Source organism: Pseudomonas orientalis, assembly GCF_022807995.1.
Taxonomy (GTDB): domain Bacteria; phylum Pseudomonadota; class Gammaproteobacteria; order Pseudomonadales; family Pseudomonadaceae; genus Aquipseudomonas; species Aquipseudomonas orientalis_B.
The window spans coordinates 1,231,537-1,462,222 of record NZ_CP094351.1 but is presented as its reverse complement, the minus strand read 5'-3'; the positions used below and the strand labels follow the sequence as shown (position 1 = coordinate 1,462,222).

Genomic DNA, 230,686 nt, shown 5'->3' with positions numbered 1-230,686 from the left:
AGATTTGACCGATGGTGGCTGGAATCAACAGGGTGCCGTAGTCCGCCACGTCCAGGCGCTCAAGCTGCAACACGCTGGTGCTGCTGGGCAGGCGCATCAATGAATGGGTTTCGACACTGACACTCTGGGCCAGGGCAATGGGGCTGACCAACAGGGCCAGCAGAAAAACCTTACGCATCATGGGGCTCCCGAGTGTTTTCAAATTTTTCTTTGGATGCACAGTAACGACTTCTGCAGGCGATTTGCCAGTGAAGCATCAAAAAACTTCAGAAGGCCCGGTTCAAGCGCCTGCGCTATTGACCCTGAGGCGCTAGGCCCGCGCGTCCAGCCGCGCTAGTCTCTACGGTCTTGATGTGAGGATCTTCAATGACCGCTGGTATTTCTTCCCGTACACCCCAGCAAGCGCTGGCTGCGCTACTGGATCTGCACGCCCCCAAACGTCTGTTGCTATTGGGCGCCAGCCAGTTTCCCGCCCTGGATGCGTTTAAAACGGCGCATCCCGATGTGCGCGTCAGCGTTGCCCATCCCGGACCGCTGCCGGCCGACCTGGCGGCGCAGCGTTTTGACCTGGCGCTGGTGGTCGATTGCCTTGAACACCTGCCCAAATCCCAGGGTCTGACGTTACTGGGCGGTATTCGCAACCTCAATGCCAGCCGCATCGCGGTGCTGGTGGACCTGGGCGCCTGCGACTGGCAGGACACCGACTTCTTCTCCCTGGCCCTGCAGGCCGGTGAGCGTTTCCAGCGCGATGAGCAGGTGCTGACGCTGTTCACCTATGATCTGCTTGACTATAAACAAGTACCCGACTGGCTCAACGCCCGCTTCTGGGCCAACCCGGAAAATTTTGGAAAGTATTGGTGGTAACACGATGAGTACATCCATTTGCCCCTGCGGCAGTGGCAATCTGCTGGACGCCTGCTGCGGCCATTACCACGCCGGCCACCCCGCGCCGTGTGCCAGCGCATTGATGCGCTCGCGCTACAGCGCCTATGTGCTGGGCCTGGTCGACTACCTGGTGGCCACCACCTTGCCGGCGCAACAGGCCGGCCTGGACCGCGATGCCATCAGCGCCTGGAGTGCCCAGAGCACCTGGCTTGGGCTTGAAGTGGAAAATTCCGAGGTGTTCGGCGGCCAACCGGAACACGCCTTCGTGACCTTCACGGCGCGCTGGCATGACAGCACTGGTGAACATAGCCACCGCGAGCGCTCTTCTTTCGTACAGAATGAGGGCCGTTGGTACTTCATCGATCCGACAGTGGAGGTGAAGGCCGGACGTAATGACCCATGCCTGTGCGGCAGCGGGCAGAAGTTCAAGAAGTGCTGTTCCAGCTATTTTTAATGACCTGACAGGGATAACGCCTATGCTTCGCACATTCAGCCTGATGCTGGCGTTAACCCTGGGCCTGAGCGGCTGCGCCTCTTGGTTCGAGGATGATTCACCGCCGCCCCACGTATCACTGGTGAACGTCGAAGTGGTGCGCGCCAAGTTGCTGGAGCAGAAGTTCAAGCTCTACTTTCGTGTGGATAACCGCGACGACGCCGACCTGACCGTGCGCGGCCTGATTTACAAGGTCACCCTGGGCGATCTGGTGCTGACCGAAGGTGAGTCCAACGAATGGCTCACCGTACCGCCGCGCAGCCATAAATACTTCAGGGTGTCGGTACGGACCAACCTGTGGCCGCGAATACGCGATGTGGTGCAAATGCTGAAAAACCCCGGGCACCCCGTGCCCTATCGCCTTGAAGGCGAGTTGAAAACCGGATTATTCATCGGTAATGACGTGCAGGTGGCCCACAATGGCGAGATAATCCCCGGCGATTTTATTCCGGAGCGACATCGATGACTCAGCAACCCCATGTCCATGGTCCCGACTGCAACCACGATCACGATCACCATGATCACGACCACGGCCATGTCCACGGCCCGAACTGCGGCCACGCTCACCAGGAACCGGTGCGCAACGCGTTGAAAGACGTGGGTCGCAACGATCCTTGCCCCTGCGGCAGCGCGAAGAAATTCAAGAAGTGCCACGGCGCTTAAGCCACACTGAAGATCAAAATGCGGGAGGGGGCTTGCCCCCGATTCAGTGTGTCAGTCAGCCTATTTGTTACTGACCCACTGCTATCGGGGGCAAGCCCCCTCCCACATTGGTACTCACGCAATTACACAACTCCCGCTTGCGTCGTTTCGCCGCGCTCACTAACGTAGCGCCTTTAATGACGCTACCCCCCGCAGGAGCTTTGCCATGGCCTCGCCAGCCCTTACACATTTTCTTCCCCGGTTCGGCGTTGCCGCGGCAGTGGTCAGTGCGTTGAGCCTGTCCGGTTGCCAGCTCCAGAACACCCAGGACACCCTGCCCCCCGCAGCCGGCGTACAGCCGATCAAGGGCCTGGCGCAAAACGTATCGATACGCCGCAATGCCCAGGGCATGCCGCTGATCGAGAGCAATACCTTCCACGACGCGCTGTTCAGCCTCGGCTATGTGCATGCCAGCGACCGGATCACCCAGATGGTCACCTTGCGGCTGCTGGCCCAGGGCCGCCTGGCGGAAATGTCAGGTCCCGGGGTTCTCGACGTCGACCGTTTCATGCGCGCAGTCAACCTTAAAAAAAGCGCCGGCGAGCTGTACAACGCTTCGTCGCCACGCCTCAAGCGCTTCTTTGAAGTCTACGCACGGGGCGTCAACGCTTACCTGTTCCGCTACCGCGACAAGCTGCCGACCGACCTGGCCCAGACCGGCTATAAGCCCGAGTACTGGAAACCGGAAGATTCGGCGCTGCTGTTCTGCCTGCTGAACTTCAGCGAGTCGAGCAACCTGCAGGAAGAAATCTCGTCGCTGGTGCTGGCACAGAAAGTCGGCGTCGACAAGCTCGCCTGGCTTATCCCCAGCGCGCCGGACGAAGCGATCCCGCTGGCCGAGGCCGACAAGCTCAAGGGCGTGAACCTGAGCCAGATCACGGGCCTTGCCGGGCTGGACACCGTCAGCCAGCAACTCAACAGCCTCAATGCCCTGGGCGTGACCACGTCGAGTAACTGGGCCATCGGGCCGCAACGCAGCCGCAGCGGCAAAAGCCTGCTCGCCAACGATATCGCCGCCCAGCCGCAGGCACCAACGCCTTGGAGCTACGTGCAGATCCGTGCACCGAAATATCAGGCGGTCGGCGCGTCGATTGCCGGCCTGCCGACCCTGCTGTCGGGTTTCAACGGCAAGGTGGCGTGGAGCATGAGCGCGGTCAAGGGCGACACCCAGGACCTGTTCCTGGAAAAGGTCAAACGCCAGGGCAGCGCGCTGTACTACGAGAACAACGGCAAATGGCTACCGGCCGGCGTGCGTAACGAGACCTTCTTCATCAAAGGCCAGCGCTCGATTCGCGACGTGGTGTACGAAACCCGCCACGGCGCGTTGCTCAACAGCAGCCAGGCGCTTACCAGCGGTTTTGGCCTGGCCCTGCAGACCGCCGATTTGAAGGACGACAAGAGCCTGGATGCGTTCTTCGACCTGTCCCGCGCGCAAAACGCCGGCAAGGCCTCGGACGCCACCCGCGAAATTCGCGCCATTGCGCTGAACATGATCTTTGCCGACGCCAGCAACATCGGCTGGCAAGTCACCGGCCGCTTTCCCAACCGCCGCGAAGGCGAAGGCCTGCTGCCCTCGCCGGGCTGGGACACGCGTTTTGACTGGGACGGTTACGCCGACGCCATGCTGCACCCCTATGACCAGGACCCGGCTCAAGGCTGGATCGGCACCGCCAACCAGCGCACCGCACCGCGCGGCTATGGCATGCAGTTGTCCAATTCCTGGGACGCGCCGGAGCGCAGCGAGCGCCTGGCGCAACTGGCCAGCGCCGGCAAGCATGACAGTCGCAGCGTGATCGCCATGCAATACGACCAAACCACCCCGTTTGCCGCCAAACTCAAGGGTATGTTCCAGGCGCCGGGCATGGCCCAGCCGATGAAACAGGCAATCGATGCGCTGCCCGCCGCCGAACAGGCCAAGGCACGCGAAGCACTGGGCCGCTTGATGGCATTCGATGGTCGCCTTGCACCAACGTCCGCCGACGCGGCGATCTACGAGCTGTTCCTGCAGGAAAGCGCCAAACAGATCTTCCTCGACAAACTCGGCCCCGAAAACAGCGCCAGCTGGAAAGCCTTTGTCAGCAACGCCAGCCTGTCCTACTCAGCCACCGCAGACCATTTGCTGGGCCGTGAAGACAGTCCGCTGTGGGATGACACACGCACACCGCAAAAAGAAGACAAGCCGGCGATTCTGGCGCGCACCCTGGCCGCCGCGATCAGCAGCGGCGACAGCCTGCTGGGCGCCGATCACAAGGCCTGGCAATGGGGCAAGCTGCACACCACCACCTGGAAAAACGCCAGCGGCCAGGTTATCCGTGGGCCTTTCGCCAGCGGTGGCGACCACAACACCCTGAACCCGGCACCCTACAACTGGGGGCAGGATTTCAACGTGGCCCAGGCGGCGGCGCTGCGCATGATTGTCGACTTCGGCCAGCCCGAACCGATGATGGGCCAGGGCGGCACCGGCCAGTCCGGCAACCCGGCCAGCCCGAACTACGCCAACGGCATCGATCCGTCGCTCAAGGCGCAATACCTGAGCTTCCCGATGCAGCCGCAGAACTTTGACAAGGTATATGGCAAGACCAGGCTGACCCTGACACCCGGCAAGTAACCCGGTTTCCAAATGTGGGAGGGGGCTTGCCCCCGATAGCAGTAGTTCAGTCAATGAATATGTTGACTGTCACACCGCTATCGGGGCAAGCCCCCTCCCACATTGGGTCCCGTGCATTCTGATAGAACTTCTGCGCAGCGCCCCGCCTCATAAGTAACAAGCCCATCTCCCCGGTCACCCCATGGACCTCGTCATCGCCCGACCCGAAGGCCTCTATTGTCCCGCCGGGGATTTCTACATTGATCCCTGGCGGCCGGTGGAACGCTCCGTCATCACCCACGCCCACGGCGACCACGCCCGCACCGGCAACGAGCATTACCTGGCCGCCGCCCCCGGCGAAGGCATTCTGCGCTCGCGCCTGGGCCAGGACATCAACTTGCAGACGCTGGCCTACGGCGAAAAACTCGTACACCACGGCGTTACATTGAGTTTTCACCCGGCCGGGCATGTGCTCGGTTCGGCCCAGGTGCGCCTGGAATACCAGGGCGAGGTGTGGGTCGCGTCCGGCGACTACAAGGTCGAGCCCGATGGCACCTGCGCGCCGTTCGAGCCAGTGCGCTGCCACACCTTTATCACCGAATCCACCTTCGGCCTGCCGATCTACCGTTGGCAGCCGCAGGCGCAGATTTTCGCCGGCATCAACGACTGGTGGCAGGCCAATATCGCCGCCGGCAAGGCCAGCGTGCTGTTCTGCTATTCCTTCGGCAAGGCCCAGCGCATTCTGCACGGTATCGATGCCAGCATCGGCCCGATTCTCAGCCATGGCGCCGTCGAGCCGTTGAACCGGGTCTACCGCGAGGCCGGTGTCTACATTCCCGAAACGCTGTACGCAGGCGACGTTAAAAAAAACGATCCGCTCTTGCGTCAGGCCCTGATCATCGCCCCGCCCTCCACTGGTGGCAGCACCTGGATACGCCGCTTCGGCGACTACAGCGACGCCTTCGCCAGCGGCTGGATGCGCCTGCGCGGCACGCGGCGGCGGCGCGGGGTCGACCGGGGCTTTGTGCTGTCGGACCATGCCGATTGGCCGGGACTGTTATGGGCCATCGAGCAGACCGGTGCCGAGCGGGTGATGGTCACCCACGGCTCGGTCGGCGTACTGGTGCGCCACCTGCGCGAGAAAGGCCTGGACGCTCAAGGGTTCAGCACCGAATACGGCGACGACGAAGAAGAGGCCAGCGCATGAAAGCTTTCGCCGAGTTGTACGCCAACCTCGACGCCACTACTTCCAGCAACGCCAAGCTGGCCGCATTGCAAGACTATTTCCAGCAGGCACCGCCACAGGATGCGGCCTGGGCGGTGTACTTCCTCTCCGGCGGGCGGCCGCGACAACTGGTCCCCACCCGTCTGCTGAGAGATATGGCAACAGAGGCGGCGAGCATCGAGCCGTGGCTGTTTGAAGAAAGCTACCAGTCCGTCGGCGACCTGGCCGAGACCATTTCCCTGCTGCTACCCGAATCGACCTACACCAGCGAAGATGGCCTGGCGGTATGGCTGGAAAAAAAACTGCTACCGCTACGCGGCCTTGCGCCGCTTGAATTGGCCGAGCGCCTGCCAGCGCTGTGGGCGCAACTGGATCAGCCGAGCCTGATGGTGTGCATCAAATTGATCACCGGCAGTTTTCGCGTGGGCGTATCCAAACTGCTGGTCACCCGCGCACTTGCGGCCATGGCCGGGCTCGACAGCAAGCGCGTGGCCCAGCGGCTGGTGGGCTACACCGACCTGTCCAATCGCCCGACGGCCGCAGGCTATCTCAAGCTGATTGCCGCCGAATCATCCGACGAGCATGCGCAACGCGGCGGGCAGCCGTATCCGTTTTTTCTCGCCCATGGCCTGGCGCAACCGCTGGAGCAGTTTGACGCCCTGCTCGGCTCCCCGGACGACTGGCAGGTGGAATGGAAGTTTGATGGCATTCGTGCGCAGCTGGTCAAGCGTGAGGGTCGCCTGTGGGTGTGGTCCCGTGGTGAAGAACTGGTCACCGAGCGTTTCCCCGAGCTGCACAGCCTGGTCAGTGGTTTGCCCGATGGTACGGTGATCGACGGTGAAATCGTGGTCTGGAAGAACGCGGTGCAACCCTTCGCCCTGCTGCAACAGCGGATCGGCCGCAAGACATTGAGTAAAAAAGTGCTGGAGGACGCGCCGGTGGCGGTACTCGCCTACGACCTGCTCGAATACCAGGGCGACGACTGGCGCAACCACTCCCTGGCGCAACGCCGTACGCAGCTGGAACGGGTGATCGCGCAATGCAACCAACCCGTGCTCTTGCCCTCGCCATTGCTCGAGGGGCAAACCTGGGAAGCGTTGGCCGTGCAACGCGAAGCCTCCCGCAGCCTCGGTGTCGAAGGCATGATGATCAAGGATCGCAAAGGCCTCTACGGCGTGGGCCGCACCAAGGACATGGGCCTGTGGTGGAAGTGGAAGGTCGACCCGTTCAGCGTCGATGCCGTGTTGATCTACGCCCAGCGCGGCCATGGCCGACGCGCCAGCCTGTACAGCGACTACACCTTTGCGGTCTGGGATGGCCCGCCGGGTAGCGAGCGCACACTGGTGCCGTTCGCCAAGGCGTATTCGGGGCTGACTGACGAAGAAATGCGCAAAGTCGACGCAATCGTGCGCAAGACCACCGTGGAAAAATTCGGCCCGGTCAGCAGCGTGACGCCGAGCATGGTGTTTGAGCTGGGATTTGAAGGCATTGCCCTGTCCAAGCGGCACAAGAGCGGCATTGCAGTGCGCTTCCCGCGAATGTTGCGCTGGCGCCAGGATAAACCGGTGGAAGAAGCCGATAATCTGGCCACGCTGCAGGACTTGTTGGCCTGACACAAATCAACTGTGGGAGGGGGCTTGCCCCCGATAGAGATGGGTCAGACGCAGATGCTCTGACTAACACACCGCCATCGGGGGCTTGCCCCCTCCCACCTTGGAATCTCCATATGACCTGAAATGGTGCGCTACTCTTTCAATGCACACTTGTGGGCATTTCCTGCGCTTAGAAATCCCTCATCCCACCTTTTAAAACGATCATTCGGAACTATGGTGCAGAAATTGCTACCAGGGTTGCGTCTGACACCGTTCAGTAACAGTCCTAAACGCGCCACAAGCGCTTATCTTGGTTTCCAGGGAACACATAATGAAAAAAGCATTGCTGACCCTTTCTGCACTGGCTCTGTGCATGGCTGCAGGTGTTGCAACCGCCAAGGAATACAAGGAATTGCGTTTCGGTGTCGATCCCTCCTACGCACCGTTCGAATCCAAAGCCGCCGACGGCAGTCTGGTGGGCTTCGACATTGACCTGGGCAACGCCATTTGTGCGGAGCTGAAGGTCAAGTGCAAATGGGTTGAAAGCGACTTTGACGGCATGATTCCTGGCCTGAAAGCCAACAAGTTCGACGGTGTGATTTCGTCCATGACCGTAACCCCGGTGCGTGAGAAGGCGATCGACTTCTCCAACGAGCTGTTCTCGGGCCCAACCTCATTGGTGTTCAAGAAAGGCGCCGGATATTCGACCCCTGAGTCGCTCAAGGGCAAATCCGTGGGCTATGAGCAAGGCACCATCCAGGAAGCCTATGCCAAGGCTGTGCTGGACAAGGCCGGCGTGACAACCAAGGCCTACGCCAACCAGGACCAGGTGTATGCCGACCTGACATCCGGCCGTCTCGATGCTTCCGTGCAGGACATGCTGCAAGCCGAACTGGGCTTCCTCAAGTCGCCAGCCGGTGCCGGCTACGAAGTCAGCGCCGCCATTGACGACCCGCTGCTGCCGTCGAAAACCGCGATCGGTATCAAAAAAGGTAACACTGAGCTCAAGGCGCTTTTGGATAAAGGTATCAAAGCGTTACACGATGATGGCACCTACGCCACCATCCAGAAGAAACACTTTGGCGATCTGAACCTGTACAGCGGCAAATAACGCTCGGGGCGCCCTTTTAATAAGGGGCGCTTTTTTATCGCCATAGGTCCTGATTTATGTTCGAAGATCTGTTGCAAACCCTCGGGCTGAGCGCGTTCAGCTTGAAGGGTTTCGGCCCGCTGTTGCTGCAAGGCACCTGGATGACCATCAAATTGTCGGTGCTGTCCCTGGCGGTCAGCGTATTGCTGGGCCTGCTCGGTGCCAGCGCGAAACTGTCCAGCCTGCCCTTCCTGCGTATCCCCGCCCAGCTCTACACCACCTTGATTCGCGGCGTCCCCGACCTGGTGCTGATGCTGCTGATTTTCTACAGCCTGCAAACCTGGCTGACCGGCCTCACCGACTTCATGGAATGGGAATACATCGAGATCGACCCATTCAGCGCCGGGGTCATCACCCTGGGTTTTATCTACGGGGCTTATTTCACCGAGACGTTTCGCGGCGCGATCCTCGCCGTGCCCCGTGGCCAACTGGAAGCCGCCACCGCCTACGGGCTCAAGCGCGGCCAACGGTTCCGCTACGTGACCTTCCCGCAGATGATGCGCTTTGCCCTGCCGGGTATCGGCAATAACTGGATGGTGATGCTCAAGGCCACCGCGCTGGTGTCGATCATCGGCCTGGCCGATCTGGTGAAAGCGGCTCAGGATGCCGGCAAGAGCACCTACCAGCTGTTCTACTTTCTGGTACTCGCCGCGCTGATCTACCTGTTGATCACCAGTGCCTCCAATTTCGTCTTGCGCCGTCTTGAACGGCGCTACGCCGCAGGTTCACGGGAGGCCGTGCGATGATCGAGCTTTTGCAGGAATACTGGCGCCCGTTCCTTTATAGCGACGGCCAGCACATCACCGGCCTGGCCATGACCCTGTGGCTGCTCAGCGCGGCACTGGTGATCGGCTTTGTGGTGTCGATTCCACTGTCTATCGCCCGTGTATCGCGCAGGCGCCTGGTGCGTTGGCCGGTGCAGTTCTACACCTACCTGTTTCGCGGCACACCGCTGTATATCCAGTTGCTGATCTGCTACACCGGCATCTACAGCATCGCCGCCGTGCGCGCCCAGCCGGTACTCGACGCGTTCTTTCGCGATGCGATGAACTGCACCGTCCTGGCCTTCGCCCTCAACACCTGCGCCTACACCACGGAAATTTTCGCCGGGTCGATTCGCAGCATGGCCCACGGTGAAGTCGAAGCGGCCAAGGCCTACGGCCTCAGCGGCTGGAAGCTGTATGCCTATGTGATCATGCCGTCGGCATTGCGCCGTTCGTTGCCCTATTACAGCAACGAAGTGATCCTGATGCTGCATTCGACCACCGTGGCGTTTACCGCAACCATCCCGGACATCCTCAAAGTCGCCAGGGACGCCAACTCGGCCACCTTCATGACCTTTCAATCATTCGGCATCGCGGCATTGATCTACCTGGCCGTGACCTTTGCCCTGGTCGGCCTGTTTCGACTGGCGGAACGCCGCTGGCTGGCCTTTCTCGGGCCGAGCCATTAAGGAGCGCTCATGCGTCATCAGCGACAGGACCTGATTGCGCCGGTGCCCGGCACGGCGCGGCAGATTCACAGTTTCCACTTCGGCCCGGAACAGGCCAACAGCAAAATCTACATCCAGTCGTCACTGCATGCCGATGAGTTGCCCGGCATGCTGGTGGCCTGGCACTTGAAGGCACGCCTGGCACAGCTGGAAGCAGCCGGGCGCTTGCGCAGCGAAATCGTACTGGTGCCCGTCGCCAATCCGGCTGGGCTGGAACAGGTGCTGATGGACGTTCCCCTGGGCCGCTACGAGCTGGAAAGCGGGCAGAATTTCAATCGCCTGTTCGTCGACCTCAGCGACGCCGTCGGCGATCAGGTTGAAGACTTGCTGGACAGTGATCCCCAACACAACGCCCGGTTGATCCGCACCGCGTTATCCGCCGCCCTGGCCGCGCAAACTGCGTCGACTCAACTGCAATCCCAGCGCCTGGTGCTGCAGCGCCTGGCGTGCGATGCCGACGTGGTGCTGGACCTGCACTGCGATTTCGAAGCCGTGGCGCATCTGTACACCACGCCCGAGGCCTGGCCGCAGGTGGAACCGCTGGCGCGTTACCTGGGTTCGGAGGCCAACCTGCTGGCCACCGATTCCGGCGGGCAGTCCTTCGATGAATGTTTCACCCTGGTGTGGTGGCAGTTGCAGCAACGCTTCGCCAAGCGCTTTCCGATCCCGCTGGGCAGCTTTTCCGTGACCGTCGAATTGCGCGGCCAGGGCGACGTCAACCATGGCCTGGCGGCCCTGGACTGCCAGGCGATCATCGATTACCTGACCCATTCAGGCGCAATTGAAGGCGACGCGCCACCACTGCCCGCGCTGCCCTACCCGGCCACGCCACTGGCGGGCGTGGAGCCTGTGACCACATCGGTCGGCGGCTTGCTGGTGTTCCACGTCTTGCCGGGGGAATACCTGGAGGCCGGACAGCTTGTCGCCGAAATCATCGACCCCATCACCGACCGCGTAACGCCCGTGCATTGCCGCAATGCCGGCCTGCTCTACGCCCGCTCGCTGCGACGCATGGCCACCGCCGGGATGGTGATCAGCCATGTCGCCGGCGCAGAGGCTTACCGCAGCGGCTACCTACTTTCGCCTTGAGGATGCACGCTCCATGTACAAATTGACCGTTGAAGGCCTGCATAAAAGCTATGGCGACAATGAAGTGCTCAAAGGTGTTTCGCTCAAGGCCAGGACCGGCGACGTGATCAGCCTGATCGGCGCCAGCGGCTCGGGCAAGAGCACCTTCCTGCGCTGCATCAACTTCCTGGAAACCCCCAATGACGGCGCCATGACCCTGGATGGTCAAGTGATCCGCATGGTCAGCGACCGCCACGGCATGCGCGTGGCCGACGATGCCGAGTTGCAACGCTTGCGCACGCGGCTGGCCATGGTATTCCAGCACTTCAACCTGTGGAGCCACATGAGCGTGCTGGAAAACATCACCATGGCCCCGCGCCGCGTGCTGGGGTGCAGCAGGAAAGACGCTGAAGACCGTGCCCGGCGTTACCTGGATAAAGTCGGTCTGCCCGCGCGGGTGGCCGATCAATACCCGGCGTTCCTCTCCGGCGGCCAACAGCAACGGGTAGCAATCGCCCGCGCGTTGGCGATGGAGCCCGAAGTGATGCTGTTCGATGAACCCACCTCGGCATTGGACCCGGAGTTGGTGGGTGAAGTGTTGAAAGTGATTCAGGGCCTGGCCGAAGAGGGCCGCACCATGATCATGGTGACCCACGAAATGAGCTTTGCGCGCAAAGTCTCAAGCCAGGTGCTGTTCCTGCACCAGGGCCGTGTGGAAGAGCAAGGTGCGCCGACGGACGTGCTGGGCAATCCGAAGAGCGAGCGCCTGCAGCAATTCTTGAGCGGCAACTTGAAGTAAACCTTTGGGGCGCCCGGGGGGTCTGTGCATTAGAGCCTCCAGAGCGTCCGCTGCCGCATGGCAAAACCCGTCGACTTCGCCAAACAATGGTTTGCCACCCGCGGCTGGCGCCCGTTCGCCTTTCAGAAAGACGTGTGGAAGGCCATCAAGGAGGGCCAGTCAGGCTTATTGCATGCGAGTACCGGCGCGGGTAAAACCTATGCGCTGTGGTTCGCCGCCCTCAATCGTTTCGCCGTAGCGCGCCCTCCCACTACGGGCAAGCGCAAGGCCCCGGCCGAACCCCTGACCGTGCTGTGGATCACTCCGATGCGTGCCTTGGCCGCCGACACCGCGCGCGCCCTTGAGGCGCCGTTGGCGGCGTTGCAAATCCCCTGGAGCGTCGGCCTGCGCACCGGCGACACCAGCAGCAGCGAACGTGCGCGCCAGACCCGCCGTCAGCCCACCACGCTGATCACTACGCCGGAAAGCCTGACGCTGATGCTCGCGCGCGCTGACAGCGAGGTCAGCCTGGGGCATCTGCGCATGGTGGTGGTGGATGAGTGGCACGAACTGATCGGCAATAAACGCGGTGTGCAACTGCAACTGGCGTTGGCGCGGCTGCGGCGCTGGCATCCGGATTTGCTGGTGTGGGGTATTTCCGCAACCTTGGGTAATCAGGCGCACGCGCTGGATGTATTAGTCCCACAGGGTGGCGGGGTCAATGTGCAGGGGCAGACAGCCAAGCAGCTACACGTGGACACCCTGCTGCCGCCCACTGCCGAACGCTTTCCCTGGGCCGGGCATATCGGTTTGAAGATGCTGCCGCAAGTCGTGGCTGAAGTGGACTCCAGCAGCAGTTGCCTGGTATTTACCAACACCCGCGCGCAGTCGGAAATCTGGTACCAGGCGTTGCTGGAGGCCAGGCCGGACTGGGCCGGCCTGATTGCGCTGCATCATGGTTCGCTGTCGCGGGAAACACGCGACTGGGTGGAGCGCGCGCTCAAGGATGGCCAGCTCAAGGCGGTGGTGTGTACCTCCAGCCTGGACCTCGGCGTGGACTTTCTGCCGGTGGAGCGCGTACTGCAGATCGGATCGGCCAAGGGCGTAGCGCGTCTGATGCAGCGCGCCGGCCGCTCGGGGCATGCACCGGGGCGGCCGTCACGCGTGACCTTGGTGCCAACCCACAGCCTGGAACTGGTAGAAGCCGCCGCTGCACAGGACGCGATTGCGCAGCGTCGCATCGAAGCCCGCGAATCGCCTCGCAAGCCCTTGGATGTGCTGGTGCAGCATTTGGTCAGCATGGCCCTGGGCGGCGGGTTTACGCCCGATGCGCTGCTGGCGGAGGTACGCGCAGCCTGGGCCTACCGCGACCTGACCGACGCCGATTGGGCCTGGGCCCTGGCCTTCGTGCGCCATGGCGGGCTGTCGCTCACGGCCTATCCGGATTACCGCCGCGTCGAGCCCGACGAACAGGGCATCTGGCGCGTCCCCGATGCGCGCCTGGCCCGCCGCCATCGCATGAGCGTGGGCACCATCGTCAGCGATGCGAGTATTCATCTGAAGTACTGGAGCAAGGGCGGCGGCGGCAAGAACCTCGGCAGTGTCGAGGAAGGCTTTATTGCGCGGCTCAAGCCGGGGGACGGCTTTCTGTTCGCCGGGCGCCTGCTGGAGCTGGTGCGCGTGGAAAACATGACCGCCTATGTACGCCGCAGCACCGCAAAAAAAGCCGCCGTGCCGCGCTGGAATGGCGGGCGCATGCCGCTTTCCAATGAGCTGGCGCAGGCGGTGATCGAGCGCTTTGACGCGGCGGCGCAGGGCCGCTTCGAAGGGCCGGAGATGCAGGCGGTGCAACCGTTGCTGCAGACACAATTGCGCTGGTCCGGCCTGCCGACCCGTGATCACTTGCTGGCGGAGTTTCTCAAGTCGCGCGAAGGCTGGCACTTGTTTCTCTACCCCTTCGCCGGACGTCAGGTGCATCTGGGGCTGGCGAGTCTGCTGGCATGGCGCGTCAGTCGCCAGCAACCCGTGACCTTTTCCATTGCGGTCAATGATTATGGGCTGGAGCTGCTGAGCGCCACCGAGGTGCACTGGCCCGATATCGTGAACGAGGCGCTGCTCAGCCCGCAGGATTTGCTGACGGATGTAGCAGCCAGCCTGAATGCCGGTGAACTGGCGTTGCGCCGCTTTCGCGAAATCGCGCGCATTGCCGGGCTGGTGTTCGCCGGTTATCCGGGGGCGCCGAAAAGCACTCGCCAGGTGCAGGCTTCCAGCGGGTTGTTCTTCGAAGTGTTCAAGCAATATGACCCGCAGAACCTGCTGCTGGCCCAGGCCGGGGAAGAAGTGCTGCGCAATGAACTGGACATTCAGCGCCTGGAAGAGACATTGCTGCGCCTGTCGGCATTGCAACTGGACCTGCATGTGATCCAACGGCCTACCCCGCTGGCCTTCCCGCTACTGGTGGAGCGGATGCGCGAAAGCCTGAGTTCGGAAAAACTCTCGGAGCGCATCGCGCGGATGGTCAAGGACCTGGAAAAAATCGCGGATAAAGGAAAAGCTTGATGGTGTGTTCGGTAACGATTGAGGGCGAGCAGTTGTGGTTGCTGGCGGACAAAGCGGTGTACTGGCCGGCGCGTCAAAGCCTGTTGATTGCCGACGCTCACTTCGGCAAGGCCTCGGCCTACCGTAGCCTCGGGCAACCTGTGCCACAGGGCACCACAAGCGAGAATCTGCAACGCCTGGATCGGCTGGTGTCGACGTATGTCTGCGCTCAAGTGATCTTTCTCGGCGACTTTCTTCACGGCCCCGGCTCCCATGCCAGCGGCACCTTGGGCGCGCTCAGGGCCTGGCGAGCGCGGCATGCCGAATTGCCGATCACGTTGATTCGCGGCAATCACGATCAACGTGCCGGCGATCCGCCTGCCGATTTGCGCATCGAGGTTGTACCGGAACCCCTGCTGATGGGGCCGTTCGCGCTGCAGCACGAACCGGACGCCCATCCCAGTCATCATGTGCTGGCCGGGCATGTCCATCCGGTGTATCGCTTGCGCGGCAAAGGTCGGCAGAGTCTGCGCCTGCCGTGTTTCCAAATTGGCGATCGCATCAGCCTGCTGCCGGCGTTTGGCGCGTTTACCGGCGGGTATGCAGTGCAACAGGACAGTGAGCGCCGAATCTTTGTGATCGGCGATCACCAGGTATGGCCCGTTCAGTGAACGCCGGCTGGGCGCGCGTAGATCAGGCCACGGGTGCGGGTGGCGGCTCGTCCGGCAGCGTCGGTTCACCGGGTTCGGTAGGCTGCGGATAGTCCGGCTCAGGTTGACCGGGAATGCCGCCCGCATAAGCAGGATCGGCCATCAAGGACCAGGCCAGAACACCAATCTGGTTGGGTTCAAGCCGGGCAAGTTCTGCGCTGATTCGCGGGTTGATCTTCATAGGGCACTCCTCAAGCGTGGCTCGACGCGTTTCACACGCGCCGAGGCAGTACACCTAGATAGAGTCACTTTCTGCTGACTAATTCCCTTGGAGCGTAGGAGCTTTCGATCAAGCGCGTGGGAGAGTAACGCCACGCTGGCCCTGATACTTGCCCGCACGGTCCTTATAGGACACTTCACACGCCTCGTCGGACTGCAGGAACAGCATCTGCGCCACGCCTTCGTTGGCGTAGATTTTCGCCGGCAAGGTGGTGGTGTTGGAGAACTCCAGGGTCACGTGGCCTTCCCACTCGGGTTCCAGCGGGGTGACGTTGACGATGATGCCGCAACGGGCGTAGGTGCTTTTACCCAGGCAGATGGTCAATACGTCTCGAGGTATGCGGAAGAATTCCACGGTGCGGGCCAGGGCGAACGAATTTGGCGGGATGATGCACACGTCGCTCTTGACGTCGACGAAGCTTTTTTCGTCGAAGTTCTTTGGATCGACGATCGCCGAGTTGATATTGGTGAACACCTTGAATTCATCGGCGCAACGTACGTCGTAGCCATAGCTGGAAACCCCGTACGAAATCACGCGCGCGTCGCCTTCACCACGGATCTGGCGCTCGACGAACGGTTCGATCATGCCGTGTTCCTGCGCCATGCGGCGAATCCACTTGTCCGATTTGATGCTCATGGCGATGTCCTGAATAGCGAGGTGAAAAAATTCTGTGGGGCATCTTACCGGGGCCGGCGGTGGCGTTCAAAGGGCGCAGGGCTTTTAATGACGAATACACTGGCCTCTGTAACCCGCAGCCAGCGGGGCCGGGGCTCTTGTGGCGGTTTCGCGGGACAATAAATACCACCGCCAGTCACGAAATTAGAGAAACCTTCGGAAATACCATTGGCACGTTCCGGAAAAAGGGTTAAGGTGGCGTCACTGTGTTGCTTGTGTCACTGAGAATCTCTACACGATATGTTGAATTTCGATCCAACCATCTCCAAGAATTTTTCCTGCTCTTTGCACTCAGTCTCGGCCAGGGCTTTTCCTGAGTCGCAGTTAACTTTGTTCAAGGAGTTACACCATGTCTAATCGCCAAACTGGTACCGTTAAGTGGTTCAACGATGAAAAAGGCTTCGGCTTCATCACTCCACAATCCGGTGACGACCTGTTCGTTCACTTCAAAGCTATCCAATCCGACGGCTTCAAAAGCCTGAAAGAAGGCCAACAGGTTTCTTTCATCGCTACCCGCGGTCAGAAAGGCATGCAAGCTGAAGAAGTTCAAGTTATCTAACTTGTACTGACTTAGTCAAAAAGACCCCGCCCTTAAAAGCGGGGTTTTTTTATGCCTGGGATTTGGCACTGCCGCCAATCAAATGCACGACGCAAAAAATGTGGGAGGGGGCTTGCCCCCGATGGCGGCGCGTCAGTCGATATAGGCTTCGACTGACACAGCGATATCGGGGGCAAGCCCCCTCCCACATTCAAGCATTCAAGCGGCGTCGTTATTGAAACAACGACTCACTCGACAAGCCGTTCTTCTCCAGGATCTCGCGCAAGCGCTTGAGACCTTCCACCTGAATCTGCCGAACCCGCTCGCGGGTCAGACCGATCTCCAGGCCTACATCCTCCAGGGTGCTGCTCTCATGGCCGCGCAGGCCGAAGCGGCGAATCACCACCTCACGCTGCTTGTCAGTGAGCTCCGACAGCCACTGGTCAATACTTTGAGAAAGATCATCGTCCTGCAACAGCTCGCATGGATCTGTCGGACGATCATCCGTCAGGGTGTCCAGCAAGGTTTTATCCGAATCCGGACCCAGCGAGACGTCAACCGAAGACACGCGCTCGTTCAGGCCGAGCATGCGCTTGACCTCCCCTACCGGCTTTTCCAGCAGGTTGGCGATCTCTTCGGGCGAAGGTTCATGATCGAGTTTCTGGGTCAGCTCGCGCGCCGCCCGCAGGTACACGTTGAGCTCCTTGACCACATGGATCGGCAACCGGATCGTGCGGGTCTGATTCATGATCGCCCGTTCGATGGTCTGGCGAATCCACCAGGTGGCATAGGTCGAGAAGCGAAAGCCGCGCTCAGGGTCGAACTTCTCTACCGCCCGGATCAGGCCCAGGTTGCCTTCCTCGATCAAGTCCAGCAGCGACAATCCGCGATTTACGTAGCGTCGGGCAATTTTAACCACCAGGCGCAGGTTACTTTCAATCATGCGTTTGCGCCCAGCCGGATCGCCCTTCTGCGACAGACGCGCAAAATGGACTTCTTCTTCGGGGGTAAGCAGAGGGGAAAAGCCGATTTCATTGAGGTACAACTGGGTCGCATCGAGCGCCCGCGTGTAGTCGATGTACTTGTGTTGCTTTAACGCGGAGGAGTTCTTGGATTTGGTGCGAACTGAGGGTCGTGAAGCCCCCTCATTATCTGACATCGTTTCCGTAGCGATACCGGTCTCCATAAGGAGAACCTCATCGTCGATGTCAAACTCCGGCGCTTCTTTACTGAGAGCCATTGTTATAGTCCTTTGGTGAGTTCGACCTCAAGCTCAAGCGACGCCTTTATCCTTGGCAACGCTGGAGCCTGTTCCTTCTACGTGAGGGAACAGGCTGGCAACACATCAACGACGGGGTAGGAATTGCAGTGGGTCTACAGGCTTCCCTTGTCGGCGAATCTCAAAGTGCAGTTTCACCCGGTCTGTACCCGTTGAACCCATTTCGGCAATTGTCTGTCCGACCTTGACCTGCTGCCCCTCCCGAACCAACAACCTGCGGTTATGACCGTAGGCACTGACGTAGGTATCGCTGTGCTTGATGATGACCAGCTCGCCGTAGCCCCGTAGACCACTCCCGGCGTACACCACTGTCCCATCAGACGCAGCTAAAACAGGCTGTCCCAAATCCCCGGCGATATCAATGCCTTTATTCAAACTGCCGTTTGAAGAGAATTTTCCAATTAACACTCCGTTTGAGGGCCAGCCCCAACCGGTCGGCGCAGGCCCTGCAGGTGGCAATGGCGCGGGCGCCGGCTTGCTCGCGACCGAAGGCGCGGCGGTGCCGGCCGGCCGTGTGAAGACGGTGGTTTTGCTCGAAGAGGAAGACGAAGAACCGGACTTTGTCACAACTGCGGTAGGCGCCGAACCGGAGCGCCCATCGAAACGAATCGTCTGCCCCGGATGGATCGTATAAGGCAGAGGGATATTGTTACGAGCTGCAAGCGCCTTGTAATCCCAACCGTAACGGAAGGCAATCGAGAACAGCGTGTCGCCCTTGCGTACAACATACTGGCCAGTAGTAACCATCGGCTTTTGCGGCGCCGCATTAGTGCGGTCGACCACCCGCGCACCACCGGAAGGCGTACTCGAGCAGGCGGCCAGTAAGGAACTCAAGACAAGGCCAAGCACCAGTCGCTGAAAGCTTGTTTTACTCATTCGCTGCGCAGGACCTGTGAGACTCACCCGCCGCTCCCTTTGTGGTGGCTGAACATTAACGCCTGTATCAGGCTTGAAAGATGACGCAAGTATAACTGGGCGTTGGCTTTTTATCGGCACACGGCTGAAACGAAACATTCATCATGTTTAATCCCGGCTCCGCCACTGTTGAATCCATAGACCCCGCTGTAAGACACATCCGCGACCATGGAATTCACTGCCGGCAAATAAATGTCAGGCCAGCGGGCCGTTGAGCAACGGCACGAACCGCACGGCGCCAAGCACATGCCGGGAAAAGCCCTCGTCCTCTCGGATGATGAGCATCAATTGTTGCACTTCGCCGGCGCCCACCGGGATCACCAACCGGCCGCCCGGGGCCAACTGATCCAGCAACGCTTGCGGCACATCGGTAGCCACCGCAGTCACAATGATGCCGTTGTAAGGCGCCAACGCCGGCCAGCCTTCCCAGCCATCCCCCCAACGAAACACCACGTTGCGCAGGTTCAGCTCCACCAGGCGCTCCTTCGCACGGTCCTGCAGCACCTTGATGCGCTCGACCGAGAACACCCGTTCGACCAACTGCGACAGCACTGCGGTCTGGTAGCCGGAGCCGGTGCCGATCTCGAGCACCTTGTCCAACGGTCCCGCAGCGAGCAGCAGTTCGCTCATGCGCGCGACCATATAAGGCTGGGAGATGGTCTGGTTGTGGCCGATGGGCAGCGCCGTGTCTTCGTAGGCGCGGTGCGCAAGCGCTTCGTCGACAAACAGGTGCCGAGGCGTGCGCCGTATCACTTCCAGCACCTGTGGATTGGACAAGCCTTCTTCGTACAGACGCTGGATCAAACGCTCGCGTGTGCGCTGGGAAGTCATCCCGATGCCACGGCGCAACAGATCGTCTTGTTCACGAGCCATCAGCGCAGCCCCTCCAGCCAGCCATCCAGACCACTGAAGGCATCACTGAAGGTGCGATCGAATTGCAACGGGGTAATCGATACATAACCTTGCATCACCGCATGAAAGTCCGTGCCCTCGCCACCGTCCTCAGCGTCACCGGCCGCTGCGATCCAATAGCCTTCCTTGCCACGCGGGTCGACCACCTTCAAGGGCGCCGCCGCACGGGCTCGGTGCCCCAACCGCGTCAGTTGGATGCCGCGAATATGGCCCAGAGGCAGGTTGGGAATATTGACGTTGAGCACGGTGCGCGGCGGCAGGTCCAGGGAACCGTGCGCCTCCACCAATTTGCGCGCGTAATACGCAGCTGTCGCCAAATTATCCAACTGCCGGGAAGCGAACGAGAAAGCGAACCCGACGCCACCGAGAAAACGCCCTTCAAGGGCGGCCGCCACGGTACCGGAATACAGCACATCATCGCCCAGGTTCGCGCCCAGGTTGATGCCTGATACGACCAGGTCCGGTGCGTGTTCCAGCAAGCTGTTGATCGCCAGGTGCACACAGTCGGTGGGCGTGCCATTCACGCTGATAAAGCCATTGGCCAGAAGCTTGGGGTGCAACGGACGGTCGAGCGTCAGCGAACTGCTGGCGCCGCTCTTGTCCTGGTCGGGGGCAACCACCACGCACTCGGCGTAATCCGCCAGCGCAGCATGAAGCGCGGCGAGACCGGGTGCGGTGGCACCGTCATCGTTTGATATCAGAATACGCATGGGTTGTCCGTCGGCCCCACCGGCACCAGATCAACAAGTTCGCGCACCAGTACAGTGGCGAAGCATCCGGCCGGCAGGACGAATTCCAATTGCAGAATGTCAGGCCCGGGATAATGCCACGTCAACCCGCCAATGGGCAGTCGCAGAATGCGACGTTCTTGGCTCATGCCCGCATTCACTAGCCAATCACGCAGGTCAGCTTCTGCGGCGGCTACAGATTGTTCCAATTCATATGTAGGACCTTTCGCTGGCGAGTCGCCCTCACCCCACTGCGGGCCGGTGGGATGCAGGTCCAGGATTGCCAGGCGCGGGTCGCTGCATTCAGCCTCCCCGGCCGGGAAAAAGCTGCGGCTGTCGGTGAAGGCCAGCAGGTCACCGACTTGGGCGCGCTGCCACGAGCCGTCGGCGACACGCGCCGCCAGCACCTTGTTGAACAGAAAGCTGCGGGCGGTGGACAGTAACCGCGAACGCACATTGCGCTGCTCCGGCAAGGCCTTGCGCGCCGCCCAGTCACGGGCGTCGACGACATTGCCGCCGTTATGGCCAAAGCGCTGGGCACCGAAATAGTTGGGAATACCGTGCCGGGCGATCTCCTGCAGACGCGCATCGATGGCGCCGGTATCGGCGGCCAACTGGGTCAGGCGCAGGGTAAAGCCGTTGGCTGCATGGGCACCGCGCTGCAGCTTGCGCTTGTGCCGGGCGGTTTTCAGGATCCTGAGGGTGTCGTTCTCGGCGGCACGCATGTCCGGATCGCCCTTGCCGGGCAATTGCACGCTGAACCACTGACGGGTCAATGCCTGACGATCCTTGAGCCCGGCATAGCTGACGGTGCGCAACGGCACGCCAGCGGCCTTGGCGATACGCCGCGCCGCTTCCTCGGTATTCAGGTTGCGCTTCTCCACCCACAACCACAGGTGCTCGCCCTCGCCGGTCAACGGGATGTCGAGCACCTCATCGACCTGGAAATCTTCGGCAGTCGCCTTCAATACCGCGCTGCCCAAGGCTTCGCCATAGGCACGCGGGCCGAGCAATTCAAATTCGTTCATGCGCGCAGCAACAAGGCGACGGAGTGCACGGCGATGCCCTCTTCACGACCGGCAAACCCGAGCTTTTCGGTGGTGGTGGCTTTCACGTTCACTTGGTCCAACTCTATTTGCAGGTCTGCGGCAATCAGGGCACGCATGGATTCGATATGCGGAGCCATTTTCGGCGCCTGGGCCACGATGGTGTTATCGACGTTACCGACTTTCCAGCCCCGGGCATGGATCAAGGCGACGACATGACGCAGCAGGACACGACTGTCCGCGCCTTTGAAGGTGGGATCGGTGTCCGGAAAGTGCTTGCCGATATCGCCCAATGCGGCCGCGCCGAGCAAGGCATCGCTCAGGGCATGCAGCACAACGTCGCCGTCGGAATGAGCCAGCAGCCCATGATGGTGCGCGATACGCACGCCGCCCAAAGTGATGAAATCGCCTTCAGCGAAACGGTGCACATCGTAGCCGTGGCCAATACGCATAAAAAAACGCCCCGATTTAATTCAGGGCGTGATTCTACCTACTTTTGCCTCACATTAACCGAGCAAAGCACGCGCATGATGGCGTAAATGGTCGTCGATGAAGCTGGCGATAAAGAAGTAGCTGTGGTCGTAGCCAGGTTGCAGCCGCAGTTCCAGCGGATAACCGGCGGCCTTGGCCGCCTGCTGCAGGGCCTCGGGCTTGAGCTGCACGGCGAGGAAATCATCGCGATCGCCCTGGTCCACCAGCAGCGGCAGCTGTTCGGCGGCCTCGCTGATCAGCACGCAGGCGTCCCATTCACGCCACTTCGAGCGCTCCTCGCCCAGGTAATGGGAGAAGGCTTTCTGGCCCCAGGGGCAATCCATCGGATTATTGATCGGCGAAAACGCCGATACCGACTGGTAGCGCCCTGGGTTACGCAGCGCGCAGACCAATGCACCATGGCCGCCCATAGAATGGCCGCTGATACCACGCTTGTGCGAAGCAGGGAAATGCGCTTCCACCAACGCCGGCAATTCCTGCACCACGTAGTCATGCATCCGATAATGCCTGGCCCAGGGCTGCTGGGTGGCGTTCAAATAGAAGCCGGCGCCCAGGCCAAAGTCCCAAGCGTTATCCGGGTCATCGGGAACACCGGGGCCGCGCGGGCTGGTATCCGGCGCCACGATGATCAAGCCCAACTCGGCGGCCAGGCGCTGGGCGCCGGCCTTCTGCATGAAATTCTCATCGGTGCAGGTCAGGCCGGACAGCCAATACAGCACCGGCAGCTTGCCGCCCTGCTCCGCTTGCGGCGGCAGGTAGACCGCGAAGGTCATGTCGCAATCGAGCACATCGGAGTGATGCTTATAGCGTTTATGCCAGCCGCCGAAGCTTTTCTGGCAGGAAATATTTTCCAGGGGCATGGGAATTCTCCCAGCTGCAAGTTGCAAGCTTCAAGCGGCAAGAAGGCGTACAGCCACTTGCAGCTTGTAGCTTGTCACTTACCGCTGCTTCAAAAATGAATGACGGTACGAATGCTCTTGCCTTCATGCATCAGATCAAACGCTTTGTTGATGTCTTCCAGACCCATGGTGTGGGTGATGAAGGTGTCCAGCGGGATCTCGCCGGTCTGCGCCATGTCCACGTAGCTTGGCAATTCGCTGCGCCCGCGCACGCCGCCGAATGCGGACCCGCGCCAGACGCGACCGGTTACCAGTTGGAAAGGACGGGTGGAAATTTCCTGGCCGGCACCGGCCACGCCGATGATCACCGACTCGCCCCAGCCTTTATGGCAGCATTCCAGGGCCGCACGCATCAGTTGAACATTGCCGATGCACTCGAAGGAAAAGTCCACGCCGCCATCGGTCAAATCGACAATCACGTCCTGGATCGGGCGGTCATAGTCTTTCGGGTTAATGCAGTCGGTGGCGCCCAGTTGCTTGGCGATTTCGAATTTGGCCGGATTGATGTCGATAGCAATGATGCGACCCGCCTTGGCTTTCACTGCGCCAATCACCGCCGACAGACCGATACCGCCCAAGCCGAAGATCGCCACGGTGTCGCCCGGCTTGACCTTGGCGGTATTGAGCACCGCGCCGATACCGGTGGTGACGCCGCAACCGAGCAGGCAGACTTTCTCCAGAGGCGCTTGCTTGGGAATCTTGGCCACGGAGATTTCCGGCAGCACGGTGTACTCCGAGAAGGTCGAGGTACCCATGTAGTGGAAAATCGGCTGCCCTTTGTAGGAAAAACGCGTAGTGCCGTCAGGCATCAAGCCTTTGCCCTGGGTGGAACGAATGGCCTGGCACAGGTTGGTCTTGCCCGACAGACAGAATTTGCACTTGCCGCATTCCGGGGTGTACAGCGGGATCACATGGTCGCCAACGGCAACCGAGGTCACGCCTTCACCAATGGCCTCGACCACTGCACCGCCTTCATGACCAAGAATCGACGGGAAGATACCTTCCGGGTCTGCACCCGACAGCGTGTAGGCGTCGGTGTGACAGACGCCGGATGCGACCACGCGCAACAGCACTTCGCCAGCTTTGGGCATGGCGACATCGACTTCCACAATCTCAAGAGGCTTATTGGCTTCAAAGGCTACGGCGGCGCGGGACTTGATCATCCGGGTTTCTCCAGGGAGTTGAAATTGATGTGAGGAGTGTAAACCATGGCCTATTGATTAATAATCCAGGCAAAAGCAAAACATTATTGCCGTATGGGGACAATTAATATGCTGGAGAATCGCTGGGAAGGCATCGATGAGTTCGTCGCCGTGGCCGAATGCAGCCAATTCACCGCGGCGGCCGAACGCCTGGGGGTATCGTCGTCCCATATCAGCCGCCAGGTGGCGCGCCTGGAAGAACGCCTGCAAACGCGCCTGCTTTATCGCAGTACACGCAAGGTGACGCTGACCGAAGCGGGCCAGACCTTCCTGCAACACTGCCAACGCTTGCAGGACGGTCGCGAGGAAGCCTTGCGTGCGGTGGGTGATCTGGCCAGCGAACCCAAGGGCATGTTGCGCATGACCTGCGCCGTGGCCTATGGCGAACGTTTTATCGTGCCGCTGGTAACAAGGTTCATGGCGCTTTACCCGCAGTTGCGGGTCGATATCGAGCTGAGCAACCGCCAGTTGGACCTGGTGCACGAAGGGCTCGACCTGGCGATTCGCCTCGGTCGCCTGCAAGACTCGCGCATGGTTGCCAGCCGCCTCGCCCCTCGGCGCATGTATCTGTGCGCATCGCCTTCCTATCTCGAACGGTATGGTCGGCCTCACAGCTTGTCGGAATTGAGTCGGCATAATTGCCTGATCGGCAGTTCGGATATCTGGCAATTGGCCCAGGACGGGCGGGAATTTTCCCAGCGGGTGCAGGGCAACTGGCGCTGCAACAGTGGGCAGGCGGTGCTGGACGCAGCGCTGCAAGGTGTGGGGTTATGCCAGTTGCCTGATTATTACGTACTGGAGCATTTGCAACACGGGACACTGATGTCGTTGCTTGAGGCCCACCAGCCGCCAAATACCGCTGTGTGGGCGCTGTACCCGCAGCAACGGCATTTGTCGCCGAAAGTCAGGAAGCTGGTGGATTTTCTCAAGGAGGGCTTGGGTGACCATCCGGTATATCGAGCATAAACAACTACCGCCTGTGAATTGCCTGGTTAACGGTGAATAGCCGCTTTAACCGCACACATCCAGGCAAGCCCATGACGTCCAACGCCCGACAGCTCCAACGTATCAATCATTTTGTCCGTAAGGTCCTGGCAGACTTTCCAGTACCCGGCGCTATTGCCGCCCAATTGCTGTGTGAGCATCTGCAACCGTTCAGCCAGGAAATATTGGATCCGGACACCACATTCCTGACCACACTTGAATACAACATCGACAACCCCAACGCGGCCTACAGCGCACAGATCGTCCAATCCATGAGCCTGACCGAGGCCATGATCTGCAATGCGCCCCATGCACCTGGCGGCATGATCAACACCACAGGCTTTTCCACCACCGCGCCGTACTTCAACATCGTCACTGAACTGCCGCGCCTGATGGATAACCGCATCCCGCAAATGTTCAACGAAGAGTTCATTACTTCCGGCTGGATCCCGCCCAGGCGGTATGAGGCGCTCTACCGGCAAAGCGAACCTCAGGTCTACGATCGGACTACCCAATTGGAGCTTTCGCCTGCCGTTCTCAGGAAGGTCATTGACTCAAGCAACTTCGAGCAAACCTACGACAAGGCCGTCACACTGTTCTGGAGCGAGCATAGGGACAATTACACCACCCTGATGCGCATCGCGTTCACCAAGGCTTACCTCAATCAGTACGAAGAATTCACGCTGACCGACGCAGAGCGGCGACTGGCCGCCCGGGCGGCCGGTATCGGCGTCGACAAAAGCTTCGGCAACCTGACCCTCGAAGACTTTCAGGCGCCCTATTCTCTGGATAAGAACCTGTCCGTGCGCGTGCTGCGCATTCATCAGTTCGAAGCCACCGATCTGCTCACGATTACCGATAGCCAGAGCCAGATCACTCTCCTGTACATCCCGGGAAATTCCTCCCCTCTCCATGGTTTCAAAACCCCAACGGACATGCGCAATGCGCTGGTGAAAGTGGCCAGAGACCCGACCCAGCGCAAGGCGCTGACCAATCATTTTGAACCTGACTCGATTGACTCCGGCCTGCTCTACAGTGGTGCCGAGGAAGCCTTGATCGGCATGGCGATGTACCCGGAATCGTCCAGCCCTCCCGGTTTCTTCAACAGTTTGTTGCACATCGGCTACTGGGATCCGGAGCAATACATCAATAACCCGATGTATCCGGCACTCCGGAGTGATCCCTTTGCATTTATCGCGCGGCAGATCCGCACACGCATTGCAAAAATGGCGGCAAACACCATTGTCTCGCCCCTGGACACGTTCAAGGCCGATACCCTCGACGCCTTGGATAAAGCCTGCCTGCTGGCGATCCCCGTGGCGCTGACCATGGGCACGGCGTTGCTGGCGGAGTTTTGTTTCGTGACATCGGGCTTGGCTGGAATGGCTATCGGCGCCGATGACGTGATTAAAGACAAACCCCACGCCGTCGAGCGCATTGTGTTCGGCGCCTTGAACGCGCTCCCGGTGGTCATCCACGGCATCGGCAAAGGCGTGAGCACTCTTGAGGCGTTGCGCCCTGTGCTTGACCAGGCCACGCGGGCAGAGGAAGGTCAGATCAGTGTCAGGGTCATCACTCCACCCCCCGCGTCAATCCAGACCGAGACTCGCCCACTGGTCGCTGCAACAACCCCCAGCGGCATGCAGACCATCAAGATCCAGGGCGAGATTTTTCTGACCTACACAAAACCTAACGACTGGGGTTTTTTTGAGCTCTTCGTGAACAATCCAAAAGCGCCAGAGACGATCCAATCCAGTGGCCTCTACGCTATTCAGAGCACCGACCGGCAATGGCGGCGCGCTGGCCTGGCCGGAGGTGGAGCATTTCGCAATGCCTGGCAACGGATTTACAAAATGTTCGGCGGCGCCGAGAACACGAGCTTCTTCAGCACCTACGAGATGCCTTCGCACGTTCGCGAGACCCTCGCGGACATGCTCACTGACACCAGCTCGTTTTCGGAAGACTTCGAACCCTACGGCACGGCTGCACAATCATTCAAAAACGCCCGGAAACTGTTCTTTGAGAAAAGAAGCCAATTAAACCAGGATTCAGCGATCTTCTTTAACCGCTTGCCCTATTCGCCCCTGCAGCCAGTACTCCCCCGCATGAGTTTGAATGAATCACAGCAAAACATTATCGAGAAATTGCTGCGTGCCAGCGACGGTCTTGTGATCGGCGAAAGCCACAGCGCCGAATCGAGCAAAGCCTTTCTGGTCGACAACATGCAGCTACTCGCCAGCCAAGGCGTCAAACGCATCTATTTCGAACATCTGTTGACCGATGTGCATATGCCAATGTTGAAGGCGTTTTACCGGTCAAGGAACGCGCCAATGGCCGAGGAACTGGCAAACTTTCTGAACGGGATCTACCCACTGCCCCGAAACCACTATTACTCATTCAGAAATGTGGTCACCAAAGCCCGAGACGCCGGGATCAAGATCCAGCCGATCGACTGCACCGCGAGCTACGTACTTCGCGATATGCAGGACAGCGCGGGCACCCTGCGCCAGCGGATGATGAACTATTACGCCACCGAGGTGATTCAATGGGTCCAGACCACCAAGCGCCAACCAGGTAAATGGGTCGCACTGGTGGGCGATACCCATACCAATACCTTCAGGGACATCCCTGGGATTGCCGAACTCACCAGCAGCATCGGTCTGCGCGTTGAAGACCGGGTGGGCGCCCAACCCCTGGGCATCGAAGTCGATCCGGGGCGCACTGCCAGCCTGGGCCTCAACAAAGGGGAAGGCACGGTCAAAGCCAATCTGGTCTTGCGCGTTGATCCTGCCGTCTTGCAGCACTCAACGGAACCACAGCCTGGCTCTTCGCACAGTCGAGTGACGAAGTCGGCCCGGACACTGCTGACGCAGCCTGGTCAATTCATGCTCTGCGAGGCTGGCCACATTGACTATCGCTCCCGACGTGGGGAACTGCGCAATGTCAGGATCAATAGCCAGGCGGGTCGGTACTTCATCAATGCGCCCGGCTGGTCTATCGATCAGCAGCCATTCGACAGCATTGAGGCATTGGTAAGCGAGCTGAAAAACCAGCCCGGGATGCAGCAAGTCGGCGGATGAGGGTCAGGATGCCTGATAACCCCGGCGCTGACGCAGCCATTCGAGGTCTTCGGGGCGGGTGACCTTGATATTGTCCGAACGCCCTTCGACCAGGCGCGGCGCCTGGCCGGACCATTCCATGGCCGAGGCTTCATCGGTGATTACCGCATCGGCTACCAGGCTGTCGGCCAGGGCACGATGCAAGGCGCCCAGACGGAACATCTGCGGCGTATACGCCTGCCAGATCAGGCGGCGGTCGACGGTTTCCACCACGCGGCCCTGCTTGTCGGCACGCTTGAGGGTGTCGCGAGCCGGCACCGCCAGCAGACCGCCCACCGGGTCATCCGCCAGCTCAGCCAAAAGTTTGTCGAGGTCGTCACGGTTCAAATTGGGCCGCGCAGCATCGTGTACCAACACCCAGTCCTCATCACTGGCGCCCAGGGCGTTGAGATGCAGCAGCGCGTTGAGCACCGAGCCCGAGCGTTCCGAACCACCGTCCGCACGCTGGATACGCGGGTCAGTGGCACACGCCAGGGCGGGCCAATAAGGGTCATCAACAGCAAGACTGACCACCAGGCCCTTGAGCGAGGGATGGTCGAGAAAACAGCCGAGGCTGTGTTCGAGAATAGTGCGCCCGCCCAGTTGCAGGTATTGCTTGGGACGGTCCGCGGCCATACGGGCACCGACGCCCGCGGCAGGAATCACGGCCCAGAAGGCCGGTAAATCAGCGTTCATTGGGCCAACTGGTAGAGGGTCTCGCCCTCCTTGACCATGCCCAGCTCATGGCGAGCCCGCTCTTCGACGGTCTCGGTACCTTTTTTCAGCTCAAGCACCTCGGCATCAAGGACGCGGTTGCGCTCCAGCAGACGTTCGTTTTCGGCGTGCTGGTCGGCAATTTGCTGGGTCAGCTCTTCCACCTGCGCAAAGCTGCCGTTACCGACCCATAGGCGGTACTGCAGGCCAGCCAGCAACAAGAGCAAGACGAGGAACAACCAATTGGGACTGCGCATCGAAATCCGGGTATCCAGTGAAAAAAGACAGTCATGCAAACCTTTCGCAGCAACTGATAGCACGAAGCCTGGAAAAACCAGGCTTGTGCTTGTCAGTCAGCAGAGTAGCGCCGAAATTCACACTGTCGTGAGATTTCCGACGCAATCGGCCGACTTTTTACCATTTACTGCTTAGCCGCGAAACTCGCTGCGGCCGTTGTACTTGGCTTTGCCTGCCAATTGCTCTTCGATGCGCAGCAATTGGTTGTACTTGGACACGCGGTCGGAACGGCACAGGGAGCCGGTCTTGATCTGGCCCGCCGAAGTGCCCACGGCCAGGTCGGCGATGGTGGAATCTTCGGTTTCGCCGGAGCGGTGGGAGATCACGGCCGTGTAGCCAGCAGCCTTGGCCATCTGGATGGCTTCCAGGGTTTCGGTCAGGGTGCCGATCTGGTTGAACTTGATCAGGATTGAGTTGGCGATCTTCTTGTCGATGCCCTCTTTCAGGATCTTGGTGTTGGTCACGAACAGGTCGTCGCCCACCAGCTGGATTTTCTCGCCGATCTTGTCGGTAAGGATTTTCCAGCCGTCCCAGTCGGACTCGTCCAGGCCGTCTTCGATCGAGATGATCGGGTAACGCTCGGTCAGGCCTTTCAGGTAGTCGGCAAAACCTTCGGAGTTGAACACCTGGCCTTCGCCGGACAGGTTGTATTTGCCATCTTCATAGAATTCGCTGGCGGCGCAATCCAGGGCCAGGGTCACGTCGGTGCCCAGCGTGTAGCCGGCGTTGGCCACGGCTTCGGAGATCACTTTCAGTGCATCTTCGTTGGAGGCCAGGTTCGGCGCGAAACCACCCTCGTCACCCACGGCAGTGCTGAGGCCACGGGCCTTCAGTACAGCCTTGAGGTGATGGAAAATCTCGGTGCCCATGCGCAGGCCTTCGGAGAAGGTCTTGGCGCCCACTGGCTGCACCATGAATTCCTGGATGTCGACGTTGTTATCAGCGTGCTCGCCACCGTTGATGATGTTCATCATCGGCACCGGCATCGAGTACACGCCCGGAGTGCCGTTCAGGTTGGCGATGTGCGCGTACAACGGCAGGTCCTGATCCTGTGCGGCGGCCTTGGCGGCGGCCAGGGACACGGCGAGGATCGCGTTGGCGCCCAGGCTGCCTTTGTTGTCGGTGCCGTCGAGCTTGATCATCGCGTGGTCCAGGGCTTTCTGGTCCAGCGGGTCCTTGCCCAGCAACAGGTCACGGATCGGGCCGTTGATATTGGCTACCGCCTTGAGTACACCCTTGCCCAGGTAACGGCTCTTGTCGCCATCACGCAGTTCCAGCGCTTCACGGGAACCTGTGGAAGCACCGGACGGCGCGCAGGCGCTGCCGATGATGCCGTTATCGAGAAGCACGTCGGCTTCGACGGTTGGGTTGCCACGGGAGTCGAGAACTTCACGACCTTTGATGTCGACGATTTTTGCCATTGTTGTAAACACTCCAAAGTTGACGAAAACGACGCAGCTGAAGGAAATCTTTTGACCGACCGCAAGGGTGGAACAACAGGGCAGGCTTGCAGACGACAAGGCTCAGGCCCGGGGCCTGAGCATAAAGCGTGGAAATTCTACCGGAGAAACACCGCTTACGCGGTTTCTACCGTCGGAAAACTCTTGACCAACTCGTCCAACTGCTTGAGCTGGGCCAGGAACGGCTCCAGCTTGTCCAGGCGCAAGGCACAGGGGCCGTCGCACTTGGCGTTGTCCGGGTCCGGGTGAGCTTCCAGGAACAGGCCGGCCAGGGACTGGCTCATGCCCGCCTTGGCCAGGTCGGTGACCTGGGCGCGACGCCCACCGGCGGAGTCCGAGCGACCGCCGGGCATTTGCAGCGCGTGGGTCACGTCGAAAAACACCGGGTATTCGAACTGTTTCATGATGCCGAAACCGAGCATGTCCACCACGAGGTTGTTGTAGCCGAAGCTCGAACCGCGCTCGCAGAGGATCAACTGGTCATTACCCGCTTCCACGCATTTGCTCAGGATATGTTTCATTTCCTGGGGCGCGAGGAACTGGGCTTTCTTGATATTGATCACTGCGCCGGTCCTGGCCATGGCGACCACGAGGTCGGTCTGGCGCGACAGGAAGGCCGGCAACTGGATGATGTCGCACACCTCGGCGACCACGGCAGCCTGCTCAGGCTCGTGGACGTCGGTGATGATCGGCACGCCGAAGGCTTGCTTGATGTCCTGGAAGATCCGCATACCTTCTTCAAGACCCGGGCCCCGATAGGAGGTCACGGACGAACGGTTGGCCTTGTCGAAGCTGGCTTTGAACACATACGGGATACCCAGTTTCTGGGTAACCCGTACGTACTCTTCACAGACCTGCATCGCCATGTCGCGGCTTTCCAGTACGTTCATGCCGCCGAACAGCACCATGGGCTTGTCGTTGGCAATTTCGATGTCGCCTACGCGAATGATCTTCTGGGCCATCAGGGTTATGCCTTCTTCTGATGTTGCGTCAGTGCAGCTTTGACGAAACCGCTGAACAACGGGTGACCGTCGCGCGGCGTCGAGGTGAACTCAGGGTGGAACTGGCAGGCCACGAACCACGGATGATCCGGCGCCTCGACCACTTCAACCAGCTTGCCGTCACCGGAGCGACCGGAGATTTTCAGGCCGGCTTCTTTGATCTGCGGCAGCAGGTTGTTGTTCACTTCGTAGCGGTGACGGTGACGCTCGACAATCACGTCCTTGCCGTAGCAATCGTGCACCAGGGAACCGGCTTCCAGCAGGCAGTCCTGTGCGCCAAGGCGCATGGTGCCGCCCAGGTCGGAGCTTTCGGTACGGGTTTCGACGGCGCCGGTGGCATCTTCCCACTCGGTGATCAGGCCTACGACCGGATGACCGCTGGCATGATCGAACTCGGTGGAGTTGGCGTCTTTCCAGCCCAGTACGTTACGGGCGAATTCGATAACGGCCACTTGCATGCCCAGGCAGATACCCAGGTACGGCACCTTGTTCTCGCGGGCGTATTGCACGGCAGTGATCTTGCCTTCCACGCCGCGCAGGCCGAAACCGCCGGGAACCAGGATCGCGTCCACGCCTTCGAGCAGCGCAGTGCCCTGGTTCTCGATGTCTTCGGAATCGATGTAGCGCAGATTGACCTTGGTACGGTTGCTGATGCCGGCGTGGCTCATCGCCTCGATCAGCGACTTGTACGCGTCGAGCAGTTCCATGTACTTGCCGACCATGGCGATGGTGACTTCATGCTCAGGGTTGAGCTTGGCGTCGACCACAGCTTCCCACTCCGACAGATCCGCGCCATTGCACTGCAGGCCGAAACGTTCGACCACAAAATCGTCCAGGCCCTGTGAATGCAGGATGCCCGGGATCTTGTAAATAGTGTCGGCGTCTTCCAGGGCAATCACTGCACGCTCTTCAACGTTGGTGAACTGGGCAATCTTGCGACGCGAGGAAATATCGATCGGGTGATCGGAGCGGCATACCAGCACGTCCGGCTGCAGGCCGATGGAACGCAGTTCCTTGACCGAATGCTGGGTGGGCTTGGTTTTGGTTTCGCCGGCGGTCGCGATGTAGGGCACCAGTGTCAGGTGCATCAGCATTGCGCGCTTGGCGCCGACTTCGAAACGCAACTGGCGGATGGCTTCGAGGAACGGTTGGGATTCGATGTCACCCACGGTGCCACCGATCTCGACCATCGCCACGTCGGCATCGCCCGCGCCCTTGATGATGCGGCGCTTGATTTCATCGGTGATGTGCGGGATCACCTGGATGGTCGCACCCAGGTAGTCACCACGGCGCTCCTTGCGCAGCACGTGCTCGTAGACACGGCCCGTGGTGAAGTTGTTGTTCTGGGTCATGGTCGTGCGGATGAACCGCTCGTAGTGGCCCAGGTCCAGGTCGGTCTCGGCGCCGTCATGCGTGACGAACACTTCACCGTGCTGGAACGGGCTCATGGTGCCCGGGTCGACGTTGATGTACGGGTCCAGCTTGAGCATGGTGACTTTAAGCCCCCGCGCCTCCAGGATGGCCGCCAATGAAGCGGAGGCAATGCCTTTCCCCAATGAAGAAACAACACCGCCCGTGACGAATATGTAGCGCGTCATGAAAAACCCTAGAAGTCTGCGTTAAAGCGGTCCGAGCCGCCGGGGAAAGCGAAGAGAGGCCGAAGCCCCCGATCACCTGCATTAATCACAGTGCACCTTTCAAAAAAACCGCCGCGTTGTGACAGACCAGCAATGGAACACCGGTACGTTGATCGCTACACATTTTTTGGAATCGCCCAGCAAAGACTGCTTGGTAATCGGCAACTGCTGCGATTCAGGCGAATCCACAGAAGTTGTATCAAGAAGGGAGCGTAGTCTACCGGAAAGGCGCTATCAGCTCAAACCTTGATCGCAGGTCTGTGGCAACCAATCCAATTGCCAGTGCTCACTCGATGTCGCCCACAGCCCGGCAAGGCTGGGCACACCCAGCAATTGCTCGCCCCGATACAGCAGCGGCAATCTGCCACGGACGAATCCGGGCACACCGCACTCATTGAACAGACGCTTCAGGTCGCGCCGACCGCGACCCGGCACTTCGATGATTTCCCCGCCCTGCCGGTAGCGAACCTCCAGAGGACCTCCAGGCACGTCGCCCATCAGTTTCAACTGCCCGTTACCCGGCAGCTCCAGGTTTTTTTGCGCATCGGGCCAGCTCACCGGTGCGCCGGAAAATTCCGACCACTCAGAGGGCAGCCACCAGATGCGCTCGCCGCAACGATGCAACTCGCCGTCGGCCAGACGCCATACGGGTTGTGCATCGCCCTTGGCATCGCGCAGGGAAATCCAGCCGGCCCAGTGGTCGCTGTCGGGCAGGCGGGTCAGCGGCGCCAGCCAGTGGCGCAGTGCGTTGCGCTGACGGGCATCGGAAAGCTCGCGCAACGGCGTCAGAAGCAGAGAGTGCAACGGCAGCCAGGGAAACGCCGAAGGTTGATCGGCGCGCTGCCGATCCATAACGGCCAGCTCATCGAGCAAACCCTGGGCTTCTCCCACATGCTCAGCCGTGCGGGTCAGGCTTGAAACCACTTGCGGCCAGCGCTGCGCCAGCACCGGGAGGACACGGTGCCTCAGATAATTACGGGAAAACCGTGGATCAGCGTTCGAAGGGTCTTCGATCCACTTCAAGTGATGGTCGTGGGCGTAGGCTTGCAGCTCGCTACGCTCGACATCCAGCAGCGGCCGTACCAGATGCCCCGCCGCCAGCGTACGCTGCGCAGGCATTGCGGCAAGCCCACGCACGCCCGCACCGCGCAGCAGGCGGAACAACACGGTTTCGGCTTGATCGTCGCGATGTTGACCGGTGAGCAACACTTCCCCTGCCCCGGTCACCCTGGCAAAGGCCAGATAACGCGCGTCACGGGCCGCACGCTCAAGGCTGGCGCCGGGTTGTACCTGCACGCGCAGGATGCGCAGGGGCACGCCGAGGCTGTCGCAGACCAACTGGCAATGAGCGGGCCACGCATCAGCGGCCGTTTGCAGGCCATGATGGACATGCATGGCGCAGAGGGGCGGTAACGTTTCGGACTTTGCCAGGGTGGCCAGAAGATGCAGCAGCACGGTGGAATCGAGCCCACCAGAGAAAGCGATGTGCCAGGCCGGGGCATTGCGCCAGGGGGCCAGGGCTTGCAGCAGCTTGGCGGGCAGAGCCGGTTTCATCAGAAATTACCGCCGCGAATCTGGAATACGTTGGCCGAGCATACACAAAGCAAATGTGGGAGGGGGCTTGCTCCCGATAGCGGTGTGTCAGTCACCAGATACAGTGACTGATACTCGGCAATCGGGGGCAAGCCCCCTCCCACATTAAGTTACGGCGTCGACTTAGAGGCCGTAGCTCATCAGGCGCTCATAACGACGGGCCAGCAGCGCTTCGTTATCCAGCTTCTTGAGCATCGCCAGTTGCGCGCCCAGCTCGGCGCGGATAGTGGCGGCAGCGGCAGCCGGGTCACGGTGCGCACCGCCCAGTGGCTCGGCGATCACCTTGTCGACGATCCCCAGGCCTTTGAGGCGATCAGCAGTGATGCCCATGGCTTCAGCAGCGTCCGGCGCCTTTTCGGCGGTTTTCCACAGGATCGAGGCGCAACCTTCCGGCGAGATCACCGCGTAGGTCGAATATTGCAGCATGTTCAGCTGGTCGCAGACGCCAATGGCCAATGCACCGCCGGAACCGCCTTCGCCAATCACGGTGGCGATGATCGGGGTTTTCAGGCGCGCCATGACACGCAGGTTCCAGGCAATCGCTTCGCTCTGGTTGCGCTCTTCGGCGTCGATTCCAGGGTAGGCACCCGGGGTGTCGATGAAGGTAAGGATCGGCATCTTGAAGCGTTCGGCCATTTCCATCAGGCGGCACGCCTTGCGGTAGCCTTCCGGACGCGGCATGCCGAAGTTGCGACGCACTTTTTCGCGCACTTCACGGCCTTTCTGGTGACCGATCACCATCACCGGCTGGTCGTCCAGGCGAGCGATACCGCCCACGATAGCCGCATCGTCCGAGAAATGGCGATCGCCATGCAGCTCATCGAATTCGGTGAAGATGTGCTGAATGTAGTCGAGGGTGTAAGGACGACGCGGGTGGCGGGCCAGGCGCGCGATCTGCCAGCTGGTCAGCTTGCCGAAGATGTCTTCGGTGAGCGTGCTGCTCTTGTCTTGCAGGCGGGCGATCTCATCGCCGATATTCAGCGAATTGTCATTGCCGACCAGGCGCAGCTCTTCGATCTTGGCTTGCAGGTCAGCGATCGGCTGTTCGAAATCAAGAAAATTCGGGTTCATAAGCGTCCGTCTTGGGTCGACGGCCAGGGGGTGCCTGGCCAGCCGGTTGTCTGTTCGCGCCCTACCTTAAGGGAGAGGCGCGTTCAGGTCGAGATTAAATGTTCAGCCGAGGTCAGGGGCACTGACCGTCAACGGTATTGGAGGAAGACGTTGTCTCGCCCGAACTGGTCACGCAAAGCTTGAATCAAGCCATCGGCCGGATCAATTCGCCAGGTCTCGCCAAACTGCAGCATGGCCTTGGCGTCGTTGCCGGTGTACTCCATGGTCACCGGACAGGCGCCACGGTGACGTTTGAGCAGGTCGCCCAACCAGCGTAGCTGATCACCCTTGAGTGCGTCGGTCTTGACCTTCAGTCGCAGGCTTTCGGCCAGATTGGTGCGTGCATCTTCCATGCTCATCACGCGCTTGATGCGCAGGCGCAGGCCGCCGGAGAAGTCGTCGTTGCTGACCTCCCCTTCCACCACCACCATGGCGTCGGTCTGCAGCAGCGACTGGGCGGAGTGGAACGCGTCGGCAAACAGCGAGGCTTCGATCCGGCCCGAGCGGTCATCCAGGGTGATGAAGCCCATCTTGTCGCCCTTCTTATTCTTCATCACGCGCAGGGCGATGATCATGCCCGCGACGGTCTGGGTATCGCGCGCCGGTTTCAGGTCGATGATGCGCTGGCGGGCAAAACGGCGGATCTCGCCCTCGTACTCGTCAATCGGGTGACCGGTGAGATAAAGGCCCAGGGTGTCTTTCTCGCCCTTGAGACGCTCCTTGAGGGTCAGCTCCTTGGCTTTGCGGTGGTTGGCATACACATCCGCGTCTTCTTCGACGAACAATCCGCCAAACAGGTCGGCGTGGCCGCTGTCATGGGTACGGGCGGTCTGTTCAGCGGCCTTGATCGCTTCTTCCATGGCGGTGAGCAATACCGCGCGATTGCGGTCGATATTGGCCTGGTAAGCCTTCGGCTCGTCATGGAAATACGGGCCAAGTCGATCCAGCGCGCCGCTGCGGATCAAGCCGTCGAGGGTACGTTTGTTGATACGCTTGAGGTCGACCCGCGCGCAGAAGTCGAACAGATCCTTGAAGGGCCCGTCCTGACGCGCTTCGGTGATGGCTTCCACCGGGCCTTCACCCACACCCTTGATCGCGCCGAGACCATAAATGATGCGGCCTTCGTCGTTCACCGTGAACTTGAACTCCGAGGCGTTCACGTCCGGCGCGTCGAGGCGCAGCTTCATGGTGCGCACTTCCTCGATCAAGGTCACGACCTTGTCGGTGTTGTGCATATCCGCCGAAAGTACCGCCGCCATGAACGGCGCCGGATAGTGGGCTTTCAGCCAGGCGGTCTGGTACGACACCAGGCCGTAGGCGGCGGAGTGGGATTTGTTGAAGCCGTAACCGGCGAATTTTTCCACCAGGTCGAAGATGTTACCGGCCAGGTCCGCGTCGATATTGTTGGTGGCGCACCCCTCGATGAAACCGCCGCGCTGCTTGGCCATTTCCTCGGGTTTCTTTTTACCCATGGCGCGACGCAGCATGTCGGCGCCGCCAAGGGTGTAGCCGGCCATCACCTGGGCGATCTGCATCACCTGTTCCTGATACAGGATGATGCCGTAGGTCGGCGCCAGTACCGGCTTGAGGCCTTCGTACTGATAGTCGGAGTGCGGGTACGCCAGTTCGGCGCGGCCGTGCTTGCGGTTGATGAAGTCATCCACCATGCCCGACTGCAGCGGCCCCGGACGGAACAGGGCCACCAGTGCAATCAAGTCTTCCAGGCAGTCGGGCTTGAGCTTTTTGATCAGCTCCTTCATGCCCCGGGATTCAAGCTGGAACACCGCCGTGGTTTCGGCTTTTTGCAGCAGGCTGTAGGTCGGTTTGTCGTCCAGCGGAATGAACGCGATATCCAGCGGTTCCTCGCCCACCTTGGCGCGGTCGCGGTTGATGGTCTTGAGCGCCCAGTCGATGATCGTCAGGGTACGCAGGCCGAGGAAGTCGAACTTCACCAGGCCGGCCGCCTCCACGTCATCCTTGTCGAACTGGGTAACCAGGCCGTCACCTTCTTCATCGCAGTAGATCGGCGAGAAGTCAGTCAGCTTGGTCGGCGCGATCACCACGCCGCCGGCGTGTTTACCGACGTTGCGCACCACCCCTTCGAGCTTGCGCGCCATGTCCCAGATTTCGGCAGCTTCTTCATCGACCTTGATGAAGTCGCGCAGGATTTCTTCCTGCTCGTAGGCCTTTTCCAGGGTCATGCCGACTTCGAACGGAATCATCTTCGACAGGCGGTCGGCCAGCCCGTAGGACTTGCCCTGCACCCGGGCCACGTCGCGGATTACCGCCTTGGCGGCCATGGAACCGAAGGTGATGATCTGGCTCACCGCGTTGCGGCCGTACTTTTCGGCCACGTATTCGATCACGCGGTCACGACCGTCCATGCAGAAGTCGACGTCGAAGTCGGGCATGGAAACCCGTTCCGGGTTCAGGAAGCGTTCGAACAGCAGGTCATATTCCAACGGGTCAAGGTCGGTGATCTTCTGCACGTAGGCCACCAACGAGCCCGCACCTGACCCCCGGCCCGGACCTACCGGTACGCCGTTGTTCTTGGCCCACTGGATAAAGTCCATCACGATCAGGAAGTAACCGGGGAACCCCATCTGGATAATGATATCCAGCTCGAAATTCAGCCGATCGACGTAGACCTGGCGCTTGGCCTCGTAGTCTTCGGTAGTGTCCTTGGGCAACAGGACGCGCAGGCGATCCTCCAGGCCATCGAACGACACCTTGCGAAAGTACTCGTCGATGGTCATGCCATCGGGAATCGGGAAGTTGGGCAGGAAGTGCTTGCCCAGCTTCACCTCGATATTGCAGCGCTTGGCGATTTCGACCGAGTTTTCGAGGGCCTCGGGCAGGTCGCTGAACAGTTCGGCCATTTCTTCGGCGCTTTTGAGGTACTGCTCTTCGCTGTAGTTCTTTGAACGGCGCGGGTCGTCCAGGGCGCGGCCTTCACCGATGCACACGCGGGTTTCGTGGGCTTCGAAATCTTCCTTCTTGATAAAGCGCACATCGTTGGTCGCCACCAGCGGCGCGCCCAGCTTGTCGGCCAGGGCCACGGCGGCGTGCAGATGCTCTTCATCGTTGGGACGATTGGTGCGCTGCACTTCGAGGTAAAAGCGGTCGGGAAAGACCTGCATCCACTCACGGGCGAGCACTTCGGCTTCATGCGGGTTACCGCCAAGCAGCGCGATACCAATCTCGCCCTCCTTGGCAGCCGAGAGCATGATCACGCCCTCACTGGCTTCGGCCACCCACTCGCGCTCGATGATGATCGAGCCATTGCGCTGACCATCAATAAAGCCACGGGAAATCAGTTCGGTCAGGTTGCGGTAACCCACGCCATTCATCGCCAGCAGGCTGATGCGGCTCAGGGGGTTATCAGGGTCCTTGTTGGACAGCCACAGGTCGGCGCCACAGATCGGCTTGATGCCTGCGCCCATGGCGTTTTTGTAGAACTTGACCAGGGAGCACATGTTGTTCTGGTCGGTAACCGCCACCGCCGGCATGTTCATGCCCACCAGGGTCTTGACCAGCGGCTTGATTCGCACAAGGCCGTCGACCAGGGAGTATTCAGTGTGCAGGCGCAGATGAACGAATGAAGCCGGCATAGTGATCCTGTGCAGTAACGTGGAAACAACAAGGCCCGGGATTGTACCGGGCCTTGAGCAAAACATCAGCCTGGCGGACTAGACCTCGATGAGGCTCTCGCGCAGCTCATAAGCCTGGCGCACCGGGGCGAACGAGCGGCGATGGATCGGCGTAGGGCCGAGTCGTGCCAGCGCTTCCAGATGAACGGGCGTCGGGTAGCCTTTGTGGCCGCCCATGCCGTAGCCCGGGTAAACCAGATCAAAAGCGGCCATCTCGCGGTCGCGGCTGACCTTGGCCAGAATCGACGCTGCGGCAATGGCTGGCACCTTGCTGTCGCCCTGGACCACGGCCTCGGCGCGCATCGTCAGTTTGGGGCACCGGTTACCGTCGATCATCGCCAGCCTGGGCGTGATGTGCAGCCCTTCAACCGCCCGCTGCATGGCAAGCATGGTGGCGTGCAGGATGTTCAGCTCGTCGATCTCTTCCACTTCCGCCCGAGCGATGTGCCAACTCAGGGCCTTCTCACATATTTCGTCATAGAGCTTTTCACGACGGGCCTCAGTGAGTTTTTTCGAATCATTAAGGCCCAGGATCGGACGGCTCGGGTCGAGGATCACCGCCGCCGTCACGACTGCGCCGCACAACGGGCCGCGCCCGACTTCGTCGACACCCGCCACCAGCTCGTGGGCCTGTGCAACCAGGCTGAAATCCAGGCCCATCTGCGTGCTCATAAGGCTTCCTGTTTATGGCCGATCAGGTTCAGCACCGCATCCGCCGCCTGGTTCGAGGCATCACGGCGCAAGGTGCGGTGAATATCGTCGAAACCACGGGTCTGCTCTTCGCCGCCATCAATCAAGGGTAGTAGAGTTTGCGCAAGGGCTTCAGGGGTCGCATCGTCCTGCAACAACTCCGGTACCAACAACCGCTGGGCCAGCAGATTGGGCAAGGAAATATACGGGCTCTTGACCATCTTTTTGAGAATCCAGAAGGTCAGCGGCGCCAGACGATAGGCCACGACCATTGGACGCTTGTACAACAGGGCTTCCAGAGTTGCAGTGCCCGACGCGATCAATACGGCATCGCAAGCAGCCAGGGCCAGGTGCGACTGACCGTCGAGCAGGGTCAACGGCAGGTTGCGCCCCTCGAGCAGTGTTTCAATTTGCGCGCGCCGCTGCGGGCTGGCGCACGGCAGCACAAAGCGAATGCCTGGCTTGAGTGCTTGCAGACGTTCGGCGGCATCAAAAAACAGGCCGCCCAGTCGCCCGACCTCACCCCCTCGGCTACCCGGCATCAACGCGACCAGCGGGCCAGTAGCCAACCCCAGCTCGGTACGCGCCGCATCACGGTCAGCCTGCAAAGGAATGGCATCGGCCAGGGTATGGCCGACGAACCGCACCGGCACGCCCCTCTCTTCGTAGAACCTGGCCTCGAAGGGCAGCAGGGTCAGCATCAAGTCGCAGCCTTCGCGAATCTTCAGTACACGCTTTTGCCGCCACGCCCATACGGACGGGCTGACATAGTGCACGGTCCTGATCCCGGCCTGACGCAGCTTGAGTTCAATGTTGAGGGTGAAATCCGGGGCATCGATACCGATAAAAACATCGGGCCTTTCGTCAATCAGCGTCTTGATCAGTAGCTTGCGTCGAGCGAGTAATTCACGCAGGCGCCCCAGCACTTCAACCAACCCCATGACCGACAGGCGCTCCATTGGAAAGTAGGAGGTGAGACCCTCGGCCTGCATCAACGGGCCGCCGACGCCGATAAATTCGATTGCCGGGTGCTGGACTTTCAGCGCCCGCATCAAACCGGCGCCGAGAATATCGCCGGAAGCTTCCCCGGCAACTAATGCGATACGCAACTTGGCCATGATCAGCGGGTAATACCGCGAGTCGACGCCTGGATCGAGTCACGAAACACCGCGACTTCCGGGAACGTCACTGCCGGCTCGGCCAGTTCGATCAGGGCCTGCTCAACCGTCAGCCCTTGACGGTAAACCGTCTTGTAAGCGCGGCGCAGGGCCTGGATTGCGTCGTCGCTGAAACCGCGACGGCGCATGCCTTCGAAATTCATGCTGCGGGCTTCGGCAGGGTTGCCGAACACCGTGACGAACGCAGGGACATCCTTGCCGATGGCGGTGCCCATGCCGGAAAAGCTGTGGGCGCCGATATGGCAATATTGATGCACCAGGGTAAAACCGGACAGGATTGCCCAGTCATCCACATGCACATGCCCGGCCAACGCGGTGTTGTTGACCAGAATGCAATGGTTGCCAATCACGCTGTCGTGGCCGATATGCGCATAGGCCATCACCAGGTTGTGATCACCCAGCGTGGTCTCGGCGCGGTCCTGCACAGTGCCACGGTGAATGGTCACGCCTTCACGGATGATGTTGTGGTCACCAATGACCAGGCGTGTCTCTTCACCCTTGTACTTCATGTCCGGGGTGTCTTCGCCTACCGAGGAAAACTGGTAGATGCGATTGTATTTGCCAATGCGGGTCGGCCCCTTAAGGATCACGTGCGGCCCGATGACAGTCCCCTCGCCGATTTCCACACCTGCGCCGACGATCGACCAGGGGCCGACCTCAACGTCGGCGGCCAGTACGGCCGACGGATCGATGATTGCGCGAGGGTCAATCAAACTCATAGTTTGCGTTCCGCACAGATGATCTCGGCAGAGCACACCGGCTTGCCATCCACCGAAGCCTGGCATTCGAACTTCCAGATCTGGCGCTTGCAGCTGATGAACTTGGCTTCCAGGATCAACTGGTCACCCGGGGTAACCGGATTGCGGAAACGCAACTTGTCCGAGCCCACGAAATAGTAGAGCGTGCCGTCGGCAGGCTTGAGGTCAAGCATTTTGAAACCAAGAATACCGGCAGCCTGGGCCATTGCTTCGATGATCAACACGCCCGGCATGATGGGGTGCGCAGGAAAGTGGCCATTGAAAAACGGTTCGTTGATGCTGACATTCTTGTAGGCACGAATGCGCTTTTCCTCAACATTGAGGTCCACTACACGATCCACCAGCAGGAACGGATAACGGTGAGGCAGGTATTCGCGAATCTCGTTGATGTCCATCATTTCGGGGGGAAGCCTGTAATAAAGATTGGGGGCGGGCGGACTAAAAGCACGCCCCGCTAGCAAATCAAGGAGGCAGTCTATCGGCTGTGCACACTTGATATGGAAATGGTATCAGCCTTCTGATGAAGCATTACCGCCAGGGGTCACGTCCCCAACACGCTTTTCCAGCTGTTTGAGACGTCGAGCCATGTCGTCGAGCTGTCTCAGACGCGCCGCACTCTTGCGCCATTCAGCCGCAGGCTGCATGGCGGTACCGGATGAATAAGCCCCAGGCTCGGTGATCGAGTGAGTGACCATGGTCATGCCGGTGATGAAGACGTTGTCGCAAATATCGATATGCCCCACCAGCCCAACGCCCCCGGCGAGCATGCAATGCTTGCCGATTTTAGTGCTGCCGGAAATTCCCACGCAGGCAGCCATGGCGGTGTGGTCGCCAATCTGCACGTTGTGGGCGATCTGGATCTGGTTGTCGAGCTTCACGCCATTGCCAATCACGGTGTCGGCCAGGGCCCCGCGGTCGACCGCAGTGTTGACACCGATTTCCACGTCGTCGCCGATCAATACGCCGCCGACCTGGGCAATCTTGTGCCAGACACCTTTGGCATTGGCAAAGCCGAAGCCTTCACCGCCGATCACTGCACCCGACTGAATGACCACCCGCTGCCCGATACGCACATCGTGGTAAAGGGTAACGCGCGGCGCCAGCCAGCCATCGGCGCCGATTTCGCAGCGCGCACCAATAAAGCAGTGCGCGCCTACGGTGACGCCGGCGCCAATGCGCGCCCCACTCTCGATGACCGCGAAGGCGCCAATGCTGGCCGCAGGGTCAACCTGGGCATCATCGGCAATCACGGCAGACGGGTGAATACCGCCGGCAGCCTTCGGCTTGGGATCGAACAGATGTGACGCCTTGGCGTACGACAGGTACGGGTCGGCCACCACCAGCGCATCCCCAACAAACCCTTCGGCGTCAGCGGCCTTCAGCAACACGGCTGCGGCTTGGCAATCGACCAGGTATTTACGGTATTGAGGGTTTGCGAGGAAGCTCAACTGAGCTGGGCCAGCCTCCTGCAAGGTGGCTAGCCCAGTGATTTCCTTCTCCTTGGAGCCACGCAAGGTGGCCCCCAGGAACTCGGCCAACTCGCCGAGCTTGATAGTCGCGGTCATGGCTTACTTCAGCTGGTTCATGCGCTCGATCACCTGGCGGGTGATGTCGTATTGAGGTTTGACGTCAATGACGGCGCCACGCTCGAACACCAGGTCAAAGGCACCCTTCTTGATGACTTCTTCCACGGCGCTGTCGAGCTTGGGCTTGAGCTGCTTGAGCATTTCGCGGTCGGCAACAGCCTTGGCTTCGTTCAGCTCCTTGGACTGGAACTGGTAGTCACGGGCCTTTTGCTTGAACTCAAGCTCCAGACGCTCGCGCTCGCCTTGCTGCATCTTGTCGCCACCGGCAACCAGACGGTCCTGAATGCCCTTGGCGCTGCTTTCCAGAGTCTTGAGCTTGGTCAGTTGAGGACCGAATTTCTTCTCGGCATCCACGGCGTAGCGCTTGGCCGCATCAGATTCCAGCAGGGCCATCTGATAGTTCAGCACGGCGATTTTCATTTCGGCGAAGGCCGGGGTGGTTACCAGCACAGTGGCCAGCAGGACCAATTGAGTCAACTTACGCACGATGTACTCCTACAGAATCCGTTGTCGTTATCTTAGGTCAGACGCTTAGAACGTCTGGCCAAGGGAGAATTGGAAAATCTGGGTTTCAGCGTTATCCGGTTTCTTGATCGGCATGGCCAGAGCAAAGCTCAACGGGCCCAGCGCGGTCACCCAGGTCACACCCACACCCACGGAGCTCGCCAGATTGCTGAGGCTCACGTCGTTGCATTGGGTGTTGGAGCGCGAACCGTTGGGGTTGGTGACCTGTTCACACTTGGAGTCGAACACGTTACCCACGTCCCAGAAGACCGAAGTACGCAGGGAACGCTGATCTTTCACGAATGGCAGCGGGAACAGGATTTCCGCCCCCCCCTGGATCAATACGTTACCGCCAAACGGCAGCGGGTCGTTATCAGAGTCAACCACGGTGCCTTGGTTACCGGTCGCAGCAAAACCACGGCTCGGCGTACCACGAGGACCCAAGGTGCTGTCCTTGAAGCCACGTACCGAGTTGAAGCCACCCGCGTAGTAGTTTTCATAGAACGGCAAGCCATTGGTCGAACCATAACCGTCGCCATAGCCCAGCTCGGTGTGCAGGCGCATGGTGTAGTTGTCGCTCAACGGCTGGAACAACTGGCCGCGATAATCGAGCTTGAAGAACGACAGGTCGCTGCCCGGCGTGGTGACTTCCGCAGTCAGGCTCTGGGAATGGCCACGGGTTGCCAGTACGCCTTTGTTCAGGGTCGACTCGGACCAGCCGGCAGACGCCTTGAAGTTCAGGAACTTGTCGCCTTCACGGCGGGTGAAGTCGAAAATCTCATCCACGGTGTAGACACCGGTCTTGATCTCATCCTGCTGCGCGGTCAGGCCGAAGGTGAGACGCGAGGTCTCGCTGATCGGGTAACCCACGTTCACACCGGCACCGAGGCTGTCGATCGCATAGCTTGCAACGTCAACGTCGAGGTCTTTGTAGTCGGTGGTGCGATAGAAGGCGTTGTAGCCCAGGCTCACACCGTCTGCAGTCCAGTAGGGGTCGGTGTAGCCGAAGTTGTATCGGCTCTGGTATTCGCTTCGGGTCAGGCCGATGGAGACACGGTTACCGGTACCGAGGAAGTTGTTCTGGGTAATGGAACCACCCAGGATCAAACCGGCGCTCTGGGCGAAACCGACGCTGGCGGTGATCGAGCCCGAGGCTTGTTCTTCAACGGCGTAGTTCACGTCGACCTGGTCATCCACACCCGGCACGGCCGGGGTTTCAACGTTGACTTCCTTGAAGAAGCCCAGGCGCTCAAGACGGGTCTTGGATTGATCGATCAGGTAAGTCGACGCCCAGCCGCCTTCCATCTGGCGCATTTCACGACGCAGCACTTCGTCCGAGGACTTGGTGTTGCCACGGAAGTTGATGCGGTTGACGTAGGCACGCTTGCCCGGATCGACGACGAACGTGATGTCCACGGTGTGGTCTTCATCGTTCGGGGTCGGCACGCCGTTGACGTTGGCGAAGGTATAGCCTTCGTTACCCAGGCGACGGGTGATCAGCTCGGAAGTGGTGGTCATCAGCTTGCGCGAGAACACCTGGTCCTTCTGGACCAGCAGCAGGGACTTGACCTGGTCTTCAGGCACTTTCAAGTCACCGCTGAGCTTGACGTCACGAACCTTGTACTTCTCGCCTTCGTTGACGTTGACAGTGATGTAGACGTGCTTCTTGTCCGGGGTAATGGACACCTGGGTCGAAGCGATGTCCATATTGATGTAGCCACGGTCCAGGTAGTAGGAGCGCAGGCGCTCCAGGTCACCGGACAGTTTCTCACGGGCGTACTTGTCATCGTTCTTGAAGAACGACAACCAGTTGGTGGTCTTGAGCTCGAACAGGCCGATCAGGTCTTCATCAGCGAACTTGGTGTTGCCCACCACGTTGATATGCTGAATGGCCGCCACGGTGCCTTCATTGATGTTGACCTTCAGGCCTACCCGGTTACGCGGCTGCGGAATCACTTCCGTTTCCACGCTCGCCGAGTAACGGCCCTGGGCAACGTACTGGCGTTGCAGCTCGTTACGCACACCTTCAAGGGTGGCGCGCTGGAAGATCTCGCCCTCGGCCAGGCCCGACTGCTTCAACCCTTTCATCAGGTCTTCAGTGGAGATGGCCTTGTTGCCTTCGATCGTGATGCTCGCGACGGAAGGACGCTCGACGACCGTGATGACCAGGACATTGCCTTCGCGACCCAGTTGGATATCTTGGAAGAACCCGGTTTTGAACAGCGCACGAGTGGATTCCACCAGGCGACGATCATCAGCCTGTTCCCCGACGTTCAACGGCAAGGCACCAAAGACGCTACCCGCGGAAACCCGCTGGAGGCCGTTGACGCGAATATCGGAGATGGTGAAGGACTCGGCGTGAACTTCGGCGATCATCAATACGGTGAGAACCGCAGTTAGCAGCAGACGTTTCATGAAGTCCTTTCTTATTCCAACTGGCAATAAACAAACTGCCGCAAAATGCGGCAGATTCGCAATTCAGCGAAGCGTTACAGTCGTCCCAGATCGTTGACCAGAGCTAACAACATCACTCCGACCACCAAACTGATACCGATCTGTATCCCCCAACCCTGCACCCGATCCGACAAGGGGCGACCACGCACCCACTCGACCAGATAAAACAGCAGATGCCCCCCATCCAATACAGGAATGGGCAGCAAATTCAGAACTCCAAGGCTGATACTCAAATAAGCCAGGAAATTCAGGAAATCCGCGACACCCGACTGGGCAGAAGCGCCCGCCACTTTAGCAATGGTTATCGGTCCACTCAAGTTTTTTACCGAGAGCTCGCCGAACAACATTTTCTTGAGGGATTCGAGGGTCAGCACGCTCATGGTCCAAGTGCGTTTGGCACCCTCGCCAATCGCGGCCAACGGCCCGAAGCTGACCTCTCGCACCATCGATGGCGGCCACTCGACACCTTTGACTCCGGCACCCAGGTAACCCCCCGCCGCCTTGGCCTCCCCACGAACCGACAAGGTCACAGGGACGTCGATTTGAGCACCTTCACGCTCAACTTTCAGCACAATTTTGGTATCAGGACGTACACGCACCAGGTCGACCACTTGCTGCCAGTCACCCAGTGACTGACCATCAAGGGCCAACAGACGGTCGCCGGTTTTAAGGCCAGCGGCCTGGGCCGGACCTTTGGGGTCCAGTTCGGCCAGTACTGGCGGCAACGCCGGACGCCATGGACGGATGCCCAGGGATTTGATCGGGTCCGGCTCGTCAGCACCTTGAAGCCAATGGTCCAAAGCCAGCTCACGCGGGCTTTCGGCACTGGCGTCCTGCTCGCGCACCACCACATTGACGGTACCGCTCTCGCCCAGTCGACGCACCAACTGCAAATTGACCGCGCCCCAACCGGTGGTGGGTTCGCCATCAATGGAAACAATTTCCTGCCCTGCTACCAGCCCGGCCTTGGCCGCAATACTGCCGGACTCGACCGCGCCGATGACCGGGCGCACTTGCTCGCTGCCCATCATGGCAAGGACCCAGAAAAACACCATCGCCAACAAAAAGTTGGCAATCGGGCCGGCAGCTACAATGGCGATACGCTGACGAACAGTCTTGCGGTTGAAGGATTGGTCCAACTGATCCGCAGGCACTTCCCCTTCTCGTTCATCGAGCATCTTTACATAGCCACCCAACGGGATGGCTGCGATCACGAACTCGGTGCCACGACGATCATGCCAGCGAACCAGCGGCATGCCGAAACCGACGGAAAAGCGCAATACCTTGACGCCGCAACGACGCGCCACCCAGAAGTGGCCGAATTCGTGGAAGGTAACCAGCACACCCAGAGCAACCAGGGTGCCGACAATCATGTAGAGCGCACTCATCTAATTTCTCCGCATTTCAATCCGATGCCTGAAGGCGCTCACCCGCCCACAGCCTGACGCGCGTTGCGGTCCAGCCATTGCTCGGCCAGGGTCCGGGCCTTGGAGTCCGCCTCGAACACGGCCCCCAGATCATTCACCCTCACTACCGGCTCAAGGTTCAGAACGTCCTCGATGATACTCGCGATCTGCGGAAAGCGGATGCGCCGTTCGAGAAACGCCGCCACGGCCACTTCATTGGCTGCATTAAGCATGGCTGGCGCACTGTTACCCGCCTCGGCCGCTTGACGGGCCAGACGCAGACAGGGGAAGCGCTGCTCGTCCGGCGCCTGGAAATCCAGGCGCGCAATTGCAAACAAATCCAACGGCGCCACACCAGAGTCAATACGTTCCGGCCAGGCCAAGGCATTGGCGATCGGCGTGCGCATATCGGGGTTGCCCAATTGCGCCAGTACCGAGCCGTCCACGTAATCAACCAGGGAATGAATCACGCTTTGCGGGTGAATCACCACTTCCACCTGATCAGGCCGCGCATCGAACAACCAGCACGCCTCGATCAGCTCCAGCCCTTTGTTCATCATGCTTGCCGAGTCCACGGAGATTTTTCGCCCCATGGACCAGTTCGGATGCGCACACGCCTGGTCCGGCGATACATGCTCCAGCTCATTCAGCGGAGTTTGCCGGAAGGGGCCACCGGAAGCCGTCAGCAAAATCCGGCGCACACCCACCTGGCTCAAGCCACGGGCGAAATCGGCGGGCATGCACTGGAAGATTGCGTTGTGCTCGCTGTCGAGGGGCAACAGAACCGCACCGCTCTTGCGCACGGCCTGCATAAAGAGGGCACCGGACATGACCAGCGCTTCTTTGTTGGCCAGCAGAATTTTTTTGCCCGCGTCGACGGCGGCCAGCGTGGGACGCAAACCTGCCGCCCCGACTATGGCCGCCACCACTGTATCCACTTCGGCATCCGCCGACACCTGGCACAGCCCTTCCTCACCCACCAACACTTGAGTGGCAAGCCCGGCAGCGCGCAGATCATCCTGCAGGCCACGCGCGGCAGCTGCCTGCGGCACCACGGCAAAACGCGGCGAGTGGCGCACGCACAGCGCCAGCAGTTCGCTCATACGCGTGAAGCCGGTCAGGGCAAACACTTGATAACGATCAGGATGACGAGCGATGACATCCAGACTGCTCAACCCCACCGAGCCCGTCGCGCCCAGCACGGTGACCTGTTGCAGGCGGCTCACGAAGCGATCGTCCACAACAACACGGCAAAGATCGGCAACGCAGCGGTGAGGCTATCGATACGGTCCAGCACACCACCGTGACCTGGCAGCAGGTTACTGCTGTCCTTGATCCCGGCCTGACGCTTGAACATGCTTTCGGTGAGGTCTCCCACCACCGAAATGAATACGACAACGGCAGTCCCCAACAAGGCCAGGAAAATCTGCTTCACCGACCAGTCGCGCAGCACACCGACCACCAACGCAATCAACAGCGTCAAGGCCAGTCCGCCGTATACCCCTTCCCAGCTCTTGCCCGGGCTGACGGCCGGCGCCAGCTTACGCTTGCCAAAGGCACGACCCGAAAAGTAGGCGCCGATGTCAGCACCCCAAACCAGCACCATGACGGCCAGGATCAATTCGTTGCCATTCGGGAAACGCTTGATTTCCACCAGCCCTTGCCAGGCCGGCAGCAGGATCAGCAAGCCGATTACCAACTTGCACGCCACACTGGACCACTGGCCGCTGGTACGCGGATAGGTCAGCACCAGGAACGTCGCCGTGGCCCACCACAGTACCGCCGCGCCCAGCACCCAGGGCGCAATATCGGGGAGGATGTACATCAGGAACAGCAACAGCGCGACGACCGCGGCATACGCCATACGTGGCAATTGATCGCCGAACCCCGCCAGACGTGCCCACTCCCATGCGCCGAGGGTGACGACCAGGCCGATGAACAGCGCAAAACCGGAACCCTCGAGCAGGAAAAAACCGCACAAGGCAATCGGCAGCAGGATCAGTGCCGTGATGATTCGTTGTTTAAGCATTTAAACCCGGGCTCCAGCTTCGATCTGCTCGCTCGTTTTACCGAAGCGACGCTGACGGGAAGCGAAATCGGCCAGCGCATTGCGCATGGCATCGTGTTTGAAGTCCGGCCAGAACAGGTCGGAGAAGTACAACTCGGTATAGGCCAACTGCCACAGCAGGAAATTGCTGATGCGATGCTCGCCACCGGTACGGATGCACAAGTCCGGCAACGGCAGGTCGCCGGTCACGAGGCAGGTTTGCAACAGCTCGGGCGTGATGTCGTCGGGCCGCAGATGACCGGCCTGCACTTCGCGGGCCAATCGCTGCGCGGCCTGGGCGATGTCCCACTGGCCACCGTAGTTGGCAGCGATCTGCAGCACAAAACGGTTGCTGCCGGCAGTGATAGCCTCGGCTTCACGCATGGCCGCCTGCAGTTCCGGATGGAACCGCGAGCGATCACCAATGATGCGCAGGCTGATGCCGTTGTCATTGAGGCGCTTGGCCTCACGACGCAGCGCCTTGAAGAACAGGTCCATCAAGGCGCTGACCTCTTCGGCAGGCCGTTGCCAGTTCTCACTGGAAAAGGCAAACAGCGTCAGCACTTCGACCTTGGCCTCGGCACACACTTCGATGACAGCGCGCACCGCATCGACACCCGCTTTATGCCCGGCGACACCCGGCATAAAGCGCTTCTTCGCCCAGCGATTATTCCCGTCCATGATGATCGCGACATGGCGCGGCACCACAGAGGGCACAGTCTGCTTGGTCTTTTCCATGAAGGCGTCCTGACCCCTTATACGGCCATCAGGTCCTTTTCTTTTTCTTCGGTGGCCTTGGTGATCTGGGCCTCCGCATCCTTGGTCAGCTTATCGATGTCGGCAACGGCGCGACGTTCTTCGTCTTCGCTGATTTCCTTGTCCTTGACCAGCTTCTTCAGATCGCCCAAGGCATCGCGACGGATATTGCGCACGGCAACGCGTGCATCTTCAGCCGCGCTGCGCGCCTGCTTGGTGAAGCCCTTGCGGGTTTCTTCGGTCAGGGCAGGCATGGAAATCAACAGCAACTCGCCCAGGTTGGTCGGGTTGAGGTTCAAGCCGGCGCTCTGGATGGCCTTGTCGACAGCGCCGAGCATGTTGCGCTCGAAAGCCACGACTTGCAGGGTGCGCGAATCTTTTACGGTGATGTTGGCCACCTGGGTGATGGAGGTGTCCGTGCCGTAGTACGGCACCATCACGCTGCCCAGGATGCTCGGGTGCGCCTTGCCGGTACGGATCTGGCCGAACGCGTGGCTCAGAGACTCCAGGGATTTTTGCATACGCTCTTGAGCGTCTTTCTTGATTTCATTGATCATTGTTGGCCTTCCTCGATCAGAGTCCCTTCCGCGCCGCCGTGTACGATATTCAGCAGGGCGCCGGGCTTGTTCATGTTAAATACGCGCAGCGGCATCTTGTGGTCGCGGCACAGGCAGATAGCCGTCAGGTCCATCACACCCAGCTTGCGATCCAGTACTTCATCGTAGGTCAGATGATCGAACTTCTCGGCATGCGGGTCCTTGAATGGATCTGCAGTGTATACGCCATCCACCTTGGTCGCCTTGAGCACCACGTCGGCGTCGATTTCGATAGCGCGCAGGCACGCCGCCGAATCGGTGGTGAAAAACGGGTTACCGGTGCCTGCGGCGAAGATCACCACTTCCTTGGCGTTCAGGTGGCGCATGGCTTTGCGGCGATCGTAGTGATCGGTCACGCCAACCATGGAAATCGCCGACATCACGATGGCCGAGATATTGGCACGCTCCAGGGCGTCACGCATGGCCAGGGCGTTCATCACAGTAGCCAGCATGCCCATGTGGTCGCCAGTGACCCGATCCATGCCGGCAGCACTCAGCGCCGCACCGCGGAACAGGTTGCCACCGCCGATCACCAGGCCTACCTGAACACCGATACCGACCAATTGGCCGACTTCGAGCGCCATGCGGTCAAGCACCTTGGGGTCGATCCCGAACTCTTCCGAGCCCATCAGGGCCTCGCCGCTGAGCTTGAGTAGAATGCGTTTATAGCGAGCCTGATAACCACTGCCCTGCTGAGCCATTGCGAATCTCTCCTGCGGCGTATGTTCTAAAAAATTCTTGGCGAGCCGTTTACGGCTTGCGTTCACTCTAGCTGGACGCTATCACAGCGCCATCGGAACACGGCTTTGTAAGCCAGTTCCGGCGGGAAGCCAAATAAAATTAGCCTTCCCATTTGAAAAGAGGCTGCGCGCGTGAGCGGGCAGCCTCTTTCGGGCGACAGTTGAAAACTGTCTTATTGCTTGGCGGCAGCCAGCTGGGCAGCAACTTCTTCAGCGAAGTTGTCGACCGGCTTCTCGATGCCTTCGCCTACCTTGAAGTAGGTGAAGGAAACGATTTCAGCACCGGCTTTCTTGGCCAGTTCGCCGACCTTGATTTCAGGGTTCTTCACGAACGCCTGCTCAACCAGGCTCGCTTCAGCCAGGAACTTGCTGATGCGGCCCTTGATCATGTTTTCAACGATGTTCTCTGGCTTGCCGGCGATCTTGTCGGCGTTCAGGCTCAGGAACACGGCTTTTTCACGTTCGATTGCGTCGGCGGACACTTCCGAAGGCAGCAGGAACTCAGGGTTGCTGGCCGCTACGTGCATAGCGATGTCTTTGGCCAGCTCAACATTGCCGCCCTTCAGAACAACGGCTACGCCGATCTTGTTGCCGTGCAGGTAGCCACCAACAACGTCACCTTCGACCCGAACCAGGCGACGGATGTTGACGTTTTCGCCAACCTTGCCGACCAGTACCAGGCGATCGGCTTCTTGAGCTTCGATCAGCGGAGCGGCGTCAGTCATTTTCTCGGCGAACGCTTTTTCAACGCTGGCAGCAACGAATGCCTTGAAGTCGTCCTGCAGAGCCAGGAAGTCGGTCTGGGAGTTCACTTCCAGCAGAACGGCGGACTTGCCGTCTTCTTTCAGAGCGATCGCGCCTTCAGCAGCGACGTTGCCAGCTTTCTTGGCAGCCTTGATGGCGCCGGAAGCACGCATGTCGTCGATGGCTTTTTCGATGTCGCCGCCGGCCTTGGTCAAGGCCTTTTTGCAATCCATCATGCCTTCGCCGGTACGCTCACGCAGTTCTTTAACCAACGCTGCAGTAATCTCTGCCATTTCAAAATCCTCTTGGATAGGTTTTCAACCATTCCACCCGATCAAACGGGCGATCAATTCTTCCCGAATCACCCTTGTAGGCCGCTGCACGTTACAGTCGCTAGGTTGCGCTGCCACAAGCGGGCGCCGACAAACGGTTTTCGAGGTGGCAAAAAGGGGGCCAAGCCCCCTTTTTGCTTACTGAGTCAACGCCAGGGCGTCAGTTACTCAGCGGCAGCTACCGGAGCTTCTTCAACGAACTGCTCGGTACCACCAGCAACGTGGTTGCGACCACGGATTACCGCGTCAGCCATCGAACCCATGTACAGCTGGATAGCGCGGATTGCGTCATCGTTGCCTGGGATGATGTAGTCAACGCCTTCCGGGCTGCTGTTGGTATCGACTACGCCGATAACCGGGATGCCCAGCTTGTTGGCTTCGGTGATCGCGATGCGCTCGTGATCAACGTCGATAACGAACAGTGCGTCAGGCAGACCGCCCATGTCCTTGATACCACCCAGGGAACGATCGAGCTTTTCCAGGTCGCGAGTGCGCATCAGCGCCTCTTTCTTGGTCAGCTTGGCGAAAGTACCGTCTTCGGCCTGTACTTCAAGGTCACGCAGACGCTTGATGGAAGCACGGATGGTTTTGAAGTTGGTCAGCATGCCGCCCAACCAGCGGTGATCGACGTACGGCGAACCGCAACGTGCAGCTTCTTCAGCAACGATCTTGCCAGCGGAACGCTTGGTGCCGACGAACAGAATCTTGTTTTTGCCCTGGGCCAGGCGCTCTACGAAGGTCAGCGCTTCGTTGAACATCGGCAGGGTTTTTTCAAGGTTGATAATGTGGATCTTGTTACGTGCGCCGAAAATGTACTTGCCCATTTTCGGGTTCCAGTAACGGGTCTGGTGACCGAAGTGCACACCGGCCTTCAGCATATCGCGCATGTTGACTTGGGACATGATAGTTCCTTAATAAGTCGGGTTTGGCCTCCACGTATCCCAATGACCAACCAGCGGCATCAAGGCCTCCGGCACCCAGGTCATCGTGTCGACACGTGTGTGGATTTAAGCTCTGCGGGGTATCCCCGGAAAGCGGCGCATTTTATACCACAGCATCGGAAAAAACGGAACACGCATTCACGTTTGCCGCGCGAAGCGTTCACGTAACCCCTTGAATAGCGTTGACCTACCCCTACCTTATAGAGAGAAGCGATCATCACAGGCTCATGATTTGACGCGATCGTCTGTTAGAATCGCGTTTTTTGTGGCTTGTGCGAATTCTGCAACCTTTTGTCGCACGCCCGTAAACCGAATTGATTTCAGCGTATTGCGCTAGAGAGAGCCTGTATGACCGTAAGTTTGAAAACCGCCGAAGACATCGCCGGCATGCGCATTGCCGGCAAACTGGCTGCCGACGTGCTGGAAATGATCGCCGAGCACGTCAAGCCCGGCGTCACCACCGAAGAACTGAACCAGATCTGCCACGACTATATAGTCAACGTACAAGGCGCCATCCCTGCACCGCTGAACTACAAGGGTTTCCCCAAGTCGATCTGCACCTCGGTCAACCACGTGGTGTGCCATGGGATTCCGGGTGACAAACCGCTGAAGGATGGCGACACCCTGAACATCGACGTCACGGTGATCAAGGACCGTTACTTCGGTGACACCAGCCGCATGTTCCATGTCGGCACCGTGGCGCCGTGGGCCGAGCGCCTGTCCCAGGTGACCCAGGAATGCATGTACAAGGCCATCGAGATCGTCAAGCCCGGCTGCCGCCTGGGTGACATCGGCGAGGTGATCCAGAAGCACGCCGAAAAGAACGGCTTCTCGGTGGTGCGCGAGTTCTGCGGCCACGGCATCGGCACCGTGTTCCACGAAGAACCGCAGATCCTGCACTACGGCCGCGCCGGCACCGGCATGGAACTCAAGGCTGGCATGACCTTCACCATCGAGCCGATGATCAACCAGGGCAAGGCCGATACCAAGGTGCTGGGCGACGGCTGGACCGCCATCACCAAGGACCGCAAGCTTTCGGCCCAGTGGGAGCACACCCTGCTGGTCACGGAGACGGGCTACGAGATCTTCACCCTGCGCGCCGACGACACGATTCCACGCGTATCGGCGTAAAGGCCGTGCAGGTTTTCCCAACGGTGTAATGACTGACAGATAGAAAGGAAAGCCGATCAATGCCCCAGGTGGATCCCGAACTCTTCGACCGTGGCCAGTTCCAGGCCGAACTGGCGTTGAAGGCAAGCCCCATCGCCGCGTTCAAGAAGGCGATCCGCCAGGCGCGCGAGGTGCTCGACGCACGCTTTCGCAGCGGTCGCGACATACGCCGACTGATCGAGGATCGCGCCTGGTTTGTCGACAATATCCTGCAAAAAGCCTGGGAACAGTTCAGCTGGAGCACCGAGGCGGATATTGCCCTGGTGGCGGTCGGCGGCTACGGGCGTGGCGAGTTGCACCCCTACTCCGACATCGACCTGCTGATCCTGCTGGACAGCGCCGATCATGAGATTTTTCGCGATTCCATCGAGCGCTTTCTGACGCTGTTGTGGGACATCGGCCTGGAAGTCGGGCAGAGCGTACGCTCGGTCAAGGAGTGCGCCGAAGAGGCACGTGCCGACCTGACGGTCGTCACCAACCTGATGGAAAGCCGCACCATCTGCGGCCCCGAGCGCCTGCGCCAGCGCATGCTCGAGGTCACCAGCACCGCGCACATGTGGCCAAGCAAGGAGTTCTTCCTGGCCAAGCGCGCCGAGCAAAAGGCGCGGCACCACAAGTACAACGACACCGAATACAACCTGGAACCCAACGTCAAAGGCTCGCCGGGCGGGCTGCGCGATATCCAGACGATTTTGTGGGTCGCCCGCCGTCAATACGGCACCCTGAACCTGCGTGCCCTGGCCGGCGAGGGTTTTCTGGTGGAGAGCGAAAACGCGCTGCTGGCCTCGTCCCAGGAATTCCTGTGGAAAGTGCGCTACGCCCTGCACATGCTCGCCGGGCGCTCCGAGGACCGCCTGCTGTTCGACCACCAGCGCTCCATCGCGACCCTGCTGGGGTTTGAAGGCGAAGACGCGAAGACCAGCATCGAAAGCTTCATGCAGCAGTACTACCGGGTGGTGATGAGCATTGCCCAGCTCAGCGACCTGATCATCCAGCACTTCGAAGAAGTGATCCTGGCGCCCGAAGACGAAGCGCCTCCGCAGCCGATCAACGCGCGCTTCCAACTGCATGATGGCTACATCGAGGCGCGCAACGACAACGTGTTCCACCGTACACCGTTCGCCATGCTGGAGATCTTCGTGCTGATGGCCCAGCAGCCGGAAATCAAGGGCGTGCGCGCCGACACCATCCGCCTGCTGCGGGAAAACCGTCATCTGATCGACGATGCGTTTCGTCACGACATCCGCAACACCAGCCTGTTTATCGAACTGTTCAAGTGCAAGATCGGCATTCACCGCAACCTGCGACGGATGAACCGTTACGGCATCCTCGGGCGCTACCTGCCGGAGTTCGGCTTTATCGTCGGGCAGATGCAGCATGACCTGTTCCACATTTATACCGTGGACGCCCACACCCTGAACCTGATCAAGCACTTGCGTAAGTTGCAGTACACCCAGGTGTCAGAGAAATTCCCACTGGCCAGCAAGCTCATGGCCAAGCTGCCCAAGCCGGAACTGATTTACCTGGCCGGCCTGTACCACGACATCGGCAAAGGCCGGCATGGCGATCACTCGGAAATCGGCGCGGTCGATGCCGAAGCGTTCTGCCAGCGCCATCAGTTGCCGTTGTGGGACAGCCGCCTGATCGTGTGGCTGGTGCAGAACCACCTGGTGATGTCCACCACAGCCCAGCGCAAGGACTTGTCCGACCCGCAAGTCATCCACGACTTCGCGCAGACCGTCGGCGATGAAACTCGTCTGGACTACCTGTACGTGCTGACCGTCTCCGACATCAACGCCACCAACCCCACGCTCTGGAATTCCTGGCGCGCCAGCCTGTTGCGCCAGTTGTACACCGAGACCAAGCGCGCCCTGCGCCGTGGCCTGGAAAACCCGGTGGACCGCGAAGAGCAGATCCGCCGCACTCAAAGCGCGGCTCTGGATATTCTGGTGCGCGGTGGCAACGATCCGGATGACGTCGAACAACTGTGGTCGCAACTGGGGGACGATTACTTCCTGCGCCACACCGCCGGCGATGTCGCCTGGCACAGTGACGCCATTCTTCAACAGCCGCCCGATGGCGGCCCGCTGGTGCTGATCAAGGAAACCACCCAGCGCGAATTCGAAGGCGGCACGCAGATCTTCATCTACGCGCCGGACCAGCACGACTTCTTCGCCGTAACCGTGGCGGCCATGGACCAGCTCAACCTGAACATTCATGACGCCCGGGTGATCACCTCCAGCAGCCAGTTCACCCTCGACACCTACATTGTGCTCGACACCGATGGCGACTCGATTGGCGATAATCCGGTGCGCGTGAAGAAGATCCGCGAAGGCCTGACCGAAGCCCTGCGCAACCCGGATGATTACCCGACCATCATCCAGCGCCGGGTACCGCGCCAGCTCAAGCACTTTGCCTTTGCGCCCCAGGTGACAATTTCCAACGACGCCCAGCGTCCGGTCACCGTGCTGGAGCTCAGCGCGCCGGACCGGCCGGGTTTGCTGGCGCGCATCGGCGGGATTTTCCTGGAGTTCGACCTGTCGCTGCAAAACGCCAAGATCGCGACCCTCGGCGAGCGCGTGGAAGATGTGTTCTTCATCACCGACGCCGACAATCAGCCGCTGTCCGACCCTGAGCTGTGCCGCCGTTTGCAGGCGGCGATCGTGGAGCAATTGAGCGTCACCCAGGAGCCGGGCGTCGAGCTGACACGCTTGACCTTATGAACACCGGGCTTATATGGGAGGGGGCTTGCTCCCGCTAGCGGCCAGTCAGTTGATCTCTTTTTTTGCTGATCCACCGCTATCGGGGGCAAGCCCCCTCCCACCTTTAGCTCTGCCTTGCCTGCAGACCGCATACTTTCCACCGAATTGAACGAGACTTGCGATGAACAACGCCCTGAACCAGCTGCAGCCTTACCCGTTCGAGAAACTGCGCGCCCTGCTCGGCAGCGTTACACCGAACCCGGACAAACGCCCGATTGCGCTGTCCATCGGCGAACCCAAGCACAAATCTCCGGCGTTCGTCGCCGAGGCGCTGAGCAACAACCTCGACCAGATGGCGGTGTACCCGACCACACTGGGTATCCCCGCACTGCGCGAGGCGATTGGCGCCTGGTGCGAGCGCCGCTTCAACGTCCCTGCAGGGTGGCTGGACCCGGCGCGCAACATCCTGCCGGTCAACGGTACGCGAGAGGCCTTGTTCGCCTTTACCCAGACCGTGGTCAACCGTGGCGACGACGCGCTGGTGGTCAGCCCGAACCCGTTCTACCAGATCTACGAAGGCGCCGCGTTCCTGGCCGGGGCCAAGCCGCATTACCTGGCGTGCCTGGACTCCAATGGCTTCAACCCGGACTTCGATGCCGTATCGCCGGACATCTGGAAACGCTGCCAGATTCTGTTCCTGTGCTCCCCGGGCAACCCGACCGGTGCGCTGATTCCGGTGGGAACCCTGAAAAAGCTGATCGCCCTGGCCGACGAGTACGATTTCGTGATCGCCGCCGACGAATGCTACAGCGAGCTGTACCTTGACGAACACACCCCGCCGCCGGGCCTGTTGAGCGCCTGCGTCGAACTGGGTCGCCAGGACTTCAAGCGTTGCGTGGTGTTTCACAGCCTGTCCAAGCGCTCCAACCTGCCCGGCCTGCGCTCGGGCTTTGTCGCCGGCGACGCCGAGATTCTCAAGGCTTTCCTGCTGTACCGCACCTACCACGGCTGCGCGATGCCGGTGCAAACCCAGTTGGCCAGCATCGCAGCCTGGCAGGACGAGGCCCACGTACTGGCCAACCGTGACCTGTATCGCGAAAAGTTCGACGCAGTGCTGGCGATCCTCAAGCCGGTGCTGGATGTGCGCAGCCCGGACGGCGGCTTTTATCTGTGGCCGGATGTAAACGGTGACGACGCTGCGTTCTGTCGTGATTTGTTCGTGGAAGAACATGTGACGGTGGTGCCGGGCTCTTACCTGTCCCGCGAAGTCGATGGTTTCAACCCAGGCGCAGGGCGTGTGCGCCTGGCATTGGTTGCACCCTTGGCCGAATGCGTCGAAGCGGCTGAGCGGATTCGCGCTTTCATTCAGCGTCGCGTTTGAATTTCAGGCCGCTCCCCCACCGTGGGAGCGGCCATTACCGATGTATCTTGCAACCCATAAAACGGGAACAAAGCCTGTTAAATGCTCCACCCACGTTCATCCGGTACACATGTTCAGGTGAACGACATGCCCCTCACGATCCCAACCAGCCCCGTCTCTCCTCACGCCGTGAGCGCACCTGCAAGTAGACGTAAACGCGGCGTCGCCATGCCCGACAAACTCTGGCCTCAACATTCAGTGCTGACCATCTCGCGACTGAACATGACCCAGGAACAAAAGGATCTGGTAAAGCACAACATCAATAAATGGGCGCCGCACACCAATCTCTACTTCAAGTTCATTGACAGCCCCGACGGCGATATACGCATCACGGCAGACAATACCACTGGCCCTGGATGGTCAAAAGTGGGCACCGATGCCAAAAAGGTTGCGTTATCCGAGCCCACCATGGGCATCAGCTTCACACGCTCCGCCGACAGCGTCGCCGCCACGATCCAGCATGAATTCGGCCATGCCTTGGGCTTGAAACACGAGCACCAGCACCCTGACCGGACATTGGATTTGAACAGGCAGACTATCTACGACGAGTACGAATCGCGGGGACAATTCAGTTATGAGGCCGATAACGATATCGTCAGTACATTTTCGCGCAGCCAGGTAAAGACCTCTGCAGACTATGATGACAAATCCATCATGCACTATGGCTTTTCCGCCTCAAGACTCAACAGCGGCCCCCCTATACCGCGCAACTTCAAACTGTCTGAAGGCGATAAAAAGTTCATGCAGTCGCTTTATCCAGAAGATCAGACACTGCTGGGCAAAGTGCTCAGCTCAAGCATCCGTGCAATGATCAGCAGCACCACTACTTGATACTTCCCAAGTTCGCTTCACTCATATCCAGGTCGGCCAATACTTCGCGCAGTACATCGTCGCCAATCTGGTGTTGACGACTCAAACGGTAGAGCTCCAGGCGCTGTGCGCGTAGCGCCTTGAGCCTCAGCCTGCGCTCCAGCAAATCCATCTGCAGCGCCAGTGCCTGGGCCTCGGCCGAATCATTGAATACGTCCAACTGGTGGCGATACTCCGCCATCAGCCGCGCCTTGAGTTCGGTGGCCAATGCCGCTTGAGCGGCGTCCGGCGTTTGGGCTTCGACGGGTTCTTCGACCTCCAGCGCATGGATCGCCGCCACCGCGGTCTTCTTCCAGGCCTCGCGCACTTCGTTATGGCGCTTCTCATCCGGGCCTTTCTCGACACCCCGCAGCAGCAACGGCAGGGCAATGCAGGCGGCGACCAGCGACAGCAGGATGACCCCGGCGGCGATAAAGATCAGCAGGTCACGCTCAGGGAAGTCCTGCCCCGGCGCCAGCAGCAAGGGCACCGACATGACACCCGCCAACGTCACCGCACCGCGTACACCGCCGACGGTCAACAACCAGCAGGAACGGGCGGTCGGCACCAGGGTCAGCGCACTTTTGCCGCGCAGCCTGCGCAGCAGACCGGACAGCCGCCAGATGCTCTGCACCCAGATAAAGCGCAATACCACCAACACCAGGAAAATCGCGATGACATCCAGGCAACGATAAAAAAGCGTTGGCCACAGCGTCGGTTCATGGCTCACAACCGCCTTGATGATGTCCGGCAGTTGCAAACCGAGCAGCAAAAAGATCAAACCGTTGAAGGCGAATTCCAGCAGCGACCAGACACTGCGATTGAGCAAACGCGTGCTGGTCTGGCGTGGCAGCAAGTCCAGCCAACTCTGCATCATGCCCGCCGCCACCGCCGACAAAATGCCAGAAGCGCCCAAACGCTCTGCCAGCACGTACGCCGCGAACGGCAACAACAACATGAACACCACATGGGTCGCCGGGTCATCCCACCCCCGCGCAATCATCCAGGCGCGCAGGCGGCCGACCAGCCAGCTCAACGCTACCCCGATGGCGAGCCCGCCCACGGCCACCAGTACAAACGTCAGGCTGGCATCGGCCAGCGAAAACACACCGGTCAACGCCGCCGCCAGGGCAAATTTGAAGGTCACCAGGCCCGAAGCGTCATTCATCAAGGCTTCGCCCTGAAGCATGTGCATCAACGGCTTGGGTAAACGATTCTGGGAAATGGCCGACACCGCCACGGCGTCCGTGGGCGAGAGCACTGCTGCCAGGGCAAAGGCCACCGGCAAGGGAATCGAGGGCAGCAACCAATGAATGAAGTAGCCGGCACCGACCACGGTGAACAGCACCAGCCCCACGGCCAATGTCAGGATCGGCCCGCGCAAGCGCCACAATTCTCGCTTGGGCATGCGCCAGCCATCGGAAAACAGCAACGGCGGCAAGAACAGAAACAGAAACAGCTCCGGGTCCAGCGCCACGTGCAGGCCCAGTGTTGGCCAGGCCAGCAAGGCCCCGGCGGCAATCTGCAGCAACGGCAGCGGCAGCGGGATGATGCGCCCGACCAGGCGCGAAACGCTGACCAGCATCAGCAGGATCAGAACGGTGTAAGCGGTTTGCATAACGCGGGTTTCCCGGACAATCGACTTGCAATGACACACATCAGGCAACAACCGGCCGTTGAAGTGCCCTATAACCCGGCTATGTTAACTGGCTATGCCACGCGCCGGCGCTTGCACAAAAGTCGCACCGTGCTGACGAGCGGCGCTGAAATGCGCTGGGCGTGGCATAATCCGCGATCATTCGTTTTTTCATTGGTCCAGAGGGGGCAATTCCTTGACTGTTTCAAGCAAAACCTTGCACCTTTTCGGCATCAAAGCCTGCGACACCATGAAAAAGGCGCGCACCTGGCTCGATGAGCACGGGGTGAGCTATGAGTTCCATGACTACAAAACGGCCGGTATCGACCGCGAACACTTGACCCAATGGTGCAACGAGCACGGTTGGCAGGTGGTGTTGAACCGTGCGGGCACGACTTTTCGCAAACTCGAAGACGAACGCAAAGCCGATCTCGATCAGTCGAAAGCCATTGAATTGATGCTCGCACAACCCTCGATGATCAAGCGCCCGGTGCTCGATCTCGGTGACAGAACCCTGATTGGCTTCAAGCCAGATAGTTATTCGGCGGCCCTCACGTAGGTCAGCCCTTCCATTTTTGTAGAGGTAACAGCATGTCCCATTCCCTGTTCAGCCTGGGCTTCGGCGTCGGCACTCAGAACCGCCAAGGTGCTTGGCTGGAAGTGTTTTACGCACAGCCCCTGCTCAACCCGTCGGCAGAAATCGTCGCGGCCATCGCACCGATCCTGGGTTACACCGAAGGTAATCAAGCGATAACGTTCACCATCAGCCAGGCGCTGCAACTGGCCGACGCGCTCAAAAACGTCGATGCCACCCAAGCTGCGCTGCTCAATCGACTCGCCGAGAGCCACACCCCGCTGGTCGCGACACTGTTGGCCGAAGACGCCGCACTGACCTCCACGCCAGAGGCTTACCTCAAGCTGCACCTGCTGTCCCATCGCCTGGTCAAGCCCCATGGCCTGAGCCTGGCCGGTGTATTCCCGCAGCTGCCGAACGTGGCGTGGACCAGCCAGGGCGCCATCGATATCAATGAGCTGGCCGAACGCCAGCTGGAAGCGCGCCTGCGGGGCGAGCTGCTGGAAGTGTTCTCGGTGGACAAATTCCCGAAAATGACCGACTACGTGGTGCCGAGCGGTGTGCGTATCGCTGACGCAGCCCGCCTGCGCCTGGGCGCCTATGTCGGCGAAGGCACCACCGTCATGCACGAAGGCTTCGTCAACTTCAACGCCGGCACCGAAGGCCCGGGCATGATCGAAGGCCGTGTATCGGCGGGCGTGTTCGTCGGCAAGGGTTCGGACCTGGGCGGCGGCTGCTCCACCATGGGCACCCTGTCGGGTGGCGGCAACATTGTGATCAAGGTCGGCGAAGGCTGCCTGATCGGCGCCAATGCCGGTATCGGTATCCCGCTGGGCGACCGCAACACCGTGGAGTCCGGCCTGTATGTGACCGCCGGGACCAAGGTTGCGCTGCTGGACGAGAAGAACCAACTGGTCAAAGTGGTCAAGGCGCGTGAACTGGCCGGCCAGCCGGACCTGCTGTTCCGCCGCAACTCCGAGACCGGTGCCGTGGAGTGCAAAACCCACAAATCGGCCATCGAACTGAACGAAGCGCTGCACGCTCACAACTAAGCAGCCACTCGATGCCCCCTGGCGAGTCGCACCTTCGGTTGCGGCTCGCTTATACGAGTTTTTAACATCATGCTTGTGCCCTCCCCCTGGCGCGCTGACTTTCCAGCCATCGCCACCCTGCAACGGCAGGACCAGACCTACCTGGACAGCGCCGCCACCACGCAGAAACCTCAAGCCCTGTTGGACGCGATCAGCCATTACTACGCCAACGGCGCAGCCAATGTGCACCGTGCCCAGCATTTGCCTGGGGCCCATGCGACCCAGGCATTTGAAGACAGTCGCAGCAAGGCGGCGCAGTGGTTGAATGCGAGCGACAGCGGGCAGGTGGTGTTTACCCACGGCGCAACCTCTGCGCTGAACCTCCTGGCTTACGGCCTGGAGCATTTATTCAATGCGGGCGATGAAATTGCCATCAGCGCCCTGGAGCACCACGCCAACCTGCTGCCCTGGCAGCAACTGGCCAAGCGTCGCGCCCTGACATTGGTGGTATTGCCGCTGACCAATGACGGCGTGCTTGACCTTGATGCCGCCACCCGGCTGATCGGCCCGCGCACGCGACTGTTGGCGGTAAGCCAGTTATCTAACGTACTCGGGGCCTGGCAGCCCCTCGACACCTTGCTGGGGCTGGCCCGCCTGCACGGCGCGCTGACGGTGGTCGACGGCGCCCAGGGCATCGTGCATGGGCGCCACGACGTACAAGCCCTGGGCTGCGATTTCTACGTATTTTCCAGCCACAAGCTGTACGGCCCGGACGGGGTCGGCGTGCTCTACGGCCGTAACGAAGCGTTGCATCACCTGCGCCACTGGCAGTTTGGCGGTGAAATGGTGCAACAGGCCGATTACAACAGCGCCAGCTTCCGCCCTGCCCCGCTGGGTTTTGAAGCCGGCACGCCGCCGATTGCCGGTGTGATCGGCCTGGGGGCGACGCTGGATTACCTGGCCTCGCTGGATCAACAGGCGGTGGTCAGGCATGAAGCGGCGCTGCACGACTATTTATTGCGCGGCTTGAAGGCGCGCAAGGGTGTATGTGTATTGGGTACGCCGCAGGTGGCGCTGGTCAGCTTCGTGGTCGAGGGCGTGCACAATGCCGACCTCGCGCATCTGCTGACCGAACAAGGGATTGCCGTGCGTGCCGGCCATCACTGCGCGATGCCGTTGCTGAAGATGATGAATCTGTCAGGAGCAATCCGGGTTTCCCTGGCGCTCTACAACGATTCCGACGACTTGGAGCGCTTTTTTGAAGCGCTGGATCGGGCGCTGGATATGCTGCGATGAGCTTGCCGCTGGATGCGCAAGCCGCGCTGGAAGCCTTTCAGGCCGTTGGCAGTTGGGAGCAGCGCGCGCGGATGCTGATGCAATGGGGTGAACGTTTGCCCGTCCTGGCTGATGACGAAAAGGTCGACGCCAACCTGGTGAACGGTTGCGAAAGCCTGGTGTGGCTGACCGGCCGCTTGCAGCACGGCCATTGGCAGTTTGCCGCGAGCAGCGACGCGCGGATGATTCGTGGATTGGTGGCGCTGTTGTTGGCGCGGGTAAACGGGCTGTCGGCCGCTGAGTTGCGGGCGGTTGATCTGCCTGAGTGGTTCAATCAACTGGGCTTGTCGCGCCAGTTGTCACCGTCGCGCAGCAACGGTTTGAATGCGGTCTTGCAGCGCATGCGCGAATTAAGCCGTACACAACACTAAATGTGGGAGGGGGCTTGCCCCCGATGCGGTGTGTCAGCCACAGATTTATTGGCTGATCCATCGCTATCGGGGGCAAGCCCCCTCCCACATTTTGAACGGCGTAAAGTCCTGAGATTCAGGTGGGCTTGACCCGCTCAGACGGCCTGCGCACCCCGGCCACAATCTTGTCCACCGCCTTGGTCGCCGCCACCATGCCGAACGTTGCCGTGACCATCATCACAGCGCCAAACCCGCCCGCGCAGTCCAACTTCACTCCGTCGCCAACAAAACTCTTCTGCAAACAGATACTGCCGTCCGGCTTGGGATAGCGCAGCTGTTCGGTGGAAAACACACAGGGCACGCTGTAATGGCGGGTCACCGTGCGTGAGAAACCATAGTCACGGCGCAGGGTGGAGCGCACTTTCGAGGCCAGCGGGTCATTGAACGTGCGGTTCAGGTCGCACACCTGGATCAGCGTGGGGTCGATCTGCCCGCCGGCGCCGCCGGTGGTAATGATCTGGATCTTGCGCCGCTTGCACCAGGCGATCAGCGCCGCCTTGGCGTTGACCGCGTCGATGCAGTCGATCACGCAGTCGATATTGGGCGTGATGTACTCGGCCATGGTGTCGCGGGTCACAAAGTCCGCCACCGCATGCACCGTGCACGCCGGGTTGATGCCGCGCAGGCGATCAGCCATCACCTCGACCTTGGGTTTGCCCACGGTGCTGTCCAGTGCATGCAACTGGCGGTTGCTGTTGCTGACGCAGACATCATCCAGGTCAAACAGCGAAATCTCGCCCACCCCGCAACGGGCCATGGCTTCCGCCGCCCACGAGCCCACGCCACCGACGCCGACGATCGCCACATGGGCCGCTTTCAAGCGCTCCAGGCCTTCAATGCCATATAAGCGGGCGACGCCTGCAAACCTCGGATCTTCTGTGCTCATGACCATTACCCTAAAAACCGGCGCGCATTATGGACTACACAGCGACAAGTTCGAAGCGACAAGCTACAAGTAAAGAACTTAGACGGCCTTTCGCTGACTAACGTCCGGCTTTTCTCTGTCCGCTGTACGCTCAGGGAAAGGCCGGTGTAGGATGCGCGCCGGTTGGCGTAGGCCGACACCTCTTTTCGTTCCACACCCTTTGGAACCCGACATAGCCATGGCATCGCGTAAATTTGGACTCAACCTGGTGATTGTGCTGGCAATTGCCGCGCTGTTCACCGGTTTCTGGGCGTTGATCAACCGCCCGGTCACCGCCCCCAACTGGCCTGAACAGATCTCCGGGTTTTCCTACTCGCCGTTCCAGCAAGGCCAATACCCACAGAAAGACCAGTATCCGACCGATGAGCAGATGCGTCGCGACCTCGAGATCATGAGCAAGCTGACGGACAACATCCGCACCTACTCGGTCGACGGTACCCTGGGCGATATCCCCAAGCTGGCCGAAGAGTTCGGCCTGCGGGTAACCCTGGGGATCTGGATCAGCCCGGACCTTGAGCGCAACGAACGGGAAATCCAGCGTGCCATCGAGATCGCCAACAGCTCACGCAGTGTGGTACGGGTGGTGGTCGGTAACGAGGCGCTGTTCCGCGAGGAAATCACCCCCGAAGCGCTGATCGTGCTGCTGGACCGCGTGCGTGCCGCTGTGAAAGTGCCGGTGACCACCTCCGAGCAATGGCATATCTGGGAAAAGAACCCGCAACTGGCCAAGCACGTCGACCTGATTGCCGCGCACATCCTGCCGTTCTGGGAATTTATTCCGATGGACAAGGCCGGCCAGTACGTACTCGACCGCGCCAGGGATCTGAAGAAACTGTTCCCGAAAAAGCCGTTGCTGCTGTCGGAGGTTGGCTGGCCGAGCAACGGGCGCATGCGCGGTGGCAATGAAACGTCGCCAGCGGACCAAGCGGTTTACCTGCGTACACTGGTTAATAAACTGAACCGCCAGGGCTTCAACTACTTCGTGATCGAAGCGTTCGACCAGCCCTGGAAAGTCAGCGACGAAGGTTCGGCCGGCGCCTACTGGGGCGTGTTCAACGCTGCGCGCCAGCAGAAATTCAACTTTGAAGGCCCGGTGGTCGCGATCCCGCAATGGCGCGTACTGGCCATCGGCTCGGTGGTGCTGGCCCTGCTCTCCCTGACATTGCTGATGATCGACGGCTCGGCTTTGCGCCAGCGTGGCCGCACCTTCCTCACGTTTATTGCGTTCCTGTGCGGTTCGGTGCTGGTGTGGATCGGCTACGACTACAGCCAGCAATACAGCACCTGGTTCAGCGTCACCGTCGGTATCCTCCTGGCCCTTGGCGCCCTGGGCGTGTTTATCGTGCTGCTGACCGAAGCCCACGAACTGGCGGAAGCGGTGTGGACCCACAAGCGTCGGCGTGAATTCCTGCCGGTCGAGGGAGAATCGGACTACCGCCCCAAAGTGTCGATCCATGTGCCGTGCTACAACGAGCCGCCGGAGATGGTCAAACAGACCCTCGATGCCCTGGCGGCGCTCGATTACCCGGACTACGAAGTCCTGATCATCGACAACAACACCAAGGACCCGGCGGTGTGGGAACCGGTGCGCGACTACTGCGCAACCCTCGGTCCGCGCTTCAAGTTCTTCCACGTCGCGCCCCTGGCCGGCTTCAAGGGCGGCGCGCTGAACTACCTGATTCCGCATACTGCCAAGGATGCTGAGGTGATCGCGGTGATCGACTCCGATTACTGCGTGTCGCCCAATTGGCTCAAGCACATGGTGCCGCACTTCGCCGACCCGAAAATCGCCGTGGTGCAGTCGCCGCAGGATTATCGCGACCAGAACGAAAGCACTTTCAAGAAGCTCTGCTACGCGGAATACAAGGGCTTCTTCCATATCGGCATGGTCACCCGTAATGACCGCGACGCGATCATCCAGCACGGCACCATGACCATGACCCGTCGCTCGGTGCTCGAAGAACTGGGCTGGGCCGACTGGTGCATCTGTGAAGACGCCGAACTGGGCCTGCGCGTGTTCGAGAAAGGTCTGTCGGCGGCGTATTACCACGACAGCTACGGCAAGGGCCTGATGCCGGATACCTTTATCGACTTCAAGAAACAGCGTTTCCGCTGGGCCTACGGCGCGATCCAGATCATCAAGCGCCACACCGCCAGCCTGCTGCGCGGCAAGGGCACCGAGCTGACCCGTGGCCAGCGCTATCACTTCCTCGCGGGCTGGCTGCCGTGGGTGGCCGATGGCATGAACATCTTCTTCACCGTCGGCGCGCTGCTGTGGTCGGCGGCGATGATCATCGTGCCGACCCGGGTCGATCCGCCGTTGTTGATTTTCGCAATTCCGCCGCTGGCGTTGTTCGTGTTCAAGGTGGGCAAGATCATCTTCCTGTACCGCCGTGCGGTCGGGGTGAACCTCAAGGATGCCTTCTGCGCGGCCCTCGCCGGCCTGGCGTTGTCGCACACCATCGCCAAGGCGGTGCTGTACGGCTTCTTCACCACCAGCATTCCGTTCTTTCGTACACCGAAAAACGCCGATAACCATGGCTTCTGGGTGGCGATTTCCGAAGCCCGCGAAGAAATGTTCATCATGCTGCTGTTGTGGGGTGCGGCACTGGGGATCTACCTGGTGCAGGGCCTGCCGAGCAATGACATGCGCTTCTGGGTGGTGATGCTGCTGGTGCAGTCGCTGCCGTATGTGGCTGCGTTGATCATGGCGTTCCTGTCGTCGCTGCCGAAACCGGCACCGAAGGCCGAGCCTGTCACGGCGGTGTAAAAACTTGCGCAATGCACTAAACGGCGGCCCTTGGCCGCCGTTTTGCTATAAGATAACGGCCGTTTTACACGCCTTGCACACATCACTGTAGGAGCGAGCTTGCTCGCGAAAATCGTTAACGATGACCCGGGCACCCTGAACGCACGCGGTGCCCTTGCGTTTTTCGCGAGCAAGCTCGCTCCTACAATTAGAACGTCGCTGCCTCGATTTCCGGAGTTTCCCCATGACGGCCCATGCCGACCTTTCGCCGACCCTTCAACTCGCCATTGACCTGATCCGTCGCCCATCGGTCACGCCGATCGATGCCGATTGTCAGAAGCTGATGATGCAGCGCCTGGGCGATGCCGGTTTTGCGCTTGAGCCGATGCGCATCGAAGATGTGGATAACTTTTGGGCTAGCCATGGCAAACATGACGGCCCGGTGCTGTGCTTCGCCGGCCACACCGATGTGGTACCCACCGGCCCGGTGCAGGCCTGGCAGAACGATCCGTTCGACGCGCGGATCGACGAGCACGGCATGCTGTGCGGGCGTGGCGCGGCGGATATGAAAGGCAGCCTGGCGGCGATGCTGGTGGCGGCGGAGCGTTTTGTCGCCGACTACCCGGACCACAAGGGCTCGGTCGCCTTCCTGATCACCAGCGATGAAGAAGGCCCGGCGCACCATGGCACCAAGGCTGTGATCGAACGGCTGGCCGCGCGCAAGGAGCGCCTGGACTGGTGCATCGTCGGCGAGCCGTCGAGCACCACCCTGGTCGGTGATGTGGTCAAGAACGGCCGTCGTGGCTCCCTCGGCGCCACCTTGACCGTACGCGGCGTCCAGGGCCACGTGGCCTACCCGCACCTGGCGAAGAACCCGATCCACCTGGCTGCGCCTGCCCTGGCTGAATTGGCCGCCGAGCATTGGGACGACGGCAACACCTTCTTCCCGCCGACCAGTTTCCAGATTTCCAACCTCAATTCCGGCACCGGCGCCACCAACGTGATTCCCGGTGACCTGACGGCGGTGTTCAACTTCCGGTTCTCCACCGAATCCACCGTGGAAGGCTTGCAGCAGCGGGTGGCCGCGATTCTGGATAAACACGGCCTGGACTGGCACGTGGACTGGGTGCTGTCGGGCCTGCCCTTTCTCACCGAGCCGGGCGCACTGCTGGACGCGGTATCGGCCAGCATCAAGGCGATCACCGGTCGCGAAACCAGGGCGTCCACCAGTGGCGGCACCTCGGACGGACGTTTCATCGCGACCCTTGGCACCCAGGTGGTCGAACTGGGCCCGGTGAATGCGACGATCCATCAGGTCAACGAGCGCATCCTTGCCAGCGACCTTGATGTACTGACCGACATCTACTACCAGACCCTGATCAAGTTGCTCGCCTGATGCTCGCCTGCCCCCTTTGCAGCGCACCGCTCAACGCGGTGGACAACGGCGTGGGCTGCCCTGCCGGGCACCGTTTCGACCGCGCCCGCCAGGGTTACCTGAACCTGTTGCCGGTACAGCACAAGAACAGCCGCGACCCGGGTGATAACCTGGCCATGGTCGAGGCGCGTCGTGACTTCCTCAATGCCGGGCACTACGCCCCGGTGGCCAGACGCCTGGCCGAGCTGGCCGCTGAACGCGCACCGCAACGCTGGGTGGACATCGGCTGTGGCGAGGGTTACTACACCGCGCAGATCGCCGACGCCCTGCCCCACGCGGACGGCTACGCCCTGGATATTTCCAGGGAAGCGGTCAAGCGCGCGTGCAGGCGCAACCCGGCGCTGACCTGGTTGATCGCCAGCATGGCCCGCGTACCGTTGGCCGACGGCAGTTGCCAGTTTCTCGCCAGCGTGTTCAGCCCGTTGGACTGGCAGGAAGCCAAGCGCCTGCTCAGCCCTGGCGGCGGCCTGATGAAGGTGGGACCTACACGCGGCCATCTGATGGAGCTGCGCGAGCGCCTGTACGACGAAGTGCGCGAGTACACCGACGACAAACACCTGGCCCTGGTGCCGGATGGCATGCGCCTGGCCCACAGCGAAACCCTTGAATTCACGCTGAGCCTGACCGAAGCCGCAGACCGCGCCAACCTGCTGGCCATGACCCCACACGGCTGGCGCGCCAGTGCCGAGCGGCGCCGCGAGGTGATCGAAGCCGCCGAGCCGCTGCAGGTCACCGTGTCAATGCGCTACGATTATTTCGTACTTCAATAACCGACTTTTCAGTACCCGCGAATGGATTTTCGAATCCCGCAACGAGGAACATCCATGCGCCAACCCGATATCGAGATTTACCTGAAGGACGCCGACGTCGACCACAAGGCCATCGCCGCCTGGCTGGGCGCCGCCCTGGGCCCGTGCACAGACTGGGTCCAAAGAGGCCAGACCTACAAATGCAAGGCCGGCAATGTGCCGGTGACCTGGCTGCCAAAAGCCGTCGGCAAGTGGAATAGCCTGTACCTGGAAAGCGACCAGACCCCATGGGACGACGACATCGCCTGCGCCCGCGCCGCGTTTGCCGCGCTGAACGTTGAAGTGCGCTGCGCACCGGGGACCTGGGTCGAGGAAGAGGGTGAGGAAAGCGCTGACACCTGGATTCGTATCAGTACAGACGGTGAAGAGCAGATCACCTGGAAAACCGCCTGATCCTGAGCTGCGAATCCAATCAAATGTGGGAGGGGGCTTGCCCCCGATAGCGGTGGATCAGTCAATATATCTGGTGACTGACACCCTGCAATCGGGGGCAAGCCCCCTCCCACATTGGTTCAGTGGTGAACTTACAGGCCCACCACATCCTCCGCCTGCAAGCCCTTCTCGCCCGTCACCACGGCGTACTCCACCTGCTGGCCCTCGGCCAACGAGCGGTGCCCGTCACCGCGAATGGCGCGGTAGTGCACGAACACATCCTTGCCATCTTCACGCTGGATAAAGCCGTAGCCCTTGGCATCGTTGAACCACTTCACATTGCCGGTTTCGCGCGTTGTCATCTGTTCACTCCCACTGGTTTTTATTATTGAGTCACTGGTGTTGAACTGCCGAGTATAAGACAGGTTCAAAAACCATCAACTCAACTTTACATCGCTGCTTTTTTGCCGATTTTCGGCGAATACGGCACACTACCGCCCCGAGCATCTGCTCGATTTATTCCCACTTGAAGCAGCTCGCCTATGACCCGCTCCCCGTTCCGCCGTCTGGTGTTTGGCACCTTGCGCCGACTGCTGTACCTCTGGGTTCGCTCGGAGACGATCAACCAGTCGTCCCTAACCCTCAACCTGGACCGCAGCCGGCCGGTGTTCTACGTCCTGCAATCGCCCTCCCTGACCGAATTGGCCGTGGTCGATGCCGAGTGCACCAAGGCCGGCCTGCCGCGCCCGGTGCTGCCGGTATCGGTGGGCCCGTTGATGGAGCCCGCAGCGTTCTTTTACCTGACACCGGACCCGGACTGGCTCGGCCGCCAGGACAAGCGCGGCGCACCGCCCACCCTGACGCGCCTGGTCAACACACTGAGCGAGCATGCCGAAGAGAATGCACAAATCATTCCGGTCAGCGTGTTCTGGGGCCAATCCCCCGAAAGCGAGTCGAGTCCCTGGAAGCTGTTGTTCGCCGACAGCTGGGCGGTCACCGGGCGTCTGCGCCGCTTGTTGAGCATCCTGATCCTCGGTCGCAAGACCCGCGTGCAATTCTCTGCGCCCATCAACTTGCGTGAATTGATCGAGCACAATAAAGGGCACGAACGCACCGTAAGAATGGCCCAACGCGTCCTGCGTGTGCACTTTCGTAACCTGAAGACCGCCGTGATCGGCCCCGACCTGTCCCACCGCCGCAACCTGGTCAAGGGTCTGGTCAATATGCCGCTGGTGCGCCAGGCCATCGCCGATGAAGCCGAGCGCGAGAACATTTCGCCGGAAAAAGCCAAGGCCCTGGCCCTGCGCTATGGCAACGAAATCGCCTCCGACTACACCTACACGGCGATCCGTTTCCTGGAAGTGGTGCTGAGCTGGTTCTGGAACAAGATCTACGACGGCATCAAGGTCAATAACATCGAGGGCGTGCAACAGGTTGCCCAAGGCTACGAAGTAATCTACGTGCCGTGCCACCGCAGCCATATCGACTACCTGCTGCTGTCGTACCTGCTGTTCAAGAACGGCCTGACTCCGCCGCACATCGCCGCCGGCATCAACCTGAACATGCCCGTGATCGGCAGCCTGTTGCGCCGTGGCGGTGCGTTTTTCATGCGCCGCACCTTCAAGGGCAATCCGCTGTACACCTCGGTGTTCAACGAATACCTGCACACCCTGTTTACCAAGGGTTTCCCGGTGGAGTACTTCGTCGAAGGTGGACGCTCGCGCACCGGGCGCATGCTGCAGCCGAAAACCGGGATGCTGGCGATCACCCTGCGCAGTTTCCTGCGCTCTTCGCGCATGCCCATCGTGTTCGTCCCGGTGTACATCGGTTACGAACGTGTGCTGGAAGGCCGCACCTATCTCGGCGAGCTGCGCGGTGCGAGCAAGAAGAAAGAGTCGATCTTCGATATTTTCAAAGTGGTGGGCGCGCTCAAGCAGCGCTTCGGCCAGGTCGCGGTCAACTTCGGCGAACCGATCAAGCTGGCGGAGTTTCTCGACAACGAGCAACCGGACTGGCGCACCCAGGAACTGGCCCCGAACTACAAGCCGGCGTGGCTCAATGAAACCACCCACCGCCTCAGCGAAAAGGTGGCCCGCCACCTGAACGAAGCCGCAGCGGTGAACCCGGTGAACCTGGTAGCGTTGGCGCTGCTGTCGACCACACGCCTGGCGCTGGATGAACAGGCGATGGCCCGTCAGTTGGACCTGTACCTGGCGCTGCTGCGCCGAGTGCCCTATTCACCCCACACCACCCTGCCGGACGGCGATGGCCTGGCACTGATCAAGCACGTCAAGGACATGGACCTGCTGTCGGAACAAAGCGATGCCCTGGGCAAAATTGTCTATCTGGATGAGCAAAATGCCGTCCTGATGACCTATTACCGCAACAACGTGCTGCACATCTTCGCCCTGCCGGCTCTGCTGGCGAGCTTCTTCCAGAGCAGTTCACGGATGAGCCGCGAGCAGATCCTGCGCTACACCCAGGCGCTCTATCCGTACCTGCAATCGGAGCTGTTTATCCGCTGGTCACTGCAGGAGCTGGATGCAGTGGTCGACCAGTGGCTGGAGGCCTTTGTCGAACAGGGCCTGCTGCGCTTCGAAAACAATGTGTACCTGCGCCCGGCGCCGAGCTCGCGGCATTTTGTACTGCTGACGCTGCTGTCCAAGAGCATCGCCCAGACCCTGCAACGCTTCTACATGGCGATTTCGCTGCTGCTCAACAGTGGCCAGAACAGCATCAGCGCCGAAGAGCTGGAAGACCTGTGCACGATCATGGCCCAACGCCTGTCGATCCTGCATGGCCTCAATGCCCCGGAATTTTTCGACAAGAGCCTTTTCCGACATTTCATCCAGACCTTGCTGGAGCAAGATGTGCTGCGCCGCGATGAAACCGGCAAGCTGAGTTATCACGATCTGCTCGGCGAACTGGCGGAAGGCGCGGCGAAGCGCGTACTGCCGGCGGACATTCGTCTGTCGATTCGCCAGGTAGCATTGCATCGCGTCGATGGCGCGGCCGAGCAGCCAGTGGAACCCGCGCAGACCCGCTAGATTGAACAAGGCGCCGGGCGGTTGCCGGCGCCGCTGAAAAGGAGCTTTACCATGAAAAAGATCATCCTCCTGGGCCTCACCGCCCTGCTCGGAGCCTGCCAATCCATGCCCCCCGCCCCAAAGGCAAGCCTCGACGGCGAAGTGTTCTACCTGCAACGCATCGCACTGCCGCCGACCGCCACCCTGAGCGTCAGCCTGCAGGATGTGTCCTTGATGGATGCTCCCGCCGTGGTCCTGGCCGAACAGAAAGGCCCGATCAAGGGCCAGGTGCCGCTGCCGTTTCACCTGAGCTACGACCCGGCGCAGGTCAAGCCAGGTCACAGCTACTCGGTCAGCGCTCGCATCGAGGTAGATGGCAAGCTACTGTTCATCACCACGCAGCGGCACGCGGTACAACTCAACGGCCAAGACCCACAGCCACTGCGCTTGCGTGTCGACGCGGCAGCCCACTGAATTCAACGATAAGGAAGCGCTCATGCTCCGTAACCCTCTTCGCCTCACCGCCCTGTTCGCGGGCCTGCTGCTGGGCGCCAACGCCATGGCGCTGGACCTTGGCAGCCTGTCCCAGGGCGACGCCAGCGGTGGCCTCAAGGACGCCTTGACCCAAGGCGCACAGATCGCTGTGAAACAACTGGGCACGCCCGGCGGTTTCAGCAATAACCCCGACGTGAAGATCGGCCTGCCGGGCAAGCTGGGCAAGGTCGCCGACAAGCTGAAGATGTTCGGCATGGGCGATCAGGTCACCCAGCTGGAAACCAGTATGAACAAAGCCGCGGAAACCGCCGTGACCCAGGCTCAGCCGATTCTGGTCAATGCCGTGAAAAACATGAGCGTGACCGATGCCAAAGGCATCCTCGCCGGTGGCCAGGACTCCGCTACCCAGTACCTGAACAAGAGCAGTCGCGAACAAATCCGCGCCAAGTTCCTGCCCATCGTCAAGGCCGCCACCGACAAAGTCGGCGTGGCCCAGCAGTACAACGCCCTGGCCGGCAAGGCGGCGGCGTTTGGCGCAGTGGATGCCAAAAGCGCCAATGTTGAAAACTACGTGACCGAACAGGCGCTGGACGGCTTGTTCAAGATGATTGCGCAGCAGGAAGAAACGATTCGCAAGAATCCGGCAGCTGCCGCCACCAGCCTTGCCAAGAAAGTGTTCGGCGCCCTGTAAACCTCTGTGCACCCGGGCCGGTGGGGAAGGATCACCGGCCCGGACGCCTTGTTTTACCGCACCGTCAAAACAGCTTGCCGGCCAGCCCGCCAAAGATCACCGCGCCCAGTGGCATTACGCTCACACCGAACTTGATCGAGCCGCCGCCGCCATGGCCGTCATGTTTGGGTTTGCACTTGTCGTTGCAGTCATCTGCAGGTGGCTTTGGCTTGGCGCAGTTGCCGCCGCCAAAGCTGCTGTTGACCGAAACGCTCAACGACTTACCGATGAATAGTCCCATTGGTTACTCCTTGAATCATCAGATTTGAGATCCGGTTCGCCGGCGTGAAGTTCGACGGACCGAATACCTGTCATCAGGTAGTCCATGAGTGGTGAAACCTTAAGAAACGTTCCTTGCCATAACCACTGTCATTGCTGTTTAACCCTGAACCACGCCGCGTAAAGCGCCGGTAGAAACAGCAGTGTCAGCGCCGTCGCCACAATCAGCCCGCCCATGATTGCCACCGCCATCGGCCCGAAGAACACACTGCGCGACAGTGGAATCATCGCCAGCACTGCTGCGAGTGCCGTCAGAACGATCGGACGGAAGCGTCGCACGGTGGCTTCAATGATCGCCTGCCACGGCGTCAGCCCTGCCTTGATGTCCTGTTCGATCTGGTCCACCAATATCACCGAGTTGCGCATGATCATCCCCGACAGCGCGATGGTGCCGAGCATGGCCACGAAACCAAACGGTTGGCGAAACACCAGCAGGAACAGCGTGACGCCGATCAAGCCCAAGGGCGCGGTCAGGAACACCATCGCCGTGCGTGAAAAGCTGCGCAGTTGCAGCATCAGCAAGGTCAGCACCACCACGATAAACAGCGGCACGCCGGCCTTCACCGAGTTCTGCCCGCGCGCAGAGTCTTCAACCGTGCCACCGACGTCCAACAGGTAGCCATCCGGCAACTCGGCACGTACACCTTCGAGGGTCGGCAGGATTTGCTGGACCAGGGTCGCAGGTTGCTCCTTGCCGTAGATATCGGCACGCACGGTCACTGTCGGCAGGCGGTTACGGTGCCAGATGATGCCCTCTTCAAAGCCGTACTCAAGGGTTGCAATCTGCGGTAAGGCTACACTTCTACCGTTGTCGGTCGGTACCGCCAGGCTTGGCAGCAGCGACAACTCGGTGCGTTCGTGGACGGTGCCGCGCAGGAGAATCTCGATCAACTCGTCGTCCTCCCGATACTGGCTGACGGTGGAGCCGGTCAGGGAGCTTTGCAGGAATTTCGACAGGTTGGCGGTACTCACGCCAAGCGCCCGGGCGCGGTCCTGATCGATATTCAGATAGACGATCTTGCTCGGCTCCTCCCAGTCCAGATGCACATTGACTACGTGGGTATTTTCGCGAACCCTGGCCGCGACTTTCCGCGCCAGGGCGCGGACTTCCTCGATGTGCTCGCCGGTCACACGAAACTGCACCGGGTAGCCCACGGGCGGTCCGTTTTCCAGGCGGGTTACCCGCGAACGTAGGTCAGGAAACTGTTCGTCAAGGGTTTCAATCAGCCAGGTGCGCAAGCTTTCGCGCTCTTCGATGGTGTGCGCCAGCACCACAAATTGCGCGAAGCTGGCAGCCGGCAGTTGCTGGTCGAGCGGCAGGTAGAAACGCGGCGAACCGGTGCCCACGTAGGCCACATAGTTGTCGATGCCGGCGTGTGCCTTGAGCAAGGCTTCAATGCGTTTGACCTGGTCGGCGGTGTTGCTCAGGGATGCGCCTTCGGCCAGCTTCAGGTCGACCATCAGCTCCAGGCGACCCGAGGCCGGGAAGAATTGTTGCGGCACGAAACGAAATAGCCCGACCGAGCCGATAAACAGCAACAGGGTCAGGACGATCACCGTCTTGCGCCGACGCACGCACCATTGCACCACACGCCTTACCCGCTGATAAAACGGCGTGCCGTAGGGATCAGGCCCGTCAGCACCGTGTTTGGCGGCATGAATCTTCGCCAGGTCCGGCAGCAGCTTTGCACCCAGATACGGTACAAACACCACCGCAGCGACCCATGAGGCCAGCAATGCAATGGTCACCACCTGGAAGATCGATCGGGTGTACTCGCCGGTACTCGATTGCGCGGTGGCAATCGGCAAAAAGCCCGCGGCGGTGATCAACGTGCCGGTCAGCATGGGGAACGCGGTGCTGGTCCAGGCGAAACTCGCGGCCTTGAGCCGGTCGTAGCCCTGCTCCATTTTGATCGCCATCATTTCCACAGCGATGATCGCGTCATCCACCAGCAGGCCCAGGGCCAATACCAGCGCGCCCAGGGAGATCTTGTGCAGACCGATGCCGAGGTAGTACATGGTGGCGAAGGTCATAGCCAGCACCAGCGGAATCGCCAGGGCCACCACCATGCCGGTGCGTACGCCCAGGGAAAAGAAGCTCACCAGCAACACGATGGCCAAGGCTTCGGCCAACACCTGGACGAATTCGCCGACACTGGTTTTCACTGCCGCCGGCTGGTCCGAGACCTTGCGCAACTCCATGCCCGCCGGAAGGTTCTTCTGCAAGCGTGCGAATTCATGCTCCAGGGCCTTGCCCAGCATCAGGATGTCGCCGCCATCACGCATGGCCACGGCCAGGCCAATGGCGTCAGCGCCCATGTAGCGCATGCGTGGTGCCGGCGGGTCGTTGAACCCACGGTGGATGTCGGCCACATCGCCGATCCGGAAGGTTCGGTCCCCCACCCGTATAGGGAAGTTACGAATCTCTTCCACGCTCTTGAAGTTGCCCGACACGCGCAACTGCACCCGTTCGCTCGGGGTTTCAAAGAAGCCGGCGGTCGACACCGCGTTCTGCTCCTGCAAGGCTTGCTGCACAGCGGCCAATGGCAGGCCGAGGGTAGCGAGCTTGAGGTTGGACAGCTCGATCCAGATCTTCTCGTCCTGCAGGCCGAGCAGCTCGACCTTGCCCACGTCCGCCACCCGTTGCAGCTGAATCTGGATACGATCGGCGTAGTCCTTGAGCACGGCGTAGTCGAAACCGTCACCGGTCAAGGCGTAGATATTGCCGAAGGTGGTGCCGAACTCATCGTTGAAAAACGGTCCCTGGATATCCGGTGGCAGGGTCTGACGGATATCGCTGATCTTTTTGCGTACCTGGTACCACAGCTCGGGAATCTGCGCCGAGTGCATGGCGTCGCGCGCGATGAAGGTCACCTGGGACTCGCCGGGCCGCGAGAACGAGACGATACGCTCGTACTCGCCGGTCTCCATGAGTTTTTTCTCGATGCGCTCGGTGACCTGGCGCGAGACTTCCTGGGCGGTTGCCCCGGGCCAGTTGGTCTTGATCACCATGGCCTTGAAGGTGAAGGGAGGGTCTTCGCTTTGCCCCAGTTTGGTGTAGGACAAAGTGCCGACGACCGCCAGCAGGATCATCAGGAACAGGACGATCTGGCGATTACGCAACGCCCATTCGGAAAGATTGAAACCCATCGGGGACTACTCCTTGGCCGCCAGATTCACCACGCGGTTAGCGCGATCCACCGGGCGCACTTGCTGGCCTTCATGAAGCACGTGCACGCCCGCCGCAACCACCCAGTCGGTAGGCGCCAGGCCTTCCAGTACTGGCACGCTCTTCTCGCCAAACGCGCCGATGCGCACGGGGGTGCGCTTGAGGGTGTTGTCCGGCGCCACACGCCAGACGTACGACGCGCCGTTCTCGGCACTGAGGGCAGACAGCGGCACGGACAGTGGAATCACAGCGTCGATCGGTATGAATACCCGAGCGCTCTGGCCGAGTTCTGCGGGGACTTTGCCGCCCGTGAATGCAACCCGCGCAGCGAAGGTGCGCGACTTCGGATCGGCTGCGGGCGACAGCTCGCGAATGCGTCCGGCAAAACGTTGATCCGGCTGGCTCCACAGCTCAACCGACACCGGCTGGCCGATCTTGAAGCGGCCGAAGCCTTGCTCCGGCAGGCTGATCAGCACTTCACGCTCGCCGTCGGTGGCCAGGGTGAACACGGTTTGCCCAGCGGAGACCACTTGGCCCACTTCAACCGCGCGCTTGGCGACGACACCGTCCTGTGGCGCACGCAGCACGGCATACCCGGCCTGGTTGCTGGACACGTCGAACTCAGCCTTGATCTGCTTGAGGCGTGCAACTCCGGCTCGATAGAGGTTTTCGGAATTGTCGTACTGGGACCGGCTGACCATCTGACGGTCCATCAGGGTCTTGTAACGGTCACGCTCGGCGCGCACCAGACTCAGGTTGGCCTCGGCGCCGGCCATTTGGGCACGAGCGGCTTCCAGTTGAAGGCGCACATCCTGGGGGTCGAGCTGCGCCAGTGGCTGGTTGGCCTTGACCCGTTCGCCCTCTTCCACCAGACGCTTGCTGACTTTGCCACCGATGCGAAAGGCCAGGTCCGGTTCATAGCGGGCGCGCACTTCACCGGGATAGCTGTCCATCCCCTGCGCCAGGGGCTGGGGTTGCACCACCATGGCCGGGCGGGGGGCAGTGAGGGCCGCTTCTTCATGGCCGCAGGCGGCCAACAGGAAGATCAGACTGACAGGCAACGCAAAGGGCAGGAAAGTGCTGCGCATGCTGTGGGACCTTTCGCAAATGAGGCTTGGAATAATTATACTGGCCGGTATGTTATTAATACCAAACTCGCCAGTCCAGTATTAAAGGTGAAAATGTCCGACAATCCTGTGAACACCAATAGTCCCGGGCGCCCCAAGGACATGGCAAAACGCCAGGCCATCCTCGATGCGGCGAAATCACTGTTCCTGGGCAAGGGTTACGCGAACACCAGCATGGACGCCGTCGCCCTTGCGGCCGGGGTATCGAAACTCACCGTCTATAGCCACTTCACCGACAAGGAGAACCTGTTCACCGCAGCGGTGGTGGCCAAGTGTGAAGAGCAATTGCCGGTGATGTACTTCGAGCTGCCTGCAGGCATGCCGGTGGAGAACGTGCTGCTGAACATCGCGCGGGGCTTCCATCGGCTGATCAACAGTGAGGAGTCGGTGAACCTGCATCGCTTGATGATGACCACCGGCAATCAGGACGTGAAACTCTCACAGATCTTCTTTGAAGCCGGCCCCATGCGCATGCTGCAAGGCATGGAGCGCCTGCTCGGCAAGATTGACCAGAGCGGCGCCCTGGGGATCGACAAACCCTTCAAGGCAGCGGAGCACTTTTTTTGCCTGCTCAAGGGCACGGCGAATTTCCGTTTGCTGTATGGCTGCGGCGGGCAACTGAGCGAGGAAGCGGCTGAAGAGCATGTTCGGGAGGTGGTGGGGTTGTTTATGCGGGCGTATGGGGCACAGGTATCTATACAACCCATCTGATACGCCTCGGTCCGAATGTGGGAGGGGCTTGTCCTGATGCCGATCAGTTGGCGCAGATCCCTTGTGGGAGGGGGCTTGCCCCCGATGGCGGCCTCTGGGCCGGCCGGGATGTTGGATTAGACCGGGTACATATCCATTATTTAGGTAACGGCCACTTAGGGTTCCGCTTTTACAGCGGCTCACTTTTGAAAAGCGCAAAAGTAAGCAAAACGCTCTTGCCCCACCACTCGGCACCTCGCTTGGGCTCGGTGTGCCCTCTCTCCGGCTTGAATCCGTGGGCCGCCGCAATGGGCCATCCATGGCCCAGTGCGGCTAACCCGGCGTCCTGCCGGGTTACCCACGGATTCAAGCCTGCGTTCGGCCAGCGTGGTTTAACGGGGCGCCTAAGATCAAGATCAAAAGCCAGATCAAGAGCGACTCGCTTCGCATCGTGGTTACGGTTGGGCGCTGCTGAGTTGTGTAGGTACCTGCAAACTGCGAGTGAAAGGCGCCTTTGCTTGCAGCTTGAAGCCTAAACCTTGAGCGCCTTTTTGGGATAAATGTCATAACGGCTGGACTTGCCCTCCAGCACATGGCTCGGCTTGGGCCCGTCAATGCACGGTGCCTTGCGCGGGCGCTTGACCACTACGCGATGGCTGGCCAGGGTCAGGGCCGCCGCGAGCAGGGCCGGTGCGTCCAGGTCGTCGCCGACCAGTGGCCGGAACAGGCGCATTTCTTTCTTCACCAGGGCGGTTTTCTCGCGGTGCGGGAACATCGGGTCCAGGTAGATCACCTGCGGCGGCTCGCCCTGCCAGTTGAGCATCACATCAATGGCGTTGCCCTTGAGCAGCTTCATGCGCGCCACGATGGGCGCCACGTCGAAATCCTGCGCAGCGCGTTCCAGGCCGTCTTCAAGCAAAGCCCCGATCAGCGGCTGGCGCTCGATCAGGCTCATCTCACAGCCCAGGCTTGCCAGCACGAACGCATCCTTGCCCAGCCCAGCCGTGGCGTCCAGTACACGGGGACGCACGCCTTGGGCCACGCCCACGGCCTTGGCGATCATCTGCCCGCTGCCACCGCCATATAAGCGCCGGTGCGCCGCACCGCCCTCTACAAAGTCGACGCGCACCGGGCCCGGCGCGTCCGGCCCGAGCTGTTGCAATTGCAGCCCTTGTTCCCCGACCTGCAGGGAAAAATCCGCCTCATCGCGTTGCACAGGCAAGCCCAGCAGCGCAGCCCACTGCTCGGCGCGGGCCTGGAATGCTTCGGCCAAGGCCTCGACCCGAATGCGGCTGGCCGCTGGTTGTTCGCTCATCAATCGCTACGCTCGAAAATATTAAGGATCGGCCAATACCGGCCGATAAAACCAACAGTCAGGTATTTTGCCAGAGCTGAGCGTCGACCGAGAAAAATGTCAGACATTCTTCCCCTAACTATCGGTGTACTGCCGACCCACAACCACTACGGCCTGCGCAATACTCAAGCGCTGGCCGGGGTGAGCCATGTGTGGCAGGACTTCTTCGCCCGCGCCCTGGCCGAACAGCTCGGCGCTACGCCGAGCGCGCTGGCCGCCACAGCGCCTGCACCGCAGGATCCGGCGGTGGAACCCGGCGCAGGCGCCGACCTGCTGGCGCAGATCCTCACCCAGCGCGAGTGTGACGTAAAAGACATCGAGGTCGCCCCGCCTGAGCCGCTGTTCCTGCCGATTGCCGAATTCGAGACCGAGTTGCTGCCGCCCGCGCCCGTGCCGTTCCCTGACGAAGACATCATTGCCCAGCAACGCCAGCAGCATTTCGAAAGCGGCTGGGTACGGCCGATTGTCCTGAACGCGGGCCAACCCGTCGCTGAACCCGGCCCGGCGCCACAGCCGCGCCCGCTGCACCTGCCAATTGCCGAGTTCGAGCTGGACTTGCTGCCACCGCCTGCGACCCCGTTCACCGAACAGGATCTGGCCGAACAACAGAAGGCCCTGGATTTCGACTATCACTGGGCACGTCCGTTGATTGCCAATAACCTGCGCCTGGCCGCCTGACGCTTAGCGGCACACCCACCAGCGGCCCATATCCAGATGAAAATGGTTACGGTGCGCAGCGTTGTAATCGGGGCTCAACACCCCGTTGAAAGCGTTACACGCACTGTCACGCACCTGACGCAAAAACCGTGCGTCAGCGCTGTCACCCGGCCAATCCTTGAGCACACTGATACGGCGTCCATCGGCCAGGCGAAACCCGGCGATATCCAGGGCATTGGCCGAGGCGTGCTGACTGAGACGGCCTTCGGCGCGGTTGTAGATATTGCGACAGGCAAAACTGCCCAGGTGATCGACCCGCGTCACCGCCTCGCCATAGATCGCCCGAGCCGCCGGCTGCAGGCTGTGCCGCTCGAACAATGCGAAGGCTACGGCCAACGGGCAACTGGCCAGAAAACTGCTGCTCAAGCCCACCTCCCCGCCCTGTACCCGCAACGTGTTGCGCAACGGGCAGGCGGCGCCGGGGGCTGAGTCCGCCTGGCGGGTCACCCGCAACCCCGAAGTTTTCAGCACCTGGTCGCACAGCAACGGATCATCCTGCAGCCGCCCCAGCTTGTAGCGCGTCAACAGGTTCGGACTGGCGCGCACATCCAGCGGCGCCCAGGGGTTCCACTCGGCCGGCACCGGCACCCAGCCCCGCCATGCGCCCACCGCAACAGCGCCGCCGAGCACCAGCAACGCGACCATCCACCCGATCGACCGCACGGCTCAGCCCTTGAAGAATTGATTGGCCTGCTCGAACGGCATCTTGCGTTCGGTAAAGGTGAAGGTCCCCAGTCCATAGACCTCCTGCGCCGCCCGATAGAACTCGCCATAGGCCGCCAGGGCCAGGGCCGAGCCCAGGCTGATGCGACGTACGCCCAGTTCGTTCAACTGCGCGACACTGAGGTTCAAGCCACCGGACATCAACACATTCACCGGCTTGGGCGCGACGGCCTTGACCACCGCCAGCACTTCCTCGGCACTGCGCAGGCCCGGCGCATACAGCACATCGGCGCCCGCTTCGGCGTAGGCTTGCAGGCGGCGAATGGTGTCAGGCAGATCCAGGCGACCATGCAGGAGGTTTTCTGCGCGAGCCGTCAGCGTGAACGGAAATGCCAGGCTACGGGCGGCGGCAACCGCAGCTTCGATGCGCTCGACGGCCAAGGCGAAGGGGTAGATAGGGTCGGCATTAACCCCCGTGGCGTCTTCGATGGACCCGCCGACGATACCGCTGGCCGCGGCTCGCAGAATAGTCTGGGCACAACCCTCGGGGGTGTCGCTGAAACCGTTTTCCAAGTCAGCCGCGACCGGCAGCGACGTCGCTCGGACGATGCTGCCGGCATTGCCCAGCGTGTCCTCCAGCGACAGCGCGCCTTCAGCATCCGGCCGTCCCAGGCTGAACGCAAAGCCGGCGCTGGTGGTGGCCAACGCTTCGAAGCCAAGGCTGGCAAGCATAATGGCGGAACCGGCATCCCAGGGGTTGGGCATTACAAAGGCACGATCACGCTCATGCAGGGCTCTGAAGGCTTCGGCGCGAAGGGTTTGGGCATCCATGACGGGCTCCTGGCGGGGAAAAGGAGCCTTAGAGTAACCCCAGTTGCTCCGCGACGGGTTCTCGATGCAAGGTCGGGAGCGGCGCGAGCCCTGGCAAACGCGCCATCAGCTGATCGTGGAAGCGCAGGGCCAACTGTGCGGCGAGGCGGTTATCCGAGGTGTGCAGGAACATATAGGGCGTGCGCCCCTCTTCGATCCAGCTGGCGATTTTTTCGACCCAGGGAATCAGGAACGGGTCGTTGGCTTCAAGCTCGGGATGCCCGATAAAGCGCACTTGGGGAAATTGAGTCAACGCCGCCGGGCGCGGCGGCACCCTGGGCTTTTTCGATTGGGCATGCAGGACGGCCGCCGAGGTGGAGGTGCAACTGAACAGCGCGCGCGGATCAAGGCAGACGCGCTCGACGCCGCGGTCGCGCAACAGGCGGTTGAGCATACGCTCGGCCTCACCTTTGGCGAAGAACTCATCGTGACGCACTTCAACGGCCAGTGGACGATCAATGCCATCCAGGAACCCGGCCAGCTCACCGAGGCGCTGCGGGGTAAAACCCTTCGGCAGTTGCAGCCACAGTGGCGACACGCGCTCGCCCAGGGGGCTCATCAACCCGACAAAGCTTTCGGCCGCCGGCAGTTGCTCGCGCAAGTCGCCGGCATGGCTGATATCACCGGGGAATTTGGCGGTGAAGCGAAAATCATCAGGCATGATCTCGGCCCAGCGCTGCACGGTTGCGGCCGAGGGACGAGCATAAAAAGTGGTATTGCCTTCAACGGCGTTGAAGACCTGGGAGTAGAGCGCGAGATAATCATTGGAGCGTGCATCGGCAGGGTACAGGTACTCGCGCCAGGCGTTTTCACTCCAGGACGGGCAGCCGATGTAGTAAGGCAGGCGCATCAGATGTGGATATCGAGACCCAGCACTTCCATATCCCATTCGACAAAACCGGCGGTGGTCAGGTAGCTGGCCAGGGCAGTCGCAACGCTTTTACTCATGGAACGGGGGAAGACCATGTCTTGCTGACGGGCGGGAAGGCCACTGATGCGGGCTTGAGTGCCGGCCTGCGCTTCGGATTGGACTTCAATGAAATCCGGCGAATCCTCGACAGAGTCATCCACAGTGACGTTAGCCTTACGCGGCTTACGCTTGACGGGATAGGACGGTGAGGAAAATCCATCTATACGCATATATGCGAACTCGGCATCAGTGATGGCATTTTAGTGGCGACTTCCGTTGCGCGCAAATGCTCTGGTGATAACTAGAACACATATTTTGAAAAAGGTTTAAAAACCGGGGCGAATTCTGACGATTGGCGAAATTTGCCTCAAAATGCCATCATTTTTCGCGTCAAATAATCCCGCGTTCTGCCTTGGTTTGCGCCACCTTATCGCGCAAGTACACCGGCGCCGCCTGATCAGCGGGAATCGCCTCGCCACGCTCGAATGCAAAGCGCGCCAAGGTCAGCAAATCCTCTGCATGGGGCAGCATCGTGGCGTCATGGCCGGCCAGCTGGACGCCGATCCGCTCGCCATAGCCCCAGCCGGTGCCGGCGCCGAACCAGGCACCGCTGGCATCCTCGGGTAAAACCGATGATTCCGGCGCCTGCACCGCTTCCACGCCCACCAGGCGCATCTCGCCCGCCGTCTCGCGGTAGCAGCCCCAATACACTTCATCCATGCGCGCATCAATCGCCGCCGCCACCTGCGAAGTACCGTGTTCACGCAGCGCACGTTGGGCCAGCACCGCGAGGTTGGAAACCGGCAATACCGGACGCTCCAGCGCAAACGCCAGGCCCTGTACCACGCCAATGGCGATGCGCACGCCGGTAAACGCGCCGGGGCCACGGCCGAAAGCGATGGCATCCACGGCGGCCAGGCTGGTGCCGGCGTCTTCCAGCAGTTGCTTGATCATCGGCAACAGCTTCTGCGCGTGCAAGCGCGGGATCACCTCGTAGTGGCTGGTTACTTTCCCATCGTGCAGCAAAGCAACGGAGCAAGCTTCAGTCGCGGTGTCCAGGGCCAGCAGGGTGCTCATGGGTGTGGGTGTCCAAGTCGAAAAAAAGTGCGCCAGTATAAACAACAACGGCCCGCAAGCGGGCCGTTGTCAATGCAGCCGATCAATGCATCAGCTCAGTGCTTGCAGCACTTTGGCAGTAATCGCTTCCACGGAGCCGACGCCAGGGATATGGCTGTATTTCGGCTTGCCCTGGGCAGCGGACAGCTTCTGGTAGAAGTCCACCAGCGGCTTGGTCTGGGAATGGTAGACCGACAGGCGATGGCGCACGGTTTCTTCGGTATCGTCCTTGCGCTGCACCAGGTCTTCACCGGTCACGTCGTCCTTGCCTTCAACCTTCGGCGGGTTGTAGACCACGTGGTACACGCGGCCCGAGCCTTCGTGAACGCGACGACCGGCGATGCGCTGGACGATTTCTTCGTCCTCGACGGCGATTTCAACCACGGCGTCCAACTCGACACCGGCTTTCACCAGGGCTTCGGCCTGGGGAATCGTGCGCGGAAAGCCGTCGAACAGGAAACCGTTCTTGCAATCGTCCTGGCTGATGCGTTCCTTGACCAGGTTGATGATCAGGTCATCGGAGACCAGGCCACCGCTGTCCATCACGCTCTTGGCGATCAGGCCCAGCTCGGTGCCGGCCTTGACGGCTGCGCGCAACATGTCGCCGGTGGAGATTTGTGGAATGCCGAATTTTTCAGTGATGAACTTTGCCTGAGTACCTTTACCGGCCCCGGGAGCTCCCAGCAGAATGACGCGCATCGATGTGCTCCTCAATTTTTTATAGAGATGACGCTCGGATTCGCCGCGTGGGGCCAATCTCGTAAAAATGTGGTTCCAGGCCGATCAAACGGCCAAAGGCTGATCAAGATACACAGCGGGCCCTTGCCACACAAGCCGCCCAAAGTAGGAGAAACCCGCGCCAGGCGTGCGTCGGCCAACGGGTTTGCCTGAGCGCCACCCTGCACCTCAAACAACGACCGCCCTTTTCCGGGCGGTCGTCGCAGTTCATTCGCAAGCCGTTGAGAACACGCGAAAAACCTTAACCGGTATTGCGCAGACCTGCGGCAATACCGGCCACGGACACCAGCAGCGCCTGTTCCAGAGGGCTGTCTTGTGCCGCTTCGCGCTGGCGCGAGCGTGCGAGCAACTCAGCCTGCAACAGATGCAAGGGGTCAAGGTAGGTGTTGCGCAGGCGGATGAACTCCAGGGTGTCCGGGCTGTGGGCCAACAGTTGCGACTGGCCGGTCAGGCCAAGCACCACCTCGCAGGCCTGCGACAATAGGTCGCGTAAATGCGCGCCCAACGGCAGCAACTCGGGCTGCACCAGGCGCTCGTCGTAGAGGCGGGCGATATCGGCGTCGGCCTTGGCCAGCACCATTTCCAGCATATCGATGCGCGTACGGAAGAACGGCCACTGCTCACGCATCTGCCCAAGCAACTCACCCTCGCCGCGCGCCAGGGCCTTGCTCAATGCCGCTTCCCAGCCAAGCCAGGCGGGCAGCATCAAGCGCGTCTGGGTCCAGCCGAAGATCCAGGGAATCGCGCGCAGACTTTCAATACCGCCGGCGCGCCGCTTGGCCGGGCGGCTACCCAGTGGCAAACGGCCCAGCTCCTGCTCCGGTGTGGACTGGCGGAAATACTCGACAAACTGCGGATTTTCCCGCACCACCGCCCGGTAAGCGCTGACACCGTCGGCCGCCAATTCGTCCATCAAATGACGCCAGGCCGGTTCCGGCGGCGGCGGTGGCAACAGCGTGGCTTCGAGCACCGCAGCCAGGTAGAGGTTGAGATTCTGCTCGGCAATGTCCGGCAGGCCGAACTTGAAGCGGATCATCTCGCCTTGCTCGGTGGTGCGGAACCGCCCCGCCACCGAGCCCGGCGGCTGCGACAGGATCGCCGCATGCGCCGGGCCACCGCCGCGGCCGACGGTGCCACCACGACCGTGGAACAACAGCAACTCCACCTGTTGCTCACGGCAGATTTCCACCAGGCGCTCCTGCGCCCGGTACTGCGCCCAGGCGGCGGCGGTGGTGCCGGCGTCCTTGGCCGAGTCCGAATAGCCGATCATCACTTCCTGCGGGCCTTGCAGCCGCGCGCGATAGTCCGGCAGTTGCAACAGCCGCTCCATCACCGGCCCGGCGTTATCCAGGTCAGCCAGGGTCTCGAACAGCGGCACCACGCGCATCGGCCGCTGCACGCCCGACTCTTTAAGCAGCAACTGCACCGCGAGTACATCCGAGGCGGCGCCGGCCATGGAAATCACATAGGAGCCCAGCGACGCGGCCGGCGCAGCGGCGATCTCCCGGCAGGTGTTCAGGACTTCCGCCGTGTCCGCCGAGGGCTCGAAATAACCCGGCAGCAGCGGTCGACGATTGCCCAGTTCCTTGTTCAGGAAGTCGATGCGCGTTTCTTCGTCCCAGTCCTCATAACGTCCAAGGCCCAGGTAATCGGTGATTTCGCTCATGGCCGACGCGTGGCGAGCGGAATCCTGGCGCACGTCCAGGCGCACCAGGAACAGGCCAAAGGTCACGGCGCGGCGCAGGCAATCGAGCAACGGGCCGTCGGCGATCACGCCCATGCCGCACTCATGCAGCGACTGATAGCACAGCTGCAGCGGACCGAGCAGGTCGCGATTGTCCTGCAACACCTGCGCCGGTGCCGGTGTATTTTCCTTTAACGAGGAATGAGCCCACTGGCGCGTGGCGCGCAGACGTTCGCGCAACTGTTTGAGCACCGCGCGGTAGGGTTCGACGCTGTCTCCCGCCTGGGCTTGCAATGCCGCATTGGCCTGCTGCATGGACAGCTCGGCGGCGAGTTGATCGACATCGCGCAGGTACAGATCCGCCGCCATCCAGCGCGCCAGCAACAGCACTTCACGGGTGACGGGTGCCGTGACGTTCGGGTTGCCGTCACGGTCACCCCCCATCCACGAGGCAAATCGAATTGGCGCGGCCTCAAGCGGCAGACGCAAACCGGTGGCGGCATGCAAGGCCTGGTCAGCCTTGCGCAGATAATTCGGGATGGCTTGCCACAAGGAATGCTCGATGACTGCAAAGCCCCATTTGGCTTCATCCACCGGGGTGGGCCGCACGCGACGGATTTCCTCGGTGTGCCAGGCCTCGGCGATCAAGCGTTGCAAACGTTCACGGATTTGCTCGCGCTCGGCACGGGTGAGATCACGGTGATCCTGCAGCGCCAGTTGCGCGGCGATCGCATCGTACTTCTGGATCAGGGTACGACGTGCGACCTCGGTAGGGTGGGCGGTGAGCACCAGCTCAATCTGCAATCCCGCCAATTGGCGGGCCAGGGATTCATCGCTGTGGCCTTCGCTTTGCAGGCGCGCCAAGAGTTCCGGTAACACGCGCGACTCGAAGGGCGCCGGCTGCGACTCATCGCGCCGGTGAATCAACTGGTACTGCTCGGCAATATTGGCCAGGTTGAGGAACTGGTTGAAGGCTCGCGCCACAGGCAGCAGTTCGTCTTCCTTGAGCTGATTCAGGCTCGCGCTGAGCTCATCGCCCGCGCCGCGCCGGTCAGCCTTGGCGCCCTTACGGATCTGCTCGATCTTGTCGAGAAATTCATCGCCGTATTGCTTTGCAATGGTGTTGCCCAACAGTTCACCCAGCAGGTGAACATCCTCACGCAAGCGTGCATCGATATCACTCATCAGCCAATCTCCAGCCAGAAATCCGGGACGCGCAGGTGTTCCAGAGTGCCGTCGGCGCAGGTTTCTGACAAGACACTTTAAACCTTGCCGCTTCCAGCTAGTCTCAACATCAAGTCGCCGCGTTATGCACACCGGCGGCTGGACACTCATTATTGAGGTTGCCATGAAAATTCGAGACCTGCCCCAGCATTGGGAAGAGACCGCCAAGGGTCAATTGACCAAAACCGAATATGCGATTCATCTGGATGTGGAGGCCGCCGCGAGACTGGCGGCCCTGGCCGAGATGTACCCCAAGCGTCACGCCGAAGAACTGCTCGGCGAGCTGATCGGCGCCGCCCTGGAAGAGCTGGAAGCCAGCTTCCCTTACGTCAAGGGCCAGCAGGTGATTGCCACCGACGAGGAAGGCGATCCGCTGTATGAAGACGTCGGACCCACGCCACGATTTCTGACGCTGTCGCGCCGCCATCTGCATGATTTGTCAGCCGGCGCTGACGAACAGAAGCACTGACTGCTCCTTTACTGAAGTCAATTCAACCCTTGTATTCCGGGCCTTTCAGCAGCTCGGAATACCGCTGCGCGTGGCGAAAGTTCCAATTTTCCATAGCTGACCGATCAGTCAGTTATTTTTTTAGGCAAATCGCCATCTCCGCTGAACTTTTGAAAAAAGCCTCCGGTCACAGCCAGTAAGCCATCACTTGGAACGCTCGTTTGAACTGGCGTCATGTGCTTTACCGCCGGGCCCGCAAACGGCCACCAAGATGGATTTTGATGTTTTTCAGGAGTAATCCAATGGAGTTGAAGACGATGAAGACCAGCACTGCCAAATCCTCGTTTAACCACCTGCGCGGGCTTAAATTGGCCGCGCTGGCAATCGGCACCAGCTTCCTTCTGGCAGGTTGCGCCGGTAACCCGCCGACCGAGCAGTACGCAGTGACCCAGTCTGCGGTCAACAGCGCGGTCAGCGCCGGCGGCACCGAGTTCGCAGCCGTGGAAATGAAGTCGGCCCAGGACAAGCTCAAAGAAGCTGAAATCGCCATGCACGACAAGAACTACGACAAAGCCCGCATGCTGGCTGAACAAGCCGAGTGGGATGCTCGTGTTGCTGAGCGTAAAGCCCAGGCCGCCAAGGCTGAGCAAGCGGTGAAGGATTCCCAGAAAGCAGTTGACGAGTTGCGTAAGGAAGGCATGCGCCCGGCGGCTATTCAGCAGAAGTAAGCCGCTGCCCCTTGAATGCATCGCACCTGATATCGAATTGAAAGGACGACACGACTATGCGTAAACAATTGATGATCCCTGCCCTGTTGGCGATGAGCGTTGCCCTGGCAGCCTGCTCCACCCCGCCGAACGCGAATCTGGAAAACGCACGGACCAACTTCACGTCCCTGCAGACCAACCCTCAGGCGACCAAGCTCGCAGCCCTGGAAACCAAAGACGCCAGCGAATGGCTGGACAAGGCAGACAAGGCCTACCGCGACAAGGAAGACGAGAAGAAAGTCGACCAGTTGGCCTACTTGACCAACCAGCGTGTCGAAGTAGCCAAAGACACCATTACCCTGCGTGAATCCGAAGCCAAGCTGAAAAATGCTGGCGACGAACGTGCCCGCGCCCTGCTGGACGCCCGTGACGCGCAGATCAAGCAACTGCAAGACAGCTTGAACGCCAAGCAAACCGATCGCGGCACCCTGGTGACGTTCGGTGACGTGCTGTTCGCCACCAACAAGTCCGATCTCAAATCCAGCGGCCTGGTCAACATCACCAAGCTGGCTCAGTTCCTGCGCGACAACCCGGACCGTAAAGTGATCGTCGAAGGCTACACCGACAGCACCGGTTCCGACTCGTACAACCAGAGCCTCTCCGAGCGCCGCGCAGCTTCTGTACAGCGCGCACTGGCACAGCAAGGCGTGGACATTTCGCGCATCGTGACCCAGGGCTACGGCAAGGAATACCCGGTTGCCGACAACGGCAGCGTCTCCGGCCGTGCGATGAACCGTCGCGTCGAAGTGACCATTTCCAACGACAACCAGCCAGTCAAGCCGCGCTCGTCCGTTGCTAACTGATTGATTGAAGCGGCGTAAAAAAACCCACCTTATGGTGGGTTTTTTTTGGCTAGTCGAACTTGATGGTTCGACCGTTATCATCAGCTGGCATTTGAATCTGCTCGTCCCCCTGACTGTCCATCTGGCTGTCGCGCTTGGTCCGGCGAGCGGCTTTAGCGGCTTGCATTGCCTCGACCTCCCTATGGTGTCTTACCATAAGCGCCAATCTTTCCACTAGTGGAATCTTGAGTTCCATCCTCGCCCCAAACCGTATGAGTCACACACGTGTGTGGTTTGCGACGAAATAAGGTTCCAGGCATTCCTGCCGAGGGCGACGACCGGATATCTAATACATCATAAAAACCGCCTCTATGGGCTAATGCGGTTCAGTTAAGGTTTTTTGTAGGAGCGAGCTTGCTCGCGAAAAACTCACGGGCGCCGCGTTCAATCAGGAAACACGCGTTATCGTTGACGTTTTTCGCGAGCAAGCTCGCTCCTACAGAGGCGGCATTACCTCTATGGGCGGCTTTTTCCAGGGGCTTTGATCAGCCGCCGATCGGGCCCGCACCTTGATAGTCCGGCTGCGGGATCGGGCCCTGGCCCGCGCTCTGCCCGCCGCCTTGGCCGCCTTGGCCACCTTCCGCACCTTCCGCACCTTGAGCGCCCTGCGCGCCTTGTTTTCCCATCAATTCCTGTAGCATCTTTATCAATTTCTGAAGAAGATCTTCTTCTTCATTACTAAGGCCGCCTTTACTTTTTTTGTCCTCCAACTGCTTGATTTGGTTTTGCAGATTCTTGATCTGCTGATTGTCGCCGTGTTGAGGACCTCCCTGAATATTGCTGGCGTTACTCCCACCATTCATGCCATTCGCGCCACCCATGTTTGCGCCGCCCGAGATACCGTTGATTCCTGCCATAAATGCTAACTCCAACCTGTGAATTAATGGACCGATCAGCCTTGCCAATCAGTGAATAATCAGTGGTGGGAGAGCCAGGATGGTTCCGGACTGCTCAGGGGCCGACATGCGTCAAATCAATAGTCTGTAAAGACAAGGATGGTTTCCCACGCCAGGGAGGCAGAATTCACTGTTGCAGTTGCGGGGTTTCCTGCCCCATGCACCGCACGGCCTGTTTCTTGTTGTTCACCAGTACGCCGCTCAGGCCCTTCTGGTCGGTATCGAACATCACCAGCACACCCTCGACGCACTGCGCCACTTGAGCGGCGGGGGTCAACGAGACTTTGTAGTCCTCACCCGGCACGGTCTTGAGCATCGTGAACTCACTGAGCAGCAGTGCATCTTCCGGCTTGGCGAAGTGCAGGTAACCGTAGTACCACAAGCAACCGACCGTGCCGATAATGGTGCCGATCCCCGTGAGAATCAGCGGGATCATGTTGCGCTCTTCACTCATTGCGGACTCTCTGATGGGTCGACTTTGGATACGGGGTAATTCGGAATTTCGCCCAGACGCCGCAGGCCGTTGAAATGCTGTGGGTCATCCAGGTAACGCAGCATGACGGTTTGCCAGGTCTTGTCGGCAAACGTCTGCACATGCCCGCCTCGCGTCAGCTGCAGCACCCTGGGCGGTGGCGCCGCTTGATACAGGCGGATGCCGTTGGACACGGGCACGATCGGATCATCCAGGCTGTGAAACAGCAATTTGGGCACGCCTGTCAGTCGGGGCATGGCGTTGATCGCGCTGTCGGCGTCAGGCACCAGCCAGGACAGAGGGACCTGCAACGGCCATGTTACCCAGGAAGTGCTCAGGGCAAATTGTCCCACGTCACGATAACTGGCAGGCACACCGTCCAATACCAGGGCCTTGAGCCGAGACTGGCGCTCGGGGTGAGCCGCCAGATAATGCACCGCCAAGGCGCCGCCCAGGCTCTGGCCAAGCACCACCAGCGGCCGGCCCTGGGCTTCGGGCGCCTGATCCAGCCAGCTGAAAGCAGCGTCCACGTCCTGATAGATCGCCGGCAATGACGGCTTGCCCTGCGAAAGCCCATAACCGCGATAGTCGAGCAACAGTACCTGGTAGCCCTCCTCCGGCAACCACCAACTGCCGCCCAAATGCCAGGCCAGGTTGCCGCCGTTGCCGTGCAGGTGCAGCACCGTGCCTTTGAGGGGTACGCCAGGCTTGGCCGGCAGCCACCAGGCGTGCAGTTTCACGCCGTCGGCGGTGGTGAGGGTGACGTCGCGATACGCCAGGTGGGCTTTTTCCGGCGTGAATGGCAGACCGGGCTCCGGGTAGAACAGCAGGGAGCTGCAGCCGTTCAATGTGAGTAGCAGGCACAGAATGCCGAGGATTCTCATCCGTTGAAGCCTCGTGAGTGAGTTGAAATGGGCGGACCTTGGAGACCCCGTCCGGTCAAAGAATATTGGAGTAGTCCGCCTCGATCCGGTCCAGGCTCAAATGATTGAGGAAGTTGGAAAAGCACATCCACGCCGCCAGTGCGTTCATGTCGCGGAACTGTTCGGGCAGGTACTTGGGGGGCACCACCAGGCCTTCGTCGACCAGTTGGCGAAGGGTGCGCATATCTTCGAGCGTGGTCTTGCCGCAGAACAACAACGGCACCTGCTCCAGCTTGCCCTTGCGCACGGCCAACTGAATGTAGTTGTAGACCATGATAAAACCCTTGAGATAGGACAGATCCTTGGTGAACGGCAGACCTGTCGGCACCGAGCCACGAAACACCCGACTGGCGTTGCCGTAGCTTTCCGCCATTTCAAAGCCCTGCTCACGGAAGAACTCGAACACCTGCAGGAAATCGGCGCCCTCCTCCACCATATGGATGGCGCGGGTGCGGTTGGTCAATTTGCGCAGCCGGCTGGGGTAGGAGGCAAACGTGATGATTTCCATCAGAATCGCCAGGCCTTCCTGGGTCACGGTGGACGAGGGCGGCCCCTTCGACAGGAACGTGCAGATCGGCTGGTTCTGGCCATTGAGGGTGGTGCCCACGTGCACCAGGCCTTCGTGCACTTCCAGGGCGCGCACGTCACGGTCGTTGAACATCGCGTCGGCGCGGATCTTGATGTAGTCGGCGCCCGCTGCTGCGTCGGCAACGATGCCATCGGACTCGAATACGCGGATGGTCTCTTCAGCCTCGCCGAACACCTTGTTCAAACGTGTCTGCAGCAACGCGACGGCGTCCTTGGCGGTCAGGGTCTTGGCTTCGTCCTTGAGGTCGCCACGGCCATCGATATTGTTCAGGTAGTCCGAGAGCATCAGGCCCAGGTCCGCGAGGGTCGGGTCACCGGCGTGGAAAGCATCGGAAGCGGCTCCGTAGAGTTCCTGGGAGATCAGGCCGAAGTCCTCGGTGCCACGGGCTTCGAGCATCCGCACGACCATGCGGTACTCCCGGCACATGCGGCGCATGATCTGCCCCACCGGGCTGAACTGGCCGAGGCGGCGGGTAATGTCGCGCTCGATGTTCTGGAACTCCAGCTTGACCGCGCTTGAATCGAACGACAACGGCCGGTTCAGGTAGTAATCGCGATCCACGGCGGGCATGGCCTTGCCCTTGGCCTTGAGAAAGCCCTGACGAATGTTCTCGTCCCACTTCACGGCGTCGAGGACGCGGATCGGCGTTTGCGCCAGCACAATGCGATCGGACAGGCTGCGTATCGTCTGCTGGTAATCGTCCACCCGGTGCTTCCTCTTTGAACGTGGCGTTTGCGGTATCAGACTGAAGCCAACACCAAGTGCATGTAACGCTTGAGTATCTCCAGCATTTCGTCCCCGGTCAGCGGCTCTGCGCTGCCTAACAGCCCCTGATATTCCATCCGACTGATAATCGCCGTCAACACCTTGGCATCCTGCTGAGGCTCGCGGGAGCCCAATACCTGGAAAAACTGCCCGGTGCCTTGCAACAGAATCTGTTGGTGGGAGCGTACCAGTTCGGCCAGGCGCGGATTCAACAAGGCTTCCTGGCGAAAGGCCTGCTCGGCCATCAGGTAGTCGCGACGGTTGATCAGTTGGCGCTGTACATAGTCGGCGGTCAACCGCGCAATGTCATCGGCCAACTGCGAGCGCGCCGCCGGGCTGCCGTCACCGTAGGCGACCATTTCGCGCAACAGGCCTTCGTTGCGCACCCACAGCTTGCCCATGAAAGCGGCGCTGCGTTCGACGTATTGGGCGAAGGTGTCGGTAAGCAGGTCATCGATGTCCTTGAAGTAGTAGGTGGTGGCCGACAATGGCACGCCGGCTTCCGCCGCCACGGCTCGGTGACGTACGGCACGTACCCCGTCGCGGACCACGATGCGCATGGCCGCATCGAGAATGTCTTGCCGGCGTTGTTCGCTGCCCCGGCGGCTGGCCTTGCGGCCCTGGTACGGGACGCTTTCAGCCACGGCAGCGGCAATGCCGGCGGCGCCTTCTTGAGCCATTACGCGGTTCACCACACACATCCTTGAATAGAACAAAACCTGGCGCTGTTTTTTTGACGCGAGTAAACGCCACATAAAAAAGCCGCCTTATAAAAGGCGGCTTCGGATTTCGCGACGGTTACGCTTGTGGCCGCATGTGCGGGAACAAGATCACATCGCGGATCGACGGCGAGTTGGTCAACAGCATCACCAGGCGATCGATGCCGATACCTTCACCGGCGGTGGGCGGCATGCCGTATTCCAGGGCCCGTACGAAGTCGGCGTCGTAGTGCATGGCTTCGTCATCCCCGGCGTCCTTGTCGGCCACCTGGGCCATGAAGCGTTCGGCCTGGTCTTCTGCGTCGTTGAGCTCGGAGTAGGCGTTGGCGATTTCACGGCCGCCAATGAACAGTTCGAAACGGTCGGTGACGTTCGGGTTGTCATCGTTGCGACGGGCCAGCGGCGACACTTCGAACGGGTACTGGGTAATGAAATGCGGCTGTTCCAGCTTGTGCTCCACCAGTTCTTCGAAAATCATCACCTGCAGCTTGCCCAGGCCTTCGAAGCCCAGCACCTTGGCCCCGGCTTTCCTGGCGATGGCACGGGCCTTGTCGATGTCGTTCAGGTCGTCAGCACTCAGCTCAGGGTTGTACTTGAGGATCGAGTCGAACACCGAAAGACGCACGAACGGTTCGCCAAAGTGAAACACCTTGTCGCCGTAGGGCACGTCGGTGCTGCCCAGCACCAACTGCGCCAGTTCGCGGAACAGTTCTTCGGTCAGGTCCATGTTGTCTTCGTAGTCGGCGTAGGCCTGGTAGAACTCCAACATGGTGAATTCAGGGTTGTGACGGGTCGAGACGCCTTCGTTACGGAAGTTGCGGTTGATCTCGAACACCTTCTCAAAGCCGCCGACCACCAGGCGCTTGAGGTACAGCTCCGGCGCGATGCGCAGGAACATTGGCAGGTCCAGCGCATTGTGGTGGGTTTCGAACGGCTTGGCCGCGGCGCCACCGGGGATGGTCTGCAGCATCGGCGTTTCCACTTCCAGGAAGTCACGCTGGGCCAGGAAGCTGCGGATGTGGGCGATGACCTGCGAACGCACGCGGAAGGTCTGGCGCACGTCTTCGTTGACGATCAGGTCAACATAGCGCTGGCGGTAGCGCTGCTCGGTGTCGGTCAGGCCGTGGTGCTTGTCCGGCAGCGGGCGCAGCGACTTGGTCAGCAGGCGCACGCTGGTCATCTCGACATACAGGTCGCCCTTGCCGGAACGGGCCAGGGTGCCTTCGGCCGCGATGATGTCGCCCATGTCCCAGGTTTTCACCGAGGCCAGGATTTCTTCGGAAAGGGTCTTGCGGTTGACGTAGACCTGGATGCGTCCGGTCATGTCCTGGATCACCATGAACGAGCCACGGTTGAGCATGATGCGACCTGCCACCTTGACCGGGATCGCCGCTTCTGCCAGCTCTTCCTTGGTCTTGTCCGCGTACTGCCTCTGCAGGGCATCGCAGTAGTTGTCGCGGCGGAAGTCGTTGGGGAAGGCGTTACCCTTGGCGCGCTCGGCAGCCAGCTTTTCCTTGCGCAGGGCGATCAGGGAGTTTTCTTCCTGTTGCAGGGCTTGCGGGTCGAGTTGTTGGTCGCTCATGTCTTAAATTATCCATCAGGTTCGTTGTCCCCGGCCTGTGGCCGGGGATCGCCTACAATCTTTACAGCCCCGATTTCAGGCTGGCTTCCAGGTATTCGTCGATATCACCGTCGAGCACCTTGTCGCAGTCGCTGCGTTCGATGTTAGTGCGCAAATCCTTGATCCGCGACGCATCCAGTACATAAGAACGAATCTGGTGTCCCCAGCCGATGTCCGACTTGGTGTCTTCCAGCGCCTGGGAAGCGGCGTTGCGCTTCTGCATTTCCTGCTCGTACAACTTGGCCCGCAGCATTTTCATGGCGGTGTCCTTGTTGGCGTGCTGGGAACGTTCGTTCTGGCAGCTGACCACGGTGTTGGTCGGTACGTGAGTGATACGTACCGCCGAGTCGGTGGTGTTTACGTGCTGGCCACCGGCGCCGGAGGAGCGATAGGTGTCGATGCGCAGGTCGGCCGGGTTGATCTCGATTTCCACCTTGTCGTCGATCTCTGGCGAGACGAAAACGGCGGAAAACGACGTGTGGCGACGGTTGCCGGAGTCGAACGGGCTCTTGCGCACCAGGCGGTGCACGCCGATCTCGGTACGCAGCCAGCCAAAGGCGTATTCACCCTTGATGTGCACGGTCGCGCCCTTGATGCCGGCGACTTCACCGGCGGACAGTTCCATGATGGTCGCCTCGAAACCGCGCTTGTCGGCCCAGCGCAGGTACATGCGCAGCAGGATGTTGGCCCAGTCCTGGGCCTCGGTGCCGCCGGAACCGGCCTGTATATCCAGGTAGGCGTTGTTCGGGTCCATTTCGTGGCTGAACATGCGGCGAAATTCAAGCTTGGCGAGGTTTTCCTCGAGACGGGCCAGCTCGGCGACGACATCGCCCACTGCGCCTTCGTCATCTTCTTCGACGGCCATGTCCAGCAGGTCACGGCAGTCGGCCAGGCCGGTGTTCAGTTCGTCGAGGGTGTCGACGATCTGCGCCAGCGCAGCACGCTCGCGACCCAGTTCCTGGGCGTACTCAGGTTTGTTCCAGACACTCGGATCTTCAAGCTCGCGATTGACTTCGGTCAGACGCTCATGCTTTTGATCGTAGTCAAAGATACCCCCGAATAGTTTCGGAGCGCTCGGACAGGTCCTTGATGGTGTTAAGGATCGGGTTGATTTCCATGGCGGGCAGCACTCGTTGGCGAACTTTTGAAAGCCGGCGAGTATAACGGCAAACGCCTGGAAACGGCAGTCCACCCGGCTGAAAAGGCGGAGCGTTCCACATGTGGGAGGGGGCTTGCCCCCGATGGCAGTCTGTCTGCCAATGAAGTTGTAACTGACACACCGCTATCGGGGGCAAGCCCCCTCCCACATTTGGCTTCGCGCTGGCCTTGGGTTATTCGATGCCGACCTGGTTGCGCCCATTGTGCTTGGCCATATACAGACCCTTGTCCGCCGCCATGATCAGCTGGCGGCAATCGGTACCTTGCACCGGCGTCAAGGTCGACAAGCCAATGCTGATGGTCAGGCTCGAACCTTCAGTCGGCGCGATATGCGGGATTTTCAAGGCCTCCACCGCCATGCGCAGCTTTTCAGCCACCAGCCGCGCACCGCCCGGCGAGGTGTTGGGCAGCACCAGCGCGAACTCTTCGCCGCCATAGCGTGCCGGCAGGTCGGAAGGACGGCTGCTGGCTTCGCGGATGGTGCTGGCGACTTTGCGCAAGGCTTCGTCACCCTCGACGTGGCCAAAGCTGTCGTTGTAGGTCTTGAAGAAGTCCACATCGATCATCAGCAAGGAGAGCTGGGTCTGGTCGCGCATGGCACGGCGCCATTCCAGTTCCAGGTATTCGTCGAAGTGACGACGATTGGACAGCCCGGTCAGGCCATCGGAGTTCATCAGCCGTTGCAGCACCAGGTTGGTGTCCAGCAACTGTTGCTGGCTGACCCGCAATGCGCGGTAAGCCGCGTCGCGCTGCAACAGGGTCATGTAGGAGCGCGAGTGATAGCGAATGCGCGCCACCAGTTCGATATTGTCCGGCAGCTTGACCAGGTAATCGTTGGCCCCGGCCGCAAACGCTGCGCTCTTGATCAGCGGGTCTTCCTTGGTGGAAAGCACGATGATCGGGATATTCGCCGTGGCCGGGTGATTGCGGTATTCGCGCACCAGGGTCAGGCCGTCGAGGCCGGGCATGACCAGGTCCTGCAGGATTACGGTCGGCTTGATGCGAATCGCCTGGGCGATCGCCTGGTGCGGGTCGGCGCAAAAGTGGAAATCGATGTTTTCTTCATGGGCCAGGCCGCGCCGCACGGCTTCTCCGATCATGGCCTGGTCGTCGACCAGCAGCACCATGGCGGCGTTTTCGTCGGTCTTGAAGTCGTCGAGCTGTAAATCATTCATGTGCGGTCACCTGAATTACTGCCTGCAAACCAGCACGGCGGGAGATTTTCGATCATGCAAAGACCTCCAGCAATCGCGGCGCAATTCTGTCCAGTGGGCGAATTTCAACAGCGGCGTCAATCGCCGCCGCCGCTTTGGGCATGCCATACACCGCCGAACTCTGCTGGTCCTGGGCGATGGTCAAATATCCTTGTTCGCGCATCAACTTCAGGCCCTGGGCGCCATCGCGTCCCATGCCGGTCAGCAGTACGCCAACGGCGTCACCGTTCCAGTGGCTGGCGACACTTTCGAAAAACACGTCGATGGAGGGCCGGTAGATCTCGTTCACCGGCTCTGCGGTATAGGCTAGCGTGCCATTTTTCAACAAGCGAATATGGTGGTTGGTACCGGCCAGCAAGACCACGCCGCTTTGCGGCGGCTCACCCTCTCGGGCCAGACGCACCGGCAGGCCGGACGCACTGCTCAACCACTCGGCCATGCCGGCGGCGAACACCTGGTCCACATGCTGGACCAGCACGATGGCGGCGGGAAAGTTCCGGGGCAAAGCCTTGAGCAGCACTTCCAGGGCCGCCGGGCCGCCCGCCGAAGAACCGATAGCCACCAGGCTCTGGCGTTTGCCGGTGCTGCGCTCAGGCACGGTTTCGGCGCGCACACGGCTACCGCGCTGGCCGATCAGCCAGCCGATGTTGAGAATCTTGCGCAACAACGGCGCAGCCGCATCCCTGGGGTTGCCCACGCCCAGCGCCGGGGTGTCCACCACATCCAGGGCGCCGTGGCCCATGGCTTCGAACACCCGGCTCATATTGGCCTGGCGGTCGACGGTCACCAGCAGAATCGCGCATGGGGTCTCGGCCATGATCTGCCGCGTGGCCTCCACGCCGTCCATTACCGGCATGATCAGGTCCATCAGGATCAGGTCCGGGACCCGTTCGGCACAGCGCTGCACCGCTTCCAGACCGTTGTTGGCCACCCACACCAGTTCATGGGCGGGTTCGAAGCTCAAGGCACGCCGCAACGCCTCGACGGCAAGGGGCATGTCATTGACGATCGCGATCCTCATGCCCGGGCGCCCCCGATCAATTCAACCACGGCGTCGAGCAAGGCATCGTCGTGAAAGCTGGCCTTGGCCAGGTAATAGTCGGCACCGGCGTCGAGGCCTCGACGTCGGTCCTCTTCACGATCCTTATAGGAAACCACCATCACCGGCAACGATTGCAGGCGACTGTCTCGGCGCAAGAGTGTGACCAATTCAATACCGTCCATGCGGGGCATATCAATGTCAGTGATAAGCAGGTCGAAATCCTCGGAACGCAGCGCGTTCCAGCCATCCATGCCATCGACCGCAACGGCCACTTCATAACCGCGATTGAGCAACAACTTGCGTTGCAGCTCACGCACGGTCAGCGAGTCGTCCACCACCAGCACCCGCTTGCGCGGTGCCTCGGTGGCCTGCTGGGTGCGCCGGGCGATACGTTCCAGGCGACCGGTGTTGAGCAACTTGTCCACCGAGCGCAACATGTCTTCCACGTCGACGATCAGGACCACCGAGCCATCGTCGAGCAAGGCGCCGGCGGAAATATCCTGGACCTTGCCCAGGCGATCATCCAGCGGCAATACCACCAGGGTGCGTTCACCGATAAAGCGTTCCACGGCGATCCCATACACCGCATCGCGCTCGCGGATCACCACCACTTTCAAGGTATCCGAAGGGGTTTGGCCCGGCGGACGCTGCAACAGCTGACTGGCGGCGACCAGGCCGACATGCCGGCCCTCGTGCCAGAAATGCTGGCGACCTTCCAGTTGCACAATGTCCTCGGGCGCCAGGTCGCACATGCGTTCGATGTGCGCCAGAGGGAAAGCGTAGGCCTCTTCACCGACCTCCACCACCAGGCTGCGCACCACCGACAAGGTCAACGGCACTTCCAGATGAAAGCGACTGCCCTGCCCCGCCGTCTGCTCCAGCACCACCGCGCCGCGCAATTGACGCACCATATGTTGCACCGCATCCAGGCCCACCCCGCGACCGGACACTTCGGTCACCTTGTCGCGCAGGCTGAACCCCGGCAGGAACAGGAACGTCAGCAGTTCTTCCTCGCTCAGGCGCAACGCGGTTTCCACGGGGGACAGGTGCCGATCGACAATGGTGCCGCGCAGACGCTCAAGATCGACGCCGTTACCGTCATCGCTCAACTCCAGTACCAGCAGCCCGGCTTGATGGGACGCGCGCAGGCGAATCGAGCCTTCCGCCGGCTTGCCCGCCAGCAGCCGCTGCTCGGGCATTTCGATGCCGTGGTCGACGGCATTGCGTAATAAATGCGTGAGTGGCGCCTCGAGCTTTTCCAGCACGTCGCGGTCGACCTGGGTTTTTTCGCCCTCGATCTCCAGGCGCACCTGCTTGCCCAGGCTGCGGCCGAGGTCACGCACCATGCGCACCTGCCCGGCCAGCACATCGGCAAACGGGCGCATGCGACAAGCCAGCGCGGTGTCGTAAAGCACTTGAGCGCGCTGGCCGGCCTGCCAGCCGTATTCGTCCAGCTCGGCGTTCTTCTGCGCCAGCAACGCCTGGGCTTCACTCAACAAGCGGCGGGTATCGGCCAGGGCCTCCTGGGCCTCCAGGTTCAAGTCGACGACCTTGAGATGACCCTCCAGCGTATCCAAGGTGCGCAGGCTGTTGCTTTGCAGGCGCTTGAGACGCTGCAGGCTGGCCAGGTAAGGCTTGAGCCGCTGGGTTTCAACCAGCGATTTGCTGGACAGGTCCAACAGGCTGTTAAGGCGTTCGGCCGTGACCCGCAGCACGCGCTCTCCGCCTTCGGTCATGCGTTTGCCCTGGCGCGGCGGCTCGCTGATGACGGCGGGCGCAGGTTCAGGCTCGGGCGGCTGCACTTCGATCACAGGCATGGGAGCCGGTTCGGGTTTCGGCGCGAGCATGGCGGTGGGCTGCGACGGGTCCAGCAGGCGCTCCATCAGCGCCACATAGGCCTGGATATCCGCCGTGCCCACGTCATTGCCCGGGGTGGCGATGCGCATCAGCAAATCCGTGCCCTGCAGCAACGCGTCGATATGTTCGGGCTGCAGGTACAAGCGTGCTTCCTGGGCGCTGACCAGGCAGTCCTCCATGACATGGGCCACGCTGACGCCAGCGTCCACGCCGACAATCCGCGCCGCGCCCTTGAGCGAGTGCGCCGCACGCATGCAGGCCTCGAGCTGGTCGGCCTGGGTCGGGTTGCGCTCCAGGGCCAGCAGGCCTGCACTGAGCACCTGGGTCTGCGCATCGGCTTCCAGGCTGAACAGTTCCAACAGCGAGGCATCGCGCATCTGGTCGGGGGTCATGCAAGGCTCCGGGTCACGGCGAACAGCAATTGAGCCTCGTCCAGCCAACGCAGGCTACGGCCTTTCCATTGCAATACGCCCTGGGTGAAACGCGCGCTGGCCTGGGTACCGGAGGCCGACGCGGCGCTCAAGGTGCGCTCATCGATGGCATGGATGCCATCCACTTCGTCCACCGGCACGACTACCGGGCCATCCTGCGCGGCAATGATCAGCATGCGCGGCATGATGCGACCGCCGGTGGCGCCGTTAGAGGTGCTGTCCAGGCCGAGCAGTTCCACCAGCGACAGGCAGGCCACCAACGCGCCGCGTACGTTGGCCACGCCCAGCAATGCCCGGGAGCGCTGGTGCGGCAAGGAGTGGATCGGTTGCAACGGCGCCACTTCCACCAGGCACCGGGTGGCGATGCCAAGCCATTCTTCGCCGAGGCGGAACATCAGCAACGAGCGGGTGACCACCTGGTTATCCAGCTCGCCGGCGGCTTGTGCGGGACGCTCGTCCTGCTGCAGTGCATAGCGGTCGAGCAGGCGTGTGGCTGCGGCGGAATACACCGAGCAGTTACGGCAATGGATATGCTGCGCCAGCAAGGGGCAGGATTTGTCGCCATGAATGCCGATGCGATTCCAGCAATCGTCGATGGCTTGGGTGTCGGCCAGGGTCAGGTCCAGGCCTGCGGTATCCAGCGCGTCAGGGCTACTCATCGTTTGGACTCACTGTCGGCTCGCTCGCTACGCACGGCACGCGCCTGCAAACGACGCGCCCCCGCACTGTCGCCCTGGGACTCAAGCAACGCGGCCAGGTGCATCAAGGCCTGAGGATGCTGCGGTTCCAGGTATAAGGCTTTACGGTAATACCCTTGGGCTTGCGGAGCACTGCCGGCCACATCGCTGAGCAGGCCCAGCCAGTAGAACACCTGGGCGACCGGCGGATGGCTGCCCAAATAGCGCTCGCAGGCAGCGCGGGCCTCGGCACTTTTACCCTCATTGGCCAAGGTGGCGATCTGGTTGAGCAACTCCCCGGCCTCCGTGTGCGGCGCCTTGAGCGGTGCCTGGGCACTGACCGTGCTGAACGGGCGCGGCTTGAGCGCTATCGGCGCCGCACCGCGCTTCGGCGGGGCCGCCGGCATCGGTACAAATACCGGGGCTGGCGCGGCCGACTCCACATGCCGACTGAACGCAAAGGATTGCGGCACGCCAATCGAACGCATGCCATGACGTCCCAGCAGGCTGCCTTCGGCCGGGCCGATAAACAGCACGCCGTCCACGTGAGTCAATTGCTTGAGCACATCGAAGACTTGCTGCTGGGTGGGCTGGTCGAAATAGATCAGCAAGTTGCGACAGAACACAAAATCGTAGCTGGGCTCGTTGGCCAGCAGCGCCGGGTCAAGCAAGTTGCCAACGTGCAGGCGCACTTGTTCGCGCACCCGGTCGGCAATGCGATAGGCACCGCCGTCTTCAGTGAAATGCCGGTCACGGAATTCGAGATCGGCGCCGCGAAAAGAGTTCTTGCCGTATACACCGCGACGGGCACGCTCCACGGACAGCGGGCTGACGTCCATCCCTTGCACTTTGAACTGGTGCGGCGCCAGGCCCGCGTCGAGCAGGGCCATGGCAATCGAATAGGGTTCTTCGCCGGTGGAACACGGCAGGCTCAGAATGCGCAACGCACGCATCTGCTTGATCTCGGCCAGGCGTGCATGGGCCAGGCGCGCCAGGGTCGCAAAGGACTCGGGGTAGCGGAAAAACCAGGTCTCTGGAACGATCACCGCTTCAATCAGCGCCTGCTGCTCATCGTGGGAGCTTTGCAGGAGCTGCCAATAGGCGTCCGCTGTGGGCACCTGGGACACTTGGCAACGCTGGCGCACCGCGCGCTCGATGATCGCCTCGCCCACCGACGCGACGTCCAGGCCGATGCGTTCCTTCAGAAAGGCCGAGAAGCGCGGATCATTGCTCATAGGCTCAACTCGCTGGAAAACAGCAGCGCGCGCACGTCGTCGGTCAACAGCTCGGCCACGCCAATCCACTGCATCAAGCCCAGCGCATCTTCGCGCACCGGCCCCAGATAGGGTGCCTGGCGGTTATCCAGGCCATAGGGCAGGAACTCGGCGGGGTCGCAACGCAGGGTGTCGGTGGCCTGTTCCAGAATCAGCCCCAGCCACCGCGCCTGGCTCCAGGGTTGTGGCTGATAACTGACCAGCACCAGCCGCGTGCTGGTGCGGGCCTGGGCCGCCGTACCGAAGGTCAGTGCGCTCAGGTCGATCACCGGCACCAGCGCGCCGCGATGGGCAAAGATGCCCGCCACCCACACAGGTGCCTGGGCGATGGGTTTGAGCGGCAGGCGCGGCAGCACTTCGACCACTTCCGTGGCCTTGAGGGCAAAGCGTTCACTGCCGATGTGGAACACCAGGAACAACGCCTTTTTCGCTGCCGGGACGGCGCCGCGCTTAGCCGCGAAGTCGCTCATCAGACTTTGAAACGCGACACGCCGCTGCGCAGACCCACCGCAACCTGGCTCAGTTCATCGATGGCAAAGCTGGCCTGGCGCAGGGACTCGACGGTCTGGCTGCTGGCATCCCCCAGTTGTACCAGCGCGTGGTTGATCTGCTCGGCGCCGGTGGCCTGGGCCTGCATGCCTTCATTGACCATCAACACCCGCGGCGCGAGGGCCTGCACCTGGTGGATGATTTGCGACAGTTGCTCACCCACTTGCTGCACCTCGAACATGCCTCGGCGCACTTCTTCGGAGAACTTGTCCATGCCCATCACGCCTGCCGACACCGCCGACTGGATCTCGCGCACCATCTGCTCGATGTCGTACGTCGCGACGGCGGTCTGATCGGCCAGACGGCGTACTTCGGTGGCGACCACGGCAAAACCGCGCCCGTACTCACCGGCTTTCTCGGCCTCGATGGCGGCGTTGAGGGACAGCAGGTTGGTCTGGTCAGCCACTTTGACGATGGTCACCACCACCTGATTGATGTTGCCGGCCTTCTCATTGAGGATCGCCAGTTTGGCGTTGACCAGGTCAGCGGCGCCCATTACCGAATGCATGGTTTCTTCCATACGGGCCAGGCCCTGTTGACCGGACCCCGCGGCGACCGACGCCTGGTCGGCGGCGGTGGACACTTCGGTCATGGTGCGCACCAGGTCCTTGGAGGTGGCGGCGATTTCTCGGGATGTAGCGCCGATTTCAGTGGTGGTGGCTGCGGTTTCGGTAGCGGTGGCCTGTTGCTGCTTTGAGGTGGCGGCAATCTCGGTCACCGACGTGGTGACCTGCACCGAGGAGCGCTGCGCCTGGGAAACCAGCGCGGTCAGCTCGGTCATCATGTCGTTGAAGCCGGTTTCGACCGCGTTGAATTCGTCTTTGCGCTCCAGGTTCAGGCGCTTGCTCAGATCGCCGGTGCGCATGGTTTCGAGGATATCGATGATGCGCTTCATCGGCGCCGTGATTGCGCGCATCAGCAGCAGGCCACATAGCGCCGCGGCAAGAATCGCCAGCAGCAGCGAAACGCCCATGCTGACTTTCGCCGCCCCGACGGCATTATCGATGGCGGCGGTGGCGTCATCGGAGACCTGTTTATTCTCGCTGATGATGTCATTGAGTTTCGCACGACCTGCGACCCAGGTGGGTGTCAGCTGCTCGTTGAACAACCGGAGTGCCTCGGCGGCGTTGTTGCCCTGCTGCGCCTCAAGCACCTGGCTGAGCGCTTGATTGTAGCGCTGGTGCAGTTTTTCGAAGGCATCGAAGTCGCTGCGATCCTGAGTAAAATTGATCGTTTTCGCGTAATCGGCCATGTACTTCTCAAGGCGCGCCTCGAAAGACTTGTAGTCCTGCTTGTCGTCTTCGGAAATGCCCTGGTTCTTGTGGATCCCGACCAACTCCTGGGTTTGCAGGTAGCTGTCGACCCACGCGCTGCGAATCATCGAACTGAAAAACACGCCCGGCACGGCATCATCCCGGACCAGGTTTGCGCTGGTTTCGATTTTCAACAGGCGCGAATACGAGAGCACGACCATCAGCAGCATGATCGCGATAATGACCGCGAAGCTCGCCAAAATCCGTTGGCGCAGGGTCCAGTTCTTCACAGTAATTCCTCGCAGGGCCATTCAAATGGAGGGGAGTATAGCTGAGCGATGGCGTGTATTAACCAACGGTTTGCGGGGACACCCGGAGCCAGCGCCACCCTTGCGGCAGGCGCCCTGGCAGTTGAGCCGGGACAGGCTTGAATGTGGGAGCAGGCCCGCTCCCACATTTGGATCGGTATGCGATTCTATTCGACGTTAAGGCGCACCTGTTTCTCCAGCTCCGCCTTCAGGCCCGGCTCCAGCTTCAGTTGGCGCGCCAGTTCGTCCAGGTAGGCCTTCTCCATGAAGTTTTCCTCGTCCACCAGCATCACACTGGCGATATACATCTCGGCGGCCATTTCCGGGGTACTGGCGGCGCGGGCTACGTCAGCCGGGTCGAGTGGCTTGTTCAGCTCGGCATGCAGCCAGGTTTGCAGTTCGCGGTCATTGTCGAGTTTTGTGAATTCGCCTTCGATCAACGCGCGCTCACGCTCATCCACATGCCCGTCGGCCTTGGCGGCAGCGACCAGCGCCTTGAGAATGCCCTGACTGTGTTGCTCGACCTGGGCCGGCGGCAGGCGATCAATGGTTTGCGGCTCGCCCTGGGGCGCGCCGGCCTGCTGTGCCTGCCAGTTGCCGTAGGCTTTGTAGGCGATGACCCCCAAGGCGGCCAGGCCTCCGTAGGTCAGGGCCTTGCCGCCGAATTTGCGCGCTTTTTTATTGCCCAGCAGCAAGCCCATGGCGCCGGCCGCCAATGCGCCCCCGCCTGCGCCACCGAGCAAACTGCCGAGCCCGCCACCGCCCAGCAGCCCACCCAGGGCGCCTTTGTCGTTTGATTGACGTTGGCCGCCAGCCTTGTTCTGCAACATGTCCTGGCCAGACTTGAGCAACTGATCGAGCAATCCACGGGTATTCATTCGTAGCCTCCAGACACTTGGGTTCGTAGGACCAATAGGCCCCCAGCGTAAAACTAAGTGCCAAAAAGGCTCTATCTAGAGTGCTTCCAGATGTAACGCCCTGCCCTGCTGTCAGAAATGTCTTGTTGCACAGCGACGCCATCACGCTGCCATCAATGATTTTTCCTTCAGCATCGAACCGCTTAAGCTATCCGGCGTCTGTTTAATGTCCGTTGCGTTTGGCCGAAGGCATGTCCGAACCGTTATTTCTGATCCGTTACGTGCCAGGAACGGCGCGGGATTTGCTCACGACAGGTTGTCTCTATGCACCGCAGGAATTTGCTCAAAGCGTCCATGGCCATTGCGGCCTACACCGGGTTGTCGGCCAGTGGCCTGCTGGCCGCGCAGGCCTGGGCCGGAAACCGTGCCGCCGACGGCAAGGCCGTGGCATTCGATTTCGACACGCTCAAGGCCCAGGCCAAACAGCTCGCCGGCGCCGCCTACAAAGACACCCGGCAAGTGCTGCCGCCCACGCTGGCAACCATGACCCCGCAGAACTTCAACGCCATTGGCTACGACGGCAACCATTCGCTGTGGAAGGAACTGAACGGGCAACTGGACGTGCAGTTTTTTCACGTCGGCATGGGCTTCAAGACGCCGGTGCGCATGCACAGCGTCGACCCCAAGACCCGCGAGGCCCGCGAAGTGCATTTTCGCCCTTCGCTGTTCAACTATGAAAAAACCACGGTCGACACTAAACAGTTGACCGGCGATCTGGGCTTCTCCGGCTTCAAGCTGTTCAAGGCGCCGGAGCTGGACCGCCATGACGTGCTGTCGTTTCTCGGCGCCAGTTACTTCCGCGCCGTGGACGCCACCGGGCAGTACGGCCTGTCGGCGCGCGGCCTGGCGATTGACACCTACGCAAAAAAACGCGAGGAGTTCCCCGATTTCACCCAGTTCTGGTTCGAAACCCCGGACAAAAACGCTACCCGCTTCGTGGTCTACGCCCTGCTCGATTCGCCCAGCGCGACCGGTGCCTATCGTTTCGATATCGACTGCCAGGCCAACCAGGTGGTGATGGCGATCGATGCGCATATCAACGCGCGCACCGCCATCGAACAGCTGGGCATTGCGGCCATGACCAGCATGTTCAGTTGCGGTACCCACGAACGCCGGATGTGCGACACCATCCACCCGCAAATCCACGACTCGGACCGCCTGGCCATGTGGCGCGGCAACGGCGAGTGGATCTGCCGTCCGCTGAACAACCCGGCCAAGCTGCAGTTCAACGCCTTTGCCGACACCAACCCCAAAGGCTTCGGCCTGGTGCAGACAGACCACGAGTTCGCCAGCTATCAGGACACGGTGGACTGGTACAGCAAGCGTCCGAGCCTGTGGGTGGAACCTACCACCGCCTGGGGTGAAGGCTCGATCGACCTGCTGGAAATCCCGACCACCGGCGAGACCCTGGATAACATCGTGGCCTTCTGGACCCCGAAAAAACCAGTAGCAGCCGGTGATTCGCTCAACTACGGCTACAAGCTCTACTGGAGCGCCCTGCCGCCGGTGAGCACACCGCTGGCCCAAGTGGACGCGACCCGTTCGGGCATGGGCGGATTTACCGAAGGCTGGGCCCCTGGCGAGCATTACCCCGAGGTGTGGGCACGCCGCTTTGCGGTGGACTTCAAGGGCGGCGGGCTGGATCGTTTGCCAGCCGGCACGGGCATCGAGCCGGTGGTCACCTGTTCCCACGGCGAGGTGAAAGACTTCAGCGTGCTGGTGCTCGACAACATCAAGGGTTATCGCATCCTGTTCGACTGGTACCCCACCAGTGACAGCGTGGAGCCGGTGGAGCTGCGCTTGTTTATCCGTACCCAGGACCGCACCTTGAGTGAAACCTGGCTGTATCAGTACTTCCCGCCCGAGCCGGGCAAACGCAAGTACACCTGACACCATGACCGACAGTGTGGGAGCCGCGTGCTCCCACGCTGTTATTCAGCGGCCCTTCAGAACCGCGAGACGGTTTTCATCGCCCCGATCAGATACCGCATCGCAACCTGGTCGCTCTCGGTCAGCGCGCGATAATGCGCCAGCAGTTCGGCTTCATCCGAACTCAACCTGTGGCCACGCAAGAACATCCTGCGGGTCAGAAAAGACGCCACCACACCCGCTACACCATACGACTTGGCCATGGACTGCTTCTCCTGATATCGATCCAACACTCCTGCCGCCCATTCATTGCGTGCCGTGAAGCATCTTGCCTTCATGGGCGAACCGACTGACTTCCTGGGCCGAAAATCAGGCTTACCTTTAGCGTAGAAACAATCTGGTTACGTGTGGGATTTTTTTAGAGTATTCACTTAAATAATTGCCTCGGTAATAAATACCTACAACCGATTCTTACGCTTTCGTCGATCAACCTGCGTCATAACCACGGGCAAAAAAACCCACCGTGTCAGGGTGGGTTCTGTGGGCATGCGCTAAAGGATCAATCCCTGAGATCCGATTCATGAATCGGCTGGTCGCGGTGCGTTGCCCGCTGATATTGCGCCGGCCAGATCGCCTTGCGCCCGCCCAGGTCATCGTCGGCATGCAGTGGCCAGTACGGGTCACGCAACAGTTCGCGGGCGAGGAAGATGATGTCGGCCTGACAGGTGCGCAGAATGTGCTCGGCCTGGGCCGGCTCGGTGATCATGCCGACGGTGCCGGTGGGGATACCCGACTCTTTGCGCACCCGCTCGGCAAAGCGCGTCTGATAACCGGGGCCGGTGGGGATTTCGGCATTGGCGGCGGTGCCACCGGAAGACACGTCGATCAAGTCCACGCCCAGGTCTTTCAAGCGGCGCGCCAGTTCCACGGTCTCATCGGGGTTCCAGCCGTCCTCTACCCAGTCGGTCGCCGATACACGCACAAACAGCGGCAAATCCTCGGGCCAGACTTCGCGCACCGCGCGGGTCACTTCCAGGACCAGGCGGATGCGGTTTTCAAAAGAACCGCCGTACTGGTCCTGGCGCTGGTTACTGATGGGCGACAGGAACTGATGCAGCAGGTAACCGTGGGCAGCGTGGATCTCCACCACTTCAAAGCCGGCGGTCAAGGCACGCTTGGCGGCGGCGACAAAATCCGCAATCACTTGGCGGATCTGCGCTTCATCCAGGGGTTTGGGTTGCGTGTGCTGAGGGTCGAATGCGATGGGCGACGGGCCTACGGGCACCCAGCCTCCCTCTTCTGGCTTGACGCTGCCATGCTTGCCGATCCAGGGCCGATAGGTGCTGGCCTTGCGCCCGGCATGCGCCAACTGAATACCGGCCACCGCGCCTTGCGCCGCAATGAAGCGCGTGATGCGTTGCAACGGTTCGATTTGTTCGTCTTTCCACAAGCCCAGGTCCTGGGCGGTGATGCGGCCATCGGCGGTCACGGCGGTGGCTTCGGTAAAAATCAGCCCGGCGCCACCGACGGCGCGACTGCCCAGATGCACCAGGTGCCAGTCGTTGGCCAGGCCATCATCGCTTGAGTACTGGCACATCGGTGATACCGCGATGCGGTTCAGCAGGGTGAGTTGACGCAGGGTATAGGGTTCGAGCAGCTGACTCATGGCGCACCTCTTCGGGTTCTGTGGGCAAGCTCCAAGGCTCTCTTTCATGGTGCTTAGAGCCTAGTCGACAACGACGGATTGCACTGGGTTCAGAGGTAAAGAGTTCACAGGTAAAGAGTTCAGACGTAAACCGGGAGCCGATTGCCGGCTCCCGTCATACAGTGCCTTACATTTCGACCTGGGTGCCCAGCTCGATCACCCGGTTGACCGGGAGTTTGAAGAAACGCAGGTTGCCGTTGGCATTCTTCAACATGAACGCGAACAACGCTTCGCGCCAACGCGCCATGCCTTTGATGCGCGAGGCGATCACGGTTTCACGGCTGAGGAAGTAAGTGGTGCGCATCGGGCTGAAATCCAGCGCATCCAGATGGCACAGTTTCAGCGCCTCGGGCACGTCCGGCTCATCGGTGAAGCCGAAGTGCAGGATCACCCGGAAGAACCCTTCGCCATAGGCATCCACTTCGAAACGCCGTGTCGCAGGCACGCGCGGGATGTCTTCGTAGACCACAGTCAGCAGCACCACCTGCTCGTGCAGCACCTGGTTATGCAGCAGGTTGTGCAACAGCGCGTGGGGCACGGCATCGGGCCGCGCCGTGAGGAATACCGCCGTACCCTGCACGCGATGAGGCGGCTGCACGCGGATACTGCTGATGAAGATGGGCAGCGGCAAGCCGCCCTCGTCGAGGCGCTCGACGAGCAATTGCTTGCCGCGCTTCCAGGTGGTCATCAGCACGAACAGCACGATTCCCGCCAATACCGGGAAGGCGCCGCCCTGGATGATCTTCGGCACGTTGGCGGCAAAGTACAGACCGTCCACCAGCAGGCAGCAGAGCAATACCGGCACGGCCAGTATCGGTGGCCATTTCCACAGCAGCAGCATCACCGCAGACACCAGGATCGTGGTCATCAGCATGGTACCGGTCACCGCCACGCCGTAGGCGGACGCCAGCGCACCGGAGGATTCGAAGCCCAGCACCAGCAGGATCACGCCCACCATCAGCGACCAGTTCACCGCGCCAATATAGATCTGCCCCTGTTCGGCGCTGGAGGTATGTTGAATGTGCATGCGCGGGATGTAACCCAGCTGGATGGCCTGGCGCGTCAGGGAGAACGCACCGGAAATCACCGCCTGGGAGGCAATCACGGTGGCCAGGGTCGACAGCACCACCAGTGGAATCAGCGCCCAGCTCGGCGCCAGCAGGTAGAACGGGTTGCGCGCCGCCTCCGGATCGCCCAACAGCATGGCGCCCTGGCCGAAATAGTTGAGCACCAGCGCCGGCAACACCAGGATGAACCAGGCACGGGCGATGGGTTTGCGGCCGAAGTGGCCCATGTCGGCATACAACGCTTCGGCGCCGGTCAGCGCCAGCACCACCGCGCCGAGGATGGCCACGCCGATGCCGGGGTGAGCCTCGAAGAAGCGCACGGCCCACATCGGGTTCATGGCGCTGAGCACCTCAGGGTGCAGGGTGATGCCATACACGCCCAGGCCGCCCAGCACCAGGAACCAGGTCACCATCACCGGCCCGAACAGCTTGCCGATACGGTCGGTGCCGTGTTTCTGGATCAGGAACAGCGCCACCAGCACCACCAGTGCGATAGGCACTACCCATCTATCCAGGCCGTCGAACGCCAGCTCCAGGCCCTCCACGGCCGACAACACCGAAATCGCCGGCGTGATCATGCTGTCGCCGTAGAACAGCGCCGCGCCGCACAAGCCGCACACCACCAGGAAACTGCGCAATTTCCTGCGCTCCCCCGCCGCCCGCCGTGCCAGAGCAGTCAGCGCCATGATGCCGCCTTCGCCCTGGTTGTCGGCGCGCAGCACGAACAGCATGTATTTGATCGACACGACCCAGATCAGCGACCAGAAGATCAGCGCGAGGATCCCCAATACCCCGTCATGGTTGACCTGTACCCCGTAACCGCCGTTGAACACCTCTTTAAGGGTGTAGAGCGGGCTGGTCCCGATATCGCCGTAAACCACCCCGACCGCTGCCACCAGCATGCCAATCGGCTTGGCGTTGGAATGCTCGGCACCCGCTGCCTGACTACTTGCCTGACCCATCAACCACTCCTGCCCTTTGACCTGAGGTCTCTTATAAACAACGTGCTCAAACTGACCCTAGCATGCGCTGTTTTACTTCTCGTAACAGACGTTTTGTTGACCTTAGGATTTTACCTACACGCAACGGCGCGAAGCATAGCGCAGCACTGGTCGCATTTCTCTGCATTAAAACAGGCGTCTTTTTGCCTGCATTGACGTCATTGGGTACCAACGCTACGTTTTCGCGTGTTACAGGCACGGTGATTCCGACGTATGGATTGCCGGGCGTCACGCTTGGAGCAAAAAGCGTTTGCCCGGTTTTGACGGGTTGATCCATACTCAAGACGTAGCCACAACGTAGCTACATTTTTGATAGGGAGTCACGATATGTCTGCATTACTGAAAACCACTGATGTGCGTTGTCGCATAGACGAGGATTTGAAGGAGCGTGCCACTGCTGTGCTCAATGCCTGTGGGCTTAGCCTCAGTGACGCCATGCGTCTTTTCCTCCGTCAGGTCGTGACGACGCAAGGGCTGCCTTTCGAGGTACGCATCCCTTCGGAGAAAACCGCTCGCGCCATGAAGCAAGCGCATGCTATCCGTCGCCAGTTCGACTCGATCGATGACATGCTAAGGGACGCCGATGGCGAAGCAGGAGAAGAAGCAAAAACGCGCTGACATACCCAAGCAATGCGCACAGACGCCTGAGTTTAAAAAGTCCTGGGAGCGTTATAAACGCGCCGGGCGTCGAGACATGAATGAAGTACGGGGAGTAATGGTGATGCTTTTTTTAGGCGAACAACTACCCGCCGAGTATCGAGACCATGCGCTTACCGGAAATTGGGACGGATTTAGAGAATGCCATATTGGTGGTGATTTCCTGCTGATTTACGAGCACTCGCGGGCTGACCTGATCACCTTTGTGGACTTGGGGAGCCATGCTGAATTATTTGCTTAGGCATTGGGGTATTGAAGAGCACAGCGCTCGTCGCATTTCCCCGCATAAAGCTGGTCAAGTGCCTTGCACGCCGCTAGAATTGCGCACTTTTTGATCAGAGGCGCACCAAGCGCCCGTCCGCTGCCCGCCCTTCACGGTGGCGGCGACATTCGATACCGAGGTTAGACATGTCCACCACCATCGCAAAAGCCAACCCCAAGGTTGGCTTTGTTTCCCTGGGTTGCCCGAAGGCTCTGGTCGACTCCGAGCGCATTCTCACGCAACTGCGCATGGAAGGTTATGACGTTGTGTCCACTTACCAGGACGCGGACGTGGTGGTGGTCAACACCTGTGGTTTCATCGACTCGGCCAAGGCAGAGTCCCTGGAAGTGATCGGCGAAGCCATCAAGGAAAACGGCAAGGTCATCGTGACCGGCTGCATGGGCGTGGAAGAAGGCAATATCCGCAACGTACACCCAAGCGTACTCGCCGTGACCGGCCCGCAGCAGTACGAGCAGGTGGTCAACGCCGTGCACCAGGTGGTACCACCACGCCAGGACCACAACCCGCTGATCGACCTGGTGCCGCCGCAAGGCATCAAGCTGACGCCGCGTCACTACGCGTACCTGAAGATTTCCGAAGGCTGCAATCACAGCTGCAGCTTCTGCATCATCCCGTCGATGCGCGGCAAGCTGGTCAGCCGCCCGGTGGGCGATGTGCTGGACGAGGCCCAGCGCCTGGTCAAATCCGGCGTGAAAGAGCTGCTGGTGATTTCCCAAGACACCAGTGCCTACGGCGTCGACGTGAAATACCGCACCGGTTTCTGGAATGGCGTGCCGGTGAAAACCCGCATGACCGAACTCTGCGAAGCCCTCAGCAGCCTGGGCGTGTGGGTGCGCCTGCACTACGTTTACCCGTACCCGCACGTGGACGAGCTGATTCCATTGATGGCCGCCGGCAAGATCCTGCCGTACCTGGACATCCCGTTCCAGCACGCCAGCCCCAAAGTGCTCAAGGCCATGAAACGCCCGGCCTTCGAAGACAAGACCCTGGCGCGTATCAAGAACTGGCGCGAAATCTGCCCGGAACTGATCATCCGCTCCACCTTTATCGTCGGTTTCCCCGGCGAGACCGAAGAAGACTTCCAGTACTTGCTGGACTGGCTGACCGAAGCCCAGCTGGACCGCGTCGGCTGCTTCCAGTACTCGCCGGTCGAAGGCGCTCCGGCCAATCTGCTGGACCTGGCCGTGGTCCCGGACGAGGTCAAGCAGGATCGCTGGGAGCGCTTCATGGCGCATCAACAGGCGATCAGCTCGGCGCGCCTGCAACTGCGCATCGGCAAGGAAATCGAAGTGCTGATCGACGAAGTTGACGAGCAAGGCGCGGTCGGCCGCTGCTTCTTCGATGCGCCGGAGATCGACGGTAACGTGTTTATCGACGATGCCAGCGGCCTGAAGCCGGGCGACAAGGTCTGGTGCACCGTGACCGACGCCGACGAATACGATTTGTGGGCCGAAAAGCGCGACTGATTGTAAAAATTGAAAAAGCCCTGCTTCTGGACAAGATGCGGGGCTTTTTTAGGTCTATCGTTTTGTCCATCTACACCTATTTCGACAAGAGACAGCGGGCATGCGTGAGCATTCGGTTATCCATACCCCCAAAAATAGCGATTACCCCGAGCTGGCGAGGATCTGGGAGGCCTCGGTGCGCGCCACTCATGAATTTTTGCCGGAAAGCTACATCCTCTTGCTGAAAAACCTGGTGCTGACCCGCTACCTGGATTCAGTGATGCTCGTCTGTACCAAGGATTCAAGCCAGCGCATTACCGGGTTTGCCGGCGTAGCGGCGGGCAAGGTGGAGATGCTGTTTATCGACCCGCTGCATCGTGGCCAGGGCCTGGGCCGGCAATTGCTGCGCTATGCAATCGAACACATGAACGCCGATGAGCTGGATGTGAACGAACAGAACCCGCAGGCGCTGGGTTTCTATTGCCATCAGGGCTTCGAAGTGATCGGACGCACGGAGCACGATGGCCTGGGCAAGCCCTATCCGTTGCTGCATATGCGATTGCGCCAGCAGCAAATACGCAGTGGCTGAAATGGGGCCGGGATTAACCGGCGCCAGGCAGGTACAATAGCCGCCCCCTTTTGTTACGGCCCTTGTCATGACTGACCCCATACGCCTCTCCAAACGCCTTATCGAACTGGTCGGTTGCTCCCGTCGGGAGGCTGAGCTGTTTATCGAAGGCGGCTGGGTCTCGGTGGACGGTGAGGTGATCGACGAGCCACAGTACAAGGTCACCACCGAAAAAGTCGAACTGGACCCAGAGGCCAAAGCCACCGCGCCAGAGCCGGTGACCATTCTGTTGCACGCCCCGGCGGGGATGGACGCCGAGACGGCTATGGCGTCGATCAGCGCCGAAACCCTGTCGGAAGAACACCGCTTCAGCAAGCGCCCGCTGAAAGGCCACTTCCTGCGTCTGACTGCCAGCGCCGACCTGCAAGCCAAGGCCAGCGGCCTGCTGGTGTTCACTCAGGACTGGAAAATCCTGCGCAAGTTGACCGCCGATGCCGCCAAGATCGAGCAGGAATACGTGGTGGAAGTCGAAGGCGATATGGTGGCCCACGGCCTCAACCGCCTGAACCACGGCCTGACCTACAAAGGCAAGGAACTGCCGGCGGTAAAAGCCAGCTGGCAGAACGAAAACCGCCTGCGTTTCGCGTTGAAGAACCCGCAGCCGGGGGTGATCGCGCTGTTCTGCGAAGCCGTTGGCTTGAAAGTCGTCGCCATCCGCCGCATCCGCATTGGTGGCGTGTCCATTGGCAAGGTGCCGGTGGGCCAATGGCGTTACCTGTCCGGCAAAGAGAAGTTTTAGGCCGTTACCCTTTTCCCGACACTGCCTGACTGGGCGGTGTCTACCCGTTGAAAACCAGGATTGCCCACCATGATTCACAACGACGTACTGCGCAGCGTGCGCTACATGCTCGACATCAGCGACAACAAGATGGTCGAGATCATCAAGCTCGGCGGCATGGACGTAACCAAGGAAGACCTGCTCACCTACCTCAAGAAAGATGAGGAAGAAGGTTTTGTATTCTGCCCGGACGAGGTCATGGCCCACTTTCTCGACGGCCTGGTGATTTTCAAGCGCGGCAAGGACGAAAGCCGTCCGCCGCAGCCGATCGAAACCCCGGTGACCAACAACATCATCCTGAAAAAATTGCGTGTAGCCTTCGAGTTGAAGGAAGACGACATGCACGCCATCCTCAAGGCCGCCGAGTTTCCGGTGTCCAAGCCCGAGCTGAGCGCGCTGTTTCGCAAGTTCGGCCACACCAACTACCGCACCTGTGGTGACCAGTTGCTGCGCAACTTCCTCAAGGGTCTGACGCTGCGGGTTCGTGCGTAAGCCATGAGTTATCAGGTCGCGCCCGTCGGCTTCGTACGCTCCTGCTTCAAGGAGAAGTTCGCCATCCCGCGCCAGCCGCAACTGGCGCCGGCCGCCCGCGGCGTGCTGGAGCTGGTGGCGCCGTTCGATGGCGGCGAGGCGGTGCAGGGCCTGGAACAGGTCAGCCACGTATGGTTGCTGTTTTTGTTTCACCAGGCGCTGGAAGACAAGCCACGCCTGAAAGTGCGCCCGCCACGCCTGGGCGGCAATACGTCCATGGGCGTGTTTGCGACCCGCGCCACCCATCGCCCTAACGGCATTGGTCAGTCGGTGGTGAAGCTGGACAAGGTGGAACCGGGGCGGCTGTGGATTTCCGGAATCGATTTGCTCGACGGCACGCCGGTGCTGGATATCAAGCCGTATGTGCCCTATGCCGATATCGTCGATACGGCGACCAACAGCATCGCCAGCGCTGCGCCGCTCCTGATAGGCGTCCAGTGGCTCAAGACCGCGCTGCAACAGGCGCAGGGCCATGCCCAGCGCTTGGGTGAACCCTTGGTGGAACTGATTGATCAGTGCCTGGCACAGGACCCGCGACCGGCCTACCAGACGCCTGGGCCGGAGCGCGAGTACGGTGTGCGGTTCTGGGATGTGGATGTGCGTTGGCACTATCCCGAGGCAGGGATGATTTGCGTATTGGAAGTGGTGCCTGCTGGATAAACCGGAACCCAAATGTGGGAGGGGGCTTGCCCCCGATAGCAGTGTGTCAGTCAACTCATCTGTGACTGATCCACCGCAATCGGGGGCAAGCCCCCTCCCACATTTTTTTGATCGCGTTTATTTTTCGACGAACGCACGCTCGATCAGATAATCACCCGGCTCACGCATGCGTGGCGAAACTTTCAGGCCGAAGCTGTTCAACACTTCACTGGTCTCATCCAACATGCTCGGGCTGCCGCACAGCATGGCGCGGTCGTCCTCGGGGTTGATCGGTGGCAGGCCGATGTCGCTGAACAGCTTGCCGCTGCGCATCAGGTCGGTCAGGCGGCCTTCGTTTTCGAACGGCTCGCGGGTCACGGTCGGGTAGTAGATCAACTTTTCACGCAACGCCTCGCCGAAAAATTCGTTCTGCGGCAGGTGCTCGGTGATGAACTCGCGGTAGGCGACTTCGTTGACGTAACGCACGCCGTGGCACAGGATCACTTTTTCGAAGCGCTCGTAGGTTTCCGGGTCCTGGATCACGCTCATGAATGGCGCGAGGCCAGTACCGGTGCTGAGCAGATACAGGTGCTTGCCCGGCTTCAAATCGTCAAGCACCAGGGTGCCTGTCGGTTTTTTGCTGATGATGATCTCGTCGCCTTCCTTCAAGTGCTGCAATTGGGAAGTCAGCGGGCCATCCGGCACCTTGATGCTGAAGAACTCCAGGTGCTCTTCCCAGTTCGGGCTGGCAATGGAGTAGGCGCGCATGAGCGGGCGGCCGTTGGGCTGTTGCAGGCCGATCATCACGAACTGACCGTTCTCGAAGCGCAGACCCGGATCACGGGTGCACTTGAAGCTGAACAGAGTGTCGTTCCAGTGATGAACACTGAGGACACGCTCGTGGTTCATGTTGCTCATGTACGGGGGACTCCTGGAAATGGGTCTGCGCCAAATGTGAAGTGCGCAATTGCACAGCATTCTAATGGCGGCGACAATATCTGTTAACTGGATTATTAAGATAAGGGTTATCGGTTATATCGATATGCGATTTACTCTCCGTCAACTGCAAGTCTTCGTCGCCGTCGCCCAGCAGGAAAGCGTGTCACGCGCTGCCGGCCTGCTGGCTTTGTCTCAATCCGCCGCCAGCACGTCGATTACCGAGCTGGAGCGTCAATCCAGCTGCCAATTATTCGACCGCGCCGGCAAACGCCTGAGCCTCAACGCACTCGGTCATCAACTGCTGCCCCAGGCGGTGGCGCTGCTGGATCAGGCCAAGGAGATCGAGGACCTGCTCAACGGCAAGTCCGGCTTCGGCTCACTGGCGGTAGGCGCCACCCTGACCATCGGCAATTACCTGGCGACCCTGCTGATCGGCAGCTTCATGCAGCAGCACCCCGAGAGCCAGGTAAAACTGCATGTGCAAAACACTGCGCATATCGTGCATCAGGTGGCGCATTACGAAATTGACCTGGGTCTGATCGAAGGTGACTGCAGCCACCCCGACATCGAGGTGCAAACCTGGGTGGAGGATGAGCTGGTGGTGTTTTGCGCGCCCCAGCATCACTTGGCCAAGCGTGGCGTGGCAAGCATGGATGAGTTGACCCATGAAGCGTGGATCCTGCGCGAACAAGGCTCGGGCACGCGCCTGACGTTTGATCAGGCCATGCGCCATCATCGCAGCGCATTGAATATCCGCCTGGAGCTGGAACACACCGAGGCGATCAAACGGGCAGTGGAGTCGGGTTTGGGCATTGGTTGCATTTCGCGGCTGGCGCTGCGCGATGCGTTCCGTCGCGGCAGCCTGGTGCCGGTAGAGACTCCGGACCTGGACCTGGCCCGGCAGTTCTACTTTATCTGGCACAAGCAGAAGTACCAGACCTCGGCGATGCGCGAGTTTCTGGAGCTGTGCCGCACGTTTACCGCCGGGGTTCAGCGCAGCGACGAAATCGTACTGCCGAGCATCGCTTGATTCTTAGATCAGAATCACCGCCCATACCAGCGTGATCATGGTCAAGGCCACGAATTGCGCGGCGCTGCCCATGTCCTTGGCGTTTTTCGACAATGGGTGGCGGTCCAGGGAAATGCGGTCAATGGCCGCCTCCACCGCTGAGTTGAGCAGTTCGACGATCAGCGCCAGCAGGCACACAGCGATCAGCAATGCGCGCTCTACGCGGCTCACATGCAGGAAAAAACTCAACGGAATCAGGATGACGTTCAGCAGCACCAACTGACGGAACGCCGCCTCGCCGGTGAAAGCCGCGCGCAGACCATCCAGGGAATAGCCCCCTGCGTTGAAGATACGTTTGATACCGGTTTGACCCTTGAAAGGCGACATAGATGTAGGCAACTGAACCAAAGAAGTGGGGAAACTAGAGCACGCAAAGTCAAAAAAGCGTGAATCGGTGACAGCTTAATGCTGCGAAATTGACTCAAGTTGTTGCAAGAGCAACGCCGCCTGGGTGCGCGTACGGACCCCCAACTTGCGGAAAATCGCTGTGACATGGGCCTTGATCGTCGCTTCCGATACGCTCAGCTCGTAGGCAATCTGCTTGTTCAACAAGCCTTCGCAGACCATGGTCAACACCCGGAATTGCTGAGGTGTCAAGCTGGCCAGGCCATCACGGGCCGCCTTGGCTTCATCGGACACGTTGATTTCTTCGAACGCTTGCGGTGGCCAGGACACATCGCCGTCCAATACCGTACGCACAGCCTTCTGGATGTCTTCCATCGTGCTGGACTTGGGAATGAAGCCGCTGGCGCCGAACTCCTTGGAACGCACCACCACGTCGGCTTCTTCCTGAGCCGAGACCATCACCACGGGGATCTGCGGGTATTGCCCGCGCAGCAGCACCAACCCCGAAAAACCATAGGCACCGGGCATGTTCAGGTCGAGCAGCACCAGGTCCCAATCGGATTTTTCGGTCAAGCGCGCTTCCAGCTCGGCAATGCTGGCGACTTCGACCAGTCGCACATCCGGGCCAAGGCCCAGGGTCACGGCCTGATGCAGCGCACTGCGAAACAGCGGGTGGTCATCGGCTATCAGGATTTCGTATGTGGCCATTGATTAAATGATCCTGTTTTTTACGGGAGCCCTGATGGGCTCAGGGTTCGCCAGTACACACGGCAACGGCCAGGCAGCCAGCGCCACGGGGCACGCTCAACGTCAAAAACACGCAAAACAACGTCGAAAAACCAAGGGAGCGCCCCAATCGGCGCCCAGCATGCCCAGCGCAGCCTGGGGGGTCAAGCACTACGCCCAGGGGGATTTTAGCGGGCGCGTGATTAAGGTGCCATCATGCAAACGTCGACTGGTCATACCGCCGGGATATAGGGCGCCAAACGTGTGTGAACAACGTCCGTCTCATCCAGAGGCAACTGAAACTTCGCAGCCAGATAGTGCGTGCTGAAAACATCGAGGTAGGCGTCCAGCACTTCGCTGGCGACCTGATCATCGGCCAACTCCAGACACAGCGCAGCCACCTCGGCAGTGCAGAAATGATCATCACGCTTGGAACGGCGCAACTTGTAACGTGACAGCTGCTCCGGCGCCAGGCTCAGCACCGGCAAATGCTCCAGGTACGGACTCTTGCGAAACATCTTGCGCGCCTCGCTCCACGTGCCGTCCAGCAGGATGAACAGCGGGCGCTTGTCCTCCTCTGCGCTGACCGCGCTGACAACCCGTTCAGGCGCCACGAATTCGCCGGGGAAAACGATGTACGGCTGCCACTGCGTATCGGCGAGCAAGGTGAGCAGATGCGGGTCGACTTCGGTCCGCGACCAGGCGAACGCGCTGGTGTCGTCGATAACATCGGCGATCAGCCAGCCGGTGTTGCTGGGTTTCATCGGTTCGACATCGTGCATCAACAGGCACATTGCCGATTTGGCTTGAACCGTTGGTCGCCATGCGCACAGGCAGTACTCGGGAATCACTCGGCAACCGGCACACCGCTCGGCACGCGATCCCCGATTAAGGAAAGGCCTGACGGCTCGGGCCAGACGCTGGGTACGCAAGCGGGAGACAGCATGGCTCATGGGATGCGCCACATAGGCGGGTAAATCGACACGGGGTAACTCGAAAGCAATTGAAGTGGGCGCAGTTTACCAGCGATACGCCTGGCTGTAGTGGCCAGCGCTCACCTATAATTGCGCGCCACTGAACGCATAGCGCAGTGGCTGGTCTATGCACCAGTAACCGAATCAGGAGAGTTTGATGCTGCGTTCCATGCTGCGCCTCGTTGCCCCATCCGTCGCTATTGCGCTGGCCTTGCCCATGGGCGCCCACGCGGCCTCGCTGCTGGAGGCTCAAATGAACCGCAAGCTGCAAAGCGTCGCAACGGAAAGCAACAAGGACCTGCCCCGGGAAATCGATGAGAAAACCCTGGAAGTGGCCTACACCGTTGAAGGTATGCAACTGATCGATCATCTCAGCGTACTGCCGGACCGCGCCGAACAGATGCGTGCCAACCCCAAGGCGGTGTATTTCCAATTGGGCCGCAGTGTCTGCACCAACCCAGGCTACCGTGAGCTGATGGCGAAGGGCGCGGTCATGCGTTACGAAATCACCGAGAACAAGACCAACCGTCCTGTGGCATCGGTCAAGTTCGTCGAAGCCGACTGCCCGGCTCCGTCCAAGAAGAAAAAGTAACCCTGCCTTGCACCTTGCGCGTTGCTGCCCGGTGACGCGCCACTCCCCTGCTCCAGCGCCCGCCTGCAGCTGAACGCCGTGATCAATCACCAATAAGCGGTTGCCAGCCAAGGGTTTTGCAGCCCATGATCAGCTCATCCCATGCGCCCGCCAGAGCAGTCTTCCCTGCTGTTCTGTAATACTTTCAGGGTAAAAGAGGCCTGCCCTCCTGCGGCAAGCAACGACACATGCAGTGTCGTGCCCCCCTGACGACACGCGTCGGCTGGCCAGGCCCTGTGAAGAAGGAGAAAGTTGAATGCCTTATGAATCGAATGCCTCCCTGCTCGATCTTTTTGAACAAAACGGTACCGACCTCACACAGCAGGTTGACGCGCAACTCCAACTGGTCACGCCAAACAGCCCGAACATTCCCCTTTATCGCGACATGATTCTCACGGTCCTGCGCATGGCCCAGGACGACCGTGACCGCTGGAATGCCAAGATCACCCTGCGTGCGATCCGTGAGCTGGACCACGCTTTCCGCGTGCTCGAACAATTCAAAGGACGACGCAAGGTGACGGTGTTCGGTTCCGCACGCACGCCGATAGAAAGTCCCCTGTATGCATTGGCTCGAGAGGTCGGTGCGGCATTGGCACGTTCCGACCTGATGGTCATCACCGGCGGCGGCGGCGGCATCATGGCGGCGGCGCATGAAGGCGCGGGCCTGGAGCACAGCCTGGGGTTCAACATCACCCTGCCGTTTGAACAGCATGCCAATCCGACCATCGACGGCACCGATAACCTGCTGTCTTTCCACTTCTTCTTTACGCGCAAACTGTTCTTCGTCAAAGAAGCCGATGCACTGATTCTATGCCCGGGTGGCTTTGGCACCCTGGACGAAGCCCTGGAAGTCCTGACCCTGATCCAGACCGGCAAAAGCCCGCTGGTACCAGTAGTGCTGCTGGACGCTCCAGGCGGCGGGTTCTGGCAAGGCGCCCTGGACTTTATCCGCAGCCAGTTGGAGGCTAACCGCTACATCCTGCCGACCGACCTCAAGCTCATACGCCTGGTCTACAGCGCAGAAGAAGCCGTGGACGAGATCAACCGATTTTATGCCAACTTCCATTCAACCCGCTGGCTCAAGCGTGAATTCGTGGTGCGTATGAACCATCCGCTCAGTGATCAAGCCCTGGCCCATTTGCAGGATGAGTTTGCCAGCCTTCGACTGAGCGGAGAATTCCAGCAGCTTGCCTACACAGGCCAAGAACACGACGACCCCAGGTTCAGTCATTTGACGCGGCTGGTCTTCAACTTCAATGGCCGAGACCAGGGGCGTTTGCGCGAGTTGGTGGACTACATCAACTTGCCGGAAAATTGGGTGCAGCCTCAGGGTGAGGTGCAACAGCGAGGAATGCCACAGCCCGCGTGATTTTTTGCAGGCGAAAAAAAAGGCCCACTATTTTCATAGTGGGCCTTTTGTTTTGCATTCAGTCGTCCATGTCCCGGCCGCTTAACAAGCGACTGATCATGTCCATCGAAAACCCGCGATAACTCAGGAAACGCCCCTGTTTCGCACGCTCCCTGGCATCAATCGGCAGATGCCCAGCAAACTTGCGCCGCCAGGTCTCTTCCAACTGCGACTGCCAACTGATACTGCACTCGCGCAAAGCAAGGTCGATATCGGCACGTTGCAGGCCACGCTGGCTCAACTCTTCGCGAATCCGCGCTGGGCCATAACCGGACCGCGCGCGGTAGGACACAAAGCTTTCGAGGTATCGGGACTCCGACAACAGCCCCTCTTCCGTCAACCGGTCAAGGGCTGTTTCGATCATTTCAGGCTCTGCGCCGCGCTGACGCAATTTACGCGTCAGCTCGACTCGACCATGCTCGCGGCGAGCAAGCAAGTCCATTGCAGTGCGCCGAACGGCGACAAGTGTATCCAGTACAACAGTCATCGTTTGCTTCAGATGTCAGTGTCGGCTTCTTCCATTTCGTCAACCGGCTCGCGGTTCGCGGCGGCCTTGACGTCCGGTGCCGGGGTCAGCAGCTTGTCGCGAATCTGCTTCTCAAGCGTGGCGGCGATATCCGGGTTATCCGCCAGGAACTTGGCCGAGTTGGCCTTGCCCTGACCGATCTTGCTGCCGTTATAGGCATACCAGGCACCAGATTTCTCGACAAAGCCGTGCAGCACGCCCAGGTCGATCATCTCGCCATTCAGGTAGATGCCTTTGCCATAAAGAATCTGGAACTCTGCCTGACGGAAAGGCGGGGCCACCTTGTTCTTCACGACTTTAACGCGGGTTTCGCTACCGACAACCTCGTCACCTTCCTTCACCGCGCCGGTACGACGGATATCCAGACGGACCGAAGCATAGAACTTCAGCGCGTTACCACCAGTGGTGGTTTCCGGGCTGCCGAACATCACACCGATTTTCATACGGATCTGGTTGATGAAGATCACCAGGCAGTTGGCGTTCTTGATGTTGCCGGTGATTTTACGCAGCGCCTGGGACATCAGACGGGCTTGCAGGCCCACGTGCATGTCACCCATTTCGCCTTCGATTTCTGCCTTCGGTACCAGCGCCGCCACGGAGTCGACCACGATCACGTCGATGGCGTTGGAACGCACCAGCATGTCGGTGATTTCCAGGGCTTGCTCGCCGGTGTCCGGCTGCGAAACCAGCAGGTCGTCAACGTTGACACCCAGCTTGCCGGCGTATTCAGGATCCAGGGCGTGCTCGGCATCGACGAACGCGCACGTGGCACCCATTTTCTGAGCCTGGGCAATCACCGACAGGGTCAGGGTGGTTTTACCGGAAGATTCAGGCCCGTAGATCTCAACGATACGGCCTTTTGGCAGGCCGCCAATGCCGAGCGCGATATCCAGACCCAGAGAGCCAGTGGAAATAGCCGGGATCGCCTGACGGTCGTGATCGCCCATACGCATTACGGCACCCTTGCCGAATTGACGTTCGATCTGACCCAGGGCCGCAGCCAAGGCTTTCTTCTTGTTGTCGTCCATTAAAGTCCTCACGTAATCAATAAGGCCTGACGGCCAACACCTGTATAAGTAGACAGTATTGTTCCACAAAGATCGAAGATCGCCTACCCCTGATTGTCTATTTCTGCTGCAGCTCGTCGCAACAAGCCCTCCAGCGCGGCCTTTACCGTTTGTCGACGGACCTCGTCGCGGTTGCCGGGAAAGTGCGCACGCTCGGCCGTGACCTCATCGCCCACACCAAACGCCAGCCATACCGTGCCTACCGGCTTGTCCGGCGAACCGCCGTCCGGGCCCGCCACGCCGCTGACCGCCACGGCAAAGCGTGCCAGGCTTTTTTCCTGAGCCCCTCGCGCCATCGCCTCCACCACTTCCTGGCTGACGGCGCCGACTTTGGCAAACAGCGCTTGCGGCACATCCAATTGCCGGGTTTTCTGCCGGTTGGAATAGGTGACATAGCCCGCCTCGAACCACGCCGAACTGCCCGGGATCCGCGTAATGGCTTCAGCGATACCGCCGCCGGTGCACGACTCGGCGGTGGTGACATGGGCGTTGAGCACCTGCAAACGGCGCCCCAGTTCAGCAGCCAGTTGAGTGATTTCGTTCACGGTCGTCTCCAGGAATGGGCGATGGTTCGCCTACCCTACAGCAGCCCATCGGCCATGCAAGTTGCAGCGTGCATCAAAAGACTAACGCGCGACGGCCCGCACATAGGCCTGGCAGGCGCGCAAGGCGATCAGGGCGCTGTCGCCGTCGTCGGTGATGCGGATAATTCGTTGAGCATGCGCCGGGTCAAGTCGGGTGCGTGGGGTTGCATGAACCAGGCCGCCGGTGGCGGCGGAGGTTGGCACTGGCGCGCAGCTGGCGGTGTCGGTGGCGTCGAGAAGGACTGACAGCCGCACATCAGCAGTGGCCAGGCGCTCGCGCAAAGCAGCTTGGTGACGTTGGGCATCATTCAATTCCTGAGTGTGTTGTTGGTCGCTGATATTAAGTTGTCGTTCCAGAGCCAGGCGTTTCTGCTGTTCCGCCTGTTGCTGTTCGTAGGCAGCCTGCTGTTGCTGGCTGAGCGCCAGCGCCTGCCCGGCCGCCTGCCGCTCCAGCTGCGCGCCATAGCGCCAGGCCTGTACTTGCCACACCAGTGCAAGCAGCAGGCAAACGCCGACCCAACGCAACGTGCCTAGCCAACGCATAGCACCGCCTTCGCCCTCTCCCACAATTGCACGCGCGCCTGCAGGCCATTAAGGCCGCCGTTGATACGCCGGGTAATGGTGGTGAATTGATCTTTATCCGCCAGCTCGTTGAGGCCGTTGCTGTGCCAGAACCAGGCGGCGGACTCACATGCCCACTGCGGTTGTTCCAGCAATTGCGGCTGTTGCAACAGGCGCTCATCGCCAAACAGCGCCTGGCTGCATGCCAGGTAGTTGCGCCGCCCCGTGACCTGGATCAGCCCCCTGCCCCGGTACTTCTGCCCATCGCCATCCGCCTCGGGGGTATTGCCCAAGCGGGTGGCGAGGGGGCCGGTGTCGTACTTGCTGAGGTATTGATCGCTGCCCAGTTCGCGGACGTAGTGCAGTTGACCTGACTCGTGACCGATCTGAGCCAAGAAGGCAGCGGCGCGTTGGGGACTGTTGATTTGCCGATTCAGCATTGCCAGGTTGAGTGAGGATATGAAAACGCCCGCTAGAGAGCGGGCGCGTGGGAAGATTTGCTGAAGTTGCGTGAGTGTCATGAGATGACCTTGCCACGGGCCACCGCCCTGGCCGCCAGCGTTATTTCGGGCAGCGGGGTGTTCTCTTTAAGGTTTTTTTCCAGCGTCGACAGATCAAACATCTTTCAGGCCCTCCGTGGGCTTGGCTGGGTGGGTGGTGAGCGGATTAACGGTTCAATGGGGAAGGAAGGGGCCGCGCCTAGCCGAGACATGAGGCGTCGCGCTGTATCACATTTAAGCTGGCGCAGCCGCGTTGACAGCCAGTTCCAAGGTCAACTCGATGTCATCAGTATGGCGGCTGCCATGCCTGGCCGAGCCCGCAGGCGGACAGCTCTCCATAGTCAGTGCAATAAAAACCCGCGCGAAGGTGGGCACTAGTAGATCTCAGTCAACGGTTCAAAAAATTGACACCACCACCGGAGCCAACTCTGCTATTTCACAATGCAGGGACATAGCACCGACCAACTCGTAGGGCTGCCCGTCTTTTTGCAATTTAACGGTCATAACCTCTCGGGCGTACGTCACAACTGCTGATACTTCTTTCTCGCCCACGCCCATGCTGTAGCCCCATCCACTCCCTTCAGGCGCCAGCGGGATGAGGCCCAACGTACCGTGTACCTCATAGACACCTTGAGCCTTTCGCTTCGAAGTGATTTTCTGATTGCTGAATGGAACAACCGTACAAGCCCCCTCGGACCCGCGTAGTTCAATGACTGCTCTCATTTTCAAATCGCCTTTATCGAGCCATCGGCCTGCTTCGCGCAGTTGGCCGTATTTAGAGTGGTGATGACATTCAACGCGCCTACGTTCATGTCCGAGGTAGGCGGCCCGATGTCCGCCTCCGTGAGCCAGTTCGATGCAAAGGCTGCGGGCACTTCAAGGATGCCGGTCTGAATTGAGTACATCGCAAACCTGGGCAGGTAGACCACCCCGGGAAACCCGATGTAAATGGACATCAGGCCCGTCTCTGGACGACGATACACGATGACTTTCAACGACGATCCGCCTTGCACATTGCCGATGGCCGGAGATGCCGCATTCAACAGTGCAACGCCGGAACTGAATGAGCCTTGGTAGTAGTACCAGGATAGATCGAGCGTAAACGGTGACGTGTAGCCGTTTATGCAGCCCACACACCGAATCAACGGCGACTCGCTCTCGGTATAGGGCATGGCGGTGTGGATTGTGAGCGAGGAAACCAGCGAACCATTGGCCCTTCCCGCCTCCGTAGTGTTCTGCCCCAGCAGCCGCTCACCATCGGCCTGGAAGGCACGTGACTTGAGACCCAGCCGTTGCTGGGTGGAGGCCAGGCCCGGCCCGTCGGTGAGAATTTTCTGCCAGGGTTGCCAAACGCCCACGATCTCCACACGAACCCATTTGGAAGCGTCGTTGATGACGAAGTACTCTTGCATGGTATAGCCGGTCCCAGCCTCATTGACGGTCAACCAACCGTTTTGGCCTGTGGGGGTATGCAATCCGGATATTGAATAATAGGTGCCCGGGCTACGAACGGTATCTATGTCCGTTTGCGCAAGGCCGCTATAGGCGCCTACTCCAAAATCCCCAACCCGTACAACACGCCCCGGCGTATGGTCATCCGGGCTGGTAGTCAATGTACCCGTTGCCGCAGTACCCAGTGCATCAACACGACTGTAGAGTTCCTGGGTCATGGCGTTGATCTTGACACCTGTACTTCGGGTAGTGTCGCCTCCTGCGCCGGTCGGAAGGGTGCCTAAATTAATTTCTTGTCTTGCCATTTAATTAACTCCAAACAGTATACATCTCAACCCTGAAAACTCAGGCACCATTGCCAGTCAAGCTAGACGTTGTAATACTTATCAATTGGAAACTTACAAACAGGAATACTAAAACACGTGCCGTTCGTTCCTTGCCCATATAGGTCCCCTAAATTTTGCAACTGAACCTTCATATTCAAAGCCGGCGCATTATTCAATCGAATTTGCAAACTCGCATAGGCAGAGCGGCCAGCATACCAATTAACCCCCCTATCCATTTGCGACACGCATATAAATTCATCAGCACTTGGTGTAATATCGGATGTGTAAGTAGCGGTAAAGGTACTGCTGGTGCTTAACCAGTTTTTTGTAAACCTGCTGTACCGGACTATCCTGTCTTCTGCCGAGAACAGAATCGCACCATTGCCATCCCTCAACACCATCCCGTATTGCGAGGTCGGCAGCGCATCACTGTATTTACAAACTACAATCTCCATATTGTGATTCTGCAAATCAGTGCCCCCCGCGCCTGAAGTAAATCCGACACCCGTCCAATTACCGGCACTGCCGTACATTATGACAATGTATAATATGATTGACGTACTCGTAGCAGACACGGTACGCAGAAATATCTGAGGGGGCGCCTGAGTCTTGACAGGCTTTATAAAATTATAGATACCGATGCCCTGAGAGTCCGAGTACCTTGATTTAATTACAAACGATCCACGTTCTGAAAAAACAAGGATTTTTCTATCGGAGCTAATCACGGTAGCCCCTGAGTTATTTACAACCGACAAACCGTAATCGCCTGCCACTACAACCTCCTGAAAACTTCAACTGTGCACTCAACGGTGAACTGCTTCCATATTTCGCGAAACTTACCTCCGCCACCACCATCAGGGGTACCGTAGTTAACATACAAATACAGAGCAATACGGGTTCCGCCAAGATCCCTGTAGGTTGGCAAAAAACCCCACGGTGGCTGACGTGCACCTTGTTCATAATTGGCATACGTCGTTGGTGTGATGACCACAACGCCTGTATCTGGGCTGTACCCTGGAACGTCTATGGTCATGTAGTCAGACCTTCGGCCACTGCCATTGAGATTTGAAGCCGGTAGCACGACGGAATAGAGCAACTGTAGCGTAAAGTCCTCCATTCCAAATGTTTGCACGCCTTTCTCGTCAAAAATATTCAAACCAAAACTCATTCGGTTAAATCTCCAAGTTGAACTCGCTTAACGTTATTACTATCCCAAAAACGCATAGAGCGATGTGTCATGGTAGAGCGGCCCTGCCCTGGTACGACGCCATTCATTTCGAAGGTGCCGTCAAAGAACAGCCGCCACCCGGTACTACCGGCGACATAATTATTGGACTGAATATAATTACCGATCTTGGCATTGGTAATAGTTCCATTCCCAATAAACGCATCAGCAATAATCGTTTGACCGTTCTGAATAACGAATGGGAATTGGTTTTTCTGGCCAACCGCAAATCGATCAGCACTGATGATGAACTGACTTTCCAACCCACCCGGCCCGTTTTCCAACCCAAGCCCGATACCGGCATAGGAATACTGCCCTTTGCCCGCGTCGTACTGCATGCGCACGGACCAGTTGGCCGAGACCTTACCGTCAACTGTTTGAATGGCCGTCGAGTTGGTCTGGATAGCCAATGTGTGACCACCTACAGTGGTCTGGACGGTGTCGATACGTTGACCGAGAGCCTGGTCGCCGCTTGTTCGTGCGATGATCTCGTCCTGAACAGCCGCTTTGTTGGCGTAGGTTTGTGCAGTGGCAGTATCAATTCTGCTACCCAGCGCTCCATCGGCATTGATACGGGCAATCTGCTCGGACTGAACAGCCGCCTTGTTGGCGCGGGTCTGCGCCATAGTCGTGTCAATCCTGCCGCCCAGTGCTCCATCAGCATTGATACGAGCCGTCTGCTCAGACTGAACAGCCGCCTTGTTGGCATCGGCTTGCGCCATGACGCTGTCGATCCTGCTGCCCAATACCCCGTCGGCACTAATACGCGCAGTCCGTTCAGACTGAACAGCCGCCAAGTTCGCAGTATTTTTTACCTCCAATACGTCCGTGCGCAGCCCCTGGATCAGATCGCCCTCGATAATCGCCGACTGAATCGACCAGACGCCGACGCTCTGCCGCTCGGACCCCTGCCACTCAGTTTCGTCACCTTGCATAGAAGGGTTAACCTGCAAGGAGATGCCATCTACCCGTTCTGCCGTGTTAGTGACCTTGCCATCCAGTGTGGTCACCGTAGCCTTGACAGCGTTCAACCCATTAGCTGTAGCGCTTACGCCCGTGAGCGGATCATCAACCGTGACCCTCACAGCATTCAGTTGCTGGGCCTGAGCGTTAATGTCGTTGCCATGCTGAGCAATTGCCGCCGAGTTCTGCTGTATTTGTGTCGCCAGTGCCGCAGTGGTTTGCACAAGCGTGCCGATATCCAACCAATACGTTGCATTGGGTGGTGCATTTCCAGCAGGCACCGAAGCAACAGCCTGGTAAAGGTGATTGCCCCACCGTACAAACTCACCACTGGCATATACCTTGGCCGAATCAAACAGCAACGCATCCGTTACCTGATCAACCAGCCCTTCCAGATCCTTGCGCGTCTTGTCCAGGCGCTCATTGACCGAGCCCACGCCCTCACCGTCAATCAGCTCAATGCGATCTAACAGGTGCTTACCCAACTCCGTTTCACCAATCTTCCCTGCGATCAGATCCAGGATCGGTGAAGCATCCGAACTGGCCTGCCCATTAGTCCCTGTGCCTGTCGGAAACCACGGCCCGATATTGCCCGTGCGATCCACCAACCGCGCCCAGAAGAACAACGACGCCCCCGCCGCAAGCCCCATCATGGTCAAGTCAGTCTGCGGGTACGCGTAATCCCCCAACTTGGTCGCCATCGCCAAATCAGCGGTTTTCCCGTACCAGATCTCCGTGCGCTGCAAATCCGCAGTGCTCACTCCCTGCGGAATCTGCCACTTCACCTTGATCGCAAACACCAACGATTCCGTCGTCAGCGCAGCAACAGTAGGTGGCAGGGAGGTCTTGCCGTTGAGCACAGCCTCCACCGACTCGCTGTACAACGAGCCGATATCCAGCGCGTTGATCGCCCGCACCTTGGCCACATAGCGCCCGGCATAAATTCCGGACACCTCGATAGAACTGCCACCCGTGCGACCCGCGTAGATCCATTCACCGTCGTTCTTGCGCCAGTAAGCCTCATAGGCAATGGCATTGGCCGCTCGCTGCCAGTCGATGGTCATGACATTGATCGCACTGCCTTGCTCAACGAAATGGTCATTGGTGACCGTCACGCCGGTCGGTGCCGCTTGCACGCTCGGCGGGATCATAGTGATCGGCGGGCTGTCGATTTTCGCGCCGTTGTCGATGGCGGCAAATTTGCTCGGTACGTGCTTGACCGCGCTGAGGCTGTATTTGATTTCGTCATCCGAAAAGTCTTCGGAAATCGACAATACGCGGAACTGTTGCAAAGCCAGGGTCGCCGAATCGATAGCCCAGATCGATTGGGCCGGGGGCAGTTCGTCTAGCCTGGTTTGCAGCACTACCAGTTGCTCATCCGCGCCTGCGGCACTTACGGACTTGACCTCCCGGGACACAACCCTGCCGTTGGGCGTCACCAGGGTGATGGTGTCGCCGGCAGTGGCGGTGACTTCAGCATCCAGGGTCAGGGTGTCGAGGGTGGCAGCACGCAGGCGCCCGCCTATGCGGCGGCCGGCGCGGTCGTTATCGGCCACGCGGATGATCTGACCGGGGCGTGCCAGGGTACCGTCGAGGCCGACCGCGAAGGTCACGCTTTCGGTTTCCAGGCGGTTGGTCAGCAATGCCCATTTGCCGATGCGCTGGGCTTGCGCCTGGGAGGTGCAACCGGTGGCGCTGATTTCGGTTTGCTGGATGCCGTAGCGCGCAATGCCTTCGGCGTCGTCGACGTATTGCACCTTCTGGCGATAGAAATCCGTCGGGTCATTCCAGCTGACCAAGGCAACGGTGTATCGGGTCTTTTTCGCCGAGCCGCCGTAGATGAACTGCCCACCGATGACGTTGGCGTTGGCGTAGGTGTACACCGGGTCTTCCGGCATATCCGCCACGGCCATCACGGAACCGGCCCCCCAATAGGCCATGCCCCGGAAGGTGGTCGCCAGGTCTTGCAGCACCTTCAGTGCATCGGCACGCACCGACAGATACAAGTTGCAGGTGAAGCGCGGTTCGGTACCGCCCTTGCCGTCGGACACAGGCTGGTCGCAGTACTGGCCGATGCGGTACAGCTCCCACTTATCCACTTGGCCGGCGTTGAGCAGGTGGCCCAGGCCATAGCGTTGGTGCAACAGCAGGTCGTAGTAGATCCACGCCGGGTTGTCGGTCCAGGCGGATTTGAACGTACCGTCCCATACACCGCTGTAGGTGCGGGTTTGCGGGTCGTAATTACTCGGCACCCTGATGATGCGCCCGCGCAGTTCGAAGGAGCGCGAGGGAATCGACTGAAACTGCGCGGCATCGAACTGCAGGCCGATCAGCGCCGAACCCGGGTAGCGCAGCTTGGCGTCAATCACCTCGGTGGACGACTCCACGGTGGTGGTATCGGCAATCGTGCCACTGGTGGAGTTGGGTGTGATCCGGCGTACTCGCAGAGCCCAGCCCACTTTGGCAGCGGGCAAGTCAACGCGATGGGAACGTTCGTACTTGGTGGTGGTTTTGCCACTGAACGCTGCCGCCAGCACCTCTGTAAAAGCACCGCCGTCGGTGGACAGGTCGATGGCGTACTGCACGGTATAACCGTTGGTGTCGCCGTTGCTGGTGTTGGTCTGCGACAGCCGCGTGACCGCCAGGCGTATCCGTACTGCCGACAATTGCAGGTTGGAGTAGGACTTGGTCCAGGGCTGATCGCTGCGCAGCTCGATGGAAACCGGGCTTTCGTTTTCCACCGCTGGGAAGCCAGGGATATGTGACTGGTCCTGGCTGCCATTGCGGGTGTCGAGGGTCACGCCACTGAAGTTGAGGCTGCCATCGGCGTTGGCCAGCGGGGTCTCGTCGAGAAACACCGAGCGTTTATCGTTTTTCAAACCGACAATCTCGCCTTCGCTGACGAGATCAAGGATACGGGCATAGGCCGTACTTTGCAGGCTGTCTGGCGCCTCCACGGAGGGACGGGGTTTGGACGCACCGCCTTTGCTGCCAGCGAGAGTGAGGTCAGTCATGGCTTTCCTTCAGGCGAAATAAAGCCCGCACTTGGCGGGCTGGTTGAAGAGCAGGAACGTTAGAGTTGATCCTGGGTGTAGATCCCGGCGCTGATCACGGAGCTGCCGACGATCAGTTGGCCGTAAAGCAGGCCTACCGGGTTGCCCTGGGCACTGGTGTTGACCGGTCCGTTGAAGCTGTAGCTGGCGCGGTTGTTGGGGCCATCCTGCGCCGCCAGGCCCTTGGGTACGGGTGACAACATCTGCACCACGCCTCCCATTACCATGGAGGCGCCCATCATGATCAGGCCCGAACCAAACGGTGCGCCGGCACCAAAGGTACCGCCTGTGATAATCGCGCCAACGACGATCAGCACCGCGCCGACAATGGTCTGCAGGGCGCCCGCGCGCTTGCTGCCGATCAGCACTGGCGCCAAACGGATGTCGTCATTGCCGACCGGGGCACCGAGGTGCTCCTGGGGAATGTTGCGCTTGCCCATGAACACCGAGTAGGTCAGCCCGTTGTCTTTGGATTCCATCAGGAAACGTCCAAAGCCAGGCAGAAGGACGCTCAGGGCTCGGATGGCTTCTGAAACGCTACTGACCGCCAACCGATGCACTCTGCCAAAGCGCGCGCCCAGCACGCCATACAGGCGGACCGTGCGCACCTTGTCAGCGGCGACATGGGGTAAAGCCGGCAAACACGCTTGGGAATTCGAAGTCACCGCAATCTTCCTCATAGCTGGTCCTGTGCATAGATGCCCGCGCTGATTACCGCGCTACCCACCGTCAACTGGCCATAAAGCAGGCCCACCGGGCTGCCTTGAATACTGGTATTGACCGGCCCATTGAAGCTGTAGCTCGCACGGTTTTCCGGGCGGTCCATGGTGCCCAGGCCTTTGGCCATCGGGGACATCAACTGCGCGACACCACCCATGGCCATGGAAATCCCCATGCTCGCGGCAAAGGTCCAACCGGTGGTGGACGAAGCACCGATCAAGGCAGAGGAACTGCCCGACGCCAGGCCGCCAGAGAAGTACGACGCAGCAACGATCAAGGCCACGCCAATAATGGTTTGCATCGACCCTGCGCGCTTGCTGCCCATCAGCACCGGTGCGATACGGATATCCGCAGCGCCTGGAGGTGCCTTGAGACGATCCTGGCCAATATTGTCTCGGCCCAGGAAAATCGAATACGTCACGCCCCGGTCCTTGGACTCCATCAGGAAACGCTCAAACCCCGGCACCAGAATGCACAGCGCATGGATCGCTTCCGAAGCATTGCTCACCGCCAACCGATGCACGCGCCCGAAGCTGGCGCCCAGGCTGCCGTAGAGGCGCACCGTCCTGACTTTTTCATGATGCATGGCATCCTCCAGGCGAATGATCCGCCGATGTGGTTAGTGTTTGGCCCGCAAGCCGTGTCGCCAATAGCTCACCGTCACCTCGCCCCAATAGCCACCGTAGGTATCGCGCTTGCTGTCGCGGCCATACAGGTGGTGCAGGATGGAACCTGGGGCCGGGTAATGTTCGGGTTCGCTTTGCAGCACCCCGTCGGCCAGGTAGATCGCGGCATGGTTGGGCACTGGCGAGCGGATCTGCATCAGCACGATATCGCCCTGCTGCAGTTGGCTGACCTGCACGAAGCCGGCGGCCGGGAGGTTGTCCAGGTAGAGATTGCCGCCCGTTTCCCACCAACCGTCTTCACGCTGATAATCGCCAAGCTCGATGTCCAGCTCGCGGCGGTAGTAGTCGAGGATGATGCTCAGGCAGTCGTGCACACCGTGGGCGAAGGCACGACCGATCAGGGGCGCCTGGTAGCCGTTTGGCGTGCAACTGGCCCATTCACCGGTGCACACCTGCCCACCGTCGCCGGTGCGTACTGCAACAATATGCCAAGGCAACCCGGAGGCTTCACACGCCACGCGGTCTGCTTCACTGGGTGTCGCCGGGCAATCCGGATGGCTGTGCACCACTGCGAGGATCTCGCCCCGCTCTTCGGCGCCAGCGTAGTCCTCGGGCGCCAGGCGAAAGTGTTCGCTGGGTGTGCTCGCCGTATTTCGACACGGCACATACACACGCTTGCGCCCTTCACGAATCAGCAGGCCGCAGCACTCATGGGGATACGCGGCCACGGCGTGCCGGGCAATCGCCGCCAGGTTGGTCTTGTTCATGCTCAGCTCCGCAACAGTCCGGCTGCCGGAAATGAGCCGTAGGGCAGTGGGTTGTTCTCGCCGAAACGCAGCTTGCAGCTGGTCAGCCGCCCACCGCATTTATCCTTGGCCGCGTCGGTGACGATCACATCATTGGCATCCGCCGCTGGCCCGCCGTTGTAGCCACAATAGGGGCCACGATAACCGCCGCAACTGAGCCACCAGCACACGTTGGCGACGATCTGCCGACGTGGCAGTTGCACGCCATTGAAGTCCAGCGCGCTGGCCAGTTCGAACTTCACCGTCTCGCTGCTTTCCGCGACTTTGCGCTCGACGTACCAGATGTCCGGCGGCAGTTCCTCTTCCGGGTCGGCTTCGGGCTGGCCGTCGAGGTACTTGGCCAGAGTGCGATGGCGGATCAGCCGCGCGCCTACCAGGTCTTCGAAATACAGCACCAGCGCCGTGATGAAACCACCGACGTTGCCGACGGCCAGTGTCGGCGTCGGTTGGGTGCCATGCCCCGACATTTCAAAACCCTCGGCCTGGATCGGCCAGGGGGAATACTCGTGGCCCTGCCAGAAGATCGACGATTCTTGAGGATAACCATGGAACCTGTACAACTCGGCCCCCAGGGAAGTGGCGTCGAGCTCGAAAAGCTCCACCCAGGCCCCGGGCTCCAGGGTCTGGATATCTGCGGTGATGGACATATGATTCTCCGGGCAAAGAAAACCCCGCTTGAGCGCGGGGTCTGGGCGCCACAGGTGGCGCTAGGGGTGGAAGGCTTGCTCGAACGACGCCGTCAGGGAGTAGAGCCCGGCGCCCATGGGCGTGGGCTGGTAACCCTTGCAGCGATACAACGCAGGCTCTGCCAGTGGTGCGGTCCAGTTGAACGCCTTGGCGCCGGCATGGCGATCAAGGAAAGCAACGATCGCTTTGATGCGCGCCTCGTCACCCACGAACGTCAGTGGCCAGGACTGGGTTTTGTTGTTGATCCCGTCCGCTGCCGTCTGCTGGTAGCCATCGCCGAACTTGGCCGTCTTCAGGCGAAACTCGACGCTGCCGACGGGGTCCACTTTGGGCACCCATGTAAAAGTTTCTGTGCTCATGTTTTCTCCAGGCGTAAGCCGTTGATGGTCAGCGGCCGTTGATGGCCGACCAGATTTGCCCGCCCGGCTTGAGGTCGCGGGCGATCTGTTCGGCAGCGCCCTGGCGGGCGGAACCGGCATAGGCGCGGGCGACGTTCTGGGCGTTGGTGTCGGTGCCTGAGCCCTGGCCGTCGGCAACATTGATGGTTTGCTGGATCACCACTTGGTTGCTGCTGGTGCTGCCTGATTGAGCGTTGCCCAGTGCACGCACGCCCAGGGAGCCGTCGGAGCCACGGCTCAGAGGCATGATGGCTTCGGGGCCGGCTTCGCCGAAAAGAGCCATGGGGGCTAACGTTGGGCCAGTGGCGACGGAGTTGGTGAAGGTGCCGCCATTGGCAAAGGCTTGAACACCGTAGTTCCAAGCGCTCCCTTTCGCGTTGTAATGAATACCCGCCGTGTTGAGCTGGGGGTTAAAGGTGTAGCTGTTAGCACCGACACTGGTGGTTGTCGGAGTCGGCGTGCTGCTACCCAACCAGGCACTCACTGCCGAACTGGCCAGCCCGAACAACGAACTCAGTGCACTGGATGCCGCGGTCTTGGCCGCCATCGTGGCCATGTCCTTGAGCACTGACGTGGCGAAATCCGAAAAATTGAATTTGCCTGTGGTGGCGAACATCAGCACCGCCTGGTCCATTTTCTCGAAAGCGCTGGTAAACACTGCCTTCGATTGTTCGGCCGCCGTACCTGCCTTGTTCGAATACTCATCGAACGCACTGTTAGCGCCCTGACGCCAGTCATCAAGCAGCTGCGTCATTTCGGCGAAGTTGCTCTTTACCTGCCGGGCCTTTGCATCGTCCAAAAACGCCATCGCCGCTTCGTCACCCGAAGGCGTGGGTACAGCCTCTGCGTATGGCCCACCCACTGGAAACGTCAGCCCCGCCCGCTCGGTGTAACTGGACTGCGCATCCAACGCGCCAACAAAATCATTCTGCGCCCCCTGGCTCTGCTTGAGCACTTGCACCAGTTGCGCATTTTTCTGGATAAATTTTTCCGCCGCATCCGTGGCCGGGTCATAGGCCCGTTGAAAGCCCTTGAACTGGCCGGACGTGACCTGTAGCGCCGCTGCGGCAGAGGCGCTGACCTTTTTACCGGCGTCCTCGATCTTCTGCTGCATCTCGCGCATGCTGTTTTCGGTAATCCGTGACGCCTTCGCCAGGGCCTGCTCCAGGCTTCCGAGGTTGAGCGTCAGATTACCCTGGGAAGCAGTTGCCATAGGTTTCTCCGGGTCATGGATAAAACCCGTCGAAACGGGTTTCAAAGAAAGTGGCGTCGTCCTTAACGCCACTCGTTCATCGCACGTTCGAGCGACACACCCCGGCGCAGCTCATGGGGCATGAAGTCAATCATCTCGGCCGTGCCGCCGCCCAGCCGGTGGGTCTGCAGCGCTATCAGCGCGCTGCCCGCCTCCAGCCGCCTACCGGCGTGCAGGGAGCCATATCGGTCGATATAGCGTCCCCAGGCCAGGGCTTCGTGATAGGTCATGCGTTCCTTGGCTTCGGCGATCGTGCGGCCGCCCACTCCGTTCAACACCAGTTCGTGCCAGAACTCATCGGCGGCCGTCAGCTCTTTGCGCCGCCACCCTGGGTGCCATTGACCTCATTGACTGCATTGAGGATCACAAACCCCAATGACGGCTCAAGACCGAACGCATCGTCGTAACTCATGGCTTCATCACCCTCGGCACCCAACGACACTGAGGCAGCGAGGTAGCTGGCGTTGCGGCTTTGTGCCGACTCGCCCTGACTGAACAGACGCTCGATCACGCCGAAAGACTGGCGGCGGATGTGCAACGTAAAGGTGTCAGTCACCTCCTTGCCGGTCTTGCTGTCCAGGTGCGTCCAGCTGATGTCTTTCTTTACCGGATGGGCATCGACGATGCCGCCCTTGGCTTTCAGTTGTTTGAGGTTCATGGCATTTCTCAGGCTTTCTTGATCCAGGCGCTGGCGCCGGTGCGTTGGATGGTGACGGTGGTGGTCACGACTGCATTGAGTGCGAAGTTGAACGGGAAGTCCGACACGTAGCCGTCGAACGTGAACCAGGTGCGGGTTGCCGGCAGCTCAAAACCATCGCCCTTGGCGTTGACGGTTGGCAGCACGTCCTTGCCGTCGGACCAGCCCACGGCCCACTTCACGCCGGTATCGCCCTTGGCCTCAGAGAGCTGGTGCAGGCGGATATGGCTGGCGTTGGTCGGGTCGGCGTTCAGGCCCAGGCTCGCTGTGCCAGGGGTGCGCAAACCTTTCTTGTAGCTGCGCTCCTCGGCGTTGAGGCTGGTGTCTTCAATCTGTTCGGCCGGTGCACCACCCGGTTCGAACGAGGTGGCGTGCTCGACTTCCAGCACGGTGTAGGGCCCGGTGCCGGAAACCGGCGGGACGAGGGCAAAGATCTGGGTACCTTGGGTAAGAATCGACATCGAATGTTCTCCATGAACAATAAAAAACCCGCGAAGGCGGGCTGCGGGGTGCAACGGCTGTGTTGCTGCGTACAAGGCAGGTCGAGGCGGGATCAGGGTGCCGGCTTGCCATCCAGGTAAGGCGGCGCATTCGGGTCCGGCTCTCGGCTCTTGATCAGGTCGACCAATGCCTGGTTGCTCTGGGCCAACAGTCGAATGGCCGCGTTAAGCGCCACCTGGCCATCGGTCTGGGTTTGCAGGGCGGCGATCAAACGATTGATCGCGGCCAATTCTTCGTCATTCATAGGCATCCTGGTTCCTGTAGCGAGTCAGTGGTGACGATCAGAACGCCAAACCACCGGCCATGATTGAACTGCAATACCCCGTTGCCGCATCGCCAACTAGGGTCACCTTGGGTAATCGACCAGCGCCCTGCACGTAAACAGGCCAGGTGTCATCCACCACCAGCAACCCTTCGGCAGCCAGCAACGGGTTAGCTTTCTGCGCGTCGAACATGGGCTACTCCAACAGTGGCTTGTATTGATCGGGGTCGTCGATGTTCAAGACGTCCCAGGTAGAGGCAAACAGCGCTCGGCCTGTAGGATCGTTGAGCAACGCCGGTCCGAGGTAGAGGGTTTGAGTGAAAGAAACGCTCCAGGTTTCGTAGCCCGTTGCGGCGGCGGTAGCCATAGAAGGCACGGCAACCATATCCGTCGGTAAATCGCACTGGGACTGAGGCAGGTTCCAGCGGTTGTCCAGCGCCAGATCCATCAGTTGACTGGCCAGGTCACAGGCATCGAACGGCAATGCGCCAGGGGCAACCATGGCTTTGAGCGAAATGGCCAGGACATGGGCCTTGCGGCCTTCGCGGGAGCGAATACCCGGGCCATTGCCTTCAACCGTGATCATCACGCCGTTTTTCTCCAGGTCACTCTGGAAGTCCCGGTGGCTGCCGACCTTGAGGTCCGGAAAGGCCACATGCAGCGCCACGCCGATAGCCTGGGGTAGTTGGGACGGCTTTTCGATAAGGGTCATTTGAGTAGCGTCCTTGCGGTTACGGCGGGTCCTGGCGGGAACCTTGATTGACTCCGATGCGCTTGGCCGCCCAGCGCTCATACAGGCCGATGGCCACGTCGGCGCCGGCCATGGCGGTCAGGCAACCAATGGCGCCGGCAGTCCAGATCGACATACCGGCGGCATAACACAGCATCAGGGCCGAAACCCCGCAGACCATGCAAGCGCCGGACCTGAGCGCCAGACGGCGGATCAGTGACCAGCCGCGGGCGCCCTCCTTGTCGGCACGCCACATCTCGCCGGAAACGCCGCCGACCAAGGCCAATATGATCACCAGCCAGATAGGCATTTCCGCTAACGCTTGTTGTTCGTTTGTCATGTCACGCCTCCTGGCTGAGCACTGAATAGTCCGTTTTTCAATTACACACACTTCGATAGGTAGGCATTCCAAAAAGCCCGGCAGGCCGGGCTTTTCAGTAATGATGTCCTCGGACTTTCGGCGCTGCTGGCGCGGTACGGTCCTTTCCTCACTGTTTTTCCGACCACGATCCCTGTCTGCCGGATAACTGTTTCTGGTGCTTTACGCTGCACACCCGGGTCAGTTGCCAACCCTCTGAACCGTTGAGGCCGGTTCATCGCTGCCTGTTGTTTGCAAAACGGTGTAACTAAAGAGCGTCGGCATCCTTGCCGGTGTTGCCTGGCATCCCTGCCATCGCTCTGATGGCGTCCTTGCCGATGTTGCGTGCCTTCCTTGTCTTCCTTGGCAGCATCCTTGCCGCCTCCACCAGACCTTGTTGGCTGGCTTGAGATGAAGAATATGCATGTATGCATATACAGTCAATGCGCAAATGCATTTATTTTTGGCTCTCGGGATGCACCAACGCATTGAAGGCCTGCAGGCAACGGCTTTGCCGGTTTTCTGAAGACGAAAAAAAGCCCGCTCGTTGGCGGGCTTTGTCTTACGTAAGGAGGTTAGCGGGCATACATGCCCCACCAGAAAACATGACCGAGGATGCTGATCTGCTCATCCTGAATGTCCTGGAAGCTGTAGTCTTCATCCGGATGTTCTTCACGGTTGAAGCTGCGCAGGCGAATCCCGGAAGGCAGGCGGTAGAGCTGTTTAACCCGCAGCTGTCCATTGTGATTGATGGCATACAGGTCACCATCGACGATGTCGCCAATCCCGCTCTTGCCGGCATTTACCCCCACCGTCGCGCCATCGCGCAGTACCGGCAACATACTGTTGCCACGCACCGTCACGCATTTGGCCTGATCGAACTGCACGCCGTTGTGCCGAAGGCTGCGCTTTCCAAAGCGCAGGCTGGCTTTCTCGCTTTCCTCGATGACGAATCTCCCTGATCCAGCAGCTAATTCAACCTCGCGCAGAAAGGGGATCGACACCTCGTCATCATTAACGGGCGTGTCGTCATCCCACAGGCTTATGTCCTTGAGTTCCGAGTGCATCGGGTCGCGTCCATCGTCACGCAACGCCCCGCGCCCGCGCAGGTGGTCGGTGCTGACGCGAAAGTATTCGGCGATGCGCGAGATGTGTTTGTCCGACGGGTCAACGATCTTGCCGTTGAGGATCCGGGATAGTGTGGATTGAGGCACGCCAGTGCGTCGGTGAAGCTCCGTGGGGGAGATCCGATCGCGAGCCAGCAGCTCTTTCAAGACGATAGAAACGGTGCGTTTTTGCATGAACGGGATAGTGACGAGACTTTTCAAAGTTGGCAAATGCTAATTTGCATATTTATGCATTAAAAATTCAATTTCACTTAACCCGAAACAAAATACTGTATATACAACCAGCAACTCACACTTTATTATCCCGCCAGCTTGATATTGCCGCAGAGCGCCACCTTGCTTGTCGACAACTCAGGGCCTATGTATAAAACTCTGTAACATTGTAGCCAGCAAAGACGGGGGTGCTTATGGCTTATTCAGCGCTAGCTGTCGCTAACGCCTTCATTGAACGCGCGAAGGAAGGCAAGCTTTCGGGCCTTACGCCCATGAAGCTTCAAAAACTGCTGTTCTATACGCAGTCCTGGCATCTGCGCGAGCGGGATCAACCGCTCATGGATGACCACTTTGCCCGTTGGCAGTATGGCCCGGTCATTCCATCGCTGTACCATGAGTTGAAATCCTACGGTAATCGCCCGGTGACTTCGCTGCTGAGCAACCTGAAGCCCGACGCCGAAGACATTGTCTTCGTGACACCGAGGGTTCCTGAGAGCGATACCTACACCCATCGTTTGATTGACCGGATCATCAACAAATACGGCAAATGGTCCGGCACCCAGCTGTCCAACCTTTCCCACGAGGACGGCACAGCCTGGGCCCTCAAGGGTGCCGATGGTTCCGCCATCGACTGGGAAGACATGGCAGCACTCATTCATCCAAAGAGCCGCATCCGTGAGTGAAGAACTCGACAACCTGGAACTCACCCTGCCCCCCGTGGCAGGGCCTGACCAGGACTCCCAAGCCGGTGGCGAGCAAGCCATAGGCCCCGACGATGAAAGAAACCAGAATCTCAAAGATCAGAAAGCTGAAAGGCAACTGCGCAAGAAGTACGCGGGGCGTGCGTTTTGGTTTGCTGCCTGCGGTGTGATCTTCTGGGCGGTTCTGTTGGTGTGGAATGGGTGGTCGACGTATTACTCGGGGAAAGCGCCGTTCTCGGACAATGTATTGATTGCTATCACTACCGCGACTTCAATCAATTTGTTTGCGGCGTTTCTTGGGGTGATCAGAGGGTTGTTCCCGGCCAGTGGGCGTAAGTCCAGATAGCCGGTGTCCATGGGTATGATCGCTGGTTTGCCCGCTTGGCGGTCCGGGAAACCCAGTTCCTCTGTCACAACGATTACCTCAATCGACGTAAAATGCCTCTCGAAAGTGTTCAACGAAAGTCTCTACCAGCATTGAGTCACGTTCGTGGTGGGCAAGAACGACCTCGCTTTCACACCCTTCATCACTTATATCAATAGCGTGCAACAAAGTAGCTTTAACCATTGAAACGGGAAGCAGTGCAATACCGAATCCTGCCTGGATCAACAACGACTGTGTCGTTTTCAAAGAATAAACCTGCGCTGACTTCGGAGCAAATCCTGCGCGAGCGCAAAGTTCAAAGGAAAGATAACTAAGCCCTCCGCGTTTTGGGTGGGCTATCGACACGAATGCTTCATCCCGCAACTCAGCAAGTGATATTGAACTTCTTGATGCGAGCGGATGGGTAGAGCCAACGGCAACAACAACTTTCTCACTAAACAGAGGAAGAAGCTTGATATTATTCATTTGATGCAACACCGGCAGCCTGAACAGCCCCGCATCAATACGATTATCAACTAAATTCATTAGTTGTATTTCTGAAGATTCCTCCGACACTTCAATATACACATCTTTCATACGCTCCAGATAAAGCCCAAGCGCATCTTTCAACTTCCCGGTGAGCGGCACCGTGCTGGCATGGCTAAGCCGTAAAGTACCTCGCTGACCATTCCCTACCGAAGTCGCCAGCCGAGCGGCACTATCGACGTCACTCAAGATAACTTTGGCCCTTGGCAAAAAGGCTAGCCCAGCAGGCGTTAGATGTGGCTGCCTTGCGGTGCGCTCAAACAAAAGCGTACCCAGGTTGTTCTCCAGCTCCTTCATTTGTCGACTGAGTGCTGACTGAGCAATAAATAGTCTCTGCGCTGCAACACTGAAGCTTCCATGTTCTGCGATCTCCACAAAATATCGCAACTGCTTCATTGATATCATCATAGCTATGCCAAAATGTGATCAGTAATTTCTTATTTTCATATTAGTAGATTTTTGTTCTGTTGGGTAGGGTTACCAAACATCACGTCATGGACCCACGACAATGCCGGACGCTTTTCTCCACGCCCCTTTCGACAGCGCGACTTTGGCAATAATGTTCGTGACCATCAGCCTGGCCTACATCATTTTTTCTATTGCGGGTTTCGGGACGGCACTGCTAGCGGGGCCTGTGTTGGTAAATTACATGCCTCTGTCGCAAGCGATCCCTCTACTGGTGTTGCTTGACTGCGTGGCTGCATTTGGAAAACTGGCGCGCGCTCATAAGCACGTGGTGCGCATTGAACTCACCAGACTGCTGCCGTTTATGACCCTGGGTAGCGTGGCGGGTATAACGTTGCTGCTCAATACAAAAGCTGACGCATTAATGCTCGCGATGGGCTGCTTCGTAACCTTATATGCCGTGTACACGCTCACAAAACCAATCCGAACCCGACACCTATCTGCGACATGGGCAATGCCCCTGGGCGCCGGCGGCGGACTGTTGGGCGCTTTATTTGGGAGCGGCGGCTTCCTCTACGCGATCTATCTGAACGGCAGAACAAACACTAAAGAGGAAGCGAGCGCCACTCAAAGCACATTGATTGGAATCAGTACGCTGGTACGTATGACCATGCTCACTCTGGCAGGAGCCTATGCCGATCTTGCATTAGTGGTAACTGCCCTCTACTTATTGCCCGCTTTATTGTTGGGACTGTGGGCTGGCGAACACATCTCGTTCAAAATATCTCGCAATACATTCACCAGACTCATAAGTATTATTATATTGACTAGTGGTATTACGCTTGTGTACCGAGCCTGCTTCGGCATCAATTAAATATACTTAAATGCAACTACTCAACACCAACTTCATACAGTGAGACTTGCAATTGAAAAGTGCAAAAGTTCTTCGTGACTTATTAAATTCCGGAAAAACCATTATGGCACCTGGCGTCTATGACGGACTGTCGTCAAGGCTGGTCAGTCTGGCGGGCTTTGACGCTGTGTATGCCAGCGGTGGTGCTATCGCTCGAGCGTCCGGTTATCCGGATATCGGGTTGCTGAGCTTTTCAGAAGTTGTCGAGCGGATCGAGAAAATTGTCGAAGCCAGCGATATTCCCGTTATCGCAGATGCCGACACCGGATTTGGCGGAACTGCCAACGTACAACGTACCGTGAGAGCCTTGGAGCGGATCGGTGTAGCAGCCTTCCATCTGGAAGATCAAACATTCCCTAAACGCTGTGGACACTTGGATAATAAGTCGCTGATTGACGTCGAAGACATGTGTCAAAAAATAAAAGTTGCGCGGGCCAGTTTGCAAGACACTCATTGCCTGGTAATTGCGCGCACCGACGCAATAGCAATTGAGGGTTTCGATGCGGCGCTGGTCAGGGCGCAACGTTATGTTGAGGCGGGTGCCGACATGATTTTTGTAGAAGCGCCGCAGACCCTCGAACAAATTCAGATTATTGCCCAACGGCTTCCTGGGCCAAAGCTCATGAATATGTTCTACGGTGGAAAAACTCCTCTCGTTTCTTTGCCAGTACTTGCAGAACTCGGCTACCAACTTGTCATTGTGCCATCTGATCTGCAACGCGCAGCCATTCACGCTATGCAAAAAACGCTGGCTGAACTGCAGCGCTCAGGGGATAGCCATGCGATGGCGGATGAGTTGACCAGTTTTTCCGAACGCGAGTTGATTGTTCAGACTGCGAAGTTCCTGGCACTCGACAATTTGTAGAACTCAATTCCAGCACGAAGCACGACAAGGAGATGGCATGTTATACAGGGGCGAATGGAACTCTGATGAACTCGATTATCGCGCGCTCGCCGGGCAATGGCACGTGGTTTGTCTGAGTTCGGATGTAGGCGGTGACCAACCCAAAGCGGTGCGCTTACTTGGCGAAGAATTGGTGTTATGGCGAGACGACCAGGGAGAAGTGAATGCCTGGAAGGATTACTGCGGTCATCGGGGTGCAAAACTGTCATTGGGCTGCGTCAAACAGGGGCAGATCGAATGCCCTTATCATGGGTGGCGTTACAGTAGCCAAGGCGAATGCACGTTGGTTCCTGCACATCCGGAGCGAAAAGGCCCCTCATCACAGCGCCTCATTTTTCGCCACTTTGCGCAAGAGCGCTACGGTTACATCTGGGTGAGCCTGGAGGAACCACTGCGACCGCTGCCAGAACTACCCCAGTGGCAAGATGACGACTACCGCAAGGTATTTGCGGGTCCCTACCTTTACAACGCAAACGCGTTGCGCTCCCTCGAAAACTTTATCGATGCGTCACATTTTCCTTTTGTGCATGCCCATCTCAATGGTCTGCCGGACGCGCCTGAACCGCTGAAGCGGTACAACGTGACGGAAGACGAACGTGGTCTGCACTCTTCTGAGATTTGCGTTTTTCAACCGTACGGCGACCATCGCGGGATACCGGTTAACGCCCGCTATACCTATTCGGTGCTGAATCCCACGACTGCCTATTTCGTCAAGAAGACGGGCGAAACGGAGCGCTTCTGTACCTTTTTCAATGCCACTCCGGTCGATGAATCGCAATGCATTATCTGGCTGATAGTCGCCATTAACTTCGGCCAGGATCTCACACTCGAACAGATCCTCTCTCGGCAGAACACTGTTTTCGAACAGGATCGCCGCATTGTTGAATCCCAGCGCCCCGCCCGCCTGCCACTGGACCCACAAGCGGAAATGCATGTAGTCAGTGATCGAATGGGGATTGAGTACCGCCGTTGGATTCGTGCCCTGGGCGAGGCCGCGAGCACCCATCAACCAACGCAGGTCATTGAATCTGTTTCTATCTGACAAGGACGTCAACCATGACTGATTCATCCCTCGACTTTCTTGCACGTCGGGAATCCAATGCCCGGACGTATGCCAGAAACATCCCTAGAGTACTGAGCCAAGGTGCGGGCACTGAGGTTGTCGACAGTGAAGGGCGCCGTTACCTGGATTGCCTTGCATGTGCCGGGGCCCTTCCCCTTGGACACAATCATCCATTTGTACAACAACGTGTCATCGAGTTTTTGCAGTCCGGCCAGTTGCAACAGGCACTCGATATAGCGACCCCGGCCAAGCTGCATTTCGTCCAGGAGCTCTACGAGATACTCCCTCCAGCATTTGCTAAACAAGCGAAGATTCAGTTCTGTGGGCCTACGGGAGCCGACGCCGCCGAGGCTGCCCTGAAACTGTTCAAAATCGCGACGAAACGCCGACCGATCATCGTCTTCCAGGGGGCTTACCACGGGATGACTCATGGCACGCTGGGCATGATGGGCAATCTGGCACCCAAACAAGGGATTAGTGGTCTGCCTGGGGAAGTACACTTTCTGCCCTATCCCTACGTATATCGCAGTCCATTTGGCGCGGGCACCTCTGCGCAAGAGACAGAACGACTCAGTCTGGTTTGCCTGGAAAACGCCCTCAGCGACCCGGAAAGTGGCATTGGAAAACCGGCAATGGTTTTGCTTGAGGCGATACAGGGTGAAGGAGGCTGCATTCCAGCAAGCGCGCACTGGCTGCGCCAGGTGAGGCAAATCACCCAACGGTACGATGTGCCACTGGTTATTGACGAAATCCAAGCCGGTATTGGTCGCAGTGGCGACCTGTTTGCATTTCAGCAGGCGGATATCGTGCCTGACGCCATTCTGCTTTCAAAGGCGATCGGCGGTGGTTATCCACTGTCGGTGTTGCTGTATTTGGATCAGTACGATCAATGGAAGCCCGGCGCACATACCGGTACGTTCCGGGGCAATCAGATCGCATTGGTCAGCGGAGCCGCGACCCTGGAGTTCATCAGAAGAGAAGGACTGCTGGAACATGTCAACGTTGTGGGTGAACAGCTACGTCAAGGCCTGTTGCAGCTTCAGAAACGCTATCCCTGCATCGGTGACGTTCGGGGGCGGGGTTTGATGCTTGGCATGGAGATGATTGAACCGGATGGCAGCGTCGATGCACTCGGTCACCCGCAGGCTGCTGGAGCCATCGCTGCACATGTGAAGCGTGCCTGCCTTAACGAGGGCTTGATTATTGAAACGGGAGGGCGTCATGGCGCAGTGCTGCGCTTCCTCCCGCCACTGGTCATCACCCGCTCTGAAGTCGACCAGGTATTGGAGCGACTTGACCGTGCTCTGGCCTCGCAACGGGTCGGCTCAACTCGATCCACTGAACGTGCTCACCATGGGGAGGTGCAGGCATGAGCACTTCAGAGAAAATTTTCGATGTACTGGGTATCGGATTCGGTCCGGCAAACATCGCATTGGCAATCGCCTTGGAAGAATTGTCTCCAGGCATGAGCGTACAATTTCTCGAGAAGCGCCCAGGCCCAGCGTGGCAGCCAAACATGCTGTTGCCGGGATCGGATATCCAGAATCACCCCCTGCGAGATCTGGTCACTCCGCGCAATCCGCGTAGCCGTTACACCTTCACGAATTTTCTGTTTGAACACGGCCGCCTGTATGAGCACTTGAACCTTCCGTTGCACCATCCCTTGCGTGCGGAATATGCCCAATATATTTCCTGGACTGCTGGTTTCTTTGAGCACATCGTCGCCTACGGTTGTGAAGCGGCATCGGTAGAAGCAGTCCCCTCATCAAATGGAGAAAGTGCCCACTACACAGTGTGCTGCACCGATGGCCGAGTATTTCTTGCACGTTCTCTAGTGCTTGCCCCTGGCCGCACGCCGCACATTCCTGCACCTTTTGCGGACGTCAAAGATCGACGCGTACGCCATTTGAACGACTATATGCCCGCCCTGGCCGAAGCGGTGGCAGCCACCGGTGGACAGTGCCGCATAGCCGTAATCGGCGGCAGTCAGAGTGCCGTAGAGATTCTGCTTCACGCCAGTGGACAGAGCGGCGTTCGAGAGGTCGTGGGGTTTACGCGTAATTTCGGTTATCGCCAGAAGGATACAAGCCCGTTTTCCGATGAGGTCTATTTCCCCTCATTTGTCGACACGTTCCACAACGCCAGTGCAGAACATAAGGCACGGTTACGTCAGGAACTGGTGCATACCAATTACTCGTCGTCAGACATTGATGTCCTGAACCAGCTCTATGTACGTAAGTATGAGCAAATGCTGCAAGGTGAAGGCCTGTTGCAGCTACGAACGTGTGAGGACATGGTTGGCTGTACACCTGCCTCCGATGGGGTGCAAATCGATAGTCGCCAGTATCTTCAAGGGATCATTCATAGCCAATCATTCGACTTGGTTATTCTGGCCACCGGCTTCCTTGACCTGGGCGCCGGAGATCGTCAAGAACCGTTTCCGAGATTACTGGCTTCAATCGCCCGCGAAAATGAAATCGACACCCTGACCATTGCCAGAGATTATCGCGTCGACTTGCGCAACGGCTTACCCACTTACCTCAACGGGCTGTGTGAGTCTTCGCATGGCATGGGGGATGCAGGCTCCTTCAGTTTACTGGCGTTACGCTCGCAAAACATTGTGCAGTCGCTGATCAGCAACCTGGCAGTCAGGGAACAACCCCATGCATAACCAGGTCCTGAGCGAAATGCTGGTGGCGCCTTCTTGCTGGCAAACCCAATTGTCGTGCCGCACCGCTCACGCCGGCCACCTGCCGTTTGAAAGTGATGTCGTGATAGTGGGAGCGGGAATTGGCGGATTAGCGGCGGCCTTACGGGCACTTGAGTCGGGTTGTTCGGTCACTGTGCTTGAAGCCGGGGAAGTGGGCTGCGGGGCAAGCGGTCGGAACTCGGGATTCGTGGTCCCCATACCTTCAAGGCACTCGCCGGCGTCACTCCACCATTTGCTGGGTGAAGATACGGCGCCCTTCCTGGCCGCTCTATGTGAAACAGCGCAGTCTGTTATCGAATACGCCCCATCGGATTTAACGGTGAAAGGCTGGGTACAACCCATGGCTGGGGCTGCAAGAGGGGCGGCAGACGAACTGGTGAAGAACTGGGTACGCCTGGGGGTCAAGGTAGAGTCCATGGAGCCGCAAGCGCTGGAGAATGCTTTAGGGACTTCTGAATATGCCGAAGGCCTCCTCTTCAGCGACGCGGGAGCAATTGACCCCCTCGCATTCGTGCATCGACTGGCAGACACGGTCAACCGCAAAGGTGGCCATATCATCGAACGTTGCAGCGCGGTCGATGTTCGACCGCAGGCACGCTGGGTCAACGTGCAAACTCAGCGGGGTGAAATCAGGGCCGGACGCGTATTTATCGCCGGCAATGCCTATGGTTCTGCCGCCAGCCGCAGGACTCGGCGAGCAATCAGCCCGCTGGCCCTGACGCTTGCGACGTTCGCCATACCGCAGGTGTGCCATGGCGAACGGCTGCTGCCATTTTCCGACAACCGCAAGGACATGTGGTTTGCACGCCGCCTGGGGCCCGCAACGCTGCTGACGGGTTGCTTCGCGTTACCGCTTCAGCGCTCTGCCAGGTGCAGTGCATTGCTTCAGGATCGCATCAAGCGTCTCTACGGCATCGTGGCGCAAGCACCAGAGCAACAGTGGGCCGGTTGGGTAGGCCTCACTCCAGACGGTATGCCGAGGATTCACCATGACGACCGAATCATGGGATGGAGTGGCTGTAACGGTCGAGGCATCGCACTTTCAATGCTGATGGGGCAAACGTTGATGGATCGGCTGTGCGGGATCAACGGCCTACGTCTACCGCTTTCATCAGGTACTTTCAGGACAGGTAACGCCCTGACTTGGCTGGCGCAAATGGTCATCGCACTTGATCGCCGAAAGCAACGTCGCACCGTGCTCGCGTCCTGACCTTATCTACCCAATTCGAGTACATACCATGTCCGTATGCCCCTTTCATTACCCTCAGTACCGTTCTACAGACCCGGAAATGATCAATCGTTTCATTGATGTTTTTCCACTGGCAATGATCACATCGCACAAGCACGGACAATTTCTTTGTAGCCACATTCCGCTATGGCGCCAACCGGATGGGTCGTTGTTCGGACATGTCGATGGTAATAACCCACAGTTCAAAGGCGAACAGCATCTGAGTGCTCAAATCGTCTTTATGGGCCCATCGGCTTACATACCGCCACACGCTTACGTCTCGCGCCAACTTCCGACGTGGAATTACCTTGCCGTTCACATGCAGGCGACCATTACGGTGGTGGACGCTCCAGACCAAACACTGGAAATCCTCGAGCAAACCGCGAAACGGTTATCGAAGCAGGCCTCTGACTATCAGGTCGACAAGCGGGATCCGAGGGTGATATCCAATCTTCCACACATCTTGGGGTTGGTCATACGGCCGGAAACGATCGAAGGGCGCTTTAAACTCTCCCAAGACAAATCCTCACCGGACACGTCAGCCGCTCTGCACTGGTTACTCGACAACCAAACGCACGATCATGCCGAGTTACTGAAAGAACTCCTGCACGCCACTACCCAGCCGCATTCAAACTGAGGTCAGTATGCCCATCGTTAGAGTAGAAGACCCTGTACACCGGGACGCCGATACCCAGCACGCCATCATCGATACGATCTACAACTGCTTGAAATCGGTATTCAAGGTCAGTGACGAAGAGCTCCAGGCACGCTATGTCTGCTACGACAAGAACGCCTTTCGTTCTCCAGGAGATCGCCACGAGTTCATCCACATTGAAATCACGCTGTTCAAAGGGCGCAAACTCGAAACCAAGCGCCAGCTCTATGAATTGATCAGTAACCGTATCGCTGCGCAGCTCGGTATTTCGGCACATGCAGTGTTGATACTGCTGGTCGAGCAAGAGCCCGAGAACTGGGGTATGCGTGGCGGAGTACCGGCGAGCGAAATCGACTTTGGCTATGCTATTTCCATTTGATATCGTCGCGCTTTTGCGGCGATAGCCTAGGGCGTATACAGGCCTGTTCAGCTTTGAGCTATCTGCCGCCTGCCCTGACCCGACATTTGTTTTTACCTGGCCGTTTGCAACCTGCGAACGGCCGACCTCGCGTGTTAACCTTGCGCCCATCGCAACAAATGCTGGGCCAAGCGCCCCCTTTGCCCCATCACTTCAATGAATTTGCCTACTACCCAATGAGTAAAAACACCTCCGATCTGTCCTCTCACACGCCAATGATGCAGCAGTACTGGCGCCTGAAAAACCAGCACCCTGATCAGTTGATGTTCTATCGCATGGGCGACTTCTACGAGATCTTCTATGAAGACGCGAAGAAGGCCGCCAAGCTGCTGGATATCACCCTGACCGCGCGCGGGCAGTCGGCGGGGCAGTCGATTCCGATGTGTGGGATTCCTTACCATTCTCTGGAAGGCTACCTGGTCAAGCTGGTGAAGCTGGGCGAGTCGGTGGTGATCTGTGAGCAGATCGGTGACCCGGCCACCAGTAAGGGGCCAGTGGAACGGCAGGTAGTCCGCATTATTACGCCGGGCACGGTGAGCGATGAGGCGTTGCTGGATGAGCGGCGCGATAACCTGATCGCTGCGGTGTTGGGCGATGAGCGTTTGTTCGGCCTGTCGGTGCTGGATATCACCAGCGGCAACTTCAGCGTGCTGGAGATCAAGGGTTGGGAGAACCTGCTGGCGGAGCTGGAGCGTATCAATCCGGTGGAGTTGTTGATTCCGGATGATTGGCCCAAGGACTTGCCGGCGGAGAAGCGCCGTGGGACCAAGCGCCGTGCACCGTGGGATTTCGAGCGTGATTCGGCGCTGAAAAGTTTGTGCCAGCAATTCTCCGTACAGGACCTCAAGGGCTTTGGCTGTGAGACCTTGACGCTGGCCATCGGCGCTGCCGGCTGCCTGCTCAGCTACGCCAAGGAAACCCAGCGCACGGCCCTACCGCACTTGCGCAGCCTGCGGCATGAGCGGCTGGACGATACCGTGGTGCTGGATGGCGCCAGCCGTCGCAACCTGGAACTGGATACCAACCTGGCGGGCGGACGCGACAACACGCTGCAATCGGTGGTCGACCGCTGCCAGACAGCCATGGGCAGCCGCTTGCTGACGCGTTGGTTGAACCGTCCGCTGCGGGATTTGACCGTCCTTCAGGCACGTCAGACCTCTATTACCTGCCTGCTTGACGGCTATCGCTTTGAAAAGCTGCAGCCGCAACTCAAAGAAATCGGCGATATCGAGCGCATCCTCGCGCGGATCGGCCTGCGTAACGCGCGGCCCCGTGACCTGGCGCGTCTGCGGGATGCGTTGAGCGCACTGCCGCAACTGCAAGTGGCGATGACCGAACTGGACACGCCGCACCTGCAACAGCTTGCAGTCACCGCTGGCACATACCCGGACCTCGCGGCGCTGCTGGAAAAAGCCATCATTGATAACCCGCCAGCGATCATCCGTGACGGCGGTGTATTGAAAACCGGTTACGACAGCGAGCTGGATGAGCTGCAATCGCTGAGTGAAAACGCTGGCCAGTTCCTGATTGACCTGGAGGCCCGCGAAAAAGCTCGCACCGGGCTGGCCAACCTGAAGGTCGGCTACAACCGTGTACACGGCTACTTTATTGAGCTGCCGAGCAAGCAAGCTGAGTCGGCGCCTATCGACTATCAACGTCGCCAGACGCTCAAGGGCGCCGAGCGTTTTATCACCCCGGAGCTCAAAGCGTTCGAAGACAAGGCGCTGTCGGCCAAAAGCCGCGCCCTGGCTCGGGAAAAGATGCTCTACGAAGCCTTGCTCGAGGACTTGATCAGCCGCCTGGCGCCGCTGCAGGACACCGCTGCCGCCCTGGCGGAACTGGACGTGCTGAGCAACCTGGCCGAACGTGCGCTGAACCTGGACCTCAACTGCCCGCGTTTTGTCAGCGAGCCGTGCATGCGCATCGTGCAAGGACGCCACCCGGTGGTGGAGCAGGTGTTGACCACGCCATTCGTCGCCAACGACCTGTCGCTGGACGACGACACCCGCATGCTGGTGATTACCGGCCCGAACATGGGCGGTAAATCCACCTATATGCGCCAGACCGCGCTGATCGTGCTGCTGGCACACATCGGCAGCTTCGTACCAGCGGCCAGTTGCGAGCTGTCCCTGGTGGACCGGATTTTTACCCGGATCGGTTCCAGTGACGACCTGGCCGGTGGGCGCTCGACGTTTATGGTGGAAATGAGCGAAACCGCAAACATCCTGCATAACGCCACCGACCGCAGCCTGGTGTTGATGGACGAAGTGGGCCGCGGCACCAGCACGTTCGACGGCCTGTCGCTGGCATGGGCGGCGGCCGAACGTCTGGCGCATCTGCGCGCTTATACGCTGTTTGCCACTCACTATTTCGAACTGACCGTGTTACCGGAAAGCGAGTCGCTGGTAGCCAACGTGCACCTCAATGCCACCGAGCACAACGAGCGCATCGTGTTCCTGCACCATGTACTGCCTGGTCCGGCCAGCCAGAGTTATGGCTTGGCGGTCGCGCAGTTGGCCGGCGTGCCCAATGATGTGATCGCCCGCGCCCGCGAACACCTCAGCCGCCTGGAAACCACGGCCCTGCCCCATGAAACCGTAGTTGCCAGCCCTGCCAAGGCCAGCAGGAAACCCGCCGCGCCGCACCAGAGCGACCTGTTCGCCAGCCTGCCCCATCCGGTACTCGATGAGCTGGCCAAGCTCGACCTGGATGACCTGACGCCGCGCAAAGCGCTCGAAATGTTATATGCACTGAAGACTCGGATATAACGCACACGCGTGCAAGCTGGTAGACTCTCGCGCGGTTTGGGATGCTGCAGGCTTTTAGCCTGGCCTGCAGACTATCGCTCCCGAACCTCGCGAGCCCTGCCACACAGGGTTTCGCTGCCGCCGCCTGAGGAGAAAATTAGAAATGACCTTCGTCGTCACCGACAACTGCATCAAGTGCAAGTACACCGACTGCGTAGAAGTGTGTCCGGTGGACTGCTTCTACGAAGGCCCGAACTTCCTGGTCATCCACCCGGACGAGTGCATTGACTGCGCCCTGTGTGAACCGGAATGCCCGGCTAACGCCATCTTCTCTGAAGATGAAGTACCTGCGGGTATGGAAAACTTCATTGAGTTGAATGCCGAGTTGGCGGACATCTGGCCGAACATCACGGAAAGAAAAGACGCGCTGCCCGATGCAGAAGAATGGGATGGCAAAACCGGCAAGATTGCAGATCTCGAACGCTGATAGCAGCGTCGTTGCCAAAAAAGGCCCTTTGCGGGCCTTTTTTGCGTTTTCATGTAGCCGTTTTCACTTTTCTACAGGCGAAAAAAGGGGCGGTATGACCCGCCCACATTTTTTCCCTAGTCCCTTTAATCCTTTTCATCGTCCTGATGAATCGCATCCTGCGACATTCCTTCAAACCACCGTTCCTTGATGGCTGTGCCAATCCGTGGACACAGGGCTGATGTTAGAGCCTCCCAGGATAAGTTCAACGGGATCCAAACGGATGGCGGCCAACCAGCGATGCTCAAGCGACATTAAATAATTGTTTTATTTCAAGCAGTTAGAAATATCGCTCGAAGATTCGAGACGCTCGTTCCCGGTAAAAAAACCAAATACCTACATGACGGTAAGCGAATGCTTACACGACTGATTGGGAAAAGAACGTCACAAGCCTATGCGGTACTGTTCCTACAGCGGGATTCAGTCGTCGCTGACGGTGATTGTCGGCATCATGGGGTTGGTCGCCTCCTGCAGGACTATCCGCGCGCCCACATGGCGGGCCAGTTCCTGATAGACCATGGCAATCTGACCATCGGGCTCGGCAGCCACCGTAGGCTTGCCGCCATCGGCCTGTTCACGGATGGACATCGACAGCGGCAACGAGGCCAGCAGTTCGACGCCGTATTGAGTCGCCAGCTTCTCGCCGCCGCCCTCGCCGAAGAGATGTTCGGCATGGCCGCAGTTGGAGCAGATGTGCACCGCCATGTTTTCCACCACGCCCAGCACCGGAATGTTGACCTTGCGGAACATCTCCACGCCTTTCTTCGCATCCAGCAATGCCAGGTCCTGGGGCGTGGTGACGATCACCGACCCGGCTACCGGGACTTTCTGTGCCAGGGTCAACTGGATATCGCCGGTACCGGGTGGCATGTCGATCACCAGATAGTCCAGATCGCCCCAGGCAGTCTGGGTGACCAATTGCAGCAGCGCACCGGAAACCATCGGCCCGCGCCAGACCATGGGCGTGTTGTCATCGGTCAGGAAGGCCATGGACATCACTTCCACGCCCAGGGACTCGATCGGCACAAACCACTTCTGGTCCTTGACCTTGGGCCGTGTGCCTTCGGCAATGCCGAACATCACACCCTGGCTCGGGCCATAGATATCGGCGTCGAGGATGCCCACGCGCGCGCCTTCGCGGGCCAGGGCCAGGGCCAGATTGGCGGCGGTGGTGGATTTACCCACGCCGCCCTTGCCCGAGGCCACGGCGATCACATTCTTGACGTTGGCCAGGCCAGGAATCTGTGCCTGGGCCTTGTGCGACGCGATCACGCATCGGATGTCGACCTTCGCCGAGCGCACGCCGTCGAGGCCTTCGATGGCCATCTGCAGCATCTGCGCCCAGCCGTTTTTGAACAGGCCGGCGGCATAGCCCAGCTCCAGCTGGACCGATACCTGGTCACCCTGTACCTCGATGGCCCGCACACAGCCGGCACTGACCGGGTCCTGGTTCAAATAGGGGTCGGTGTACTGGCGAAGAACGGCTTCCACCGCTGCGCGATTGACGGCGCTCATGGGCTACTCCCGAAAAAGACTGAATGAAACAGGCGGCTATCCTAACCGTTCCAGGCCGCCAGCGGCATGCTTTCGCAGGATGGGAAGATTCTGAAACAGCACCACGGGGTGAAATAAATTTCCCGGCGCTTTATAGTGGCCGACCTCCGTTTCATCAAGTAGCCGAGCCCCATGTCCGAGCCACGCAAGATCCTCGTCACCAGCGCCCTGCCCTATGCCAATGGTTCCATCCATCTTGGCCATATGCTTGAGTACATCCAGACCGATATGTGGGTGCGCTTCCAAAAGCATCGCGGCAATCAATGCATTTATGTCTGCGCGGACGACGCCCACGGTTCGGCCATCATGTTGCGCGCCGAAAAGGAAGGCATCACTCCGGAACAACTGATCGCCAATGTGCAGGCTGAACACAGCGCCGACTTTGCCGAGTTCCTGGTGGATTTCGACAATTTCCATTCGACCCACTCCGATGAAAATCGTGAGCTTTCGAGCCAGATCTACCTGCGGTTGAAAGACGCAGGCCACATCGCCACGCGTTCGATCACCCAGTATTTCGACCCGGAAAAGAAAATGTTCCTGGCCGACCGCTTCATCAAGGGCACCTGCCCGAAATGCGGCACCGACGACCAGTACGGCGACAACTGTGAGAAATGCGGTGCCACCTATGCACCCACCGACCTGAAGAACCCGAAGTCGGCCATCTCAGGCGCCACCCCGGTGCTCAAGGATTCCCAGCACTTCTTCTTCAAGCTCCCGGATTTCCAGCAAATGCTGCAAACCTGGACCCGCAGCGGCACCCTGCAGGAGGCCGTGGCCAACAAAATCGCCGAATGGCTGGATGCCGGCCTGCAACAGTGGGACATTTCCCGCGATGCGCCGTACTTCGGCTTCGAAATTCCGGGCGAGCCGGGCAAGTACTTCTATGTCTGGCTGGACGCGCCGATCGGCTACATGGCCAGCTTCAAGAACCTCTGCGACCGCACACCGGAGCTGGACTTCGATGCGTTCTGGGGCAAGGATTCCACCGCCGAGCTGTACCACTTCATCGGCAAGGACATCGTCAACTTCCACGCGCTGTTCTGGCCGGCGATGCTCGAAGGTTCGGGCTACCGCAAACCGACCGGCATTGCCGTGCATGGCTACCTGACGGTGAACGGGCAGAAGATGTCCAAGTCCCGCGGCACTTTCATCAAGGCACGTACCTACCTGGACCACCTGTCGCCGGAATATTTGCGTTACTACTACGCGTCCAAGCTGGGCCGTGGCGTCGACGACCTCGACCTGAACCTGGAAGACTTCGTACAGAAGGTCAACTCGGATCTGGTCGGCAAGGTCGTCAATATCGCCAGCCGTTGTGCAGGGTTTATCCACAAAGGCAACGCAGGTGTGCTGGTCGCTGAAAACGCTGCTCCGGAATTGACCGATGCATTCCTGGCCGCCGCGCCGGGCATTGCCGAGGCCTATGAAGCCCGCGACTTTGCCCGCGCCATGCGCGAAATCATGGGCCTGGCCGACCGCGCCAACGCCTGGATTGCCGACAAGGCGCCATGGTCGCTGAACAAGCAGGAAGGCAAGGAGGCTGAGGTCCAGGCGATCTGCGCCACCGGCGTCAACCTGTTCCGTCAGCTGGTGATCTTCCTCAAACCGGTGCTGCCGCTGCTGGCCGCCGATGCAGAGGCGTTCCTCAACGTCGCGCCACTGACCTGGAACGACCACGCCACGCTGCTCGGCAACCATCAGTTGAACACGTTCAAGCCATTGATGACCCGCATCGACCCGGTGAAAGTCCAAGCCATGACCGACGCATCTAAAGAAGATCTGGTCGCCAGCCAGACCGATACCGGCGCGACTGCGCCAGCCGATGACAGCGAGTTGGCCAAAGACCCTATTTCCGAGGAAATCGAGTTCGACGCTTTCGCCGCCGTAGACCTGCGGGTTGCACTGATCGTCAAGGCCGAAGCCGTGGAAGGCGCCGACAAGCTGCTGCGCCTGACCCTGGACTTGGGCGGCGAGCAGCGCAATGTGTTCTCCGGCATCAAGAGCGCTTACCCGGACCCGTCCAAGCTCGATGGTCGCCTGACCATGATGATCGCCAACCTCAAGCCACGAAAAATGAAATTCGGTGTCTCTGAAGGCATGGTGATGGCGGCCGGCCCTGGCGGCGCAGAAATCTATCTGCTCAGCCCGGACAGCGGCGCCAAGCCGGGTCAACGCATCAAGTAAACCCTGCAGGATGCCCCCGGCGTTCGACGCCGGGGCTTTTCAGCCCGCCCGCATCGGCGGGTCGGGCGTCAACGCTATGATCACAGCATGAACCTCATTCAACGTATCGACGCGCTGCTACCGCAGACTCAATGCGGCAAGTGCGGGCACCCCGGCTGCAAGCCTTACGCCGAAGGCATCGCCAACGGCGAGGCCATCAACAAATGCCCACCTGGTGGCCAGGAAACCATCGCCGGGCTTGCGCAATTGCTGCGCGTGCCGGTACTGGCCCTGGATATCAGTCGCGGCGACGCACCGGCCCAGATCGCCTACATCCGTGAAGCTGAATGCATCGGTTGCACCAAATGCATCCAGGCTTGCCCGGTGGACGCCATCGTGGGCGCCGCCAAGTTGATGCACACGGTGATCATCGACGAGTGCACCGGTTGCGACCTGTGTGTGGCGCCCTGTCCTGTCGACTGCATCGAAATGCGCCCACTCGCTGAAGTCCTGCCGATTGTGGGTGACCTGGCGCGCAGCGACGACGAGCGGCGCGAACGTGGCTTCAAACGCGACCGGGCACGGCGGCGTTTCGAACAGCGCAACGCGCGTCTGCAACGTGAGCAAACCTGCAAACTCGCCGAACGCGTGGCACGGGCCAAGCGCATTGCGCCGGTGGCAGCAGCACAGACCGATGGCCATCAGGCCGCTCAGGATGCAGCAATCAAGCAAGCCAAAATCAGTGTCGCCATGAGCCGTGCGCAACTGCACAAATCCCTGAAGGCGTTTGGTCACCCCCCGACCTTTGAGCAACAGTCGCAATTGATTGTCCTGCAAAGGCAGTTCGAAGCCTCGGAGCAGGCGCTTGCCGCGCTGGAGGTCAACATCCCGCCACCGCTGCCGACAATCAAAAGCGTTGAACTCAAGCGTGCGAAGATCCAACTGGCAATGCGCCGGGCAGCATTGAAAAAGGCTCAGGATCAACAGGCTGACGAACAACAACTGGCAAGCTTGAGTGTCGCGTTGAACGCCGCCGAGCAGGCGCTGCAGGATGCCGAAGCCACTTGCAACGCCAACGGTAACACCTGACCCACAGCTGACGCTGCGCTGTGTATTGCTACAATCACGTCGACCGCCTGCAAGGAAACGTCCGCCCCTATGAACGCTGCAAAACGCCTGGAAATTTTCCGCAGGTTTCACGAAGACAATCCGGAACCGAAGACCGAACTGGCTTACTCCTCGCCGTTCGAGCTGCTGATCGCGGTGATCCTGTCGGCGCAATCCACGGACGTCGGTGTCAACAAGGCCACGGCCAGGCTGTTCCCGGTGGCCAATACGCCGGAAGCGATTTATGCCTTGGGTGTGGAGGGGTTATCGGAGTACATCAAGACCATCGGTCTGTACAACAGCAAGGCCAAGAACGTGATCGAGACGTGCCGCCTGCTCATGGAGCTACACGCCAGCGAAGTGCCGCAAACTCGGGAAGCCCTGGAAGCACTGCCCGGCGTGGGCCGAAAGACAGCCAACGTTGTGCTCAATACGGCATTTCGGCAACTGACCATGGCGGTGGACACGCATATTTTTCGCGTCAGCAACCGAACCGGTATCGCCCGCGGAAAGAATGTAGTGGAGGTTGAGAAACAGCTGATGAAATTCGTGCCCAAGCCCTATCTGCTCGATTCCCATCACTGGCTGATTCTTCACGGGCGCTATGTTTGCCAGGCGCGCAGGCCTCGCTGCGGCAGCTGTCGGATCGAAGATCTCTGTGAATACAAGGACAAGACCTCCGACGATTGAGGGTTGTTGGTTTTCCCAATCAATCGATTGAAAAAATCTTTTTTACGCCTTCGTGGATTATCGCTATAAGGAGCGCCAACGGCAGTCTTAGCCTGGAGTGAACCCTATGAGCACTGGCAAAGAACAACTGGAAGTGGATGACGAATTGGATGAGCAGGAAGACGATGAGGCGCCGCCGCCCGTCCAAGAGGCGGCCAAGACCAATCTGAGCAAACGCCTGGTTATCGACAACCTTCTGGAAGAGCGACGCTTGAAGAAACAATTGGCCGATTACGACTTCGACTTCTAAGCATTCGGCAGGCGGCCGGAAGCCTCCCTGACGGAGGCTTTTTTGTACCGGATTTCACGCAAAGGTCAGAAGGGTGAAGCGTGCGCCTCACACCAGGCCATTGCGCTGGGCAAGCTCAATCAGATCGACGAGTGAACGGGCATTGAGCTTCAGAAGCAGTCGCGTCTTGTAAGTGCTGACGGTCTTGTTACTGAGAAACATGCCGTCGGCAATCTCCTTATTGGTTTTGCCACGGGCCAACTGTTGCAGCACCATCATTTCCCGCCCTGACAAACGTTCGACCATGTCTGCCTCACTGGCGTTGCCCATGGTGGACCGCACCGAATTGAGCGCCTGGTTCGGGAAGTAGCTATAGCCGGACAGCACCGCCTTGATAGCACTCAGCAACTCGGTCAGGTCCTGCTGCTTGCACACGTAACCAGCGGCTCCGGCCTGCATGCAACGCATGGAAAAATGGCCGGGCGCCTGGGACGTCAGCACCAGCACCTTGAACGATACGGCTTGCTTGGTCGAGGCCAACCGGCAAATAACCTCAAGGCCATCGAGTTTGGGGATGCCGATATCCAATATGACGATATCCGGCATATGTTCCCGCGCAAGTTGCAACGCATCGACACCGTTATCGGTCTCGGCAACGACCTCATAACCATGACGCTCCATTAGCATGCGTACAGCAAGCCGAATGACAGGATGATCATCCACGATCAGCACTTTATTCATGAGAAAGTCCAATTTCGCTGTTCGAATTATTTAGAGAAAGCACAATAGCCTAGTCGTCTACTAGTTGGCATAGCGCTCCCCCCCGAGCAACAGCAGGCAGAGACCCACCCCACAACAAGATAGGAATCGACCTACAAAAATTCGCCAACTTTGATGTATTGGGTTTTATGAGGCCTTTCAGACCTTTCCCTGCTCGTACATATTTTGAGTGAAATATCTTCATCCCAAGGCCTGCGCGGTAAACGCGGCGCACAGTTTTTTCAGCAAATACCCCTTGTATGCCATTGGGGCCTACACGAACGACTGATAAAACCCTACTCGCTTTAGTTCCATTTAACATATTTATAAACATTCCATTTTCCTACAGAAAATTCCACAAACTACATCTCTATCGGGCCTACATGAGTGAATTTTCTGTAAGACATAGTTCCTATGTCACATGTAAAAAACCGTTCTCCGAAAAAGTAAATGTCTCAAACTCTAAAATAGCGCCCAAACAGATTGAGAAACTCTCTAAACACACGCTAAACATTTGTAAACGTCGAGCTTAACTAATGCGCGCATTGGTATTTTCCAGGCAAAAAAAAGCCCCTTGCGTAAGGGGCTTTTTCACGATATGCAAAACACTCAGAACAACTTGCGTCCTTTGTTGGCCGCGATGCGCATGCGCAAGGCGTTCAACTTGATGAAACCCGCTGCATCCGCCTGGTTGTACGCGCCGCCGTCTTCCTCGAAGGTCGCGATGTTGGCGTCAAACAGTGACTCATCGGACTTGCGACCGGTCACGATCACATTGCCCTTGTACAGCTTCAGGCGCACCACGCCGTTCACGTGGGCCTGGGAGGCGTCGATCATCTGCTGCAGCATCAGGCGCTCGGGGCTCCACCAGTAGCCGGTGTAGATCAGGCTGGCGTACTTGGGCATCAGCTCATCTTTGAGGTGGGCCACTTCACGGTCCAGGGTGATGGACTCGATGGCGCGGTGAGCACGCAACATGATGGTGCCGCCCGGCGTTTCGTAGCAGCCACGGGACTTCATGCCCACATAGCGGTTCTCGACGATATCGAGACGGCCGATACCGTGTTCCCCGCCGATACGGTTAAGGGTCGCCAGTACGGTAGCCGGGGTCATTTCGACGCCGTCCAGCGCAACGATATCGCCGTTACGGTAAGTCAGTTCCAGGTACTGCGGCTTGTCAGGAGCGTTCTCCGGGGAGACGGTCCATTTCCACATGTCTTCTTCGTGCTCGGTCCAGGTGTCTTCCAGCACGCCGCCTTCATAGGAGATGTGCAGAAGGTTGGCGTCCATCGAGTACGGGGACTTCTTCTTGCCGTGGCGCTCGATCGGGATTGCGTGCTTTTCAGCGTAATCCATCAGCTTTTCACGGGACAGCAGGTCCCATTCACGCCAGGGCGCGATCACTTTCACGCCGGGCTTGAGCGCGTAGGCGCCCAGTTCGAAACGCACTTGATCGTTGCCCTTGCCGGTGGCGCCATGGGAAATGGCATCAGCACCGGTTTCGTTGGCGATTTCGATCAGGCGCTTGGCGATCAGCGGACGTGCGATGGAGGTGCCGAGCAGATATTCGCCTTCATAGACGGTATTGGCGCGAAACATCGGATAAACGAAATCGCGGACGAACTCTTCGCGCAGGTCGTCAATGTAGATCTCTTTCACGCCCATGGCTTGCGCCTTGGCACGTGCAGGTTCGACCTCTTCGCCCTGACCCAGGTCAGCGGTGAAGGTCACCACTTCACAGTTATAAGTATCCTGCAGCCACTTGAGGATCACCGAAGTGTCCAGGCCGCCGGAATACGCGAGAACGACCTTGTTTACGTCGGCCATGCCATCACTCCACGGGGTTGTACGGAAAGGCGACGATTCTACCGATCAAAACCGTGAAATTACAGGGGCGCGACAGCAAATGAAGATAAAGCGACAGATTATGTCGAACGGGCGACTGACAGTCGCACGTTATGAGGTGGCCGCAGGGTTGCTCGGGGCGGTGGCTTGGGACGCCGGCTTCTCGGGTGCGGCCACACGTTCGAGTTGCACGTTGACCCGACGGTTGCGTGCCCGGTTGGCGGCATTGGTGTTGGGCGCCAAGGGATAGCTTTCACCGTGGAAACGCATGGTGATCTGCGATTCCGGAATGCCGTTGGCCTTGAAGTAGTCCACTACCGCCAAGGCACGGCGTCGTGAAACATCACGGTTGGTCAGGCGGTTGCCGCTGTTATCCGAATGGCCGTTCAATTCGATATGGTTGACGGTGGGGTCGGCTTTCATAAAGGCGACAATCACCGACAGTTTCTGCTTGGCCGCTGCATCCAGTTCGATACCACCACCGGGGAAACCGACTTCCGTCTGCTTGACCTGATCGTAGTTCATCGGCAATAGCTTGGTCGTACAGAGCTGATAGTCGTTGTAGGCCTTGGTGAACTTCACCGGCAGCAGGCGAATTTCCGAATATCCACCTTCGCGCCCATAGTGCCGGACGGTCGGGCTGCGGCCTTCGAGCAAACCGGTGAACAGGCGTCCGGCCTGGCCCTGAGAGCTGTTGAACAGCACATCACCGCTGCCGACGCGTACTGCACCCAGGTTGATGTCGCCGCGCCCCGGTTGCCAGGGCGCGGCCGCAGCCAATAACGTGGCGGAGCCGGCACCGAGCGAACCGTTATAGGCTTTCAGACGAAATATCGCCTGCTCGCCCGCCCGGCGCACGAACTCACCCGAGCCGAAATCGGTGATCGGCTGGGTCAGGCGGCACTCGAACTGATCGCCCTCCACTTTCCACTCAATATTCTCCAGACGTGTCTGGAACGTGAGGGCCATCGCGGGCAGGCTGGCGAACACACTGAGCAGGGCAAAATAATGCTGGCGCACGGGAGGCTCCACTGGTTACTACAACACTTCAAAGCGTCATACATCGTTAAGGCATACCCAGTGCTATCGGTTGCATCCTGCAAAACTTGATAGCGAGTGCCTGCACGAGTCTTTTCCGGTAGCATTCCCACCAGATTGACCCGCCTGGAATCCCCAATGTCCGACCGCCTGACCCTGCTGCGTCCCGACGACTGGCATATACATCTTCGTGATGGTGCTGTGTTACCCCATACCGTGGCCGATGTCGCGCGCACCTTTGGCCGTGCCATCATCATGCCTAACCTGGTACCTCCGGTGCGTAACGCCGAGCAAGCCGACGCCTATCGCCAGCGCATCCTCGCTGCACGACCGGCCGGCAGCCGCTTCGAACCACTGATGGTGCTCTACCTCACCGACCGCACCCAGCCTTCGGAGATTCGCGAGGCCAAGGCCAGCGGCTTCGTGCACGCCGCCAAGCTGTACCCGGCCGGCGCGACCACCAACTCCGACTCCGGCGTCACCAGCATCGACAAGATCCTGCCGGCCATCGAAGCCATGGCCGAGGTGGGCATGCCGCTGTTGATCCACGGTGAAGTAACCCGTGGCGATGTCGACGTGTTCGATCGCGAAAAGATCTTCATTGACGAACATATGCGCCGCGTGGTCGAGCTGTTCCCGACCCTCAAGGTGGTGTTCGAACACATCACCACCGCCGACGCCGTGCAGTTCGTCACCGAGGCTTCGGCCAACGTCGGCGCGACCATCACCGCACACCACCTGTTGTACAACCGCAACCACATGCTGGTGGGCGGGATTCGGCCGCACTTCTATTGTTTGCCGATCCTCAAGCGCAATACCCATCAGGTGGCGTTGCTGGATGCCGCGACCAGCGGCAATCCGAAGTTTTTCCTCGGCACCGATTCCGCGCCCCACGCCCAGCACGCCAAGGAAGCCGCGTGTGGTTGTGCCGGTTGCTACACCGCGTTCGCCGCCATCGAGCTGTACGCTGAAGCGTTCGAACAACGCAACGCCCTGGACAAGCTCGAGGGTTTCGCCAGCCTCAACGGCCCGCGCTTCTATGGCCTGCCCGCGAATACCGACCGCATCACCCTGGTTCGTGAAGACTGGACCGCCCCCGCCAGCCTGCCCTTTGGCGAGTTGACCGTTATCCCGCTGCGCGCCGGTGAAACACTGCGCTGGCGCCTGCTGGAGGAAAGCAAGTGAGTGAAGACCATTACGAGGACGACCAGGAACACGGTGGCGGCGGTTCGCGCCACCCGATGGCCGAGCGTTTCCGCGGCTACCTGCCTGTCGTTATCGACGTAGAAACCGGCGGCTTCAATTGCGCCACCGACGCACTGCTGGAAATTGCCGCAACCACCATAGGCATGGACGAGCAGGGCTTCGTTTACCCGGACCACACCCACTTCTTCCGCGTCGAGCCGTTTGAAGGTGCCAACATCGAAGCGGCAGCTCTGGAGTTCACCGGGATCAAGCTCGATCATCCACTGCGCATGGCGGTGAGCGAAGAAGCCGCACTGACCGACATCTTCCGCGGCGTACGCAAGGCGCTGAAAGCCAACGGCTGCAAGCGCGCGATCTTGGTGGGGCACAACAGCAGTTTCGACCTGGGCTTCCTCAACGCCGCCGTGGCGCGGCTGGACATGAAGCGCAACCCCTTCCATCCGTTCTCCAGTTTCGACACGGCCACGCTCGCCGGACTGGCCTATGGTCAGACCGTGCTGGCAAAAGCCTGCCAGGCCGCCGGAATCGACTTCGACGGCCGCGAAGCGCATTCGGCCCGCTACGACACCGAAAAGACCGCCGAGCTGTTCTGCGGCATCGTCAATCGCTGGAAACAGATGGGCGGCTGGGAAGATTTCGGCGACTGAAGCTGAATCCCGCGCACAAAAAAACCGGCCTTCTCAGGCCGGTTTTTTTATACCTTGAATCCGGCTTACAGTTTGCCGGCGTTCTCGGTCAGGTAAGCCGCCACACCTTCGGTGGAAGCGGTCATGCCCTTGTCGCCTTTCTTCCAGTTCGCAGGGCAGACTTCGCCGTGTTCCTCGTGGAACTGCAGCGCGTCGACCAGGCGGATCAGCTCTTCCATGTTACGGCCCAGCGGCAGGTCGTTGATGATCTGCGAGCGCACAACGCCCTTGTCGTCGATCAGGAACGCGCCACGGAACGCCACGCCGCCTTCGGACTCAACGTCGTAGGCTTTGGCGATATCGTGCTTCATATCGGCAGCCATGGTGTATTTGACTTTGCCGATGCCGCCATCATTGATGGCCGTGTTGCGCCAGGCATTGTGGGTGAAGTGGGAGTCGATGGAAACGGCGACCACTTCCACATTGCGTGCCTTGAAATCGTCCATGCGGTGATCCAGAGCGATCAGCTCGGATGGGCAGACGAAGGTGAAGTCCAGCGGGTAGAAGAACACCAGGCCGTATTTGCCCTTGATGGCTTCAGACAGTTTGAAGCTGTCTACGATTTCGCCATTGCCGAGGACGGCAGGTACGTCGAAATCCGGGGCTTGTTTGCCGACGAGTACGCTCATTGGATATCTCCTGATGAAGGGGTGACGATTGAAGTAACAGGACCAGCGTCGAGTCTGCCGCGTGTTGGCGACAGACGTGTGACGCGGTCACGCTTCGTAAAGATTGACCATCATACACCGAAAAAACCGTTCGTCAGCGCGCAGGCAATCCCCGAGGAATAGTGGGTGAAACTACTTTGACAATCATTCTCGTTAACATTAAGATCCATCGCACTTAAGCCCTGAACCCGCGACGGTCTCCCTTATGTATGTGTGCCTCTGTACTGGCGTCACCGACGGACAAATCCGCGAAGCAATCTATGAAGGTTGCTGCAGCTACAAGGAAGTGCGTGAAACCACCGGCGTTGCCAGCCAGTGCGGTAAATGCGCATGCCTGGCCAAGCAAGTGGTACGGGAAACCCTCACGCAGTTGCAGACAGCCCAGGCTGCGGCGCCGTATTCAGCAGAATTTACACACGCTTGAATAGGCGTGTTTTAAACAACCGGACCCTGTGTCCGGTTTTTTTATGCCTGCAATTCAATTAGTTAGCGCCAAGACGCGGAACACAAACATTCTTATTCCGATTAATTTTCATTTATTATTCAACAACTTAGGTTTGACACCAGGATTGTCGCCGCTCAAACTCCGCCCATACACAGCTATTACAGGGCAGGACCCCAGTCATGAAAGGCGACATCTCAGTCATCCAGCAACTCAACAAAATCCTTGCCAATGAACTGGTCGCGATCAATCAGTACTTTCTGCATGCACGCATGTACGACGATTGGGGCCTGGAAAAGTTGGGCAAGCGCGAATACAAAGAATCGATCAAGGCCATGAAAGACGCCGATGCGCTGATCAAACGCATCCTGTTCCTGGAAGGTCTGCCGAATGTGCAGGACCTGGGCAAGCTGAATATCGGCGAGCACACCCAGGAAATGATCAGCAGCGACCTGGGCTTTGAACGCAAGAGCCACAGCGACCTCAAGGCCGCAATCGCTCATTGCGAAGCCACTGGCGATTATGGCAGCCGCGAATTGCTGGAAGATATTCTTGAAGACCAGGAAGAACACATCGACTGGCTGGAAACCCAACTGGGCCTGATCGACAAAGTCAGCCTGGAAAACTACCTGCAATCGCAGATGGGCGAATAACCCCGGGCGTTCAGGTACAAAAAAGCCCCGCTCTCTGATGAGAAGCGGGGCTTTTTATTGCAAGCCAATCAAGCGTCGGTCTTGGCCGCCGCGTTTGCTGCTGCATCTTTGATCAGCGCTTGCAACGAACCATCAGCTGCCATTTCAGTGATGATATCGCTACCGCCAACCAGCTCACCGGCTACCCACAACTGCGGGAACGTCGGCCAGTTGGCGTACTTTGGCAGGTTTGCGCGGATTTCAGGGTTTTGCAGGATATCCACGTAAGCGAACTTCTCGCCACACTGCATCACAGCCTGGGAAGCTTTCGCGGAGAAACCGCACTGAGGCGCGTTTGGCGCGCCTTTCATGTAAAGCAGAATGGTGTTGTTGGCAATCTGCTCTTTGATCGTTTCGATGATATCCATGGAACACCTCTGCAGGAACTTTGCGACTCACGGGTCGGCACGGTGGCGCATTGTAACGCAAAAAACCTGCAGCATGCTCGGGCGCGCCGACAGCCAGCCTCAAGCTGCCGATACGTTCACGGGTACGCCGTTGAGCGCCGCATTGCCTGACAACTCGTCCAATTGCCGTTCGTCGGTCAAGTCATTGGCACTCGCCCCGGGCTGGCCGCTGGCGATGCTCATCTGCACACCCGGGCGCCCGTGGCCCCATCCGTGGGGGAGGCTGACCACCCCAGGCATCATGTCCACGCTGGCCACCACCTCGATTTCAACCATGCCGATACGCGAGCTGACACGCACCCGCTGGCCGTCGCTCAATTGCCGGCTGGCCAGGTCGTCGGGGTGCATCAACAATTGATGACGCGGCTTGCCCTTCACCAGTCGGTGATAGTTATGCATCCAGGAATTATTACTGCGCACATGGCGACGGCCAATCAGCAGCAGTTCGTCAGCCACCGGCGCCGGTTGCGCGGCAAAACGCGCCAGGTCAGCCAGGATCACCGTCGGCGCCGCCTGCACCTTGCCGTCGACGGTCTTCAGCCGCTCGGCCAGGTTTGGCTTGAGCGGCCCCAGGTCCAGGCCATGGGGATGATCGGCCAGCATCGCCACTGACAGCTTGTGCGCAGAGGCATCGCCGTATGTTCCGGCGCGCAATCCAAAGTCGATCATCTGCGCGGGTGGCATCGTTGGCTTGAGCACCGCGCCGGTGTGTGCGGCAAATGCCTTGGCCAGGCCGACGAAGATTTCCCAGTCGTGCAGCGCACCGTCAGGCTTGGGCAGGATCGCGCGATTGAAGCGCGTAACGTTGCGCACCGCGAACATATTGAAGGTGGTGTCGTAGTGATCATTTTCCAATGCCGACGTGGACGGCAGGATCAAGTCGGCATAGCGCGTGGTCTCGTTGATATAGAGGTCGACACTGACCATGAACTCCAGCCCATCCAGTGCTTGCTCCAGCTGACGGCCGTTGGGCGTCGACAATACCGGGTTGCCGGCCACCGTCACCAGGGCGCGGATCTGTCCTTCACCTTCGGTGAGCATTTCCTCGGCCAGGGCAGATACCGGCAGCTCGCCGCCGTACTCAGGCCGCCCGGACACGCGGCTTTGCCAGCGATTGAAATGCCCGCCTCCGGTCGAGGCAACCAGGTCCACCGCCGGCGTCGTACACAGGGCGCCGCCCACGCGGTCCAGATTGCCGGTGACCAGATTGATCAACTGCACCAGCCAATGGCACAGCGTGCCGAACGCCTGGGTCGAGACCCCCATGCGCCCGTAACACACAGCCCTGTCCGCTACGGCGAAGTCCCGCGCCAACTGGCGGATCTGTTCGGCAGGCACCGCGCACTGAAGGCTCATGGCCTCGGCGGTAAACCCGGCGATTGCCTGGCGCACGCTTTCCAGTCCCTCGACCGGCAAATGGCTGCCGCGGGTCAAGCCCTCCGCAAACAGCGTGTTGAGCAGCCCGAACAACAAGGCTGCGTCGCCGCCGGGGCGCACGAACAGATGCTGATCGGCAATCGCCGCTGTCTCACTGCGTCGCGGATCGACCACCACCACTTTGCCGCCTCGGGCCTGAATCGCCTTGAGGCGCTTCTCCACATCAGGCACGGTCATGATGCTGCCATTGGAGGCCAGAGGGTTACCGCCCAGGATCAGCATGAAGTCGGTGTGGTCGATGTCCGGAATGGGCAGCAACAGGCCATGACCGTACATCAGGTGACTGGACAGATGATGGGGCAGTTGGTCCACCGACGTGGCGGAGTAGCGGTTACGGGTCTTGAGCAGGCCAAGGAAGTAATTGCTGTGGGTCATCAGCCCGTAGTTATGTACGCTGGGGTTGCCTTGGTACACCGCCACCGCATTCTGTCCGTGCCTGGCCTGGATGCCCGCAAGGCGTTCGGCTACCAGCGCAAACGCATCTTCCCACGGGATCGGTTGCCATTGGCTGCCAACGCGCAACATAGGCTGGTGCAGGCGGTCCGGATCGTTCTGGATATCCTGCAACGCCACGGCTTTGGGACAGATGTGCCCGCGACTGAAGGTGTCCAGCGGGTCGCCCTTGATCGAGGTGATCGCCAGGCCGCCGTCTTCGGCTTGAGTGGTTTCCAGGGTCAGGCCGCAGATGGCTTCGCACAGGTGGCAGGCACGGTGATGGAGAGTCTTGGTCATGGCCAGTCTCTTTTATAAGGGCTTTGTTCAACTATGGGCTGCGCCCGCACGGTGCGCCAGCAACGTTCGCGCGGTGAATCGGCGGATATAGGCCAGGGCATGGCCAAGCGTGAGCAAATGTTTCAGAAGCGCCCCATAAGCGCCGTAAACCGATACAACCAGGCCACAGGCGCCGCTGCGCATTGCAAAAGGTCTCCAGGCCGGTGTACAAATGGGCCGCTGCTGTCAGGAAACCGTCGTCAAAAGCGCCCCGGCGCCCTGCTTGAACACCTCTAAAAACCGTAGCCCTATTGGTAAGACGCGACATTTAATGTCAATATCGCGCCTTCCCCTATTTCGTCGCCCCGTGCGGCTTTCGCCGCAGGTCTCGCCCGTTGTCACAATAAACAAGGCTTTGAGTATCTGCGGTCTGTTGCAAAAAGGTAGTTAATGATGAGCGCAAGGCACTTTCTCTCCCTGATGGATTGCACGCCCGAAGAGCTGGTCAGCGTGATCCGTCGAGGCATTGAGCTTAAAGACCTGCGTAACCGCGGCGTACTGTTTGAGCCTCTGAAAAACCGCGTGCTGGGGATGATTTTCGAGAAATCCTCGACCCGCACCCGCCTGTCCTTCGAGGCCGGCATGATTCAGCTGGGTGGCCAGGCTATCTTCCTGTCGCCGCGCGATACCCAACTCGGCCGTGGCGAGCCGATCAGCGATTGCGCCATCGTCATGTCGCGCATGCTCGACGCCGTGATGATCCGTACCTTCGCCCACAGCACCCTGACCGAATTTGCCGCCAACTCGCGCGTGCCTGTGATCAACGGCCTGTCCGATGACCTGCATCCGTGCCAGTTACTGGCCGACATGCAAACCTTCCTCGAACACCGCGGCTCGATCCAGGGCAAGACCGTGGCCTGGATCGGCGACGGCAACAATATGTGCAACAGCTATATAGAAGCCGCGATCCAGTTCGACTTCCACCTGCGCATCGCCTGCCCCGAGGGTTACGAACCCAGCGCCGAGTTCATGGCCAAGGCCGATGGCCGCGTGCAGTTGCTGCGCGATCCGAAAGATGCGGTGATCGGCGCCCATCTGGTGAGTACCGACGTCTGGACCTCCATGGGCCAGGAAGACGAAACCGCCAAGCGCCTGGCTCTGTTCGCGCCTTTCCAGGTCACCCGTGCCCTGCTCGACCTGGCCGCGCCGGATGTGCTGTTCATGCACTGCCTGCCTGCTCACCGCGGCGAGGAAATCAGCCTCGACCTGCTCGACGATTCGCGCTCGGTCGCCTGGGACCAGGCCGAAAACCGCCTGCATGCGCAAAAGGCCCTGCTCGAATTTCTCGTCCCGCCGTCGTACCACCACGCATGAGCCAGCCATTACTGCTGAACCTGCGCAATCTGGCATGCGGCTATCAAGATCAACGGGTGGTGCAGAACCTCAATCTGCACCTCAACGCCGGCGACATCGGTTGTCTGCTCGGCTCCTCCGGCTGCGGCAAGACCACCACGCTGCGCGCCATTGCCGGCTTCGAGCCGGTGCACGAAGGCGAAATCAGCCTGGCGGGGGAAGTGATCTCCAGTGCCGGCTTCACCCTGGCACCGGAAAAACGCCGGATCGGCATGGTGTTCCAGGACTACGCACTATTTCCTCATCTGAGCGTGGCCGACAACATCGCTTTCGGCATTCGCAAGCACCCGCACAAAGAGCATGTGGTGGCCGAGCTGCTCGAACTGGTCAACCTCAAAGACCTGGGCAAACGTTTCCCCCACGAGCTTTCCGGCGGTCAGCAACAGCGCGTCGCCCTCGCCCGCGCCCTGGCGCCGGAACCGCAATTGCTGCTGTTGGATGAACCCTTTTCCAACCTGGATGGCGAACTGCGGCGCAAGCTCAGTCATGAAGTGCGCGACATTCTTAAAGCGCGCGGCACCAGCGCTATCCTGGTCACCCATGATCAGGAGGAAGCCTTCGCCGTCAGCGACCATGTGGGCGTTTTCAAGGAGGGTCGTCTTGAGCAATGGGACACGCCCTACAATCTCTATCACGAGCCGCAGACGCCCTATGTGGCCAGCTTTATCGGCCAGGGCTACTTCATTCGCGGCCAATTGAGCTCGCATGAGTCCGTCAGCACCGAGCTGGGTGAACTGCGTGGCAACCGTGCCTATACCTGGCCGATCGGTGGCGCGGTGGATGTATTGCTACGGCCGGATGACATCGTCTATGCGCCGGACAGTGCGTTGAAAGGGCGGATCGTCGGCAAGACCTTCCTCGGCGCGTCGACGCTATACCGTCTGCAACTGCCGACGGGCGCGCAGCTGGAGTCGATTTTCCCCAGCCACGTCGATCAGCAGGTCGGGGCGGATGTGGGCATTCGAGTGGCTGCCGAGCATCTGGTGCTGTTCCAATTGCAAGCAGCCAATTGACGAAACCGGACTGAAAATGTGGGAGGGGGCTTGCCCCCGATAGCGCCGGGTCAGTCAGTTTATCTGTAGCTGACCCACTGCAATCGGGGGCAAGCCCCCTCCCACATTTGGTTTTGCGTACGGCTGAAAATCAGGCCCGGCCAATCGGCGCGAACCGGGCCTGGGTATGTTCAGCCAACACACTGGCTGGCAGCTCAACCTCCAACCCGCGCCGGCCAGCACTGACAAAAATCATCGCAAATGGCTGCGCGGTCACATCGATGAACGTGCGCAAGCGCTTCTTTTGCCCCAAAGGGCTGATACCGCCCAGCAGATACCCGGTGGAACGCTGCGCTGCCGCCGGGTCAGCCATTTCGACTTTCTTGACGCCTGCCGCATTCGCCAGTGCCTTCAGGTCCAGACTTCCGACGACCGGCACCACTGCCACCAGCAATTCGCCCTTCTCACTGCTCGCCAGCAGCGTCTTGAACACTTGCGCCGGGTCGAGACCCAACTTTTCCGCGGCCTCCAGGCCATACGATGCGGCCTTGGGGTCATGTTCATAACTGTGGATACGATGTTCGGCGCGAACTTTTTTCAACAGATCCAAGGCCGGGGTCATATGGGCTCCGAGAGTGCTAACTGAAGGCCGATTCTAGGCCAAGTCCGCCCAAAACGCTCTAGTACAGTCCTTCCCACGTACGGATACCTGGCTCGCTCCGCGATCATTCACCACACCAATAGTTCGAAAATGACCAATCGTTCACTTTCGACCTTTGACAGCGGTCATTCTTGTCTATATTTTTTCGTTTCCGAATGCTGTAGGAATAGCTCCCGGTATTCGAGCGGTAAGCCGTGGCGCAGGATGGGGATCCTTGTCACGGTGAAAATCGCGCCACCGCCCGTTGAGGCAGTGCGCCAGACAAGAACAACAACTGAGGTTTTCCATGACAACTGCTCTTCAACAGCCTTCACTTTCGAGCCAATGCATGGCCGAATTCCTCGGCACTGCGCTGCTGATCTTTTTTGGTACCGGATGCGTTGCTGCGCTCAAGGTCGCGGGTGCGAGCTTTGGCTTGTGGGAAATCAGCATTATCTGGGGCGTCGGCGTGAGCATGGCGATCTACCTGAGTGCCGGTATTTCCGGGGCTCACCTCAACCCGGCGGTGAGTATCGCCCTGTGCATTTTCGCCGATTTCGAAAAGCGCAAACTGCCCTTCTATATCCTTGCCCAAATCGCCGGTGCCTTCTGTTCCGCCGCGCTGGTGTACACGCTCTACAGCAATCTTTTTTTCGATTACGAACAAACCCACCACATGGTGCGTGGCTCCCAGGCCAGCCTGGAATTGGCCTCGGTGTTTTCCACTTACCCCCATGCCTTGCTGAGCACTGCGCAGGCATTCCTGGTGGAAATGGTCATCACGGCGATCCTGATGGGCGTGATCATGGCGCTGACGGACGATAACAATGGCCTGCCACGTGGTCCGCTGGCTCCGCTGCTGATCGGCCTGTTGATCGCTGTGATTGGCAGCGCCATGGGCCCGCTGACCGGCTTTGCGATGAACCCGGCGCGGGATTTCGGGCCCAAGCTGATGACCTTTTTCGCCGGCTGGGGTGAAATGGCCTTTACTGGCGGCCGCGATATTCCTTACTTCCTGGTACCGATTTTCGCGCCGATTGTCGGCGCATGCCTCGGCGCTGCCGCCTATCGCGGGCTGATTGCCCGTCATCTGCCAAGCGCCGCACCTGCTATAGCTGAAGAAACAACTGACACGGCAGTCAACGGCAAGACCCGTATTTCCTGAAAGCGCCAGCCGGGGTCCCTGCCCTTCGTGACCCCGGCTGATTTCTGACTTCCTTATTTCGTCCAAGGCAATTGACATGACCGACCTTCAGAATAAGAACTACATCATTGCCCTTGATCAGGGCACCACCAGTTCCCGGGCGATCATCTTTGATCGCGACGCCAACGTGGTGTGCACCGCCCAACGTGAATTCACTCAGCATTACCCGCAAGCGGGCTGGGTCGAGCATGACCCAATGGAAATTTTCGCGACCCAGAGCGCGGTGATGGTCGAAGCGCTGGCGCAGGCCGGCCTGCACCACGATCAGGTCGCCGCCATCGGCATCACCAACCAGCGTGAAACCACCGTAGTGTGGGACAAAGTCACCGGCCGCCCGATCTACAACGCGATCGTCTGGCAATGCCGCCGTAGCACCGAGATTTGCCAGCAGCTCAAGCGCGACGGCCACGAGCAATACATCAATGACACCACCGGCCTGGTCACCGACCCGTACTTCTCCGGCACCAAGCTCAAGTGGATCCTCGACAACGTCGAAGGCAGCCGCGAGCGTGCGCGTAACGGTGAACTGCTGTTCGGCACCATCGACAGCTGGCTGATCTGGAAATTTACAGGCGGCAAGACCCACGTCACCGACTACACCAACGCGTCGCGCACCATGCTCTTCAACATCCACACGCTGGAGTGGGATGCGAAGATGCTGGAGATCCTCGACGTACCGCGCGAAATGCTGCCGGAAGTGAAGTCCTCCTCGGAGATCTACGGCCGCACCAAAAGCGGCATCGCCATCGGCGGCATCGCGGGTGACCAACAGGCTGCATTGTTCGGCCAGATGTGCGTCGAAGCCGGCCAGGCCAAGAACACCTACGGCACCGGCTGCTTCCTGCTGATGAACACCGGCGACAAAGCGGTGAAATCCAACCACGGCATGCTCACCACCATCGCCTGCGGCCCACGTGGCGAAGTGGCTTATGCCCTGGAAGGCGCGGTATTCAACGGCGGCTCTACCGTGCAGTGGTTGCGTGACGAGCTGAAGATCATCGCCGATGCCACCGACACCGAATACTTCGCCGGCAAGGTCAAGGACAGCAACGGCGTGTATCTGGTACCCGCCTTCACCGGCCTGGGCGCGCCGTACTGGGATCCGTACGCCCGTGGCGCACTGTTCGGCCTGACCCGTGGCGTACGCGTGGATCACATCATTCGTGCCGCCCTGGAGTCGATTGCCTACCAGACCCGTGACGTGCTCGACGCCATGCAACAGGACTCGGGCGAACGCCTCAAGGCCCTGCGCGTGGACGGCGGTGCGGTGGCCAACAACTTCCTCATGCAGTTCCAGGCCGACATCCTCGGCACCCAGGTCGAGCGCCCGCAAATGCGCGAAACCACCGCATTGGGCGCAGCCTATCTGGCCGGCCTGGCGTGCGGCTTCTGGGGCAGCCTGGAGGAGTTGCGCGGCAAGGCGGTGATCGAGCGCGAGTTCGAACCACAGCTGGATGAGGCCTCCAAAGAGAAGCTCTACGCAGGCTGGCAAAAAGCAGTCAGCCGCACCCGCGACTGGGAGCCGCACGAAGGCGCTGAATAAGCCAACGTCAGGTTGTAACTGGCAGGGAGCCGATTCCTGCGTCATCATGGGCCACTTTTGTATGGCAGCCCAAAGGACGCCCCATGAATCTGCCTCCCCGCCAACAACAAATCCTCGAACTGGTCCGCGAACGCGGCTATGTCAGTATCGAGGAAATGGCGCAGTTGTTCGTTGTCACCCCGCAAACCATCCGCCGCGATATCAACCAGCTGGCGGACGCCAATCTGCTGCGCCGCTACCACGGCGGCGCGGCCTATGACTCCAGTGTCGAAAACACCGCGTACGCCATGCGGGCCGACCAGATGCGCGATGAGAAACAGCGTATCGGTGAAGCCATCGCGGCGCAGATCCCCGATCACGCCTCGTTGTTCATCAATATCGGCACCACCACCGAATCCATCGCCCGCGCGCTGCTCAATCACCATCACCTGAAAATCATCACCAACAACCTCAACGTCGCCACCATGCTCAGTGCCAAGGACGACTTTGACGTATTGCTGACCGGCGGCAATGTGCGGCGTGACGGCGGCGTGGTCGGCCAGGCCAGTGTGGATTTCATCAACCAGTTCAAGGTCGATTTCGCACTCGTGGGCATCAGCGGCATCGATGAAGATGGCAGCCTGCTCGACTTCGATTATCAGGAAGTGCGGGTTTCCCAGGCGATCATCGCCAATGCGCGGCAAGTGATCCTGGCGGCGGACTCCAGCAAATTCGGGCGCAATGCCATGATTCGCCTGGGGCCGATCAGTCTGGTGGACTGCCTGGTGACGGATCAGCAGCCGGTGCCGGCGCTGGTGCAGGTGTTGAATGAGCATAAGGTTCGTCTGGAAGTCGTTTAGCGCCTGGCCGGTCCCCATCGGGGGCAAGCCCCCTCCCACATTTCAATGGCGTCGCACATCCGAGTGTGGGAGGGGGCTTGCCCCCGATGGCGATTTATCCAACCCCCTCTTTCTTCAGCCAAGCCCAGGCTCATGTTCACAAATTTTCCTTTAGCCACCCTTCGATGAGTTTTTTCAATCGAAGTCGACTGGCTGTGCCCGCATTTATCAGCTACCATTTTCGCAAATGAACATTAATGTTCGAATTCCAATACGAAAAGATCGCGAGGCCAGCCGATGAACCCTTCTACCTTGCCTGCTCCACCGCTTGCCGAAGTCTATGATGTCGCCGTTATCGGCGGCGGGATCAATGGCGTCGGCATTGCAGCAGACGCAGCCGGGCGCGGTTTGTCGGTATTCCTTTGCGAAAAGGATGACCTGGCCAGCCACACCTCCTCCGCCAGCAGTAAGCTGATTCACGGTGGCTTGCGCTACCTGGAGCACTACGAGTTCCGTCTGGTCCGCGAGGCCCTGGCCGAGCGTGAAGTGTTGCTGGAGAAGGCCCCGCATATCGTCAAGCAGATGCGCTTCGTACTGCCGCACCGTCCGCACCTGCGCCCGGCCTGGATGATTCGTGCCGGCCTGTTCCTGTATGACCACTTGGGCAAGCGCGAGAAACTGGCCGGTTCCAAAAGCCTCAAGTTCGGCGCCGACAGCCCGCTGAAAAGCGAAATCACCAAAGGCTTCGAATACTCCGACTGCTGGGTCGACGACGCGCGCCTGGTGGTGCTCAACGCCATGGCCGCGCGCGAGAAAGGCGCGCATATCCACACCCAGACCCGCTGCATCAGCGCACGCCGCAGTAACGGCCTGTGGGAAATGAACATGGAGCGCGCCGATGGCAGCCTGTTCTCGATCCGCGCCCGTGCACTGGTGAATGCCGCAGGCCCATGGGTCGCCAAGTTCATCAAGGACGACCTGAAGCTGGACTCGCCCTACGGCATTCGCCTGATCCAGGGCAGCCACCTGATCGTACCGAAACTCTACGAAGGGGCGCATGCACACATCCTGCAGAACGAAGACCAACGCATCGTCTTCACCATTCCGTACCTGAATCACCTGACCATCATCGGCACCACCGACCGCGAATACACCGGCGACCCGGCTGCAGTTGCGATCACCGAAGGTGAAACCGACTACATGCTCAAAGTGGTCAATGCACACTTCAAGAAACAACTGAGCCGTGACGACATCGTCCACACTTACTCGGGTGTGCGTCCGTTGTGCAATGACGAATCGGATAACCCGTCGGCCATTACCCGCGACTACACCCTGTCGCTGTCCGGCGCCACCGGCGAGGCACCGATCCTGTCGGTGTTCGGCGGCAAGCTGACCACGTATCGCAAGCTGGCTGAATCGGCCATGGCGCAACTGGCGCCGTACTTCACGCAGATGCGCCCAAGCTGGACCGCTAAGGCCAGCCTGCCCGGCGGCGAAGACATGACCACGCCAGAAGCCCTGGCCGAGGCCATTCGCAGCAAGTTCGACTGGCTGCCGAGCGAGATCGCCCGTCGCTGGTCGACCACCTACGGCAGCCGCACCTGGCGCCTGCTGGAAGGTGTGCAGACCCTGGCTGATCTGGGTGAGCACCTGGGAGGCGGGCTTTACACCCGTGAGGTCGATTACCTGTGCACTGAAGAATGGGTGACGCAGCCTCAGGACGTGCTGTGGCGCCGCACCAAGCTGGGCCTGTTCACCACGGCGGCCGAACAGGACAACCTGCAACGCTACCTGTCCAAGGTTGAACAGAACCGCAGCAAGATCGAAGCGGCCTGACACTGTAGGAGCGAGCTTGCTCGCGAAAAACCCGAGAGCGCCGCGTTTATCCAGGATAACCGCGGCGCTTTTGCGTTTTTCGCGAGCAAGCTCGCTCCTACCGTCAGCGGGGGGTGATATTCGGTTTTCCGAACGTTATACGTCCTCTCTATTCGGTTAGCCGTACCTGGGATCCAAACGGCGACCGTCACATAAAGTTAATTTCCATTTAATTCAATAGGTTAAGCTTTTGTTTTCGGTATGGCACGACTCATGCTCTACACTTCCTGACGATTGCCTGAGACGCCTCAGGAGCCGTCAAGGCATTCGCTGCACAAGAAGAGCCGTTTAGCTGGCTTCATAAAAAAAACAAATGTCGAGGAAGTATTGATGCGCATCGTTCCCCATATCCTGGGCGCAGCTATCGCTGCTGCTCTGATCAGCACTCCAGTTTTCGCCGCCGAACTCACCGGCACGCTGAAGAAAATCAACGACTCCGGCACTATCACTCTCGCTCACCGCGACAGCTCCATCCCGTTTTCCTACATTGCGGATGGTTCGGGCAAGCCTGTCGGCTACTCCCACGACATTCAGCTGGCCGTCGTCGAAGCCCTGAAAAAAGACCTGAACAAGCCCGACCTGAAGGTCAAGTACAACCTGGTGACCTCGCAAACGCGCATTCCGCTGATCCAGAACGGCACCGCGGACCTTGAGTGTGGTTCCACCACCAACAACGCCGAACGCGCCCAGCAAGTTGATTTCACCACCAATATCTTCGAAATCGGCACCCGTCTGCTGGTCAAGAAAGACAAGGAAGGCAAGCCGTCCTACGCCGACTTTGCCGATCTGAAAGGCAAGAACGTCGTGACCACCGCCGGCACCACGTCCGAGCGCATCATCAAGGCGATGAACGCCGACAAGCAGATGGGCATGAACGTCATCTCCGCCAAAGACCACGGCGAATCCTTCCAGATGCTCGAAAGCGGCCGCGCCGTCGCGTTCATGATGGACGACGCCCTGCTGGCCGGTGAAGAAGCCAAGGCCAAGAAGCCGGACGACTGGGTCATCACCGGTACTCCGCAGTCCTTCGAAGCCTATGCGTGCATGGTCCGCAAGGGCGACCCGGACTTCAAGAAAGCTGTGGATGACGCCATTGTCGGCCTGTACAAGTCCGGCGAGATCAACAAGATCTACGCCAAGTGGTTCGAAAGCCCGATCCCACCGAAAGGCCTGAACCTGAACTTCCCGATGAGCGACAAGGTTAAAGAGCTGATCGCCAACCCGAGCGACAAACCAGCGCCAGAAGTAAAAATCTGATACCTGACTAAGCTTATCGCCTGAGGGAGCCTACCCTCCCTCAGGCGTCTGTTATTACCTGCTGGCTTTAACTTGGAACACTCGACCTGGCGGTTTTCGAGCCGATCGTGTGTGCCTGGCGTTCGACGTCAGGTGGGAAATGGCATTCCCCAAGCAGGTGCTTGTACATCGATCGATTTCGGGGGAGACCCTAATGAATTACAACTGGGACTGGGGCGTGTTCTTCAAGTCCACCGGCGTTGGCAGCGAGACGTATCTCGACTGGTACATCGCCGGCCTGGGCTGGACCATCGCCATCGCTGTCGTGGCATGGATTGTCGCCTTGCTGCTGGGCTCCATTCTGGGGGTCATGCGCACCGTACCGAACCGCCTCGTATCGGGCATCGCGACTTGCTACGTGGAACTGTTTCGTAACGTGCCGCTGCTGGTTCAGCTGTTTATCTGGTACTTCCTGGTACCCGATCTGCTGCCGCAGAACCTGCAGGACTGGTACAAGCAAGACCTGAACCCGACCACCTCGGCCTACCTGAGCGTCGTCGTGTGCCTGGGTCTGTTCACGGCGGCCCGTGTGTGCGAGCAAGTGCGCACCGGCATCCAGGCGCTGCCACGCGGCCAGGAATCCGCAGCCCGCGCCATGGGCTTCAAGCTGCCGCAGATCTACTGGAACGTGCTGCTGCCCCAAGCCTACCGCATCATCATTCCGCCGCTTACCTCCGAATTCCTCAACGTATTCAAGAACTCCTCCGTGGCGTCCCTGATCGGCTTGATGGAACTGCTGGCGCAAACCAAGCAGACCGCCGAGTTTTCGGCCAACCTGTTTGAAGCCTTCACCCTGGCCACGCTGATCTACTTCACCCTGAACATGAGCCTGATGCTGCTGATGCGCGTGGTCGAGAAGAAAGTCGCAGTGCCCGGCCTGATCTCCGTGGGGGGTAAATAATGGACTTCGATTTCAGCGGCATCATCCCCGCGATCCCGGGCCTGTGGAACGGCATGGTCATGACCTTGCAACTGATGGTCATGGGCGTGGTCGGTGGCATCATCCTGGGCACGATCCTCGCGCTGATGCGCCTGTCGTCCAGCAAGCTGCTGTCCCGTGTGGCCGGCGCCTATGTGAACTACTTCCGTTCGATCCCGCTGCTGCTGGTCATCACCTGGTTCTACCTGGCGGTGCCGTTCGTGCTGCGCTGGATCACCGGCGAAGACACGCCGATCGGCGCGTTCACCTCGTGCGTCGTGGCGTTCATGATGTTCGAAGCCGCGTACTTCTGTGAAATTGTGCGGGCCGGCGTGCAGTCGATCCCCAAGGGACAGATGGCAGCCGCTCAGGCGATGGGCATGACCTACGGCCAGACCATGCGCCTGATCATCCTGCCCCAGGCGTTCCGCAAGATGACGCCGCTGCTGCTGCAGCAGAGCATCATCCTGTTCCAGGACACTTCGCTGGTCTACACCGTGGGCCTGGTGGACTTCCTCAACTCCGCCCGCTCCAACGGCGACATCATCGGCCGCTCCAATGAGTTCCTGATCTTCGCCGGTGTGGTCTACTTCATCATCAGCTTTTCCGCCTCGCTGCTGGTCAAGCGTCTGCAAAAAAGGTTTGCCGTATGATCTCTATCAAGAACATCAACAAGTGGTATGGCGACTTCCAGGTGCTGACCGACTGCAGCACCGAAGTTAAAAAAGGCGAAGTGATCGTAGTGTGCGGGCCGTCGGGTTCAGGCAAATCCACGCTGATCAAGTGCGTCAACGCGCTGGAACCCTTCCAGAAGGGCGACGTTATCGTGGACGGCACCTCGATTGCCGACCCGAAGACCAACCTGCCGAAACTGCGCTCGCGCGTGGGCATGGTGTTCCAGCACTTCGAGCTGTTCCCGCACCTGACCATCACCGAAAACCTGACCATCGCGCAGATCAAGGTGCTCGGCCGCAGCAAGGAAGAAGCCACCCAGAAGGGTCTGCAACTGCTCGAGCGCGTAGGCCTGTCGGCCCATGCCCACAAGCATCCGGGCCAACTGTCCGGTGGTCAGCAGCAACGTGTGGCGATTGCCCGCGCCCTGGCCATGGACCCGATCGTCATGCTGTTCGACGAACCGACCTCGGCGCTGGACCCGGAAATGGTCAACGAAGTGCTCGACGTGATGGTGCAACTGGCCCAGGAAGGCATGACCATGATGTGCGTGACCCACGAAATGGGTTTTGCGCGCAAAGTGGCCGACCGCGTGATCTTCATGGACGCCGGCAAGATCATCGAAGACTGCCCGAAAGAAGAGTTCTTCGGCGACATCAGCGCCCGCTCCGAACGTGCGCAGCACTTCCTTGAGAAAATCCTGCAGCACTAAGTAAAGCTTCCCCTGCCGAAACCGGCCCAATGTGGGAGGGGGCTTGCCCCCGATAGCGGTGGATCAGTTAAAGGTGTACCGACTGACACACTGCTATCGGGGGCAAGCCCCCTCCCACAGTGGACCACACAGGCTGGCAGCGCTGGTTGACCCAAGGCATCTGTGATGAAATGCGACCCCAATCAATATCGCGCCGCGCCGCCATCACTTGCCGTGAAGCCTCGTCTGATACGCCAACTGTTCCTGCCGCCGCTGATCATCGCCCTGATGATCGGCCTGGGTTTTATCGGCTTCTGGGTCAGTGAGTACTACGGCATCCGCACCCTCAGCGACAACAGCGGACGCCAGTTGGAGCTGCATGCCCGCACCGTCGAAAGCGAACTGAGCAAATACACCTACCTGCCCAGCCTGCTCGAGCTGGAATCCAGTGTTTCCCTGCTCCTGGCCGATCCCACCCAGGAAACCCGCAAGACCGTCAACGATTACCTTGAAGGCCTGAATCGCCGCAGCCGCAGCCGGGCCATCTACGTGATGGACACCACCGGACGGGTGCTGGCCACCAGTAACTGGCGCGACGCCGACAGTTACCAGGGTGAAGACCTGTCCTTTCGCGCCTATTTCCAGAACGCCGTACGCGGCCAACCCGGTCGTTTCTACGGCATCGGCAGCACCAACGGCGAACCCGGCTACTACCTGGCCCACGGCCTGGAAGAGCACGGCAAGATCATCGGCGTCGCCGTGGTCAAGGTCCGCCTGGAAGCGCTTGAGGAGCGCTGGCAACGCGCGCGCCTTGAAGCCTTTGTCAGCGATGAAAACGGCATCATCATTCTGTCCAGTGACCCGGCACGTCGCCTCAAGGCGGTGCGGCCCCTGAGCGATGACACCCGGGACCGCCTGGCCCACAGTCTGCAATATTACTGGGCGACCCTGAGCGCGCTGGAGCCCCTGGCCCGCGAACGCTTGAACGAAGGCAGCGAAAAACTGACCTTCCCGGCCAACAGCGAAGTGGTCAGCGACAAGCACGAAGTCAGCTACCTGGCACAAACCCGGCCGTTGAATGACACGCCGTGGAATTTCACCCTGCTCACCCCGCTCAATGATCTGCGCCGCGCCGCGATCAATCAGGGCATTCTGGTCGCCGTCGCGTTCGGCCTGGTCGCGTTTTTGCTGATTGCCTGGAACGAGCGGCGCAAGGTCATCGCCACCCGCCTTGCCGCACGGGAAGCATTGCAGGAAGCCAACAGCCAGTTGGAACGCCGGATTGCCGACCGCACCGCCGACCTGCGCGCCAGCAATGAACGGCTCAAGGGCCAGATCCGCGAACGGCGCCAGGCCGAAGAGACCCTGCGCCACGCCCAGGACGAACTGGTGCAGGCCGGCAAACTCGCGGCGATCGGCCAGATGTCCACCAGCATCGCCCACGAATTGAACCAACCCCTGGCCGCGCTGCGCACCTTGTCCGGCAACACCGTGCGCTTCCTCGAGCGCGGGGCCCTGGACACCGCGAGCGCCAACCTCAAGACCATCAACGAACTGATCGACCGCATGGGCCGCATCACCGCCAGCCTGCGCTCGTTTGCCCGGCGCGGTGACGGCCAGGGCGAGGCGAGCCTGGCCAAGGCCGTGGACGCTGCGTTCCAGGTGCTCGGCGCGCGCCTGGACACCCTGCCCCTGGCCGTGCACCGTGAGTTCGCCAATGCCCAACTGCAGATCGACCAGACGCGCCTGGAGCAGATCCTGGTCAACCTGATCGGTAACGCCCTTGATGCGATGCAGGCGCAACCGGTGCCGCAGCTGTGGCTGGAAGGCCAGCACGCCGAGGGCAAATATCGCCTGCGGGTGCGCGATAATGGCCACGGCATCGACCCCGAAGCCCGCAAGCATCTGTTCGAACCGTTCTTTACCACCAAACCCGGCGAGCAAGGCCTGGGCCTGGGCCTTACTTTGTCTGCAAGCCTTGCGGCCGCCACCGGCGGCAGCCTGGCGGTGGAACATCCGGCCAGTGGTGGTACCGCGTTTGTCCTGAACCTGCCGTTGGCGGGCGCTGAAAAAGTTGAGTCGACATGAATATGCAAGCCCAAGACCTCACTGTCCTGATCGTCGAAGATGACCCCCATGTGCTGCTGGGTTGCCAGCAGGCCCTGGCGCTGGAAGACATTCCCAGCGTTGGCGTGGGCAGCGCCGAAGAAGCGCTGACGCACATCGGCGAGAACTTCGCCGGCATTGTCGTGAGCGATATCCGCCTGCCGGGCATCGACGGGCTGGAGCTGCTGACCCGCCTCAAGGCCTTGGATAAAAGCCTGCCGGTGGTGCTGATCACAGGGCATGGCGACATCTCCATGGCCGTCGGCGCCATGCGCAACGGCGCCTACGATTTCATGGAAAAACCCTTCTCCCCCGAGCGTCTGGTGGAGGTTGCCAGGCGTGCCCTGGAACAGCGCGGGCTGGCGCGGGAGGTCTGGTCGCTGCGCCGCCAGTTGGCCGAGCGCGATTCATTGGAAGGCCGCATCATCGGACGCTCGCCGGCGATGCAAAACCTGCGCGAACTGATCGCCAACGTTGCCGACACCTCGGCCAATGTGCTGATCGAAGGTGAAACCGGCACCGGCAAGGAGCTGGTCGCGCGTTGCCTGCATGATTTCAGCCGGCGCCATTCCCACCAGTTCGTCGCACTGAACTGCGGTGGGCTGCCGGAGAACCTGTTCGAAAGCGAGATATTCGGTCACGAAGCCAACGCCTTCACGGGCGCCGGCAAGCGTCGCATCGGCAAGATCGAGCACGCCCATGAGGGCACGCTGTTTCTCGATGAAGTGGAAAGCATGCCGATCAACCTGCAGATCAAACTGTTGCGGGTGCTGCAGGAACGCACCCTCGAGCGCCTGGGCTCGAACCAGAGCGTGGCCGTGGACTGCCGGGTGATTGCCGCCACCAAGTCCGACCTGGACGAACTGAGCCGCGCCAGCCAGTTCCGCAGCGACCTGTACTACCGGCTCAATGTAGTCACCCTGGAACTGCCGCCCCTGCGCGAGCGCCGTGAAGACATCCTGCAGTTGTTCGAACACTTCCTGCAGCAATCCTCACTGCGCTTCGACCGCACCGCGCCGGAGCTGGACAACCAGACCCTGTCGAGCCTGATGAGCCATGATTGGCCGGGCAACGTGCGCGAACTGCGCAACGTCGCCGAACGCTTCGCCCTGGGCCTGCCCGCCTTCAAGAAAAGCGGTACGGGTAGCAGCACCCAGGGCCTGGCCTTTACCGAAGCGGTGGAAGCCTTCGAGCGCAACCTGCTCAACGATGCCCTGCAACGCAGCGGCGGCAACCTGACCCAGGCCAGTCAGGAACTGGGAATGGCCAAGACCACGCTGTTCGACAAGGTCAAGAAATACGGGTTGAGTCACTGATGGATCTATTTCTCAAAGCCGCGCTTGGCGCCGCGGTAGTGCTGATACTGGCGGCGCTGGCCAAGACCAGAAATTATTACATCGCAGGCCTGGTGCCGCTGTTTCCCACCTTTGCGCTGATCGCCCACTACATCGTCGGCAAAGGCCGCTCGGTGGAGGATTTGAAGACCACGATACTGTTCGGGATGTGGTCGATCATTCCGTACTTTGTGTATCTGGCGACATTGTATGTGCTGGTGGATCGGATGCGGTTGGAAGCATCACTTGCAGTCGCCGCAGTCGCTTGGTTGATGGCGGCAACGGTGCTGGTCAGCGTGTGGGTACGCCTCCACACCTGACACACCGCAGTCCAAATGTGGGAGGGGGCTTGCCCCCTCCCACATTTTCAACCACATTCTGTCAGCGAACTATTTTGTCGACCTGGATGCCCAGCTTCTTCAGGCGATACCAGAAGCTCCTCTCCGAGATCCCGATCTTCGCCGCAGCCGCAGCCTGCACCCCATTGCTCTCCTGCAAGGCCGCCAGAATATAAGCCTTCTCCACCTCCGCCAGCGCCGCATCCAGATCCTGCGGCAAACCCGGCCCATCACTCAGGATTGCCGCCGTGCCAGCCTCGGCGGGCCTGGAGGCAAACAGATACCCCGGCAAATCGATATCCTCGATCACCGGCGAAGCCGCCACAATGGTTGCCCGCTCCACGCAGTTTTGCAGCTCGCGGATATTGCCCGGCCAGTGATACGCCGCCATCGCCTGCAAGGCTTCGGGGCTGAACCCGCTGATGCGTTTGCCGGCCGTCGCGCTGAGGGTGTGGGCGAAGTGCCGGGCCAGGGGCGCGATATCTTCCACGCGATCGCGCAGGGCCGGCAAAGGGATCGGGAAGACATTCAGGCGGTAATACAGGTCCTCGCGAAACTCCTTGTTGGCCACGGCGTCCAGCAGATTCTTGTTGGTGGCGGCGATCACCCGCACGTCCACCTTGCGTTCGCGGGGGTCGCCCACCGGCTCGATAACCCGCTCCTGCAAGGCGCGCAGGATCTTGGCCTGCAAGGCCAACGGCATATCACCGACCTCATCGAGGAACAGCGTGCCCTTGTCGGCCTGCATGAAGCGCCCTACCCGGTCGGCCACGGCGCCGGTGAACGCGCCCTTGCGATGACCGAACATCTCACTTTCCAGCAAGCCTTCAGGAATCGCCGCGCAATTGACCGCCACGAACGGCTGGTCGGCACGGCTACCATGCTTGTGAATGGCACGCGCGACCATTTCCTTGCCGGTACCGCTTTCGCCGGTCAGCAGGATAGTTGCACTGCTGTCGCGCACCGAGTCTACCGCTTGCAGCACTTTGCGAAACGCCGGGCTGTCGCCCACCAGGCTGTCGAACTGCGCATGTTCATCCAGCTCGGCGCGCAGGCGCGCGTTGTCGCGCATGATGTCGCGAAACTGCAGGGCCTTGGCCACGGTGATGTCCAGCTCGTCGATATCGAACGGCTTGGCAATGTAGTCGTAGGCGCCATTGCGCATCGATTGCACGGCATTTTTCACCGTGCTGTAGGCCGTCATCACGATCACCGGCACCTGCGGATAACGCTGTTTGATCTCGGCCAGCAACGCCGGCCCGTCCATCCCCGGCATGCGCCAGTCGCTGATGACCAGGTCGATGGCTTCCTGCTCCAGCACCTTGAGCGCGTGCAGGCCATTGCCTGCGGTAAACACCTGGATGCCGCTCTGGCTCAGGGCGGACGACAGCAGGTCACAGAGCTTGGGCTCGTCGTCGACCACCAATACGTTATGCGTCATGCCCGTCCCCATCCTCGCCGTCGTCTTCACCGTTAGCCGGAATGTACAGGTTGAAGGTGGCGCCGGCATCTTTCTCGGTGGCGCACTCGATGCTGCCGTCGTGACTCTCCATGATCGAATAGACTTTGGCCAGTCCCAGGCCCGTGCCCGAGGCCTTGGTGGTGACGAACGGCGTGAAGATGCGCTCGACCATGTCCGCCGGAATACCTTCGCCGGTATCGGCGATGCTGATCACGGTGTTGTCGCCCGCGCTGCGGATACCCAGGGTGAGGCGCCCGCCGTCGGGCATTGCGTCGATGGCGTTGAGAATCAGGTTGAGGCAGGCCTGCTTGAGCTGCTTGGCGTCCGCGTAGATCGTGGCGTCGGGCGCCTGGTCGTCAATCTGTGCGTCGATGTTGTGGATGCTCAACTCCGGGCTGCAGAATCCAAGGATTTCTTCCACCAGGGCGCGTGCCGGCTGCAGGACGCGCATCGGCGGATTGGGCTTGGCAAAGTCGAGAAATTCGGTGATCAGTTCGTTGATCCGGCTGACCTCGCTGATGACGTACTCCAGGTGGCGCTTGTCGGTGTCCGGCAAGTCGGCGCGACGGTGCAGCAGTTGGGTGGCGGTCTTGATGATGCCCAACGGGTTGCGGATTTCATGGGCCAGGCCCATGGCAACTTCACCCAGGGCATGCAGGCGATCACGCCGGCGTAGCTGGGCTTCCAGATGATGCAATTCGCCCAGGCGTTCCGTCATGTGGTTGAACGTGCTGCTCAGTTGCGCCAGCTCGTCGCCGCCGCTGACCACGACACGGTGCGTGTAGTTGCCCGAAATCACCGCGTTCACGCCCTGGGACAAGTCGCGCAGGGGCTGGGTCAGGCGTCGCGACACCCACATGCCCGCGGCCAGCGACAGCGCCGAGCTGACCAGGAAAATCAGCATGAACAAATTGCTCTGGTTCACCAGCCCCACCAGGCTCGTGTGGCGCAGCAGGCCGCTGAAGATCACGCCTTGCAGCTCGCCGGCGTCGTTGAATATCGGCCAGTACAAACCGCTGTACTGATTGGTGAACTGCTCGCTCGGCTGCCGCGTGGTGCGCATCTCGGCTTCGACGTCCTTGGGAATGCGCGACGGGTGGTTTTCAAAGCGCTGAGTCGAAAATATCTCGGAAAACCCCGACGGGTTGGCCAAGTACAAACGCAGGTCGAGGGAATGCACATCGGCGACGCTGGTGAGGAAGCTGCTGTCCAGGTAAGTGGCCACCAGCAGCAGATAATCGACCCCATCGCGGTTGGTCTCGAAGGTCGACACCACCAGGCCGGTGCTCACGCCGGCGACCTGTACCGTCTGCAACACCGCATTGCTGGTCAGGCTGATCTGCTTGACGATGTCGTCGGCGGCGGTGCTGAACAGCACCTTGTGATCACTGGTACGAATCAGCGCCACCACATCGATGTCGGTGGCACTGGCGATGTCGGCGGTGAGCCGGTCATGCCGTTCGGCCTGCCTGGATGAGGGCGGGCTGGTGTAGCGCAGGAACAGCTTGGCCATGCGCGCGTTGTCGTGAAGGATGTCGCCGATCTCGTCCTTGACGATCTTGGTCGACTCCTGAAGCCAGATACGCACGTTGCTGTCGAAAATCTGCGACAACGTGGTGGCGGCCAGTTCCGCCGCGATCATGGTCGGAATGACGCTGACCAGCCAGAAGGCCAGCACCAGCTTGCGCTGCACGCTCCAGCGCGAAATGGCAAAGGGCCGGGCTTTCTGGCGGGTCTTGGTAATCATCAGGTTTCGCTTATCGCAGCAGCCATGGCAGGGTCGGAACGGTCCGGTCGGATAAACACTTTTACAAGCTTGAGCAGGCCGTTGACCAGCCGGTTGCGGTGGCGGAAAAACAGGCTGTTGCCCTGAAACTCGCACCCCAGGCGCAGTTTACTGGCATATCCGGCCTGGCCGCATTCGTACAGCGCAATATTGTGCTGGATACAGTAGTCGACATTGGTCAGCCAGCTGCGGAAGTACAGGTTGTATTCACGGCTGAACGCGATGTCATGCCCGAAAAACTTGTCGATCAGCCGATGCTCGTCGAGCAGGATCAGGTTGAATGCCACCAGGTGTTCGTCCACCCAGTAAAGTACACACACCGCACGCGCTTGCAGTTGTTCGAGAATCCCCGTGAAGTAGCCGGCGGGCAGGCGTTCGAACTGCAAGTCCGCACGCGTGAGCGTGGCTTCATAGAGGCGCATCACCTCGGGCAGCACATCATCGATGTTGTGCCGCCACTCCACCCGTGGTCCGGGCGCGCGCAGTTTGCGGCGCAGGTCTTTGCGCGTCGATTTACCCAGGGAGCCCAGGTAGGCGTCCACCGAACCATAGGGCACCGGCAATACGCCGGTGGGCAGACTCGGCATGCTTTGAAAACCTGCGGCGCGACAACTCTGGGCCCAGTGCGAGTCGTGGGTCGGTGCGTCCTTGACCGCCAGCAGGCCGATGCCGAACCCGTCGGCATCGCGGCGCGCCGCAATGAGCAATTGCTGGAGCAACAGCGGCCTGCGCCCCTCGGGCACGTGGCTGGCAATACCCGCGTCACAACGCTCGGCCACCGGCGAGCCGATCGCGTACAGGGCCAACTGCAAAGCGCCCGGCCACAGGCGTTGCAAGCGCTCGGACAAGCGCTTGCCGACCCCGGACACGGTGGTGTCCAGGCGATAATGGGTAACGAACGCGACCGCTACGGCCACCAGCGTCTGATGTTCGTAGACGGCCAGGTAACGCCACTGGAAGTCATTGATCGCGGCATTTTCCACGGCAAGGTAATAGTCCCAGTCCTCCAGGGCACCGGGGAAACAGTCATTCCAGGCATCGCGCTGGATAGCCCGGATGGTCGGGTAGGCTTGGGTGGTTATCACAGTTTTTCCTTATCAACACCGCCCCTACTGTAGGAGCGAGCTTGCTCGCGAAAATCGCACAGAGACCGCGTTTAGCCTGGCAGTACGCGTTATCGTGAACGACCTTCGCGAGCAAGCTCGCTCCTACAGGTAAGCGAATCAGGCCACACGATTGAGATGCATCGAATGCCGCTCGACAAACTCGGCGCTCAACTCGATCACGCGCCGGTACTGCAAATCGACGGTGATCATGTGATAGCAGTTATCCAGCAGGATCTTGGTCACCGGGCCGCCGAGGTGGCGCTCCACGTAATCGGCGTTCCAGCGGCTGGTGATGTCGTCCTCGATGGAGTGCAGCACCAGCGCCGGGACCTTGATCGCCGGCATGCGCTTCTTGACCACGGCATTGAGACGATGCAACTCGCGCACGGTGATGCCTTCCATGGTCAACAACCCCGCCTCGCTGCTCGCGCCCTCCTTCATCTGCCGCTCGACGATGGCCCGCAGGCGTTCGTTCTTGATGCCGTAGGGCGGCTTCTCTTCGAAGCTGCAAACGTGCACGCCGAACGGAATCCTCATCAGCAACGGTGTGAGAAAGGCCAGCTTGTTGATGCTCCAACCGTCGTATTTCAAGGTGGTGGAATACATCAGCAGCCCGGCGACCTGCCCCGGGTGCTCGGCCGCCACGTACATCGACATCACCGCGCCCATGGACAAGCCGCCGACAAACACCTGTGCGTGACGCCGCTTGACCTGTACGAAGGTCTTGCGCACCCCTTCGTACCAGTCACGCCAGCCGGTGGCCTGCAGGTCACTGTTGTCGCCGCAGTGACCGGCCAGGGTGGGCACGTACACCGTGCAGTTGCCTGCCTTGACCAGCCCCCTGGCGACCTGGCGCAACTCGGTCGGAGTACCGGTCAGGCCGTGGATCAACAGGATCCCGACCGGACCCTCACCGAGAACGAAGCCGGCATCGCCTTCACCGAGGTCGATCTCGCCGGCACTCACCGCTTGGTCGCCCGTACCAGCAGTTGCTCGAGCAGCTTCAGGCCCAGTTCGATTTCCGGGTAGCTGATCTCCAGCGATGGTGCCAGGGTGATGACGTTCTTGTAGTAACCGCCCACGTCGAGGATCAGGCCGAGTTTCTGGCCATCGACCACCATGTCGCCCTTCATCCCTTCCTCGACCATGTAGTCCAGGGTCGCCTTGTCCGGGGTGAAGCCATCCGGCCCGCAGATTTCGCAGCGCAGCGCCAGGCCCAGGCCGTCGACATCGCCGATGATCGGGAAACGTTTCTGCAGGTCCTGCAAGCCCTCCAGGAAGAACTTGCCCTTGGCCATGACCATCGCGCCGTAATCGACTTCGTTGGTCATCTTGAACATTTCCAGGCCGACGGCAGTGCCCAGCGGGTTGGAGGCGAAGGTTGAGTGGGTCGAGCCTGGCGGGAACACCGTCGGGTTGATCAGCTCTTCACGGGCCCAGATGCCGCCCAGCGGGTTGAGGCCGTTGGTCAGCGCCTTGCCGAACACGATCACGTCCGGCTGCACGTCGAAGTGCTCGATCGACCAGAGTTTGCCGGTGCGGTAGAAGCCCATCTGGATTTCATCCGAGACCATCAGGATGCCGTGCTGATCGAGGACGTGCTTGAGTTCGCGATAGAAGTTCATCGGCGGGATCACGTAGCCGCCGGTGCCCTGGATCGGCTCCACATAGAACGCCGCGTATTCGCACTGGTTGGTTTTCGGGTCCCAGACGCCGTTGTATTCAGTCTCGAACAGGCGCGCGAATTGCTGCACGCAGTGGCTGCCGTATTCTTCCTTGGTCATGCCTTTCGGGCCACGGAAGTGGTACGGGAACGGAATGAAGTTGGCGCGCTCGCCAAAATGGCCATAGCGACGACGGTAGCGGAAGCTGGAGGTGATCGATGAGGCGCCGAGCGTACGGCCGTGGTAGCCGCCTTCGAAGGCGAACATCAGGCTCTTGCCATTGCTGGCGTTGCGCACCACCTTCAACGAGTCTTCAATCGATTGCGAACCGCCGACATTGAAGTGCACACGACCGTCGAGGCCGAATTTTTTCTTGGCATCGACCGCGATCATTTCCGACAGCTCGATCTTGCCTTTGTGCAGGTACTGACTGGCGATCTGCGGCAGGGTGTCGATCTGCTGTTTCAGCGCATTGTTCAGGCGCGGGTTGGCATAGCCGAAGTTGACGGCCGAGTACCACATCTGCAGGTCGAGGTAGGCCTGGTCTTCGGTATCCCACACGTAGGAGCCTTCGCAGCGGCTGAAAATACGCGGCGGCTCGATGTAGTGAACGGTGTCGCCGTAGGAGCAGTACTTGGCTTCTTTATCCAGAAGGATCTGGTCTTCGGCGGTGGCAATGCGGATATCAGACATGATGGAAGAGTTCCTGAGTGTCGGAAGAGGTGTTGAAAGTCGCGGCGTTGGCGGCGATGCCTTGCGGCAGTTGCGCCAGCAGGGCAGGCACCTCGGCAAAGGTGTCAAAGCGCGCATGGGGAATGCGGTGGGCGACGCAATACTCGGCGAGGCTGCCCTTGGCGAACACGAAGTCGGCGGTGGAGGCCACGCACATGTCGGACTTGCCATCGCCGATCACCAGCACGCGTTTGTTGCCCGGCGTGGACTTGCACTTGCAGTTGCCGGAGGCGGCGCGGCAGGCATCGCTGGCGTACGGAAAGTCGATGCGCCAGCTGTTCTGGTCGACCTGGCGCAGGCGGTTGGCGAGGATCGGCAGCAAGGTCACGTAGTTGCGCGACAGAATGCGTGCGATGCCCTGCTCGATGCCGTCGCTGACCACTTCGATGGTCGCGCCCAGGCCCATGACGTGATCGACGAAATCCGGGAAGTCCGGATCGATCTCGACGCTGTCGAAATACGCCAGCAGTTCACTGGGAGTGGCCTTGATCAGCGCCAGCTGGCGGCTCAGGCATTCGCGTGAACCGATATGCCCATCCAGCCATTGCTGTTCGATGGTTTCCCACTCGGGGCCGGCGAAGCGTTGGAGGACGTTGTCGATGACATCGGTGGGGGTGATGGTCCCGTCGAAGTCACACACGATATGCCATTGGTTCATTGCGTCTACCTTGGAAAGAGGCGCGCTGTATGCGCTTGCATCATCGGTAGAGCAGGGAGCGTGCCAATCGGCCAAAGCCCGGCAGGGCCGGGGTTCTGCCTGGATATGGCGAGGATATGGGTCCGGCAGGCTACAATTTTTGTAGCTTGCTACAAACAAGATGAGTGCTTGCGTGAGGGCCGGGGTCTGCGCGTTCATGCGCGCATGAACTCGTCAGGAAAGCGCGCCATGTCCAAACTCACGTCCGTTGTATTCGCAGGCATTTTCGGGGTGTGCGGCCTCTCCACCACCGCCTGGGCGCAAGGCATCAGCGGCGACGTGGGCGCCGGCCTCAGTTACCAGCCCCATGACCCGAGCGGCAGCCGCTACGAAACCCGCCCTGTCCCTTACCTGGACCTGGACTGGGGCAACGTGAGCCTGAGCACCGATGACGGCTTGACCTGGAGCGTGCTCAATACCCACGGGATTACCGCCGGGCCCTATATCAACTACCTCTCGGGGCGCACCTCCAATGGCGCGCTGCAAGGCATGCGCAATGTGTCGGACATGGCCGAGGTCGGCGGTTTCGTCCAGTACGCCCCGGCCGATTTCTGGCGGGTCTACGCGCAGTTGGGCCAGGCCGTGGGCGGTGGGCACACGCAGAGTGGCGCGCTCGGCAAGCTCGGCGGCGAACTCGGCTATCCGCTGGGTGGCGGGATTATCGGCAGCACCGGGCTGGTCGCGCATTTTGCCGATGCGCGCCAGGCCAATACCTTCTTCGGCGTGGACAACAACGAAGCCGCCGCCACGGGCTTTCGGCCCTACAACGCCAGCGGTGGCTTGCAGAACGTGGCGCTGAGCCAGAGCTTCGCGTTCCCGCTGGCGGCGCATTGGTCATTGCTGACCAGCGCCAGCTGGGTGCACCTGGTCGGCTCGGCGGCCAACAGCAGCATCGTCAGGCAGGCCGGCAGCGTCAACCAGCGCCAGGTGCAGACGGCGATCAGCTACACCTTCGATTAAAGCCTGCGCAAAAACGCTGCAGATCTGCCTGATATAAGGAGATCAAAATGTGGGAGGGGGCTTGCCCCCGATGAGGGAGTGTCAGTGAGTGCATCTGCGACTGACACACCGCCATCGGGGGCAAGCCCCCTCCCACATTTTTAACCGAGTTGGACATACCAGTCCGGTCAGTTCTCTTCTCCCTCCGCCAACAACGCAATGCCGGTCACAATCACCGCCACCCCCACCCAGTGCAAAACGCTGATGTGCTCCCCCAACCCCAGCCACGACCCCAGCAGCACCGCCACAAACACCAGCGAACTCAACGGAAAGGCCAGGGACAAACTGCTACGCCGCAGGATCAGCATCCACACAAAAAATGCGCCGAGATAACTGGCAATCGCCGCCAGAATCCCGGGGTTGCGCGCCACCTGCGTCAGCCACTGCCAGCTGAAATCCATCTGGCCCAATTGATCACCGGCCACCTTGGTAAACAATTGCCCGGCACTTTCCGTAGCGATCAACAGCGCCCACAGCACCAGCGTGCCAAGACGACCATGCAGCCAGCCCGTATCGATTGGTTGCGTACTCATGCCTGCCCCCCCGCAATCGCCACCAACATCACACCGAAGGTAATCACCAGCGTGCCCAGCCAGCGCCGTCGGCTGACGGGTTCCTTGAGCACTACCCTGCCCGCCAGCACCACCAGGCAATAGGCCAGCGCCGCCAGCGGAAACAGCAGGCTCAACGGCGCGCGGGACAAGGCCTCGAGCCAGACGAAAAACTCGATCACATAGGCCCCGACGCCGGCCCAGAGCAGCGGCGCATTGAACACCTGGCCCCAGAACGCGCGCAGGCGAAAACCGCCCTCGAGTTGCGGTAAACGGTCCACGCCCAGCTTGAAACACAACTGGCCAATCACATCGAGAACAATGGAAAACGCCAGCAACAGCACCACGGTCAGGGTCACGGGAACAGCTCCTCAAACAGGTCGATCAAGGCTTCATTGGTCGCCGCATTGCGCTGCAAATCCTGCGCGCTCCAACGCTCGGGCGGTGGCTGGTCGGACTTGGCCTCCCAGCGCTTGAAGGCGTTGCTGAACGCAGGCGCCGCGAACTCGCCGCACACGTCGATGCCAATGATGCGTTTACGCGCCGCCAACGCTCGCAAGGCCTGGAGCAAGTGGCTCAGGCGCATGCCGCCCTGGTCCCAATTGGTGGCGGCGTCTTCGCTGGCCAGTACGTCCTTGTCGATGGTGATCCAGATCGCTTCGGTGGGCAGGCCGGCGATCATCTGGTCGAGGAACGCCGCCCAGTCCAGCTGCGCCAGATTGCGCCAGTGCAGATGGTTTTCCTGCTGTTGGTGCCCGGCGCCGTCGCCGATCCGGCCCCAGACCTGCGACGGCGGGTGCTGCCAGGGAAACAGCTGCAATTGCCCGCGCTTGAGGGCGCCAAGGTTACCGCCGCGCAGTTGCGGCTTGTGCAGGTCGTCACTGCACGGCCCCAGGGTGACGATGCGTTTGATCGCCGGCATTTTCAGCGCGCGGTTGACCCACGACCCACAGTGACGCTTGGGCGCAAAACGCACCCAGTCGGGGTGGTTGTCGAAGTGGATCAGGCTGACGGGCTCCTTCAGGTCGGCCAGAAACGCCGGCGTGAGGTGGTGATAGTCGCCGGAGCCGACGAACAGGATTTCCGGGCGCGCATCGTTGGGCCGCGGCCGCTGGGCCAGGCGCTCGACGAAGCGTTTCCAGGTTTTTTCGGTGGACCACAGGCGCAGTTTCGGGCCCAGGTCCAGCAGGTCGAGGCGTGTAGCCCGGCCGCTGGCCAACCGCCGGGCAATCGGCGCCTGACCGGTGAGGCTGTGGTCGAGGTCAAGAATGTTCAAGGTAATGTTTCACCCCAATGGCAGCGCCCAGCCGCAGACCGGGAGGGCTTTAAGGGTGTCAATGCAAGGGCCGGGCCAGCGAAATATTCAAGCCTGCGCAGATCCCAATGTGGGAGGGGGCTTGCCCCCGATAGCGGTGGGTCAGCCAACTGATTGGTAACTGACACACCGTCATCGGGGGCAAGCCCCCTCCCACATTTGATCAGTGTCTGGCTCTAGTTTTTGGACTCAGTGATGATCTGGCGAATCGCGCCAACGAAGGCTTCGGCCGGCTGGCCACCGCTGACCGCGTACTGGTCGTTGAACACGATGGTCGGCACCGAGGTCACGCCGCGGGTGATCCACAATTTCTCTTGTTCGCGCACCTCGGCGGCGTATTCCTCAGAGGCGAGAATATCGTCGGCGCGTTTGGGGTCCAGGCCGACGCTTTCGGCGATACTCGCCAGGGTCGCGTGGTCGGAAGGGTCCTGGCCGTCGCTGAAGTACGCCTTGAACAAGGCTTCCTTGAGGTTGTACTGCAAGCCTTCCAGCCCGGCCCAATGCAGCAGGCGGTGCGCGTCGAAGGTGTTGTAGATACGGCTCTGGCCGTCGGTACGGAAGGCAAAGCCGAGTTCGGCGCCCATGTCACGGATGCGCGCGCGGTTAGCCTGGGACTCTTCGGCGCTGGCGCCGTATTTTTCGCTGATATGCTCAACGATGTTCTGCCCTTCAGGGGGCATCTTCGGGTTCAGTTCGAACGGCTGGAAATGAATCTCGGCCTGCACCTCGGCGCCAAGCTGGTCGAGGGCTTCGGTCAGGCCACGCAGGCCGATGACGCACCAGGGGCAGGAGACGTCGCTGATGAAATCGATTTTCAGGGCAGTACTCATGGGGGACAACCTCGCTGGCATTAATGCGCCGCAAAAGTCATACGATACACCACCTCTACAACAGCTTCGAAGGCTCGCTCAGGTCGATCTGCGCCCAGTGCGCGGTATCTTCGCGATGGGCTTGCAGGTAAGGCAGCACCGCCGCCAGCAATGGCGCCTTGAATGCCTCCTGGAAACGATGGGCCAGGCCTGGAATCAATTTCAGCTGGCTGCCCCGGATATGCGCGGCCAGATGAACACCATGCATCACCGGCAGCAACGGGTCGGCAGTGCCGTGCACCACCAGGGTCGGCACGCGCAATTGGTTGAGTAACGGTACCCGGCTCGGTTCGGCGAGGATCGCCATGATCTGGCGCTTGACGCCTTCGGGGTTGAACGCGCGGTCGTAGGACAGCGCCGCCTGATGCAGCAATGCCTGACGATCATCCTGCACATTCGGGCTGCCCAGCGCTGCAAGCAGATCGGCTTGCTGTTCCAGGGCGACTTCGCGATTGGGCGCGCTGCGCCGCGACAACAACTGCACCAGCGCGGCATTTGGAGCGGGCAAGCCTTCGGCGCCGGAACTGGTCATGATCAGCGTCAGGCTCTCCACCCGTTGCGGCGCCATCGCCGCCAGGTGCTGGGCGATCATGCCGCCCATGCTTGCGCCCAGCACGTGGAATTGCCGCACCTGCAGCGCATCCATCAAGCCCAGCGCGTCGTCGGCCATGTCGGTCAGCGTATAGGGCGCCGCCACCGGCAGACCGAGCTTGTAGCGCAGCACTTCGAAGGTCAGGTTGGCGCTTGCCGGCGCCTGGCGCCAGGTCGAAAGGCCCACATCACGGTTGTCATAGCGGATCACCCGGAAACCCTGTTGGCACAGCGCGACGACCACTTCATCGGGCCAGTGGATCAACTGCCCGCCCAGGCCCATCACCAGCAGCAAGGCCGGGTCGGACGCACGGCCGATACTCTGGTAGGCGATGCTCACCTTTTCCAGGTCGACCGTTTGGGTCGGGACATTGACATCACATCGAGACGCCGCAAAACACGGCAGGCCGAACAGTAAAGCGGCCAGTAAAAGCAACACGCGCATGAAAAACACCGAAACGCAGAACCCCAGTAGAGCGCGAGTCTGATGAAGTTTGTGCAAGCGCGCTGCCACAGTTCGATGACAGTTTGATGAAGAGTGCCGGGCGGTCCTGATCGACAGGCGGCGGCACATGAGACAAACTCAAGCTATTGAGCTCTGTCACACATTATTTTCATGGAGGGCCCGTGCTCGAAATCCGCCATCTCAAGACCCTGCACGCCCTGCGCGAAGCCGACAGCCTGGTGGAAGCCGCCGAACGCCTGCACCTGACCCAGTCCGCTTTGTCCCACCAGTTCAAGGAACTGGAAGAGCGCCTCGGCATGCCGCTGTTCGTGCGCAAGACCAGACCCGTGCGCTTCACCAGCGCCGGCCTGCGTCTATTGCAACTGGCGGATGCCACGCTGCCCTTGCTGCGCGGCGCCGAACGCGATATTGCGCGTCTGGCCGGCGGTACTGCCGGACGCCTGCACATGGCCATCGAATGCCACAGTTGCTTCCAATGGCTGATGCCCACCATTGACCAGTTCCGCGATGCCTGGCCGGAGGTCGAGCTGGACCTCGCTTCCGGCTTTGCCTTCGCGCCACTGCCGGCCCTGGCCCGTGGTGACCTCGATCTGGTGGTGACCTCCGACCCGCTGGAGCTGCCGGGCATCACCTATGTGCCGCTGTTCACTTACGAAGCCATGCTCGCAGTGGCCAACCAACATCCGCTGGCGAACAAGTCATACATCGTGCCGGAAGACCTGCTGACCGAGACGCTGATTACCTACCCGGTAGAGCGGGATCGTCTGGACATCTTTACCCGTTTTCTCGAGCCCGCTGACGTGGAACCGGCCCAGGTACGCACCTCGGAGTTGACCGTGATGATGATGCAACTGGTGGCCAGCGGCCGAGGGGTGTGCGGTATGCCGCATTGGGCGCTGCATGAGTACAGTTCGCGCGGTTATGTAAAGGCCAAGCGGCTGGGCGAGAAGGGATTGTTCGCCACGCTGTATGCGGGAGTTCGGGCGGACATGCTGGATGCGCCGTATATGCGCGACTTTTTGCTGACGGCCAAGGACACGTCGTTTTCCACCCTGGATGGGGTCAGTGCCGTGCGCTAAGCGCCAGTGTTTGCCGGGCCGACGTCTTCACGGGCAAGCCCTATGTAGGAGCGAGCTTGCTTGCGAAAAACGTCAACGATAACGCGTACTTCCTGAATAAACGCGGCGCCTGTGAGTTTTTCGCGAGCAAGCTCGCTCCTACAAAAAGCCTTAACTGACTGGCATTGGGACAAGCCCCCTCCCACATTGGATATCACTGACCCGTCAATTCTCGCCACAGGTGGATTTTGTCGAAATACTCATCACCTACCCGCACGGCCAACGGCTCCAGGCCGTACTGAATGAAGCCGCAGCGCTGATAAAGCGCCAACGCTGCATCGTTGCCGGCAGTGACGGTCAGCTGAATCAACTGCAGGCGCGGATGCCGGCGGGCTTGCGCCAGCGCCGCTTCCACCAGTTGCCGGCCCAAGCCCCTGTGCTGGTAAGCCTGGGTGACATACATACCGAACAAGGTCACCTTGTGCCGCGCCTTTTCCCGAGGCTCGAACGCCAGGCCGACAATACCCGCCAACTGATCGCCCTCGAAGGCGCCAAGCAGCCGATCCAGCGGATTGTCGAGGCGGTTCTCCCACCAGCTCAACGGCATCGCGGCCCGTTCCGCCACACTGGAGGTGAACGCCTGCGGATACGCCTCGTAAGCCTCGAGCATCAATGCCCGATAGGCTTGCGCGTCGTTGCTGAGCAGTTGGCGGATCATCCAGCGGTCGCCAGCGAGTCGCGGTAGAACGGCAGGATCACGTCGCGCGTCAGAGGCGCCAGGTGCAGGCCGCCGTCGCCCATGGGATCGATCCAGCGTATTTCTTCAATTTCAGCGGCCGGCGTGACCGCCACGTCGATGTGCAGCTGGAACATCTCGGCCTGCACGGTGAAGCCCGGCTCGTTGGCGGCGGGCCCCGAGAACTGGCCGAGGTACACCGCTTGCGCCGGGTCGATGCGCAGGTTCAGCTCTTCATGCAGCTCACGGGCCAGCGCCTCCACGGCTTGCTCGCCAGCGTCGATCTTGCCGCCCGGTTGCATGAAGGCCAGGGTCCCGCGTTTGCGCACCAGCAACGTTTGGCCGTTTTTATCGATCAGGACGGCGGCGGCGATGCGAATGGTTGAAGGGTTCATGTGGGAATCGTTATCTCATCAGGTTGCTTGATAAATACGCTGTATTTCGCCCCCTCCATCGCCTCGAATGCGATCAGCTTGTCCACCAGCGGCAGGTTCAGCACCTTGCCGGCGTTGAGCAGCAGCATGCCGTTGTCGGCGTTGAGGTTGCGCGCCAGCACCATGCCGTCCTCCAGCTCGCGGGTGGTGAGGACTTTGACCGTGGGATCGCCCAGGGTCACATCGCTGAGGAAGGTGGCGCAAGCCTGTACGAAATCCTCGACCAATTCCGGGTCATACAGGCGCCCGGCGTACTTGCGGATATACAGCAGCGCTTCGTCGCTGTTCAGGTGCCGCTCCAGGATCAGGCCCTTTTGCAGCTCGATGAAATCCACGGCCAGCTTCAACAGCCGCGAGCCGGGCGGGATGGCGTCGCCCTTGAGGTGGTCGGGGAACCCCGAGCCGTCCCAACGTTCCTGGTGATGACGAATGATGCGTGCCGCGTCCTTCATCGGCTCCAGGGTCATCAACAGCGACTCGCTCTGGGTTGGGTATTCGCGATACAGCGCGCGGTCGGTGCTGTGCAGTTTGTCCGATGGCGCCACCATCATGCTGTCGTTCCAGCTCAGCTTGCCGATGTTGTAAAGCGCGGCGGCCATGGTCAGGTCGCGGGTGCTGGCTTCATCGATGGTCTGGGCGGCGCAGTACACGCGGATCAATTCGATCAGCGCCCGGTTGGTCTGTTTATCCTTGGGCAGGCGCAGGTTGGCCAGCAGGGAAAACACTTCGGTACCGGTCACGTAGCTGCGTTTGAGTTCATCGTAGGCCAGGTCGAGCATGTCGGCGGTCTGTTGCAACTCGGCGGTACGCGCCATCACGCGTTTTTCCAGGGTGGCGTTGAGCGCCTTGAGCTGCTCGTGCTGCGTCTGGGTGAGACGTTCGAGCCGCTGGTGTTCGAGGGTCTGCTGCAGGATCAACAGCAACTCTTCGTCATTCCAGGGTTTGCTGATGTAGCGGTGAATCTGACCGTCGTTGATCGCCTTGATGATGGTGGTCAAGTCGGCGTAACCGGTGAGCAGGATGCGGCGAGTGCCCGGGTACAGACGGTGGACCTCGGCCAACAGCGTGGCACCGTCCATACCGGGCATGCGCGCATCGCTCATCACCAGGTCGATGGGCCGGGTCGCCATGACTTCCAGCGCCTGGACGCCGCTGGTGGCCAGCACGACGTCATAGGGCTGGCTGCGCAACAGGCGGCGCAGGCTGTTGAGGATCGACTCTTCATCATCGACCAGCAAAACGGCGGGCTTGGTAGCGAGTTGTTCATCCATGGCGACTCTGCCTTCAAATTAAATCAAGTTAAGCGAAATTGAACCGCTATAACACGCATACGGTGTTGATTTGACGCGAAGTGGCCGTCGATATCAAGGTAACTCAACTATGCTGTCACAGCAGATGTGCACTTCGTCCAGCTGTAGCACCAAGGAAGGAATCGTTATGCCATCGAATCTTTTGCGTCTGCGGAGCGCGCCATGAAGCCTGACTCGGGACGCGCCAACCGTCGCCTACTGATCGTTGATGACACCGCCTCGATCCACCAGGACTTTCGCAAGATTCTCTGTGCCGATGAGCATGGCGAGCCCTCCCTTGACACGTTGGAATCAGCCCTTTTCGGCACCGCCGCGCCGGTGCGCCAGGCCTTCGAGCTGGACTCCGCCTATCAGGGCCAGGAAGCCCTGGTGCTGGTAAACAAGGCATTGCAGGCCAATACGCCCTACGCCATGGTATTTATCGATATGCGCATGCCCCCCGGCTGGGACGGGCTGCAAACCATCGAACAGCTGTGGGACGTTGACCCCAATCTGCAAATCGCCCTGTGCACCGCCTATTCCGACTATTCCTTCGAGACCATCGAAGCGCGCCTGACATACAAGGACCAGTTGCTGATTCTGAAAAAACCCTTCGACGCTCTGGAAATCCGCCAGATGGCCAGTGCGCTGACCTGGAAATGGCAACTGGCCCAGGACGCCGCGCTCAAGGTGATCGGCCTGGAACGCACCATCGAAGAACGCGTACAGGAACTGCTCAAGGTCTCGCACCTGTTGCACTACGACGCCTTGACCGAGCTGCCCAACAGCACGCTGCTCGGCGACCGGCTGACCCAGGCCATCGCTCTGGGCCGGCGGCATGACACGCAACTGGCGGTGATATTTATCGGGCTCGACCGCTTCAAGCGCATCAACAACGCCCTGGGCTACCCGGCGGGCGACGAGGTGCTCCAACAGGTAAGCCAAAGCCTGATGGCGACGGTGCGCGCGTCGGACTCGGTGTTTCGCTACGGTGCCGACGAGTTTGTGATCCTCCTCAACGACATCCAGCATCCCCAGCAAACCCGGCATATTGCGCAAAAAGTACTCAATGCCGTCAGCGCGACGCGTCACGTCGCGGGGCATGACCTGAGCGTGACCGCAAGCCTGGGGATCAGCATTTACCCGAACGACAGCAGCCACGCGGTGGAGTTGATCAAGCAGGCTGAAACCGCCATGCATACCCGCAAGGAAGGCGGCCGGAACGACTTCAGTTTTTATACCGAAGACATGAACCTGCGCGCCCGGCATCAGCAAAACCTGGAAAGCGCGATCCGCCAGGCGCTGGACCGTGATGAGTTCGTGGTGCACTACCAGCCCAAGCTGAATCTGGCCTCCGGGCAGATCGTCGGCGCGGAGGCGCTGACCCGCTGGTCGCAACCCACCGGCCGGGTCAGCCCGGCCGAATTCATTCCGATCGCCGAAGACAGCGGTCTGATCGTGCGCCTGACCCAGTGGGTGCTGCGTCAGGCCTGCGCACAAGCTCAAGCCTGGCGCGAGATGGGCCTGGCGCCGCTGCGCATGTCGGTGAATATTTCGGCAATCGACCTTCGCCAACGGGACTTCATCGACAACCTGGCGGCCATTCTGGAAGAGACCGGTTTGCCGTCCACCCAACTGGAACTGGAAATCACCGAGAGCGTGCTGATGCAGCATGTCGACGAAACCGTCGATACCCTGCAAAAGATCAAGGCCATGGGCGTGCGCCTGGCCCTGGATGATTTCGGCACCGGCTACTCCAGCATCACTTACTTGCGGCGCTTTCCTATCGATGTGCTGAAAATCGACCAGTCCTTCGTACGCGGCCTCAGCGTAAATCACCAGGATGAACAATTGATCGGCGCTATCATCGGCATGGGCAAGAGCCTGGCGCTGAACATCATTGCCGAAGGCGTGGAAACCGTCGAACAACTGAATTTCCTGAAAGCCAGCAAGTGTGAGGAAGGTCAGGGTTTTCTATTCAGCAAGGCATTGCCGCCCAATGATTTCGTGCAGTTGCTGCAAGCGAACTGCGCGACACTGATGCCCCATCAATTACCCTAGGCCTGCAAGGAGTGCGCGCTTGAGCAAGGTTTCCAATCACCGTGCGGGGCTGCTGCTGGCGCTGAGCCTGGGCATCAGCGCGCCGCTAGCAGCCGCGCCGCTGAACGAAGCGCTCAAGCCCTTGCCCACGGTTCCAGCACTGGACCCGGCCAAGGTAGAGCTGGGTCGCCGGTTGTTCAACGAGCCGCGCTTGTCGGTCAACAACACACTGTCCTGCGCCAGCTGCCATCAGTTGGAAACCGGCGGGGCCGACAACAAACCGTTCTCCATCGGCTTTGACGGCAAACCCGTGGAGCTCAACACGCCTTCGGTGCTCAACGCCAGCCTGAACTTCAAGCAGTTCTGGAACGGTCGGGTGGACACGCTGCAAGCCCAGGTCGAACAGGTCGTGATCAGCCCGGTGGAAATGGGCAGCGACTGGAAAACCGTGGTGCGCAATCTCTCTGCCCTGCCCGCCTACCAGAGTGCCTTCAAGCAGGCGTACGCCGACGGCGTCAGCGCCGCCAATGTGCAGAATGCACTGGCGACGTACGAGCGCACGCTGCTGACGCCCAACTCACGGTTTGACCAATATCTGCTGGGTAACACCGAGATCCTGACCACCCAGGAAAAGTACGGCTACCAGCGCTTCAAGGACTACGGCTGCATCGCCTGCCACCAGGGCGTGAACATCGGCGGCAACATGTTTCAGAAATTCGGCGTGATGGGCGACTACTTCACGGCGCGCGGCAATCCGCTGGAGTCCGACCTCGGACGTTACCTCCTGACAAAAGACGAAGAAGACCGCCATGTGTTCAAGGTACCCAGCCTGCGCAATGTAGCCGTCACCGCCCCCTACTTCCACGACGCCTCGGCCAAGACCCTGGAAGAGGCGGTTGACGTGATGTTCAAATACCAGCTGGGGCGCAACCCTTCCCAGGAAGACAAGGACCTGATTATCCGGTTTCTCAAGACCTTGACCGGCGAATGGGCGGGCAAGTCGCTATGAGACGATTCGCACGCCGCCGTGCCAGCCAGTTGCTGCTGGGCCTCATGACGTTGTTCCTGGCCTCGACCCTGGTGTTTTTGTACCTCAAGTCCTCCCGCGACCAAACGGCCACTTACACCCAATCAAGGGACCTGATCCGCCAGCTCCAGCAGCTCAATGCGCAATGGGACAGCGAAGTGCTCAAGGCCCGGATCGCGATCACTCACAACTACGACCCACTGGTCATGCCGCTGACGGAAATGACCCGCATCTGGGCGGAACTGGAGAGCCGCGATACCTACCACGGCGCTACCGACCTGACGGGTTGGCAAGCCAGCCAGGCGGCGTATCAGACGGCCATCCAGGAAAAAGCCCGGCTGGTCGACCAGTTCAAATCCCACAACGCCGTGTTGCGCAACTCATTGGCGTTTCTGCCGACCGCCGAAGATGACATCCAGGCCCAGTTCAACAGCATCGACGATGAAGGCCGGCTGCAACTGCAGGGCGTGGCCACCGACACCTACGACCTGCTGCTCAGCAGCCTGGAGTTCGCCCAGGTCACCAGCGACGAGCGCGCCGCCGATATCCTGGTGGGCCTTGGCAAACTGGCAATCAACAAACAGAGCCTGCCCGGCGAGTTCCAGGCGCCGGTGGATATCCTCAGCAATCATATTTCACTGATACTGCGCGAACAGCCGGTGGTCAACAGCCTGCTTGAGCGGATTGCCGCCGTGCCCGTGGCCGAGCGCCTCGACGCGCTGACTACCCACCTCAATCAGGACCAGCAGGCCGCCGACCTCGTCGATCATCAATACCATCGCTACCTCTTGGTGTTTTCGACGTTGCTGGTGCTGCTGCTGCTCTACCTGGCCGTGCGCCTGCTGCGCAGTTTTGCCGAGATCAACCGCGTCAACCGGGCCTTGCAGTCGGCCAACGAAACCCTGGAGCAACGGGTGGAACGACGTACGCAACAACTCAAGGATGCCCAGAGCGAACTGATGGACAGTGCCCGTCAGGCGGGCATGGCGGAGATCGCCACCAATGTGCTGCACAACGTCGGCAACGTGCTCAACAGCGTGAATATTTCCGCTGACCTGGTCAGCCGCAAACTGCGCAGCAGCAAGGCCCAGGGACTGGGCAAGGCCATGCAGCTGATCAACGCGCATCAGGACGACCTGGGTACCTTTCTCACCGAGGATGAAAAGGGCAAATTGCTGCCGGCCTACCTGAACCAACTGGTGGAAGCGATTGCCATCGAGCAGCAGGGCATGAGCGAAGAGTTGACGCAATTGAGCAAGAGCGTCGACCACATCAAGGACATCGTTTCAACCCAGCAATCCTATGCCGGCGCTTGCTCGTTGCTCGAACCCGTCGACATCGGCGCGCTGATGGACGATGCCTTGCGCATGAACGCCGGCGCGCTGAGTCGTCACCACGTCACGGTGGTCAAGCAGTACGCGCCGGTGCCGCAGATCCTGGGGGACAAACACCGGCTGCTGCTGATCATGGTCAACCTGATCAGCAACGCCAAGTACGCCATGTCCTCGCTGTCCGAACGGCCACGGCAAATCACCCTGACGGTCGAGCAGACAGATGACGACAGGCTTAGAATCAGTGTGAAGGACGATGGCGAAGGCATACCGGCCGAGAACATGACGCGGATCTTCACCCACGGTTTTACCACCCGCAAGGAAGGTCACGGCTTCGGCCTGCACAGCTGCGCGCTGGCCGCCGTGGAAATGCACGGCCAGCTCACGGCCCACAGCGACGGACCGGGCCTTGGCGCGGTGTTTACCTTGACGATTCCCTTGACCCTGGCAGGAAGTACCCTATGAACCAGCCTCCCAACCGGCGCATCCTGCTGATCGATGACACCCCCTCCATTCATGAGGATTTTCGCAAGATCCTGATGCCCGACGCAGACACCAACCCGGCGCTCGACGATATGGAGTCGGCGCTGTTCGGTGACACCGCCAAACCGCAAGCCCAGGCGTTCGAACTGCATTGTGCCTATGGCGGCGAAGAGGGCCTGGGCTTGCTGATGAGCGCCATGGCGCAGCAACGCCCCTATGCGATGGCTTTCGTTGACATGCGCATGCCTCAAGGCTGGGACGGCGCCAAGACCATCGAGCAATTGTGGAAGGTCGCCCCTGATCTGCAAGTGGTGGTCTGCACCGCCTACTCGGATTACTCCTGGGACGAGCTGCTGTCTCGCCTGGACGCTTATGACCGCGTGCTGATCCTGAAAAAACCGTTCGACAACATTGAAGTCCAGCAAATGGCCAATACCCTGGCCAATAAATGGGACATGGCCCGGCGTGCTTCCCTGCAAACGGCGCAGTTGGAGCGACTGGTGGAACAACGCACCCAGGCGTTGCAACTGGAAATCAACGAACGCAAGCACCTGGAAAGCCAACTGGTGCAGTCCGAGAAGCTCGCATCGCTGGGGCAACTCGCCGCCGGCGTGGCCCATGAGATCAACAACCCGGTGGGCTTCATTTCGTCCAACCTCAGCACCCTCGAGAGCTATTTCAACCAGTTGCAACAGATGCTCGAGGCTTATCAGCACAGCGAAGCGTTGATCCCGCAAGAGGAATCACGCGACCGGCTCGAGGCATTGCGCACAGCGCTGGAACTGGACTTTCTCAGGGAGGACATCCCAGTGCTGATTCGCGAGTCCAAGGACGGCATTGGCCGCGTGGTACAGATCGTCAAAGACCTGAAGAACTTCTCGCGGGTGGATAACGACCAGACCTGGCAGTTCGCCAACCTGCAACACGGCATCGATTCAACGCTGAACATCGTCGCCAGCGAACTCAAGTACAAGGCCGATGTGATCAAGCACTACACGCCGCTGCCGGACATCGAATGCCTGGCCTCGCAGCTCAACCAGGTGGTGATGAACCTGGTGATCAACGCCGCCCAGGCCATGGGGCCGGAGCGCGGCACCATCACCATCAGCAACGGCGTGGACGGCGACACCATCTGGCTGGAAGTGGCGGACAACGGCTGCGGCATTGCCGCCGACACCGTGCAGAAGATTTTCGACCCGTTCTTCACCACCAAGCCGGTGGGCGAAGGCACCGGTCTGGGGCTGTCGCTGTCCTACGGCATCGTCAAGAAACACCGGGGGGATATCTCGGTCATCAGTGAGCCGGGCAAGGGTACGACGTTTCGCGTGGTGCTGCCGATCCGGCAGACGGCGGCGTAGGGGGACGCCGCCGGCCGTTCTTATTCGTCGGCTTTTTTCGGGCTTGAGCCAAACGACGCGAAACGCTTGTTGAACCCGGCGATACGGCCTTCGACCTGGGTCTTGCGTTGCTGGCCGGTATAGATCGGGTGCGAAGCGCTGGAGACGTCCAGCGGGATGTAGGGGTAGGTGTTGCCATCGCTGTGTGTATGGGTGCGATCACTGTCGGCGGTGGAGCCGATCAGGAAAAACACATCGGCGGCAGTGTCGTGGAACAGCACGGTGCGGTAGTCGGGATGGATACCAGCTTTCATAAGGCCTCCGGGGCGTCTGGGTGCTTTGAATATGTTATACAGTAACATCAATTACACACCCAAACGAGAACGGATTGCAATAGCCCGGTGACCGAATGGGCTGTTGTCACGGTTTTTTGGCGCGTAGCGCGGTGGCCAGGCTCAGTGCGTCCGACACTTGGTGCAATCTGATTTTGACGGGGCCCGGCGTGGCGTCGTTCTTTCTCACCGCATCGAAGTAACCTGTGGCGACGGCCTTGTAGTCCCCAGTGGCCGCGCCGACAAGCGCCTGGACAAAACCATCTGTACAGGTTTTATTGAACCCGGCCAGCGCGCCACTCACAGCGCTCTCGCCGTTGGACTTGGCCTTTGCAATGCCCAACAACACGCTACTTATGCCGGGGATGAACCACAGATTCTTGCCGACCTCGGCGGCAAAGCGCTGAAGTATTCCCGCTTGAGTGCCGTTGCGGTTCACGGGGTCAGCCCCATGCCGGGCGGGCCCCATCCGCTGCTCGGGTTTAGCGACAGACTCTTCACGGCCGATCGACAGGGACAGGCCTTGATTGATAAGGGAATGGGCGGAAACAGCAGACAAGGTCGACATGAGCGATGACTCCAGGTGCATGAGAAAGCGGGCGTCTGCACGGATAGTGGCCGCCTTTCACCCAACAGTTCCATGGCTTGCGCCTGCGCGCCAGAGCCTTCAATCCTTGGCGCTTGTTTGAGTACAGGCGCAGAATGGCGGATCGACCTCAAGAGTGCGAACCAAGGAAAAAACCGTATGAGCCTGTCGCTACTAAGCCGTTACGCGTTCTTTGCTGCATGCGTCATATTCACCCTGGCCAGCCTGCCCTTTATCGAACACGAATGGCTGTGGCCCATCACCGTAGTCACCGGGCTCCTCAGCCTGATCGGCCTTTTCGACCTGCTGCAGAGCCCTCACGCCGTGCGCCGCAACTACCCGATCCTGGGCAATATCCGCTATCTGGTGGAAGCCATCCGCCCGGAAATTCGCCAGTACCTGCTCGAATCCGACAGCGATGCCCTGCCCTTCTCCCGGGCCCAACGCTCGCTGGTGTATTCACGCGCCAAGAACGAAACCGCCGACAAACCCTTCGGAACCTTGATCGACGTGTATCAGTCGGGCTTCGAGTTCATCGGCCACTCCATGCGGCCCGCACCGTTGAGCGACCCGAGCGCCTTTCGCGTAATGGTCGGTGGCCCGCAGTGCACACAGCCGTACTCGGCGTCGGTATTCAATATTTCGGCGATGAGCTTCGGCTCGCTCAGCGCCAATGCGATCCGCGCGCTGAACCAGGGTGCCAAACTGGGCAATTTCGCCCATGACACCGGCGAAGGCAGCATCAGCCCCTACCACCGCGAAAACGGCGGCGACCTCACGTGGGAACTGGGCAGCGGCTACTTCGGCTGTCGCACCAGTGACGGCCGTTTCGACCCGCAACGCTTTGCCGTGCAAGCGCAGGACCCGCAAGTGCGCATGATCGAGATCAAGATGAGTCAGGGCGCCAAACCCGGTCACGGCGGCATCCTGCCCAAGCACAAAGTCACCCGCGAAATCGCTGACACCCGCGGCATCCTGATGGGCGAGGACTGTATTTCACCGTCGCGCCACAGTGCGTTTTCCACGCCCATAGAGCTGATGCACTTCATCGCCCATCTGCGTGAGCTGTCTGGTGGCAAACCGGTGGGTTTCAAGTTCTGCCTGGGCCATCCGTGGGAGTTCATGGGCATTGCCAAGGCCATGCTCGAAACCGGCATCCTCCCGGACTTTATCGTGGTCGATGGCAAGGAAGGCGGTACCGGCGCCGCCCCCGTGGAGTTCACCGACCACATCGGCGTGCCGCTGCGCGAGGGCCTGCTGTTCGTGCATAACACGTTGGTGGGCCTGAACCTGCGCGACAAGATCAAGCTCGGCGCCAGCGGCAAGATTGTCAGTGCCTTCGACATCGCCAGCGTGCTGGCCATCGGTGCCGACTGGACCAACTCGGCGCGCGGTTTTATGTTCGCCATCGGCTGCATTCAGTCGCAGTCGTGCCACACCAACAAATGCCCGACCGGCGTCGCTACTCAGGACCCGCTGCGCCAACGTGCGCTGGTGGTGCCGGACAAGGCCCAGCGTGTGTTCAACTTCCACCGCAACACTCTTCATGCCCTGGCGGAAATGCTCGCCGCCGCCGGGCTGGATCATCCATCGCAGCTGTCGGCCAAGCACTTGGTGCGACGTATGTCGGCGACCGAGATCAAGCTGTTTTCGCAGCTGCATGTCTTCCTCAAACCGGGCGAGTTGCTCACCGGTGAGGTGAACGGCGAGTTCTATTCGCGGATGTGGCAGATGGCGCGGGCCGATAGCTTCGAGCCCCATGAGGTGGCCGCCGCCTGATTCACCCAGCGCATGCCTGCCCGGCCATCGGGCAGGCCATCGAGACATTCGGTAATACCCAGCTTTTGCAATTGCTTACAAATACCGCCAACCTGCGCCCGCCCGACGTGCGGCGTACGAAAACGCGCGCACTCGTTAATCTTCACTCAACAACTTGTTCAAGAGCCCGCAGCCATGCTGAACGGACGCGACCCGCGCATCGATTTTTTTCGGGGCCTGGCGTTGATCTTCATTTTCTGGGATCACGTGCCCCATAACCCCCTGGCCCATGTCACGGTGCAGAACTTCGGGTTCAGTGACGCCGCCGAAATATTCGTGTTCCTGGCCGGCTACGCGGCGGTGCTGGCGTACGGCAAGATCCTGCAGCGCGATGGCTATTTCATTGCCTGTTTGAAAATCCTGCGCCGGGTGTGGACGCTCTACGTGGTGCATATTTTCCTGCTGGCGCTATTGATGGGCATCGTGATTTTCGCCAACAGCCATATCGAAACCCGCGACCTGGTGCAGGAAATGGGCCTGGAGTATTTCCTCAACAATACCCAGCAGGCCCTGGTCGATGAGTTGCTGCTGCGCTTCAAACCCAACCTGACCGACCCGTTGCCACTGTATATCGTGCTGATTCTCAGCCTGCCCATCACGCTGCCCTTGCTGTTGCGTATGCCAAGGGTCGCGGTGGGCATTTCTGTGGCGGTCTACCTGCTGGCGCCCTGGCAGGGCTGGAACCTGCCCGCCAGCAACGGCGGGGTGTGGTACTTCAACCCGATCACCTGGCAGTGCCTGTTTATCCTGGGCGGCGCAGCGGCCTTGCGTTCGGCGTCCCCCGCCGAGCGACGCCCTTTGCTGCGTCAACCGCTGTTCATCGCGGCCGCGGCTTATGTGCTGACGACGTGCGTGATCACCCTGTCGTGGCGTTGGCCCGAGGTGCACGATGCCTGGATGCCACGCCTGATCGGCGAATGGCTGTACCCCATCAGCAAGACCGACCTGTCACCGGTACGCCTGCTGCACTTCCTGGCGCTGGCCTATGTCACCGCCAGATTGCTCCCCGGCGTCGACTGGACGCAGCAGTGGTTGGCGCGGCAACTGGCGCGGATGGGACGCTACTCTCTGGAAGTATTTTGCCTGGGGGTGGTACTGGCGCCGTTGGCGGATATGGCCAACGCGCTGACCGGCGATACCTTCGCCATGCGGACAGTTACCGCGCTGGTGGGGGCAGCCATGATGATTGCGTTTGCCGCGTGGCTGGCGTTCAACACGCAAGTGGACCAGCGCAGGGCCGCTACGCTGCAGCCGCCGGCTGTCTAGCACAACGCTGTAGCGCCCAACCGTAACCACGATGCGAAGCGAGTCGCTCTTGATCTGGCTTTTGATCTTGATCTTAGGCGCCCCGTTAAACCACGCTGGCCGAACGCAGGCTTGAATCCGTGGGTAACCCGGCAGGACGCCGGGTTAGCCGCACTGGGCCATGGATGGCCCATTGCGGCGGCCCACGGATTCAAGCCTGCGTTCGGGCACACCGAGCCCAAGCGAGGTGCCGAGTGGTGGGGCAAGAGCGTTTTGCTTACTTTTGCGCTTTTCAAAAGTGAGCCGCTGTAAAAGCGGAACCCTAAGTGGCCGTTACCTAAATAATGGATATGTACTCGGTCTGATCCAAGATACTTGCCAGCCCAGAGACCGCCATCGGGGGCAAGCCCCCTCCCACATTTGGACCGGGATCGACACAAAATTCTGGTCGGTACTGAGGCCGCCATCGGGGGCAAGCCCCCTCCCACATTTGGACCGGGATCGACGCAAAATTCTGGTCGGCTCTGAGGCCGCCATCGGGGGCAAGCCCACCCCCGCAGGGAATCTGCGCTAACTGGTCGGCATCAGGGCAAGCCTGCTCCCCTATTTTCCGGCTTCGGTTCGGCCTCAGGGATCAGGCGGCTGAACGCTCCGCCGCCTGGGTCGGCTGCAGTTTGAACACGTAATACAGCACGGTCAGCAGCACCAGGAATGCAGGCCCCACATACAACGCAACGCGGGTGTCCGGGAAGTACGCCATCAGGCCCACCACCAGCAGCAGAAACGCCAGCGCCAGGTAGGAACTGACCGGGTACAGCCACATGCGGTACTGCAGACCGGCCCGCTCGGCCGGGCTCAGGCCCTTACGGAATTTGAGCTGGGCCAGCAGGATCATCAGCCAGGTCCAGATCGCGCCGAAGGTGGCGATGGAGGTCACCCACACGAACACCTGGTCCGGCACCAGGTAGTTGAGCAGCACGCCCAACAGCAAGGCAAAAATCGACAGCAGCAACGCTTTGCGTGGCACGCCGTTGCTGGAAGTGGTGCCGAAGGTGGCCGGGGCCTGGCCGTTCTGCGCCAGGCTGTAGAGCATGCGCCCGGTACTGAAGATGCCACCGTTGCAGGACGACAACGCGGCGGTGATCACCACGAAGTTGATGATGCCCGCGGCGGTCTTGATGCCCAGGCGTTCAAAGGTCATCACGAACGGACTGCCCTGGGTGCCGATTTCATTCCACGGGTAGATCGACAGAATCACGAACAGCGCGCCCACATAGAACAACAGGATGCGCCAGAACACCGAGCCGATCGCGCTGGGAATGGTTTTCTGCGGGTTGCGCGCTTCACCGGCGGTGAGGCCGATCATTTCCACCCCCAGGTAGGCGAACATCACCATCTGCAAGGACATCAACACGCCCTGTACGCCATTGGGCATGAAGCCGCCATGGGCCCACAGGTTGGAAATGCCCAGTGCCACGCCGTCATTGCCGAAGCCGAAGGCAATGATGCCGACACCGCCGATCACCATGGCAATGATGGTGACGATCTTGATCAACGCGAACCAGAATTCGAACTCGCCGAACGCCTTGACCGCGATCAAGTTGATGGTGCCCATGCTGATCAGCGCCGCCAGGGCCCAGATCCAGCGCGGCGTGTCGGGGAACCACACGCCCATGTACACCGCCACGGCGGTGATTTCCGCGATGCAGGTCACCAGCCACAGGAACCAGTAGTTCCACCCGGTGAGAAAGCCTGCCAGCGGACCAAGGTAGTCCTGGGCATAGCGGCTGAACGAACCGGCCACAGGGTTGTGTACCGCCATTTCGCCCAGGGCCCGCATGATCACCAGAATGGCAAGGCCGCCGATGATGTACGACAGCATGATCGCCGGGCCGGCCATTTCGATGGCCTTGGCCGAGCCGAGGAACAGGCCCACACCGATACAGGCACCGAGCGCCATCAGGCGAATATGCCGTTCACCGAGTTCGCGTTTGAGCGGGCCGCCTTGAGCGGTCGCGCCAGGGGGCAGGGGTTTGCCGACAGGCATAGGGATACAACCTCATTTTGTTATTGGATTTGACCACCGAGTGTCGGCGTATCTGCAGGTAGGCAAATACACCGCCTTGACCAGGCCTGCCTCGTGGGCAAACCCGCCTGGCATGTGTCAGCGGCCAGGTCAGCGGGGCATGCAGTATAAAAAGCGCGCGTCAGGGTATTTCACTCTATAAACAGGCAAATTTGGCGATATGCCCCGAGAAAAAGCGGTTGGACGGAGCAAGCACCAAGCGTCTGGAACGGCCTTCTGCGCGCAAAACGGCGCAGAGTATTGCATAACGGGCCGGGGTCCAGACAACTCAGACAAACCCGTGGCATGTGGGCCCATCGACAAACTTCGTAGATCAGACAATTCGCGTCTACGCTTCAGACAAGTCCGATCAATCTGTAGGAATGGATCAATCGACTATGGGCGCACTGTGGCAGACCGACTCGCATCAGGCTGAAGCCGACAGCCCGTCACCCGCCCCATTGCCGAAAAAATCCAGACCGCCTAGGCCATGGCGTCGACTGTTCTGGCTGATCCTGGTGCTGGCGCTGGCGGCCCTGGGATTCGCCGCGTTACGCGAAATGCACAGCGCCCGCTGGCAGGCACGCATGCTCAGCCAATGGGCCGCGCAATTGACCTACAGCGTCGAGCCCGGTCCCAGCGATGCCATCGTGTACCCAGGCGCCGGGCCGTTCGATCGACGCCTGGGCTACAGCGCCCTCGGCGAATTCCTGCCGCGCGTGCTCAAGCGCAATTACGTGATCCAGTCCCAGTCGCGTTTCTCCGAGGCGCTGATGGACTACAGCCGCCACGGCTTGTTCATCCCCTATTCAGAGAAAATCCAGGCCGGATTGACCATCACCGATTGCCGCGCCGCACCGCTGTATCAGTTCCACTACCCGACCCAGTTCTACGCACATTTCAGCGACGTGCCACCATTGATGGTGCGCAGTTTGTTGTTCATTGAAAACCGCGAATTGCTCGACCCCGACCCACCCCAGGCCAACCCGGCAGTGGACTGGCCGCGCTTCGCCAAGGCTGCATGGTCGCAGGTTGCACGCCAGTTGCACCTGCCGGGGCAAACGGCGGGCGGCAGCACCCTGGCGACGCAACTGGAAAAGTACCGCCATTCGCCGGACGGCCTGACCCTGTCGGGCAGCGAAAAACTGCGCCAGATGCTGTCGGCCAGCGTGCGTGCCTATCAACACGGTCCCGACACGCTGCCGGCCCGGCAAAATGTAGTGCGCGACTACCTCAACAGCGTGCCGCTGTCGGCCGTGCCGGGCCACGGTGAAGTGCACGGCATGGCCGAGGGGTTGCGGGTGTGGTACGGCGCAGACTTCGTCCAGGTCAACCAGGCCCTGGCCGACACCGCCAACACCCCGGCCAGCCTGGCGGCCCGTGGCATGGCGTTGCGCCAGGTGCTGTCGCTGATGATCGCCCAGCGCCGGCCATCCCATTACCTGACCAAGGGCCGCGACGAGCTTGCGCAATTGACCGATAGTCACCTGCGGTTGCTGGCGCAAGAGGGAGTACTGGAACCTGGATTATTGAAGGCAGCGCTGGCCAGCCAGGTCAGCTATCGCGATTGGCAGCAGCAACCGACCACTCAGAAAATCGAGGCCAACAAAGGCATCGGCATGGCGCGCAGCCGCCTGGGCACACTGCTCGATCGCCCACTGTACGACCTTGATCGCCTGGACCTGTCCGCCACCAGCACGCTGCAGGGCGACTTGCAGGAACAGGTCACCGCCTACCTCAAGCAACTGGCGGACCCCGCCTACGCACAACGGATCGGGCTGTTGGGCGAGCGTCTGCTCACGCCTGCCAGCACGCCGCAGGTGCGCTACAGCTTTACCCTGTTCGAGCGCACCACCGACAGTGCCCGCGTGCGGGTGCAGACCGACAACACCGACCAACCGTTCGACATCAATGAGGGCAGCAAGCTGGAACTGGGCTCCACCGCCAAGCTGCGGGTACTGACCACCTACCTGCAAATCATCGCCGAGCTGCATGAGCGCTACGCCACAGTCGCGCCCGCGGCGCTGAAAAAGATCGAGATCGCCGAACCCGACCGCCTCAGCCGCTGGGCCGTGGACTACCTGCTGCAAAACCCCGGCAACTCCCTGACACAGATGCTCGACGCCGCTCTTGACCGCACCTATTCCGCCAGCCCCGGGGAAAGCTTCTTTACCGGCGGAGGCCTGCACCGCTTCCACAACTTTCGCAACGAAGACAACGCTCGCAACCCGACCCTGCGCGACGCGTTGCGTGAATCGATCAACCTGCCGTTCATTCGCCTGATGCGCGATCTGGTGCGCTACACCACCTACACCGGCGCCAACAACAGCGCGCAATTGCTCAAGGACGACAACGAGCCCCGTCGCCAGGAATACCTGGCGCAATTCGCCGACCGTGAAGGCACCACGTTCCTGCTCAAGTTCTGGAAGAAATACCAGAAGAAAGACACCCAGGCGCGCCTGGAAACCTTTCTCGACAGCCTGCACCCCACACCGATCCGCCTGGCCGCGGTGCACCGCTATCTGCTGCCCGAGGCCAGCCGCGACAGTTTCAACAGCTTTGTGCGTGCCCGCCTGGCCGGTACCGACGCCCGGCAGACGCTGACCGACAAGCGTCTCGAAGCGCTCTATGACCGCTACGGCCCCGGCGCATACGACCTGCCCGACCAGGGCTATATCGCCAAAGTGCACCCGCTGGACCTGTGGTTGCTGGGCTACCTGATCAGCCACCCGCAGGCGACGTTCAGCGAAATCGTCACGGCCAGCCGGTTCGAGCGCCAGGAGGTCTACAGTTGGCTGTTCAAGAGTCGTCACCAGAGCGCGCGCGACAGCCGTATCCGCACCATGCTGGAGATTGAAGCATTCCTGGAGATCCACCAACGCTGGAAGGCCGTGGGCTATCCCTTCGATCATCTGGTACCGTCCCTGGCGACCGCCATCGGCAGCTCCGGCGACCGCCCCGCCGCCCTGGCCGAGTTGATGGGCATCATCCTCAACGACGGCGTGCGCCTGCCGGTGCTGCGCATTGATAGCCTGCACTTTGCTGCCGGTACGCCGTATGACACACGCGTGATCAACGCTCCCAATCGCGGGCGCCGGGTAATGCCCTCTGAAGTGGCAATGGCCCTGCGCGGCGCGTTGTCCCAAGTGGTCGACGCCGGCACCGCCAAACGTGTGGCCGGCAGCTTCAGGCAAGCCGATGGCACACCGCTGCCCATGGGCGGCAAGACAGGTACCGGCGATAACCGCATCGAAGCCATCGGTGCCGGCGGCCGGGTACTCAGCTCCAAATCCATCAACCGCACCGCGACCTTCGTGTTTTACCTCGGCGACCATCACTACGGCACGCTCACCGCCTTCGTGCCGGGAAGCTCGGCGCAAGGCTTCAAATTCACCTCGGCGCTGCCGGTGCAAGTGCTCAAGGGTATGGCGCCGATACTCACGCCGTACGTACAAGGTGACCAGAGCAGCTGTCGGGTACCGTGATGGCGCAGCGAGGCGGTAATCAGTTATTTCTCAGTCTTGGTTTATTGACCCGACAGGCCCATTCCCGTTGGCTTTTCCCTTGATTTTCAAACTTATTTTCGACCCTGCAACTGAATAGACTCGAAAGCCTTTAAAGGACTATTCAGGTAGAAAAAAATGCCCATCTCGCTTGCCCCCGGGACGTCGGACCGTTTTCAGGGACGCCATCTGGAACACCTCGAAAACGCCCTGCCCGACTGGCTCAAGGGCAGTTCCCTGCGCCGCGTCAACGCGCTGAAGGCAACGGCGCTGCCGATGACCGCCCCTTACGCCCACGCCGACGCCAATGCCCATCAACCGCTCAAACGCGCCATCGCCGAGCATTGGCGCGCACAAAACACCCTGGACAAGCGCCTGGGGGATATCAACGACCTCTACGCTTTCGCCGAGCCGTTGCTCAAGGCGGCCTTGCTGGCTGACTACGGCGAGATCGACGTCAAGCACACCTTTGTGCGCTTCTACACCGACGCCGACCTGGCCTGGTGGACCCTCGCCGTCAAAAAAGGTGTACAGAGTAAAACCCTGTCGTTGCTGGACGCCGCCCTGGGTAATTTTTCCGCTGCCGATCGGTTTGTCGACTTTGCCTTCCTCAGTGCCCAAGACCCGCGTGGGCAACGGGACATCTTGCATTTCCCCCATCGACGCACGGGCGTACGCCTTGATGCAGACACCTTCAAGAACGTCTGCCGAAGCCTGGACATCGGCGCGCGTTACCAGACGCGTCTAAGGCAGCGGCTGGGGTTCGACAACCCAACCGTTGCAGTTGCCGTGCGCGATGAGGCGATCACCAACCAAAAGGCCGCCCTCCAGAGCGCAGCCCATCTGGCGCGACTCAAGGGCGACCTGAGCGACGACGCATTGGACGCGGTGCGGGGGTTGATCGACCAACGCGCCGGCGTGCGGCTCGATGGCCGGCTTATCGACAGCCATAACCTGAGCCTGCTGGAGTGCCCATTGATCGGCGTCGTGCTGTTCATGTCATCACCCGAGCCTGGCCGGGTCATTGCGTATGTACCGGGAGATCCCGTACACCCGCTCAAGGAGTACTCCGGCCCCATTGCCTTCGTACAAGAGCTGACCCGTCAATTGAGGGGCAACTCGGCTCAAGCCAACGGTTCTTACCGGCAATTTTTCAGTCAGTTCGTCCCCCATCAATTGCGCGGCCGATTTTTCGCGCAGCTCAATGCACGGTCAAGCCAGAACAGCGAACAGCCCAACCTGCAATTTCGCCTCCAGGCCATCACCGAGGATTATCAAAACCGGTCGGACGACCCGGCCGCCAATGACCTATGGCGTTACCTCTACCGCACCCAGCTGAACAAGATTGTCAACGATGCCAGGGACATGGCGGTGTCCACTGCCTACGTCGACCACCTGGCCCGCTGGGCCTGGTGGGACAACCTGCAGCAGGTACTGTCGGACTTGTTGAATATCGGCCTGCTGCTGGTTACCCCTTTTGTACCCCTGGCCGGTGAACTGATGCTGGCGTATACCGCCTATCAATTACTCGACGAGGTGTTTGAAGGCATTGTCGATTGGGCGCAGGGCCAGCGCACGGAGGCCGCGCAGCACCTGCTGGGCGTGGCGCAGAACCTGATCCAGTTCGGCTTGTTCGCCGGCGCAGCAAAGCTGGGCGACGTGGTCCTGCTCAAGCCCTCGTCCTTTGTCGACGGCCTGCACCCGGTGCAGTCACCTACCGGCCACGTCAAGCTATGGAATCCTGACCTGCGCCCCTACGCGCAACAGGATCATGGCCTGCCTGCCGACTCGCTGCCGTCGCCGTCGGGCCTGCATCAGCATCAAGGCAAACAGTTGCTGGCACTGGACGGCGGGCACTATGAAGTGCTGCAAGACGCCGATACCGACGTGCATCGGATCACCCACCCAACCCGCGCGGAGGCCTATCGCCCGCAGGTATTTTTCAATGGTGACGGTGCGGTATTGCACGAAGGGGAGCAGCCGCAAACCTGGGACAGCACCACCCTGATGCGGCGCCTTGGGCATCGGGTCCAGGGGTTCACCGATCAGCAACTGGAACAGATGCGCCAGGCCAGCGGCACCGACGAGGCCGTGCTGCGCGCCATGCACCTGTACCATGAACCCATGCCGCCACTCTTGGCGGGCACCCTCAGGCGCTTCGAGGCTCAAGCTTATCCGTCCATGGCCAGCGAAAAAATCCGCAGCGGCCGGCCGCTGGCATTGGATGCTTCCTCGGATTGGTTCATACAAACGGTCACTGAGCTGGACGGCTGGCCCGCTGACAAAGCCATAGAAGTGTTCCTCAATCCTGACCTGGCAGGGCGCAGCATCAAGGTCGGTAATCCCCATGCAACGCCGACAGATACCTTGCCCCTCAGTTTTGCCCAAATGATGTCAGGTCAATTGCCCGAGCATGTGCTGGGCTTTCTCGATGAAGCGGCGACCCGCCAACTGCTGGGCGGTGACATCGCTCAACCGCAACGGGTACAGCACCTGCGCGACAGACTGGCCGATCACGTGCTGAGCTGGCGCCGGGATTTCGCCGACAACGTCTACCGGCAGGTTTGGGAACTGACGGACGACCCGGAGCACCTACTGTTGCGCCAATCCTTTCCCCATCTGGATATGGCCCTGCAAACGCGCCTGCTCAGTACGGCCAGCGGCACAGAGCGCGCAACCCTGGCAGAGCCGCGCCTGCCCCTGCGCTTGCATAACCAGGCCCGTGAACTGGACATGGCCGCGCAGTCAGTGCAGGCCTTCGAAGGGTTTCATGCGGCGCCGCCCCTGCCGGTCGCCACTGAGCGGATGGCCCTTAACGCCCTTAAACTTCATAGCGACAGCTTTGCCGACCTGCATCTTCAAGTTCGCGAGCAAACGCCCACCGGGACTTTGCGTTGTGAGGCAGGCCCGGTCGACGCGACAACTCGACGAACGCTGGTGCCGTCCGTACGCGGCTATAAGGTGTTCGATGAAGCGGGCACGTGGCTGTCTTCCCACACAGACCTCTTTGAAGCGATCCTCGGCGCATTGCCCGCCGACAAGGCTCAAGCGCTGGGTTATCACTCAGGGCAAGGTGCTGCATTCAAACAGTGGCTGATGGACCAGCTCGCCTCACTGGCCGACCGTCGTGTGGTGCTGGCCGAGCCGCCGGTTTACCGTCGAGCCGACCGGGAAACCGTACAACTGCTGGGCGGAGCCGGTGTGACTCGCTGCGCCGAGCCCCCCGCCGAGACCCTGGAGCAACACGCCCGGCAAACCTTGCAACTGCTGTTTCCCACACTCAATGAACCGCGCATGGAACTGTTTATCGACAGCGTTCCCTCTCGACAAATGCGCAGCCTGCTCAACGAACTGACCGAAGAAAAACAACGCTTGCATGTCGAGCTGCACACCTGGAAAGACAGCCCGACACAGCATGCCCGAGGCAGTCGGGAGGATCGCGCGGAGCGCGCCAGGAGAAGACACTTGACCGTTGCCGTCGAGCGTTGCTGGGGCGACCGCTTTGCAGAACACATCGATCCATATGGCCATACTCAACGCGGCGCCCGGCTGGATCTGCACGACTGGCCCCTGCCGGCTACGCTGCCTCGACTGACGGCCAGCTTCGAACATGTGACCGCCTTGAACCTGAGCAATACCGAATTGGGCCCCCCGCACAGTGACTTTCTCAAACACTTCCCGACCCTGCGCAGCCTGGACCTGCACGCCAATAGACTCATGGACCTTCCCCCTGCACTGGCGCACATGCGTTTGCTCAAAGACCTCAATTTGAGCGGCAATGACCTGACATTGAGTCCCGACGATATACGCAGCCTGAGAAAGGCTCGCCGCCTGGAACGCCTTGATCTGAGCAACAACCCGCTGGTACTCACACCCGACATCAGCCTGATGCCTGCTCTGCGCCACCTGGGCTTGAGCCGCACGGCCATCACCGAATGGCCACGCGGCCTGTTCGCCCACCCTCGCGCTGACGACTTTGTGCTCGATCTGCGCGCCAACCCCATCGACACGCTACCGGAGGCCACGGCCGGTACAGCCAACGCCCGTGTGATTGCCCGCACGCGCCTGGATCGAAACACGCTTACGGTCCAGGCGCTTGCCCGCTACGAACACTACCGAACCGCTGCCGGGCTGGACCCCAATCGCACCTATGAACCCATGGGCAACAGCGGCCCATGGCTGCTGGAGGCTGATGCACAAACCCGCCCCGTCGCCGAGCAGGTGTGGAATGCGCTTGAACAGGAACACGGGGCCCAAGGCTTTTTCGAAGTGATCCGCTATCTCGAACCACCCGAGTTTTTTGAACAGGGCGAGGACCGCCTGCGTTATGACAACAATCGCAGGGCCATGACGCAACGGGTCTGGCGACTGATACGCGCCGCCCATGAAGACAGCCCGTTGCGCGAAAGACTGTTCAAGATGTCCAGTTTCCCGGGACTGTGCGCCGACGCCGGCGCACAGATTTTCAATGAGATGGGGATAGAAGTGATGGCCAGCGAAGCCTTGCGCTACTCACAGGATGCCGCCGAATGCGAAGACAGGCTCGTCACTCTGGCCAAAGGCAGCGCCCGCCTCAAGCTGTTGGGCAAGGTGGCGGGCGAAGACATTGCCCTGCGCGTAAGACCGGTGGCCGAAGGCGGGCTGGGACAACGGTTCAGGTCGGATGTACGCGACGGCGTGCCGGGAGAGGTCGATGAAGTGGACGTGCACCTTGCCTACCAGACCGACCTGGCGGCCAGGCTGGATTTACCCTGGTTGTCCAACCATATGCTGTACCGCGCAACGGCCAACGTCAGCGAAGCGCAGATCAACCAGGCGTACACACAGGTGCTGGCGCTGAGCGAAGGCGACGGGCTGGTCAATCAGATGCTGTTGGAGCCCTATTGGGAACAGTACGTGCGTGACAGCCACGACCAGGCCTATCGCGACAACGAGCAGTTGTATTCCACACGTTTTCTGCAACTGGACGATTTGCAAACCGCGCAGGCGCAGTGGGCGCAATCGGACAGCCTGACACCAGAGAAAAAAGCCCTGCTGCGCGACACATTGCGCAGGCTGGGCGAAGCGCTCAACGCCCCGGACAGCGTGGTATTTGCCGCCGAGCCCATGTCCGATGAGGTGTATAACGGGCTGCTCAACGACCTGGGCTATCAGGAAAAGGAATGGATGCGCCAACTGACCCGCCAGGCCCTGGCCCGTGACACAGGCCGCCGCAACCGCGCCTCGTAAGCGAGCATACGGCGTGGCTCGGGTTGAACCTGGCTGCTTGAACATGGGTGCGCACCGTCACCCCACCGTTAATAGTTACCGCCGGGGCAACAGGCTCCCCAAGCATGCTGATGGTTCATTCCATCAGCATGAGGACAGTGCCAATGAGCACGCCGACGAACCTTGCGCCATCCCCAACGTTCCAGGAAATACGCATCCATCTGCTTGAAATCGACCCACATTTGCGCGCCCAGGCCAGGCATTCCAGCGCGTTGCCGCAAGAACTGTTGGCGCTGGAAGCACTGAACACGGCCCTGACCGCCGCCAACGATCGGTTTGTGAAACAGGCACGCCGCCATTTTGAGGCATTGAATGAGGCCGACCTCACTCAGGAGCGCGGTAAAACGCTGCTTGCCACGCTCAAAGCCAACCTGAACAAGCACCTGCAAACCCTCGACGAAACCAGCACGGTCAACGGCCAGGGGCTCAAGAGTTACATCACCCAGACAGCCGGTCTTGAAGCGCTGGAGCAGCAGGCCAGGCTCGATGTGCGTGATTACCTGCTGTCGCCTGCCGAACAGCGCATGATTGAAGACTGCTCCCGTGGCCCGGCGTTCCGGCCTGGCATGTACTCGCTCAACTTCAGCTATCAGGATCACACCGTGGAATTTGCCGGGGCCTTTGTGCTGACGCGCAAACCTACCCCTGTGGTGGACAACCTGACGTCGGCAGCCGACCTCGGCCAGGTGCTGTTGTTCACGCCACACCGAGGCCTGGAGGCCTTCGACTCGCTGGCGCAACTCGACCAGAGACTCAAGGCGACGCTGGCGTTCCCGGCAGGTCTCAAGGAGTTCTGCCGGCACCTGCCTGTGCGTTATCAGGCGCTGGATGTCGACGATATCTGGCCATTGCAATTGCTGCCCATTGACGGCGAGCCCCTGTTTGAACATACCTACAACGCGATCATCGACAAGCGCAGCCAGGACGTCGAACTGGCGTTGAGCCTGATTGAAAACCCGCAGCACGAGGCAGCGCTGCTGCAGTCAGCCTTGGACAATGCGGTGAAGGCTGCGCTGCCTGACGTGGCGTCACGCTTGGCGTTGCGCCGTCAACGACTGCTGGAGCGCAGCATCTACAACGGCTTGCCGGGCTGGTATCGCAACGCGACTGCGACGGACCAGCACACCCTGAGTCGTTTCATACAGGATTACAATCAGGCCCGGGCAACCTATATCGAGCTACTGGGGCCTGTCGCTTCACCTCAAGCGCTGGCGGATTTCCAGTTGACCGAGTATCTGGATGAAGCATTGGAGATCCACGACCTGGACCCGCGCCGCCTGACCATCACCACCCGACGCAACGTCGCCCATGTCGGCGCTTATGAGCAGACACGCAATCTGGTGCAGTTGAGCTATGACGGGCTGCATACCGGTGACGAGTTGCCCGGCTCCGATTTTCTGACCAGTACCACTCTGACGTATGCGGGCGCGGCACTGCAAGGCGAGCACGCCGTCCTGGATGCGCAGAGTCTGCTCGACATGCTTCGCGAACCTGGCCTGCAACCGCGCCTGGATTTTGCCGCGCTGCAAAAAGAAATGCAGTCCGAGATCAGGTTCAGAAAGGCGACTCGCGACCTGTTTGATCATCGCCTGGTGCTGCTGGCCTTTATCGCCCGCCTGCGTGGCGACCTGAGCCAGGCAGACCATGCCTTGTTCGACACCTTGCGCGCCGGTACGAACCCGCTCCTGTGCGCACGAACCGTGCTGCTGCATGGCGCGCAACTCAAAGACCTGTGGTTGGTGCGCGAGGAGGATGTCAACGGCCAGACCCGGCGCTTGTTGTTGTGCACCCCGGATTCGCCTCGGGAGCGACAGTTCCTGGCCTTCACCACCGAGCGCGAATGCCAGGCCCATATCATCGGTTGGGCCGATGACAGAACGCAGATAAAGGGTCGCACCATGAGCGACTACCTGCTGGAACAATGCCCGCTGCGTTTTCGGCCGAAGATGGGCACGTTCCTCGCCGGCCTGGGCTTCAAGCCCGACGCACAGGAACACGAAGAGGTGACATTCGGCCCTGTGTGTTCTCACACGGTATGCCTGGATGCCATGGTCATTCATTCGCAAAGCGCCGCACAGGACGACTACGAACACAGCACCCCGCTCTGGTACCGCTCGGCCACGGCGGCAGACCGCGCCCGCCTGACCAGCCTTGCCGAAGATGCCGCAGGCGCCTTGCGTGTCTATAACGCCTCGCCTGATTCAGAAGCGAACTTCACGCCCTTCAATGCCTATCTGCACGCCAAGGCCAAACTCAGCCTGAACACGCTGCTGGGCCGCACCCAGCAGGATATCGACCCGGACACCGTATATATCTCGGCACCCTGGCCGCTGCTGGGCGGCAAGCCCAAGCCCATCTCCTATACCCGACTGTACAGAGACGGCTACACGGACAATGTCGGGTTCATCGACCCGAAATTCTCGACATCCGCCACGTTCAGCGGACCGGTGGGCGTCGACCTGAGTCGCCTGACCCCGCAGAACGTGTCACGCTCGGTGACAGGCGTATGGATCGGTCAACGCTACACCGACGAAGTGCGGGCCGGATTGCAAAGCGCGAGCAGCCCCGGATACGCCAGGCGCCGCGACGCTACCCTGGCGATCACGCAACTGCAGATGAAGTACGCAGCGCTCAATGACTGCCTGCGTGGCCATATCGCCCGGGTTGACTTGAGGTGGCTGGAGCGTGCCATCGACAGCCTGGGCAGCACAGTGGCTGCAACACGCAACACCTATAAGGTGCATCGCCTGACAATCGACGGCGATTGGGTGATGGGCAACTACCTGTTCAGCCATGCAACCTACCCGGTTTTGCTCTATACCCCCAACGCACCTGATGGCATCGGCTTTCGTGAGGCGAAGCTGTTCAACCACTGGCTGAAAAAAGTCGACGGCGTGTCGGACTACCTGCAGGGCCGCGTACCGGTCCAGTCCAGGGCACGGATCGGAACGTTTCTGAAGACTGCCCGTGCCGGATTGCCCGAAACGATTGACCGTACGACCCCAAGCCCCGCGCGCTATGACACGACAACCCCGCACACCACCGTGAACGACCCGCGCCATGATCTCTACAACATGGTGTTGCAACGCAAAATCGATGATGTGGTTGCCACCACCGTCAATCGCACTGAAATGATCATGGGGATTCTCTGGACGTGTGTCGAACTGGTCACCGCCATCGCTACCATCCCTTTTCCGGTGCTGAGCCTGGGCCTGGGCGGCTTGCTGGCGTTCAAGGACGCAATGCTCGCCATCAGCGCCTATCAGAAAGGCGACGTGGCCGGGGCCCTGAAACACTACATCGGCTACCTGGCCAATGTGGCCGGTGCGGTGTTGTTTGATTTTCGCCCGGCCCTTGACGCACTGCCGCTCAGGCCGGTGACCAGAGCGATAAAGCACGCCACGCTGATCAACGATATCGACCCTGGCGTTGTTGCCGGAATGAAACCGGTGCTGTTCGATGGCCATGAGTTTTGGGTGAAGAACACACCGGACTCTCTGGGACGGCATCTACTGTTTCGCCATGACCCCGTCACCGGTCACATGCAGTCAACGGCACGTCTAGTCAATCAGAACACCGACGGCCATTGGGTACGTTCCGGGGTTGCGGGAGGTGGGCGCAGAAAGACGTACGCGGTACTCCAGGAGGAAGTGGACCAGCCGCTGGCGCGCTACGAGATCGCATCCACGCAAGGCAAATATTTCAGGTCCGCGCTCGACCCCAAATTCAGGGAGAACCTCGTCGGCCATCCGGACTCAGCCATTGCGCAGGGCGCCCTTGACAGGGCCTACCTTGATTTGAAGCCTCTGCGCCAGAGCTACTCCAACCAAGTGGAGCAACTGACTCAGGATGCCCAGACGCTTTATGCCTCGCCGCCAGCACGCCCGGACCGCACCGGCTTGCCGGTGTTGGCAGCGGACTCCAGCCCGTCTACCGCGCTTGCCGCCCTATTCCCGATCAAGAAGCGGCTGATCATTGGCGCATCCAACACCAGCGTTGCCAGTAAGCAATTACTGATCGAAGACATGCAGGCATTAGCAGCGCAAGGGCTGAAGCGTGTGTACATCGAAAATCTGCCGGCGGATGTTTTCCGCAACAAACTCAACATTATCAATGGCCAAACCAAGGGCAACCTCACGCATGCCTTGAAACAGGTCGAGGATCATTTGGCACGGGTCGATGCAGGCTTGGGCTGGAGCGCGGATGCGCCGTTTACCTACCGTAAACTGATGCTTGAAGCTCACAAAAACAGAGTGGCGATCGACGGTGTGGACGCTTCAAGTTCCTATCATATGGAGCATGTACTGGAGCTCTCCGACAAACAGCGGTTTATCCCGCGCCACAGCCAGCTCAGAAACTACTACTCCCACAAAACCCTTGCGCAAAGCGATCCCGATGAGGGCTGGATCGCCCTGGTTAGTCACGATCGCATAGGCAGTACCGACGAGGTGCCGGGCCTGGCCGATTTGCAGCATGCCATCGCCCTGCGTGTGGATGACGCCGCCCCTGGTCAGGCGGCAGGCATCGTGCCCGATACATC

General features: G+C 60.1%; 212 protein-coding genes (2 of these 212 running past the window's edge). 92 read left to right on the top strand and 120 right to left on the bottom strand.

The features are described 5' to 3' along the window. Window positions 1–178, bottom strand: partial view of a collagen-like protein gene (locus MRY17_RS06380; RefSeq protein ID WP_181283469.1) — the start only. The gene continues 581 nt to the left of window position 1, outside the view; 178 of the gene's 759 nt are visible here — the first part of the coding sequence; the start codon lies at window positions 176–178; its stop codon lies beyond the left edge, outside the window. Window positions 179–366: 188 nt separating this feature from the next. On the opposite strand from MRY17_RS06380, the gene MRY17_RS06375 reads away from it, so the two are divergent. The 14 genes from MRY17_RS06375 (at window position 367) to pdeM (ending at window position 15,181) form a co-directional block, all read left to right on the top strand. Beyond that, window positions 367–864, top strand: a complete 498-nt coding sequence (locus MRY17_RS06375) for a DUF6231 family protein (protein WP_181283468.1) — start codon at window positions 367–369, stop codon at window positions 862–864. 4 nt (window positions 865–868) lie between these two features. Beyond that, window positions 869–1,339: a YchJ family protein gene (locus MRY17_RS06370; RefSeq protein ID WP_124357369.1), complete on the top strand. Its 471-nt coding sequence runs from the start codon at window positions 869–871 to the stop codon at window positions 1,337–1,339. A gap of 22 nt (window positions 1,340–1,361) precedes the next feature. After that, the gene (locus MRY17_RS06365; RefSeq protein ID WP_181283467.1) at window positions 1,362–1,844 is read left to right on the top strand and encodes an LEA type 2 family protein; all 483 of its coding nucleotides are present in this window, start codon (window positions 1,362–1,364) and stop codon (window positions 1,842–1,844) included. Next, window positions 1,841–2,041: an SEC-C metal-binding domain-containing protein gene (locus MRY17_RS06360; protein ID WP_026136698.1), complete on the top strand. Its 201-nt coding sequence runs from the start codon at window positions 1,841–1,843 to the stop codon at window positions 2,039–2,041. Before MRY17_RS06365 ends, MRY17_RS06360 begins: the two co-directional genes overlap by 4 nt. A 205-nt stretch (window positions 2,042–2,246) precedes the next feature. Continuing rightward, window positions 2,247–4,688, top strand: a complete 2,442-nt coding sequence (locus MRY17_RS06355; protein ID WP_181283466.1) for a penicillin acylase family protein — start codon at window positions 2,247–2,249, stop codon at window positions 4,686–4,688. Window positions 4,689–4,869: 181 nt separating this feature from the next. Next, window positions 4,870–5,874, top strand: coding sequence for a ligase-associated DNA damage response exonuclease (locus MRY17_RS06350; RefSeq protein ID WP_124422676.1), 1,005 nt, complete (start codon window positions 4,870–4,872; stop codon window positions 5,872–5,874). After that, window positions 5,871–7,505, top strand: a complete 1,635-nt coding sequence (locus MRY17_RS06345) for an ATP-dependent DNA ligase (protein WP_243353453.1) — start codon at window positions 5,871–5,873, stop codon at window positions 7,503–7,505. The genes MRY17_RS06350 and MRY17_RS06345 overlap by 4 nt, the downstream gene beginning before the upstream one ends. Window positions 7,506–7,815: 310 nt before the next feature. After that, window positions 7,816–8,595 (top strand): transporter substrate-binding domain-containing protein, encoded by a 780-nt coding sequence (locus MRY17_RS06340; protein ID WP_057723170.1) that lies wholly within the window; start codon window positions 7,816–7,818, stop codon window positions 8,593–8,595. Between the two features lie 56 nt (window positions 8,596–8,651). Beyond that, complete coding sequence (locus MRY17_RS06335) at window positions 8,652–9,380, top strand: ABC transporter permease (protein WP_243353452.1); 729 nt, start codon at window positions 8,652–8,654, stop codon at window positions 9,378–9,380. Next, window positions 9,377–10,087 (top strand): ABC transporter permease, encoded by a 711-nt coding sequence (locus MRY17_RS06330; protein WP_243353451.1) that lies wholly within the window; start codon window positions 9,377–9,379, stop codon window positions 10,085–10,087. The genes MRY17_RS06335 and MRY17_RS06330 overlap by 4 nt, the downstream gene beginning before the upstream one ends. A 9-nt stretch (window positions 10,088–10,096) precedes the next feature. Then, window positions 10,097–11,215, top strand: a complete 1,119-nt coding sequence (locus MRY17_RS06325; RefSeq protein WP_243353450.1) for a succinylglutamate desuccinylase/aspartoacylase family protein — start codon at window positions 10,097–10,099, stop codon at window positions 11,213–11,215. A 13-nt stretch (window positions 11,216–11,228) separates the two neighbouring features. After that, entirely contained in the window at window positions 11,229–11,993 is a 765-nt protein-coding gene (locus tag MRY17_RS06320) for an ABC transporter ATP-binding protein (protein ID WP_181283462.1), read from the top strand. A gap of 57 nt (window positions 11,994–12,050) precedes the next feature. After that, the gene (locus tag MRY17_RS06315) at window positions 12,051–14,531 is read left to right on the top strand and encodes a ligase-associated DNA damage response DEXH box helicase (RefSeq protein ID WP_181283461.1); all 2,481 of its coding nucleotides are present in this window, start codon (window positions 12,051–12,053) and stop codon (window positions 14,529–14,531) included. Continuing rightward, window positions 14,531–15,181 (top strand): ligase-associated DNA damage response endonuclease PdeM, encoded by a 651-nt coding sequence (gene pdeM / locus MRY17_RS06310; RefSeq protein ID WP_181283460.1) that lies wholly within the window; start codon window positions 14,531–14,533, stop codon window positions 15,179–15,181. Before MRY17_RS06315 ends, pdeM begins: the two co-directional genes overlap by 1 nt. Before the next feature lie 22 nt (window positions 15,182–15,203). Here pdeM and MRY17_RS06305 read toward each other — a convergent pair whose 3' ends face one another. Both MRY17_RS06305 and dcd read right to left on the bottom strand, forming a co-directional pair. Then, window positions 15,204–15,401 (bottom strand): hypothetical protein, encoded by a 198-nt coding sequence (locus tag MRY17_RS06305; protein ID WP_065886112.1) that lies wholly within the window; start codon window positions 15,399–15,401, stop codon window positions 15,204–15,206. Between the two features lie 108 nt (window positions 15,402–15,509). Continuing rightward, entirely contained in the window at window positions 15,510–16,076 is a 567-nt protein-coding gene (dcd, locus tag MRY17_RS06300; RefSeq protein WP_048719838.1) for a dCTP deaminase, read from the bottom strand. Between the two features lie 388 nt (window positions 16,077–16,464). On the opposite strand from dcd, the gene MRY17_RS06295 reads away from it, so the two are divergent. Next, complete coding sequence (locus MRY17_RS06295; RefSeq protein ID WP_002554837.1) at window positions 16,465–16,674, top strand: cold-shock protein; 210 nt, start codon at window positions 16,465–16,467, stop codon at window positions 16,672–16,674. 211 nt (window positions 16,675–16,885) lie between these two features. Here the strand turns inward: MRY17_RS06295 and rpoS are convergent, their stop codons facing one another. The 8 genes from rpoS to MRY17_RS06255 form a co-directional block, all read right to left on the bottom strand. After that, window positions 16,886–17,893: an RNA polymerase sigma factor RpoS gene (rpoS, locus tag MRY17_RS06290; RefSeq protein ID WP_181283459.1), complete on the bottom strand. Its 1,008-nt coding sequence runs from the start codon at window positions 17,891–17,893 to the stop codon at window positions 16,886–16,888. A 105-nt stretch (window positions 17,894–17,998) separates the two neighbouring features. Then, entirely contained in the window at window positions 17,999–18,835 is an 837-nt protein-coding gene (locus MRY17_RS06285; RefSeq protein WP_181283458.1) for a peptidoglycan DD-metalloendopeptidase family protein, read from the bottom strand. 207 nt (window positions 18,836–19,042) lie between these two features. After that, on the bottom strand, window positions 19,043–19,678 hold the full coding sequence (locus MRY17_RS06280; RefSeq protein ID WP_181283473.1) for a protein-L-isoaspartate(D-aspartate) O-methyltransferase: 636 nt from the start codon (window positions 19,676–19,678) through the stop codon (window positions 19,043–19,045). Between the two features lie 41 nt (window positions 19,679–19,719). Beyond that, window positions 19,720–20,469 carry a 5'/3'-nucleotidase SurE gene (gene surE, locus MRY17_RS06275; protein WP_181283457.1) on the bottom strand — a complete coding sequence of 250 codons (750 nt, stop codon included), beginning with the start codon at window positions 20,467–20,469 and terminating at the stop codon, window positions 19,720–19,722. After that, window positions 20,457–21,515: a tRNA pseudouridine(13) synthase TruD gene (gene truD / locus MRY17_RS06270; protein ID WP_181283456.1), complete on the bottom strand. Its 1,059-nt coding sequence runs from the start codon at window positions 21,513–21,515 to the stop codon at window positions 20,457–20,459. The genes surE and truD overlap by 13 nt, the downstream gene beginning before the upstream one ends. Then, on the bottom strand, window positions 21,512–21,985 hold the full coding sequence (ispF, locus tag MRY17_RS06265) for a 2-C-methyl-D-erythritol 2,4-cyclodiphosphate synthase (protein ID WP_181283455.1): 474 nt from the start codon (window positions 21,983–21,985) through the stop codon (window positions 21,512–21,514). Before ispF ends, truD begins: the two co-directional genes overlap by 4 nt. A gap of 54 nt (window positions 21,986–22,039) precedes the next feature. Further along, window positions 22,040–22,885, bottom strand: coding sequence for an S-formylglutathione hydrolase (fghA, locus tag MRY17_RS06260; protein ID WP_199772623.1), 846 nt, complete (start codon window positions 22,883–22,885; stop codon window positions 22,040–22,042). Between the two features lie 89 nt (window positions 22,886–22,974). After that, window positions 22,975–24,087, bottom strand: coding sequence for an S-(hydroxymethyl)glutathione dehydrogenase/class III alcohol dehydrogenase (locus MRY17_RS06255; RefSeq protein WP_181283454.1), 1,113 nt, complete (start codon window positions 24,085–24,087; stop codon window positions 22,975–22,977). Window positions 24,088–24,195: 108 nt separating this feature from the next. Here MRY17_RS06255 and MRY17_RS06250 point away from each other — a divergent pair, with 108 nt between their 5' ends. Both MRY17_RS06250 and MRY17_RS06245 read left to right on the top strand, forming a co-directional pair. Continuing rightward, window positions 24,196–25,092, top strand: coding sequence for a LysR substrate-binding domain-containing protein (locus tag MRY17_RS06250; protein WP_181283453.1), 897 nt, complete (start codon window positions 24,196–24,198; stop codon window positions 25,090–25,092). 71 nt (window positions 25,093–25,163) lie between these two features. Then, on the top strand, window positions 25,164–28,190 hold the full coding sequence (locus MRY17_RS06245; RefSeq protein WP_243353449.1) for a membrane-targeted effector domain-containing toxin: 3,027 nt from the start codon (window positions 25,164–25,166) through the stop codon (window positions 28,188–28,190). Between the two features lie 3 nt (window positions 28,191–28,193). Here MRY17_RS06245 and ispD read toward each other — a convergent pair whose 3' ends face one another. The 23 genes from ispD to rpsB form a co-directional block, all read right to left on the bottom strand. Beyond that, window positions 28,194–28,904, bottom strand: coding sequence for a 2-C-methyl-D-erythritol 4-phosphate cytidylyltransferase (ispD, locus tag MRY17_RS06240; RefSeq protein ID WP_181283451.1), 711 nt, complete (start codon window positions 28,902–28,904; stop codon window positions 28,194–28,196). After that, a complete protein-coding gene (gene ftsB / locus MRY17_RS06235; RefSeq protein ID WP_057723188.1) occupies window positions 28,901–29,179 on the bottom strand; it encodes a cell division protein FtsB in 279 nt (92 codons plus the stop codon). Before ftsB ends, ispD begins: the two co-directional genes overlap by 4 nt. A 171-nt stretch (window positions 29,180–29,350) precedes the next feature. Continuing rightward, window positions 29,351–30,640, bottom strand: coding sequence for a phosphopyruvate hydratase (gene eno, locus MRY17_RS06230; RefSeq protein ID WP_181283450.1), 1,290 nt, complete (start codon window positions 30,638–30,640; stop codon window positions 29,351–29,353). 155 nt (window positions 30,641–30,795) lie between these two features. Then, window positions 30,796–31,641: a 3-deoxy-8-phosphooctulonate synthase gene (kdsA, locus tag MRY17_RS06225; RefSeq protein ID WP_065886101.1), complete on the bottom strand. Its 846-nt coding sequence runs from the start codon at window positions 31,639–31,641 to the stop codon at window positions 30,796–30,798. Between the two features lie 5 nt (window positions 31,642–31,646). After that, window positions 31,647–33,278, bottom strand: coding sequence for a CTP synthase (locus MRY17_RS06220; RefSeq protein ID WP_181283449.1), 1,632 nt, complete (start codon window positions 33,276–33,278; stop codon window positions 31,647–31,649). Window positions 33,279–33,551: 273 nt separating this feature from the next. Beyond that, entirely contained in the window at window positions 33,552–34,871 is a 1,320-nt protein-coding gene (gene tilS, locus MRY17_RS06215) for a tRNA lysidine(34) synthetase TilS (RefSeq protein ID WP_181283448.1), read from the bottom strand. Between the two features lie 162 nt (window positions 34,872–35,033). Next, complete coding sequence (locus tag MRY17_RS06210; RefSeq protein WP_057723192.1) at window positions 35,034–35,981, bottom strand: acetyl-CoA carboxylase carboxyltransferase subunit alpha; 948 nt, start codon at window positions 35,979–35,981, stop codon at window positions 35,034–35,036. A gap of 128 nt (window positions 35,982–36,109) precedes the next feature. Next, on the bottom strand, window positions 36,110–39,631 hold the full coding sequence (gene dnaE, locus MRY17_RS06205) for a DNA polymerase III subunit alpha (protein WP_181283447.1): 3,522 nt from the start codon (window positions 39,629–39,631) through the stop codon (window positions 36,110–36,112). A gap of 78 nt (window positions 39,632–39,709) precedes the next feature. After that, on the bottom strand, window positions 39,710–40,342 hold the full coding sequence (rnhB, locus tag MRY17_RS06200; RefSeq protein ID WP_191955302.1) for a ribonuclease HII: 633 nt from the start codon (window positions 40,340–40,342) through the stop codon (window positions 39,710–39,712). Next, window positions 40,339–41,478 (bottom strand): lipid-A-disaccharide synthase, encoded by a 1,140-nt coding sequence (gene lpxB, locus MRY17_RS06195; RefSeq protein WP_243353448.1) that lies wholly within the window; start codon window positions 41,476–41,478, stop codon window positions 40,339–40,341. Before lpxB ends, rnhB begins: the two co-directional genes overlap by 4 nt. A gap of 2 nt (window positions 41,479–41,480) precedes the next feature. Continuing rightward, window positions 41,481–42,257: an acyl-ACP--UDP-N-acetylglucosamine O-acyltransferase gene (gene lpxA / locus MRY17_RS06190; protein ID WP_181283444.1), complete on the bottom strand. Its 777-nt coding sequence runs from the start codon at window positions 42,255–42,257 to the stop codon at window positions 41,481–41,483. Continuing rightward, the gene (fabZ, locus tag MRY17_RS06185) at window positions 42,254–42,694 is read right to left on the bottom strand and encodes a 3-hydroxyacyl-ACP dehydratase FabZ (protein WP_003172281.1); all 441 of its coding nucleotides are present in this window, start codon (window positions 42,692–42,694) and stop codon (window positions 42,254–42,256) included. Before fabZ ends, lpxA begins: the two co-directional genes overlap by 4 nt. A 111-nt stretch (window positions 42,695–42,805) precedes the next feature. After that, a complete protein-coding gene (gene lpxD, locus MRY17_RS06180; RefSeq protein WP_181283443.1) occupies window positions 42,806–43,861 on the bottom strand; it encodes a UDP-3-O-(3-hydroxymyristoyl)glucosamine N-acyltransferase in 1,056 nt (351 codons plus the stop codon). 3 nt (window positions 43,862–43,864) lie between these two features. Further along, on the bottom strand, window positions 43,865–44,368 hold the full coding sequence (locus MRY17_RS06175; RefSeq protein ID WP_003189173.1) for an OmpH family outer membrane protein: 504 nt from the start codon (window positions 44,366–44,368) through the stop codon (window positions 43,865–43,867). Window positions 44,369–44,413: 45 nt separating this feature from the next. After that, window positions 44,414–46,801 carry an outer membrane protein assembly factor BamA gene (gene bamA / locus MRY17_RS06170; protein ID WP_104501947.1) on the bottom strand — a complete coding sequence of 796 codons (2,388 nt, stop codon included), beginning with the start codon at window positions 46,799–46,801 and terminating at the stop codon, window positions 44,414–44,416. 74 nt (window positions 46,802–46,875) lie between these two features. Continuing rightward, window positions 46,876–48,228, bottom strand: a complete 1,353-nt coding sequence (rseP, locus tag MRY17_RS06165; RefSeq protein WP_191951506.1) for a sigma E protease regulator RseP — start codon at window positions 48,226–48,228, stop codon at window positions 46,876–46,878. A gap of 38 nt (window positions 48,229–48,266) precedes the next feature. Beyond that, window positions 48,267–49,472: a 1-deoxy-D-xylulose-5-phosphate reductoisomerase gene (ispC, locus tag MRY17_RS06160; RefSeq protein WP_243353447.1), complete on the bottom strand. Its 1,206-nt coding sequence runs from the start codon at window positions 49,470–49,472 to the stop codon at window positions 48,267–48,269. Further along, entirely contained in the window at window positions 49,469–50,275 is an 807-nt protein-coding gene (locus tag MRY17_RS06155) for a phosphatidate cytidylyltransferase (RefSeq protein WP_243353446.1), read from the bottom strand. Before MRY17_RS06155 ends, ispC begins: the two co-directional genes overlap by 4 nt. Then, the gene (uppS, locus tag MRY17_RS06150; protein ID WP_057723202.1) at window positions 50,276–51,031 is read right to left on the bottom strand and encodes a polyprenyl diphosphate synthase; all 756 of its coding nucleotides are present in this window, start codon (window positions 51,029–51,031) and stop codon (window positions 50,276–50,278) included. It lies immediately after the preceding gene. Between the two features lie 17 nt (window positions 51,032–51,048). Continuing rightward, on the bottom strand, window positions 51,049–51,606 hold the full coding sequence (gene frr / locus MRY17_RS06145) for a ribosome recycling factor (RefSeq protein ID WP_181283439.1): 558 nt from the start codon (window positions 51,604–51,606) through the stop codon (window positions 51,049–51,051). After that, complete coding sequence (gene pyrH, locus MRY17_RS06140; protein WP_003172271.1) at window positions 51,603–52,346, bottom strand: UMP kinase; 744 nt, start codon at window positions 52,344–52,346, stop codon at window positions 51,603–51,605. The genes frr and pyrH overlap by 4 nt, the downstream gene beginning before the upstream one ends. Before the next feature lie 212 nt (window positions 52,347–52,558). Continuing rightward, window positions 52,559–53,422: a translation elongation factor Ts gene (gene tsf / locus MRY17_RS06135; protein WP_181283438.1), complete on the bottom strand. Its 864-nt coding sequence runs from the start codon at window positions 53,420–53,422 to the stop codon at window positions 52,559–52,561. A gap of 203 nt (window positions 53,423–53,625) precedes the next feature. Next, complete coding sequence (gene rpsB, locus MRY17_RS06130) at window positions 53,626–54,363, bottom strand: 30S ribosomal protein S2 (protein WP_003219330.1); 738 nt, start codon at window positions 54,361–54,363, stop codon at window positions 53,626–53,628. 387 nt (window positions 54,364–54,750) lie between these two features. On the opposite strand from rpsB, the gene map reads away from it, so the two are divergent. The 4 genes from map to MRY17_RS06110 all read left to right on the top strand — a co-directional run bounded on the left by map (window position 54,751) and on the right by MRY17_RS06110 (window position 60,525). Then, the gene (map, locus tag MRY17_RS06125; protein ID WP_181283437.1) at window positions 54,751–55,533 is read left to right on the top strand and encodes a type I methionyl aminopeptidase; all 783 of its coding nucleotides are present in this window, start codon (window positions 54,751–54,753) and stop codon (window positions 55,531–55,533) included. A 59-nt stretch (window positions 55,534–55,592) separates the two neighbouring features. Beyond that, the gene (locus tag MRY17_RS06120; protein WP_191951508.1) at window positions 55,593–58,295 is read left to right on the top strand and encodes a [protein-PII] uridylyltransferase; all 2,703 of its coding nucleotides are present in this window, start codon (window positions 55,593–55,595) and stop codon (window positions 58,293–58,295) included. Between the two features lie 160 nt (window positions 58,296–58,455). Then, window positions 58,456–59,655: a succinyldiaminopimelate transaminase gene (gene dapC / locus MRY17_RS06115; RefSeq protein WP_243353445.1), complete on the top strand. Its 1,200-nt coding sequence runs from the start codon at window positions 58,456–58,458 to the stop codon at window positions 59,653–59,655. Window positions 59,656–59,781: 126 nt separating this feature from the next. Continuing rightward, complete coding sequence (locus tag MRY17_RS06110) at window positions 59,782–60,525, top strand: M12 family metallopeptidase (RefSeq protein ID WP_181283434.1); 744 nt, start codon at window positions 59,782–59,784, stop codon at window positions 60,523–60,525. Here the strand turns inward: MRY17_RS06110 and MRY17_RS06105 are convergent. Continuing rightward, complete coding sequence (locus MRY17_RS06105) at window positions 60,518–62,161, bottom strand: Na+/H+ antiporter (RefSeq protein ID WP_181283433.1); 1,644 nt, start codon at window positions 62,159–62,161, stop codon at window positions 60,518–60,520. The genes MRY17_RS06110 and MRY17_RS06105 overlap by 8 nt on opposite strands. 268 nt (window positions 62,162–62,429) lie before the next feature. Here MRY17_RS06105 and MRY17_RS06100 point away from each other — a divergent pair, with 268 nt between their 5' ends. The 4 genes from MRY17_RS06100 to MRY17_RS06085 all read left to right on the top strand — a co-directional run bounded on the left by MRY17_RS06100 (window position 62,430) and on the right by MRY17_RS06085 (window position 65,490). After that, window positions 62,430–62,738 carry an arsenate reductase gene (locus MRY17_RS06100; protein ID WP_243353918.1) on the top strand — a complete coding sequence of 103 codons (309 nt, stop codon included), beginning with the start codon at window positions 62,430–62,432 and terminating at the stop codon, window positions 62,736–62,738. A 32-nt stretch (window positions 62,739–62,770) separates the two neighbouring features. After that, window positions 62,771–63,805 (top strand): 2,3,4,5-tetrahydropyridine-2,6-dicarboxylate N-succinyltransferase, encoded by a 1,035-nt coding sequence (dapD, locus tag MRY17_RS06095; protein WP_181283432.1) that lies wholly within the window; start codon window positions 62,771–62,773, stop codon window positions 63,803–63,805. A gap of 69 nt (window positions 63,806–63,874) precedes the next feature. Continuing rightward, on the top strand, window positions 63,875–65,080 hold the full coding sequence (locus MRY17_RS06090) for an aminotransferase class V-fold PLP-dependent enzyme (protein ID WP_243353444.1): 1,206 nt from the start codon (window positions 63,875–63,877) through the stop codon (window positions 65,078–65,080). Then, window positions 65,077–65,490, top strand: a complete 414-nt coding sequence (locus MRY17_RS06085) for a SufE family protein (protein WP_243353443.1) — start codon at window positions 65,077–65,079, stop codon at window positions 65,488–65,490. Before MRY17_RS06090 ends, MRY17_RS06085 begins: the two co-directional genes overlap by 4 nt. 115 nt (window positions 65,491–65,605) lie before the next feature. Here the strand turns inward: MRY17_RS06085 and tcdA are convergent, their stop codons facing one another. Continuing rightward, complete coding sequence (tcdA, locus tag MRY17_RS06080) at window positions 65,606–66,415, bottom strand: tRNA cyclic N6-threonylcarbamoyladenosine(37) synthase TcdA (protein ID WP_375154659.1); 810 nt, start codon at window positions 66,413–66,415, stop codon at window positions 65,606–65,608. 217 nt (window positions 66,416–66,632) lie between these two features. On the opposite strand from tcdA, the gene MRY17_RS06075 reads away from it, so the two are divergent. The 4 genes from MRY17_RS06075 to MRY17_RS06055 all read left to right on the top strand — a co-directional run bounded on the left by MRY17_RS06075 (window position 66,633) and on the right by MRY17_RS06055 (window position 71,840). Then, the gene (locus MRY17_RS06075; RefSeq protein WP_181283429.1) at window positions 66,633–69,224 is read left to right on the top strand and encodes a glycosyltransferase; all 2,592 of its coding nucleotides are present in this window, start codon (window positions 66,633–66,635) and stop codon (window positions 69,222–69,224) included. A 223-nt stretch (window positions 69,225–69,447) separates the two neighbouring features. Beyond that, the gene (dapE, locus tag MRY17_RS06065) at window positions 69,448–70,599 is read left to right on the top strand and encodes a succinyl-diaminopimelate desuccinylase (RefSeq protein ID WP_191951513.1); all 1,152 of its coding nucleotides are present in this window, start codon (window positions 69,448–69,450) and stop codon (window positions 70,597–70,599) included. After that, window positions 70,599–71,408: a putative RNA methyltransferase gene (locus MRY17_RS06060; protein ID WP_181283427.1), complete on the top strand. Its 810-nt coding sequence runs from the start codon at window positions 70,599–70,601 to the stop codon at window positions 71,406–71,408. The genes dapE and MRY17_RS06060 overlap by 1 nt, the downstream gene beginning before the upstream one ends. Window positions 71,409–71,462: 54 nt before the next feature. Then, window positions 71,463–71,840: a hypothetical protein gene (locus MRY17_RS06055; protein ID WP_181283426.1), complete on the top strand. Its 378-nt coding sequence runs from the start codon at window positions 71,463–71,465 to the stop codon at window positions 71,838–71,840. A 131-nt stretch (window positions 71,841–71,971) separates the two neighbouring features. Here MRY17_RS06055 and MRY17_RS06050 read toward each other — a convergent pair whose 3' ends face one another. Next, entirely contained in the window at window positions 71,972–72,181 is a 210-nt protein-coding gene (locus tag MRY17_RS06050) for a cold-shock protein (RefSeq protein WP_065886074.1), read from the bottom strand. Window positions 72,182–72,361: 180 nt separating this feature from the next. Here MRY17_RS06050 and plsB point away from each other — a divergent pair, with 180 nt between their 5' ends. The 3 genes from plsB to MRY17_RS06035 are packed head-to-tail and all read left to right on the top strand — an operon-like array spanning window position 72,362 to window position 76,031. Further along, on the top strand, window positions 72,362–74,866 hold the full coding sequence (plsB, locus tag MRY17_RS06045; RefSeq protein ID WP_181283425.1) for a glycerol-3-phosphate 1-O-acyltransferase PlsB: 2,505 nt from the start codon (window positions 72,362–72,364) through the stop codon (window positions 74,864–74,866). Window positions 74,867–74,917: 51 nt separating this feature from the next. Continuing rightward, on the top strand, window positions 74,918–75,319 hold the full coding sequence (locus MRY17_RS06040; protein WP_181283424.1) for a YbaY family lipoprotein: 402 nt from the start codon (window positions 74,918–74,920) through the stop codon (window positions 75,317–75,319). A gap of 22 nt (window positions 75,320–75,341) precedes the next feature. Next, complete coding sequence (locus MRY17_RS06035) at window positions 75,342–76,031, top strand: DUF4197 domain-containing protein (protein WP_191951515.1); 690 nt, start codon at window positions 75,342–75,344, stop codon at window positions 76,029–76,031. A 64-nt stretch (window positions 76,032–76,095) separates the two neighbouring features. Here MRY17_RS06035 and MRY17_RS06030 read toward each other — a convergent pair whose 3' ends face one another. The 3 genes from MRY17_RS06030 to MRY17_RS06020 all read right to left on the bottom strand — a co-directional run bounded on the left by MRY17_RS06030 (window position 76,096) and on the right by MRY17_RS06020 (window position 80,606). Beyond that, window positions 76,096–76,311 carry a hypothetical protein gene (locus tag MRY17_RS06030; RefSeq protein WP_191951516.1) on the bottom strand — a complete coding sequence of 72 codons (216 nt, stop codon included), beginning with the start codon at window positions 76,309–76,311 and terminating at the stop codon, window positions 76,096–76,098. 128 nt (window positions 76,312–76,439) lie between these two features. Beyond that, window positions 76,440–79,499 (bottom strand): efflux RND transporter permease subunit, encoded by a 3,060-nt coding sequence (locus MRY17_RS06025; RefSeq protein ID WP_243353442.1) that lies wholly within the window; start codon window positions 79,497–79,499, stop codon window positions 76,440–76,442. A gap of 6 nt (window positions 79,500–79,505) precedes the next feature. Beyond that, the gene (locus MRY17_RS06020; RefSeq protein WP_243353441.1) at window positions 79,506–80,606 is read right to left on the bottom strand and encodes an efflux RND transporter periplasmic adaptor subunit; all 1,101 of its coding nucleotides are present in this window, start codon (window positions 80,604–80,606) and stop codon (window positions 79,506–79,508) included. Between the two features lie 93 nt (window positions 80,607–80,699). Between MRY17_RS06020 and MRY17_RS06015 the strand changes: the two genes are divergently transcribed. Beyond that, window positions 80,700–81,356: a TetR/AcrR family transcriptional regulator gene (locus MRY17_RS06015; RefSeq protein WP_191955313.1), complete on the top strand. Its 657-nt coding sequence runs from the start codon at window positions 80,700–80,702 to the stop codon at window positions 81,354–81,356. A 511-nt stretch (window positions 81,357–81,867) separates the two neighbouring features. On the opposite strand, the gene MRY17_RS06010 is transcribed toward MRY17_RS06015, so the two are convergent. Next, the gene (locus MRY17_RS06010; protein ID WP_181284082.1) at window positions 81,868–82,650 is read right to left on the bottom strand and encodes a class I SAM-dependent methyltransferase; all 783 of its coding nucleotides are present in this window, start codon (window positions 82,648–82,650) and stop codon (window positions 81,868–81,870) included. Window positions 82,651–82,746: 96 nt separating this feature from the next. On the opposite strand from MRY17_RS06010, the gene MRY17_RS06005 reads away from it, so the two are divergent. Next, window positions 82,747–83,367 (top strand): energy transducer TonB, encoded by a 621-nt coding sequence (locus tag MRY17_RS06005; protein WP_191955315.1) that lies wholly within the window; start codon window positions 82,747–82,749, stop codon window positions 83,365–83,367. Window positions 83,368–83,370: 3 nt separating this feature from the next. Here MRY17_RS06005 and MRY17_RS06000 read toward each other — a convergent pair whose 3' ends face one another. From MRY17_RS06000 to ppc, 7 genes are all read right to left on the bottom strand, one after another. Next, window positions 83,371–84,051, bottom strand: a complete 681-nt coding sequence (locus MRY17_RS06000; RefSeq protein ID WP_191951719.1) for an extensin family protein — start codon at window positions 84,049–84,051, stop codon at window positions 83,371–83,373. Between the two features lie 21 nt (window positions 84,052–84,072). Then, window positions 84,073–84,900 carry an isocitrate lyase/PEP mutase family protein gene (locus tag MRY17_RS05995; protein ID WP_243353440.1) on the bottom strand — a complete coding sequence of 276 codons (828 nt, stop codon included), beginning with the start codon at window positions 84,898–84,900 and terminating at the stop codon, window positions 84,073–84,075. 28 nt (window positions 84,901–84,928) lie between these two features. Further along, a complete protein-coding gene (locus MRY17_RS05990; protein ID WP_191951523.1) occupies window positions 84,929–85,789 on the bottom strand; it encodes a DUF72 domain-containing protein in 861 nt (286 codons plus the stop codon). Continuing rightward, window positions 85,789–86,079 (bottom strand): hypothetical protein, encoded by a 291-nt coding sequence (locus MRY17_RS05985; protein WP_181284086.1) that lies wholly within the window; start codon window positions 86,077–86,079, stop codon window positions 85,789–85,791. Before MRY17_RS05985 ends, MRY17_RS05990 begins: the two co-directional genes overlap by 1 nt. Window positions 86,080–86,239: 160 nt before the next feature. Further along, the gene (gene tsaB, locus MRY17_RS05980; RefSeq protein WP_243353439.1) at window positions 86,240–86,926 is read right to left on the bottom strand and encodes a tRNA (adenosine(37)-N6)-threonylcarbamoyltransferase complex dimerization subunit type 1 TsaB; all 687 of its coding nucleotides are present in this window, start codon (window positions 86,924–86,926) and stop codon (window positions 86,240–86,242) included. Window positions 86,927–87,016: 90 nt separating this feature from the next. Further along, a complete protein-coding gene (gene adk, locus MRY17_RS05975; RefSeq protein WP_057021888.1) occupies window positions 87,017–87,664 on the bottom strand; it encodes an adenylate kinase in 648 nt (215 codons plus the stop codon). A gap of 280 nt (window positions 87,665–87,944) precedes the next feature. Beyond that, window positions 87,945–90,572, bottom strand: coding sequence for a phosphoenolpyruvate carboxylase (gene ppc / locus MRY17_RS05970; RefSeq protein ID WP_243353438.1), 2,628 nt, complete (start codon window positions 90,570–90,572; stop codon window positions 87,945–87,947). 163 nt (window positions 90,573–90,735) lie between these two features. On the opposite strand from ppc, the gene MRY17_RS05965 reads away from it, so the two are divergent. The 3 genes from MRY17_RS05965 to MRY17_RS05955 all read left to right on the top strand — a co-directional run bounded on the left by MRY17_RS05965 (window position 90,736) and on the right by MRY17_RS05955 (window position 92,629). Next, complete coding sequence (locus tag MRY17_RS05965; protein ID WP_124422627.1) at window positions 90,736–91,080, top strand: pilin assembly protein; 345 nt, start codon at window positions 90,736–90,738, stop codon at window positions 91,078–91,080. Window positions 91,081–91,361: 281 nt separating this feature from the next. Then, window positions 91,362–91,787: a DUF4398 domain-containing protein gene (locus MRY17_RS05960; RefSeq protein ID WP_057723235.1), complete on the top strand. Its 426-nt coding sequence runs from the start codon at window positions 91,362–91,364 to the stop codon at window positions 91,785–91,787. 56 nt (window positions 91,788–91,843) lie between these two features. Then, a complete protein-coding gene (locus MRY17_RS05955) occupies window positions 91,844–92,629 on the top strand; it encodes an OmpA family protein (RefSeq protein ID WP_181284089.1) in 786 nt (261 codons plus the stop codon). 524 nt (window positions 92,630–93,153) lie between these two features. Here the strand turns inward: MRY17_RS05955 and MRY17_RS05950 are convergent. The 15 genes from MRY17_RS05950 to MRY17_RS05880 all read right to left on the bottom strand — a co-directional run bounded on the left by MRY17_RS05950 (window position 93,154) and on the right by MRY17_RS05880 (window position 109,294). Beyond that, on the bottom strand, window positions 93,154–93,525 hold the full coding sequence (locus MRY17_RS05950; RefSeq protein WP_181284090.1) for a hypothetical protein: 372 nt from the start codon (window positions 93,523–93,525) through the stop codon (window positions 93,154–93,156). Window positions 93,526–93,691: 166 nt separating this feature from the next. Beyond that, entirely contained in the window at window positions 93,692–94,018 is a 327-nt protein-coding gene (locus MRY17_RS05945; protein WP_181284091.1) for a hypothetical protein, read from the bottom strand. After that, entirely contained in the window at window positions 94,015–94,920 is a 906-nt protein-coding gene (locus MRY17_RS05940) for an alpha/beta hydrolase (RefSeq protein ID WP_243353437.1), read from the bottom strand. Before MRY17_RS05940 ends, MRY17_RS05945 begins: the two co-directional genes overlap by 4 nt. A 55-nt stretch (window positions 94,921–94,975) precedes the next feature. Next, window positions 94,976–96,253, bottom strand: a complete 1,278-nt coding sequence (locus tag MRY17_RS05935; RefSeq protein ID WP_057723241.1) for a flavohemoglobin expression-modulating QEGLA motif protein — start codon at window positions 96,251–96,253, stop codon at window positions 94,976–94,978. A gap of 35 nt (window positions 96,254–96,288) precedes the next feature. Then, entirely contained in the window at window positions 96,289–97,005 is a 717-nt protein-coding gene (locus tag MRY17_RS05930; RefSeq protein WP_243353436.1) for a TetR/AcrR family transcriptional regulator, read from the bottom strand. A gap of 106 nt (window positions 97,006–97,111) precedes the next feature. Next, window positions 97,112–98,614, bottom strand: a complete 1,503-nt coding sequence (gene lysS / locus MRY17_RS05925) for a lysine--tRNA ligase (RefSeq protein ID WP_243353435.1) — start codon at window positions 98,612–98,614, stop codon at window positions 97,112–97,114. Window positions 98,615–98,675: 61 nt separating this feature from the next. After that, window positions 98,676–99,771, bottom strand: a protein-coding gene (gene prfB, locus MRY17_RS05920; RefSeq protein ID WP_124357308.1) for a peptide chain release factor 2 whose coding sequence is annotated in 2 segments (ribosomal slippage) — window positions 98,676–99,698 and window positions 99,700–99,771 — 1,095 coding nt in all. Because the reading frame shifts where the segments join, the coding sequence is not laid out codon by codon here. A gap of 213 nt (window positions 99,772–99,984) precedes the next feature. Then, window positions 99,985–100,986 carry a response regulator gene (locus MRY17_RS05915; RefSeq protein WP_243353434.1) on the bottom strand — a complete coding sequence of 334 codons (1,002 nt, stop codon included), beginning with the start codon at window positions 100,984–100,986 and terminating at the stop codon, window positions 99,985–99,987. A 52-nt stretch (window positions 100,987–101,038) separates the two neighbouring features. Further along, a complete protein-coding gene (locus tag MRY17_RS05910; protein WP_181284095.1) occupies window positions 101,039–102,046 on the bottom strand; it encodes a chemotaxis response regulator protein-glutamate methylesterase in 1,008 nt (335 codons plus the stop codon). Next, the gene (locus MRY17_RS05905; protein ID WP_243353433.1) at window positions 102,043–104,316 is read right to left on the bottom strand and encodes a hybrid sensor histidine kinase/response regulator; all 2,274 of its coding nucleotides are present in this window, start codon (window positions 104,314–104,316) and stop codon (window positions 102,043–102,045) included. The genes MRY17_RS05910 and MRY17_RS05905 overlap by 4 nt, the downstream gene beginning before the upstream one ends. Next, window positions 104,313–105,014 (bottom strand): chemotaxis protein CheW, encoded by a 702-nt coding sequence (locus MRY17_RS05900; RefSeq protein WP_243353432.1) that lies wholly within the window; start codon window positions 105,012–105,014, stop codon window positions 104,313–104,315. Before MRY17_RS05900 ends, MRY17_RS05905 begins: the two co-directional genes overlap by 4 nt. Continuing rightward, entirely contained in the window at window positions 105,011–106,267 is a 1,257-nt protein-coding gene (locus tag MRY17_RS05895; protein WP_243353431.1) for a CheR family methyltransferase, read from the bottom strand. Before MRY17_RS05895 ends, MRY17_RS05900 begins: the two co-directional genes overlap by 4 nt. After that, on the bottom strand, window positions 106,264–106,776 hold the full coding sequence (locus MRY17_RS05890; RefSeq protein ID WP_181284099.1) for a chemotaxis protein CheW: 513 nt from the start codon (window positions 106,774–106,776) through the stop codon (window positions 106,264–106,266). The genes MRY17_RS05895 and MRY17_RS05890 overlap by 4 nt, the downstream gene beginning before the upstream one ends. Further along, window positions 106,776–108,398: a methyl-accepting chemotaxis protein gene (locus tag MRY17_RS05885; RefSeq protein WP_181284100.1), complete on the bottom strand. Its 1,623-nt coding sequence runs from the start codon at window positions 108,396–108,398 to the stop codon at window positions 106,776–106,778. Before MRY17_RS05885 ends, MRY17_RS05890 begins: the two co-directional genes overlap by 1 nt. Before the next feature lie 185 nt (window positions 108,399–108,583). Further along, a complete protein-coding gene (locus MRY17_RS05880; RefSeq protein WP_191951532.1) occupies window positions 108,584–109,294 on the bottom strand; it encodes a tellurite resistance TerB family protein in 711 nt (236 codons plus the stop codon). 303 nt (window positions 109,295–109,597) lie between these two features. On the opposite strand from MRY17_RS05880, the gene MRY17_RS05875 reads away from it, so the two are divergent. Further along, window positions 109,598–111,223, top strand: coding sequence for a glucan biosynthesis protein D (locus MRY17_RS05875; protein WP_191951533.1), 1,626 nt, complete (start codon window positions 109,598–109,600; stop codon window positions 111,221–111,223). A gap of 56 nt (window positions 111,224–111,279) precedes the next feature. On the opposite strand, the gene MRY17_RS05870 is transcribed toward MRY17_RS05875, so the two are convergent. The 3 genes from MRY17_RS05870 to MRY17_RS05860 form a co-directional block, all read right to left on the bottom strand. Next, a complete protein-coding gene (locus MRY17_RS05870) occupies window positions 111,280–111,465 on the bottom strand; it encodes a hypothetical protein (protein ID WP_057723253.1) in 186 nt (61 codons plus the stop codon). Between the two features lie 296 nt (window positions 111,466–111,761). After that, window positions 111,762–112,868, bottom strand: a complete 1,107-nt coding sequence (locus tag MRY17_RS05865; protein ID WP_181284103.1) for an NADH:flavin oxidoreductase/NADH oxidase — start codon at window positions 112,866–112,868, stop codon at window positions 111,762–111,764. 166 nt (window positions 112,869–113,034) lie between these two features. After that, a complete protein-coding gene (locus MRY17_RS05860) occupies window positions 113,035–114,936 on the bottom strand; it encodes a potassium transporter Kup (protein ID WP_181284104.1) in 1,902 nt (633 codons plus the stop codon). Window positions 114,937–115,302: 366 nt separating this feature from the next. Between MRY17_RS05860 and MRY17_RS05855 the strand changes: the two genes are divergently transcribed. From MRY17_RS05855 to tsaA, 7 genes are all read left to right on the top strand, one after another. After that, window positions 115,303–115,593 carry a type II toxin-antitoxin system RelB/DinJ family antitoxin gene (locus MRY17_RS05855; RefSeq protein ID WP_057723256.1) on the top strand — a complete coding sequence of 97 codons (291 nt, stop codon included), beginning with the start codon at window positions 115,303–115,305 and terminating at the stop codon, window positions 115,591–115,593. Then, window positions 115,559–115,873, top strand: coding sequence for a type II toxin-antitoxin system YafQ family toxin (locus MRY17_RS05850; protein ID WP_124357295.1), 315 nt, complete (start codon window positions 115,559–115,561; stop codon window positions 115,871–115,873). The genes MRY17_RS05855 and MRY17_RS05850 overlap by 35 nt, the downstream gene beginning before the upstream one ends. A gap of 167 nt (window positions 115,874–116,040) precedes the next feature. Further along, complete coding sequence (rimO, locus tag MRY17_RS05845) at window positions 116,041–117,381, top strand: 30S ribosomal protein S12 methylthiotransferase RimO (protein WP_431768375.1); 1,341 nt, start codon at window positions 116,041–116,043, stop codon at window positions 117,379–117,381. A gap of 100 nt (window positions 117,382–117,481) precedes the next feature. Further along, complete coding sequence (locus tag MRY17_RS05840; RefSeq protein WP_181284105.1) at window positions 117,482–117,949, top strand: GNAT family N-acetyltransferase; 468 nt, start codon at window positions 117,482–117,484, stop codon at window positions 117,947–117,949. 67 nt (window positions 117,950–118,016) lie between these two features. Beyond that, window positions 118,017–118,727: an rRNA pseudouridine synthase gene (locus MRY17_RS05835; RefSeq protein WP_124426126.1), complete on the top strand. Its 711-nt coding sequence runs from the start codon at window positions 118,017–118,019 to the stop codon at window positions 118,725–118,727. A gap of 69 nt (window positions 118,728–118,796) precedes the next feature. Continuing rightward, on the top strand, window positions 118,797–119,258 hold the full coding sequence (locus MRY17_RS05830) for a DUF1456 family protein (RefSeq protein WP_005785469.1): 462 nt from the start codon (window positions 118,797–118,799) through the stop codon (window positions 119,256–119,258). Window positions 119,259–119,261: 3 nt separating this feature from the next. Further along, a complete protein-coding gene (gene tsaA, locus MRY17_RS05825; protein ID WP_243353430.1) occupies window positions 119,262–119,957 on the top strand; it encodes a tRNA (N6-threonylcarbamoyladenosine(37)-N6)-methyltransferase TrmO in 696 nt (231 codons plus the stop codon). A gap of 117 nt (window positions 119,958–120,074) precedes the next feature. Here the strand turns inward: tsaA and fpr are convergent, their stop codons facing one another. Continuing rightward, window positions 120,075–120,854, bottom strand: coding sequence for a ferredoxin-NADP reductase (gene fpr, locus MRY17_RS05820; RefSeq protein WP_003172178.1), 780 nt, complete (start codon window positions 120,852–120,854; stop codon window positions 120,075–120,077). Window positions 120,855–120,978: 124 nt separating this feature from the next. On the opposite strand from fpr, the gene MRY17_RS05815 reads away from it, so the two are divergent. Further along, entirely contained in the window at window positions 120,979–121,905 is a 927-nt protein-coding gene (locus MRY17_RS05815) for a LysR family transcriptional regulator (RefSeq protein ID WP_181284107.1), read from the top strand. 3 nt (window positions 121,906–121,908) lie between these two features. Here MRY17_RS05815 and MRY17_RS05810 read toward each other — a convergent pair whose 3' ends face one another. The 3 genes from MRY17_RS05810 to MRY17_RS05800 all read right to left on the bottom strand — a co-directional run bounded on the left by MRY17_RS05810 (window position 121,909) and on the right by MRY17_RS05800 (window position 123,968). After that, window positions 121,909–122,271 (bottom strand): diacylglycerol kinase, encoded by a 363-nt coding sequence (locus MRY17_RS05810; RefSeq protein ID WP_017137081.1) that lies wholly within the window; start codon window positions 122,269–122,271, stop codon window positions 121,909–121,911. A gap of 75 nt (window positions 122,272–122,346) precedes the next feature. Then, window positions 122,347–122,997: a response regulator transcription factor ErdR gene (gene erdR, locus MRY17_RS05805; protein ID WP_181284108.1), complete on the bottom strand. Its 651-nt coding sequence runs from the start codon at window positions 122,995–122,997 to the stop codon at window positions 122,347–122,349. Between the two features lie 251 nt (window positions 122,998–123,248). Beyond that, on the bottom strand, window positions 123,249–123,968 hold the full coding sequence (locus MRY17_RS05800; protein WP_243353429.1) for a tRNA-uridine aminocarboxypropyltransferase: 720 nt from the start codon (window positions 123,966–123,968) through the stop codon (window positions 123,249–123,251). Between the two features lie 178 nt (window positions 123,969–124,146). Here MRY17_RS05800 and MRY17_RS05795 point away from each other — a divergent pair, with 178 nt between their 5' ends. Beyond that, window positions 124,147–124,581: a PA3611 family quorum-sensing-regulated virulence factor gene (locus tag MRY17_RS05795; RefSeq protein WP_191951538.1), complete on the top strand. Its 435-nt coding sequence runs from the start codon at window positions 124,147–124,149 to the stop codon at window positions 124,579–124,581. Between the two features lie 295 nt (window positions 124,582–124,876). Then, on the top strand, window positions 124,877–125,989 hold the full coding sequence (locus tag MRY17_RS05790; RefSeq protein ID WP_243353428.1) for a TIGR00730 family Rossman fold protein: 1,113 nt from the start codon (window positions 124,877–124,879) through the stop codon (window positions 125,987–125,989). 58 nt (window positions 125,990–126,047) lie between these two features. Here the strand turns inward: MRY17_RS05790 and recX are convergent, their stop codons facing one another. The 24 genes from recX to MRY17_RS05670 form a co-directional block, all read right to left on the bottom strand. Then, the gene (gene recX / locus MRY17_RS05785) at window positions 126,048–126,515 is read right to left on the bottom strand and encodes a recombination regulator RecX (RefSeq protein ID WP_181284112.1); all 468 of its coding nucleotides are present in this window, start codon (window positions 126,513–126,515) and stop codon (window positions 126,048–126,050) included. An 8-nt stretch (window positions 126,516–126,523) separates the two neighbouring features. Then, window positions 126,524–127,582: a recombinase RecA gene (recA, locus tag MRY17_RS05780; RefSeq protein WP_005785454.1), complete on the bottom strand. Its 1,059-nt coding sequence runs from the start codon at window positions 127,580–127,582 to the stop codon at window positions 126,524–126,526. An 83-nt stretch (window positions 127,583–127,665) separates the two neighbouring features. Further along, on the bottom strand, window positions 127,666–128,166 hold the full coding sequence (locus tag MRY17_RS05775; protein WP_191951540.1) for a CinA family protein: 501 nt from the start codon (window positions 128,164–128,166) through the stop codon (window positions 127,666–127,668). A gap of 81 nt (window positions 128,167–128,247) precedes the next feature. Further along, window positions 128,248–128,748: a lysis system i-spanin subunit Rz gene (locus tag MRY17_RS05770; RefSeq protein ID WP_191951541.1), complete on the bottom strand. Its 501-nt coding sequence runs from the start codon at window positions 128,746–128,748 to the stop codon at window positions 128,248–128,250. Next, entirely contained in the window at window positions 128,736–129,287 is a 552-nt protein-coding gene (locus MRY17_RS05765; RefSeq protein ID WP_243353427.1) for a glycoside hydrolase family 19 protein, read from the bottom strand. Before MRY17_RS05765 ends, MRY17_RS05770 begins: the two co-directional genes overlap by 13 nt. Window positions 129,288–129,662: 375 nt before the next feature. Next, a complete protein-coding gene (locus tag MRY17_RS05760) occupies window positions 129,663–129,989 on the bottom strand; it encodes a hypothetical protein (protein ID WP_243353426.1) in 327 nt (108 codons plus the stop codon). 2 nt (window positions 129,990–129,991) lie between these two features. Next, entirely contained in the window at window positions 129,992–131,023 is a 1,032-nt protein-coding gene (locus MRY17_RS05755; protein WP_243353425.1) for a pyocin knob domain-containing protein, read from the bottom strand. Window positions 131,024–131,085: 62 nt separating this feature from the next. Then, entirely contained in the window at window positions 131,086–131,817 is a 732-nt protein-coding gene (locus MRY17_RS05750) for a hypothetical protein (RefSeq protein WP_243353424.1), read from the bottom strand. Then, window positions 131,817–132,212, bottom strand: coding sequence for a hypothetical protein (locus tag MRY17_RS05745; RefSeq protein ID WP_243353423.1), 396 nt, complete (start codon window positions 132,210–132,212; stop codon window positions 131,817–131,819). The genes MRY17_RS05750 and MRY17_RS05745 overlap by 1 nt, the downstream gene beginning before the upstream one ends. Then, window positions 132,209–136,246 carry a phage tail protein gene (locus tag MRY17_RS05740; RefSeq protein WP_243353422.1) on the bottom strand — a complete coding sequence of 1,346 codons (4,038 nt, stop codon included), beginning with the start codon at window positions 136,244–136,246 and terminating at the stop codon, window positions 132,209–132,211. Before MRY17_RS05740 ends, MRY17_RS05745 begins: the two co-directional genes overlap by 4 nt. A 59-nt stretch (window positions 136,247–136,305) precedes the next feature. Further along, window positions 136,306–136,965 carry a tail assembly protein gene (locus tag MRY17_RS05735; protein WP_243353421.1) on the bottom strand — a complete coding sequence of 220 codons (660 nt, stop codon included), beginning with the start codon at window positions 136,963–136,965 and terminating at the stop codon, window positions 136,306–136,308. Next, entirely contained in the window at window positions 136,962–137,591 is a 630-nt protein-coding gene (locus MRY17_RS05730) for a tail assembly protein (protein WP_005785432.1), read from the bottom strand. Before MRY17_RS05730 ends, MRY17_RS05735 begins: the two co-directional genes overlap by 4 nt. Before the next feature lie 33 nt (window positions 137,592–137,624). After that, the gene (locus MRY17_RS05725) at window positions 137,625–138,398 is read right to left on the bottom strand and encodes a C40 family peptidase (RefSeq protein WP_243353420.1); all 774 of its coding nucleotides are present in this window, start codon (window positions 138,396–138,398) and stop codon (window positions 137,625–137,627) included. Window positions 138,399–138,400: 2 nt separating this feature from the next. Beyond that, on the bottom strand, window positions 138,401–139,084 hold the full coding sequence (locus MRY17_RS05720; protein WP_243353419.1) for a phage minor tail protein L: 684 nt from the start codon (window positions 139,082–139,084) through the stop codon (window positions 138,401–138,403). A gap of 60 nt (window positions 139,085–139,144) precedes the next feature. Further along, window positions 139,145–139,483 (bottom strand): phage tail protein, encoded by a 339-nt coding sequence (locus MRY17_RS05715; protein ID WP_243353418.1) that lies wholly within the window; start codon window positions 139,481–139,483, stop codon window positions 139,145–139,147. Window positions 139,484–139,511: 28 nt separating this feature from the next. Continuing rightward, a complete protein-coding gene (locus MRY17_RS05710) occupies window positions 139,512–140,735 on the bottom strand; it encodes a phage tail tape measure C-terminal domain-containing protein (RefSeq protein ID WP_243353417.1) in 1,224 nt (407 codons plus the stop codon). Window positions 140,736–140,797: 62 nt separating this feature from the next. After that, on the bottom strand, window positions 140,798–141,052 hold the full coding sequence (locus MRY17_RS05705) for a hypothetical protein (protein WP_078802591.1): 255 nt from the start codon (window positions 141,050–141,052) through the stop codon (window positions 140,798–140,800). A 29-nt stretch (window positions 141,053–141,081) separates the two neighbouring features. Further along, window positions 141,082–141,432 (bottom strand): phage tail assembly chaperone family protein, TAC, encoded by a 351-nt coding sequence (locus MRY17_RS05700; protein ID WP_243353416.1) that lies wholly within the window; start codon window positions 141,430–141,432, stop codon window positions 141,082–141,084. 8 nt (window positions 141,433–141,440) lie between these two features. Then, window positions 141,441–141,932, bottom strand: coding sequence for a phage tail tube protein (locus MRY17_RS05695; RefSeq protein ID WP_032893279.1), 492 nt, complete (start codon window positions 141,930–141,932; stop codon window positions 141,441–141,443). Between the two features lie 92 nt (window positions 141,933–142,024). Then, the gene (locus MRY17_RS05690; protein WP_228391189.1) at window positions 142,025–142,222 is read right to left on the bottom strand and encodes a hypothetical protein; all 198 of its coding nucleotides are present in this window, start codon (window positions 142,220–142,222) and stop codon (window positions 142,025–142,027) included. 31 nt (window positions 142,223–142,253) lie between these two features. Beyond that, window positions 142,254–142,427 (bottom strand): hypothetical protein, encoded by a 174-nt coding sequence (locus MRY17_RS05685; RefSeq protein WP_243353415.1) that lies wholly within the window; start codon window positions 142,425–142,427, stop codon window positions 142,254–142,256. A 3-nt stretch (window positions 142,428–142,430) separates the two neighbouring features. Next, the gene (locus tag MRY17_RS05680; RefSeq protein ID WP_243353414.1) at window positions 142,431–142,946 is read right to left on the bottom strand and encodes a hypothetical protein; all 516 of its coding nucleotides are present in this window, start codon (window positions 142,944–142,946) and stop codon (window positions 142,431–142,433) included. 19 nt (window positions 142,947–142,965) lie between these two features. Then, window positions 142,966–143,304 carry a phage holin family protein gene (locus MRY17_RS05675; protein WP_181284129.1) on the bottom strand — a complete coding sequence of 113 codons (339 nt, stop codon included), beginning with the start codon at window positions 143,302–143,304 and terminating at the stop codon, window positions 142,966–142,968. A gap of 593 nt (window positions 143,305–143,897) precedes the next feature. Beyond that, window positions 143,898–144,623, bottom strand: a complete 726-nt coding sequence (locus tag MRY17_RS05670; protein ID WP_181284130.1) for a LexA family transcriptional regulator — start codon at window positions 144,621–144,623, stop codon at window positions 143,898–143,900. A 233-nt stretch (window positions 144,624–144,856) separates the two neighbouring features. Between MRY17_RS05670 and MRY17_RS05665 the strand changes: the two genes are divergently transcribed. Next, the gene (locus tag MRY17_RS05665; RefSeq protein WP_065951834.1) at window positions 144,857–145,345 is read left to right on the top strand and encodes a Panacea domain-containing protein; all 489 of its coding nucleotides are present in this window, start codon (window positions 144,857–144,859) and stop codon (window positions 145,343–145,345) included. Then, the gene (locus MRY17_RS05660; protein ID WP_181284131.1) at window positions 145,338–145,709 is read left to right on the top strand and encodes a hypothetical protein; all 372 of its coding nucleotides are present in this window, start codon (window positions 145,338–145,340) and stop codon (window positions 145,707–145,709) included. Before MRY17_RS05665 ends, MRY17_RS05660 begins: the two co-directional genes overlap by 8 nt. Window positions 145,710–145,787: 78 nt before the next feature. Here the strand turns inward: MRY17_RS05660 and MRY17_RS05655 are convergent, their stop codons facing one another. Next, the gene (locus tag MRY17_RS05655; protein WP_181284180.1) at window positions 145,788–146,678 is read right to left on the bottom strand and encodes a LysR family transcriptional regulator; all 891 of its coding nucleotides are present in this window, start codon (window positions 146,676–146,678) and stop codon (window positions 145,788–145,790) included. 103 nt (window positions 146,679–146,781) lie between these two features. Between MRY17_RS05655 and MRY17_RS05650 the strand changes: the two genes are divergently transcribed. The 10 genes from MRY17_RS05650 to fdxA all read left to right on the top strand — a co-directional run bounded on the left by MRY17_RS05650 (window position 146,782) and on the right by fdxA (window position 157,803). Then, complete coding sequence (locus MRY17_RS05650; protein ID WP_181284132.1) at window positions 146,782–147,552, top strand: sulfite exporter TauE/SafE family protein; 771 nt, start codon at window positions 146,782–146,784, stop codon at window positions 147,550–147,552. Window positions 147,553–147,604: 52 nt separating this feature from the next. Then, window positions 147,605–148,456, top strand: a complete 852-nt coding sequence (locus MRY17_RS05645; protein WP_181284133.1) for an isocitrate lyase/PEP mutase family protein — start codon at window positions 147,605–147,607, stop codon at window positions 148,454–148,456. Between the two features lie 37 nt (window positions 148,457–148,493). Further along, complete coding sequence (locus MRY17_RS05640; protein WP_181284134.1) at window positions 148,494–149,537, top strand: aromatic ring-hydroxylating oxygenase subunit alpha; 1,044 nt, start codon at window positions 148,494–148,496, stop codon at window positions 149,535–149,537. Window positions 149,538–149,551: 14 nt separating this feature from the next. After that, complete coding sequence (locus MRY17_RS05635; RefSeq protein ID WP_243353413.1) at window positions 149,552–150,931, top strand: diaminobutyrate--2-oxoglutarate transaminase family protein; 1,380 nt, start codon at window positions 149,552–149,554, stop codon at window positions 150,929–150,931. Further along, complete coding sequence (locus tag MRY17_RS05630; RefSeq protein WP_181284136.1) at window positions 150,928–152,229, top strand: SidA/IucD/PvdA family monooxygenase; 1,302 nt, start codon at window positions 150,928–150,930, stop codon at window positions 152,227–152,229. The genes MRY17_RS05635 and MRY17_RS05630 overlap by 4 nt, the downstream gene beginning before the upstream one ends. Next, window positions 152,222–153,478: an NAD(P)/FAD-dependent oxidoreductase gene (locus MRY17_RS05625; RefSeq protein WP_191951548.1), complete on the top strand. Its 1,257-nt coding sequence runs from the start codon at window positions 152,222–152,224 to the stop codon at window positions 153,476–153,478. Before MRY17_RS05630 ends, MRY17_RS05625 begins: the two co-directional genes overlap by 8 nt. A 28-nt stretch (window positions 153,479–153,506) precedes the next feature. Beyond that, window positions 153,507–154,133: an FMN-binding negative transcriptional regulator gene (locus tag MRY17_RS05620; RefSeq protein WP_258232387.1), complete on the top strand. Its 627-nt coding sequence runs from the start codon at window positions 153,507–153,509 to the stop codon at window positions 154,131–154,133. Window positions 154,134–154,140: 7 nt separating this feature from the next. Continuing rightward, window positions 154,141–154,530 carry a tautomerase family protein gene (locus MRY17_RS05615; RefSeq protein ID WP_181284139.1) on the top strand — a complete coding sequence of 130 codons (390 nt, stop codon included), beginning with the start codon at window positions 154,141–154,143 and terminating at the stop codon, window positions 154,528–154,530. Window positions 154,531–154,745: 215 nt separating this feature from the next. Next, window positions 154,746–157,337, top strand: coding sequence for a DNA mismatch repair protein MutS (gene mutS / locus MRY17_RS05610; protein WP_243353412.1), 2,592 nt, complete (start codon window positions 154,746–154,748; stop codon window positions 157,335–157,337). Between the two features lie 142 nt (window positions 157,338–157,479). Continuing rightward, window positions 157,480–157,803, top strand: coding sequence for a ferredoxin FdxA (gene fdxA, locus MRY17_RS05605; RefSeq protein ID WP_093463395.1), 324 nt, complete (start codon window positions 157,480–157,482; stop codon window positions 157,801–157,803). Between the two features lie 459 nt (window positions 157,804–158,262). Here fdxA and apbC read toward each other — a convergent pair whose 3' ends face one another. Continuing rightward, window positions 158,263–159,357, bottom strand: coding sequence for an iron-sulfur cluster carrier protein ApbC (gene apbC, locus MRY17_RS05600; protein WP_243353411.1), 1,095 nt, complete (start codon window positions 159,355–159,357; stop codon window positions 158,263–158,265). A 171-nt stretch (window positions 159,358–159,528) separates the two neighbouring features. On the opposite strand from apbC, the gene metG reads away from it, so the two are divergent. The 4 genes from metG (at window position 159,529) to MRY17_RS05580 (ending at window position 163,645) form a co-directional block, all read left to right on the top strand. Then, on the top strand, window positions 159,529–161,580 hold the full coding sequence (gene metG / locus MRY17_RS05595; protein ID WP_181284142.1) for a methionine--tRNA ligase: 2,052 nt from the start codon (window positions 159,529–159,531) through the stop codon (window positions 161,578–161,580). An 87-nt stretch (window positions 161,581–161,667) separates the two neighbouring features. Then, window positions 161,668–162,648, top strand: coding sequence for an electron transport complex subunit RsxB (gene rsxB / locus MRY17_RS05590; RefSeq protein ID WP_181284143.1), 981 nt, complete (start codon window positions 161,668–161,670; stop codon window positions 162,646–162,648). Between the two features lie 69 nt (window positions 162,649–162,717). Then, window positions 162,718–163,356 carry an endonuclease III gene (nth, locus tag MRY17_RS05585; RefSeq protein ID WP_181284144.1) on the top strand — a complete coding sequence of 213 codons (639 nt, stop codon included), beginning with the start codon at window positions 162,718–162,720 and terminating at the stop codon, window positions 163,354–163,356. A 106-nt stretch (window positions 163,357–163,462) separates the two neighbouring features. After that, complete coding sequence (locus MRY17_RS05580; RefSeq protein WP_181284145.1) at window positions 163,463–163,645, top strand: PA3496 family putative envelope integrity protein; 183 nt, start codon at window positions 163,463–163,465, stop codon at window positions 163,643–163,645. A gap of 87 nt (window positions 163,646–163,732) precedes the next feature. Here the strand turns inward: MRY17_RS05580 and MRY17_RS05575 are convergent, their stop codons facing one another. The 3 genes from MRY17_RS05575 to MRY17_RS05565 all read right to left on the bottom strand — a co-directional run bounded on the left by MRY17_RS05575 (window position 163,733) and on the right by MRY17_RS05565 (window position 167,248). After that, window positions 163,733–164,365, bottom strand: a complete 633-nt coding sequence (locus MRY17_RS05575; RefSeq protein ID WP_003188986.1) for a response regulator transcription factor — start codon at window positions 164,363–164,365, stop codon at window positions 163,733–163,735. 627 nt (window positions 164,366–164,992) lie between these two features. Beyond that, window positions 164,993–166,210: an argininosuccinate synthase gene (locus tag MRY17_RS05570; RefSeq protein WP_065886002.1), complete on the bottom strand. Its 1,218-nt coding sequence runs from the start codon at window positions 166,208–166,210 to the stop codon at window positions 164,993–164,995. 129 nt (window positions 166,211–166,339) lie between these two features. Then, a complete protein-coding gene (locus tag MRY17_RS05565; protein ID WP_181284146.1) occupies window positions 166,340–167,248 on the bottom strand; it encodes a flagellar protein MotY in 909 nt (302 codons plus the stop codon). A 156-nt stretch (window positions 167,249–167,404) separates the two neighbouring features. On the opposite strand from MRY17_RS05565, the gene pyrC reads away from it, so the two are divergent. Both pyrC and rnt read left to right on the top strand, forming a co-directional pair. Further along, a complete protein-coding gene (pyrC, locus tag MRY17_RS05560) occupies window positions 167,405–168,451 on the top strand; it encodes a dihydroorotase (RefSeq protein WP_181284147.1) in 1,047 nt (348 codons plus the stop codon). 56 nt (window positions 168,452–168,507) lie between these two features. Continuing rightward, on the top strand, window positions 168,508–169,119 hold the full coding sequence (rnt, locus tag MRY17_RS05555; RefSeq protein WP_431768385.1) for a ribonuclease T: 612 nt from the start codon (window positions 168,508–168,510) through the stop codon (window positions 169,117–169,119). Between the two features lie 65 nt (window positions 169,120–169,184). Here the strand turns inward: rnt and MRY17_RS05550 are convergent, their stop codons facing one another. Beyond that, a complete protein-coding gene (locus MRY17_RS05550) occupies window positions 169,185–169,787 on the bottom strand; it encodes a peroxiredoxin (protein ID WP_057724790.1) in 603 nt (200 codons plus the stop codon). A 244-nt stretch (window positions 169,788–170,031) separates the two neighbouring features. On the opposite strand from MRY17_RS05550, the gene MRY17_RS05545 reads away from it, so the two are divergent. Both MRY17_RS05545 and bfr read left to right on the top strand, forming a co-directional pair. After that, entirely contained in the window at window positions 170,032–170,250 is a 219-nt protein-coding gene (locus MRY17_RS05545; protein ID WP_083216687.1) for a bacterioferritin-associated ferredoxin, read from the top strand. A 200-nt stretch (window positions 170,251–170,450) separates the two neighbouring features. Further along, window positions 170,451–170,921 (top strand): bacterioferritin, encoded by a 471-nt coding sequence (gene bfr, locus MRY17_RS05540; RefSeq protein ID WP_065891908.1) that lies wholly within the window; start codon window positions 170,451–170,453, stop codon window positions 170,919–170,921. 68 nt (window positions 170,922–170,989) lie between these two features. On the opposite strand, the gene grxD is transcribed toward bfr, so the two are convergent. Together grxD and MRY17_RS05530 are read right to left on the bottom strand one after the other, a co-directional pair. After that, entirely contained in the window at window positions 170,990–171,328 is a 339-nt protein-coding gene (gene grxD / locus MRY17_RS05535; RefSeq protein WP_027604591.1) for a Grx4 family monothiol glutaredoxin, read from the bottom strand. A gap of 99 nt (window positions 171,329–171,427) precedes the next feature. Beyond that, window positions 171,428–173,536, bottom strand: coding sequence for a molybdopterin oxidoreductase family protein (locus tag MRY17_RS05530; RefSeq protein ID WP_243353409.1), 2,109 nt, complete (start codon window positions 173,534–173,536; stop codon window positions 171,428–171,430). A 432-nt stretch (window positions 173,537–173,968) separates the two neighbouring features. Here MRY17_RS05530 and argF point away from each other — a divergent pair, with 432 nt between their 5' ends. Together argF and MRY17_RS05520 are read left to right on the top strand one after the other, a co-directional pair. Beyond that, window positions 173,969–174,889 (top strand): ornithine carbamoyltransferase, encoded by a 921-nt coding sequence (argF, locus tag MRY17_RS05525; RefSeq protein ID WP_181284150.1) that lies wholly within the window; start codon window positions 173,969–173,971, stop codon window positions 174,887–174,889. Beyond that, window positions 174,886–175,941 carry an ABC transporter ATP-binding protein gene (locus MRY17_RS05520; RefSeq protein WP_243353408.1) on the top strand — a complete coding sequence of 352 codons (1,056 nt, stop codon included), beginning with the start codon at window positions 174,886–174,888 and terminating at the stop codon, window positions 175,939–175,941. The genes argF and MRY17_RS05520 overlap by 4 nt, the downstream gene beginning before the upstream one ends. A gap of 130 nt (window positions 175,942–176,071) precedes the next feature. Here the strand turns inward: MRY17_RS05520 and ybaK are convergent, their stop codons facing one another. Next, window positions 176,072–176,542 (bottom strand): Cys-tRNA(Pro) deacylase, encoded by a 471-nt coding sequence (gene ybaK, locus MRY17_RS05515; protein ID WP_243353407.1) that lies wholly within the window; start codon window positions 176,540–176,542, stop codon window positions 176,072–176,074. Window positions 176,543–176,867: 325 nt separating this feature from the next. On the opposite strand from ybaK, the gene MRY17_RS05510 reads away from it, so the two are divergent. From MRY17_RS05510 to MRY17_RS05460, 11 genes are all read left to right on the top strand, one after another. Beyond that, window positions 176,868–177,725: an MIP/aquaporin family protein gene (locus tag MRY17_RS05510; protein ID WP_065951807.1), complete on the top strand. Its 858-nt coding sequence runs from the start codon at window positions 176,868–176,870 to the stop codon at window positions 177,723–177,725. Window positions 177,726–177,801: 76 nt separating this feature from the next. Continuing rightward, complete coding sequence (glpK, locus tag MRY17_RS05505; protein ID WP_243353406.1) at window positions 177,802–179,307, top strand: glycerol kinase GlpK; 1,506 nt, start codon at window positions 177,802–177,804, stop codon at window positions 179,305–179,307. A gap of 83 nt (window positions 179,308–179,390) precedes the next feature. Continuing rightward, the gene (locus MRY17_RS05500; RefSeq protein ID WP_057724781.1) at window positions 179,391–180,146 is read left to right on the top strand and encodes a DeoR/GlpR family transcriptional regulator; all 756 of its coding nucleotides are present in this window, start codon (window positions 179,391–179,393) and stop codon (window positions 180,144–180,146) included. Window positions 180,147–180,422: 276 nt separating this feature from the next. Beyond that, entirely contained in the window at window positions 180,423–181,961 is a 1,539-nt protein-coding gene (gene glpD / locus MRY17_RS05495) for a glycerol-3-phosphate dehydrogenase (RefSeq protein ID WP_191951553.1), read from the top strand. 369 nt (window positions 181,962–182,330) lie between these two features. Then, window positions 182,331–183,257 (top strand): glutamate/aspartate ABC transporter substrate-binding protein, encoded by a 927-nt coding sequence (locus MRY17_RS05490; RefSeq protein WP_057724779.1) that lies wholly within the window; start codon window positions 182,331–182,333, stop codon window positions 183,255–183,257. A gap of 193 nt (window positions 183,258–183,450) precedes the next feature. Then, window positions 183,451–184,197 (top strand): amino acid ABC transporter permease, encoded by a 747-nt coding sequence (locus MRY17_RS05485; RefSeq protein ID WP_057724778.1) that lies wholly within the window; start codon window positions 183,451–183,453, stop codon window positions 184,195–184,197. Next, window positions 184,197–184,868: an amino acid ABC transporter permease gene (locus tag MRY17_RS05480; protein ID WP_046071144.1), complete on the top strand. Its 672-nt coding sequence runs from the start codon at window positions 184,197–184,199 to the stop codon at window positions 184,866–184,868. Before MRY17_RS05485 ends, MRY17_RS05480 begins: the two co-directional genes overlap by 1 nt. Next, a complete protein-coding gene (locus tag MRY17_RS05475; protein WP_124357250.1) occupies window positions 184,865–185,599 on the top strand; it encodes an amino acid ABC transporter ATP-binding protein in 735 nt (244 codons plus the stop codon). The genes MRY17_RS05480 and MRY17_RS05475 overlap by 4 nt, the downstream gene beginning before the upstream one ends. Window positions 185,600–185,764: 165 nt before the next feature. Beyond that, complete coding sequence (locus MRY17_RS05470) at window positions 185,765–187,666, top strand: sensor histidine kinase (protein ID WP_181284154.1); 1,902 nt, start codon at window positions 185,765–185,767, stop codon at window positions 187,664–187,666. After that, window positions 187,663–189,000, top strand: a complete 1,338-nt coding sequence (locus MRY17_RS05465; RefSeq protein ID WP_057724776.1) for a sigma-54-dependent transcriptional regulator — start codon at window positions 187,663–187,665, stop codon at window positions 188,998–189,000. Before MRY17_RS05470 ends, MRY17_RS05465 begins: the two co-directional genes overlap by 4 nt. Next, entirely contained in the window at window positions 189,000–189,338 is a 339-nt protein-coding gene (locus MRY17_RS05460; RefSeq protein WP_057724775.1) for a GlpM family protein, read from the top strand. The genes MRY17_RS05465 and MRY17_RS05460 overlap by 1 nt, the downstream gene beginning before the upstream one ends. 61 nt (window positions 189,339–189,399) lie before the next feature. On the opposite strand, the gene MRY17_RS05455 is transcribed toward MRY17_RS05460, so the two are convergent. The 6 genes from MRY17_RS05455 to MRY17_RS05430 all read right to left on the bottom strand — a co-directional run bounded on the left by MRY17_RS05455 (window position 189,400) and on the right by MRY17_RS05430 (window position 196,764). Continuing rightward, a complete protein-coding gene (locus MRY17_RS05455) occupies window positions 189,400–190,797 on the bottom strand; it encodes a sigma-54-dependent transcriptional regulator (protein ID WP_181284155.1) in 1,398 nt (465 codons plus the stop codon). After that, window positions 190,787–192,565 (bottom strand): sensor histidine kinase, encoded by a 1,779-nt coding sequence (locus MRY17_RS05450; RefSeq protein ID WP_181284156.1) that lies wholly within the window; start codon window positions 192,563–192,565, stop codon window positions 190,787–190,789. Before MRY17_RS05450 ends, MRY17_RS05455 begins: the two co-directional genes overlap by 11 nt. Further along, entirely contained in the window at window positions 192,565–193,689 is a 1,125-nt protein-coding gene (locus MRY17_RS05445) for a GNAT family N-acetyltransferase (RefSeq protein ID WP_243353405.1), read from the bottom strand. The genes MRY17_RS05450 and MRY17_RS05445 overlap by 1 nt, the downstream gene beginning before the upstream one ends. Before the next feature lie 138 nt (window positions 193,690–193,827). Then, window positions 193,828–194,676, bottom strand: a complete 849-nt coding sequence (locus MRY17_RS05440; RefSeq protein ID WP_181284158.1) for an alpha/beta hydrolase — start codon at window positions 194,674–194,676, stop codon at window positions 193,828–193,830. Next, the gene (locus MRY17_RS05435) at window positions 194,673–196,067 is read right to left on the bottom strand and encodes an aspartate aminotransferase family protein (protein ID WP_181284159.1); all 1,395 of its coding nucleotides are present in this window, start codon (window positions 196,065–196,067) and stop codon (window positions 194,673–194,675) included. The genes MRY17_RS05440 and MRY17_RS05435 overlap by 4 nt, the downstream gene beginning before the upstream one ends. Further along, the gene (locus MRY17_RS05430) at window positions 196,060–196,764 is read right to left on the bottom strand and encodes an MtnX-like HAD-IB family phosphatase (RefSeq protein ID WP_181284160.1); all 705 of its coding nucleotides are present in this window, start codon (window positions 196,762–196,764) and stop codon (window positions 196,060–196,062) included. The genes MRY17_RS05435 and MRY17_RS05430 overlap by 8 nt, the downstream gene beginning before the upstream one ends. A gap of 228 nt (window positions 196,765–196,992) precedes the next feature. Here MRY17_RS05430 and MRY17_RS05425 point away from each other — a divergent pair, with 228 nt between their 5' ends. Next, window positions 196,993–197,763, top strand: coding sequence for a MipA/OmpV family protein (locus tag MRY17_RS05425; protein WP_243353404.1), 771 nt, complete (start codon window positions 196,993–196,995; stop codon window positions 197,761–197,763). Window positions 197,764–197,930: 167 nt separating this feature from the next. On the opposite strand, the gene MRY17_RS05420 is transcribed toward MRY17_RS05425, so the two are convergent. The 5 genes from MRY17_RS05420 to MRY17_RS05400 form a co-directional block, all read right to left on the bottom strand. Beyond that, window positions 197,931–198,335: an EamA family transporter gene (locus tag MRY17_RS05420; RefSeq protein WP_243353403.1), complete on the bottom strand. Its 405-nt coding sequence runs from the start codon at window positions 198,333–198,335 to the stop codon at window positions 197,931–197,933. Continuing rightward, window positions 198,332–198,712 carry an EamA family transporter gene (locus MRY17_RS05415; protein WP_181284163.1) on the bottom strand — a complete coding sequence of 127 codons (381 nt, stop codon included), beginning with the start codon at window positions 198,710–198,712 and terminating at the stop codon, window positions 198,332–198,334. The genes MRY17_RS05420 and MRY17_RS05415 overlap by 4 nt, the downstream gene beginning before the upstream one ends. Beyond that, on the bottom strand, window positions 198,709–199,629 hold the full coding sequence (locus MRY17_RS05410) for an arginase (protein ID WP_181284164.1): 921 nt from the start codon (window positions 199,627–199,629) through the stop codon (window positions 198,709–198,711). The genes MRY17_RS05415 and MRY17_RS05410 overlap by 4 nt, the downstream gene beginning before the upstream one ends. 215 nt (window positions 199,630–199,844) lie before the next feature. Continuing rightward, entirely contained in the window at window positions 199,845–200,498 is a 654-nt protein-coding gene (locus MRY17_RS05405; RefSeq protein WP_191951557.1) for a DsbA family oxidoreductase, read from the bottom strand. A gap of 55 nt (window positions 200,499–200,553) precedes the next feature. Then, complete coding sequence (locus MRY17_RS05400) at window positions 200,554–201,573, bottom strand: alpha/beta fold hydrolase (protein ID WP_181284166.1); 1,020 nt, start codon at window positions 201,571–201,573, stop codon at window positions 200,554–200,556. A 182-nt stretch (window positions 201,574–201,755) separates the two neighbouring features. Between MRY17_RS05400 and metR the strand changes: the two genes are divergently transcribed. Further along, on the top strand, window positions 201,756–202,673 hold the full coding sequence (gene metR, locus MRY17_RS05395; protein ID WP_181284167.1) for a transcriptional regulator MetR: 918 nt from the start codon (window positions 201,756–201,758) through the stop codon (window positions 202,671–202,673). Window positions 202,674–202,866: 193 nt separating this feature from the next. On the opposite strand, the gene MRY17_RS05390 is transcribed toward metR, so the two are convergent. The 3 genes from MRY17_RS05390 to MRY17_RS05380 are packed head-to-tail and all read right to left on the bottom strand — an operon-like array spanning window position 202,867 to window position 205,093. Next, window positions 202,867–203,370, bottom strand: coding sequence for a GNAT family N-acetyltransferase (locus tag MRY17_RS05390; RefSeq protein WP_181284168.1), 504 nt, complete (start codon window positions 203,368–203,370; stop codon window positions 202,867–202,869). Next, window positions 203,367–203,783, bottom strand: a complete 417-nt coding sequence (locus MRY17_RS05385; protein ID WP_243353402.1) for an NUDIX hydrolase — start codon at window positions 203,781–203,783, stop codon at window positions 203,367–203,369. The genes MRY17_RS05390 and MRY17_RS05385 overlap by 4 nt, the downstream gene beginning before the upstream one ends. Beyond that, on the bottom strand, window positions 203,780–205,093 hold the full coding sequence (locus MRY17_RS05380) for an HD domain-containing phosphohydrolase (protein ID WP_181284170.1): 1,314 nt from the start codon (window positions 205,091–205,093) through the stop codon (window positions 203,780–203,782). Before MRY17_RS05380 ends, MRY17_RS05385 begins: the two co-directional genes overlap by 4 nt. 201 nt (window positions 205,094–205,294) lie before the next feature. On the opposite strand from MRY17_RS05380, the gene MRY17_RS05375 reads away from it, so the two are divergent. The 4 genes from MRY17_RS05375 to MRY17_RS05360 are packed head-to-tail and all read left to right on the top strand — an operon-like array spanning window position 205,295 to window position 211,350. Then, window positions 205,295–207,172 carry a putative bifunctional diguanylate cyclase/phosphodiesterase gene (locus tag MRY17_RS05375; RefSeq protein WP_243353401.1) on the top strand — a complete coding sequence of 626 codons (1,878 nt, stop codon included), beginning with the start codon at window positions 205,295–205,297 and terminating at the stop codon, window positions 207,170–207,172. A 19-nt stretch (window positions 207,173–207,191) separates the two neighbouring features. Continuing rightward, window positions 207,192–208,160, top strand: a complete 969-nt coding sequence (locus MRY17_RS05370) for a cytochrome-c peroxidase (RefSeq protein WP_243353400.1) — start codon at window positions 207,192–207,194, stop codon at window positions 208,158–208,160. Then, window positions 208,157–209,974, top strand: coding sequence for a DAHL domain-containing protein (locus MRY17_RS05365; RefSeq protein ID WP_243353399.1), 1,818 nt, complete (start codon window positions 208,157–208,159; stop codon window positions 209,972–209,974). Before MRY17_RS05370 ends, MRY17_RS05365 begins: the two co-directional genes overlap by 4 nt. Further along, entirely contained in the window at window positions 209,971–211,350 is a 1,380-nt protein-coding gene (locus tag MRY17_RS05360) for an ATP-binding protein (RefSeq protein WP_243353398.1), read from the top strand. The genes MRY17_RS05365 and MRY17_RS05360 overlap by 4 nt, the downstream gene beginning before the upstream one ends. Before the next feature lie 20 nt (window positions 211,351–211,370). Here the strand turns inward: MRY17_RS05360 and MRY17_RS05355 are convergent, their stop codons facing one another. Then, window positions 211,371–211,643: a type B 50S ribosomal protein L31 gene (locus tag MRY17_RS05355; protein WP_104501834.1), complete on the bottom strand. Its 273-nt coding sequence runs from the start codon at window positions 211,641–211,643 to the stop codon at window positions 211,371–211,373. A gap of 106 nt (window positions 211,644–211,749) precedes the next feature. Continuing rightward, window positions 211,750–212,229, bottom strand: coding sequence for a hypothetical protein (locus MRY17_RS05350; protein ID WP_191951565.1), 480 nt, complete (start codon window positions 212,227–212,229; stop codon window positions 211,750–211,752). Window positions 212,230–212,406: 177 nt separating this feature from the next. On the opposite strand from MRY17_RS05350, the gene MRY17_RS05345 reads away from it, so the two are divergent. Then, window positions 212,407–214,026 (top strand): FMN-binding glutamate synthase family protein, encoded by a 1,620-nt coding sequence (locus MRY17_RS05345; RefSeq protein ID WP_181284176.1) that lies wholly within the window; start codon window positions 212,407–212,409, stop codon window positions 214,024–214,026. 174 nt (window positions 214,027–214,200) lie between these two features. Then, window positions 214,201–215,331, top strand: coding sequence for an OpgC family protein (locus MRY17_RS05340; RefSeq protein ID WP_181284177.1), 1,131 nt, complete (start codon window positions 214,201–214,203; stop codon window positions 215,329–215,331). Window positions 215,332–215,944: 613 nt separating this feature from the next. On the opposite strand, the gene MRY17_RS05335 is transcribed toward MRY17_RS05340, so the two are convergent. Further along, entirely contained in the window at window positions 215,945–217,357 is a 1,413-nt protein-coding gene (locus MRY17_RS05335) for an amino acid permease (RefSeq protein WP_181284685.1), read from the bottom strand. A gap of 416 nt (window positions 217,358–217,773) precedes the next feature. Between MRY17_RS05335 and MRY17_RS05330 the strand changes: the two genes are divergently transcribed. From MRY17_RS05330 to MRY17_RS05320, 3 genes are all read left to right on the top strand, one after another. Then, entirely contained in the window at window positions 217,774–220,860 is a 3,087-nt protein-coding gene (locus tag MRY17_RS05330) for a transglycosylase domain-containing protein (protein WP_243353397.1), read from the top strand. Window positions 220,861–221,016: 156 nt separating this feature from the next. Further along, window positions 221,017–226,107 (top strand): dermonecrotic toxin domain-containing protein, encoded by a 5,091-nt coding sequence (locus MRY17_RS05325; protein WP_243353396.1) that lies wholly within the window; start codon window positions 221,017–221,019, stop codon window positions 226,105–226,107. A 143-nt stretch (window positions 226,108–226,250) separates the two neighbouring features. Further along, window positions 226,251–230,686: the 5' portion of a membrane-targeted effector domain-containing toxin gene (locus tag MRY17_RS05320; RefSeq protein WP_243353395.1), read on the top strand. Its footprint extends 1,771 nt past the window's final position; 4,436 of the gene's 6,207 nt are visible here — the first part of the coding sequence; its start codon is at window positions 226,251–226,253; its stop codon lies beyond the right edge, outside the window.

Excerpts from the sequence above, each read along its gene's own strand:
- MRY17_RS06375 (WP_181283468.1), top strand. The coding sequence starts at position 367 with ATGACCGCTGGTATTTCTTCCCGTACACCCCAGCAAGCGCTGGCTGCG.
- MRY17_RS06370 (WP_124357369.1), top strand. The coding sequence starts at position 869 with ATGAGTACATCCATTTGCCCCTGCGGCAGTGGCAATCTGCTGGACGCC.
- MRY17_RS06365 (WP_181283467.1), top strand. The coding sequence starts at position 1,362 with ATGCTTCGCACATTCAGCCTGATGCTGGCGTTAACCCTGGGCCTGAGC.
- MRY17_RS06360 (WP_026136698.1), top strand. The coding sequence starts at position 1,841 with ATGACTCAGCAACCCCATGTCCATGGTCCCGACTGCAACCACGATCAC.
- MRY17_RS06355 (WP_181283466.1), top strand. The coding sequence starts at position 2,247 with ATGGCCTCGCCAGCCCTTACACATTTTCTTCCCCGGTTCGGCGTTGCC.
- MRY17_RS06350 (WP_124422676.1), top strand. The coding sequence starts at position 4,870 with ATGGACCTCGTCATCGCCCGACCCGAAGGCCTCTATTGTCCCGCCGGG.
- MRY17_RS06345 (WP_243353453.1), top strand. The coding sequence starts at position 5,871 with ATGAAAGCTTTCGCCGAGTTGTACGCCAACCTCGACGCCACTACTTCC.
- MRY17_RS06340 (WP_057723170.1), top strand. The coding sequence starts at position 7,816 with ATGAAAAAAGCATTGCTGACCCTTTCTGCACTGGCTCTGTGCATGGCT.
- MRY17_RS06335 (WP_243353452.1), top strand. The coding sequence starts at position 8,652 with ATGTTCGAAGATCTGTTGCAAACCCTCGGGCTGAGCGCGTTCAGCTTG.
- MRY17_RS06330 (WP_243353451.1), top strand. The coding sequence starts at position 9,377 with ATGATCGAGCTTTTGCAGGAATACTGGCGCCCGTTCCTTTATAGCGAC.
- MRY17_RS06325 (WP_243353450.1), top strand. The coding sequence starts at position 10,097 with ATGCGTCATCAGCGACAGGACCTGATTGCGCCGGTGCCCGGCACGGCG.
- MRY17_RS06320 (WP_181283462.1), top strand. The coding sequence starts at position 11,229 with ATGTACAAATTGACCGTTGAAGGCCTGCATAAAAGCTATGGCGACAAT.
- MRY17_RS06315 (WP_181283461.1), top strand. The coding sequence starts at position 12,051 with ATGGCAAAACCCGTCGACTTCGCCAAACAATGGTTTGCCACCCGCGGC.
- pdeM (WP_181283460.1), top strand. The coding sequence starts at position 14,531 with ATGGTGTGTTCGGTAACGATTGAGGGCGAGCAGTTGTGGTTGCTGGCG.
- MRY17_RS06305 (WP_065886112.1), bottom strand. The coding sequence starts at position 15,401 with ATGAAGATCAACCCGCGAATCAGCGCAGAACTTGCCCGGCTTGAACCC.
- dcd (WP_048719838.1), bottom strand. The coding sequence starts at position 16,076 with ATGAGCATCAAATCGGACAAGTGGATTCGCCGCATGGCGCAGGAACAC.
- MRY17_RS06295 (WP_002554837.1), top strand. The coding sequence starts at position 16,465 with ATGTCTAATCGCCAAACTGGTACCGTTAAGTGGTTCAACGATGAAAAA.
- rpoS (WP_181283459.1), bottom strand. The coding sequence starts at position 17,893 with ATGGCTCTCAGTAAAGAAGCGCCGGAGTTTGACATCGACGATGAGGTT.
- MRY17_RS06280 (WP_181283473.1), bottom strand. The coding sequence starts at position 19,678 with ATGACTTCCCAGCGCACACGCGAGCGTTTGATCCAGCGTCTGTACGAA.
- surE (WP_181283457.1), bottom strand. The coding sequence starts at position 20,469 with ATGCGTATTCTGATATCAAACGATGACGGTGCCACCGCACCCGGTCTC.
- truD (WP_181283456.1), bottom strand. The coding sequence starts at position 21,515 with ATGAACGAATTTGAATTGCTCGGCCCGCGTGCCTATGGCGAAGCCTTG.
- ispF (WP_181283455.1), bottom strand. The coding sequence starts at position 21,985 with ATGCGTATTGGCCACGGCTACGATGTGCACCGTTTCGCTGAAGGCGAT.
- fghA (WP_199772623.1), bottom strand. The coding sequence starts at position 22,885 with ATGCCCCTGGAAAATATTTCCTGCCAGAAAAGCTTCGGCGGCTGGCAT.
- MRY17_RS06255 (WP_181283454.1), bottom strand. The coding sequence starts at position 24,087 with ATGATCAAGTCCCGCGCCGCCGTAGCCTTTGAAGCCAATAAGCCTCTT.
- MRY17_RS06250 (WP_181283453.1), top strand. The coding sequence starts at position 24,196 with ATGCTGGAGAATCGCTGGGAAGGCATCGATGAGTTCGTCGCCGTGGCC.
- MRY17_RS06245 (WP_243353449.1), top strand. The coding sequence starts at position 25,164 with ATGACGTCCAACGCCCGACAGCTCCAACGTATCAATCATTTTGTCCGT.
- ispD (WP_181283451.1), bottom strand. The coding sequence starts at position 28,904 with ATGAACGCTGATTTACCGGCCTTCTGGGCCGTGATTCCTGCCGCGGGC.
- ftsB (WP_057723188.1), bottom strand. The coding sequence starts at position 29,179 with ATGCGCAGTCCCAATTGGTTGTTCCTCGTCTTGCTCTTGTTGCTGGCT.
- eno (WP_181283450.1), bottom strand. The coding sequence starts at position 30,640 with ATGGCAAAAATCGTCGACATCAAAGGTCGTGAAGTTCTCGACTCCCGT.
- kdsA (WP_065886101.1), bottom strand. The coding sequence starts at position 31,641 with ATGGCCCAGAAGATCATTCGCGTAGGCGACATCGAAATTGCCAACGAC.
- MRY17_RS06220 (WP_181283449.1), bottom strand. The coding sequence starts at position 33,278 with ATGACGCGCTACATATTCGTCACGGGCGGTGTTGTTTCTTCATTGGGG.
- tilS (WP_181283448.1), bottom strand. The coding sequence starts at position 34,871 with ATGAAACCGGCTCTGCCCGCCAAGCTGCTGCAAGCCCTGGCCCCCTGG.
- MRY17_RS06210 (WP_057723192.1), bottom strand. The coding sequence starts at position 35,981 with ATGAACCCGAATTTTCTTGATTTCGAACAGCCGATCGCTGACCTGCAA.
- dnaE (WP_181283447.1), bottom strand. The coding sequence starts at position 39,631 with ATGCCGGCTTCATTCGTTCATCTGCGCCTGCACACTGAATACTCCCTG.
- rnhB (WP_191955302.1), bottom strand. The coding sequence starts at position 40,342 with ATGAGCACGCAGATGGGCCTGGATTTCAGCCTGGTTGCACAGGCCCAC.
- lpxB (WP_243353448.1), bottom strand. The coding sequence starts at position 41,478 with ATGGCCAAGTTGCGTATCGCATTAGTTGCCGGGGAAGCTTCCGGCGAT.
- lpxA (WP_181283444.1), bottom strand. The coding sequence starts at position 42,257 with ATGAGTTTGATTGACCCTCGCGCAATCATCGATCCGTCGGCCGTACTG.
- fabZ (WP_003172281.1), bottom strand. The coding sequence starts at position 42,694 with ATGATGGACATCAACGAGATTCGCGAATACCTGCCTCACCGTTATCCG.
- lpxD (WP_181283443.1), bottom strand. The coding sequence starts at position 43,861 with ATGACCGCGACTATCAAGCTCGGCGAGTTGGCCGAGTTCCTGGGGGCC.
- bamA (WP_104501947.1), bottom strand. The coding sequence starts at position 46,801 with ATGAAACGTCTGCTGCTAACTGCGGTTCTCACCGTATTGATGATCGCC.
- rseP (WP_191951506.1), bottom strand. The coding sequence starts at position 48,228 with ATGAGTGCGCTCTACATGATTGTCGGCACCCTGGTTGCTCTGGGTGTG.
- MRY17_RS06155 (WP_243353446.1), bottom strand. The coding sequence starts at position 50,275 with ATGCTTAAACAACGAATCATCACGGCACTGATCCTGCTGCCGATTGCC.
- uppS (WP_057723202.1), bottom strand. The coding sequence starts at position 51,031 with ATGGAAAAGACCAAGCAGACTGTGCCCTCTGTGGTGCCGCGCCATGTC.
- frr (WP_181283439.1), bottom strand. The coding sequence starts at position 51,606 with ATGATCAATGAAATCAAGAAAGACGCTCAAGAGCGTATGCAAAAATCC.
- pyrH (WP_003172271.1), bottom strand. The coding sequence starts at position 52,346 with ATGGCTCAGCAGGGCAGTGGTTATCAGGCTCGCTATAAACGCATTCTA.
- tsf (WP_181283438.1), bottom strand. The coding sequence starts at position 53,422 with ATGGCAGAGATTACTGCAGCGTTGGTTAAAGAACTGCGTGAGCGTACC.
- rpsB (WP_003219330.1), bottom strand. The coding sequence starts at position 54,363 with ATGTCCCAAGTCAACATGCGCGATATGCTGAAGGCCGGTGTGCACTTC.
- map (WP_181283437.1), top strand. The coding sequence starts at position 54,751 with ATGACCGTAAGTTTGAAAACCGCCGAAGACATCGCCGGCATGCGCATT.
- MRY17_RS06120 (WP_191951508.1), top strand. The coding sequence starts at position 55,593 with ATGCCCCAGGTGGATCCCGAACTCTTCGACCGTGGCCAGTTCCAGGCC.
- dapC (WP_243353445.1), top strand. The coding sequence starts at position 58,456 with ATGAACAACGCCCTGAACCAGCTGCAGCCTTACCCGTTCGAGAAACTG.
- MRY17_RS06110 (WP_181283434.1), top strand. The coding sequence starts at position 59,782 with ATGCCCCTCACGATCCCAACCAGCCCCGTCTCTCCTCACGCCGTGAGC.
- MRY17_RS06105 (WP_181283433.1), bottom strand. The coding sequence starts at position 62,161 with ATGCAAACCGCTTACACCGTTCTGATCCTGCTGATGCTGGTCAGCGTT.
- MRY17_RS06100 (WP_243353918.1), top strand. The coding sequence starts at position 62,430 with ATGAAAAAGGCGCGCACCTGGCTCGATGAGCACGGGGTGAGCTATGAG.
- dapD (WP_181283432.1), top strand. The coding sequence starts at position 62,771 with ATGTCCCATTCCCTGTTCAGCCTGGGCTTCGGCGTCGGCACTCAGAAC.
- MRY17_RS06090 (WP_243353444.1), top strand. The coding sequence starts at position 63,875 with ATGCTTGTGCCCTCCCCCTGGCGCGCTGACTTTCCAGCCATCGCCACC.
- MRY17_RS06085 (WP_243353443.1), top strand. The coding sequence starts at position 65,077 with ATGAGCTTGCCGCTGGATGCGCAAGCCGCGCTGGAAGCCTTTCAGGCC.
- tcdA (WP_375154659.1), bottom strand. The coding sequence starts at position 66,415 with ATGAGCACAGAAGATCCGAGGTTTGCAGGCGTCGCCCGCTTATATGGC.
- MRY17_RS06075 (WP_181283429.1), top strand. The coding sequence starts at position 66,633 with ATGGCATCGCGTAAATTTGGACTCAACCTGGTGATTGTGCTGGCAATT.
- dapE (WP_191951513.1), top strand. The coding sequence starts at position 69,448 with ATGACGGCCCATGCCGACCTTTCGCCGACCCTTCAACTCGCCATTGAC.
- MRY17_RS06060 (WP_181283427.1), top strand. The coding sequence starts at position 70,599 with ATGCTCGCCTGCCCCCTTTGCAGCGCACCGCTCAACGCGGTGGACAAC.
- MRY17_RS06055 (WP_181283426.1), top strand. The coding sequence starts at position 71,463 with ATGCGCCAACCCGATATCGAGATTTACCTGAAGGACGCCGACGTCGAC.
- MRY17_RS06050 (WP_065886074.1), bottom strand. The coding sequence starts at position 72,181 with ATGACAACGCGCGAAACCGGCAATGTGAAGTGGTTCAACGATGCCAAG.
- plsB (WP_181283425.1), top strand. The coding sequence starts at position 72,362 with ATGACCCGCTCCCCGTTCCGCCGTCTGGTGTTTGGCACCTTGCGCCGA.
- MRY17_RS06040 (WP_181283424.1), top strand. The coding sequence starts at position 74,918 with ATGAAAAAGATCATCCTCCTGGGCCTCACCGCCCTGCTCGGAGCCTGC.
- MRY17_RS06035 (WP_191951515.1), top strand. The coding sequence starts at position 75,342 with ATGCTCCGTAACCCTCTTCGCCTCACCGCCCTGTTCGCGGGCCTGCTG.
- MRY17_RS06030 (WP_191951516.1), bottom strand. The coding sequence starts at position 76,311 with ATGGGACTATTCATCGGTAAGTCGTTGAGCGTTTCGGTCAACAGCAGC.
- MRY17_RS06025 (WP_243353442.1), bottom strand. The coding sequence starts at position 79,499 with ATGGGTTTCAATCTTTCCGAATGGGCGTTGCGTAATCGCCAGATCGTC.
- MRY17_RS06020 (WP_243353441.1), bottom strand. The coding sequence starts at position 80,606 with ATGCGCAGCACTTTCCTGCCCTTTGCGTTGCCTGTCAGTCTGATCTTC.
- MRY17_RS06015 (WP_191955313.1), top strand. The coding sequence starts at position 80,700 with ATGTCCGACAATCCTGTGAACACCAATAGTCCCGGGCGCCCCAAGGAC.
- MRY17_RS06010 (WP_181284082.1), bottom strand. The coding sequence starts at position 82,650 with ATGAGCGAACAACCAGCGGCCAGCCGCATTCGGGTCGAGGCCTTGGCC.
- MRY17_RS06005 (WP_191955315.1), top strand. The coding sequence starts at position 82,747 with ATGTCAGACATTCTTCCCCTAACTATCGGTGTACTGCCGACCCACAAC.
- MRY17_RS06000 (WP_191951719.1), bottom strand. The coding sequence starts at position 84,051 with ATGGTCGCGTTGCTGGTGCTCGGCGGCGCTGTTGCGGTGGGCGCATGG.
- MRY17_RS05995 (WP_243353440.1), bottom strand. The coding sequence starts at position 84,900 with ATGGATGCCCAAACCCTTCGCGCCGAAGCCTTCAGAGCCCTGCATGAG.
- MRY17_RS05990 (WP_191951523.1), bottom strand. The coding sequence starts at position 85,789 with ATGCGCCTGCCTTACTACATCGGCTGCCCGTCCTGGAGTGAAAACGCC.
- MRY17_RS05985 (WP_181284086.1), bottom strand. The coding sequence starts at position 86,079 with ATGCGTATAGATGGATTTTCCTCACCGTCCTATCCCGTCAAGCGTAAG.
- tsaB (WP_243353439.1), bottom strand. The coding sequence starts at position 86,926 with ATGAGCACCCTGCTGGCCCTGGACACCGCGACTGAAGCTTGCTCCGTT.
- adk (WP_057021888.1), bottom strand. The coding sequence starts at position 87,664 with ATGCGCGTCATTCTGCTGGGAGCTCCCGGGGCCGGTAAAGGTACTCAG.
- ppc (WP_243353438.1), bottom strand. The coding sequence starts at position 90,572 with ATGAGTGATATCGATGCACGCTTGCGTGAGGATGTTCACCTGCTGGGT.
- MRY17_RS05965 (WP_124422627.1), top strand. The coding sequence starts at position 90,736 with ATGAAAATTCGAGACCTGCCCCAGCATTGGGAAGAGACCGCCAAGGGT.
- MRY17_RS05960 (WP_057723235.1), top strand. The coding sequence starts at position 91,362 with ATGGAGTTGAAGACGATGAAGACCAGCACTGCCAAATCCTCGTTTAAC.
- MRY17_RS05955 (WP_181284089.1), top strand. The coding sequence starts at position 91,844 with ATGCGTAAACAATTGATGATCCCTGCCCTGTTGGCGATGAGCGTTGCC.
- MRY17_RS05950 (WP_181284090.1), bottom strand. The coding sequence starts at position 93,525 with ATGGCAGGAATCAACGGTATCTCGGGCGGCGCAAACATGGGTGGCGCG.
- MRY17_RS05945 (WP_181284091.1), bottom strand. The coding sequence starts at position 94,018 with ATGAGTGAAGAGCGCAACATGATCCCGCTGATTCTCACGGGGATCGGC.
- MRY17_RS05940 (WP_243353437.1), bottom strand. The coding sequence starts at position 94,920 with ATGAGAATCCTCGGCATTCTGTGCCTGCTACTCACATTGAACGGCTGC.
- lysS (WP_243353435.1), bottom strand. The coding sequence starts at position 98,614 with ATGAGCGACCAACAACTCGACCCGCAAGCCCTGCAACAGGAAGAAAAC.
- MRY17_RS05915 (WP_243353434.1), bottom strand. The coding sequence starts at position 100,986 with ATGAATGATTTACAGCTCGACGACTTCAAGACCGACGAAAACGCCGCC.
- MRY17_RS05910 (WP_181284095.1), bottom strand. The coding sequence starts at position 102,046 with ATGAGGATCGCGATCGTCAATGACATGCCCCTTGCCGTCGAGGCGTTG.
- MRY17_RS05905 (WP_243353433.1), bottom strand. The coding sequence starts at position 104,316 with ATGACCCCCGACCAGATGCGCGATGCCTCGCTGTTGGAACTGTTCAGC.
- MRY17_RS05900 (WP_243353432.1), bottom strand. The coding sequence starts at position 105,014 with ATGAGTAGCCCTGACGCGCTGGATACCGCAGGCCTGGACCTGACCCTG.
- MRY17_RS05895 (WP_243353431.1), bottom strand. The coding sequence starts at position 106,267 with ATGAGCAATGATCCGCGCTTCTCGGCCTTTCTGAAGGAACGCATCGGC.
- MRY17_RS05890 (WP_181284099.1), bottom strand. The coding sequence starts at position 106,776 with ATGAGCGACTTCGCGGCTAAGCGCGGCGCCGTCCCGGCAGCGAAAAAG.
- MRY17_RS05880 (WP_191951532.1), bottom strand. The coding sequence starts at position 109,294 with ATGAATACCCGTGGATTGCTCGATCAGTTGCTCAAGTCTGGCCAGGAC.
- MRY17_RS05875 (WP_191951533.1), top strand. The coding sequence starts at position 109,598 with ATGCACCGCAGGAATTTGCTCAAAGCGTCCATGGCCATTGCGGCCTAC.
- MRY17_RS05870 (WP_057723253.1), bottom strand. The coding sequence starts at position 111,465 with ATGGCCAAGTCGTATGGTGTAGCGGGTGTGGTGGCGTCTTTTCTGACC.
- MRY17_RS05865 (WP_181284103.1), bottom strand. The coding sequence starts at position 112,868 with ATGAGTCAGCTGCTCGAACCCTATACCCTGCGTCAACTCACCCTGCTG.
- MRY17_RS05860 (WP_181284104.1), bottom strand. The coding sequence starts at position 114,936 with ATGGGTCAGGCAAGTAGTCAGGCAGCGGGTGCCGAGCATTCCAACGCC.
- MRY17_RS05855 (WP_057723256.1), top strand. The coding sequence starts at position 115,303 with ATGTCTGCATTACTGAAAACCACTGATGTGCGTTGTCGCATAGACGAG.
- MRY17_RS05850 (WP_124357295.1), top strand. The coding sequence starts at position 115,559 with ATGGCGAAGCAGGAGAAGAAGCAAAAACGCGCTGACATACCCAAGCAA.
- rimO (WP_431768375.1), top strand. The coding sequence starts at position 116,041 with ATGTCCACCACCATCGCAAAAGCCAACCCCAAGGTTGGCTTTGTTTCC.
- MRY17_RS05840 (WP_181284105.1), top strand. The coding sequence starts at position 117,482 with ATGCGTGAGCATTCGGTTATCCATACCCCCAAAAATAGCGATTACCCC.
- MRY17_RS05835 (WP_124426126.1), top strand. The coding sequence starts at position 118,017 with ATGACTGACCCCATACGCCTCTCCAAACGCCTTATCGAACTGGTCGGT.
- MRY17_RS05830 (WP_005785469.1), top strand. The coding sequence starts at position 118,797 with ATGATTCACAACGACGTACTGCGCAGCGTGCGCTACATGCTCGACATC.
- tsaA (WP_243353430.1), top strand. The coding sequence starts at position 119,262 with ATGAGTTATCAGGTCGCGCCCGTCGGCTTCGTACGCTCCTGCTTCAAG.
- fpr (WP_003172178.1), bottom strand. The coding sequence starts at position 120,854 with ATGAGCAACATGAACCACGAGCGTGTCCTCAGTGTTCATCACTGGAAC.
- MRY17_RS05815 (WP_181284107.1), top strand. The coding sequence starts at position 120,979 with ATGCGATTTACTCTCCGTCAACTGCAAGTCTTCGTCGCCGTCGCCCAG.
- MRY17_RS05810 (WP_017137081.1), bottom strand. The coding sequence starts at position 122,271 with ATGTCGCCTTTCAAGGGTCAAACCGGTATCAAACGTATCTTCAACGCA.
- erdR (WP_181284108.1), bottom strand. The coding sequence starts at position 122,997 with ATGGCCACATACGAAATCCTGATAGCCGATGACCACCCGCTGTTTCGC.
- MRY17_RS05800 (WP_243353429.1), bottom strand. The coding sequence starts at position 123,968 with ATGAGCCATGCTGTCTCCCGCTTGCGTACCCAGCGTCTGGCCCGAGCC.
- MRY17_RS05795 (WP_191951538.1), top strand. The coding sequence starts at position 124,147 with ATGCTGCGTTCCATGCTGCGCCTCGTTGCCCCATCCGTCGCTATTGCG.
- MRY17_RS05790 (WP_243353428.1), top strand. The coding sequence starts at position 124,877 with ATGCCTTATGAATCGAATGCCTCCCTGCTCGATCTTTTTGAACAAAAC.
- recX (WP_181284112.1), bottom strand. The coding sequence starts at position 126,515 with ATGACTGTTGTACTGGATACACTTGTCGCCGTTCGGCGCACTGCAATG.
- recA (WP_005785454.1), bottom strand. The coding sequence starts at position 127,582 with ATGGACGACAACAAGAAGAAAGCCTTGGCTGCGGCCCTGGGTCAGATC.
- MRY17_RS05770 (WP_191951541.1), bottom strand. The coding sequence starts at position 128,748 with ATGCGTTGGCTAGGCACGTTGCGTTGGGTCGGCGTTTGCCTGCTGCTT.
- MRY17_RS05765 (WP_243353427.1), bottom strand. The coding sequence starts at position 129,287 with ATGACACTCACGCAACTTCAGCAAATCTTCCCACGCGCCCGCTCTCTA.
- MRY17_RS05760 (WP_243353426.1), bottom strand. The coding sequence starts at position 129,989 with ATGAGAGCAGTCATTGAACTACGCGGGTCCGAGGGGGCTTGTACGGTT.
- MRY17_RS05755 (WP_243353425.1), bottom strand. The coding sequence starts at position 131,023 with ATGGCAAGACAAGAAATTAATTTAGGCACCCTTCCGACCGGCGCAGGA.
- MRY17_RS05745 (WP_243353423.1), bottom strand. The coding sequence starts at position 132,212 with ATGAGTTTTGGTTTGAATATTTTTGACGAGAAAGGCGTGCAAACATTT.
- MRY17_RS05740 (WP_243353422.1), bottom strand. The coding sequence starts at position 136,246 with ATGACTGACCTCACTCTCGCTGGCAGCAAAGGCGGTGCGTCCAAACCC.
- MRY17_RS05735 (WP_243353421.1), bottom strand. The coding sequence starts at position 136,965 with ATGAGGAAGATTGCGGTGACTTCGAATTCCCAAGCGTGTTTGCCGGCT.
- MRY17_RS05730 (WP_005785432.1), bottom strand. The coding sequence starts at position 137,591 with ATGCATCATGAAAAAGTCAGGACGGTGCGCCTCTACGGCAGCCTGGGC.
- MRY17_RS05725 (WP_243353420.1), bottom strand. The coding sequence starts at position 138,398 with ATGAACAAGACCAACCTGGCGGCGATTGCCCGGCACGCCGTGGCCGCG.
- MRY17_RS05720 (WP_243353419.1), bottom strand. The coding sequence starts at position 139,084 with ATGTCCATCACCGCAGATATCCAGACCCTGGAGCCCGGGGCCTGGGTG.
- MRY17_RS05715 (WP_243353418.1), bottom strand. The coding sequence starts at position 139,483 with ATGAGCACAGAAACTTTTACATGGGTGCCCAAAGTGGACCCCGTCGGC.
- MRY17_RS05710 (WP_243353417.1), bottom strand. The coding sequence starts at position 140,735 with ATGGCAACTGCTTCCCAGGGTAATCTGACGCTCAACCTCGGAAGCCTG.
- MRY17_RS05700 (WP_243353416.1), bottom strand. The coding sequence starts at position 141,432 with ATGAACCTCAAACAACTGAAAGCCAAGGGCGGCATCGTCGATGCCCAT.
- MRY17_RS05695 (WP_032893279.1), bottom strand. The coding sequence starts at position 141,932 with ATGTCGATTCTTACCCAAGGTACCCAGATCTTTGCCCTCGTCCCGCCG.
- MRY17_RS05690 (WP_228391189.1), bottom strand. The coding sequence starts at position 142,222 with ATGCCTATGAATGACGAAGAATTGGCCGCGATCAATCGTTTGATCGCC.
- MRY17_RS05685 (WP_243353415.1), bottom strand. The coding sequence starts at position 142,427 with ATGTTCGACGCGCAGAAAGCTAACCCGTTGCTGGCTGCCGAAGGGTTG.
- MRY17_RS05680 (WP_243353414.1), bottom strand. The coding sequence starts at position 142,946 with ATGACCCTTATCGAAAAGCCGTCCCAACTACCCCAGGCTATCGGCGTG.
- MRY17_RS05675 (WP_181284129.1), bottom strand. The coding sequence starts at position 143,304 with ATGACAAACGAACAACAAGCGTTAGCGGAAATGCCTATCTGGCTGGTG.
- MRY17_RS05670 (WP_181284130.1), bottom strand. The coding sequence starts at position 144,623 with ATGCAAAAACGCACCGTTTCTATCGTCTTGAAAGAGCTGCTGGCTCGC.
- MRY17_RS05665 (WP_065951834.1), top strand. The coding sequence starts at position 144,857 with ATGGCTTATTCAGCGCTAGCTGTCGCTAACGCCTTCATTGAACGCGCG.
- MRY17_RS05655 (WP_181284180.1), bottom strand. The coding sequence starts at position 146,678 with ATGATATCAATGAAGCAGTTGCGATATTTTGTGGAGATCGCAGAACAT.
- MRY17_RS05650 (WP_181284132.1), top strand. The coding sequence starts at position 146,782 with ATGCCGGACGCTTTTCTCCACGCCCCTTTCGACAGCGCGACTTTGGCA.
- MRY17_RS05640 (WP_181284134.1), top strand. The coding sequence starts at position 148,494 with ATGTTATACAGGGGCGAATGGAACTCTGATGAACTCGATTATCGCGCG.
- MRY17_RS05635 (WP_243353413.1), top strand. The coding sequence starts at position 149,552 with ATGACTGATTCATCCCTCGACTTTCTTGCACGTCGGGAATCCAATGCC.
- MRY17_RS05630 (WP_181284136.1), top strand. The coding sequence starts at position 150,928 with ATGAGCACTTCAGAGAAAATTTTCGATGTACTGGGTATCGGATTCGGT.
- MRY17_RS05625 (WP_191951548.1), top strand. The coding sequence starts at position 152,222 with ATGCATAACCAGGTCCTGAGCGAAATGCTGGTGGCGCCTTCTTGCTGG.
- MRY17_RS05620 (WP_258232387.1), top strand. The coding sequence starts at position 153,507 with ATGTCCGTATGCCCCTTTCATTACCCTCAGTACCGTTCTACAGACCCG.
- MRY17_RS05615 (WP_181284139.1), top strand. The coding sequence starts at position 154,141 with ATGCCCATCGTTAGAGTAGAAGACCCTGTACACCGGGACGCCGATACC.
- mutS (WP_243353412.1), top strand. The coding sequence starts at position 154,746 with ATGAGTAAAAACACCTCCGATCTGTCCTCTCACACGCCAATGATGCAG.
- fdxA (WP_093463395.1), top strand. The coding sequence starts at position 157,480 with ATGACCTTCGTCGTCACCGACAACTGCATCAAGTGCAAGTACACCGAC.
- apbC (WP_243353411.1), bottom strand. The coding sequence starts at position 159,357 with ATGAGCGCCGTCAATCGCGCAGCGGTGGAAGCCGTTCTTCGCCAGTAC.
- metG (WP_181284142.1), top strand. The coding sequence starts at position 159,529 with ATGTCCGAGCCACGCAAGATCCTCGTCACCAGCGCCCTGCCCTATGCC.
- rsxB (WP_181284143.1), top strand. The coding sequence starts at position 161,668 with ATGAACCTCATTCAACGTATCGACGCGCTGCTACCGCAGACTCAATGC.
- nth (WP_181284144.1), top strand. The coding sequence starts at position 162,718 with ATGAACGCTGCAAAACGCCTGGAAATTTTCCGCAGGTTTCACGAAGAC.
- MRY17_RS05580 (WP_181284145.1), top strand. The coding sequence starts at position 163,463 with ATGAGCACTGGCAAAGAACAACTGGAAGTGGATGACGAATTGGATGAG.
- MRY17_RS05575 (WP_003188986.1), bottom strand. The coding sequence starts at position 164,365 with ATGAATAAAGTGCTGATCGTGGATGATCATCCTGTCATTCGGCTTGCT.
- MRY17_RS05570 (WP_065886002.1), bottom strand. The coding sequence starts at position 166,210 with ATGGCCGACGTAAACAAGGTCGTTCTCGCGTATTCCGGCGGCCTGGAC.
- pyrC (WP_181284147.1), top strand. The coding sequence starts at position 167,405 with ATGTCCGACCGCCTGACCCTGCTGCGTCCCGACGACTGGCATATACAT.
- rnt (WP_431768385.1), top strand. The coding sequence starts at position 168,508 with ATGGCCGAGCGTTTCCGCGGCTACCTGCCTGTCGTTATCGACGTAGAA.
- MRY17_RS05550 (WP_057724790.1), bottom strand. The coding sequence starts at position 169,787 with ATGAGCGTACTCGTCGGCAAACAAGCCCCGGATTTCGACGTACCTGCC.
- MRY17_RS05545 (WP_083216687.1), top strand. The coding sequence starts at position 170,032 with ATGTATGTGTGCCTCTGTACTGGCGTCACCGACGGACAAATCCGCGAA.
- bfr (WP_065891908.1), top strand. The coding sequence starts at position 170,451 with ATGAAAGGCGACATCTCAGTCATCCAGCAACTCAACAAAATCCTTGCC.
- grxD (WP_027604591.1), bottom strand. The coding sequence starts at position 171,328 with ATGGATATCATCGAAACGATCAAAGAGCAGATTGCCAACAACACCATT.
- MRY17_RS05530 (WP_243353409.1), bottom strand. The coding sequence starts at position 173,536 with ATGACCAAGACTCTCCATCACCGTGCCTGCCACCTGTGCGAAGCCATC.
- argF (WP_181284150.1), top strand. The coding sequence starts at position 173,969 with ATGAGCGCAAGGCACTTTCTCTCCCTGATGGATTGCACGCCCGAAGAG.
- MRY17_RS05520 (WP_243353408.1), top strand. The coding sequence starts at position 174,886 with ATGAGCCAGCCATTACTGCTGAACCTGCGCAATCTGGCATGCGGCTAT.
- ybaK (WP_243353407.1), bottom strand. The coding sequence starts at position 176,542 with ATGACCCCGGCCTTGGATCTGTTGAAAAAAGTTCGCGCCGAACATCGT.
- MRY17_RS05510 (WP_065951807.1), top strand. The coding sequence starts at position 176,868 with ATGACAACTGCTCTTCAACAGCCTTCACTTTCGAGCCAATGCATGGCC.
- glpK (WP_243353406.1), top strand. The coding sequence starts at position 177,802 with ATGACCGACCTTCAGAATAAGAACTACATCATTGCCCTTGATCAGGGC.
- MRY17_RS05500 (WP_057724781.1), top strand. The coding sequence starts at position 179,391 with ATGAATCTGCCTCCCCGCCAACAACAAATCCTCGAACTGGTCCGCGAA.
- glpD (WP_191951553.1), top strand. The coding sequence starts at position 180,423 with ATGAACCCTTCTACCTTGCCTGCTCCACCGCTTGCCGAAGTCTATGAT.
- MRY17_RS05490 (WP_057724779.1), top strand. The coding sequence starts at position 182,331 with ATGCGCATCGTTCCCCATATCCTGGGCGCAGCTATCGCTGCTGCTCTG.
- MRY17_RS05485 (WP_057724778.1), top strand. The coding sequence starts at position 183,451 with ATGAATTACAACTGGGACTGGGGCGTGTTCTTCAAGTCCACCGGCGTT.
- MRY17_RS05480 (WP_046071144.1), top strand. The coding sequence starts at position 184,197 with ATGGACTTCGATTTCAGCGGCATCATCCCCGCGATCCCGGGCCTGTGG.
- MRY17_RS05475 (WP_124357250.1), top strand. The coding sequence starts at position 184,865 with ATGATCTCTATCAAGAACATCAACAAGTGGTATGGCGACTTCCAGGTG.
- MRY17_RS05470 (WP_181284154.1), top strand. The coding sequence starts at position 185,765 with ATGAAATGCGACCCCAATCAATATCGCGCCGCGCCGCCATCACTTGCC.
- MRY17_RS05465 (WP_057724776.1), top strand. The coding sequence starts at position 187,663 with ATGAATATGCAAGCCCAAGACCTCACTGTCCTGATCGTCGAAGATGAC.
- MRY17_RS05460 (WP_057724775.1), top strand. The coding sequence starts at position 189,000 with ATGGATCTATTTCTCAAAGCCGCGCTTGGCGCCGCGGTAGTGCTGATA.
- MRY17_RS05455 (WP_181284155.1), bottom strand. The coding sequence starts at position 190,797 with ATGACGCATAACGTATTGGTGGTCGACGACGAGCCCAAGCTCTGTGAC.
- MRY17_RS05450 (WP_181284156.1), bottom strand. The coding sequence starts at position 192,565 with ATGATTACCAAGACCCGCCAGAAAGCCCGGCCCTTTGCCATTTCGCGC.
- MRY17_RS05435 (WP_181284159.1), bottom strand. The coding sequence starts at position 196,067 with ATGTCTGATATCCGCATTGCCACCGCCGAAGACCAGATCCTTCTGGAT.
- MRY17_RS05430 (WP_181284160.1), bottom strand. The coding sequence starts at position 196,764 with ATGAACCAATGGCATATCGTGTGTGACTTCGACGGGACCATCACCCCC.
- MRY17_RS05425 (WP_243353404.1), top strand. The coding sequence starts at position 196,993 with ATGTCCAAACTCACGTCCGTTGTATTCGCAGGCATTTTCGGGGTGTGC.
- MRY17_RS05420 (WP_243353403.1), bottom strand. The coding sequence starts at position 198,335 with ATGAGTACGCAACCAATCGATACGGGCTGGCTGCATGGTCGTCTTGGC.
- MRY17_RS05405 (WP_191951557.1), bottom strand. The coding sequence starts at position 200,498 with ATGAGTACTGCCCTGAAAATCGATTTCATCAGCGACGTCTCCTGCCCC.
- MRY17_RS05400 (WP_181284166.1), bottom strand. The coding sequence starts at position 201,573 with ATGCGCGTGTTGCTTTTACTGGCCGCTTTACTGTTCGGCCTGCCGTGT.
- MRY17_RS05390 (WP_181284168.1), bottom strand. The coding sequence starts at position 203,370 with ATGATCCGCCAACTGCTCAGCAACGACGCGCAAGCCTATCGGGCATTG.
- MRY17_RS05385 (WP_243353402.1), bottom strand. The coding sequence starts at position 203,783 with ATGAACCCTTCAACCATTCGCATCGCCGCCGCCGTCCTGATCGATAAA.
- MRY17_RS05380 (WP_181284170.1), bottom strand. The coding sequence starts at position 205,093 with ATGGATGAACAACTCGCTACCAAGCCCGCCGTTTTGCTGGTCGATGAT.
- MRY17_RS05375 (WP_243353401.1), top strand. The coding sequence starts at position 205,295 with ATGAAGCCTGACTCGGGACGCGCCAACCGTCGCCTACTGATCGTTGAT.
- MRY17_RS05365 (WP_243353399.1), top strand. The coding sequence starts at position 208,157 with ATGAGACGATTCGCACGCCGCCGTGCCAGCCAGTTGCTGCTGGGCCTC.
- MRY17_RS05360 (WP_243353398.1), top strand. The coding sequence starts at position 209,971 with ATGAACCAGCCTCCCAACCGGCGCATCCTGCTGATCGATGACACCCCC.
- MRY17_RS05355 (WP_104501834.1), bottom strand. The coding sequence starts at position 211,643 with ATGAAAGCTGGTATCCATCCCGACTACCGCACCGTGCTGTTCCACGAC.
- MRY17_RS05350 (WP_191951565.1), bottom strand. The coding sequence starts at position 212,229 with ATGTCGACCTTGTCTGCTGTTTCCGCCCATTCCCTTATCAATCAAGGC.
- MRY17_RS05345 (WP_181284176.1), top strand. The coding sequence starts at position 212,407 with ATGAGCCTGTCGCTACTAAGCCGTTACGCGTTCTTTGCTGCATGCGTC.
- MRY17_RS05340 (WP_181284177.1), top strand. The coding sequence starts at position 214,201 with ATGCTGAACGGACGCGACCCGCGCATCGATTTTTTTCGGGGCCTGGCG.
- MRY17_RS05335 (WP_181284685.1), bottom strand. The coding sequence starts at position 217,357 with ATGCCTGTCGGCAAACCCCTGCCCCCTGGCGCGACCGCTCAAGGCGGC.
- MRY17_RS05330 (WP_243353397.1), top strand. The coding sequence starts at position 217,774 with ATGGGCGCACTGTGGCAGACCGACTCGCATCAGGCTGAAGCCGACAGC.
- MRY17_RS05325 (WP_243353396.1), top strand. The coding sequence starts at position 221,017 with ATGCCCATCTCGCTTGCCCCCGGGACGTCGGACCGTTTTCAGGGACGC.